The sequence below is a fragment of the Sphingobacteriales bacterium genome, from assembly GCA_016700115.1.
Classification (GTDB): Bacteria; Bacteroidota; Bacteroidia; order Chitinophagales; family UBA2359; genus UBA2359.
Genome location: CP064999.1, coordinates 3,056,583 through 3,287,268, shown reverse-complemented (window position 1 = coordinate 3,287,268; position 230,686 = coordinate 3,056,583). Strand labels below are relative to the sequence as shown.

At 40.2% G+C, this 230,686-nt stretch carries 163 protein-coding genes, 4 tRNA genes and 16 pseudogenes (2 of these 183 only partly in view); 86 read left to right on the top strand and 97 right to left on the bottom strand.

Annotated features, from left to right (window positions below):
• The 14 genes and pseudogenes from IPM47_11910 to IPM47_11845 all read right to left on the bottom strand — a co-directional run.
• On the bottom strand, positions 1-4,657 hold the 5' portion of the coding sequence (locus IPM47_11910; GenBank protein ID QQS27589.1) for an HYR domain-containing protein. It extends 3,221 nt beyond the left edge of the window; 4,657 of the gene's 7,878 nt are visible here — the first part of the coding sequence; it begins with the start codon at positions 4,655-4,657; its stop codon lies off the left edge, out of view.
• Positions 4,591-5,142 (bottom strand): HYR domain-containing protein, encoded by a 552-nt coding sequence (locus IPM47_11905; protein QQS31457.1) that lies wholly within the window; start codon positions 5,140-5,142, stop codon positions 4,591-4,593. The genes IPM47_11910 and IPM47_11905 overlap by 67 nt, the downstream gene beginning before the upstream one ends.
• A gap of 117 nt (positions 5,143-5,259) precedes the next feature.
• Positions 5,260-5,619, bottom strand: a pseudogene (locus tag IPM47_11900) (HYR domain-containing protein).
• A gap of 135 nt (positions 5,620-5,754) precedes the next feature.
• A pseudogene (locus tag IPM47_11895) lies at positions 5,755-6,081 on the bottom strand (HYR domain-containing protein).
• A gap of 168 nt (positions 6,082-6,249) precedes the next feature.
• Positions 6,250-6,606, bottom strand: a pseudogene (locus tag IPM47_11890) (HYR domain-containing protein).
• Between the two features lie 117 nt (positions 6,607-6,723).
• Positions 6,724-7,083: pseudogene (locus tag IPM47_11885) on the bottom strand (HYR domain-containing protein).
• Positions 7,084-7,218: 135 nt separating this feature from the next.
• A pseudogene (locus IPM47_11880) lies at positions 7,219-7,437 on the bottom strand (HYR domain-containing protein).
• 21 nt (positions 7,438-7,458) lie between these two features.
• A pseudogene (locus IPM47_11875) lies at positions 7,459-7,755 on the bottom strand (HYR domain-containing protein).
• A gap of 195 nt (positions 7,756-7,950) precedes the next feature.
• Positions 7,951-8,274, bottom strand: a pseudogene (locus IPM47_11870) (HYR domain-containing protein).
• A gap of 168 nt (positions 8,275-8,442) precedes the next feature.
• A pseudogene (locus tag IPM47_11865) lies at positions 8,443-8,643 on the bottom strand (HYR domain-containing protein).
• A 39-nt stretch (positions 8,644-8,682) separates the two neighbouring features.
• A pseudogene (locus IPM47_11860) lies at positions 8,683-9,054 on the bottom strand (HYR domain-containing protein).
• Positions 9,055-9,177: 123 nt separating this feature from the next.
• A pseudogene (locus IPM47_11855) lies at positions 9,178-9,546 on the bottom strand (HYR domain-containing protein).
• Positions 9,547-9,669: 123 nt separating this feature from the next.
• Positions 9,670-10,020 (bottom strand): annotated as a pseudogene (locus IPM47_11850) (HYR domain-containing protein).
• Between the two features lie 125 nt (positions 10,021-10,145).
• Positions 10,146-22,874: an HYR domain-containing protein gene (locus IPM47_11845; protein ID QQS27588.1), complete on the bottom strand. Its 12,729-nt coding sequence runs from the start codon at positions 22,872-22,874 to the stop codon at positions 10,146-10,148.
• A 1,719-nt stretch (positions 22,875-24,593) separates the two neighbouring features.
• Here IPM47_11845 and IPM47_11840 point away from each other — a divergent pair.
• The 5 genes from IPM47_11840 to IPM47_11820 all read left to right on the top strand — a co-directional run bounded on the left by IPM47_11840 (position 24,594) and on the right by IPM47_11820 (position 29,350).
• Positions 24,594-25,358, top strand: coding sequence for a metallophosphoesterase (locus IPM47_11840; protein QQS27587.1), 765 nt, complete (start codon positions 24,594-24,596; stop codon positions 25,356-25,358).
• The gene (locus tag IPM47_11835) at positions 25,283-25,837 is read left to right on the top strand and encodes a hypothetical protein (protein ID QQS27586.1); all 555 of its coding nucleotides are present in this window, start codon (positions 25,283-25,285) and stop codon (positions 25,835-25,837) included. Before IPM47_11840 ends, IPM47_11835 begins: the two co-directional genes overlap by 76 nt.
• Positions 25,838-25,933: 96 nt before the next feature.
• A complete protein-coding gene (locus IPM47_11830) occupies positions 25,934-27,472 on the top strand; it encodes an aldehyde dehydrogenase family protein (protein QQS31456.1) in 1,539 nt (512 codons plus the stop codon).
• A 168-nt stretch (positions 27,473-27,640) separates the two neighbouring features.
• Positions 27,641-28,288, top strand: coding sequence for a DedA family protein (locus IPM47_11825; protein QQS27585.1), 648 nt, complete (start codon positions 27,641-27,643; stop codon positions 28,286-28,288).
• The gene (locus IPM47_11820) at positions 28,289-29,350 is read left to right on the top strand and encodes an MBL fold metallo-hydrolase (GenBank protein ID QQS27584.1); all 1,062 of its coding nucleotides are present in this window, start codon (positions 28,289-28,291) and stop codon (positions 29,348-29,350) included.
• A gap of 134 nt (positions 29,351-29,484) precedes the next feature.
• On the opposite strand, the gene corA is transcribed toward IPM47_11820, so the two are convergent.
• From corA to IPM47_11800, 4 genes are all read right to left on the bottom strand, one after another.
• Entirely contained in the window at positions 29,485-30,504 is a 1,020-nt protein-coding gene (gene corA / locus IPM47_11815) for a magnesium/cobalt transporter CorA (protein QQS27583.1), read from the bottom strand.
• 81 nt (positions 30,505-30,585) lie between these two features.
• Positions 30,586-33,060, bottom strand: coding sequence for an FHA domain-containing protein (locus tag IPM47_11810; protein QQS27582.1), 2,475 nt, complete (start codon positions 33,058-33,060; stop codon positions 30,586-30,588).
• 267 nt (positions 33,061-33,327) lie between these two features.
• Positions 33,328-34,413, bottom strand: coding sequence for a hypothetical protein (locus tag IPM47_11805; GenBank protein ID QQS27581.1), 1,086 nt, complete (start codon positions 34,411-34,413; stop codon positions 33,328-33,330).
• Between the two features lie 91 nt (positions 34,414-34,504).
• Positions 34,505-35,212 carry an esterase family protein gene (locus IPM47_11800; protein QQS27580.1) on the bottom strand — a complete coding sequence of 236 codons (708 nt, stop codon included), beginning with the start codon at positions 35,210-35,212 and terminating at the stop codon, positions 34,505-34,507.
• Positions 35,213-35,331: 119 nt separating this feature from the next.
• Here IPM47_11800 and IPM47_11795 point away from each other — a divergent pair, with 119 nt between their 5' ends.
• Together IPM47_11795 and IPM47_11790 are read left to right on the top strand one after the other, a co-directional pair.
• A complete protein-coding gene (locus tag IPM47_11795) occupies positions 35,332-36,153 on the top strand; it encodes an esterase family protein (protein QQS27579.1) in 822 nt (273 codons plus the stop codon).
• Between the two features lie 83 nt (positions 36,154-36,236).
• On the top strand, positions 36,237-36,584 hold the full coding sequence (locus IPM47_11790; GenBank protein QQS27578.1) for a four helix bundle protein: 348 nt from the start codon (positions 36,237-36,239) through the stop codon (positions 36,582-36,584).
• 9 nt (positions 36,585-36,593) lie between these two features.
• Here the strand turns inward: IPM47_11790 and IPM47_11785 are convergent, their stop codons facing one another.
• From IPM47_11785 to IPM47_11750, 8 genes are all read right to left on the bottom strand, one after another.
• A complete protein-coding gene (locus IPM47_11785; GenBank protein ID QQS31455.1) occupies positions 36,594-37,247 on the bottom strand; it encodes a fatty acid desaturase in 654 nt (217 codons plus the stop codon).
• 135 nt (positions 37,248-37,382) lie between these two features.
• On the bottom strand, positions 37,383-38,417 hold the full coding sequence (locus IPM47_11780; protein ID QQS27577.1) for a macro domain-containing protein: 1,035 nt from the start codon (positions 38,415-38,417) through the stop codon (positions 37,383-37,385).
• Between the two features lie 3 nt (positions 38,418-38,420).
• Complete coding sequence (locus tag IPM47_11775; protein QQS27576.1) at positions 38,421-39,044, bottom strand: DUF4433 domain-containing protein; 624 nt, start codon at positions 39,042-39,044, stop codon at positions 38,421-38,423.
• A gap of 12 nt (positions 39,045-39,056) precedes the next feature.
• The gene (locus tag IPM47_11770; protein ID QQS27575.1) at positions 39,057-39,758 is read right to left on the bottom strand and encodes a lycopene cyclase domain-containing protein; all 702 of its coding nucleotides are present in this window, start codon (positions 39,756-39,758) and stop codon (positions 39,057-39,059) included.
• 309 nt (positions 39,759-40,067) lie between these two features.
• Positions 40,068-40,904, bottom strand: coding sequence for a phytoene/squalene synthase family protein (locus IPM47_11765; GenBank protein ID QQS27574.1), 837 nt, complete (start codon positions 40,902-40,904; stop codon positions 40,068-40,070).
• A gap of 97 nt (positions 40,905-41,001) precedes the next feature.
• Positions 41,002-42,501, bottom strand: coding sequence for a phytoene desaturase (gene crtI, locus IPM47_11760; GenBank protein ID QQS27573.1), 1,500 nt, complete (start codon positions 42,499-42,501; stop codon positions 41,002-41,004).
• A gap of 188 nt (positions 42,502-42,689) precedes the next feature.
• A complete protein-coding gene (locus IPM47_11755; protein ID QQS27572.1) occupies positions 42,690-43,790 on the bottom strand; it encodes a DUF1887 family protein in 1,101 nt (366 codons plus the stop codon).
• 291 nt (positions 43,791-44,081) lie between these two features.
• A complete protein-coding gene (locus IPM47_11750; GenBank protein QQS27571.1) occupies positions 44,082-44,243 on the bottom strand; it encodes a hypothetical protein in 162 nt (53 codons plus the stop codon).
• A 274-nt stretch (positions 44,244-44,517) separates the two neighbouring features.
• Here IPM47_11750 and IPM47_11745 point away from each other — a divergent pair, with 274 nt between their 5' ends.
• From IPM47_11745 to IPM47_11720, 6 genes are all read left to right on the top strand, one after another.
• Complete coding sequence (locus IPM47_11745) at positions 44,518-45,165, top strand: hypothetical protein (GenBank protein QQS27570.1); 648 nt, start codon at positions 44,518-44,520, stop codon at positions 45,163-45,165.
• Between the two features lie 485 nt (positions 45,166-45,650).
• Positions 45,651-57,044, top strand: coding sequence for a gliding motility-associated C-terminal domain-containing protein (locus IPM47_11740; GenBank protein ID QQS27569.1), 11,394 nt, complete (start codon positions 45,651-45,653; stop codon positions 57,042-57,044).
• A gap of 402 nt (positions 57,045-57,446) precedes the next feature.
• Positions 57,447-58,013 carry a T9SS type A sorting domain-containing protein gene (locus IPM47_11735; GenBank protein ID QQS27568.1) on the top strand — a complete coding sequence of 189 codons (567 nt, stop codon included), beginning with the start codon at positions 57,447-57,449 and terminating at the stop codon, positions 58,011-58,013.
• Positions 58,014-58,083: 70 nt separating this feature from the next.
• Positions 58,084-59,616, top strand: coding sequence for a T9SS type A sorting domain-containing protein (locus tag IPM47_11730; GenBank protein QQS27567.1), 1,533 nt, complete (start codon positions 58,084-58,086; stop codon positions 59,614-59,616).
• Positions 59,617-59,792: 176 nt separating this feature from the next.
• On the top strand, positions 59,793-60,389 hold the full coding sequence (locus tag IPM47_11725; protein QQS27566.1) for a T9SS type A sorting domain-containing protein: 597 nt from the start codon (positions 59,793-59,795) through the stop codon (positions 60,387-60,389).
• A gap of 65 nt (positions 60,390-60,454) precedes the next feature.
• On the top strand, positions 60,455-61,987 hold the full coding sequence (locus IPM47_11720; protein QQS27565.1) for a T9SS type A sorting domain-containing protein: 1,533 nt from the start codon (positions 60,455-60,457) through the stop codon (positions 61,985-61,987).
• A 45-nt stretch (positions 61,988-62,032) separates the two neighbouring features.
• On the opposite strand, the gene IPM47_11715 is transcribed toward IPM47_11720, so the two are convergent.
• From IPM47_11715 to IPM47_11695, 5 genes are all read right to left on the bottom strand, one after another.
• On the bottom strand, positions 62,033-63,904 hold the full coding sequence (locus IPM47_11715; GenBank protein ID QQS27564.1) for a hypothetical protein: 1,872 nt from the start codon (positions 63,902-63,904) through the stop codon (positions 62,033-62,035).
• A 53-nt stretch (positions 63,905-63,957) separates the two neighbouring features.
• Positions 63,958-66,228: a BamA/TamA family outer membrane protein gene (locus IPM47_11710; GenBank protein QQS27563.1), complete on the bottom strand. Its 2,271-nt coding sequence runs from the start codon at positions 66,226-66,228 to the stop codon at positions 63,958-63,960.
• A gap of 45 nt (positions 66,229-66,273) precedes the next feature.
• On the bottom strand, positions 66,274-69,846 hold the full coding sequence (locus IPM47_11705) for a PKD domain-containing protein (GenBank protein QQS27562.1): 3,573 nt from the start codon (positions 69,844-69,846) through the stop codon (positions 66,274-66,276).
• Between the two features lie 127 nt (positions 69,847-69,973).
• Positions 69,974-71,608 (bottom strand): chaperonin GroEL, encoded by a 1,635-nt coding sequence (groL, locus tag IPM47_11700; GenBank protein ID QQS27561.1) that lies wholly within the window; start codon positions 71,606-71,608, stop codon positions 69,974-69,976.
• Positions 71,609-71,685: 77 nt separating this feature from the next.
• Positions 71,686-71,961: a co-chaperone GroES gene (locus IPM47_11695; GenBank protein ID QQS27560.1), complete on the bottom strand. Its 276-nt coding sequence runs from the start codon at positions 71,959-71,961 to the stop codon at positions 71,686-71,688.
• A gap of 215 nt (positions 71,962-72,176) precedes the next feature.
• Here IPM47_11695 and IPM47_11690 point away from each other — a divergent pair, with 215 nt between their 5' ends.
• Complete coding sequence (locus tag IPM47_11690; GenBank protein QQS27559.1) at positions 72,177-72,899, top strand: hypothetical protein; 723 nt, start codon at positions 72,177-72,179, stop codon at positions 72,897-72,899.
• A 710-nt stretch (positions 72,900-73,609) separates the two neighbouring features.
• On the opposite strand, the gene IPM47_11685 is transcribed toward IPM47_11690, so the two are convergent.
• From IPM47_11685 to IPM47_11585, 21 genes and pseudogenes are all read right to left on the bottom strand, one after another.
• Positions 73,610-74,275, bottom strand: coding sequence for a hypothetical protein (locus IPM47_11685; protein QQS27558.1), 666 nt, complete (start codon positions 74,273-74,275; stop codon positions 73,610-73,612).
• 159 nt (positions 74,276-74,434) lie between these two features.
• A complete protein-coding gene (locus IPM47_11680) occupies positions 74,435-75,100 on the bottom strand; it encodes a hypothetical protein (GenBank protein ID QQS27557.1) in 666 nt (221 codons plus the stop codon).
• Positions 75,097-76,368 carry an RHS repeat-associated core domain-containing protein gene (locus IPM47_11675; GenBank protein QQS27556.1) on the bottom strand — a complete coding sequence of 424 codons (1,272 nt, stop codon included), beginning with the start codon at positions 76,366-76,368 and terminating at the stop codon, positions 75,097-75,099. Before IPM47_11675 ends, IPM47_11680 begins: the two co-directional genes overlap by 4 nt.
• 112 nt (positions 76,369-76,480) lie before the next feature.
• Positions 76,481-76,996, bottom strand: a complete 516-nt coding sequence (locus IPM47_11670) for a hypothetical protein (GenBank protein QQS27555.1) — start codon at positions 76,994-76,996, stop codon at positions 76,481-76,483.
• Positions 76,996-77,985 (bottom strand): RHS repeat-associated core domain-containing protein, encoded by a 990-nt coding sequence (locus IPM47_11665; protein QQS31454.1) that lies wholly within the window; start codon positions 77,983-77,985, stop codon positions 76,996-76,998. The genes IPM47_11670 and IPM47_11665 overlap by 1 nt, the downstream gene beginning before the upstream one ends.
• A 27-nt stretch (positions 77,986-78,012) precedes the next feature.
• A complete protein-coding gene (locus IPM47_11660; GenBank protein ID QQS27554.1) occupies positions 78,013-78,681 on the bottom strand; it encodes a hypothetical protein in 669 nt (222 codons plus the stop codon).
• A gap of 23 nt (positions 78,682-78,704) precedes the next feature.
• The gene (locus IPM47_11655) at positions 78,705-80,216 is read right to left on the bottom strand and encodes an RHS repeat-associated core domain-containing protein (protein QQS27553.1); all 1,512 of its coding nucleotides are present in this window, start codon (positions 80,214-80,216) and stop codon (positions 78,705-78,707) included.
• A complete protein-coding gene (locus IPM47_11650; GenBank protein QQS27552.1) occupies positions 80,153-80,629 on the bottom strand; it encodes a hypothetical protein in 477 nt (158 codons plus the stop codon). Before IPM47_11650 ends, IPM47_11655 begins: the two co-directional genes overlap by 64 nt.
• Positions 80,630-80,983: 354 nt before the next feature.
• Complete coding sequence (locus IPM47_11645; GenBank protein ID QQS27551.1) at positions 80,984-81,649, bottom strand: hypothetical protein; 666 nt, start codon at positions 81,647-81,649, stop codon at positions 80,984-80,986.
• On the bottom strand, positions 81,646-82,590 hold the full coding sequence (locus tag IPM47_11640; GenBank protein ID QQS27550.1) for an RHS repeat-associated core domain-containing protein: 945 nt from the start codon (positions 82,588-82,590) through the stop codon (positions 81,646-81,648). Before IPM47_11640 ends, IPM47_11645 begins: the two co-directional genes overlap by 4 nt.
• Positions 82,591-82,602: 12 nt before the next feature.
• The gene (locus IPM47_11635; GenBank protein QQS27549.1) at positions 82,603-83,454 is read right to left on the bottom strand and encodes a hypothetical protein; all 852 of its coding nucleotides are present in this window, start codon (positions 83,452-83,454) and stop codon (positions 82,603-82,605) included.
• Positions 83,455-84,915, bottom strand: a complete 1,461-nt coding sequence (locus IPM47_11630; protein ID QQS27548.1) for an RHS repeat-associated core domain-containing protein — start codon at positions 84,913-84,915, stop codon at positions 83,455-83,457.
• 387 nt (positions 84,916-85,302) lie between these two features.
• Positions 85,303-85,554 carry a hypothetical protein gene (locus IPM47_11625; protein ID QQS27547.1) on the bottom strand — a complete coding sequence of 84 codons (252 nt, stop codon included), beginning with the start codon at positions 85,552-85,554 and terminating at the stop codon, positions 85,303-85,305.
• Between the two features lie 225 nt (positions 85,555-85,779).
• On the bottom strand, positions 85,780-86,199 hold the full coding sequence (locus IPM47_11620; protein QQS27546.1) for a hypothetical protein: 420 nt from the start codon (positions 86,197-86,199) through the stop codon (positions 85,780-85,782).
• Between the two features lie 85 nt (positions 86,200-86,284).
• Positions 86,285-86,646 (bottom strand): annotated as a pseudogene (locus IPM47_11615) (transposase).
• 399 nt (positions 86,647-87,045) lie between these two features.
• Positions 87,046-87,306 (bottom strand): helix-turn-helix domain-containing protein, encoded by a 261-nt coding sequence (locus tag IPM47_11610; protein ID QQS27545.1) that lies wholly within the window; start codon positions 87,304-87,306, stop codon positions 87,046-87,048.
• A gap of 31 nt (positions 87,307-87,337) precedes the next feature.
• Positions 87,338-87,775 carry a hypothetical protein gene (locus IPM47_11605; protein QQS27544.1) on the bottom strand — a complete coding sequence of 146 codons (438 nt, stop codon included), beginning with the start codon at positions 87,773-87,775 and terminating at the stop codon, positions 87,338-87,340.
• A gap of 5 nt (positions 87,776-87,780) precedes the next feature.
• Positions 87,781-88,479 (bottom strand): RHS repeat-associated core domain-containing protein, encoded by a 699-nt coding sequence (locus tag IPM47_11600; GenBank protein ID QQS31453.1) that lies wholly within the window; start codon positions 88,477-88,479, stop codon positions 87,781-87,783.
• Between the two features lie 511 nt (positions 88,480-88,990).
• Positions 88,991-89,335 carry a transposase gene (locus IPM47_11595; protein ID QQS27543.1) on the bottom strand — a complete coding sequence of 115 codons (345 nt, stop codon included), beginning with the start codon at positions 89,333-89,335 and terminating at the stop codon, positions 88,991-88,993.
• Positions 89,332-89,652 carry a hypothetical protein gene (locus IPM47_11590; protein QQS27542.1) on the bottom strand — a complete coding sequence of 107 codons (321 nt, stop codon included), beginning with the start codon at positions 89,650-89,652 and terminating at the stop codon, positions 89,332-89,334. Before IPM47_11590 ends, IPM47_11595 begins: the two co-directional genes overlap by 4 nt.
• A complete protein-coding gene (locus IPM47_11585; GenBank protein ID QQS27541.1) occupies positions 89,646-90,365 on the bottom strand; it encodes a transposase in 720 nt (239 codons plus the stop codon). Before IPM47_11585 ends, IPM47_11590 begins: the two co-directional genes overlap by 7 nt.
• Here IPM47_11585 and IPM47_11580 point away from each other — a divergent pair.
• Complete coding sequence (locus IPM47_11580) at positions 90,364-90,558, top strand: hypothetical protein (protein QQS27540.1); 195 nt, start codon at positions 90,364-90,366, stop codon at positions 90,556-90,558. The two genes, IPM47_11585 and IPM47_11580, sit on opposite strands and share 2 nt — an antisense overlap.
• A 209-nt stretch (positions 90,559-90,767) precedes the next feature.
• Here IPM47_11580 and IPM47_11575 read toward each other — a convergent pair whose 3' ends face one another.
• The 12 genes from IPM47_11575 to IPM47_11520 form a co-directional block, all read right to left on the bottom strand.
• Complete coding sequence (locus tag IPM47_11575) at positions 90,768-91,226, bottom strand: hypothetical protein (protein ID QQS27539.1); 459 nt, start codon at positions 91,224-91,226, stop codon at positions 90,768-90,770.
• A gap of 96 nt (positions 91,227-91,322) precedes the next feature.
• On the bottom strand, positions 91,323-91,658 hold the full coding sequence (locus IPM47_11570; protein QQS27538.1) for a hypothetical protein: 336 nt from the start codon (positions 91,656-91,658) through the stop codon (positions 91,323-91,325).
• A gap of 263 nt (positions 91,659-91,921) precedes the next feature.
• Positions 91,922-92,203: a transposase gene (locus IPM47_11565; GenBank protein ID QQS31452.1), complete on the bottom strand. Its 282-nt coding sequence runs from the start codon at positions 92,201-92,203 to the stop codon at positions 91,922-91,924.
• Between the two features lie 325 nt (positions 92,204-92,528).
• The gene (locus IPM47_11560) at positions 92,529-92,987 is read right to left on the bottom strand and encodes a helix-turn-helix domain-containing protein (protein QQS27537.1); all 459 of its coding nucleotides are present in this window, start codon (positions 92,985-92,987) and stop codon (positions 92,529-92,531) included.
• 204 nt (positions 92,988-93,191) lie between these two features.
• Complete coding sequence (locus IPM47_11555; protein ID QQS27536.1) at positions 93,192-93,653, bottom strand: hypothetical protein; 462 nt, start codon at positions 93,651-93,653, stop codon at positions 93,192-93,194.
• A 696-nt stretch (positions 93,654-94,349) separates the two neighbouring features.
• The gene (locus IPM47_11550; protein QQS27535.1) at positions 94,350-94,538 is read right to left on the bottom strand and encodes a hypothetical protein; all 189 of its coding nucleotides are present in this window, start codon (positions 94,536-94,538) and stop codon (positions 94,350-94,352) included.
• A 105-nt stretch (positions 94,539-94,643) separates the two neighbouring features.
• Positions 94,644-94,886, bottom strand: coding sequence for a hypothetical protein (locus tag IPM47_11545; protein ID QQS31451.1), 243 nt, complete (start codon positions 94,884-94,886; stop codon positions 94,644-94,646).
• Between the two features lie 495 nt (positions 94,887-95,381).
• The gene (locus IPM47_11540) at positions 95,382-95,801 is read right to left on the bottom strand and encodes a hypothetical protein (GenBank protein QQS27534.1); all 420 of its coding nucleotides are present in this window, start codon (positions 95,799-95,801) and stop codon (positions 95,382-95,384) included.
• A gap of 37 nt (positions 95,802-95,838) precedes the next feature.
• Positions 95,839-96,135: a hypothetical protein gene (locus tag IPM47_11535; protein ID QQS27533.1), complete on the bottom strand. Its 297-nt coding sequence runs from the start codon at positions 96,133-96,135 to the stop codon at positions 95,839-95,841.
• Between the two features lie 67 nt (positions 96,136-96,202).
• Positions 96,203-98,101, bottom strand: a complete 1,899-nt coding sequence (gene dnaK / locus IPM47_11530) for a molecular chaperone DnaK (protein ID QQS27532.1) — start codon at positions 98,099-98,101, stop codon at positions 96,203-96,205.
• A 324-nt stretch (positions 98,102-98,425) separates the two neighbouring features.
• Positions 98,426-99,649 carry a lamin tail domain-containing protein gene (locus tag IPM47_11525; protein ID QQS27531.1) on the bottom strand — a complete coding sequence of 408 codons (1,224 nt, stop codon included), beginning with the start codon at positions 99,647-99,649 and terminating at the stop codon, positions 98,426-98,428.
• A 52-nt stretch (positions 99,650-99,701) separates the two neighbouring features.
• Complete coding sequence (locus IPM47_11520; protein ID QQS27530.1) at positions 99,702-100,823, bottom strand: CotH kinase family protein; 1,122 nt, start codon at positions 100,821-100,823, stop codon at positions 99,702-99,704.
• Between the two features lie 1,016 nt (positions 100,824-101,839).
• Here IPM47_11520 and IPM47_11515 point away from each other — a divergent pair.
• The 7 genes from IPM47_11515 (at position 101,840) to IPM47_11485 (ending at position 110,549) form a co-directional block, all read left to right on the top strand.
• Positions 101,840-102,526, top strand: coding sequence for a hypothetical protein (locus IPM47_11515; GenBank protein QQS27529.1), 687 nt, complete (start codon positions 101,840-101,842; stop codon positions 102,524-102,526).
• Positions 102,527-102,561: 35 nt separating this feature from the next.
• A complete protein-coding gene (locus IPM47_11510; protein QQS27528.1) occupies positions 102,562-103,419 on the top strand; it encodes a histidinol-phosphatase in 858 nt (285 codons plus the stop codon).
• A gap of 158 nt (positions 103,420-103,577) precedes the next feature.
• Entirely contained in the window at positions 103,578-108,383 is a 4,806-nt protein-coding gene (locus tag IPM47_11505; protein QQS27527.1) for a translocation/assembly module TamB, read from the top strand.
• A gap of 99 nt (positions 108,384-108,482) precedes the next feature.
• Entirely contained in the window at positions 108,483-109,073 is a 591-nt protein-coding gene (locus IPM47_11500) for an RNA polymerase sigma factor (protein ID QQS27526.1), read from the top strand.
• A 33-nt stretch (positions 109,074-109,106) separates the two neighbouring features.
• Positions 109,107-109,436, top strand: a complete 330-nt coding sequence (locus IPM47_11495; GenBank protein ID QQS27525.1) for a hypothetical protein — start codon at positions 109,107-109,109, stop codon at positions 109,434-109,436.
• Positions 109,437-109,730: 294 nt separating this feature from the next.
• Complete coding sequence (locus IPM47_11490; GenBank protein QQS27524.1) at positions 109,731-110,051, top strand: hypothetical protein; 321 nt, start codon at positions 109,731-109,733, stop codon at positions 110,049-110,051.
• 60 nt (positions 110,052-110,111) lie between these two features.
• A complete protein-coding gene (locus tag IPM47_11485; protein QQS27523.1) occupies positions 110,112-110,549 on the top strand; it encodes an Hsp20/alpha crystallin family protein in 438 nt (145 codons plus the stop codon).
• 63 nt (positions 110,550-110,612) lie between these two features.
• Here the strand turns inward: IPM47_11485 and IPM47_11480 are convergent, their stop codons facing one another.
• The 9 genes and pseudogenes from IPM47_11480 to lipB all read right to left on the bottom strand — a co-directional run bounded on the left by IPM47_11480 (position 110,613) and on the right by lipB (position 119,589).
• Entirely contained in the window at positions 110,613-112,403 is a 1,791-nt protein-coding gene (locus IPM47_11480) for a long-chain fatty acid--CoA ligase (GenBank protein QQS27522.1), read from the bottom strand.
• Between the two features lie 6 nt (positions 112,404-112,409).
• Positions 112,410-112,961: a hydrolase gene (locus IPM47_11475; protein QQS27521.1), complete on the bottom strand. Its 552-nt coding sequence runs from the start codon at positions 112,959-112,961 to the stop codon at positions 112,410-112,412.
• Between the two features lie 91 nt (positions 112,962-113,052).
• Positions 113,053-113,561 (bottom strand): annotated as a pseudogene (locus IPM47_11470) (transposase).
• A 132-nt stretch (positions 113,562-113,693) separates the two neighbouring features.
• Positions 113,694-114,074 carry a helix-turn-helix domain-containing protein gene (locus IPM47_11465; protein ID QQS27520.1) on the bottom strand — a complete coding sequence of 127 codons (381 nt, stop codon included), beginning with the start codon at positions 114,072-114,074 and terminating at the stop codon, positions 113,694-113,696.
• 262 nt (positions 114,075-114,336) lie between these two features.
• The gene (locus tag IPM47_11460; GenBank protein QQS27519.1) at positions 114,337-114,924 is read right to left on the bottom strand and encodes a hypothetical protein; all 588 of its coding nucleotides are present in this window, start codon (positions 114,922-114,924) and stop codon (positions 114,337-114,339) included.
• Between the two features lie 26 nt (positions 114,925-114,950).
• Positions 114,951-115,538: a 30S ribosomal protein S16 gene (gene rpsP, locus IPM47_11455; protein QQS31450.1), complete on the bottom strand. Its 588-nt coding sequence runs from the start codon at positions 115,536-115,538 to the stop codon at positions 114,951-114,953.
• A gap of 169 nt (positions 115,539-115,707) precedes the next feature.
• On the bottom strand, positions 115,708-115,956 hold the full coding sequence (locus IPM47_11450) for a GlsB/YeaQ/YmgE family stress response membrane protein (protein ID QQS27518.1): 249 nt from the start codon (positions 115,954-115,956) through the stop codon (positions 115,708-115,710).
• 51 nt (positions 115,957-116,007) lie between these two features.
• Positions 116,008-118,737: a formate dehydrogenase subunit alpha gene (fdhF, locus tag IPM47_11445; protein ID QQS27517.1), complete on the bottom strand. Its 2,730-nt coding sequence runs from the start codon at positions 118,735-118,737 to the stop codon at positions 116,008-116,010.
• Between the two features lie 147 nt (positions 118,738-118,884).
• Complete coding sequence (gene lipB, locus IPM47_11440; GenBank protein QQS27516.1) at positions 118,885-119,589, bottom strand: lipoyl(octanoyl) transferase LipB; 705 nt, start codon at positions 119,587-119,589, stop codon at positions 118,885-118,887.
• A 219-nt stretch (positions 119,590-119,808) separates the two neighbouring features.
• On the opposite strand from lipB, the gene IPM47_11435 reads away from it, so the two are divergent.
• Entirely contained in the window at positions 119,809-121,815 is a 2,007-nt protein-coding gene (locus IPM47_11435) for an alkaline phosphatase D family protein (protein QQS27515.1), read from the top strand.
• A gap of 602 nt (positions 121,816-122,417) precedes the next feature.
• Here IPM47_11435 and IPM47_11430 read toward each other — a convergent pair.
• Both IPM47_11430 and IPM47_11425 read right to left on the bottom strand, forming a co-directional pair.
• Positions 122,418-122,924, bottom strand: a complete 507-nt coding sequence (locus IPM47_11430) for a fibronectin type III domain-containing protein (protein ID QQS27514.1) — start codon at positions 122,922-122,924, stop codon at positions 122,418-122,420.
• Between the two features lie 277 nt (positions 122,925-123,201).
• On the bottom strand, positions 123,202-124,380 hold the full coding sequence (locus tag IPM47_11425; protein ID QQS31449.1) for an acyl-CoA dehydrogenase family protein: 1,179 nt from the start codon (positions 124,378-124,380) through the stop codon (positions 123,202-123,204).
• A gap of 155 nt (positions 124,381-124,535) precedes the next feature.
• On the opposite strand from IPM47_11425, the gene folB reads away from it, so the two are divergent.
• Entirely contained in the window at positions 124,536-124,910 is a 375-nt protein-coding gene (folB, locus tag IPM47_11420; protein ID QQS27513.1) for a dihydroneopterin aldolase, read from the top strand.
• Positions 124,911-124,971: 61 nt separating this feature from the next.
• Positions 124,972-125,042: transfer RNA gene (locus IPM47_11415), tRNA-Cys, on the top strand.
• 245 nt (positions 125,043-125,287) lie between these two features.
• Here IPM47_11415 and IPM47_11410 read toward each other — a convergent pair.
• Positions 125,288-126,643, bottom strand: coding sequence for a carboxypeptidase-like regulatory domain-containing protein (locus IPM47_11410; protein QQS27512.1), 1,356 nt, complete (start codon positions 126,641-126,643; stop codon positions 125,288-125,290).
• Between the two features lie 229 nt (positions 126,644-126,872).
• Between IPM47_11410 and IPM47_11405 the strand changes: the two genes are divergently transcribed.
• The 8 genes and pseudogenes from IPM47_11405 (at position 126,873) to IPM47_11370 (ending at position 137,967) form a co-directional block, all read left to right on the top strand.
• Positions 126,873-130,310 carry an AAA family ATPase gene (locus IPM47_11405; protein QQS27511.1) on the top strand — a complete coding sequence of 1,146 codons (3,438 nt, stop codon included), beginning with the start codon at positions 126,873-126,875 and terminating at the stop codon, positions 130,308-130,310.
• Positions 130,307-130,986 (top strand): annotated as a pseudogene (locus IPM47_11400) (two pore domain potassium channel family protein). Before IPM47_11405 ends, IPM47_11400 begins: the two are co-directional and overlap by 4 nt.
• A gap of 57 nt (positions 130,987-131,043) precedes the next feature.
• Positions 131,044-131,424 (top strand): hypothetical protein, encoded by a 381-nt coding sequence (locus IPM47_11395; GenBank protein ID QQS27510.1) that lies wholly within the window; start codon positions 131,044-131,046, stop codon positions 131,422-131,424.
• Between the two features lie 398 nt (positions 131,425-131,822).
• Positions 131,823-133,151 carry a DNA phosphorothioation system sulfurtransferase DndC gene (dndC, locus tag IPM47_11390; GenBank protein QQS27509.1) on the top strand — a complete coding sequence of 443 codons (1,329 nt, stop codon included), beginning with the start codon at positions 131,823-131,825 and terminating at the stop codon, positions 133,149-133,151.
• 105 nt (positions 133,152-133,256) lie between these two features.
• Complete coding sequence (locus tag IPM47_11385; protein ID QQS27508.1) at positions 133,257-134,222, top strand: HNH endonuclease; 966 nt, start codon at positions 133,257-133,259, stop codon at positions 134,220-134,222.
• Between the two features lie 2 nt (positions 134,223-134,224).
• On the top strand, positions 134,225-135,133 hold the full coding sequence (locus IPM47_11380) for a DUF1837 domain-containing protein (GenBank protein ID QQS27507.1): 909 nt from the start codon (positions 134,225-134,227) through the stop codon (positions 135,131-135,133).
• Entirely contained in the window at positions 135,133-137,709 is a 2,577-nt protein-coding gene (locus IPM47_11375) for a DEAD/DEAH box helicase (protein QQS27506.1), read from the top strand. The genes IPM47_11380 and IPM47_11375 overlap by 1 nt, the downstream gene beginning before the upstream one ends.
• 15 nt (positions 137,710-137,724) lie before the next feature.
• The gene (locus IPM47_11370) at positions 137,725-137,967 is read left to right on the top strand and encodes a hypothetical protein (GenBank protein ID QQS27505.1); all 243 of its coding nucleotides are present in this window, start codon (positions 137,725-137,727) and stop codon (positions 137,965-137,967) included.
• Here IPM47_11370 and IPM47_11365 read toward each other — a convergent pair.
• A complete protein-coding gene (locus IPM47_11365) occupies positions 137,964-139,145 on the bottom strand; it encodes a cysteine desulfurase (protein QQS27504.1) in 1,182 nt (393 codons plus the stop codon). The two genes, IPM47_11370 and IPM47_11365, sit on opposite strands and share 4 nt — an antisense overlap.
• A gap of 170 nt (positions 139,146-139,315) precedes the next feature.
• Complete coding sequence (locus IPM47_11360; GenBank protein ID QQS27503.1) at positions 139,316-140,389, bottom strand: DUF4249 family protein; 1,074 nt, start codon at positions 140,387-140,389, stop codon at positions 139,316-139,318.
• 129 nt (positions 140,390-140,518) lie between these two features.
• Here IPM47_11360 and panB point away from each other — a divergent pair, with 129 nt between their 5' ends.
• From panB to IPM47_11330, 6 genes are all read left to right on the top strand, one after another.
• Positions 140,519-141,340 (top strand): 3-methyl-2-oxobutanoate hydroxymethyltransferase, encoded by an 822-nt coding sequence (panB, locus tag IPM47_11355; protein ID QQS27502.1) that lies wholly within the window; start codon positions 140,519-140,521, stop codon positions 141,338-141,340.
• Positions 141,341-141,381: 41 nt separating this feature from the next.
• Positions 141,382-142,377 carry a glycosyltransferase family 9 protein gene (locus IPM47_11350; protein ID QQS27501.1) on the top strand — a complete coding sequence of 332 codons (996 nt, stop codon included), beginning with the start codon at positions 141,382-141,384 and terminating at the stop codon, positions 142,375-142,377.
• Positions 142,378-142,543: 166 nt separating this feature from the next.
• On the top strand, positions 142,544-142,774 hold the full coding sequence (locus IPM47_11345; GenBank protein QQS27500.1) for a PspC family transcriptional regulator: 231 nt from the start codon (positions 142,544-142,546) through the stop codon (positions 142,772-142,774).
• A 41-nt stretch (positions 142,775-142,815) separates the two neighbouring features.
• Positions 142,816-144,747, top strand: a complete 1,932-nt coding sequence (locus tag IPM47_11340; GenBank protein ID QQS27499.1) for a tetratricopeptide repeat protein — start codon at positions 142,816-142,818, stop codon at positions 144,745-144,747.
• Between the two features lie 30 nt (positions 144,748-144,777).
• On the top strand, positions 144,778-145,269 hold the full coding sequence (locus IPM47_11335; protein QQS27498.1) for a DUF4199 domain-containing protein: 492 nt from the start codon (positions 144,778-144,780) through the stop codon (positions 145,267-145,269).
• A gap of 479 nt (positions 145,270-145,748) precedes the next feature.
• The gene (locus tag IPM47_11330; protein ID QQS27497.1) at positions 145,749-146,150 is read left to right on the top strand and encodes a hypothetical protein; all 402 of its coding nucleotides are present in this window, start codon (positions 145,749-145,751) and stop codon (positions 146,148-146,150) included.
• Positions 146,151-146,443: 293 nt separating this feature from the next.
• Here IPM47_11330 and IPM47_11325 read toward each other — a convergent pair whose 3' ends face one another.
• The gene (locus tag IPM47_11325) at positions 146,444-148,882 is read right to left on the bottom strand and encodes a choice-of-anchor J domain-containing protein (protein QQS27496.1); all 2,439 of its coding nucleotides are present in this window, start codon (positions 148,880-148,882) and stop codon (positions 146,444-146,446) included.
• Positions 148,883-149,082: 200 nt separating this feature from the next.
• On the opposite strand from IPM47_11325, the gene IPM47_11320 reads away from it, so the two are divergent.
• From IPM47_11320 to IPM47_11310, 3 genes are all read left to right on the top strand, one after another.
• A complete protein-coding gene (locus IPM47_11320) occupies positions 149,083-150,549 on the top strand; it encodes a DUF1800 domain-containing protein (protein ID QQS27495.1) in 1,467 nt (488 codons plus the stop codon).
• 14 nt (positions 150,550-150,563) lie between these two features.
• Complete coding sequence (locus IPM47_11315) at positions 150,564-152,237, top strand: DUF1501 domain-containing protein (protein ID QQS27494.1); 1,674 nt, start codon at positions 150,564-150,566, stop codon at positions 152,235-152,237.
• 230 nt (positions 152,238-152,467) lie between these two features.
• The gene (locus IPM47_11310) at positions 152,468-153,745 is read left to right on the top strand and encodes a DEAD/DEAH box helicase (protein QQS27493.1); all 1,278 of its coding nucleotides are present in this window, start codon (positions 152,468-152,470) and stop codon (positions 153,743-153,745) included.
• Positions 153,746-153,772: 27 nt separating this feature from the next.
• On the opposite strand, the gene IPM47_11305 is transcribed toward IPM47_11310, so the two are convergent.
• Positions 153,773-154,459, bottom strand: a complete 687-nt coding sequence (locus IPM47_11305) for a serine/threonine protein phosphatase (GenBank protein ID QQS27492.1) — start codon at positions 154,457-154,459, stop codon at positions 153,773-153,775.
• A 165-nt stretch (positions 154,460-154,624) separates the two neighbouring features.
• Entirely contained in the window at positions 154,625-155,455 is an 831-nt protein-coding gene (locus tag IPM47_11300; GenBank protein QQS27491.1) for a hypothetical protein, read from the bottom strand.
• Between the two features lie 271 nt (positions 155,456-155,726).
• Between IPM47_11300 and IPM47_11295 the strand changes: the two genes are divergently transcribed.
• The 10 genes from IPM47_11295 (at position 155,727) to IPM47_11250 (ending at position 163,421) form a co-directional block, all read left to right on the top strand.
• Complete coding sequence (locus IPM47_11295) at positions 155,727-156,572, top strand: universal stress protein (GenBank protein ID QQS27490.1); 846 nt, start codon at positions 155,727-155,729, stop codon at positions 156,570-156,572.
• 97 nt (positions 156,573-156,669) lie between these two features.
• Positions 156,670-157,554, top strand: coding sequence for a bifunctional 5,10-methylene-tetrahydrofolate dehydrogenase/5,10-methylene-tetrahydrofolate cyclohydrolase (locus IPM47_11290; GenBank protein QQS27489.1), 885 nt, complete (start codon positions 156,670-156,672; stop codon positions 157,552-157,554).
• 47 nt (positions 157,555-157,601) lie between these two features.
• On the top strand, positions 157,602-158,213 hold the full coding sequence (locus IPM47_11285) for a molybdenum cofactor guanylyltransferase (protein ID QQS27488.1): 612 nt from the start codon (positions 157,602-157,604) through the stop codon (positions 158,211-158,213).
• Positions 158,203-158,436: a MoaD/ThiS family protein gene (locus IPM47_11280; GenBank protein ID QQS27487.1), complete on the top strand. Its 234-nt coding sequence runs from the start codon at positions 158,203-158,205 to the stop codon at positions 158,434-158,436. Before IPM47_11285 ends, IPM47_11280 begins: the two co-directional genes overlap by 11 nt.
• Positions 158,437-158,479: 43 nt before the next feature.
• Positions 158,480-159,640, top strand: coding sequence for a putative sulfate/molybdate transporter (locus tag IPM47_11275; GenBank protein ID QQS27486.1), 1,161 nt, complete (start codon positions 158,480-158,482; stop codon positions 159,638-159,640).
• A gap of 160 nt (positions 159,641-159,800) precedes the next feature.
• Positions 159,801-160,910: a HesA/MoeB/ThiF family protein gene (locus IPM47_11270; protein ID QQS31448.1), complete on the top strand. Its 1,110-nt coding sequence runs from the start codon at positions 159,801-159,803 to the stop codon at positions 160,908-160,910.
• A 148-nt stretch (positions 160,911-161,058) separates the two neighbouring features.
• Entirely contained in the window at positions 161,059-161,499 is a 441-nt protein-coding gene (locus IPM47_11265; GenBank protein QQS31447.1) for an Rrf2 family transcriptional regulator, read from the top strand.
• Between the two features lie 14 nt (positions 161,500-161,513).
• Positions 161,514-161,906 carry a group III truncated hemoglobin gene (locus tag IPM47_11260; GenBank protein QQS27485.1) on the top strand — a complete coding sequence of 131 codons (393 nt, stop codon included), beginning with the start codon at positions 161,514-161,516 and terminating at the stop codon, positions 161,904-161,906.
• Positions 161,907-161,992: 86 nt separating this feature from the next.
• Positions 161,993-162,898 (top strand): tryptophan 2,3-dioxygenase, encoded by a 906-nt coding sequence (locus tag IPM47_11255; GenBank protein ID QQS27484.1) that lies wholly within the window; start codon positions 161,993-161,995, stop codon positions 162,896-162,898.
• 64 nt (positions 162,899-162,962) lie between these two features.
• Positions 162,963-163,421 (top strand): hemerythrin domain-containing protein, encoded by a 459-nt coding sequence (locus tag IPM47_11250; GenBank protein ID QQS27483.1) that lies wholly within the window; start codon positions 162,963-162,965, stop codon positions 163,419-163,421.
• 105 nt (positions 163,422-163,526) lie between these two features.
• Here IPM47_11250 and IPM47_11245 read toward each other — a convergent pair whose 3' ends face one another.
• Positions 163,527-166,061, bottom strand: a complete 2,535-nt coding sequence (locus tag IPM47_11245; protein ID QQS27482.1) for a T9SS type A sorting domain-containing protein — start codon at positions 166,059-166,061, stop codon at positions 163,527-163,529.
• Between the two features lie 639 nt (positions 166,062-166,700).
• Here IPM47_11245 and IPM47_11240 point away from each other — a divergent pair.
• The 14 genes and pseudogenes from IPM47_11240 (at position 166,701) to IPM47_11175 (ending at position 190,117) form a co-directional block, all read left to right on the top strand.
• Positions 166,701-166,856, top strand: a pseudogene (locus IPM47_11240) (Kazal-type serine protease inhibitor family protein).
• 108 nt (positions 166,857-166,964) lie between these two features.
• Positions 166,965-167,171: pseudogene (locus IPM47_11235) on the top strand (Kazal-type serine protease inhibitor family protein).
• Between the two features lie 393 nt (positions 167,172-167,564).
• Positions 167,565-168,146 carry a T9SS type A sorting domain-containing protein gene (locus IPM47_11230; protein QQS31446.1) on the top strand — a complete coding sequence of 194 codons (582 nt, stop codon included), beginning with the start codon at positions 167,565-167,567 and terminating at the stop codon, positions 168,144-168,146.
• A gap of 151 nt (positions 168,147-168,297) precedes the next feature.
• Entirely contained in the window at positions 168,298-169,584 is a 1,287-nt protein-coding gene (locus tag IPM47_11225) for a hypothetical protein (GenBank protein ID QQS27481.1), read from the top strand.
• Between the two features lie 848 nt (positions 169,585-170,432).
• Complete coding sequence (locus tag IPM47_11220; GenBank protein QQS27480.1) at positions 170,433-170,840, top strand: hypothetical protein; 408 nt, start codon at positions 170,433-170,435, stop codon at positions 170,838-170,840.
• A gap of 138 nt (positions 170,841-170,978) precedes the next feature.
• Complete coding sequence (locus IPM47_11215; GenBank protein ID QQS27479.1) at positions 170,979-171,929, top strand: hydroxyacid dehydrogenase; 951 nt, start codon at positions 170,979-170,981, stop codon at positions 171,927-171,929.
• 198 nt (positions 171,930-172,127) lie between these two features.
• A complete protein-coding gene (locus tag IPM47_11210; GenBank protein ID QQS27478.1) occupies positions 172,128-175,895 on the top strand; it encodes a carboxypeptidase regulatory-like domain-containing protein in 3,768 nt (1,255 codons plus the stop codon).
• Positions 175,896-176,018: 123 nt separating this feature from the next.
• On the top strand, positions 176,019-180,644 hold the full coding sequence (locus IPM47_11205) for a hypothetical protein (protein ID QQS27477.1): 4,626 nt from the start codon (positions 176,019-176,021) through the stop codon (positions 180,642-180,644).
• A gap of 81 nt (positions 180,645-180,725) precedes the next feature.
• Positions 180,726-181,784 carry a PorV/PorQ family protein gene (locus IPM47_11200; GenBank protein ID QQS27476.1) on the top strand — a complete coding sequence of 353 codons (1,059 nt, stop codon included), beginning with the start codon at positions 180,726-180,728 and terminating at the stop codon, positions 181,782-181,784.
• A gap of 274 nt (positions 181,785-182,058) precedes the next feature.
• The gene (gene greA, locus IPM47_11195) at positions 182,059-182,532 is read left to right on the top strand and encodes a transcription elongation factor GreA (protein ID QQS31445.1); all 474 of its coding nucleotides are present in this window, start codon (positions 182,059-182,061) and stop codon (positions 182,530-182,532) included.
• A gap of 252 nt (positions 182,533-182,784) precedes the next feature.
• Positions 182,785-184,620, top strand: coding sequence for a protein kinase (locus tag IPM47_11190; protein QQS27475.1), 1,836 nt, complete (start codon positions 182,785-182,787; stop codon positions 184,618-184,620).
• A 261-nt stretch (positions 184,621-184,881) separates the two neighbouring features.
• Positions 184,882-186,438, top strand: a complete 1,557-nt coding sequence (locus IPM47_11185) for a bifunctional metallophosphatase/5'-nucleotidase (protein QQS27474.1) — start codon at positions 184,882-184,884, stop codon at positions 186,436-186,438.
• A 53-nt stretch (positions 186,439-186,491) separates the two neighbouring features.
• On the top strand, positions 186,492-187,469 hold the full coding sequence (locus tag IPM47_11180) for a fatty acid desaturase family protein (protein ID QQS27473.1): 978 nt from the start codon (positions 186,492-186,494) through the stop codon (positions 187,467-187,469).
• Complete coding sequence (locus tag IPM47_11175) at positions 187,466-190,117, top strand: cation-translocating P-type ATPase (GenBank protein QQS27472.1); 2,652 nt, start codon at positions 187,466-187,468, stop codon at positions 190,115-190,117. The genes IPM47_11180 and IPM47_11175 overlap by 4 nt, the downstream gene beginning before the upstream one ends.
• Before the next feature lie 140 nt (positions 190,118-190,257).
• Here IPM47_11175 and IPM47_11170 read toward each other — a convergent pair whose 3' ends face one another.
• From IPM47_11170 to IPM47_11160, 3 genes are all read right to left on the bottom strand, one after another.
• On the bottom strand, positions 190,258-190,674 hold the full coding sequence (locus IPM47_11170) for a response regulator (GenBank protein QQS27471.1): 417 nt from the start codon (positions 190,672-190,674) through the stop codon (positions 190,258-190,260).
• Positions 190,675-190,718: 44 nt separating this feature from the next.
• Entirely contained in the window at positions 190,719-193,166 is a 2,448-nt protein-coding gene (locus tag IPM47_11165; protein ID QQS27470.1) for a PAS domain S-box protein, read from the bottom strand.
• A 122-nt stretch (positions 193,167-193,288) separates the two neighbouring features.
• Positions 193,289-193,909, bottom strand: coding sequence for a hypothetical protein (locus IPM47_11160; protein ID QQS27469.1), 621 nt, complete (start codon positions 193,907-193,909; stop codon positions 193,289-193,291).
• A gap of 165 nt (positions 193,910-194,074) precedes the next feature.
• On the opposite strand from IPM47_11160, the gene IPM47_11155 reads away from it, so the two are divergent.
• Positions 194,075-195,757, top strand: coding sequence for an LptF/LptG family permease (locus IPM47_11155; protein ID QQS27468.1), 1,683 nt, complete (start codon positions 194,075-194,077; stop codon positions 195,755-195,757).
• A 1,009-nt stretch (positions 195,758-196,766) separates the two neighbouring features.
• On the top strand, positions 196,767-197,693 hold the full coding sequence (locus IPM47_11150; protein QQS27467.1) for a carboxypeptidase regulatory-like domain-containing protein: 927 nt from the start codon (positions 196,767-196,769) through the stop codon (positions 197,691-197,693).
• Between the two features lie 166 nt (positions 197,694-197,859).
• On the opposite strand, the gene IPM47_11145 is transcribed toward IPM47_11150, so the two are convergent.
• Positions 197,860-198,846, bottom strand: coding sequence for a MoxR family ATPase (locus IPM47_11145; GenBank protein QQS27466.1), 987 nt, complete (start codon positions 198,844-198,846; stop codon positions 197,860-197,862).
• Positions 198,847-199,006: 160 nt separating this feature from the next.
• Entirely contained in the window at positions 199,007-199,987 is a 981-nt protein-coding gene (locus IPM47_11140) for a pyridoxal-phosphate dependent enzyme (GenBank protein ID QQS27465.1), read from the bottom strand.
• A 238-nt stretch (positions 199,988-200,225) separates the two neighbouring features.
• Here IPM47_11140 and IPM47_11135 point away from each other — a divergent pair, with 238 nt between their 5' ends.
• Positions 200,226-203,267: a PKD domain-containing protein gene (locus tag IPM47_11135; GenBank protein ID QQS27464.1), complete on the top strand. Its 3,042-nt coding sequence runs from the start codon at positions 200,226-200,228 to the stop codon at positions 203,265-203,267.
• A 37-nt stretch (positions 203,268-203,304) separates the two neighbouring features.
• On the opposite strand, the gene IPM47_11130 is transcribed toward IPM47_11135, so the two are convergent.
• Together IPM47_11130 and IPM47_11125 are read right to left on the bottom strand one after the other, a co-directional pair.
• Positions 203,305-204,162, bottom strand: coding sequence for a sigma-70 family RNA polymerase sigma factor (locus tag IPM47_11130; protein ID QQS27463.1), 858 nt, complete (start codon positions 204,160-204,162; stop codon positions 203,305-203,307).
• Positions 204,150-205,313 carry a glycosyltransferase gene (locus IPM47_11125; GenBank protein QQS27462.1) on the bottom strand — a complete coding sequence of 388 codons (1,164 nt, stop codon included), beginning with the start codon at positions 205,311-205,313 and terminating at the stop codon, positions 204,150-204,152. Before IPM47_11125 ends, IPM47_11130 begins: the two co-directional genes overlap by 13 nt.
• A gap of 130 nt (positions 205,314-205,443) precedes the next feature.
• Between IPM47_11125 and IPM47_11120 the strand changes: the two genes are divergently transcribed.
• From IPM47_11120 to IPM47_11080, 9 genes are all read left to right on the top strand, one after another.
• Positions 205,444-207,903, top strand: a complete 2,460-nt coding sequence (locus IPM47_11120) for a phenylalanine--tRNA ligase subunit beta (protein ID QQS27461.1) — start codon at positions 205,444-205,446, stop codon at positions 207,901-207,903.
• Positions 207,904-208,085: 182 nt separating this feature from the next.
• Positions 208,086-208,454 carry a hypothetical protein gene (locus IPM47_11115; protein QQS27460.1) on the top strand — a complete coding sequence of 123 codons (369 nt, stop codon included), beginning with the start codon at positions 208,086-208,088 and terminating at the stop codon, positions 208,452-208,454.
• Positions 208,455-208,586: 132 nt separating this feature from the next.
• The gene (locus IPM47_11110) at positions 208,587-208,883 is read left to right on the top strand and encodes a transposase (protein ID QQS27459.1); all 297 of its coding nucleotides are present in this window, start codon (positions 208,587-208,589) and stop codon (positions 208,881-208,883) included.
• Between the two features lie 2 nt (positions 208,884-208,885).
• Positions 208,886-209,425 carry a hypothetical protein gene (locus IPM47_11105; protein ID QQS27458.1) on the top strand — a complete coding sequence of 180 codons (540 nt, stop codon included), beginning with the start codon at positions 208,886-208,888 and terminating at the stop codon, positions 209,423-209,425.
• Positions 209,426-209,593: 168 nt separating this feature from the next.
• Positions 209,594-209,893, top strand: coding sequence for a hypothetical protein (locus IPM47_11100; protein QQS27457.1), 300 nt, complete (start codon positions 209,594-209,596; stop codon positions 209,891-209,893).
• A gap of 58 nt (positions 209,894-209,951) precedes the next feature.
• Positions 209,952-210,254, top strand: coding sequence for a cell division protein ZapA (locus IPM47_11095; GenBank protein QQS27456.1), 303 nt, complete (start codon positions 209,952-209,954; stop codon positions 210,252-210,254).
• A gap of 223 nt (positions 210,255-210,477) precedes the next feature.
• Entirely contained in the window at positions 210,478-212,166 is a 1,689-nt protein-coding gene (gene rny / locus IPM47_11090; protein ID QQS27455.1) for a ribonuclease Y, read from the top strand.
• 235 nt (positions 212,167-212,401) lie between these two features.
• The gene (locus tag IPM47_11085; GenBank protein ID QQS27454.1) at positions 212,402-213,367 is read left to right on the top strand and encodes a calcium/sodium antiporter; all 966 of its coding nucleotides are present in this window, start codon (positions 212,402-212,404) and stop codon (positions 213,365-213,367) included.
• An 82-nt stretch (positions 213,368-213,449) separates the two neighbouring features.
• Positions 213,450-214,406 (top strand): calcium/sodium antiporter, encoded by a 957-nt coding sequence (locus IPM47_11080; protein QQS27453.1) that lies wholly within the window; start codon positions 213,450-213,452, stop codon positions 214,404-214,406.
• A 79-nt stretch (positions 214,407-214,485) separates the two neighbouring features.
• On the opposite strand, the gene IPM47_11075 is transcribed toward IPM47_11080, so the two are convergent.
• Positions 214,486-214,559: transfer RNA gene (locus IPM47_11075), tRNA-His, on the bottom strand.
• Positions 214,560-214,861: 302 nt separating this feature from the next.
• Here IPM47_11075 and IPM47_11070 point away from each other — a divergent pair.
• From IPM47_11070 to IPM47_11060, 3 genes are all read left to right on the top strand, one after another.
• The gene (locus tag IPM47_11070; GenBank protein QQS27452.1) at positions 214,862-215,416 is read left to right on the top strand and encodes a YdeI/OmpD-associated family protein; all 555 of its coding nucleotides are present in this window, start codon (positions 214,862-214,864) and stop codon (positions 215,414-215,416) included.
• Between the two features lie 124 nt (positions 215,417-215,540).
• The gene (locus IPM47_11065) at positions 215,541-215,954 is read left to right on the top strand and encodes an SRPBCC domain-containing protein (GenBank protein ID QQS27451.1); all 414 of its coding nucleotides are present in this window, start codon (positions 215,541-215,543) and stop codon (positions 215,952-215,954) included.
• A 170-nt stretch (positions 215,955-216,124) separates the two neighbouring features.
• A complete protein-coding gene (locus IPM47_11060; GenBank protein QQS27450.1) occupies positions 216,125-216,694 on the top strand; it encodes a DUF4256 domain-containing protein in 570 nt (189 codons plus the stop codon).
• 113 nt (positions 216,695-216,807) lie between these two features.
• Here IPM47_11060 and IPM47_11055 read toward each other — a convergent pair whose 3' ends face one another.
• Positions 216,808-217,908 (bottom strand): AAA family ATPase, encoded by a 1,101-nt coding sequence (locus IPM47_11055; GenBank protein QQS27449.1) that lies wholly within the window; start codon positions 217,906-217,908, stop codon positions 216,808-216,810.
• Positions 217,909-218,181: 273 nt separating this feature from the next.
• On the opposite strand from IPM47_11055, the gene IPM47_11050 reads away from it, so the two are divergent.
• Both IPM47_11050 and IPM47_11045 read left to right on the top strand, forming a co-directional pair.
• Complete coding sequence (locus tag IPM47_11050; protein QQS27448.1) at positions 218,182-220,827, top strand: TonB-dependent receptor; 2,646 nt, start codon at positions 218,182-218,184, stop codon at positions 220,825-220,827.
• 118 nt (positions 220,828-220,945) lie between these two features.
• Complete coding sequence (locus IPM47_11045; GenBank protein ID QQS27447.1) at positions 220,946-223,774, top strand: hypothetical protein; 2,829 nt, start codon at positions 220,946-220,948, stop codon at positions 223,772-223,774.
• A gap of 73 nt (positions 223,775-223,847) precedes the next feature.
• Here IPM47_11045 and IPM47_11040 read toward each other — a convergent pair.
• Both IPM47_11040 and IPM47_11035 read right to left on the bottom strand, forming a co-directional pair.
• A tRNA-Thr gene (locus tag IPM47_11040) sits at positions 223,848-223,919 on the bottom strand.
• A 24-nt stretch (positions 223,920-223,943) separates the two neighbouring features.
• Positions 223,944-224,016 (bottom strand) — tRNA-Pro (locus IPM47_11035).
• A gap of 333 nt (positions 224,017-224,349) precedes the next feature.
• Here IPM47_11035 and IPM47_11030 point away from each other — a divergent pair.
• Positions 224,350-224,625, top strand: coding sequence for a hypothetical protein (locus IPM47_11030; GenBank protein ID QQS27446.1), 276 nt, complete (start codon positions 224,350-224,352; stop codon positions 224,623-224,625).
• Positions 224,626-225,190: 565 nt separating this feature from the next.
• Positions 225,191-225,733, top strand: coding sequence for a hypothetical protein (locus IPM47_11025; GenBank protein ID QQS27445.1), 543 nt, complete (start codon positions 225,191-225,193; stop codon positions 225,731-225,733).
• Between the two features lie 40 nt (positions 225,734-225,773).
• On the opposite strand, the gene IPM47_11020 is transcribed toward IPM47_11025, so the two are convergent.
• Both IPM47_11020 and IPM47_11015 read right to left on the bottom strand, forming a co-directional pair.
• Complete coding sequence (locus IPM47_11020) at positions 225,774-226,208, bottom strand: hypothetical protein (protein ID QQS27444.1); 435 nt, start codon at positions 226,206-226,208, stop codon at positions 225,774-225,776.
• A 133-nt stretch (positions 226,209-226,341) separates the two neighbouring features.
• Positions 226,342-226,995 (bottom strand): class I SAM-dependent methyltransferase, encoded by a 654-nt coding sequence (locus IPM47_11015; GenBank protein ID QQS27443.1) that lies wholly within the window; start codon positions 226,993-226,995, stop codon positions 226,342-226,344.
• 541 nt (positions 226,996-227,536) lie between these two features.
• On the opposite strand from IPM47_11015, the gene IPM47_11010 reads away from it, so the two are divergent.
• Positions 227,537-229,342 carry an acyl-CoA dehydrogenase family protein gene (locus IPM47_11010; GenBank protein ID QQS27442.1) on the top strand — a complete coding sequence of 602 codons (1,806 nt, stop codon included), beginning with the start codon at positions 227,537-227,539 and terminating at the stop codon, positions 229,340-229,342.
• A 109-nt stretch (positions 229,343-229,451) separates the two neighbouring features.
• On the opposite strand, the gene IPM47_11005 is transcribed toward IPM47_11010, so the two are convergent.
• On the bottom strand, positions 229,452-229,952 hold the full coding sequence (locus tag IPM47_11005) for a cysteine hydrolase (GenBank protein QQS27441.1): 501 nt from the start codon (positions 229,950-229,952) through the stop codon (positions 229,452-229,454).
• 125 nt (positions 229,953-230,077) lie between these two features.
• Positions 230,078-230,686, bottom strand: the 3' portion of a protein-coding gene (locus IPM47_11000) for a hypothetical protein (GenBank protein QQS27440.1). The gene runs 120 nt beyond the window's last position; only the last 609 of its 729 coding nucleotides appear in the window; its start codon lies beyond the right edge, outside the window — the gene reads right to left on this strand; it ends in the stop codon at positions 230,078-230,080.

Genomic DNA, 230,686 nt, shown 5'->3' with positions numbered 1-230,686 from the left:
AAGTAATGGAACAATTATCGGTACTTCCACCATCAAGTTCTTCGGGCAATATAGTCGCCTGTCCAAGATTATCGAGTTCGATAGTGATGCTTTGGCAAACTGCCACAGGCATTTCGTCATCTTCAACCGTAACCGTAAAACTACAGGGAGTTGCTATATTACTGCTTCCATCAGATGCGTTGAGCATAACAGTAGTCGTGCCCAGTTTAAATTCTAAAAGCCCGCTGTCTGATCCATTCGCAATACCGGCAAGGTCAGTAGGATTACCCATTACATTACCTGTAAAGGTTGCTCCCCATGTTGCCCCTGTACAATTATCGTTTAATGGATCGGCAATGTTATAAGCACTGCTGCAATCTCCGGTCCCGTTTGAACTTGTCTGAATGATTTGATTTGCCGGACAAGCAAGTACAGGATTTTGAGTATCCGTAACCACTACCGTATATGCACAGGTCGAACTGTTTCCACTTCCGTCAACAACCGTCCACGTAACCAGACTATTGCCCAAGGGGAATACTGCTCCGTTTAGCGTAGCACTGCTGTTAAAGTCATTCACCACGGATGACACCGAGCAATTGTCGTCTGTCAATACAGGGTTAAGACTATTGTCAGGAACGGTATAAGTACATTCGTCAGCATCCGTCGGATAAGAAACCGCAGGGGTCGCGCAGGTAATTGCGGGATTTTGATTGTCAACAACCGTAACAGTATAACTGCAATTTGCACCATTAAGACTTCCGTCAGTAATTGACCAGGTAACAACTGTGTTTCCAAGCGGGAATACTGCGCCGTTCAGCGTAGCCGTATTGTTGAAGTCGTTGGTTACAAAAAGAATACTGCAATTGTCAGAAGTAGCAACAGGGTTGAGCATATTTCCAACGACGGTATAAGTACATAAATTCGGATCTGTATTGTAAGACAAGGCAGGTGTTGCACAGGTAATAACCGGGTTTTGATTGTCCACCACGGTAATCGTATAATTACAGGTAGCAGTTCTGCCGCTGCCATCCGTTACCGTCCAAAGAACAGTAGAATTGCCAAGCGGGAACACAGCGCCATTAAGAGAAGACAATCCGTTGTAATTATTTACAACCAAAGCCACACTGCAATTATCATCGGTTGACACCGGATCTAAAGCTGTTCCGATAACAGTATATGTACAAACTCCCGGATCAGTATTGTAGCTCGATGCCGGAATGGCGCAAACAATCATTGGATTCTGGTTATCCACCACCGTTACAATATAACTGCAGGTAGTAGTATTGCCGCTTCCATCGAGGATTGTCCATACAACAGTAGTAGCTCCCAATGGGAACACTGCACCATTAAGGGTAGATGTTCCGGTAAAATTATTCAGCACAGAGGCAATGCTGCAATTGTCATTGGTAAAAGTGGGGTTCAATCCGTTATTCGGTACTGTATAAGTACATACGCCCGGGTCAGTGTCGTAAGATGCCGCCGGAATTGCACATACAATTTGAGGATCTTCATTGTCGGCAACCGTAACAGTAAAGGTACAAACTATGCCAACATTAGGTGTGGGACTATTGGTATCTGCCGCTGTTACCGTTACCGTGCTGCTGCCCAATCCAAACAAAATGCTGCTCAGGTTCAAGGGGCTTCCGGTATGGTTGGTTGTTCCGATAACCGTCGCACCACTGACAGAGTAGGTAAAATTCAACAATCCGGTAGAGGTGCAATTATCAAGCGCAGTTACCTGTAATCCTGCTATGGAGGTCGTACAATTATATCCGCCGTCATCATCAGTTTCTGCAAACTGTGCAGCAGGACAGACCAACACCGGAGGTGTGTTGTCTAATACGGTAACGGTGAAACTGCAAACCGAAGTGTTGCTGTTGCCATCATTAAAGGTATAGGAAACCGTGGTATCCCCTACCGGGAAAAATGTGCCGGGAGCATGACTGACCAAAGGAACGATAGGCCCGACACAAGCATCGTTTGCGCTCGGAGCCGTCCAGGTTGCCGATTGCGTACAGGTTGTATTACCCGGTCCGGTAGATACGGTAATGTCTGTGGGGCATCCAAACACAAATGGAGGCGTAACATCATCAATAAACAAGTTGAAATTACAACTGTTTGTATTGCCATTGGCATCAGTAGCCGTGAGTACAACGGTATGATTGCCTTCTGCTGTGTAAATTGTACTTGGAACAGGGAATTGTGCCAATCCAATACTGCCCGAACAGTTATCGGTTAAAGTCGCGGCTGAAAAGGCAGGCAAAGCTGCCAGGCATGTCGCATTTAACGGAACTGTCTGTGGTGGAGGACACGTAATCACCGGTGGCGTATTGTCGAATACTGTTACCGTAAAGCTGCAAGTACTGTTGTTGCTGTTTGCATCTGTAAATACGTAAGTAACCGTTGTCGTTCCAAATCCAAACACACTTCCTGAACTGTGGCTCTGTGATGTTAAAGACACAACCCCCGGACAACTATCAGACGCAGTAGGCTCTGTCCAGCTTGCAGTTTGACTACAAACTGGATTACCAATACCGGTATTGACAGTAATAGCACCGGGACATCCCGAAATAACCGGAACGGTATTGTCAATCACCGTAACCGTAAAGCTGCAAACAGAACTATTGCCGTTGCCATCACTGAAGGTATAGCTGACCGTCGTTGTGCCTAAGGCAAATGTAGCTCCCGGAGAATGGGTACTGACCACACTCACTGCCGTACATCCATCAGTAGCGCTCGGTGGAATCCAGGTGGCAGTTTGCGTACAAGTACCATTGCCGGCACCGGTATAAACCGTTATATTTAAAGGACAACCCGCTATCACCGGCGCATTCACATCGTCGAAGTAAACATTAAAGGTGCAAGCGTTCGTATTGCCATTGGCATCGGTTGCAGTCAGGGTAACTACCTGATTGCCCTCGGCAGTATATACCGTACTTGCCGCAGGACTTTGTACTACGCTGATTACACCCGTACAATTATCGTTCGTAGATACTGCTGAATAGGCAGGCATCGTCGCAGAACAGGAAGCGTTCAGATTGACCGTTTGGTCGGCTGGGCAGGTAATTAAGGGTTGAGTATTATCAACCACTACCACGGTAAAACTACAGGTCGAACTGTTGGAATATGCATCCGTAAACACATAACTCACTGTGGTCGAGCCAAATCCAAACAACGCTCCGGGTGCATGACTTCGGGTTGCCCAAAGGACCGGCCCCATACAATTGTCAATTGCAGTCGGCTCTGTCCATGTAGCATTTTGAGAACAATCTGTATCTCCTGCTCCGGTATATACGGTAATCACGCCCGGACAACCCGATATAACAGGTGCCTGCGTATCTAAGACTGTAACGTCAAATGTACAGGAGCTATCGTTGCCATACAGGTCTGTAGCAGTAGCGGTAACCTCTATTGTTCCAACGCCAAAACTGCTGCCCGGTAAATAGTTGTAAGTAATTCCAAAAACACCGCAATTGTCTGTAGCAGTCGCTGCAAAACTCACCTCCTCACTGCAATATCCAAAAGCTGCAGGTACTGTTATATCTGCGGGGCAGGTAATCACCGGATCTTCGTCATCAACAACGGTTACATTAAATATACAATTACTGCTGTTGCCATTCACATCTGTTGCAGTTGCAGTAACTGGAGTCGTACCAACCGAAAAGATACTGCCCGATGCAGGACTGTAAGTAATACCCATCACACTGCAATTGTCAGAAGCTGTTGCGCTATAAGTCACTGCTGTTTCACAAACTCCTGCAGATGCCGGAATTGTTATAGGTGTAGGACAGGTAATCACCGGCAATTGTGTGTCTGTTACTGTTACGGTAAAACTGCAACTGCTGCTGTTGCCAACTAAGTCGGTGGCAGTCGCAGTTACAGTAGTAACGCCTACAAGGAAAGTGCTACCCGATGCAGGGGAATGTACAATGACCGGGGCATTGCAATTATCTGTTGCCGTAGCAGCATAGGTAACTCCTTGCGCACTGCACAAATCCAAATCGGCTGCAACAATCATACCCGATGGACAACTGATCACAGGAACAGTATTGTCTATCACGGTTACCGTAAAGCTGCAAACAGAACTATTGCCGTTGCCATCGCTGAAGGTATAGCTGACCGTCGTTGTGCCTAAGGCAAATGTAGCTCCCGGAGAATGGGTACTGACCACACTCACCGCCGTACATCCGTCTGTCGCACTCGGTGCAGTCCAGGTTGCCGTTTGTGTGCAGGTCAGATTGCCAACTCCCGTATTTACCGTTTGGTTGCTCGGACAACCCGCTATCACCGGTGCATTCACATCGTCAAAGTAAACATTAAAGGTGCAAGCGTTCGTATTGCCATTGGCATCAGTTGCAGTCAGGGTAACTACCTGATTGCCCTCGGCGGTATAAACCGTGCTTGCCGCAGGACTTTGCACTACGCTGATTACACCCGTACAATTATCGCTCGTAGATACCGCAGAATAAGCCGGCATTGTCGCTGAACACGAAGCGTTCAGATTGACCGTTTGGTCGGCTGGGCAGGTAATTAAGGGTTGAGTATTATCAACCACTACCACGGTAAAACTACAGGTCGAACTGTTGGAATATGCATCCGTAAACACATAACTCACTGTGGTCGAGCCAAATCCAAACAACGCTCCGGGTGCATGACTTCGGGTTGCCCAAAGGACCACCCCATACAATTGTCAATTGCAGTCGGCTCTGTCCATGTAGCATTTTGAGAACAATCTGTATCTCCTGCTCCGGTATATACGGTAATCACGCCCGGACAACCCGATATAACAGGTGCCTGCGTATCTAAGACTGTAACGTCAAATGTACAGGAGCTATCGTTGCCATACAGGTCTGTAGCAGTAGCGGTAACCTCTATTGTTCCAACGCCAAAACTGCTGCCCGGTAAATAGTTGTAAGTAATTCCAAAAACACCGCAATTGTCTGTAGCAGTCGCTGCAAAACTCACCTCCTCACTGCAATATCCAAAAGCCGCAGGTACTGTTATATCTGCGGGGCAGGTAATCACCGGATCTTCGTCATCAACAACGGTTACATTAAATATACAATTACTGCTGTTGCCATTCACATCTGTTGCAGTTGCAGTAACTGGAGTCGTACCAACCGAAAAGATACTGCCCGATGCAGGACTGTAAGTAATACCCATCACACTGCAATTGTCAGAAGCTGTTGCGCTATAAGTCACTGCTGTTTCACAAACTCCTGCAGATGCCGGAATTGTTATAGGTGTAGGACAGGTAATCACCGGCAATTGTGTGTCTGTTACTGTTACGGTAAAACTGCAACTGCTGCTGTTGCCAACTAAGTCGGTGGCAGTCGCAGTTACAGTAGTAACGCCTACAAGGAAAGTGCTACCCGATGCAGGGGAATGTACAATGACCGGGGTACTGCAATTATCTGTTGCCGTAGCAGCATAGGTAACTCCTGCCGCACTGCACAAATCTAAATCGGCTGCAACAATCACACCCGATGGACAACTGATCACCGGAACGGTATTGTCAATTACCGAAACCGTAAAGCTGCAAACAGAACTATTGCCGTTGCCATCGCTGAAGGTATAGCTGACCGTCGTTGTGCCCAAAGTAAAGGTCGCTCCGGGGGAATGAGTATTGACCACACTCACCGCCGTACATCCGTCTGTCGCACTCGGTGCAGTCCAGGTTGCCGTTTGTGTGCAGGTCAGATTACCAACTCCCGTATTTACCGTTTGGTTGCTCGGACAACCTGCTATCACCGGCGCATTCACATCATCAAAGTAAACATTAAAGGTGCAAGCGTTCGTATTGCCATTGGCATCGGCTGCAATCAGGGTAACTACCTGATTGCCTTCGGCGGTATATACCGTGCTTGCCGCAGGACTTTGTACTACGCTGATCACACCCGTACAATTATCGCTCGTAGATACCGCAGAATAAGCCGGCATCGTAGCTGAACACGAAGCGTTCAGATTGACCGTTTGGTCGGCTAGGCAGGTAATTAAGGGTTGAGTATTATCAACCACTACCACGGTAAAACTACAGGTCGAACTGTTGGAATATGCATCCGTAAACACATAACTCACCGTGGTCGAACCAAATCCAAACAATGAACCCGGTGCATGACTTCGGGTTGCCCAAAGGACCGGCCCCATACAATTGTCTATCGCAGTCGGCTCTGTCCATGTTGCATTTTGAGAACAATCTGTATCTCCTGCTCCGGTATATACGGTAATCACTCCCGGACAACCCGATATAACAGGTGCCTGCGTATCTAAGACTGTAACGTCAAATGTACAGGAGCTATCGTTGCCATAGATATCTGTAGCAGTAGCAGTAACGTTGGTCGTGCCAATCGCAAAGACACTGCCCGATACAGGGCTATATGTTATTCCCCCTACCCCACAATTGTCCGTAGCAGTAGCGGTAAAAGTAACCGTTGCGGTACAAGTGCCCGAAGCGGCAGGAACGGTAATGTCAGCAGGACAAGTAATCACCGGATCTTCGTCATCAACAACTGTTACGTTGAACGTACAATTACTGCTGTTGCCATTCACATCTGTTGCCGTTGCAGTAACAGGAGTCGTACCAACCGAAAAGATACTGCCCGATTCAGGACTGTAAGTAATACCCATCACACTGCAATTGTCAGAAGCTGTTGCGCTATAAGTCACTGCTGTTTCACAAACTCCTGCCGATGCCGGGATTGTTATATGTGTAGGACAGGTAATCACCGGCAATTGTGTGTCTGTTACTGTTACGGTAAAACTGCAACTGCTGCTGTTGCCAACTAAGTCGGTGGCGGTCGCAGTTACAGTGGTAACGCCTACCGCAAACGTACTTCCGGAGATAGGTGCATGTACAATGACCGGAGTGCTGCAATTATCTGTTGCCGTAGCAGCATAACTAACTCCTGCTGCACTGCACAAATCCAAATCGGCTGCAACAATCACACCCGATGGACAACTGATCACAGGAACGGTATTGTCAATCACCGTAACCGTAAAGCTGCAAACAGAACTATTGCCGTTGCCATCGCTGAAGGTATAGCTGACTGTTGTCGTGCCTAAGGAAAATGTAGCTCCCGGAGAATGGGTACTGACCACACTCACTGCCGTACATCCATCTGTCGCACTCGGTGCAGTCCAGGTTGCCGTTTGTGTGCAGGTCAGATTGCCTACTCCCGTATTTATCGTTTGGTTGCTCGGACAACCCGCTATCACCGGCGCATTCACATCATCAAAGTAAACATTAAAGGTGCAAGCGTTCGTATTGCCATTGGCATCGGTTGCAGTCAGGGTAACTACCTGATTGCCCTCGGCGGTATATACCGTACTTGCCGCAGGACTTTGTACTACGCTGATCACCCCCGTACAATTATCGCTCGTAGATACCGCTGAATAGGCAGGCATCGTCGCTGAACAGGAAACGTTCAGATTGACTGTCTGATCGGCAGGACATACTATTGAAGGTGGTGTATTATCCGTTACGGTTACCGTAAAACTGCAACTTGCCGTTTGTAGGTTGGCGGCTGTAACCGTAAACGTATTGGTCGTAACGCCAACAGGATAGGCAACGACTGAACCTAAACCAGCAGTCTGGGCTGTCGTCGCTCCCGGACAATTGTCTGTGCCAACCGGAGCAGTATAGGTTACTACTGCCGTACAGACCCCCGTTCCGGTATTGACCGAAATATTCGAAGGACAAGTAATAACCGGCAGCTCTGTATCCGTTACTGTTACCGTAAAGCTACAACTTGCCGTTTGTAGGTTGGCAGCTGTAATTGTAAACGTATTGGTTGTAACGCCAACAGGATAGGCAACGCCCGAACCTAACCCAGCAGTCTGGGCTGTCGTCGCTCCGGAACAATTGTCTGTACCAACCGGTACTATATAGGTTACAACAGCACTGCATTGCCCCGCATCGGTATTGACCGAAATATTCGAAGGACAAGTAATGGCAGGTGGTTCAGCATCTGTTACCGTTACCGTAAAGCTGCAATTTGCCGACTGACTGTTCGCAGCAGTTACTACAAAGGTGTTCGTCGTTATTCCTATCGGGAAAATTGAACCGGAACCAAAACCTGTAGTTTGAGTGGTTACTGCTCCGGCACAGTTATCTGTTCCAACAGGTGTTGTATAAATTACCGTTGCACTGCACAGCCCCGCATCGGTATTGACCGAAATATTCGAAGGACAGGTAATGACAGGTAGCTCTGCATCCGTTACTGTTACCGTAAAGCTGCAACTTGCCGACTGACTGTTCGCAGCAGTTACTACAAAGGTATTCGTCGTTGTTCCAATCGGGAAGGCAGAACCGGACGATAATCCGGTGGTTTGCGTCGTTACTGCTCCGGCGCAGTTATCTGTGCCAACAGGTGTTGAATATGTTACCGATGCACTGCATAGCCCCGCATCGGTATTGACCGAAATATTCGAAGGACAGGTTATCACCGGCAATTGTGTGTCTGTTACTGTTACCGTAAAACTGCAACTGCTGCTGTTGCCAACTAAGTCGGTGGCAGTCGCAGTTACAGTAGTAACGCCTACAAGGAAAGTGCTACCCGATGCAGGGGAATGTACAATGACCGGGGTACTGCAATTATCTGTTGCCGTAGCAGCATAGGTAACTCCTGCTGCACTGCACAAATCCAAATCGGCTGCAACAATCATACCCGATGGACAACTGATCACAGGAACAGTATTGTCTATCACGGTTACCGTAAAGCTGCAAACAGAACTATTGCCGTTGCCATCGCTGAAGGTATAGCTGACCGTCGTTGTGCCTAAGGCAAATGTAGCTCCCGGAGAATGGGTACTGACCACACTCACCGCCGTACATCCGTCTGTCGCACTCGGTGCAGTCCAGGTTGCCGTTTGTGTGCAGGTCAGATTGCCAACTCCCGTATTTACCGTTTGGTTGCTCGGACAACCCGCTATCACCGGTGCATTCACATCGTCAAAGTAAACATTAAAGGTGCAAGCGTTCGTATTGCCATTGGCATCAGTTGCAGTCAGGGTAACTACCTGATTGCCCTCGGCGGTATAAACCGTGCTTGCCGCAGGACTTTGCACTACGCTGATTACACCCGTACAATTATCGCTCGTAGATACCGCAGAATAAGCCGGCATTGTCGCTGAACACGAAGCGTTCAGATTGACCGTTTGGTCGGCTGGGCAGGTAATTAAGGGTTGAGTATTATCAACCACTACCACGGTAAAACTACAGGTCGAACTGTTGGAATATGCATCCGTAAACACATAACTCACTGTGGTCGAGCCAAATCCAAACAACGCTCCGGGTGCATGACTTCGGGTTGCCCAAAGGACCGGCCCCATACAATTGTCAATTGCAGTCGGCTCTGTCCATGTAGCATTTTGAGAACAATCTGTATCTCCTGCTCCGGTATATACGGTAATCACGCCCGGACAACCCGATATAACAGGTGCCTGCGTATCTAAGACTGTAACGTCAAATGTACAGGAGCTATCGTTGCCATACAGGTCTGTAGCAGTAGCGGTAACCTCTATTGTTCCAACGCCAAAACTGCTGCCCGGTAAATAGTTGTAAGTAATTCCAAAAACACCGCAATTGTCTGTAGCAGTCGCTGCAAAACTCACCTCCTCACTGCAATATCCAAAAGCCGCAGGTACTGTTATATCTGCGGGGCAGGTAATCACCGGATCTTCGTCATCAACAACGGTTACATTAAATATACAATTACTGCTGTTGCCATTCACATCTGTTGCAGTTGCAGTAACTGGAGTCGTACCAACCGAAAAGATACTGCCCGATGCAGGACTGTAAGTAATACCCATCACACTGCAATTGTCAGAAGCTGTTGCGCTATAAGTCACTGCTGTTTCACAAACTCCTGCAGATGCCGGAATTGTTATAGGTGTAGGACAGGTAATCACCGGCAATTGTGTGTCTGTTACTGTTACGGTAAAACTGCAACTGCTGCTGTTGCCAACTAAGTCGGTGGCAGTCGCAGTTACAGTAGTAACGCCTACAAGGAAAGTGCTACCCGATGCAGGGGAATGTACAATGACCGGGGTACTGCAATTATCTGTTGCCGTAGCAGCATAGGTAACTCCTGCCGCACTGCACAAATCTAAATCGGCTGCAACAATCACACCCGATGGACAACTGATCACCGGAACGGTATTGTCAATTACCGAAACCGTAAAGCTGCAAACAGAACTATTGCCGTTGCCATCGCTGAAGGTATAGCTGACCGTCGTTGTGCCCAAAGTAAAGGTCGCTCCGGGGAATGAGTATTGACCACACTCACCGCCGTACATCCGTCTGTCGCACTCGGTGCAGTCCAGGTTGCCGTTTGTGTGCAGGTCAGATTACCAACTCCCGTATTTACCGTTTGGTTGCTCGGACAACCTGCTATCACCGGCGCATTCACATCATCAAAGTAAACATTAAAGGTGCAAGCGTTCGTATTGCCATTGGCATCGGTTGCAATCAGGGTAACTACCTGATTGCCTTCGGCGGTATATACCGTGCTTGCCGCAGGACTTTGTACTACGCTGATCACACCCGTACAATTATCGCTCGTAGATACCGCAGAATAAGCCGGCATCGTAGCTGAACACGAAGCGTTCAGATTGACCGTTTGGTCGGCTAGGCAGGTAATTAAGGGTTGAGTATTATCAACCACTACCACGGTAAAACTACAGGTCGAACTGTTGGAATATGCATCTGTAAACACATAACTCACCGTGGTCGAGCCAAATCCAAACAACGCTCCGGGTGCATGGCTTCGGGTTGCCCAAAGGACCGGACCCATACAATTGTCAATTGCAGTCGGCTCTGTCCATGTTGCATTTTGAGAACAATCTGTATCTCCTGCTCCGGTATATACGGTAATCACGCCCGGACAACCTGCTATAACAGGTGCTTGGGTATCTAAGACTGTAACGTCAAATGTACAGGAGCTATCGTTGCCATACAAGTCAGTAGCAGTAGCTGTAACCTCAATCGTTCCAACGCCAAAACTGCTGCCCGGTAAATAGTTGTAAGTTATTCCAAAAACACCGCAATTGTCTGTAGCAGTCGCTGCAAAACTCACCTCCTCACTGCAATATCCAAAAGCTGCAGGTACTGTTATATCTGCGGGGCAGGTAATCACCGGATCTTCGTCATCAACAACGGTTACATTAAATATACAATTACTGCTGTTGCCATTCACATCTGTTGCAGTTGCAGTAACTGGAGTCGTACCAACCGAAAAGATACTGCCCGATGCAGGACTGTAAGTAATACCCATCACACTGCAATTGTCAGAAGCTGTTGCGCTATAAGTCACTGCTGCTTCACAAACTCCTGCCGATGCCGGGATTGTTATAGGTGTAGGACAGGTTATCACCGGCAATTGTGTGTCTGTTACTGTTACCGTAAAGCTGCAACTGCTGCTGTTTCCAACTAAGTCGGTGGCGGTCGCAGTAACAGTGGTAACGCCTACCGCAAACGTACTTCCGGAGATAGGTGCATGTACTATGACCGGGGTGCTGCAGTTATCTGTTGCAGAAGCTGCATAACTAACTCCTGCTGCGCTGCACAAATCCAAATCGGCTGCAACAATCACACCCGATGGACAACTGATCACAGGAACGGTATTGTCAATCACGGTTACCGTAAAGCTGCAAACAGAACTATTGCCGTTGCCATCGTTGAAGGTATAACTGACTGTTGTCGTGCCTAAGGAAAATGTAGCTCCCGGAGAATGGGTACTGACCACACTCACCGCCGTACATCCGTCTGTCGCACTCGGTGCAGTCCAGGTTGCCGTTTGTGTGCAGGTCAGATTGCCTACTCCTGTATTTACCGTTTGGTTGCTCGGACAACCCGCTATCACCGGCGCATTCACATCATCAAAGTAAACATTAAAGGTGCAAGCGTTCGTATTGCCATTGGCATCGGTTGCAGTCAGGGTAACTACCTGATTGCCCTCGGCGGTATATACCGTGCTTGCCGCAGGACTTTGTACTACACTGATCACCCCCGTGCAATTATCGCTCGTTGATACTGCTGAATAGGCAGGCATCGTCGCAGAACAGGAAGCGTTCAGATTGACTGTCTGATTAGCAGGACATACAATTGAAGGTGGTGTATTATCCGTTACGGTTACCGTAAAACTGCAACTTGCCGTTTGTAGGTTGGCGGCTGTAACCGTAAACGTATTGGTCGTAACGCCTAACGGATATGTTGCACCGGATGACAGCCCTCCGGTTTGAGCAGTCGTCGCTCCCGGACAATTGTCTGTACCAACCGGAGCTGTATAGGTTACTACTGCCGTACAGACCCCCGTTCCGGTATTGACCGAAATATTCGCAGGACAGGTAATGACCGGCAGCTCTGCATCCGTTACTGTTACCGTAAAACTACAACTTGCCGTTTGTAGGTTGGCAGCTGTAACCGTAAACGTATTGGTCGTAACACCAACAGGATAGGCAACGCCTGAACCTAACCCTGCGGTTTGGGCTGTCGTCGCTCCGGAACAATTGTCTGTACCAACCGGTGCTATATAGGTTACTACAGCACTGCATAGCCCCGCATCGGTATTGACCGAAATATTCGAAGGACAAGTAATGGCCGGTGGTTCAGCATCCGTTACTGTTACCGTAAAGCTGCAACTTGCCGACTGACTGTTCGCAGCAGTTACTACAAAGGTGTTCGTCGTCGTTCCAATCGGGAAGTTTGAACCGGAACCAAAACCTGTAGTTTGAGTGGTTACTGCTCCGGCACAGTTATCTGTGCCAACAGGTGTTGAATATGTTACCGTTGCACTGCACAGCCCCGCATCGGTATTGACCGAAATATTCGCAGGACAGGTAATGACCGGTAGCTCTGCATCCGTTACTGTTACCGTAAAGCTGCAACTTGCCGACTGACTATTGGCAGCAGTTACTACAAAGGTATTCGTCGTTGTTCCAATCGGGAAGGCAGAACCGGACGATAATCCGGTGCTTTGCGTCGTTACTGCTCCGGCGCAGTTATCTGTGCCAACAGGTGTTGAATAGGTTACCGATGCACTGCATAGCCCCGTATCGGTATTGACCGAAATATTCGAAGGACAGGTAATCACCGGCAATTGTGTGTCTGTTACTGTTACCGTAAAGCTGCAACTGCTGCTGTTGCCAACTAAGTCGGTGGCGGTCGCTGTTACAGTGGTAACTCCTACAAGGAAAGTGCTACCCGATGCAGGGGAATGAACAATGACCGGAGTGCTGCAATTATCTGTTGCCGTTGCAGCATAGGTAACCCCTGCCGCGCTGCACAATCCCGAATCCGCAGCAACAATCACACCTGATGGACAACTGATCACAGGAACGGTATTGTCTATCACAGTTACCGTAAAGCTGCAAACAGAACTATTGCCGTTGCCATCGCTGAAGGTATAGCTGACCGTCGTAGTGCCTAAACTAAAGGTAGCTCCCGGAGAATGGGTACTGACCACACTCACCGCAGTACATCCGTCTGTCGCACTCGGTGCAGTCCAGGTTGCCGTTTGTGTGCAGGTCAGATTGCCTACTCCCGTATTTACCGTTTGGTTGCTCGGACAACCTGCTATCACCGGCGCATTCACATCGTCAAAGTAAACATTAAAGATGCAAGCGTTCGTATTGCCATTGGCATCGGTTGCAGTCAGGGTAACTACCTGATTGCCCTCGGCGGTATATACCGTACTTGCCGCAGGACTTTGTACTACGCTGATCACCCCCGTACAATTATCGCTCGTAGATACCGCTGAATAGGCAGGCATCGTCGCTGAACAGGAAGCGTTCAGATTGACTGTCTGATCGGCAGGACATACTATTGAAGGTGGTGTATTATCCGTTACGGTTACCGTAAAACTGCAACTTGCCGTTTGTAGGTTGGCGGCTGTAACCGTAAACGTATTGGTCGTAACGCCTAACGGATACGTTGCACCGGATGACAATCCACCGGTTTGAGCAGTCGTCGCTCCCGGACAATTGTCTGTGCCAACAGGGGTAGTATAGTTTACTACTGTCGTACATACCCCCACTCCGGTATTGACCGAAATATTCGAAGGACAAGTAATGACCGGCAGCTCTGCATCCGTTACTGTTACCGTAAAACTACAACTTGCCGTTTGTAGGTTGGCAGCTGTAACCGTAAACGTATTGGTCGTAACGCCAACAGGATAGGCAACGACTGAACCTAACCCTGCGGTCTGGGCTGTCGTCGCTCCGGAACAATTGTCTGTACCAACCGGTGCTATATAGGTTACAATAGCACTGCATTGCCCCGCATCAGTATTGACCGAAATATTCGAAGGACAAGTAATGGCAGGTGGTTCTGCATCCGTTACTGTTACCGTAAAGCTGCAAACGGCCTCATTTCCTGCTGCATCTTCAACGGCATACGTTACTGATGTCATTCCTGCATTGTAAGAGTGAGTAGTTAGAAAACCGGAACCACTAAATACTGTTGCTCCTGTTGCACTATGAGTAATTGAGGTTACACCACAATTATCGGTAGTTATTGGTACAATAGTCGTTACTTCTGCATTGCATAAACCAGGTGATGTATTGACTGCTTGATTTACAGGACAATTGGTAAGCGTAGGATCTGTATCATCTGTTACTGTGATAATAACCTGGCATTGAGTGTTATTACCTGAGCAATCAGTTCCAGTAAATGTTACGGTTGTGGTTCCGGGAGGAAAATTGCCCTGAACATGACCCGGTGTTCCCGGGAAGTTTGTCAAAACAACGCTATTATTGGCAGAATGAGTCCTAGTGATGGTTCCACCACAAGCATCTACCCATGTAGGTTTAGTAATTGTTTTAGTTGCAAAACAAATGCCTGCACCGGTTGTATAGTTAAATGTACTACCACAAGAGTAATTGTCTATATCCGGATTATCACTTGGATCCGGAAATCCATAAGTGGTACTTGTTAAAACCGGTGGAGTATTGTCTAAAATAGTTATAATTTGCACTTGGTTAGCAGCGGCATTGCCAGCATCATCCACGAGTGACCAGGTGCGTGCAATGTATTTTGTTCCCGGGCAAAGGTCAACAGACAGTACATCAGCATAAGTCGCTTGTCCTACGATGCAATTGTCTGCTTCATTGGTTACATCACCGGTAATGGTCGGATTTGCATCATAAGCACAAGATGCGTCGGCGTAAATTGTGATATTTGGAGGACAAGTAAATGTTGGCGCATCATCATCATTCACCGTAAAGGTTACCACACAATTAGTCGTGTTGGCAGGACTTGCAGCATCTGTTACCGTAACAGTAACAGGTATTGTATTCCCATCCGAAACTCCGCTGTAAGCCCCTGCAGCTATGCTTTGGGTTACCGGATTGACTGATGCCAACCCACAATTGTCCGCTTCATCATTTACCAATGACACTAAGTCGGGTATCTCTACCTCACATCCGCTGTTTCCGGTGGTATTTAACACTAATGTGGGAGTTGGGCATGTAAATGTAGGTGCATCATCATCATTCACCGTGAAGGTTACCACACAATTGGTCGAGTTGGCAGGACTTGCTGCATCGGTTACCGTAACAGTTACAGGTATGGTATTCCCATCCGAAACTCCGCTGTACGCCCCTGTTGCTATGCTTTGGGTTACCGGAACTGTAGCCAACCCACAATTGTCGGCTTCATCAATTACCAATGACACCAAGTTGGGTATCTCTACCTCACATCCGCTGTTTCCGGTAGTATTTAATACTAATGTGGGAGTTGGGCAGGTAAATGTAGGCGCATCATCATCATTCACCGTGAAGGTTACCACACAATTGGTCGTGTTGGCAGGACTTGCTGCATCGGTTACCGTAACAGTTACAGGAATGGTATTCCCATCCGAAACTCCGCTATATACCCCTGCAGCTATGCTTTGGGTTACCGGATTGACTAATGCCAACCCACAATTGTCGGCTTCATCCATAACCATTGACACTAAGTCGGGTATAATTACTTCACATCCACTGTTTCCGGTAGTATTTAACACTAATGTGGGAGTTGGGCAGGTAAACGTGGGTGCATCATCATCATTCACTATGAAGGTTACCACACAATTGGTCGAGTTGGCAGGACTTGATTCATCGGTTACCGTAATGGTAACAGGTATGGTATTCCCATCCGAAATTCCGCTATATACCCCTGCAGCTATGCTTTGGGTTACCGGATTGACTGATGCCAACCCACAATTGTCGGCTTCATCATTTACCAATGACACTAAGTCGGGTATCTCTACCTCACATCCACTGTTTCCGGTAGTATTTAACACTAATGTGGGAGTTGGGCAGGTAAATGTAGGCGCATCATCATCATTCACTGTGAAGGTTACCACACAATTTGTCGTGTTGGCAGGACTTGCATCATCGGTTACAGTAACAGTTACAGGAATGGTATTCCCATCCGAAACTCCGCTGTACGCCCCTGCAGCTATGCTTTGGGTTACCGGAACTGAAGCCAACCCACAATTGTCGGCTTCATCTGTTACCATAGACACTAAGTCGGGTATATTTACCTCACATCCACTGTTTCCGGTAGTATTTAACACTAATGTGGGAGTTGGGCAGGTAAATGTGGGAGCATCATCATCATTCACCGTGAAGGTTACCACACAATTGGTCGAGTTGGCAGGACTTGCAGCATCGGTTACCGTAACAGTTACAGGAATGGTATTCCCATCCGAAACTCCGCTATATACCCCTGCAGCTATGCTTTGGGTTACCGGATTGACTAATGCCAACCCACAATTGTCGGCTTCATCTGTTACCATTGACACTAAGTCGGGTATAACTACCTCACATCCGCTGTTTCCGGTAGTATTTAACACTAATGTGGGAGTTGGGCAGGTAAACGTGGGAGCATCATCATCATTCACCGTGAAGGTTACCACACAATTGGTCGAGTTGGCAGGACTTGCTGCATCGGTTACCGTAACAGTTACAGGAATGATATTCCCATCCGAAACTCCGCTATATGCCCCTGTAGCTATGCTTTGGGTTACCGGATTGACTAATGCCAACCCACAATTGTCGGCTTCATCATTTACCAATGACACTAAGTCGGGTATAATTACTTCACATCCACTGTTTCCGTTAGTATTTAACACTAAAGTAGGGGTAGGACAAGTAAATGTAGGATTCTCATCATCTTCAACTGTTACCGTTAAACTGCATGAACCAACTGTATTAGAATTTACATCTAATAATTGGTAATTCACTGTAGTTGTCCCAAAGGGGAAATCTTTAGCTGCTGAAGAAGCAGGTGTTATTGTTTCCCATCCACCGCCCAAACCATAATCAACCTGTAGCGTAGTGGGAGTACAAGATGCTTGAGCCGTTACTGTAGGATGGGTTATACTTACTACACCATAACAATCTCCTGTTCCACCGGAGCTTGTCAAACCGTTTAAGTTAGCCGAACAACCGGATAAAACTGGTGAAGGGTCAACAGTTAAGGTGAAAGTAGCAGTATTTGAAACACAACCGGAATTACCTGTTGCAAAATATTCAATTTCTATAGTACCGGCTGAAGTGCCGGTGAAAGTAGCACTCCCATCACCATGATCTATAAATGTCGCAGCTCCTGACCCTCCTGTTATACTCCAGTTATGTGTATATGGTGGATCGGTTCCAACTAAATTTCCATTCAAAATTACTTCACCATTGAGGCATACGTTACCGGAACCGGTGATATTTACCGTTACCTGGCATGAGCTTGTAGCTATAGCTAATGTTTGACAATTGCCGGTATTACCACTTATTGTTTTAGTCCCGCTTACAACTAATTGGCAAGGTATCACACAACATTGAGCTAAACTTGAATTGCTTGTCACAGAAAAATTGCCTCCAACACTGGCAAAACTTGGAAAAGCTGTATCAAAATTTGTGAAAGCAGAATTCAAGGTGAAAGTGAAATCATCTGCTACTGAGATCAGATTACCAGCCAGAAGGGCTCCTACTGCTCGGGTAAAATTTACATCATCACCGATTGTTGTTAAAGAAGATAGGTCTATCGCGGCAGTTATAGCATGTGTCGCTATATTGTTCATACTCAAATCTGACCCTATTGTTACTAAATCTGACAAATCAATATTCGTTACTCCTGTTCCGTTTGTTTGGAAAGTTACGCTTCCTGTTACTGCTGTTACCCCTATCGAGGCAGTAACTAAACTTGTATTACCTGATATATTTAGCACATCTGTCGAACCTGTCAATGTTGGGATACTGATCGAAGTAATGTTGGGATTATTTGAAATTATTAAATCACTACTGATAACCTCCATGTTCGGAAAACTTAAAGCTCCTGTGAGTGAATTATAGCTTATATCAAAATCATTCACCGATTCAACCAATGGGGCTAATAATGAAGAGGCTGTTCTGGTTAAATTTAAATCATCAATACAAATTTCTAATTTGCTTAAATCAACTGTTGCATTTACTGCATGTGCTACAGTATTATTCATTGTTAAATCATTTCCTACAGATACGAGTTCTTTTAAAGTTATAGCGGTAACTCCAGTTCCGTTGGTTTGAATGGTAACAGAGCTGGAAGTGGAGATAATCCCAATGTCAACAGTTTGCAATGAAGTATTATTGTTTATATTTAAACTTCCGGTACCAGATGAAAATTTAGTGGGAAATTCAATGCTAGTTAAAGCAGCGTTGTTAGAAAATTCTATATCACCATCAACTACATGGAGCAAAGGTGCATCAAATGACGTGGAAGCGTTAGATCTAAAATACAAATCGTCTCCAATGCTGATTAAACTTGGTAATTCAAATGAAGTAGCATCAGCAGTACGGGTTAAATCAATATCTGTACCAACAGTAGTTAAAGAAGACAGATCAATCGAAGCATTTATTGCATTTGCTGCATTATTATTCAATAATATCCCCCCACCTACTGTTTCCAAATTTTCCAAATTAATGGAAGTAACAAACATTCCATTGGTATTGATTGTAATACTACTTGTTACACTTTCTAACAATGGCATATCAATAGCAGTTAGTCCCGGATTAAATGTAATAATGATAGAACCGCTAATCAAATTCTCGAGTTTCGGAAAATCAATATTGGTAAACATTGTGTTTTGATCTGCTAAGCTTCCGCCTATAGTCAATAAATCCGTTCCTGATCCATTTCCGATAGTTTCTAAATTGGCTAAAGACAAAACAGAAGGATTTAAAGGGTTGGTGAATTGTCTGAAGGTTAAATCACCGGTTATAGTTACAATATCCTGCAAATTACATAAATCAGTAATTGGGTCGGTAGCATGATTACCATTTAAAGTTACATCTCCTGTAATTTGAATGTAACGACAACCACCCGGACCTGTAAAAGCATTAAGGTCGGTTTGAGAGTTGAAGGTAACATTGCCTGTATATATGTAAGAACCACATGTACTGCTTGGCGCAAATAACGTCATGGTTTCAGATGCCGTCAAACTCTCACAACCATAATTGTCAGTAACCACATATTCAAAAGAAGCAGAACCTGCGCCTGTTACATTAAAAATAACAGGATTTGATATTGCATCAGGATCAAACGAACCCGTTCCGGGACCTGCAGTCTGTGTCCACTGATGAGCAGCCGAAGTAATTAATGAAGTACCTTGTACAGGATTTCCGTTTAATTCAACTACACCGTCACAAATATTAAGATAGTCAGACGTTATTGAAGCAGTCGGCAATTCATATACTGTAATAGCGATATTTGAAATCGGATATACTTCACAATCAATTGTAAATACTCTTACAGCAACATAAAATGTACCGGTTCCACCAAATGCCGTTTCATTAAACATGCAAGAAGAGGATGTTCCGCTACATAAAATTGTTTCACCACTATCCCATGAATTGTTGTTGTTTGTATCAATGAAAAACTCATAGTTTAAGGCTCCTATGGAAGTTGCCGTAACATCCAAAGTAATAGTAGAACCATCGTGACAAACAATATTATCATCCGTTGTTCCTGAAGTTTCAGATGCTGTAAATGAGCTGATATCAGGTGTACATGCTGTACGCGCCACTTCAATCGCCAACGTTGGCCCATTGGCAATGCAACGCCCTCCGTTAGCATAAGAAAGATTGCCTGTAATGGTTAAGTTTCCGGTAAAAGGATCAGAAGAGCCATTTATACTATTCAATTGACAAGGAATAATACAACAAGTTCCAAGCATTGGGTTGCTTGTAACACTCATTGTACCTGCTATTGTTGTCAGGCTTGATAACCCATCGAGCGAAGTCAGGTCAGATCCGTTACCCGGAAAAGAATTTCCATTTCCTGTGATGATTACGTTTCCTCCTATCTCTTCTAGCACACCAAATCCATTTAAATCGGGTAGCTCATCGTTGTTGTTAATTTCAAACACCCCTGTTACATCAGTTAACAACAGGAAATTGATAGCTGTAAGGGCCGGATTTGAAACAAAACGCAAATCTTCTCCAACAACAGATAATGAATTAACAGACACGGCATCCAAAATCAAGTTGTTGCCTATATAAATCTCTCCGGGAATAGTTGTCAGTAATGGAAAACTTAGTGTAACTGCAGAATCATTATCATCAAACCTGATGCTGCGATTATTTCCTCCGCCATTACCATTTACAGCTGTTAACATAGGGAATGACACAGATGGCATCGCATTGTTACTTAAAATTGTAAGATAGTCCGTTCCTGACCCGTCTCCTACTGTGATTAGGTTATTAAAATTAATAGTAGGGCTGGTACAAGAATCATAGTTGTCGTTAATATACAGATACCCATTCACTGTAATCAATGCTTGCATATCCAGCTCACAAAGAGCGTTGTTATCGTTTATGTAAAAATTTCTTCCAATACTATTTAGGTTGGAAGCAGATAATTCTTTGGCTATCTGATAAATCAAGAAATCCCTACCCACACTCGTCAGTGATGGAAATGTTACTTCAGTTCCCGAACTATTTGTGTTATCGTCATCTATAGAAATATCCCGCCCAACGCTAAACAAATCTTCGAAATCAATCGTAGCTAACGATAGTGAGATATTTGCTTCAATGTTTAAGTCCTGTCCAATGGTAAATGGAGGACCTCCGGCTGCATCCGTAACACTGACAAGGTCATTGTTACCGGTAATGTTCATATCGGTAAGAATTGTCTGTAGATTTTCAAATTGAATATGAGCCAACCCGTTATCGTTGTTGCCAATTGCCAAAGTTCCGTTAACTGTAACTAACGATTTTAGGTCTAACGTACCGGTGGCTATGTCATTGATGGTCAGAGTACCAGTTCCATCAACTCCTACTGTAACTAAAGATGGTAAACTGACGGTTGCTCCTGATAAATTTTCATTGTCATTATCCAGAGTAAGGTTATCATCAACAGTTGTCAAATCTTGCAAGTCAATCATTGCTAGATTTGGGGAATCATTGTTTGAAATATCAAGGTCTATTCCAATAGTAAAAGGAGGACCACCGGCAGCATCCGTAACACTAACAAGATCATTGTTACCGGTAATGTTCATATCTCCAAGAATAATCTGTAGATTTTCAAATTGAATATGAGCCAACCCGTTATCGTTGTTGCCAATTGCCAAAGTTCCGTTAACTGTAACTAACGATTTTAGGTCTAATGTACCGGTGGCTATGTCATTGATGGTCAGAGTACCAGTTCCGTCAACACCCACAGTAACTAAAGATGGTAAACTGACGGTTGCTCCTGATAAATTTTCATTGTCATTATCCAGAGTAAGGTTATCATCTACAGTTGTCAAATCTTGCAAGTCAATCACTGTTAGATTTGGTGAATCATTGTTTGAAATATCAAGGTCTATTCCAATAGTAAAAGGAGGACCACCGGCAGCATCTGTAACACTGACAAGGTCATTGTTTCCCGTAATATTCATATCTCCAAGAATAGTCTGTAGATTTTCAAATTGAATATGAGCCAACCCGTTATCGTTGTTGTCAATTGCCAAAGTTCCGTTAACTGTAACTAACGATTTTAGGTCTAATGTACCGGTGGCTATGTCATTGATGGTCAGAGTACCAGTTCCGTCAACACCCACAGTAACTAAAGATGGTAAACTGACGGTTGCTCCTGATAAATTTTCATTGTCATTATCCAGAGTAAGGTTATCATCTACAGTTGTCAAATCTTGTAAGTCAATAATAGTTAAGTTGGGAGAGTCATTGTTTTGAATATAAAGATCACTCCCCACAGAAGTAAGTGAAGAGAAATCAACAGAATTGAGTACTCCGTTATTAGAAACAGTAACATCAGTGTTCAGGCTTGTATTCCATCCGGTACCGGTGCTACCAATATCAATAGTAGAAACTGCGGCATTGTTGCTTATTGTAGTAGCCCCAACAGTTCCGGATAAATTTTTCAATTCAATGGCTGTTGCATTAGGATTGTACTGAATATTGATGACATTGACATTGCCAATATCCGTAATTCCGTTTAACTTGATTTCGGTGAATGAGCCGTTGTTATCATTTGAAGCAACACCTATTGTCAAGCCTAATCCTATAGTATTTAAGTTGGCTAAATCAACTAAAGTTACCGGATTGCCGGGAACATTGAAATCGCGAATGGTAACTGAACCAGTAACTGATACTAACTCCTGAAGGTTACATAAATCAGTGATTGGGTCAATACCGGCTCCATCTGTTCCTGTTCCGGCATTACCGTTACCATCTATGATGAGATTTCCAACTACATGTGTATATTTACAAGAACCGCTTATAAAATTGTTAAGATCAGCTTGTGTACTTAATGTGATGTTTCCAGTGTAGGTTATTGGAGCAGTGCAACTTGCACCACAAGTTGGGGTAGTTTGTGCACTCAAATCAAATGAACAGGCAGTTAAGAAACAGATAATTATGATTGTTCTATTTAAAGACAACATAACATCCTTAGTTGGCATTGTAGCACTTAAAGGTAGATTTCTTAAGATTTGGGAATGTAGTAAATAAACTTTCATAATTAGAACAATTTGAAATGAGTAAAAATTTTTTGTCTGATTGTAAGGTTTGGGCTGATGTAATTGATGCAATAGTTTTTAGCCGAAAACACCTTGCGGTATATGGCATTTCTTGTTACACTTTCTGATTGATGTTTCGTTAGGATGCCGAAAAAAAAATTTGTATTTTTTTTTGACAATCAACTCAAATTGGATCAAAGAGTAGGTTACCTGCAACCAACGTGTATTGGGTGGAAGGAGTTTTTTCTGATTTTTAAAATCATTAACGGTAATAGACAGAAACTGAATCCAAATCAGTACATAATATTTAAAGCCTTTAAAATAAAGGCTTGTAGTATAATTTGGCAAAAACAACAACCACCAAATCATTGATTTTATATTGATTTAGCGCAAATCTAAAAACACTAATCGTAATTATCAATTTATTATAGATAATATTTTTAGAATTTATGTTCATTTTTCAATAAATTTCAAATTAATTTCGAATATTTCTTAAATTTTTTTTAATTTCTGAAAATTGTTGAATTTTTCTTGTTTTTTCACTTTCAGTTGTCATTTATAATTTTTCTGTTTTTAACCCAATACTTTAGGGAACAGTATTTACTAAAGTATAATATAATATTAAGTGTATAAACAATAGGAACTCATGATGGCTCAGTAAGGGTGAGTTTTAAATTTTTTATCTTTGTTATATAACCTAATGTGTTTAAAGCCAAACATTCACAATTGAAAAAAATAAAATTTGGAAAGCATCAAAGACACTTGGTCCTATAATCTTAAAAACTGTCAGTCAAAACTATGTTTTCAATTACACAAGTGCGATTTATCTAATTTGTTTAGCATGTGCATAGCTTTTATGCACATCTGTAATGACTTAATGCATCCTTGCAACGACTTCATGTATCCCTGCAATGCCTTATTGCACCCCTGCCATGCATTAAATTGCCTCTGCAAAGACTTATTGCACCCTTGTATTACATCAAATCACCCCTGCAACGACTTCATGTATCCCTGCAATAAATCAATGTACCACCGCAAAGCCTCATTGCACTTCTGCAATGGCTTTTTGCGCCCCTGCTTTAAAGCAAAGTCCCCCTGCAAAAACTTAAAGTCAGTCTGTAACAGACTTATGACAACCGTATTATTTACCCTAAATCTTGTCTTGTTGAAATGAATTGCTTACAGATGCTTGACGCATTCGATAGCTGGTAAACTTTTAAATAATTACAACTTTACAGGCTCTGCAATCTATGAAGATTGAAAAAGTCAAGCGGCCTTAAACAATTGAAGTATATGATACAAAAGATGTAACCCTGCTATTCAAATAATACGGAATTCAATTTTAAAGTATTCTATTAATCGTCTAACAAACAGGTATCATTTCGTCACTGCAGAATATACTCCGGCTCTTTTCAACTACACTTTAGGAATGTAACCTATGACCAAAAAATAAAGCAATTCGTTTGGACTAATTTGAATATGTACCCCTCATACGTCCAATATCCATTATTGAAAATAAATCAGCTAAAACTTAAATCAAGACCAAACAATTATTCAGGTTCTTGAATTGATATGTACCGGTGGTGAAACTTCCTTATTTAAAGGTTGTTTTTTAGAAATCACAATAAAATATAACCACAATTTATGTCTGCAAATTTCAGGTGGTTGATTCCACTTCTGATGTTAGTGTTTTTTGATTGGTATGGGTATCAGGTCATCAGGACTGTCGGCAATAACACACTGGTTGATGGAATTTATTGGACTTTGGCTGTTGCTTCCTATTTTATAGCAATTGGCGTGTTGGTGTTTGGCATACGTCTGCAAAACAAAACCGCTCGTATGTATGTAACGGCGGTTTTCTTTATGTTGCTGGTATTTAAACTGCTTTTAAGTGTATCTGCATTTACTGATGATTTGATTCGTTTGATAAAAACGATGGCTTACTCAGTTCAATCCGGTGAATTCAAAAGTTCCTTGTTGCCTCGCTCGGCTTTGGTATGCAGTGTGGGTCTTGTTTTTTCTTCTGTTCCTTTGTTGGCGATGTTTTACGGTATGGTTAGAAACCCTTTTCGCTACAAAGTTGTTAAGGTGCCCTTAGAATTGCCAAATTTACCGGTTGCGCTTGCGGGATTTAAAATCGTTCAGATTTCTGATATTCATTCCGGAAGTTTTACCGGTACCACTCCTTTAAAAAGGGCCGTAAAAATCATCAATGATCAAAAGGCAGATGTGGTGTTCTTTACCGGTGATTTGGTCAATAGTTATTCAAAAGAGCCTTGCCTTATATTGATGTGTTTTCAAACATTCAGGCAAAGCATGGAGTGTTTTCAGTTTTGGGTAATCACGATTATGGCGACTACGTTCAATGGCCCAATCAGGAGGCTTATCGCAAAAACTTTGAACAGATGATTGACATCCACAAACAATTGGGATGGAATTTATTGTTAAACGAACATGCGGTGGTAACTAATAACAACGAAACGATTGCGGTCATTGGCGTGGAAAACTGGAGTGCAAGTCCCAGGTTTAAAAAATATGGCAATTTATCTGAGGCATACAAAGGCACTGAGAAATCTTCCGTAAAACTATTGTTGTCGCATGACCCGTCACATTGGAGGGCTGAGGTTTTGAAACATTATCCCGATATAGTCGCAACTTTTTCAGGTCATACCCATGCTTTTCAATTTGGCATCAACCTTCCCTTTTGGAAATGGAGTCCTGTCAAATGGATGTATAAAGAATGGTATGGCCTTTATAAAGACAGGCAACAGTTTCTTTATGTAAATCCCGGATTTGGATTTGTTGCCTATCCGGGTCGGGTGGGGTTTAGACCTGAAATAACTGTGTTTGAATTAATTCCAAACAATTCAACTTTAAGACCGGAATAAAAGAATTGCAGATAAATCTTTACCTTTGCGGCCGATTTTGCATGATGTTGTCATTAATTCTCTTTAAACTAATCAATTATGGTTTCAACTGCGCCTATGTTTACTTTCAATACAGATTTTATTAATGATTTAGGACTTAAAACTGTTAATCCGGGAGTGAGTACCGGTTCAAACTGGCAAGAAGGCGATGGAGATTTAATACATTCATATAGTCCTGCCGACGGCAAACTTATTGGTAGTGTTAAAAGTGCGACACGTCAAAATTACGATGCTGTGATGGCAACTGCGGAAGAGGCTTTTAAATTCTGGAGGACTTTGCCGGCACCTAAACGCGGTGAAATAGTTCGTCAATTTGGCGAGAAACTTCGAATTCATAAATCCAGCCTTGGCAAATTGGTTTCTTATGAGATGGGTAAAAGTCTTCAGGAGGGATTGGGTGAAGTACAGGAAATGATAGATATCTGCGATTTCGCTGTTGGGCTATCCCGTCAGTTGTATGGACTGACCATTCATTCAGAACGGGCAAACCACCGCATGTATGAACAATGGCATCCTTTAGGGATTGTAGGCATTATTACCTCTTTCAATTTTCCGGTTGCTGTCTGGTCATGGAACACAGCGATTGCCTGGGTTTGTGGCAATGTTTGTGTATGGAAGCCCTCAGAAAAGACTCCTCTTTCAGCTTTTGCCTGTCAAAAAATTATAGCCGAAGTTTTGCGGGAAAACAATTTACCTGAAGGAATTTCCTGTTTGGTTGTCGGAGATTACCGTGTTGGCGAATATCTTTCGACCGATGAAAGGATTCCGTTGGTATCTGCAACCGGCTCGACCCGCATGGGTAAAATAGTCGGACAAACAGTTGCCGGAAGATTGGGTAAGTCTTTGTTAGAACTTGGTGGCAACAATGCCATTATTGTTACCCCGAATGCAGACTTGAAACTTACCGTGATTGGTTCGGTGTTTGGTGCTGTCGGAACTTGTGGTCAACGCTGTACCACGACCCGGAGATTGATTATTCACGATAGCATTTATGACACAGTAAAACAACGATTAGCAGAAGCTTACGGGCAGTTAAACATAGGAAACCCGCTTAATCCTGAAAATCATGTGGGTCCGCTCATTGATACAGATGCTGTTCAATTGTATTTAAAGGCCATTGCTGAAGCAAATGCATCGGGCTGTTCAGAATTGGTTGAAGGTGGGGTTTTAACCGGTGAGGGATATGAATCGGGATGTTATGTGAAACCCTGTATCATAGAAGCCAAAGAACAATATGATGTAGTTAAACGCGAAACATTTGCCCCAATTTTATATCTGCTCAAATACAAGACGATTGATGAGGCAATTGCCTTGCAAAACGAAGTACCTCAAGGGCTATCATCGGCTATTATGACCACAAACCTGCGTGAAGCAGAATTGTTTTTATCACATGAAGGGTCGGATTGCGGGATTGCCAATGTAAATATCGGTACTTCGGGGGCAGAGATAGGCGGTGCATTTGGAGGCGAAAAAGAAACCGGTGGAGGTCGTGAATCGGGTTCTGATTCATGGAAGGCGTATATGCGCCGTCAAACCAATACAATTAATTATGGAACTGATTTGCCTCTTGCACAGGGAATTGCTTTTAACCTGTAAACAAGTTTTCCGGTTTATAGCAAGTAAGATAGTCCGGTTTAACATTTTGAATTTAGTCCTCAACGACAGTCAATTTGATTCAAATATTCAAATATAACCTCAACATACCCGTTGTTCAGGTTATCGTTCTCAACTCAGCTCATCAACAAATCTTCCGTAATTTATTTCATGGAATTTATCCAGTATCTTATTGATTTCGTATTGCATATTGACCAACATTTAGAGTCTATTATTGATCAATATGGCACGCTTACTTATATCATTCTATTTCTCATCATTTTTGCCGAAACCGGTTTTGTTATTACTCCATTCTTACCCGGCGATTCATTGCTTTTTGCCGTAGGCGCAATTGCAGCAATGGGGGCTATCAATGTATGGTTGGTGTTGATCTTGGTCCTGATAGCTGCTTTTTTGGGTAATATGGTCAATTACAGCATAGGGCGACAAATGAGTGAGCGCATATTTACCGCCGAAAAGATACGGTTCATCAAAAAAGAGTATCTGATTAAAACGCAGGAGTTCTACGTCAAACATGGGGCAAAGGCAGTGGTTATCGGGCGGTTTTTACCCATTTTCCGAACTTTTGTTCCCTTTGTTGCGGGCATTGGCTTGATGGATTTTCGCAAATTTACCTATTATAATTTGCTGGGGGCTGTGCTTTGGGTAGTGCCTTTTACTTTGGGGGGGTACTGGTTTGGAAGACTGCCCTTTGTTAAGGAGAATTTTACTTTGGTGGTTTTAGGCATAATTGGCATCACCATCGTTCCGGCTATCTATGCTGCCATTAAAATGCGTTTGCAAAAAAGGTTGCGGTAAATGTCTTTTTCTACCATTTTAGTGCCCACAAAAAGAACCTTTCGGGTGGGGTTTTGGACCGGCTTTTTTGCTGTTTTTCCGGTAGCGGCTACAATTGCGGGGATAATGTTTTTTGTCCGGTCTTCACCGGATATTGCGTTGTATCGTTCTTATTTTGCTCCACATATAGCTGATACGTTAATTTCTGAAGGCTCGGTTAAAGTAACCTTCTGGGGTGTTTCTTCAATGTTGTTAGACGATGGAGAAACCCAGGTGTTGATTGATGGTTTTGTAACCCGTCCGCCAATGCACAAAGTATTTTTTGGCAAGGTAGAGTCGGATACGGGATTGGTTAAAACAATCATTGCTCAGCACCGGTTATCCGGGCTTTCGGGGGTTGTTACCTGCCATTCACATTACGATCATGCGTTGGATGCGCCCTATTTTTCCAAGTTTTCAGATGCTTTGTTGATTGGGTCTGCCTCATCTTTACAAATCGGGCGAGGTGCTGGTTTGCAGGAAGATAAAATGTTGCTTTACCAAGCCAATCAACCTTTTTGGCTGGGAAAGTTCAGAATTACCCCACTCCTAAGCAAACATTCACCGGCACAAAAAACCGCACAGTTTTTGGGATTTCAGTCCGATGAACCCCGTTTTATTACTCAACCGCTTAAACAGCCTGCAAAAGCAAATGCTTTTGAAGAAGGAGGAAGTTACGATTTGTATATTGAGCACGGCAACAATCGTTTGCTGGTCAAAGCAAGTGCTAATTTTGTACCAAATGCGCTCGATACTTTACCTGTTGATGTCTTGTTTTTGGGTATTGGCCTGTTACATCCAAATGGTAAGGAATTTGAACAAGCCTATTACCAACAAACAGTGATGGCTGTTAAACCTCGTTTGGTCATTCCTGTACACTGGGATAATTTCTTTAAGCCGCTGCGAGTACCCCTTACTTTTAATCCATTTCCGGATAAAGTTGAAGGTGCTTTGGATTTTTTAATCCGTCAAACGGCAAAAGACAGCATCGCTTTGCAATTATTAGATGCTTTTCAGTCTGTTTACCTCTTTGAGGAGCATTAACACTTTTGAGCATTGCTGTCATTGTTATCCGGTTTTTATCTGTTACTGATTGCATCCGGTTTTCAGGAATGAGGTTCCGGTTTTTATGTTTCAGAAGCCGGAATTTAAGTGTAACCTTTCCAATCGGAGGTGGGTTAATACCAATGTTTTTTGTTCATATACCATAACATGGACACCCCGATAAAAATCATAATTCCCCATACCATAAAGTACCCGTATTTCCACCGAAGTTCGGGCATATTGTCGAAATTCATGCCGTAAACTCCCGCAAGAAAAGTCAGTGGAATAAACACCGTTGCGACAATGGTCAATGTTTTCATCACATTGTTCATATTATGGCTCAGATAAGACAAATAGAGTTCCATCAAATCTTTCAGCATTTCGCGAAAGGTTTCGAAATTGGTGTTGAGCATAAACAATTGATCGCTGACATCTTGAAGGTAAGTGACAGAAGCAGATTGGATAAAGCGTGGAGGAGATGCTTTGATTTTAGATATGATGTCTTTTAATGGCACCGTATATTTTCGGACAAACGATACTTGCTTTCGAAGGGTCAGTATCTTACCTACAAGTGCCTCATCGGTTTGACGTTGGGTTAAAATCTGGTCTTCGAGATCTTCGATTTGATCCCTAAGGTTTTCGAGAATTTTAACATACTCAACTACTACGGCATCAATGAGGTGATAAAAGAGGTAATCGGCTTTAAGGTTTTTGAAATTTGATTTACCGGTTTTTAATCGCTCTCTTACCGAATCGAAAACATCGCCCTCAACCCCCGACTGAAAGGAGAGTACATAGTTATCGCCCAAAACAATACTCAGTTGTTCTTCTTCAATTTTGGAATTGCCGTTTTTCTGAAAAAACATTCGTAGCGTTAAAAACAAATGGTTATCAAACAATTCGAGCTTTGGCAGATGTTCGTGAATGAGAATATCGTCCACCAACATTTGGTGAAGGTTGAAACAATTGGCTAATCCATCAATAATTTGTTCTGCCTCGACAGCTTCCACATCAATCCAATTGATTCGGGAATCATCAATTTTGCGAATAATATCCATCACTTCACTGCTTTCAAATGAAGTTACATGGTTTTGGTCGTATTGAATGAGGCGCAACAAAGCTTTAGGTGCTATTTGGTAATCAGAAAGGTTCAAAAATAAATTGTTTTCTTCAAACAACGACATAAATCTGATACATCTGCTATGGCATAGATTTATTTTGACTTATACCGTCATTTATACACTGTCTTTTCGCTTCATCGCAACAAACAGGGCAATAAAAACAAACAGGTTGATGACGGTTATTATCCACAAATTGGCATCCAAACCCCTTGGGAGCAACAGCGAATCGGGCAAACAACCGATTACCTCGTGGATATAGGCTTTGGGAAGGTTTAAAAAATCTACCGCATCCACCGTTTGGTAAACTAACTCCGATGGATTTTGAGGGTCGGCCATATAGCTGCGAATTGAGTCCTGCACATAGGCAAAACTTTCTGTGCCCCATCGCGACAACATTCCGTAACTGACGACTTCTGCCGGAGTTTCTTCGGGAATTGCGGTAATTACTCCCGACAAGATGATTTGTGGAATTAACACAATAGGGATAATGGTCATTACCTTTTCCTGATTGTTGACCAATGCCGAAACGAGCAATCCCAACAGCGTTGCCGAAAAAGTCAGATAAAACATCACGCCGACATATCCCCAATAATGGTTTAAATGCAGGGCATTGTTTCCTACCGCAACATACACAATTGCAACAAAAGCCAAGACCTGCAAAATTGAAAAGCAACTCAAGACAAATACTTTTGAGAAGATGTAAGGCATTATTTTGAGGTTAAACATGCGCTCGCGCCGGTAAACCGGCAATTCTCCCACTATTTCTTTTGCGGCATTGTTGGTGCCAAACCATATTGCAGAAATAGACATCAAAAACAGAACACTCAATTCCAGTTCCTTAAAAATCAATGCTACCAAGCCTGCTATCACCAGGGCTTGTGCCAATAAAATGGTGGTGTTGAGCCGGTCGTTTGTCCGTATGTTAAAATATCGAACCGTTAGCCAGAACAGTTGTTTGAAAAACGACTCATCCCTGACTTTATCCACGTCATTATTAGGACGATGAACCTCACCGGACAAGGGATACATGCCCCGGAGTTTTCCTGCCCAAATCATTCCTTGTTCTTGTGTGCCGTTTTTGGCGTACACCTCAATAACGTTTTTTGCCTCAAAATAATCGAGATAATTTTCTTTTGAACCATAATAGGTCAGGTAACCTCCTTTGGACAAAAATATCACCTTGTCCACATAATACAAATCGTCCGGTTTGTGTGTTACCATCAACACGGTGGTGCCTTTCTGTGTCAGGCTTTTTACACACAACAAGAAATCCTCAATAGTTTCCGGGTCGAGGGGTGAAGTCGGTTCGTCTAAGAATAAGATTGACGGATCGGTCAGCAGTTCAACTGCAATGGAGACTCTTTTCCTTTGTCCGCCGGATAGTTCTCCTACCCTTCTGTTTCTTATTTCCGGGTCGTTGATGTTCAGGTTTGTCAGAACCTCTGTTATTTTTTGGCGGATATCTTCGGCACTCACATCGCCGGAAAGCCGCAGTTTGGCAGCATAAAACAAAGATTGCTCTACGCTAAGTTCATGGTGAACTATGTCGTCCTGCGGCACATAGCCAATCATTCGCTTCAGGTAGTCGTAGTTGTTGTAGAGGTCGAGTCCGTGAATGGTTACCTTTCCGGTAGTGGCCGGTGCATCGCCGTTCAAAGCTCTGAGCAGTGTTGACTTTCCACATCCGGAAGGACCCATAACAGCGACAAATTCCTGTGAAGGAATTCGGAACTTGACATCGTGCAATATGACGGTGTTGCCTCTGTTTACTTTCCGGGTTAAGGCATCGGCCACAATGGCGTTTTGTTTGCGGATGTCTTCGGCAGGTTTGGTGAGTCGGAACTTATAGTTTCCGATAAATATATCGTCATTAGGGGTAAGGTCGGTTTCGTAGGTAATCCGTTTGCCGTTGACAAAGGTGCCGTTTTTCGATTCGAGGTCGGTAATGGTTATTTTTCCGTTTTGATATTTCTTTATCACCGCATGTTTGCGGGTAATGGTGAGCTGAGGCAGGCAAATATCGGCATCGGAGGCACGACCAATGGTTATTTCGGCTTTGTTTTCCAATAGTTTGGCAATATCTGAAGTATCGCGTCCGCTAACGGTCATGCCCTTGGGCAATGCCGGCTTTTTGGTTGTACCTGTTATATTTCCTGTGGCAGAAACGGGTTCGATTCCGGTTTCAGGGGTTAACAATTCGATGACTAACTTATATCCATCGTTGGCAGTCGAAAAAACAATTTCATCCCCATTTTTCAGGATGACCTCATCAATTCTTTCCCCGTTGACAAACGTTCCTCCGGTGCTGCCCAAATCTCTGATGAGCAACCGGTTGTCTTCTGACAGTATGATTTCGGCTTGTTTTCGGGAAATGTAAGAACCCGGAAGGTCTATTACCGCGCCAAATCCTTGTCTTCCAATGGTGATGCTGCCTTTAAATTCCGTTTTTACAGCAATACGTCTGATGACCTGTTGGTCTTTAAACAACAGTAGGCGGGCAATTTTTTGTTCCATGTATAGCTGCTGAGTAGTGGTGTGTTTCCGTAAATTGTCTGCAATATTAGGGCTTTTCAAGGAGTTTCGCCACATTTTTACCCCTTCAAGTTAACATAAGACATTTTAAGTCTTTCACACACTATCGGGCTTTGTCTAAACAACGAGTCGCTTTCTTGCGGCAGTTGCTTGTTTTAGGTATTGGGATTCAGTTTTTAACGGATTAAAGGTTAACAATCGGGCTGCTTTTACCAACGACTGTTTTTAAATACAAACAGCCTCTTAACGTTTGTTCCCTGTTTTATCGTAATCGGGGGAAACGGTGGTTAAGAGGCTGAGTATTGGAACGTATTGTTTTACATTCTATTTCTTGCGGGTCTTTTTGGCGGTTTTGGCCGGCTCTACCGTAGCAGGTGGAGCAATGTCCTTAGTTTCGGCAGCAGGGGTTGTACTTTCTACTGCGGGTTGGGCTTTTTGGGTTGTTTCGGCTGCTCCGGTAACGCTCAATCCCTGAGCGGCATGTTTGACAAACAAACCCCAGGTCAGGTTGTCAACGCCGGGTTTATGGGCTTGCGCGCGTTCGACTGCCATTTTTGCGGCATGTTTGATCACCCAATCGTAGTTTTCCTGACCAACTGAATTGACATCGGCATCAGGTGCAGGATTGCAGAAGTCAATCGCATAAGGAATGCCATTACGCACAGCCATTTCGACGGTGTTAAAATCGTAACCCAAATAATGGTTTAACCGCAGCACATAGTCGTGAATGGTTTTTAACAATTTGGCATCTTCTTTCCCTTTCTCCTTAACGTAGCGGTGTTCGTGGGGTTGGAGGGGGTCATACTGCATAATCCGCACATATTTACCTCCCAAACAATAGCAACGGTAGTATTCGGTAAACACGATTTCTTCCTGCAACATCATCACCAACTGACCGGTTTGGTTGTAAGTATGAAAAAAATCGTCGCTGTTGCGGACTTTATACACGCTTTTCCATCCGCCGCCGGAGAATGGTTTCATATAGGCGGGGAATCCGATATGGTTAAATATTTTTTCCCAGCTAAGCGGGAACGCCAGATTTCTGAATGATTTGTCCTGTGTGTCGGGCGGGCGGACATTGGAAGGAAGCAATACCGTTTTTGGAACGGGAACTCCAATTTTTTCGGCTAATGCGTTGTTGAAAAATTTTTCATCGGCACTCCACCAAAAAGGATTGTTAATGACGGCAGCACCTGATATGGCTGCATTTTTCAGATATCCTCTGTAAAAGGGAACATCCTGTGAGATGCGGTCAATGATGACGGCATATTCGGTGGGTTCTGCCTGGGAAACGATATCCACATCCACCGGTACGGCGGTAATGTCGTTTAACCTCATATTGTTTACCTCCTCCATAAAAGCCCAGGGGAAAGTATCTTCTATTCCGAATAAAATTCCTATCTTTTTCATATTTCAGATTTTAAATTGTGATAATAAAATTAGGATATACAGCACCGGCTTTTCAATTCATGCCGGACAATTTGCAGCTTTGAGGTTTGGATTATTTGATGAGAGAAAGGTAATGGGGGAACATCTCTCTCCAGATTGGCCAGTCGTGTTGTGCTTTGGGACGAATATCTAACCAGTTAGGGATACCCTTTTTGCCTAAGAGTTGTGCCATTTTCACATTTGCATCCAAACAAATGTCGTATTCACCGGTACCAAGGACAACAAACATATCCTTCATTTGAGGGTCGCTTGCATTGGGTAAAAAGTCAACGGGATTGTTGAAATAGACGTTTTCATCATAAAATCCGTCCAAATGCGATTTTATGTCAAAAGCAGCACTCATGTTAAATACATATTTTACGCGGTCGGGATGACGAAAGGCAAAGTTGGTGGCATGATAACCGCCGAAACTGCAACCTGCTGTGGCAATCCGGTGAATTCCGGTTTCGTAGGCGGCGCGTGGTGCTAATTCGTGGTAGAGCATCATGTCGTACCATACATGGTTTTTTACCCTTTCCGAAGGACTGATTTTCCGGTTGTACCAGCTCAGTTTGTCAATCCCGTCGGGGCAATATATTTTAACCAAACCATTTTCTAAAAACCATTTTGCCGATTCTATTAATTTAAAGTCCTTGTTTTCAAAATAGCTTCCCATTGAGGTTGGAAACAAAATAACAGGAAAGCCCTGTTCACCAAATGTGAGCATTTCAATATCCTTACTCAAATTGGACGAATACCATTTTACATGTTGTTCTTTCATTAAAAAAATGTTTTGTCAAGGTTAAATTATGAATCAGTCAATCTTGGCTCTATATTTGCCCAATTCGAAAAACCGAGGGCAAAATTATTGCCTTTTAACCAAAGTTTTATACTTTTTTGATGGATAACCGGAAATATAACCGCACTTATAGCCTGATTAAAATTATTGATTTTTGGTCTGACGCTTTATCCCGCTATGTTGTTCTCGATATATTAGTTCCCGGAAATGACTTGACAAGCCCTTTGCATTATCCGCTATTGCTTGTCAATGATGGTCAGGATATTGATTCGGTTAAATTGCCTGCTCATCTCAATCATTTGGTCAACAACGGCAGCATCACTCCCCCACTTGCTGTTTGTATCTATGCCGCCAACCGTAAACACGAGTATGGCGTGGCTTCCCGGTCTGATTACAAAAACCGCGGCAATCTCGCTTCGAACTATACTAAGTTTATCATTGACGAACTCCTGCCCTATTTGTCGGAACATTATCCGGTCCGGTTAAATCATCCGCTCAATACTTTTACCGGATTTTCTCTCGGGGGATTGTCTGCTTTTGATATTACATGGCATCATTCTGCCGTGTTTAAACAAGTCGGCGTGTTTTCCGGTGCTTTTTGGTGGAGGTACGAACCGGTTGATATTGCCGACCCAGACAATCACCGCATTATGCACGAGGTGGTGAGAACTACCAAAGTAAAACCTGAACTCAGATTCTGGTTTCAGTCCGGCTTGTCTGACGAATCGGAAGATCGCAACAACAACGGCGTGATTGATGTGATTGACGATATTTTAGATTTATGTGTCGAGTTGGTCTATCAGGGATTTCGTCCGTTTTATGATTTTGCTTACTACGAAATGCCGGACGGCAAACACGATATGGCTACCTGGTCAAAGGCAATGCCCGAGTTTTTGGTATGGGCGTTTGGGGGGAAGAAGTGAAAAGTGAAAAACTAAAAGTGAAAAACTAAAAGTGAAAAGAGGGAAGTGAAAAGTGAACAATGAAAAACTAAAAGTGAAAAACGGTGAATAAATCAATATTGAAAGATAAAAGTTATGTATTTGCTATTCGAATAGTGAAGTTGTCACAATTTTTACAAACAGAAAAAAAAGAGTTTGTTATAAGCAAACAGATATTAAAAAGCGGTACTTCTGTAGGGGCGTTAATTAGGGAAGCAGAGTTTGGACAAAGTAAACCTGATTTTATCAATAAGATGAGTGTTTCCCTTAAAGAAGCCAATGAAACAGAATACTGGCTCTCAATTTTAAAAGATACTAATTACATAGATGAAAAATCATTTGTTAGTTTACAATCCGATTGTAAGGAGATAATAGCTATGTTGGTTTCGACTTTAAAAACTTTAAAAAAATAAACCCAAGTATTAACTTTTAGTTTTTAGTTTTTCACTTTTCACTTTATACAACATCCACCATGGCGTTTGGGGTGAGTCGTGGTGTTCGTAGTGATAGCCGAAAAAATAGCAGGATATAAAAGCCAAAAAATGATTATTGGGCTGGCTTCGGGCGTTGTGGGGGTTTTGATGCTCACCTCGATGGGGCAGGTACGTGCCGAATACAAATAGCTGAATGGTACTAAGTACCGAAGGCAGTATCCAGAATACCAAAAGTGAACCGGTGGGAACAATTAGTTTTAACAGATTAAAGGTAATGGCTGCCAGGATAATTTGTCTGATACTCAGGTATTCTTTCATGAACTTCAGATACCACAATACGACATGGGGCGGGTGAAAATCCGGATCTTTTTCGGTGCCTGCAAACTTGTGGTGCTCGTGGTGTTTCCGGGCGAGAAGGGTAAAGGAATTGAACATAAATAAGGTAGTACACAATCGCCCGATCCATAGATTGACTTTTTTGTTTCGCGACACCGTGCCATGAATGGCATCATGTGCGGTGATGAACAGCCCTGTGTATAAATGAGTGAGCAACAAAATCAATAACCAAGTACCGACTGAGAAAACGTTTGCATTGACCGTAAAGGCAAATCCCATCGCTGCGAACCATGTCGCAATAAGCATCGCCGCTAAGTAGATGCCAGTTCGGGATTGTTTGGCTAAGGTGTTCCGGTTCACAAATAAAATATGTTGCTTTTACTGTTAGTTGTTTAAAAAAACTAAATGCTTAAAATCACGCCGAAAGGCATATTCCCTTGTTTAATCAAAATGAGATTGAATCTTTTTTATTGCAACTTGAATAAAATCAGGGTTTGTAAACAATGTTTTCTTTCTATTACTCCAATTTTCTAACTCTTTGATGATGGCTTCTTTTGTTCTGACATTTTTTTCTCTAATAATGAAATCAACTGTTGAAAGTAATTCCAAACCAAAAGGAGAATAAAATCCGGTTAGGAAGTTTTTGGTTTTCTCAGCTACAAACTTGTATCCTATGTTCTCAGATTGTTCTAAAAAATCCTGTACTTCTGTTTCTGCATCAGGAATGATACTTAGCTCTTCAAATGGCTTTTTGTCTTTTGCATTATAGCCCATAATGTAACTGCCATTCAGATAATACAAAACGTGCTTCACTTTTCCGGAATAAGGTCCATAAAAATTGGGTTGGAACACTAATTTGAAAGCCTCTTTTGCACCAAACCTTTGCAAAAAGTAAGCAATTTTTTCTGAAGCAAACTCAGAAACAAATTCCCCGTTACGTACCAATTCGTACAAAACAGATAAAAGCATTGCCCTCGCAGGAGTGAGTTTTACCCGTTCTTTTTTCAATACCTCTTGTATTGACACATTCGGTTCGTAAATAAAAATTTCACAATCCACATCTTCCAAATGATTTACCAACAACTTTTTCACTTTGTTCCAATCTAATCCTCCGTTGCCCGAACCTAAAGGCGGAATGGCAATAGATTTTATGTTTCTTTCTTTTATTACTTTCGCCAGTTCGACCAAGCCATCTTCAATGTATCTATATTCCGAAGGTAATCGCCAATCGGTTTTCGTCGGAAAATTTATGATAATTTTTTTGCCGGTCAATAAAGATTCAGTTTCTGTTACCAAAAGTTGTCCTGTTTTTAACTCTTTGCTTTTACACGCTAAAACATACAACTTGAAATTGTCGGGAAATAGGTTCTTAAACTGCAAAGCTATGCCTTTACCCATCACTCCAACCGTGTTTACAGTGTTTACCAGTGCTTCTGCTTCACTGTCTAACAAATTTCCAATTTTGTAGTGTATCATAACTTAAAAGTAAAATTCAGGCTTGATTAAAACATTGTCGGCATTAGCTCCATAAGTTATTGCTTTGTGCTTTGCACTTTCATTGAACACTAAAAATCCTAAAATAGCATCTATTGAAATATCGCCTAAAACTAAAAACTCTGCTTCTTTTCTTCGTTTCAAATCCAAATCAATATCACTTCTCCAGTATCTGGCCCTTACTGCTTTCCAATCAATTATTGTTTCTATGCTTTGAATTTCTGCCGTACTGTATTGAGTGGTAAAGCCATCTATGGCGTGCCCATCGGTAAATACATAATCCAATTGCAAATCAATGATTTTTTGAACCGAACTGACGCAATATACGATGTTTTCCGGAGGAGTTGGAACGACCATATTGAAACCATTCTGTACAACATACAACATTGGAGTTCTTGTCCCAAAATAAAACGGGATATAATCGCCCAAACGTCTGCCATTGTTCAATATAAAATTGTTGCGGGTTGCAATTATATTACTATCACCGATTGGTACAAACTCAGGGTTTGAATTGACAGATGCAGTATGAGTGATTCCAAATCGAAGAACATGCGGGAGATTCTCAATATGGGTCATTCTATACAAATACGTTTTGTTCAATTCAGGCATTTAAAATTAGTATTAAAACGATGAAAGCGATGAACGATAAATGGTTTTATTCAACAGATATTCATAAATACTAACCACCATCAACAATAACGACAGGTTGTAAACAGTATCTTCAATGGGAATGGTATAAATCCGGAACCCGATGATATGGTCGGGATGATAGGACACCACCGGCAAAGCGGTCAACACCCCATTGACCAATAAAAAGGGAATCAGGCTGACGAAATAGGTCAGATAAAAACGTCCCATATACTTTCCTTTTACCACCATCAATTGCATCAACAACAACAAAATAGCTACCGAAAAGCAAACTGTGGTATAAAGTTTTCCAAAATTCAAAATCACTGCAACCAACAAAATTACGATCAACATTATCGAAATGGTGCGAGCAGGTATGCGGTTGGTGAAATCAGGAAAAAAATAACGAATTACCTCATAAATAAACATACAGGCATAGGGTACGGTGAAAAAGAACAGCCACTCTTCGACAGGAAGCACAGAAATTTTCAAACCTGTTAAATAGTCAGGGTTGAAACTCCATACGCCCAAACGGGTAAAAACAATGTCCCAACCGATGAATATTAAGGCGGCAAACAAGGTGGCAGGAAACAGATATCTCCATTTTTCGACAAAACGAATCCGAGGCTCGAAACTCCGGGCTAATGGGAAGGAAATGGTAAACAGATGAAGCAGGAAATAGGTGTAGGGTTTCAATAATGGTTAATTGTTAATGATAATTGGTCAATGGTTAATTGTCAATGGTCAATGGTTAGTGGTGAATGGTCAATGATTAATTTTCAATAATAAATAGTTAATTGACTATGGTCAATGCTCACAAGTTTTAAAGAGCTACACCCATTTCTATTGTTAAAAGATTACACTTATTCTCAGTTTCGCCATATCAGGGTTATTAACGAATCATTTCTCAGTTATCACTTTTCACTTTTAGTTTTTCACTTTTCACTTTTAGTTTTTCACTTTTCACTTTTTTGTTTTTCACTTTTAACTTTTCACTTAATGGGTTTACAAAAAATTAAGCTGATAGCGCAAGATTGATTTGACCAAGATAATCATTTTTTGCGGATTAGCTACTCTTATGCGCTCTTCGAGTACTTTTTGGGGGCTTGCATGGGTAATTTTGTGAAACAAATTGAGGTAGTATTTATAGGCGGTGTAAACCCCGAACTGCGAACCTTTGGGCAACTTCAAAATACCTTTATAAGCGGCATCAAAATCGGCTTTAATGTCTTGTTCGATGATTTTTTTACTTTCGTTGTCAAAACAGGTAAAATCAATGTTGGGAAAATAAACCCTGCCCCGCTCTTCAAAATCGCTTTTCATGTCACGCAGAAAGTTTACTTTTTGAAAGGCTGCCCCCAACCGGCGAGCCGGTTCGCGGAGTTGCTCGTATCGCTGTGCATCTCCCTCACAAAAAACCCGCAAACACATTAACCCTACGGTTTCGGCAGAACCGTAAATATAGTTGTCAAACAGTCCGGTGTCGTAGGTAGTTGGCTGAAGGTCCATTTCCATACTTTTCAAAAAAGCATCAATCAACGACCATTCGATTCCATAAGTATGTACTACTTCCTGAAAGGCATGAATGATGGGATTGGTGCTGATTTTGCGTTCCAATGCTTTTAGGGTTTCATCCCGAAATTCGCTGAGCAAAACAGCAGTGTCCTTGTCGAGAAAAGTATCAACAATTTCATCTGCCAATCGGACATACCCATAAATGGCATAAATGGGATCTTGAAATTTTTTGTCAAAAACCTTAATGCCCATCGTAAAAGACGTACTGTAGTTATGAGTTACGATGCGGCTGCAATCGGTGGAGGTTCGGCTATATAATGACATCATATTTAATGGTATGTATTAGTTTGTGGGGACTAAAATGTTCTGATTTTAAAAAGTTGTATGGTTATGATATCGTTTGTTTTTTTACCCTTTTTTACGCTTACTTTATCGGGTTAACTTTTGGAGGGATGGAATTTCCGGTAATTCGTTCCGTTACTAATTTGGAACTGATGAGTACAATGGGCAGCCCGGTGCCCGGCACCGTGGACGCTCCTACATAAAACAGGTTACCGAATTTTTCATCCACATTGTTAGGTCTTAAGCCGGCTACCTGATTCAACCCGTGGGCAAGTCCTAACCCGCTTCCTTTGTAGAGGTTGAATTTGTCGCGCCAGTCTTCCGGGGTATAAACTGTCCGGGTGATGGTGTTGGCGGCTATATCAAAACCGGTGCGTGCAGACAGGTCGGCGATAATATTATCGGCCAACTGCCCGCTGTCGCTCCAGTCGGGTTTAAATCTCAAATCGGGCACGGGGCATAAAATAAAGATGTTTTCGCAACCTTTCGGTGCACATTCGGGCGTGGTTTTCGAGCTGACGTTTACATAATAATAAGGCTTGTCGGGACTGACCGAAGTTTTGAAAATGGTATCGGCATATTGTTTGAAGTTATCCCCTAAAAAATAGTTGTGATGCTGCAAACGGTCAATCGTTCCTTTTACCCCAAGATATATGGTCAGCGGGGCAAGTGTCCATTGCATTTTGTCGAGCTTTGTTTCGGAAAAAGTGGAACGGCCTAACACTTTACCTCTGAAAAAGGCGGCATCGGAATTGCTCACATACACATCGGCCTGCCATTGTTTGCCGTTTTGGTCGGTAAATCCGGTTAACTTGCCGTTTTGCACGTTGGGGGAGATAATTTCGGTATTAAAATGAAATTGAACGCCTTTTTTGCGCAGCGTTTCGACCAGTGTTTCGACGATTTTATACATTCCGCCTTGTACCGTCCAGTATCCGTCATGCTGCAGCTCCGTATAGTTGAGCAGACTATATACGGCGGGGGTGTCGAAAGGGGTTGACCCAAGGAAAAACGCCACCAATGAAAAAATAACCTTCACTTCTTCGGAGGTAAAGCTGCGCTCCAGTTCCCGCCACATCGTTCTGAACAACATCGGACTATGTTTGAGCGGAACGGTCATCAGCCCAAGGGCATAAGACACCAATCCGTTAAAGTTCTTTTTGATGATGCGGTATTCGGTATCGTGAAAGACCGATTTTGCCTTTGCTAAATAAGCCTTTGCTTTTGCTTCAAAATCGGGTTCAATGTCTTTAAATTCTTCGGCTAATTTGTGCAGGTCTTTGTGAATCAAAAAAGGTTGTTTGCGATTGGAAAACCAGACCGAGTAAACCGGATTGAGTTCGTTCAGTTCGAGGGGGTTGGGGAGCTTGCAATCCCTGAAAAGCTCCTCAAACTCGTAGCTCATGCTGAAAAACGAGGGGCCGATGTCAAAGGTAAACCCGTCTTTGGTCATTTGGTTGAGCCGTCCGCCTGCCTGATGATGCTTTTCGACCATCTCCACTTCGAAACCCTGCGAACTCAACCGGAGTGCAGTGGCCAATCCTCCAAGGCCTGTGCCTATTATCAATGCTTTTTTATTCACTGTTTTGCGTTTATTCCCATCCTAAACATCAGTGCCATCAATTTTGTTTAGTTTTTTTAAAAAAAAGATAAACAAAAAAGCAAAAAAAGTACAAGTTTTACCATCCAAAAATTCAATTCCACCAAACATACGGGAAAGGCAGGTTTCAGAATTTCTACTGCCATCGCCCAACATCTGAAAAGCAGGTGCTATAATTCGTCTAAATTTAACGGGTCTATGATGGTAACTTTATTCAGTTTAGCTCTGTCGTTGCTTTGTTTGTAAAACTCTCCAAATCGGTTGCGATAGCTTTTTGAACTGGCGATATATGCTTTAGAAGTCAGGCTATATGCTGTTCCTCTTTGAACAGTTACCAATTTATAGAGTGCCGATTCAAAGGTTAATTTGGTTAACTTTAACTTACATTCGATAATATGTAAATCGTTGTCTTTGACAAACACTACATCGAGTTCGTTTGGCACACCGTTTTTTTCGATCAATACATTGAGGCCAATGTGTTCATTGTCAAGATGATATAATTGTTTTACGAAGTGATAAATATATTCTTCAAACCAACCACCTATCAGGTAAAAAATTTCCCTTTCATTGAGCCTGTTTGGATTTTCTAAAGGAAACCCCAATGTGGTTTTGATAAAACCTACAATGCCGGGCACTTCTTTGGGCGGATCATTCAGGGACAAAGAAGTCAGTCTCTTGTTTGGAAAACGCTCATACTCTTGTTTATATTTGATAAGCTGATGGATATGGTTAATATCAAGGAGTTGATTGTCAAAAATGTTTTTGGTAAATTCGGCAGTCATCAAGGGGTGGTTTATTCTTGTAGGATTGGCGATTCTGATGCCATAGCCATTGAGGTATTCTTTAAGATTTAGGCAGGTGTTGAAAGGAACAATGCCCGAATTTACCAAAGGAAAGCACTGTAAGTAGCCGTTGTGCTCAATGGGCTTATAATACATCTTTACATTCATGTTCCGGAAAAACTCATAGACGGTAATGGACATAATTTTATTACCGCCGGTCAGATTGATAACATAATTCTGCTCAGGCGCTAATAACCGATACTCGTTCAACCTTTCAAAAATCTGCTCCATCGAATTAGCATCTACCGAAATTTTACTGACAATGTTATAATTTATATTGCAAACCCCGATAATCCAATCGGCAACACCCTTTTTCTCCATAATGTCGGTAGTGATAAAAATATACCTGTCGGCAGGCGGCATTTCCTTGATAAAAATGATATTGATAAATGTCTGTTCGGAAACAAGAGAGACTAAAGTAGTAGGCATATTGCTGTTGTTAAGTCTGAAACGGTTGAATTTGTTGTAAAAATAATAATAAATTTAATGTCGGTTTAAAATGCAAATCGAAATTTGGCAAATATCAGTTGGGAAGCAGGTGAGGGCATATTTTATGGGTTAGCTTTTAGGGTTTAAAGGCATTTGTTGAATAAAAGATTGCTTAAGTTAACCTTTCAAAATTGTGGAAAAATGTAAAAACCTGCCAAATTGACTTTGAAGATGCCATCATTTAAAAGGTAATTGCTAACATTTAACTGATGATTGCTACCGGAATTGAATTTAACTGCTACCAATTAAAAGATGAAGACTATCATTTAACTGCTGAATGACACCATTCAGGAACTGAGTTCTTCCATTCAAAAGCCGGTTGCTTCCATTTAAAAACCGGTTGCTGCCCTCCATAAAATTAACTGCTGTCAATTGAAAACCGGTTGCTGCCATTTAAATTTTAAATGCCACCAACCGGCAATTGAATGATACCAATCGCAAATCCGAAAATACCAAATTATGTAGCAAAGTGCAACCCGATATACACCGGTACTAATTCATTTTATATATACTGGTAAAGGGTTTAAGCATTGTTCAAAAAAATATTTGTCTTTTTTGCAAAAATATTTGGTTGGTAAAAATACTTGTTTTATATTTGTATCCACAATTCAGGAAGTAACCTTCAAAGGTTTTTTTAATTGTTTAACTTTTTAAAATTTTAATTGCCATGTCCCTAAATGTAATCATTGGATTAGTAAAGTTGACCGCAAATTTGGTCATTGACAAGTTGACGTTAATCATTACTCAAATGACGAGTAATCCTAACTTCACCACGCCCTCACCACCGTTGTCCGAATTAACAGACATCCGCGACGAAATTGTTGATCTTAAAAATGAAATCAATTCATTAGAAGAACAACTTCAGGAAAAGAAAGAACTTATGGAAATGAAGTTGCTGGAAGCCAAAGATTTGATTCAGGCCGAAGCCAATTATGTTCAGGCGTTGGTTCGTTCCAACAACAACCCGTCTTTGGCAAGCAGCGCAGGATTTGATTTGCAAGCTCCTCCGACAACAACTCCATTGGTTTTAGATCAACCGCAAAATGTTCGTTTAAACGAATACAAAAAACTGACCGGCAAACTTCAGCTATTGTTTGATGCTGTTTTCAGAGCCAAAACCTACAAAATTATCTATACTTACGACATCAGCGCTCCCGACGCATGGACAGCCAACGAGCCGATCATTGTTACCAGTACGGTTAATATTATTTTAACCCTACTTCCGGGCAGAACCGTTTGGGTAAAAGTAATGGCTATCGGCTCCGGCGGTGCTGAGTCTGCTTATAGTGATGTTGCAACCCGCATAGTGCCCTAACCGGCTTATTGTTTAACCCCTGTACTTCCTGAGTAGTAAGTGGTACTGTCTTTGTTAAGATAGTGCCACTTTTCTTTTTTAACGGCTGTTTGGTTTCAAACTTCTATTTTCCGGTTTGCCGGTTTTTTTCTTCCAGGGGTGTTTGATGCCCGGGATTTACCCCTAAATCAGGTTCAAATTCAGACAAGGATTGGCTTGACTGTTAAAATTAAACATGTAGAGACAAGGCATGCCTTGTCTCTACGGGGCATGCCTTGTCTCTACGGGGCATGCCTTGTCTCTACGGGGCATGCCTTGTCTCTACGGGGCATGCCTTGTCTCTACAAATAATCCAAAAAAACCGCACATACAAACACAATATCCCTGTTCCCAACCCATTTAAAAAACCGGCAGGCCAAAAAAATGCTTGCATTGACTTTCCGTTAGCATGGTTTTCCCTATATTTACGCATTGTCAATCAAAACATTTCAAAACGGTTTCTGAAGATGGAGAAATTCTTTACACGAACTCATGTTTTTTCAGGTATTTTATTGTTCATCATTCTGCTTCTGAGTTCTAACGACCTCCGCGCTTCCCATGCTATGGGAGCCGACTTAACCTACGGTTGTTTAGGCAGTAATCAATACCTCATTATCTTAAAGTTCTTCCGCGATTGCAACGGGATTACCCCTGCCGGGTCTTACAGTATCTCTTACAGCTCGGCTCAATGCGGGGTTTCGGGTAATATTACCCTTGGGTTGGTTCCTCCTATTCCCCCTTTGGCTTATAACCCGCAGGATATCACCCCTCTTTGCCCGGGACAAGAAAGCGCATGTGGCGGAAACGGACAATATGGCGTTCAGCAATGGTTCTATCAAGGAACATTAACCCTTCCACCGGGCTGCGGAACCGATTGGGTGCTCCGTTGGACAGAATGTTGTCGCAATAACGCAATCACCACCCTTGTTAATCCGGGTGGTCAAAACTTATTTGTAGATGCTTATATCAATAATACTCTTCCTACCTGCAACACCTCGCCACAGTTCCTCAACCCACCTGTGCCTTTCACCTGTGTAAACGAACCGGTGTTTTACAATCATGGCGTTGTTGACTCAGATGGCGACCAATTGGTGTTTTCGCTTATCAATTGTGACCAAGCTAATAATACAAATGTGAATTATGCCGGAGCATTCAACGGCGGAAACCCCCTCAGCTCTTCGACAGGGATCAACGTGGATCCTGTTACCGGCGATATCACTTTCACACCCAATCAGGTGCAGGTGGCGGTCATGTGTGTCTTAGTCGAAGAATACCGAAATGGAGTAAAAATAGGAGAAGTGGTGCGTGATATGCAGGTTACAGTCATCAATTGCAACAATTCCCCGCCGGTTGCTTCGGGTATGAATGGCTCAAACGGGGTTTATTCGACTACTATCTGTGCCAACCAACCACTATGCTTCGATATCGTAAACACCGACAGCAATGCCGGCAACACTATCACCACTACCTGGAACGCCGGTATCCCGGACGGAACGTTTACGGCGGGGCCGGTTAGTAACCCGACCACCTCCACTTTTTGCTGGACACCCACAGATGCCGATGTAGGGCTTCATTTTTTTACCGTTACCCTTCAGGATAACGCCTGCCCCATTGTCGCTACCGGTATTTATTCTTATACCGTTATCGTTGAGCCTAACCCCAATCCGCCGGTCAATGCAGGTGCCGATGTGGGCATCTGTGCCGGAGGTTCGGTGCCGCTCAATGCGAGCATTACCGGCCCTTTGCCACCCGGTATCAGTGTAACCGGTTATTTATGGTCGCCCGCTACGGGTTTGAACACCACCACCGGCACTTCGGTTGTTGCCTCTCCGGCAGTTACCACCACCTATCAGGTTACGGCTTTTTACTCCGATTTTTGTCAGTCGGTTGATCAGGTAACGGTTACGGTCAATCCCTCTCCTACCATTAGTTTATATCCCAACAGCAATATCGTGGTATGTTCGGGCGGCAGCATCACCATTAACTCGATCACCTCGCCCGATGTTATATCTTATCAATGGTCGCCGACCACCGGATTGAACAATCCCCTGATTGCCAATCCGACCATTACACCAACTTCTTCCGGAACTTACTCCGTTACGGTAACCAATATTTACGGCTGCACCGATGCAGCTTCGGTATCTGTCGGAGTAAGCCTTCCGCCTCCCGATGTTTGTACCAATTTTTATGTTACACCCACCGGTTCGGGCGACGGACTAAGTCCCAACACCCCGACCAACCTGCTCAGCGCTATTACACAGGCCGCCTGTAACAATGCGACCATCAAAATGGCGATTGGTACCTATACGTATGACAACCCCATCAATATCTATTCCAACATGACCATAGAGGGCGGATTTGACCCCGGTAACAATTGGGTAAAATCCAGTCAGGCCGGTGCTACCACCATTCACCGGACGGCATTAAACACCGAGGGTCCATCTAACGAAAGGCGGATTGTAGCGGTGTATGGCGTTCAAATCAGTTTTTTCAGATTGCAGGATTTAACCATCAGCACCGCCAACGGGCCGACCACTGCCGGCTCGGGTGCTTCTACCTATGCCCTGCATTGTGATGGTTGTTCCGACTTTCAGATTGTCCGCACCCAGTTATTGCCCGGCAACCCAAGCAACGGGCAAAACGGAGTTTCGACCCCCGGCGGCGGCGGTGCCGGTGGGGGGGGTGCAGGCGGTGCCGGTGGCGCTCAGGGTTCGGGCTGTGATGTTAATGGAAATAACGGAACAGCAGGAACCGCAGGATCAGGCGGTGGTGCAGGCGGCGGCGGCGGCACCGGCGGTTCTGGTACCGGCTGCAATTTGTTTGGTTGCGGCTCAAGCGGCAACAACGGCCTCAACGGAATCAATGGTGTAGCAGGTGCAACGGGTACAAACGCTCCGGGAGCCGCACCTCCGGCACCCGCTATGGGTTATCCGTTTTTTGTGCCCGGCGTTCAAAGTGCATCGGGCGGAAACGGCACGCCGGGCGGCGGCGGTGGCGGCGGCGGCGGCGCAGCAACAGGCACTTGTTGCTCAGGCACATTTTCAGGCAATGCAGCCGGGGGCAATGGCGGCACCGGTGGCAACGCCGGAATTGGCGGCACCGGCGGATTTGGCGGTGGCGGCGCATTCGGAGCCTATTTAGTCAACAATGGCGGAGGTGCTTTTATTGATTGCAACATCAATCAGGCAAATTTAGCTGCCGGCGGTAGCGGCAGTGCAGGACAACCCGGTACAGGCGGCACAGCAGGCTCGCCGGGCTCGTCTCGTACCTGTTCACCAGTTATTGGAAGCAGTACAACAAGAACCGGCGGAAACGGCGGGTCGGGTGGAAACGGCGGCGCAGGCGGAAACGGACAACCCGGCGCGCCCGGAGTCAGTTCTCGCATAGCGGTAAACGGTACGCCTCCTACGGTAACAGTCAATAATGCTCCGGCTACAATCAATACGGGATATAACAACCCCTCGGTGTTCAACCTTGCCGCGCAACCGGTCATCACCGTTACCAATGTATCCTGTACTTATACCAACGTTACCTATACCGGCGGCCCGTTCAACAACCTGGGTGCCGGCGCAACAAGCCCAACAGGCCCTGTTACCCAATATACCACCACCGGACGTAAAACCATCATCGCCGGTGCAAATCAATACGTCGGCTTCCACAATATAGCCATTGACGGCTCAGCTCCGCCCGGCATCCTGACCACTGCGACCCCCACCGGAAATCCCGATGAATACTTCGTTTGTCAGGGGGATGTCGCTTCCTTTACCAGTACCATTACCTACGGGTTGACCTACAACTGGAACTTTGGCGGAGCCGTTACCCCAAACACTTACAACGGACCCAATTTCCAATCGGTGCCCGGACTGACCTTTAACACCCCCGGCACTTTCAATATTACCCATAATATTGTTACCGATTGCTGCGGGCCATCGCCCGTGAAGCAAATTACCCTGATTGTTGACCCGCTTCCGGTCATCAACGCCGTCAATGCCTCACCTCAAAACAGTTGTCAGGGCGGACCTGTTACGTTAAGCGTAACGGGTACTGCCGCTTCCTTTGAATGGTCACCTGCCGGCAGTGTTACCCCTTCAACCGGAACGACTGTTACGGCCAATCCAACATCTACGACCACCTATCAGATAACGGCACTCAGTGCGAGCGGAAATTGTGTCGAAACTGCCACCGTTACCGTTACCGTATTTCAGCCTCCTACTGTTTCGCTCATGGCTGTCAACGCTATTTGCACCTCAAATGGCGGGGTAAATACCAGTGTGAGCGGAGGAAGCGGGAACTATAGCTATGCCTGGGATACCAACGGCGATGGAAACGCAGACGTATCTACCCAAAACCTGAGTGGTTTGGTTGTCGGACAATACACTGTTACTGTAACCGATCTCGTGAGCAACTGCCAGGTAGTGCAAAGCGTTAATGTTAACCCTGCTCCCGGCAGCTTGTCAGCATATCTGCAAACCAATACCACCGCTTCCTGCAGTGGGTTAAATGATGGAACAGCCACCATTGGCGCAATCGGCGGAACTCCGCCATATAGCTACGCGTGGAGTCCCAACGTCAGCAGCGGGCCTTCGGCTACCGGTTTAGCACCGGGCAATTACACCGTTTCGGTCAGCGCCGCCGGATGTACCTCCATCGTAACTTTCTCTATCTTCGGACCCACGCCTGTTCAGTTACAACTGTTGGACGTAACACCCAACACCTGTGCTGCCGACAATATCGGTGCATTTTTGATTGATGCTTCGGGGGGTAACAGTTCTTCTTATACCTTCGACATCACCGGCCCCAACGGATTTACCGGAACAGGAGGCAACCAAACGGGTTTGGTCAGTGGCAATTATTCCGTAACTGTAACCGATGCCAATAACTGTACCGCTACGTTAAACGTTAATGTTCCTGCTACGGACGTTGACGACATCGCCGGTTTGAGCTATCCCGATACCGATTTCTGTCAGGGCGAAGCGCTCACGCTATCCCCCACCGTAACGGGCGTTCAGGGAGGAAGTTTTACCGCATCCCCCGCCGGAATGACAATCAGCCCTACCGGTGCTATTAATATTGATGGAAGCAGTGCCGGAACTTATACCATTTCTTACAACACAGCCGGTGCGCCTACCTCTGTTTGCCCGATTGTGGTTACATTTACGCTCAATATTGAGCCAAGCCCCATCCTCGCACCCATTCAGACCGATGCCTGCGACGGAGAAGCCATTGACCTGCAAACCCTGACCCCTACGACTGCCGGCTTGACCTTTGACTGGTTTTCGGGTACGCCTGCAACAGGCACTAATCTGGGTGGCAACCTCGTTATTAATGCCTCGGCAACAGGTCCCGAATATTGGTTGCTCGCAACCGATGCCGCAACCGGCTGTACCGGCGAAGTGCAATTGATGATAAATATCCCTACTCCCACTTTTACAACACTCCCCCCACCAACGCCCTGTTTCGGGGAAACACTCGACCTCACCACGCTAAACGGTACAGGCAATGGCACGTTTGAATGGTACGACGGGCCGCCTTTGACGGGCAACCTGATAACCGCACCCCTCACCCTGACGGCAAGCCAGTCTGTCTGGGTGCTCTTTACCGAAAACGGCTCGGGTTGTCAGGAAGAAGCAGAAGTGGTGATTACCCTCGCTCCTCAACCGGTGTTTGATGTAAACACCCCACCTCTTCCCTGTCCCGGAGAACCCATTACCCTTTCCACACTAAACGGCAACGGTACCGGTAGTTTTGAATGGTTCGACGGTTTGCCCTCCGGCGGAAATCTTGCTCCACCCGACCTCATCCTGACTGCCAATACCAACCTTTGGGTGTTGTTTACCGATGCTGTAACGGGTTGTACCGACTCGACAGAGGTATTCTTTACTTATACCCCTCCCCCCGTGTTCAGCACCATCCCCCCCACACCTGTTTGTGAGGGCGATGCCATAGATGTTACTTTGTTAAACGGTGCGCAATCGGGCACCTATCAATGGTTCGACAATCTTCCTTCATTGGGAAATCCCATCACAGGCCCCATCACTATCAACGCCAACACCCCTGTTTGGGTATTGTTTACCGATGCGCTGACCGGTTGTGTCGATTCTGCCGAGGTCATCCTGCAACTCGCACCGCCCCCATTGTTCAGCCATCAGATACCGCCGAGTTTATGTATTGGTGAGAGTTTGGACGTAAACACGCTAAACGGTTTTGAACCCGGCAGTTACGAATGGTACGACAATATCCCCCCAACCGGCAACCTCATCACCACGCCCATTTCTTTTTCGACAAGCAACATTGTCTGGTTATTGTTTACCGATCTGAACACAGGTTGCCAGGACTTTACTTTGGTGTTCATTCCGGTCTTGCCCCCGCCGTTGTTTTCGGTCAATCCCCCAACGGCTGTTTGCGAGGGGCAGCCTTTCGACCTAAGTTCGTTGAACGGAACAGGAAACGGAACTTTCGCCTGGTTTGATGGACTCCCCTCATTGGGCGTACCCATACCGGGCAACACGATCTCCCCGTTACCGGGGAACAGTTATTGGGCAGTATTTACCGAAAATGGGACAGGTTGTACGGATTCTATCGAGGTAAACATACCCATTCAGCCCTTGCCAACGGCTGTTCTTAGCGGAAACACATCCATTTGCCCCAACGACAACGCCACCCTGAGCATCGCCCTGACGGGTGTGCCAAACTGGACGATTGTCTATACAGACGGAACTAATACATTTAACGAAACTGCCACAAGCAGCCCCCACTCCATCACCGTTACCGCATCTGCCAATACCACCTATACGCTCACCGGAGTTACAGACGGAAACGGTTGCGTGGCTGCCAACCTTACGGGTTCGGCAACCATCAGCATGATCGACTCACCTGCCTTCAACAACCTCGCTGCGGTTTGTAATGCCACCTTCGATGGATTCAATGTAAGCTTTACCATCACCGGCGGCGATGCACCGAGCTATTCCGTAACCGGATCTGCCGGCGGCAGCATCACCGAAAGCGGTGGTATTTATACTTTTACCAGCAATACCATCCCATCCGGAGACGGCTACAATTTTGTTCTCACCGATGCCAATAACTGTAACCCCGTCAACATCAACGGCAACCCAGTTTTGTGCGATTGCATCACCGATGCAGGTACAATGACTAATACGACACTGACCTCGCTTTGCGATGGAGATACCTTTACCGCTTTGCATAACGGAGACGAAACCCTCGAACCCGATGATGTAACCGCTTATATTCTGCACACCAACAGCAGCTCCGCTTTGGGAACCATTATTGCCACTAACCCAACTGACGGAACATTCAGCTTTACTCCGCCAATGGTCTATGGCACCACTTACTACGTGTCGTTGGTTGCAGCCAACGATGACGGCAGTGGCGGCATAGATTTTGCCGACTTCTGTTTGAGTGTTGCCCCCGGCTCGCCGGTGGTGTTCAACGCCCTGCCTACCGCCACCCTCACCGGTGATGCCGATATATGTGAGGGCGATGACGCTACCCTGACGTTTACCATGACGGGTACTCCTCCTTATGATTTGGAATACTCCGATTCGCAAGGTAATATCTATACTGCAACCGCTGCCGCCTCGCCGTTTACCATTCAGGCCAACCCATTGGCTACCACAACCTATACCCTTAACTTTGTATCCGATGCCAACTGCGACAATACCGGCAGCGGAACAGCCACCATCACCCTTCATGCACCACCCCAACCCGTCATCACCGGTTTGAACAATATCTGCATGGGCAGCACCTCTGTTTTGGATGCCGGTTCGGGTTATTCCACCTATCTATGGTCGGATGGCACAACCACACAAACCTTGCCGGTAACCGCCTCCGGCATTTTCTTTGTAACCGTTACCAATGTAGCAGGTTGTGAAGGCTATGCCAATTTTGCCGTTACGGTAAATGCTGCACCTGCGCCAACGATAACTGGCACGCTCAGCTTCTGTCCGGGCAACAGCACCGTTTTAGATGCTGGAGCCGGATTTGATGAATACCTTTGGACAGGAGGAAGCACCGCACAAACTCTAACGGTGAACGCACCGGGCGTTTACGATGTAACAGTAACCGATGGAAACGGCTGTACAGGAAGCCACTCCGTAACTGCTGCCAATCATATCGTAACTCCGCCTTCAATTTCAGGCAATACGGTGATTTGCAGCTACGAATCTACCACCCTCAACGCAACATCAGGATACGCTTCTTACCTTTGGGAAAGTGGTGAAAACACGCCGGATATCACCGTCAACTCAGGAGGAGCCTATGGCGTTACCGTTACAGACGGTAATGGCTGCACGTCTTCGGCATCGGTCAATGTTACAGTTAACAATCCAACGCCTGTGGTGATTGGCGGAAGTACTACTTTTTGTACCGGAGGCAGCAGCAACCTGACTGCCACTGCCGGATTTGCCGCTTATTTATGGTCTCCTAACGGTGAAACGTCTCAAGGCATCACTGCAACCATTGCCGGAAACTATGGAGTAACTGTTACAAATGCAGCAGGCTGTACCTCATCGGCTACCGTAGCCGTTACCGAAAGTACGAACCTAAATCCGGTAATCTTAGAAACCATCGCTTGCCAAAGCACCGAATTGGACGCGGGCAATGGATTCGGAACTTATTTGTGGGGTCCAAATGGTGAAACGACAAGCGTGATCACCGTTACTCAAAGCGGAACTTACAGCGTAACTGTTAGTGATGGAATAACCTGCACCGGTGAAACAACCATTGATATCACCATTCACGAACCCCCTGTTGCCGATGCCGGACCGGACAATGTGGTTTGCGGATATGAATACAATCTTTCGGCTAACGGTATAGCAGGAACTTGGTCTTACACCGGAACCGGAACTGTTGTGTTTGCCAATCCCAATTCACCCAATTCGCAGGTTACGGTAACCGGTTGTGATGTCTATGATTTTATCTGGACAGAAGATGATGGAATTTGCCAAACCTCCGACACCGTTCAAATAGGATTTGTGGATGCCCCCGAAGTAACCGGAACTTGCCCGTCTGAACAAGTGGATATTTGCGACAACAACACCACCATCAATCCTTCAACGGTGCTCGGTGCCCTTTGTTCAGACAGTGACTGTCCGGCAGGCAGTGCTGAATGGGACGCTGTATTGGCAGCTTTCGGTATAGATTGCACTCCCATTAGCAGCACCTGTCATTGGGAGTTCGATTATCTGGACGGCCCTCCCGGCACTGCTACCGTTACCTTCCTGCCCGATGCCTTTACTCCCGTTGTAACTGTAACTGTTTCTCCGTATGGCCACTACCGTTTCCGTTGGGTATGCGACCTGCCCGCCAATTGTCCTTTACAGGGTTGCGGTGCTGTCTTTGCCGACAAAATTTATAATTTCGTTGCCCCACTTCAAGCCTTTGCCATTCCAATATGCGACCCCGTTCCGGGCAGTTATGACATTACCTTAACCATATCCGGCGATAACCCGCCCTATCTGGTAAACGGAATACCGGTTGCAGGAAACACCTATTCAGAAACCCTGCTGAGCGGAACACCTTATGCGTATCTGATTACAGGGAGTGGTCTCTGTCCGCCGGTTAATGTTTCCGGTCCCGGACCAAACTGCGATTGTCCGCCCGTGCCTGCAAATATTACCGGCGACCTGAACTTATGTGCGGGGGAAACTACCCTGCTTTCTGCCACACCCGGATTTACCTCTTACTTATGGATGCCCGGTGCCAACAATACCCCCGACTTGCTCGTGTTTGGTGCAGGCACTTACTCAGTAACCGTAACCGATGCAGCAGGATGTACAGGGTCCGCACAGGCGATTGTTTCAGAATTTCCTCTGCCTGCAGTCAATGCAGGAATTGACGACAATACTTGTAGCCCGAGCCTGACTTATACCCTTTCCGGAACTCCCAATGCCGGAGGTACATGGAGCAGCACAGATGCCGGAGTTGTGTTTGCCGATCCTGCCAATCCTAACTCCGATGTTACCGTTCCCGGTTTCGGTGCTTATACTTTTACCTATACAGTTAACGACATTAACGGTTGTACCGGCTTTGATGCAGTAACCATTAACTTTAACGATATTCCCATTGTCAATGCCGGCTTAGACGACACTACCTGCGACCTGTTCTACAACCTCTCGGCCACTCCCGCCACCGGAGGAACCTGGAGCAGCCCCGATGCCGGTGTTACTTTTACAACTCCCATTAGCGGAAACACCACCGTTAACGTACCTGCTTTTGGAAACTATACATTTACCTACACAGTTACCGATGCCAATGGCTGTACCAATGCAGATGCTGTAACAATCACCTTTACCGATACCCCTGTGGTCAATGCAGGTACTGATGAAGATATTTGTGGGCTAACCTACACCCTGTCTGCCAACCCGCTCAACAACGGAACCTGGAGCAGCCCCGATGCAGGTGTGGTCTTTGCCAATGTAACCGGTGCCAATTCAACGGTAACTGTACCCGATTACTCATCCTACACCTTTACCTGGACAGTAACCAGCACTTCGGGCAACTGCGATGGTGCTGATGCTGTTACCATTACTTTCGCCGAACAACTGACCACCAATAACCTGACCGCTGTTTGCAATGGCTTGAACTATACCGTCAGTTTCACCATAAGCGGTGGCAATTCTACCGCCTACACCTTTACCGGAAGCAGCGGACAATACAATTCCACAACCGGAATATTCACCTCCGACCCCATCACTACCGGAACTGCTTATGATATAACAATTACTGATGGTAGTGTTTGTCTGCCCGTTGTAGTTCAGGGTGTCGAAGATTGCGCCTGTGTTACCTACGCCGGCACCATGCCCCTCGAACCCGTTACCCTTTGCGGAAGTAATGAAGTAACCATCACCAACAACGGCGATGAGTTTCTCGATGATTTTGATACATTCACTTATATTTTGCATGACAACAACGGCAATTCGGCCGGTAACATCTTTGCCCAAAACGACAATGGCATATTTACCATCGGGCCATCCCTGCAGGCAGGTGTTACCTATTATATCTCTGCCATTGCCGGTAATCCGGACGGTGCAGGAGGCATTGACCTGACCGATATTTGCCTCTCGGTCGCTGCCGGAACTCCGGTCAGTTTTACCGATGCTCCTGTGCTCAATCCGATACCGCTTCAAACGCTTTGTGTCGGTGAAACCTTAAATTTAACCACACTTCAGCAATCCGGTTTGAGTGGAACATTTATCTGGTACGACCAAAACCCCGAAACCGGCGGAACCCCGATCAATGCAACAGTAGCTCCCGGTTCAGATACCGTTTATTGGATATTATATGAAGACGGAGTTTGTTCAGATACCGAATCCGTATCGGTCGCGGTCAGTGATGTTGTAATAACCGATATTACTCAAAATCAGACCATTGTTGAAGGGCAGAGTATTACCCTGAGCGCAACGGCAGAGTCTTCCGGAGGAGGGATAGTCAATATTGAATGGGAGGGTTTAACAGGTGCAAATCCCATTGTCGAGCCCATCAATACCACAACTTATACGGTCATAGCAACAGATGAAGCCGGCTGTGTAACCACCGGCGAAGTTACGATAACGGTTATCCGGCAAAATGCCATCCTCATTCCAAACGCCTTCTCCCCGAATAGTGATGCGGTGAACGACATTTTCAGGGTTGCGGGCGTAAATATTGCCGAAATAGAAATGTTTGTCTATGACCGCTGGGGTACAGAAATGTTCCGGATTACCACCAACGACATTGCACAAGGATGGGACGGCACACACAAAGGCAAAGATGCCGAACTTGGAGTGTATGTTTACTATGTAAATGCCACTTTTACCGATGGCACCAAAGAGTTCCTCAAAGGGAATGTTACTTTGATACGGTAGGAAACTACTCCAATAACAACAGGGAAACAGCACGATGGTTTCCCTGTTGTTTTCTGATACTTGTTTGCTGACACGAACAAAACACTTGCTTAGGTTACTTCTGTTGCGTTTATACCATTAAACAACAAAGATTGCAACACGTAGCAACCGAATAACTACGACATATAACCTTTTCAATTGTCTGAGTTTTGGGTTATACCAACTATGATTTGATTTTACACCACACATGATTAGTTAAAGTCTTTAAATTGGGTGAGTTATATTTGACAACATAATGGTATTATTCAAATAAAATGTTGCTATAAAAGATACAAGGGTATTCATAAAAAGTTAGCTTTGTACACGCATATATGAAAAGCGACTATAAATAGGGGACAATGATAGGATAGCCTTCTAGCCTTATTGCACTGTTTAGATACTGAATGGGCAATACGCCTCTTAGTTGGTACTTATGTAGATGAACGGCTTTATGAAGAAGCCTTAGTAGAACTGCAAAGCCTGCCCAATACTCCCGAAAACGCCGAGTTTATAGCCTTGTACCAAGCTATTATAGAAGGGGGTTTGGAAGGGAGTGGAAAAGCAAATATAGCTGCGGTAATGGTAAATAACATTGCAGAAAATACGCTTTCTAAAAACAGTGCTTTAGCACAAAGTGTTTTGGCTGTTTATAAAAGTACTGATTACATAAGGCATGGGGCTACTATTAATTTGCTTGCAAATAATGTTGTAAAAATTCCGAATTATAAATTAGTGCCTAATCCGGCGCAAGACCAAGTTACTGTTATGTTTACAAGATATGTCATACCCAACCAAACACTGGAAATGTTTGATGTGCAAGGCAGATTAGTTCTGATACAAAAAAATATTGCACAAAACACCCTTGTAAATGTTTCCATGTTACAAACCGGCATGTATTTCTGCCGTTTATCTGATGAGGCGGACGTCGTAAAATTAGTCGTCGTGCGTTAGGTTTTTTCAATAAATGCGCAGGTGTTTGTTTACACACCTGCGCATTTTCACTTTTTAATTCGTGCCGGACATGAAAAAGGCAATTGCTTTAATCCCTTTTTTAATAATTTGCATTAGGTTTCAAGGACAAAATATACAATTCGCTTATTTTAACAAAGTTCTTGCCGATGACACCATGAACATATTGATGCAGGCATCAAAACCTTTTGCAAAAGATTATTATTCGTTTGGCAGTTACACTTCAAGCAGCCACAGGGCTTTGTATGTTTCCAAACTTGACGAAAACGGAAATTTGATGTGGATCAAAGACTTTGAAAAAGGTCCGCCGGGCGATCCTTACACGTTGGGCGTAATTGAATCCGGCACCCAAATTTTAGTGGAGGACGGCAATATCGCCGCAACTTACGAAAAAAGTCTGGACGTCTGTTTCACGAAATTCAATTTGGACGGAGATACCGTTTTGCACAAAAAATATGTCCGACCGGGCTGGCAGCTCGGGAAACAGATTATTTCCACGGCAGACGGCGGTTACGTAATAGCCGGAATGGAGCAAAACGCAACTGCCGACACCGTAAAAGCCTACGCCCTGAAAATAGATGCATGGGGCAACTTCGAATGGGACAAACGCTACCTCACGGGCAACGACGCCCGTTTTTTCACCGTGCAGCACACCCCCTGGGACGGCGGCTTCATCTTCGGCGGAATGGGCTATTCCGCCTCCACCGGCTACGATATGTTCGTGGTCAAAACCCTTGCCGACGGCGACACCCTCTGGACGAAAAGGTACGGAAACGAATTAAACGACTGTGGGGCAAAAGTAGTTAATTTAACAACTTATGAAGAATGGCTGTCAGGACAAGAGCCGAACTATCTAATGACCGGTTGTTTCAAAGAAGGGATAGTCAAAAAACTTTATCTTTCGGTTATTGATGAAAATGGAGTTGTCAAATGGGAAAAGAAGCATAACTTTTTACCTGAAATAAGCAGTTTTCAAGTATTTCCCGTAGTTAAAGCCGATAAAAGTTTTATCGGCAGCGGATATTACCAACCCGACGGCTTTACGCCCCAACCATATATAGCCGCTTTTCACGCCGACGGCAATTTAAATTGGGCAGTAACTCCCACCATCCATCCCGATAAACATGTTTATCTGAAAGACCTGCAACCCACCCCCGACGGCGGATATGTATTGGCGGGCTACCAGTACAGCAGCCCACAAACCGCCTGGGTTTTAAAAATAGACAGCCTCGGCAATACCTGTAGCTATATAGGTTGCGACAGCACGGTGGTGGTAGAAGTACTGCCCGGCGTCCCTTCCAATTCCAATCCGGAGGTTTCGGCAACGGTCTATCCCGTTCCCGCTTCTACCCGTCTCAACATCCGCTACCAAATTCCTGCCGGCATCCTTCCTTCGGGCAATGCCGGATGGTATTTGTACGACATAACCGGCAGGCAGGTAGCCGAAACCACCTTAACCGGCAACAACGGCATTGAGGAGATTTCGGTAGAACATTTGCCTGCTGGTATTTACTACTATCAGGTGTTGTTGCCCTTATCGGGGCAGGCAGTGGCAAGCGGGAAGATATTGGTAAGTGAAAAGTGAAAAACTAAAAGTGAAAAGTGGCTGGCTTTAACCGGTAGAAACTGCCTTGTTTTCAACCCTGTCGGCGTTGCCAACGCCAACAGGGTTTGCAAGGAAGATATTGAATTGAAAAATATTACCTATCTTTCGGTTGGAAAAACAGATAAACCGAGTTCATCTTCAAAATCCCGTAAATCATGTTTCGGACGTTTTGCCTGTCCCCACTGCTACACTGTTTAGACACCGAATGGGCAATTCGCCTCCTAGTAGGCACTTATGTAGATGAACACCTTTATGAACAAGCCTTAGTAGAACTGCAAAGCCTGCCCAATACTCCCGAAAACGCCGAGTTTATAGCTTTATATCAAGCCATTATTGAGGGTGGTTTAGAAGGAAGCGGGAAAGCAAATATAGCTGCGACAACGGTAAATAACATTGCAGAAAATACGCTTTCTAAAAACAGTGCTTTAGCTCAAAGTGTTTTAGCAGTTTGTAAAAGTATTGATTACATAAGGCATGGGGCTACTATTAATTTGCTTGCAAATAATGTTGTAAAAATTCCGAATTATAAATTAGTGCCCAATCCGGCGCAAGACCAACTCATCATTACATTTAGACAACCAATCAAGACCAATCAAACCTTAGAAATCTACAACCTGCAAGGTCAGTTGGTTGTAACCCAAAAAGGCATAGAACAAAATACGCTTGTTAATGTTGCCATGTTGCGATCTGGTATTTATTTTTGTCGTTTGTCTGATGAGGTAGATGTGGTAAAATTAGTCATTGTTCGTTAGTGTTTTTTAAAAGGCGTGGTGAGTGGTATTGCTGTCACGCCTTTTTATTTTTAAATGCACTTTGTATGAGAAATACTATATTTTTGATTTCATTTTTATTGTTTTCTATAAAGCTATATAGTCAAATAGAACAATTTACGTACTTTAACAAAACTTTCTCAAATGATAGTTTAAATATTCTGGCTCAAGTTGTACGTCCTAATTCTTTTGGCTACGTTATGATTGGGGGTTACTCTAGTACTAGTATAAGTAACGCAAGATATATAGCTCAATTGGATCAAAATGGTGAACTAATTTGGATAAAAAATTTTGTTGAAGGGTCTGAATGGAATGTTATAGAAGATGGAAAGTTTGTTACAGAAACAAACGATGGGAATTTAGTTGTTGCAATTGGTGGTATCGTTAATAGTGCTGCAAAAAAAATTCATCTTTTCAAATTAGATCAAAATGGAAACGAACTTTGGCATCGGGAATATGAAAATGACACTATAAAATTTATTCGTCACATTATTCAAACCGAAGATGGTGGTTTTGCCTTAGCTGGAGTAATTGCTACACAAGACACTGCAAAATTTCTGCTTATCAAGGCAGATGAATTGGGCTTATGGCAATGGCAACGTACTTATTCTATGGGTAACGATTCAAGAGCTTTCAGCATACAACAAACCCCCTGGGATGGAGGATACATTTTAGGAGGATGGGGCTACTCCACCACCACCGGCTACGATATGTTTGTGGTTAAAACCCTTGCTAATGGTGATACCATTTGGACGAAAAGATATGGAGGAAATGAAAATGATTGTGCAACATTTGCAATTCCTATAACAACATACCAAGAATGGTTGAATGGCGCAGTAATTGAGTACTTATTGTCTTCCTGTATATATGAGGGTGGAGTTAGAAAGTTATATTTAGCTAAAATTGATGAAGCAGGAAGCATCATTTGGCAAAAGAAGCATACTTTCCTGCCGGGTATAAGTGGTTTACAGGTTTTACCCATCATTCGCCAAGATAAAAGCTTTATCAGCAGCGGATACTATCGCCCTGACGATTTTACCCCCCAACCTTTCATAGCCTCCTTTCATACAAACGGGAATTTAGATTGGGTAGTAACCCCTACATTAAATCCGACTAAACATGTATATATCAAAGATCTCCAACCCACTCCTGATGGCGGCTACGTTTTAGCAGGTTATCAATACAACGACCCCCAAACCGCATGGGTCTTAAAAATAGACAGCCTTGGAAATACATGCAGTTATGTGGGTTGCGACAGCACCGTAGTGGCAGAAGTGCTGCCCGGCATCACCTCCAATTCAAGCCCTGAAATATCGGCAATGGTCTATCCCGTTCCTGCTTCTACCTATCTCAACATCCGCTACCAAATACCATCCGGCATCCTTCCTTCGGGCAATGCCGGATGGTATTTGTACGACATAACCGGCAGGCAGGTAGCCGAAACCACCTTAACCGGCAACAACGGCATTGAGGAGATTTCGGTAGCACATCTTCCGGCGGGCATTTACTACTATCGGGTGTTGTTGCCCTTATCGGGGCAGGCAGTGGCAAGCGGGAAGATTTTGGTAAGTGAAAAGTGAAAAACTAAAAGTGAAAAATAGCTGGCTTTAAACTGTAGAATCCAATTAACGAATTGTTTTTTCATAAAGCAACCATTGACGGCGGCTTTTCTGTTCCTCGTTCAGGTCGGGGTTTTGCCGGATGGCAAATTTTGAAGTTTTTGAGGTAACCCAGGGATTGGTCGAAAAAGTATGAATTTGCTCCGTTCTTTTTCGCTTTACCACCAAATTGAGCGGCACTCCTATCGGTGGGCGGTAGATAAGGTGTTTATGTGCAGAAAAGTTGCTGATGGAAATCGGAATATCGTTTAAGCTGATGAGATAGTCGCCTTCGTGTAACCCAAAACGGTCATTGGAAATGCGGATAAACTTCATCTTTTTAGCTTTATAGTCAGGCACCACCCAAAACTGACCAAACGTAGTAAAAGGCTCAGTTATAGAAGGGAAATATCGAACTCCTATTTTTTCAAATCCTTCAGTCAACGGCAAAATTTGTTTTCCTGTAATATAGCTGTTGACAAACTGTTTAATTTGCGGGTAACTCAAATCAACAAGAGTATCTAATAATGTCAAATCATTAAAAACTGATTCTTCCTGTTTACTCATCTTCAGAAGTAACTGACGAAGCGACTGTTTGTTGTTGCTTAATGCCGCAAGTTCAAGGTCGAGAAACAAGGCAACCAAAGCTCCCTGATGGTAAAAATTAGGATACCAGTAACGGAATTTGTTTTTCTTATGAAGGTTTTCACTCACCTCTGTCATACTCATAGCAGGAAACAGGTCGGCAGCCTCAATCTTTTTAGAAATTTCTTCCCAAAAATCTTCTTCAGTAATCAATTCGTTTTGCAATAAAAGCAACAAGGCAAAATATTCGGTAACTCCTTCGTACAACCAAAGATGCCGGGTTAGTTCTGCCCCGTTTACGGCTCTTGCACTGCGGTCGGTATGGAGGAGATGCGGTAAAAACAAGTGCATCAATTCGTGTGAAACCATGCGTTGCACTAACCGGTAAAGGTTAGGGGAATAGGTAATTTCGGGCAAAGCATAAAATGAAGAAGTGGCAGAACACATCAACCCTCCATATTCGGACAAGTTGAGTTCGGTAATGTTGCTTTTTTCTGTAAAATAAAACAGAAAAGTATATTCACTGCCCGGCAACCCGGTTTTAACAGTATCAAGCCGGTTGTCCATGGTCAAAAACCGGTTGACGGCAGCAACAACCGGCTTTAAGATATAGTATAGGTCGCGGGAAATAATCGCCTTCTTTTCAGAATAAACTGCAATCTTAAACCTTACACCCGCATAATGAAAGCTAAAAGTATCGGGGCGGGCATACAAAATAAGGTTTTCGTGAAGCAAATCTTTTTGCGGTTTGATAAAAACATCAAGTGTATCGGAGGGGTTATCAGGTATTCGTTTCAAATTAGTTGCCCCATACAGGTCTTTAGGTTTCAGGATATTCAATACCGCTTGTTCGTCTTCGTACCCCTCAAAATAACCGAAAAACCCGTTGCGGTTCAACAGGAAAAAATTGTTCTCCGGTTGAATATGCGATAAGACAGCTTTGTTGCTATTGTTAACATGATTGGCGACTACCTTATAGGTAAGCCTGATTGTCTGGCTGACCTCATAAATAAGGATAGCACTGTTATCAATAAGTTCATATTTCAAATATTTTCCGTTGCTGTCATAAACCGCAAGTTCTTCAATCCAATCGGTCAGATTTGACTGTCCTTCAGAGGTGCCTGCCGGAATGCGGTAAATAGCATAGTTTTGTTTAAGTTCCGGAGATTCTACAGTAACCGTTATTTTGTCAGCATCAGTATGAATTAAGTCAATGGTAATGGTATAATTGGCGTATAAAGCAACAGGAACTGTCGTAAAACAAAACAGTGGGACAAAGCAAACTTTAATAAAGAAAAAATAATAGTGAAGCATACCGGAAAAAAATTTGAACTAAAAATATCAGCACATAAAAGGGCGATAGCATATTAAAAAGGATATCCAATGGCCAAATTCCAAACGATATTGTCTTTGCGCCAGTCTTTTTTAAAAGGTTGCGCATCTTTAACCACCCAACCGTCAACAGGTGAATGAAGCGGAAAAGCCCAATCGAGCCGGAGAACAAAGAAAGATAGATCTATCCTCGCTCCTATTCCTGTTCCGATTGCGAATTGGCGATAAAACTGCGACCAACGAAATTTCGATTGCTCATCCCCTTTATATAACCAAACATTCCCGAAATCGGTAAACAAAGCCCCTTTTAAATAACTGTTCAAGCTAAAACGATATTCAACATTGGAAGCAAGTTTAACGTCACCGGTGCGGTCAAAATTGCCGGTATTTGAATCTGTGTCAAATGAGGTTGAATTTCCCGGACCAATACTTCGAAGCCTGAAAGCTCTCAGGTCGTTGCTTCCTCCTGTAAAAAATTGTTTGACGTAAGGCAATACAGAAGAATTACCATAAGGAATCCCAATTCCTGCTACAAAGCGGGTAATGATTGATTGCGATCCCTTTTGGTTCAAATAGACATATCTTCGAAGGTCAAAATCTAATCGCATGTATTGTGCAAAAGGAACATTGAGCAGTTGATACGGATGTTTCTCAGTATTTGCAAGTCGGCTGATAAGATAGGCCAGGTTTCCGGTCAATTCCAGACTGCTTTTAAAATAGGTGTAGTTTCTCACCTTACCCCCTATCGGAGCATTGGAAAAAAAATAGGTATAGTTAGAACCAAAGATAAGTTGATTGGTAAAACTCCTTTTTTGAATAGGGTTTTGGTCTAACTGGACTAAAAAAGCAGAATCGGCAGAAATTAACTGCACGAAATTAAGAAAAGCGGGAGTGAATAAATGGTGAGCAGTTCGAGAGGCTTTCCAATCATAAATAAAATTAAAATTTGCCAACCCGATATTATATTGCTGAAGTCTTCGCGCAAAACTATATCCTACTGAAAAATTGGTAAACGGAATGAAATAGCGTGAAATCTTTCCCATTTTAAAAGGAACGAGCAATTTAGGCACCTGAAGTTTGGCTTGACCATTGATTTCAAAGGTATGGATAAATGTTTGACCTAAAGGGGTTTCAATACCCGTTCCAAGGTTGAGACTAAAAGCTTCTGCTCCTCTGAAACGGTTTTTGTCGCGAAAGCTAAGATTCAATAATGTGCCCAAATAACCTTCCACTGTATTAGTTTCTGCTTCAACCTGCACCTCTCTTCTGGAATCAGGAGTAAGGTAAACATAGGTATCCAACAAAGCTGAAGTATCCGTTGGAACTTTTTGAAACCTGATGTCCACAAATTTGAATAAATCTAACTGTAGTAGGTGGTTGAGTGTATATTCATAATTCCGTTGAGAAAAAAGAGAACCCTTTTTAAACAACATTTTATCGGCCAATGCAGCAGGTCGAATTTCATGGAGTGAAGTGATGAAATAATAATTTTCATACACAAGAGTATCTGCACCCACTGCATCGGTATATAAAGCTGAATATTCGGGATATACAAAAACGCGGTTTAGCCGGTATGGGCGATAAGGTTCTCCATCTTTACTTGTCAAAGGCTTGACTGTTAACCGGATATTGTGGTTAGTTTTCGAAGAATCTGCTTTATAGGTTATTGCTTCCGGGATATAATCAAAATAACCTGCCTGACGAGCTTGCCGGTAAATTCTGTTTCTTTCCTGAGTGAGCATCTCAGAATCATAATATGCGCCCGGTTTTAGTAATGTTTCTTTCTCACGGCTTTTTACCAAACTACCCAAACTGCTGCTATCTGTCTTAAAAACAATTTGTTCGTATTTATATTGATGATGCGGGCTGACAACATAGTTCACCTTAATCAGTTTGTTGCGCTGTATGGTATCATAGCGGGCCTCTGCATCAAAAAAGCCACGGTTGAACAGATAGTTTTCAATTTGGCGGATATTTTTTTGAGCGGCTGCAGTTTGAAAGATAACGGGTTCTTCGGAATATCGTTTGACTAAAAACCTGTTTAAGCCTTTAGGTTTGATCAGTGAACGGTAATGAATCCAAAGTTTTGTTCTGAACAACCGGAACAGTTTCTGGTTGGGTTTTGGAGATATAAGCCCGTTAAGATCTGATGTGATAGATTTAGCATTTCCTGCAAAAGATTCTTTTTCGATGATGACCTTAGCACCATCGTACAAAAATTCTGATTCAGCTAAATATTGGGTGGTATTACAAGCACTAAATAACAAGCATAACACCACAAAGACAACACAACAATAATTGGACAAAACGAAATGATTTGTATGAAGGTAAAAGAATTCGGACAAAATCCTTTAGTACCTTACCGGCAAAGCTCCCAACTTACCTGCATTTGCACGGAACAAATCGAAATCTGTCAGGTTGACACTGCCATCCATATTACAATCTGCATCAAAATACCCTCCGCTAAAACCAACCTGATTAAAGAAAACGTTAAAGTCGCGATAGTTAATAACCCCGTTGGCATAACAATCTCCGGCAGCCATTGCATATTTAGCAGTTGATACTTCGACCAAAGTACTTGCACCATACATAGAATTTGAGGCAGTGAAAAAGTTGTAAGATGCAAACTCATTGGGCAAAGCAACCATAGTATTGCTTACAATAGGAAGGTGATTTCTTGAACGCACAACTACATAATAATTACCGGCCAACACACCGGGGAAAATCACGCCCTGACTTCCGTCCAAATCGGTCAACACACCATCCTGACGCAAAAACGCGGCTTTTCTGCCCTGAACATTAAAGTTAGCGTCAAGCAAGTCTATCAACAACCAGTCAACGATGTTGGAAGCTACGGATGCCACACTTTCTGTTCCGGGGTAATTCCAGGGGGGGCGGTTAAATGGTTGAGCAAGACCGATATGATTACCTGCTGCCAAAGCTGTGTTCATGTTGCCAAGGGCATCGTTGTAAGGGCCCTGCAACAGTGCTTTAAAGTACAGCTCAGCTCCCGGAGTAGTACACGCATAATTAGCACTCCAGCCGGAACCAACTACAAATTGGTCAGAGGTAAAAGACACAAACATACTTCCACCGGTAGAAGAAACAGGTGCAGGAATAGTAGTTCCGGAAAATGTTCCAAGACTTGGAGCCAAAGCGTTGCTGCCATTATAGATCCTGACAAAATCATAACCTGCTTCCGTATTAAAAGAGGTAAAGGTCAGTGTGATGCTGGTAGCTCCCGAAGGTGCAATTAACCAGGTACAGTTCATATTATTGCTGTAGTTGGTGCTGCCGCTTCCATCACTAAAAACACCATTGCAATTACTGAGCGTAGTTATAGAAGCACAGGCTTGTGGAACACAGGAATAGTTGGCTTTCCATCCGGCAGAGTTTACGGATGCATCGGAGGAAAAAACGACAAACATGGTACCGGACACAGCAACAACCGAAGAAGGAAGTGAGTTGCCGGAAAATGTGCCCAACAAAGGAGCAAGTGCTGTTGTGCCATTGTAAATACTAACCGCATCAACACCCGACTGAGTATCAAACTCTACAAAAGACAAGGAAACCGGTAATCCATCTAATGGTGAAATCAACCATGAACAATTCATATTGTTTGCATAATTAGAAGCGCCGCTCCCATCACTAATGGTACCGCTGCAACTGTTAAGTGTTGTAGTTCCAGAACATAAGACTGGGAGTGTGCAATTGTAAGTAGCATCAAAACCTGCGCCGGTAACAAATTGATCTGAGATGAACGTAATATAAAGACTGGATCCGGTTGAGTTGATCGGTGGTGGAATGGAAGAACCCGAAAAATTACCCACTAAGGGAGCGGATGCATTTGCACCGTCATAAACTTTCACAAAGTCATAATTCGCTTCCGTATTAAATGCAGTGAATGTGAGTAAGATATTTTCTGCGCCGGCAGGCGAAATCAGCCAGCTACAGGATTGAAGGTCGTTATAGTTTTGTCCGGCACTACCGTCTGTGATTGTTCCATTACATTCGGTAAGTGTTGTATTACCACTGCAAGGACTGAAAGCCTGAATGACTAAAGTCTGGGTAGTAGAATTCTGCAAATTAGGCATAACACAAGTATTGGTTGCCGTCAAAGTAACGGTATAGGTCCCTGCTGCCGTAAAAACATGGACCGGATTTTTCAAAGTAGAGGTATTATTTGCTCCGGATGCAGGATCGCCAAAATTCCAACTGTAGGTAATTGCGTTTGCCGAAGTATTATTAAAGGTAGCATTTACCCCTGATGCACCGGCAGTAAAAGCGGCAGTTGGAGTTCCGCTAACCACTTCTACCGCAACCTGATTTGAAAGAGAAGTGCAGCTTTGAGGGCTTAAAATGGAAACTGTGTAATTTCCGGCTAAACTTGCATTATAGGTGCTTGAGGTAGCACCCGTAATGTTGGTTCCGTTTCTCTTCCATTGATAGGTGTAACCGGTACCGGTTGGGGTTGCCAGCAACTGAACTGTGTTGCCTGAACAGATACTTGTATTGCCATTTGCCGATGCGCTTGCAAAATCGGAGGTTAAACAGGTGGCACTTTCTATCCGGCTTCTGATTAAATTACCGGGTAAAGTGCCGAAACCGTTGTTAAAATTGATTCCGTTTCCTGTTAAATGGCAATAACTCATACAAGTTCCGCCTCCTACAGGAGCCGGTCCGTCTGAACAGGAACCTTCTACATCATAACAGTTATCTATAGCTCCGCCGGCCCATCCGCACCAATGTGTATGCCGCGAGCCAAGATTATGCCCCATTTCGTGTGTAACACAATTGACCGACCATGAATAAGTAGGGAAATTCTGATACGTTGTGCTGATATTGCTGTAAGCATGACGACTCGAACTGCAAAGCACATTTAACCAGGCAATTCCCCCAAGGTTATTGTTATTGGTCGAAAACAAATGTGCCAAATCTCCATTAAAACTACTCCCCACCTGAGAAGAAAATGCATCTAAAGAAGCAGATGACGAAGAATCGGGATATGGGTCAGGAATAGTCCACACATAGATTTGAGAAATCTGGGTGGTTACCTGTTCGTTGGCATATATTGTTGCCACAACATTGTACAATCCGGTCGTGTGATTGGTAACATTCGTCGTGCTGCTGCTAAAATCCAGATACATGTCGTAATCGCAATGAATAAATACCTTGATCACTTTGTCGCATACTAACTGAGAGGCAGCATCTGTATTCAGATTTTCGGGATTCAGGTTTTTCATGTTGTAACCATCCGGCAGGAGCTTTTCCTGTTCATCAGTATCTTCGTCGTTTACCGCACAGGTAAATGGGTTTGAAACCGTCAGTTCATGGTCGTTATAAATGACATATTGATTCTCTTTGTTTTTTAGTTTTCCGAGAACATAGTTTCCTGAATTGTCTGAAATAACCCCCATTACCTCATTTTCAAACAGAGAAACAGCAGCAAGTGATTGTGTATCACCCTGAATGATGCCGCGGTAATATAATCCCTGACAATAAGGTTCGTGGTTTTCAATATTTCGACCTTTTGCATTGGTTACAAAAAAATCGTCTGTCAAAATCTGAGCTTGTGTAAGTTCCAACTGAATGGTTCGGGTAGGAGATACCGGAACAGATAAAACTATATGCGGATAATTGCCCTGTAAGGCAAGCAACAGTTTTTTGAAGTCTAAGTCCAACAACTGAGCTTTGGGTGCAAAGGTATAAACCGGATGGTTTTTATCTATTTCAATAGTTCTTTCAAAAATATGGACTTGTTTAAATGATTCATTTGCTTGTTTTAACGAAATAATTTCCTGAGCAACCGGTTTAAGATTTTGTTTAGCGAAAGTATTATTTACTGAAAAAGCAAAAAATGACAATAATAATACAGAATTAAGCAGATTAAAAACAAAGTTAGATTTGGTAGAAACTGATTTCATGAAATACAAATTTGTGTCCTTATGATAGAAAAAACCATACAAAATTACAAAACCCCTCAAAGCCTTGCAGCAATGAGGGGTTTTTTTTACAAAAAAAACAAATTATAGTTCGCAGGATGCTAAATTATTACATCATACCACCCATTCCACCACCCGGATGACTATGTCCACCTGCTTGTTCTTCCTGTGGTTTGTCCACAATCAAACATTCGGTAGTCAATAACATACTGGCGATAGAAGCTGCATTTTCGAGTGCAACCCGGGTAACTTTAGTGGGGTCAATTACACCTTGTTCCATCAAATCGCCGTACTCTTCGGTATGTGCATTGAAACCGTAAGCACCTTTGCTGCTTTTAATTCTTTGTACGATGATAGAACCTTCCAAGCCTGCATTGGCAGCAATTTGACGAAGGGGTTCTTCCAAAGCTCGTTTGACGATGTCAATACCTGTTTTTTCATCATCGTTAGCGCCTTTCAAATTGGTAAGAGAAGAGATTGTGCGAATATAAGCCACACCACCACCGGGAACAATGCCTTCTTCGACAGCTGCACGGGTAGCATGAAGTGCATCATCTACACGGTCTTTTTTCTCTTTCATTTCCATTTCGCTGGGAGCACCAACATATAAAACTGCCACACCACCGGCCAATTTAGCCAATCTTTCCTGCAATTTCTCGCGATCGTAATCAGAGGTGGTTGTTTCGATTTGAGCTTTGATTTGGTTCACGCGAGCTTTGATTTCATCGGTATTGCCAGCACCGTTAATGATGGTAGTGTTATCTTTATCAATAACGATTTTTTCGGCACGACCTAAATATTGAAGTGTGGCACTTTCCAATTTATAACCACGCTCTTCTGAAATAGCTGTTCCACCTGTAAGAATGGCAATATCTTCCAGCATTGCTTTGCGGCGATCGCCAAAGCCCGGAGCTTTAACCGCAGCAACACGGAGCGTGCCGCGAATTTTATTGACCACCAAAGTAGCCAAGGCTTCACCATCCACATCTTCGGCAATAATCAACAAGGGACGACCGGTTTGAACTGCTTGCTCCAATACAGGTAAAAGCTCTTTCATGTTAGAAATCTTTTTGTCGTAGATCAACACAAAAGGATTTTCTAATTCGGCTTCCATTTTATCGGCATTCGTAACAAAATAGGGAGACAAATATCCGCGGTCAAACTGCATACCTTCCACAACGTCCACATAAGTATCTGTTCCTTTGGCTTCTTCCACCGTAATCACTCCCTCTTTTTTCACTTTTTCCATGGCCTGAGCAATCAGTTTACCGATTTCCAGGTCATTATTGGCAGAGATAGTTGCTACCTGTTCGATTTTTTTATTTTCATCGCCAACCTGAACTGACATATTTTTCAGCACTTCGACAACTTTGCCAACAGCTTTGTCAATTCCTCTTTTTAAATCCATCGGATTTGCACCTGCTGCAAGACTTTTTAAGCCGGCTGTAATAATTGCCTGAGCTAAAACGGTTGCTGTGGTAGTTCCATCGCCGGCAATGTCAGAAGTTTTTGAGGCAACCTCTTTTAACATTTGAGCGCCAAGGTTTTCAGTCGGGTCTTCCAGTTCAATTTCTTTGGCAACTGTAACTCCGTCTTTAGTAATGGCAGGTGCTCCAAATTTTTTCTCGATAACCACGTTTCTGCCTTTAGGGCCTAACGTTACTTTAACGGCATTTGCCAAGGCATCAACGCCTTTTTTGAGTTTTTCTCTCGCATCAGTTTCATACTGAATGATCTTAGCCATAATGTTATACGTTTATTTAGTTTTGTTTTGTTAAAAATAATTAAGTACTAAAAAAAGCAAAAAAACTGCCGTTTTGATTATACAACGGCAAAAATGTCAGATTCTCGCATAATCAGGTAATCTTCCCCTTCGATTGTCAGTTCTGTGCCGGCATATTTACCATACAAAACGCTATCGCCTACTTTTACAGTCAATGGCTCGTCTTTTTTTCCGCCACCTACTGCAACAACAGTGCCGCGTTGTGGTTTTTCTTTAGCCGAATCAGGAATAATAATGCCCCCTTTTGTAGTTGCTTCGGCTTCTGCCGGCTTTACTACTACTCTGTCTGCTAACGGTTTAATGTTAACGCTCATAAAATAAGTGTGTTTTTAGTTTTATTGAACAAGAATTTTCAATACCCATACTGCACAAAATATGCCAACCGGTATTTTATGCCATATTTTCCGAATTATGTGAAATTATAACGGACAGAATTGGCAATTTTGTCACTATGTGCTTTTTTCCTGATTGAACCTTGTCAGTTTTAAATGTTCTAAATTATCTTTCCAAAAATTAAAATCCTGATCCTATGATCCGCTTATCTTCCAATTGGCTAACAGAAGGACTTATTGATGCCGAGTATAAAAAATACATTTTACTGGCATACTTACAGGAAGTCCATCGCAACTTCGATGAGCATAGATTGTATCCTTTCCTTTCAGATTTGATTTACCATTACCGGAGTTTGATTTCACTTCAGAAAAATAAAGAAGCCGTCAGCGGGCATTTTCCCAAAAAAATCGAAAAAATTGATCTCGAAAACTTTACCATCGAATACGAAAAGGTAATGAACGATGATGTATATCTTGACGAAATAGAAACTATTCTCAATTTTGCCATCCCAAAGCTGCAAAAACTCCTCAACAACGGAACCGAGATATATGAATTTGTGGAAACCAAAATCAATATATTACCCATCGGAATTGTTCCGTTAAATGCCGGGGAAGGTTATATGTTAATCAGCAATGGAAATACATCAGAAACACATGCTTATACTTACCGCGTCAGTATTTTTGACAATGCCGAAGAAAAGTACCGGGCTATTAAAACCAATTTCTTTTCTAATTATACCCGCAGTCTGAGCAATACTTACGAAAACATCAAAATTGATTTGATAAAAAGAAACAAAGACCTGCCAAACCCTGCAATTTTTGCCATTCAAAGCCCCTGTACTTTTCCTTTGCAAGAAACCCTGCTGCCGGTTGCCAAAAGGAACTTGGTGCGCCTTTTGAGTACTAAGTATATGGCATAGTGAAAGGGTAAAGTAGCGGCCAACCAAAGCTTATATATGTCCGGAAGATGAATTGAAAATGTATAGTTTATCGTCTGTTAACAAGCAGCTTGATTATCAAATTAATATTTTTTTGCGGTTATTTCGCATCCATGAAAAGTTACGTCATTGAACTATGCGAATTGAATCACAAGACATTAGATAAAATATTGAATCACCGTACAGGCAGAACTCATGCTATGAACAGTAACCGAATTTTTTTATACCTTCATCAATAAGTCTGTCGAGTTTTAGCTTGGCAAAAAAATCGAGCTTAGATTCTTTAACATTATACTGATACAGGTTCGCCTCTACTCCTACCGGTGCTTCAAAGTTATGAGAAAGTTTTTGAATGGGCAAGCCTTGGTTACCCCTAAATCCCCTGCAGGGGACTTTTTGCTTGCTTCGTGGCAACTTGATGGGGTTATATTGAGCGGTTCTCCGATTGGTTAAGTTTTATATTTTGGTGTTGGTTGCTGTGTAGTAGTCTATGATGTTTAAAATGGTTTCTGAGGGGGTGCGGTTGGTGCTGATGTGTTTGATGCGTTCGCTTTGGTGGCGGACGGAGTCTATAAATTCGGGGCGTTTTACATCGGATATGTTGATGGGGGTGGCACCGCCTACTCGCCGTTCACAGGTTCGTTTTTGCAGTTTGCGGCCGGTGGCATCGTAAATCCAAGTGATGGTTTATGCTATTGGGACTTTTCTTCCTGTAGCCAACCCCGTTTTTTTGCCTGTTTTAACAGCCATGGATGCGTTTTATCTGGATTTTTTATGATAAATGCTTTAAGGTCTTCTTCTTTCAACCTTTTCATTAAAGGATTGGCGGCTTTGTAAATCGAAAATATTGTTAACCCCCCAAGATACCATCTTGAACGAGGATGGTTTAAGTATTTCATTTCGTCTTTATGAATTCCACTGGCAAGATAAAGTACGGTATCTTGAGAAACAGAAACCGCAATTGCATTTTCCATCTCCGATGTATAGTTTTGAGCACCTTCGTACTTGCCTTCAACCTTGACCAAATGACAACTCACGTTATCTTTAACCTTAAATCTGTAAAAAAAAAGTACGGTATCGCCCCGAAAAGCAAAAGTGTCCAATGCTATTTCAAAAAAAGGAATTTCCCTGCGTGTCCATTTATAGGGCTTAACTTCTTCCAAAGTTTCCGGATTGTTGTATTTCTCGCAAAACGACAATCCGTATTCGCGGTACAGAAACCAACGGCCAGTGTCGAATTCTGCTTCCAGATTGTGTGCAATGATGCTGGGCGGATAATCGGGATAATCCGATGCCGGTTGGTTGGTAAGACAACCTGCAAAAAGAACACTCAAAAGAATAAGTACAGACGTTTTCATTTGCTGAATTTAATAATGTTTTGTTTTCTTATTTTAATGCCGGTATTTGGGCGTTTGCTTTGAACTATACAGTTGCCGGTAATTTTACCTGCGGTAAGTAAATTAACTCAAACAAGCCCTATCGCAGCGGGCGGTTTTGCGAAAAAAAGGGAAACATCGTTATTTTTCGGTTGGTTGGTCAGGCAGCCAACCCCGTTTTCTTGCCTGTTTTAACAGCCAAGGATGCGTTTTGCCGGGATTGTTTACGATAAATTTTTTGAGGTCTTCTTCCTGCATCTTTTTCAGACGGGGGCTAGAATACAAATCACCCCAGTACCGGCTACCACCCAAGTACCACCTTTCATTGGGATTGTTCAGGTCTTTTATGTTATCCCTGAAAATTCCCTCGGCGAGATACAGCACCGTGTCTTGGGATAATGACACTGCAATAGCGTTTTTCGTTGGAAACGGGGTACCGGGTATCGAATCGAACCTGTCGAAATAATCAATAGTAATACAATGCAGATTGTCTGCCGCTTTGAACTTGTAGAAAAAAAGTATGGTGTCGCCACGGTATGCAAATGTATCCAAAGCAATTTCAAAAGAGGGAAATTCCCTGTTTATTCCCTTTAATGACCGATACCCGTAAATAGATACGGTATCAATGTAAGTGTAGCAAAGGGACAGCCCGTACAGCCGGTAAAGAAACCAGCGGCAGGTATCGAATTCGGTTTGTAAATTGTGCGCCGTTATTCCCGGCGGATAATCGGGATAATCAATATCGGTCTGCTTTGTGAGACAACCTGCAACAAACATGCTCAAAACCAAGAATATTATTGCTTTCATCTGATGAGTTCTAAAGGTACGGTAATATTTGACGCGGGCATATGAGTTCTTTTTCCGTCAACGTAAATTGTTTTTTCAGAGCGGTACAAATACATATTTTTCGGGTCTATGGCTATGTTGTGATAACGGTTGCCTTTACTGCTTTCAATAAATCTGTCTTGATCTGACGGGCCCGCGTGACCTTCAACCGGATGATTCCTTCGGGGTTGTAGCTTATCGCCGGTGCCGACCAATATCTCGTAGTCGCCCGGCATGGGGTGGAGATGGGCATTGCCTGCTTCACCAAATTGGGGGCTGACGTAATTAAATGCACCGTCGGTATAGCCTATGCCTTTTGCAAAAACCTCTCCGTTCGGGGTTAATCCCAATCTGATTCCCCACTCGGCAAAAAAACCGCCCTCGACCGGCTTGCCGTTATGGGTCATGCTTATTATTTTGTCATTATCATAAGTAACATTGTCATTGCCGCCTTTACCGTATTTATCGGCAAATTCCAATAACCCGCCGGTAAGGTAAGTTATCCCCTGTGTCCGAAGGTTTTGATTCGACGCGTTGCTGTGATAATCACCAAAAACACCGCTTTCTCTCAAATCCCGAAAATCGGCAACTTGCGAATTGGGAATTACGACAACAGCATCGGGCAGGTTATCGTTGGAAGGGCTTCCTATCATTTGCCCGCTTTCGGAGAAATACCAGGTGCGGGACATACCGCGCGGGTCTATAAATACAACGGGATTATTCCCAACATAAACATAAGGGCTTTCGTGATAAAACTTCTCCGCCAAAGGATCTATCTGCCCCCACCTATTAATTTGCGGGTCATACCACCTTGCGCCGTAGTCCATCCAATGCAATCCGAAATCTTCGTTCAGTTCTTTGCCGTTGTATTGATAATTATTCCCTTCCCCATCGAAGGTAGTGGATAATTCTTGAATGGGCAGGCCGAAAGGATAATAATTGGTTTGTTGGAGGATTTCGGGGTCTCCGTCGTTGTCGGAGTCGGTGAAACAGATGCGGGTGTTGCCTAAGTGGTCGCGCAGGGAGTATTCGTGGCGGAGGTTCATGCCCGGTAGCAAGTTGATACGCCCTTCTTCGTGATAGTAGGCTTCAGCTATATTGTTGTCGTATTCTACTGCCCCTATATAGTCGCGTTTGTCGCAGTTGGTCGGAGGTTCTTCCGGTGGTGGCATACTTTCGGCGGGATTGGTGAAAGTGGGCGGTATCAGGCGTTTGATAAATTGTTTTGTCAGACAACTCTTGAATACCATGTGTTTAGAGTTCGTGAATCCCAATAAACTCTGAATATCTGAACGAGAAGATAGCAATGATGTACTCATAAAATCCAACTATACCACTACATTCATAATGTTCGAAGTTCCTCTATCGGCAGTTTATATTTTCTCCAAGCCACACATTTACAAACTGTCGATTATTGGCAACATAATCTTTTAGAATACTATAATCAAAATTGTCTTTGTTAAAATAAATTGATCCTTGAAACATTAGCGTTAATTTGTTTTTAACGAAAGCGGCCTGCGTATATATATCGGGGAATTCGGGGCTTACGCAATAACCTTCATGATAATATTCGAAATACAAGAACATAGTATCGTTTTGAATTATTTTGTGTTGAACGACAATATCCAAAAGTAATAATGAAGGAACTTCCATATTTTCTATATACCCGTATTCATCTAAAGATTGACAACCCCTATTATATACAGGTTGAACAACATACATTCCGTTTGTAGTACGTTTTTGTTTTCGTTCACAATAAATAAGCTTTCTATACGCTTCCAATTTAAACTGACATTCAATATCTTTAGACACCAAGTTTGTGCTTTTCCGACAACTTAAAAACAACATAATGCTTAACAACGCTAATATAATTTTCATTACCTATTAAATTTATTGAGTGGAACAGAGAATGATTTTGCCTCGCTATTTCCATAAAAATATATTTCCAAGCCTCCTTCTTTGTTACGTCCGGTTACTATTCTATAATAATTTCTAGGTTGAGATTTCAAGATATCTTGAGTAGATGGGCCAAATTCAGCAGGTCCCGTCCCATACGTCCCATCATCCTTATAATAAAATAGTTGATTTCTATTATTATATGGATGACTATGGATATCAGAAACAATAGTACCAAATAAAACCTCAGAATTTTTAGGGGATTCAGACGCACCATGCGAACCGATATTGTCGTTATAGCTACTCCCAACATAAACGTTCTTTCCATCAATTGAATATAAATTGTTTTTGCTTTCAACTTTGGCAGGTTGACCTATTTTACCGTTACTGTCAGCTTCAAAGAAGTTGCCTGTTTGGTCACGCCTGGCATCAGACCGCAAAGCGAAATTTTTTATGCCTTCCACCATATAGCTTACACCCATATTTCTCATATCGCTTGCGCCTTCATTACTGTAAGAGGCATCCCTTTGCCCGCCGGTCAGGGAATGAAACCTGTCAATATTTCCGCTGCTAACTGATGTTACAGCATCAGGCAAATCATCATAAGAATAATGAATAAGTTTGCCGTCTTGATCATAATAAGCGGTGTTACGCCCATCAGGATCAACAAAAATCACCGGATTTCCCAAAACATAGTTATACCCACTCCAAGCATAAAACTTCTCCGCCAAAGGATCAATCTGTCCCCACCTGTTGATTTGCGGGTCGTACCACCTTGCGCCGTAGTCCATCCAATGCAACCCGAAATCCTCGTTCAGTTCTTTGCCGTTGTACTGATAATTATTCCCTTCTCCATCGAAGGTAGTGGATAATTCTTGAATGGGCAAGCCTTGGTTACCCCTAAATCCCCTGCAGGGGACTTTTTCCCTACTTCGCAGGTTATGGTGCAGGTATGGATGTAACCTTGCTATAAATTGGTTTGTATTTGGATGTTGGTGTTAATCCTCAAATTCAATGGTATTCCAAATCCTGACAGCTTCTTTTCTGTACTCCTCTATAGGAAAAATGGTGTCTCGCGCTATATCATAAACAAAAAATACACGCCCCCGTATGGTCATTTCAAAATGATACATGCTGTCAATAGGTTCCGTAAACTGCATTTCATTAAACTCGTCTAATCGCTTATACCTCCATGCAACTCTGCTTCTGCCTACCACCTCCGATATCAACAGGCTGTCTTTATTCTTATCAATTTCTGCATCAAAGTACATTGTCAATAACAAATCCTCCCGCATGAGGCTGCCAATGTAGTTAATCCTATCAGCCAAATCTTCAGGTGTATAATTAGGCCGGCTTGGCTTTTGGTCAAGCCTGTCTTTATGGAAAGACAGATACAGCTTTTTAAAAGTATCTTCTTTATGACAATAAAAACCTTTCCAATCTGCATCCAGCCCACCAGAACAACTTCCGTCACCTGTCCATTTGCTCCAGAAATCATTGTAAGTAACTTTTTCATAATTAACTGGAGGATTAAAATGCACTTTACTGCAAGCTATTGGAAAACAACCGTTTTCGTCTTTTTTACATTCTGATAACCGGCAATGACTGCAAAAAAGCATTACCGCCAGCAATAAAGCCATCAGATAAATCGAGTATCCGTACTTCATGGGGACTGTTAAAATTGAAACGATTAAAATTTAGGACACCGCATTTTACCTCTGTCTTGATTCTTTTTGTAGTTGTCCGACGGGGCTTTTCCGCTGAACTTTTCTTTAAATTTACCCGATTCTTTAACGTTATTTTGAGGGCTGACAAATTCTGATGCTGCAACTTTTTCATCGTTTATCAACCTACTTCTCGCATTTCCGCTTGCCATAATCCCTTTTTCGTTTAGTCCCTGATAATTACCGACTGAGTATGGAGCCTTAGAGTCCCTATCCCCCATGCCTGCATTATGTCCTAAACCGTGTACCCCCAAATGAGCACCTATTTCTCCTCTTGCCACAGCAGTATTACCTTTAAGTAGCTCGGCAGCGTCAATGCCCACAAAACGACCTGTCGCAAAACCGGTGTTTTCACTCCATTCGGGATTATTGCCTTCCGAACCGGTGAATTCGTTTATAAACTGATCGGCTATCTTACAACTGTAAAAGCAGTCATGGGCAATGCTTTTCAACTCTTTGACACTTCCAAATGCCACAAAACTGTCGGAAGGGTCTAAATAGCAGCCGTTAATGATATTTGATCCTGTGCCGGTAAAATCCATTACTTTTACTATGCCCTCACCAAGAAAGTTATCAAGTATAGCCTGCATCTGCATCCGTATTTCATGCCTTAAATCCGTGTCTATACCGGCAGATGGCAGGAACAACAGGTATATCATGTTTTCCTTACCATTAGGATCCACAAAAAGCATAGGATTATTAGCAACATAAGCATAAGGAGATATATGCACATACTTCTCCACCAGAGGATCTATCTGTCCCCATCTATTAATTTGCGGGTCGTACCAACGTGCCCCGTAGTCCATCCAATGCAACCCGAAATCCTCGTTTAGTTCTTTACCGTTATACTGATAGTTGTTCCCAACCCCGTCAAAGGTAGTGGATAATTCTTCTATGGGCAAGCCGAAGGGGTAGTAATTGGTTTGTTGCAGGATTTCGGCTGTTCCGTCGTTGTTGTCATCGGTGAATGCAATGCGGGTGTTGCCTAAGTGGTCGCGCAAGGAGTATTCGTGGCGGAGGTTCATGCCCGGTAGCAAGTTGACGCGTCCTTCTTCGTGGTAGTAGGCTTCGGCTATATTGTTGTCGTATTCTACTGCCCCTATATAGTCGCGTTTGTCGCAGTTGGTCGGAGGCTCTTCCGGTGGTGGCATACTTTCGGCGGGATTGGTGAAAGCGGGCGGTGTCAGACGTTTGATAAATTGTATGCGCTCGGATATGTTGCGGTAGTATTCGCCTTCGGTTAGGGTGTCGGTTCCGGGCAAGCGGGCAGACCCCACGGAATCCATTCGGGCGGAGAAAAATCTGTGTTTGTCAATCGGAGGAGTGGCTGGTGGTGGTGGCATTTGAGCAGTTCCTGACTCGCAGGTTCGTTTTTGGAGTTTGCGGCCGGTGGCGGTGTATAGCCAGGTGATGGTCAATGCTGCCGTGCTTTTTCTTCCTGTAGCCATCCCCGTTTTTTTGCCTGTTTTAACAGCCATGGATGCGTTTTATCTGGATTTTTTATGATAAATGCTTTAAGGTCTTCTTCTTTCAACCTTTTCATTAAAGGATTGGCGGCTTTGTAAATCGAAAATATTGTTAACCCCCCAAGATACCATCTTGAACGAGGATGGTTTAAATATTTCATTTCGTCTTTATGAATTCCACTGGCAAGATAAAGTACGGTATCTTGAGAAACAGAAACCGCAATTGCATTTTCCATCTCCGATGTATAGTTTTGAGCACCTTCGTACTTGCCTTCAACCTTGACCAACTGACAACTCACGTTATCTTTAACCTTAAATCTGTAAAAAAAAAGTACGGTATCGCCCCGAAAAGCAAAAGTGTCCAAAGCTATTTCAAAAAAAGGAATTTCCCTGCGTGTCCATTTATAAGGCTTAACTTCTTCCAAAGTTTCCGGATTATTGTATTTCTCGCAAAGCGACAATCCGTATTTGCGATACAGAAACCAACGGCCTGTGTCGAATTCTGCTTCAAGATTGTGTGCAATGATGCTAGGCGGATAATCGGGATAATCCGATGCCGGTTGGTTGGTAAGGCAACCGGCAAAAAAAAATGCTCAAAAGAATAAGCGCAGACGGTTTCATTTGCTAAAATTGATAATGTTTTGTTCCTTGTTTTAATGCCGGTATTTGGGCGGTTGCTTTGAACTGCCGGTTGCAGGTAATTTTACCTGCGGCAAATGAATTTAATGCAAACAAGCCCTTCCGCAGCGGGCGGTTTTACGAAAAAAACGGAAACGGTGTTATTCTTCGGTTGGTCGGTCCGGCAGCCACCCCCTTTTTTTTGCTTGCTTTATCAACCAAGGATGCGTTTTATCGGGATTGTTTACGATAAATTTTTTGAGGTCTTCTTCCTGCATCTTTTTCAGACGTGGGCTTGAATATAAATCACCCCAATTCCGGCTTCCGCCTAAGTACCACCTTTCATTGGGATTGTTCAAGTCTTTTATGCTGCCTCTAGAAATTCCTTCGGCGAGATACAACACTGTATCTTTAGAAAGTGATACTGCAATAGAATTATGCGTTGGAAATGGATGACCAGGAACCGAATCAAACCTGTCGTAATAATCAATTAAAAAACAATCCAGAATATCTTTCGCTTTGAACCTATAGAAAAAAAGTATGGTGTCGCCACGGTATGCAAATGTATCCAAAGCAATTTCAAAAGAAGGAAATTCTCTGTTTATTCCCTTTAAAGACCGGTACTCATAAATAGACGTAGTATCAATATAAGTATCGCAAAGGGAAAGCCCATATACCCGATACAATAACCAACGGCAAGTGTCAAATTCGGTTTGTAAATTGTGTGCTATAATGCTGGGTGGATAATCAGGATAATCCAATCCTGATTTATTGTTTTTGCAATTTGTTATCAACAAGATTATTGAAATAAACACAAAATGTTTCATCTTATGAGATTTAAAGGCACAGTAATTTTTGATTCGGGTCTGTTAATTAGCTTCCCATCGTTAGATGTAGTGCTTTCGGCACGGTATAAGTGCATGTTTACAGGGTCTAAAGCTACATTGTAATAATTGTTGTTCCTGTTTCTCGTTGCTTTCATGTCGTCACCTGATGGCCCAGGGTCATTTATAACACTATACATCTTATACGGTTGGTTTTTGTTTCCTGTGTTTACCAGTATATCATATTCGCCCGGCATGGGATGCAGGTGTGCATTACCTGCTTCGCCAAACTCGGGGATAACAGCATTAAAAATACCACTCGTATAGGCTTCACCTTTTGTAGTAACCTCACCATTTGAGGTTAACCCTAATCTTATCCCATATTCAGCAAAAAAACCGCCTTTTACCGGCTTGCCGTTATGTGTCATACTTATTATTTTGTCCCCCAAATACGTAACATTTTCATTGCCTCTATTAATGTATTCGTCAACAAAAGCCACAAATCCGGCAGTTAGGTAGGTTAGCCCTTGTGTTCTGAGGTTTTGATTGGCTTCGTTGCTGTGATAATCACCAAAAACACCATTATCTCTTAAATCCTGAAAATCGGCAACTTGCGAATTTGGAATTACGACAACAGCATCGGGCAGGTTATCGTTGGAAGGACTTCCTATCATTTGCCCGCTTTCGGAGAAATACCAAGTGCGGGACATACCGCGCGGGTCTATAAATGTAACGGGGTTATTCCCAACATAAACATAAGGGCTTTCGTGATAAAACTTCTCCGCCAAAGGATCAATCTGTCCCCACCTGTTGATTTGCGGGTCGTACCACCTTGCCCCATAGTCCATCCAATGCAACCCGAAATCTTCGTTCAGTTCTTTGCCGTTGTACTGATAATTATTCCCTTCCCCATCGAAGGTAGTGGATAATTCTTGAATGGGCAAGCCGAAAGATCGTTAATTGCATGGCGAATCATCAATAACCGTTATATTTCCCACCAGATTGTCTACATATAAAATCAAAGCCCCTAAATAAAATGGTGCGGAATAGTAACCACCTTCTACTACATACGATTTAGATTGGTCTTGTGTTAGTATATGTATTTTGTAATCGGGCATATCACTTGCGTGTGCCGGATAAATGGTGTCCTTTGTTTCGGTGAGTACCATGCTTGCTAATCTATTTAGATAAGCCTGCTGGTGGTAATTTAAGATTTTATTATACCTCTGATGCCCGATTACCATGTCATTGGTAGTGCAAACACTCATGACGGTGTTATTGAAACCAATTGTGGTGTTCACTATACCCTCATAAGTGTCATGCTCAATCTCTACTCCGATACTGTCAATTTCCATTTCTTTTATATCATCAAGTCTTTCCACTTTGTTTGCTTTTAGGAGAACAGTTTTTGAATCGGAAGCGTAAAAGGAAAGTTGTTTCCCAATTATACTGAACTTATAGCTGCGCCAATCGTTTTTAATCACATCATAAAAACATATTGACTTATTGGAATGTGTGTAATATGGAAAGATATAGTATGCATCACTATATATCCCCCATCGCATTGTAATACCCTTGGGAAGTTCTAAATGCGCTTTATGTATCATGAATATGCCTTCGTTGTAATAATTAAACTTTCCAGTTGTAATATTAAACAGCCAATCTCTGTCACCTTCAGAGTAAATAGAATCTGAATAAGCAACCTGCCAACAACCTTGTAAATTTGAGAAAACCTCTTTTTTGTTGTTTGTACAGCAAACCAAAATCAAAATAAACACAAAAAGATAAGATACAACTGTGTACTTCATTTAATTGCCTTTTTTCTTTTTCAATTCACTCCTGTATTCAGGGCTAATAAAATCTTTTGTCATTTGCCACTGTATAGGATAAATCCGATAATGATTATGATTGCCATCCCAGCCCTTTCTGCCATGTAACATATATTCGTGAACTCCAAGAATAGATATTGCATTTCCGGCATGACTTAAATGAACAATATGTGGAGCAGTTGGTTCTCCGTCTTTATAGTATTGAATGCTAAAAGAAACATCGAATGAACCATCGAAATATCGGGTCATTTGTGCACGATTACCAGAATACGGTGATAAATTATTTTTATTTGAAGGATATTTCCACTCGTTTCCGTCTTCAGTTAGTCCTCCTACAACTGTGATTGAACCCGACTTCAGGTTATTCCGGTCAAACTCAATGAGACCCACTCTGTCCGCTTCTATCAATAAGTTGGTGAACAAATCGGAAAGAAATTCTAATTCTTGCATAGGCAAAGCAGTATTTTGTGAGAAACCGGCAATTCTGTCTTTTAAATATGTTCCGCCCATATCAGTAGCCACAGATGGAGATATTATCACATCACGTCCTCCGGTTACTTGTTGGTATTTGTTGGCTGGCATTACCATAATCTCTCCGTCAAAATCAGAATCGTTATAATGCCCAAGAAAGTTGCCTTGTTCGTCAAAAATTGGATCTTTTCCATCTGGGTCTATCAAATTAACCGGATTTCCCAAAACATAGTTATACCCGTTCCAGTCATAATACTTCTCCGCCAAAGGATCTGTCTGCCCCCACCTGTTGATTTGCGGGTCGTACCACCTTGCCCCGTAGTCCATCCAATGCAACCCGAAATCATCGTTCAGTTCTTTGCCGTTGTATTGATAATTATTCCCAACCCCATCGAAGGTAGAGGATAATTCTTGAATGGGCAAGCCGAAAGGATAATAATTGGTTTGTTGCAAGATTTCGGGGTCTCCGTCGTTGTCGGAGTCGGTGAAACAGATGCGGGTGTTGCCTAAGTGGTCGCGCAGGGAGTATTCGTGGCGGAGGTTCAAGCCGGGTAGCAGGTTGACGCGTCCTTCTTCGTGGTAGTAAGATTCGGCTATATTGTTGTCGTATTCTACTGCCCCTATATAGTCGCGTTTGTCGCAGTTGGTCGGAGGCTCTTCCGGCGGAGGCATACTTTCGGCGGGATTGGTGAAAGTGGGAGGTATCAGGCGTTTGATAAATTGTATGCGCTCGGATATGTTGCGGTAGTATTCGCCTTCGGTCAGGGTGTCGGTTCCGGGCAAGCGGGCAGACCCTACGGAATCCATTCGCGCGGAGAAAAATCTGTGTTTGTCAATCGGAGGAGTGGCTGGTGGTGGTGGCATTTGAGCAGTTCCTGACTCGCAGGTTCGTTTTTGGAGTTTGCGGCCGGTGGCGGTGTATAGCCAGGTGATGGTCAATGCTGCCGTGCTTTTTCTTCCTGTAGCCATCCCCGTTTTTTTTGCCTGTTTTAACAGCCATGGATAGTGTTTTATCTGGATTTTTTATGATAAATGCTTTAAGGTCTTCTTCTTTCAACCTTTTCATTAAAGGATTGGCGGCTTTGTAAATCGAAAATATTGTTAACCCCCCAAGATACCATCTTGAACGAGGATGGTTTAAATATTTCATTTCGTCTTTATGAATTCCACTGGCAAGATAAAGTACGGTATCTTGAGAAACAGAAACCGCAATTGCATTTTCCATCTCCGATGTATAGTTTTGAGCACCTTCGTACTTGCCTTCAACCTTGACCAACTGACAACTCACGTTATCTTTAACCTTAAATCTGTAAAAAAAAAGTACGGTATCGCCCCGAAAAGCAAAAGTGTCCAAAGCTATTTCAAAAAAGGAATTTCCCTGCGTGTCCATTTATAAGGCTTAACTTCTTCCAAAGTTTCCGGATTATTGTATTTCTCGCAAAGCGACAATCCGTATTTGCGATACAGAAACCAACGGCCTGTGTCGAATTCTGCTTCAAGATTGTGTGCAATGATGCTAGGCGGATAATCGGGATAATCCGATGCCGGTTGGTTGGTAAGGCAACCGGCAAAAAAAATGCTCAAAAGAATAAGCGCAGACGGTTTCATTTGCTAAAATTGATAATGTTTTGTTCCTTGTTTTAATGCCGGTATTTGGGCGGTTGCTTTGAACTGCCGGTTGCAGGTAATTTTACCTGCGGCAAATGAATTTAATGCAAACAAGCCCTTCCGCAGCGGGCGGTTTTACGAAAAAACGGAAACGGTGTTATTCTTCGGTTGGTCGGTCCGGCAGCCACCCCTTTTTTTGCTTGCTTTATCAACCAAGGATGCGTTTTATCGGGATTGTTTACGATAAATTTTTTGAGGTCTAGAAATTCCTTCGGCGAGATACAACACTGTATCTTTAGAAAGTGATACTGCAATAGAATTATGCGTTGGAAATGGATGACCAGGAACCGAATCAAACCTGTCGTAATAATCAATTAAAAAACAATCCAGAATATCTTTCGCTTTGAACCTATAGAAAAAAAGTATGGTGTCGCCACGGTATGCAAATGTATCCAAAGCAATTTCAAAAGAAGGAAATTCTCTGTTTATTCCCTTTAAAGACCGGTACTCATAAATAGACGTAGTATCAATATAAGTATCGCAAAGGGAAAGCCCATATACCCGATACAATAACCAACGGCAAGTGTCAAATTCGGTTTGTAAATTGTGTGCTATAATGCTGGGTGGATAATCAGGATAATCCAATCCTGATTTATTGTTTTTGCAATTTGTTATCAACAAGATTATTGAAATAAACACAAAATGTTTCATCTTAAGTACTTGACCATATTTAGTTTGCATTAAAAGGGCTAAAATTGATTTTGAGATGATTGCCTATATTAGCCATGCAACGATTGACAGCATAAAGGAGGCTATCTTTTTCGAGGTAATCTTCTGGAACAAGCCACTCACACTTTAACTTTCTCCACATCGTTTCGGCGATGTTCAAATGCGGCGAGTAAGTGGGCAGAAAAAGACAAACAAGCCTCTGTTTTGCCAAATAGGCAGTAAGAGGTTCAATAATTTAGATTGGTGGACACTGGAATTATCCAAGACAACAACGGTATGTTTTCTGATGTTAAGCGATAATTTATCCAAATGATTGACAATAAACTTGGCATCTATATTCTGTTGGGTGGTTTCCAATAGCATTGATTTGTTCTGCTAATCAAGCCAAATATATTGACTTTGTACCCTTTTTCTGTATATACAGCCACTTTCTCATCGGGGAATTGCCAGCCGTAGGGGACATATCCCTCGCTACTAACCCTGCTTTCATCGCCATAAAATAGGTCTATCTGCCCTTTTTAGGACAACTTCTCCAATTCTTGCAAGTCCGATTTCTTCGACTGATAAATTTGCTCATCAGGCTTTCCTTTGCAACGCTTTCTTATACGTCTATATCGTCCCCCAAGCTTTTTAAAAACGTTTAAAAGTGCTCTTGCTTACTTCTTTTCCACTTGAAGCCTCCCATTCTGCCTTGGGCGGTAGCTACTTTTTGGCGATGCTGACTGACGGCTTCCAAAATAAAGATGCTTATCCGATTTTTTATCAATAAGAGGCTTTTTTGCCACGCCCCGGTTTGATGTATAAGCCTGCTATCCCATCTGATTTATACCGTTTTAACCAACTGTTCACACTCACATGACACATGCCTACTATGCTTCCTACATCTTTTGAATGCCGACCCTCAGCTTTTAACAAAATTGTCTGGCAGCGTTTTCGCAAACTATGGTTATCTGATTTTTTAAACAGTGTCTCTAACTCTTTTCGACCTGTTTCACTTAGTATCGGTGTGTTTACTCGTCCCATGTGCGCAAAGGTACAAAATAATACAAACTATTTATACGCCAGTACTTATGAGATTTAAAGGCACAGTAATTTTTGATTCGGGTCTGTTAATTAGCTTCCCATCGTTAGATGTAGTGCTTTCGGCACGGTATAAGTGCATGTTTACAGGGTCTAAAGCTACATTGTAATAATTGTTGTTCCTGTTTCTCGTTGCTTTCATGTCGTCACCTGATGGCCCAGGGTCATTTATAACACTATACATCTTATACGGTTGGTTTTTGTTTCCTGTGTTTACCAGTATATCATATTCTGCCCGGCATGGATGCAGGTGTGCATTACCTGCTTCGCCAAACTCGGGGATAACAGCATTAAAAATACCACTCGTATAGGCTTCACCTTTTGTAGTAACCTCACCATTTGAGGTTAACCCTAATCTTATCCCATATTCAGCAAAAAAACCGCCTTTTACCGGCTTGCCGTTATGTGTCATACTTATTATTTTGTCCCCAAATACGTAACATTTTCATTGCCTCTATTAATGTATTCGTCAACAAAAGCCACAAATCCGGCAGTTAGGTAGGTTAGCCCTTGTGTTCTGAGGTTTTGATTGGCTTCGTTGCTGTGATAATCACCAAAAACACCATTATCTCTTAAATCCTGAAAATCGGCAACTTGCGAATTTGGAATTACGACAACAGCATCGGGCAGGTTATCGTTGGAAGGACTTCCTATCATTTGCCCGCTTTCGGAGAAATACCAAGTGCGGGACATACCGCGCGGGTCTATAAATGTAACGGGGTTATTCCCAACATAAACATAAGGGCTTTCGTGATAAAACTTCTCCGCCAAAGGATCAATCTGTCCCCACCTGTTGATTTGCGGGTCGTACCACCTTGCCCCATAGTCCATCCAATGCAACCCGAAATCTTCGTTCAGTTCTTTGCCGTTGTACTGATAATTATTCGCCTCTACCCCAACCGATGCTTCAAAGTTAGGGGAAAGTTTTTGGATGGGCAAGCCGAAAGGATAATAATGTGCTTCCTGTATGGTTTTGGCTTCGTTTTCAGCACTGTCGTGGTAGCAAAAGACGCGGCCGTTGCCTAAATGGTCTTTCAGGGTGTATTCTTTCCGCTCGCCTTCGAGGAGGTTGATGCGCCCTTCTTCGTGGTAGTAGCCTCGCTTTGCGTCGTCTATCTAATTATTTCTATGCCGAGTATGTAATCGCAGATGTTGCAGCTTTCTAGGTCAGCTCAACAGAGGGCAGTTTGGTTGGGAGACGGCTCGTCGTGTTGGTTGTATGTTTGGAAGATGGCGGTGATTACCACCCCCTATATATAAGAATGAAGGCAGCTATTAACATGACTATAGTGCTGACTATATGTAGCCTGTAAAGATAGTATATTATTCTTGCCACTTTTGCTTCATTGGCATTTTTGGCTTGCCAATTCTTATAGTTGTAAGTGGCAATTAGTATCCGGTAAATTGTAATTGAAAGCAAAGCGTTTTTAAATATATAAACTAGTAATGAGTACGCTAAAAAAAGCACTTTTAGATTTTGAGTTAAAGGTTATAATTTCACATATATGATACTTTGTGCTGGTAGTGTTTTTTATGCGTTATGAAAGGGGCTATACGTATTATGCTGCTGTATAGTGCATGAAGCATTGAAAAGAGGGTAATTGAGTTGGTTATCCGTTTTTATGTTTTACAATACGACTAAAATTGATAACAATAGCCATGAGATGCTATAGAGACTGGCGTTTATCAAGCCTCTTACTTTTAATTTTCCGTTTCGGTTTTCCCCCTTCTCATTTGCGCCATGGGTGGCTTCCACATTAGGGCGGAGTTTTCGATGCGCTTTGGGTATTGTTTGTATATTTTTATGTCGTTGCTGTCGCAGGTAATCTTCGGGTTTAAACTTGTAAATAGCCACTCCTTTTTCATATTTTCGATTTGTCTTGGTGGGGCAAGTGTCTCTGAAGGGGCAATCGTTACAGATATGGAGGTCAAATTCAGCTTTATAGTTTTTTGAAGGTTTAGTGGCGATCACTTGGGGGTGTTGTGAATTGGCACATTGTACCCTATACGTGTTGGTATCGGATTGGAGGGTAATAGTGATGGGGATGACGCACAACAGCCTTTAATGGCGGTTTGAATAGGCGTGATACCCAATTCATTGAGTTTAATATCGTTGTCTTCGCTGCCAAAGCCGCCATCGTGGTGCAATTGTTCCAGGTCGGGTGTTTTTTCCTTGATGCTGTCCAACCGTTCGTGAAGCAGTTGTGTATCATCGGTATTATTCGTAGCGGTGTGTACATCGGTAATCAACTGCAGGTCATTATCAGGATGGCAGGTTTCGGTCACCATCGCCACATAGCCTTGATATTGTTTGCCCTTTTTTTCCGATAGGTGGCTTCTGTATCATCGGGCGATTGAAGGCACTTGCTGTTCAGCGCTTCATTGGGCTTAGGCGCAGGTACGCTTGTTTTTTCATCCGTTTCAGGCAGGGTAAAGTGTTCGGCATACACGCGGGAAAATACCTGAAAGACTTCGTGTTCCCGATAAATATCCTGCAATTGTGTGTATAGCAAGTGATAAACTTGCCCTAACTTTTGGAGGTGAGTGTTTTGGTCTCCCGGTTTGATATGGCGGATATATTCGTTTGCTTTTTTCCCGATATAGTCCGACAAGTCAGCAGTATAACGCTCCTGTTCTTCGGCAGTGAGAATGCTGTAAAAGCGCAAAAGCAATTCCACAAGGAGTTCTATGCGACTATAACTGCGTATATTGCTGTTAAGTAGAAGGCTATCCGTACGCTGTATCGTTGTCTTTAGTTTCAGTTCTTTGAGTTGTTGGTTTGTTAAGCGGTCGAACAATTTGCCAATCAGATCTTCTCCTGTGTTAACAAAGTGAGTGTTGAGGCGACTTTTGAAGTTGAACAGCGTAGGTTCGGTGAAAGGAACCTTCTCTAAATCCTGAAGACCTAAAGCAAAACGGGTTTCCAAATTAAAGTCTATCTGTTCAAAGAGTTGGGCATACGTCCAGCTATGCTTTTGCATCAACAATAATGCCGCTATCATGCAATTGATAGGAGCATTGGGCGCACTATGTTTGGTCGAATACAGTACCGAAAAGTCTTCCTCTTGTATATTGCAAAAACAAGCCGATAAAAATGACCGCCACTACTATTTTCAAGCCGTTTTTGCTTATCTTTATTTAAGTAAAACGACAAACCAAAAAGTTGAGATTGATTATGGGTTAAATTCTTCTTGAACATAGATGAAATAACTATTTAAGCATAAAATTACAAAAATATTCTTTAAATAACAAACATACCCAAAACCTTATTTTAGTGAACTCAGTAATTTTCCGTCAGATGGAATATCACCCTCTAGAAGCCGTCTATCAAGAATTGCCCCTGTACTTTGAGTAACAAAAAACAAAAGTGCTGCTATAAGAAACAGTATTTCCAGCATAACGATTTATTTTGTAGGGATTATAGTTATTTTAAACCCGATAATTGCTTTGAGGCCAATCCTCCTTTCTTCCAATTTTGTACTAACGCCAAATAAACTGCTTTGAGGACTTAAAGTTCCATGAATTTGTCCAACTAATGATCCCATAGCTACACCAGCCTCATAACTTAGTGTTTCCCCCATTCGGTTTACACCCCCACTAAAATTGGCTTCAAAACCAGCACCTATCCCACTCCTTTTACCTTCTGCAAATATATTCATCTGAATATTTGAAGAATTTATCATCTCCAACCCACTAGACAAATTCCAATTAACCACTTCCGCATTTCCCCCACCTTGAATATCTAATTTCCCAAAATTAATACCTAATTGTGGACCAAAAGTCACTTCTATGTTAGCGTCATAGCCCGTAAAATCACTAAGCCATTCCCCAAACCTTACATCGCGGCTTCCTGTTATTTCCACAGCCGGCAGTTCATTGGAAGTAGTTCCATCCTTGTTGCCTCGAACATAACTACCAAGTGCATTAACACCTTCAATTGTGTTACCTTCGTTCCACCATCAGGTATTATTTTCATCTACATGGGCAGTTACATCTTCATCCCGCCATTGTGCTTCTCCCGTATTTTCATTTACATACCAAGGGTTTCTGCCATCCGGGTCTGTGTATTTTAATGGATTGTTGAACGTGTAATTATACCCATTCCATGCATAATACTTCTCCGCCAAAGGATCCACCTGCCCCCACCTATTAATCTGCGGGTCGTACCACCTTGCGCCGTAGTCCATCCAATGCAAGCCGAAATCCTCGTTCAGTTCTTTGCCGTTGTACTGGTAGTTGTTCACCTCTACCCCTACCGATGCTTCAAAGTTAGGAGATAGTTTTTGGATGGGCAAGCCTTGTTACCCCTAAATCCCCTGCAGGGGACTTTTTGCTTGCTTCGTGGGGGAAGGATAGTTGTGTTTGAGTAGATAAGCGGCATTGAGTTGGTAATGAACATTTCCTTGGTTTAAGTTATTTAAAACCAAACCGAAATCACTGCCCACACACTGATTGTATTATAAAAATCACTTGACAATAAAGACGTATTTAAGTCCACTTCAGGGGATTTAGGGGTAGAAACCTGCTGACGCTTCTTAATTTATACGGAAATGACATTTTAAACAGCCCAAAAGGTATTTAAGCAGATATATTGGTAACTACAGATAGATTTTACCATATCCGGTGTAATGTTATTTATTGTTTCAGTAAAGAAGTTGCTGATTAGTTCAAGGCTTGTGAAGTGTTTGTTGGTGAACTTTCTTTTGATGTGGTGCCATATTTTTTCAGCTGGATTGAGTTCGGGACTGTAAGGAGGCAGAAAGACAAGAAAAATATTTTCGGGTATTTTGAGCTTTTTGCCTTGTGGAAAGCCCCGTTGTCTAAAACAATGATTTTGTATTCAGCAGGAGTTTGAAGGGAAAATTCATGGAGAAACACCTGAAAGGTATTTGCACTGCAACAAGGCATTTCCAACTGAAACTGATCCCCGGTTACGGGAGAAAATGCTCCGAAAAGATAAGTGTATTGAAACACCTGCTGGAAATTGCAAACCGGCTGTATGCCTTTGGGCGGTCAATCCCCTCCCGTGCCTGGTATGCAGACCAAAGCGGCTCTCGTCCTGAAAGTATAAATTTATGCTGTCATAGCATGGCGGAACAGACAACGCTATTTCCGCTATTTTTGAACTAAAGTTTTTAAAAAAACTACAGCCTCCGCATCCTTTTTCACATGACTTTTGCGTCTGCCTTCACTTTGCTGCCAAATTTCCTGCCCGCATATTTTAGTAGCGTGTTATACTTAACTTCCTTTTTAAATTCCTGCTCTACCCATTGCTGCAACTCTATATACCCCGCCAAACCATTATTGGGATCCTTTAACTTCTCTTCTATTCTATCTTGTTCTTCTTGCGTAAACACCGAGTGTCTGCCTGTTTTTCCTTTTCTGCCATTGTGAAGCAAGGCTTCTATTCCCCCTGTTCTATAATTTTTACGCCATGTGTTAATACTTTGACCCCATACCCCTACTCGTTCCATTAACTGCTGCTTCGTAATACCTTTTTCTCCGACCTTCTTCATCTCTATCAACATCAACAGCCGTAAACGAATCATCGCAGGTGACTGACGAAGTAGTTTCCTTATTTCCTCAAAACTCTCTTTTACAGGTATATATAGTGCCTTTGACATAACTATGACTCGGTTTTAAAATGACAAAGATAAAATTAATAACACAATTACTAAATCAAGGCTAAATTGTTTTTCATTTCCGTATTACAGGTTCGTTTTTGGAGTTTGCGGCCGGTGGCGGTGTAAAGCCAGGTAATGGTGTTGCCGGTAGCGAGAAAGGTTAAACGATTGGTGTGGTTTAGGTAGATCCCAATTTAATCCCTCTTATTTTATATGAATTCGTTCTAAGGGAAAACGAGATTTTTCTTCCATTTTATACCTTTCTCTTATGTCTTTATCATCATGCCCCGGGTATAAAGTGCAGTCACTTACATAAATGATATCACTGCTTTCAATTTTATACCTATAATTATGCCCCAAAAAATCAATATCAAGGAATGAATTGCTAAATAAAACATGGCATCTATATTTATATGGTAGGGAGTCATTGAAAACTTCACCAACTCCACTCTCTAACCAAAAAACAAATTCTCTGTTTAGTAAATTTTGAAAGCGATTTTTATTAGGTGCCATTGCATAGCAAGATTTATTGCAAGGGAAGTCTAAAACTTGCGATTGTTGCAAAGGAACATCAAAATAATTAAGTTTAACCTTTAATTCACCTGCCAATATAATTGTATCTGGTGTTTTGTTATTTATAAACAGATTAATATATGGATATGGCACAAAATGAGATGTTTGACGAGTACTATCAATAAAATAATTGCAAAATACTAATCCAATCAGCTTAAACTCAATATAATTTTGCTTTTTAAGTTGGGATTGCTTGCAATTTGTCAATATTAACATTAAAAAACAAAGTATCAAAAGGCACCTCATAGAAACTATTTTTTCGGTTTGTAATCAGGTTTGTTGTAGTTCCTCCTCATTTGAGAACTTACAGTTTTCCATGTTGGATGGTTAGAAACTATTTGAAATACTAAATCATGATGACTATTTTTTAAACCGAGTATGCCATGTGAATAAAATTCGTGTATACCTAAAAGACTTTGGATGTCCGATCTGGTTGTAAGTAAGTTAGTGCTCATAAACTCCAATTGTACTACTATGGCTATTATATTGTTATTCAGATAAGTATGATATGCTTCTTCAGCACCTTCCACGAAAAACAAAGGTCTATCTTTACCAAGTTCGGTGTATATGTGGTTAAAGCCACTATATGTAAATCCTTATGCTGCATCATTATATTTGGCAGACTTATTCATAACTGTAACTTTTCCGTTAAGAAGGTTCTATATATCAACCTATTGCATAAGAGATATTTCGTTAGTAAGAAGATTGGTTAAACCCTCTAAGTTTAAATACCCTAATTTAACGTGAGGTTGGAAATTGGAGCCTTATTTTACAAGGGATTAAGTGATATTAAGCAACAAATTGGATGGTGTTTGTGTAATTATTTTCGTTGGGGATAAAAACAGATGGTTTTTTATCTAAGTGTTGATAGGCAATTAGCGCAGCCATAAAATGTGTAGCAGCGTTTTCCGGTTTGCGATGTCTTGTGTGTTCTAAATTGCAAACTGTTTTCAGAATATCATTTACCGATTCAATCAATGCTCTTTTTTACTGAGAGAGACATCTTTAGGCAAAGCGGGATATTGATTTTTACGGTTCTTCTTTGGTTTTAGGATAAGTTGTAAACCTTGTTTAACAAATTCGTCAAAGAGTTTGGTGTAATAGCCTTTGTCTGCTTGCACATTTGCCCTGCAAGTTGCCCAACAGATAGCGCAGCAAGTTGTGGTTATTGTCTGCCACATTTCCAGCAGTAAACGCAAACTTAACAATTTCTCCGAATTGGTTGATGACTAAATGCAACTTCAAGCCAAAGAACCAACCTGTGGAGGTCTTACCTTTTGGCAGCGATGTCTTTAAACACCCGATTTTGGCTTTGACGATGTATATGGCATACCGGTAATTTGGTTGCGTCTATGAAGTAACAGCCTGTTTTGAGGGCTTTTCATGAACGTAACATCCAAAGCACTAATACCGGCAAGCATTTGTGTATCAATGATAAAAAGTGCTTATAGCCAGGTGCTTTCGGAAAATAATGGTTAAATTCGCCCAAAATGAGTTGTTCATAGTAGTATTGAAAAGTTTTGTAACCGGATAATTGGTAAAATACAAGAATTGTGGCTATTTCCGATGGACTTAAACCAAGCTTTCGTCCCGAGGTTTATGACCCAAAATACAGTGTGATTGATTGCAGTTAGTATAGTCAAGCAATAAATCGTCAATCTCTATGTACAACGATACCAGTTTGTTTGTTATAACAAGAAGCATAAAGAATAGAGGGGTTGTTGGTTGGTGATTTTTTTTCCAAACTCAAAATTATATCAACCACAACCTCTTTTTTCTATTCCCCACTATTATTTATCTAAATTTAATTCCAACCTCACGTTAATTCAAAGCTCCATTTAGCGACATGCTGTATGCCATCCCTAAATCAGACCGAATAGAGTTGTCTTCATGCCCCGATAAAGTTTGCATATCTCTAAACAGATCAGTGTCGGTAATTCTAATATTGTCGTTTTCTTGGTCATCATCTTCACCCAAGTATCTGCCGGTTGAAGAATAATAAATATTGGGGGTAAGTCCAAACGGGTCTATAAACTTTACCGGATTTCCCAAAACAAAGTTATACCCGTTCCAGTCATAATACTTCTCCACCAACGGGTCTATCCGCCCCAACCTGTTGATTTGCAGACCATACCATTTTTTATAAATACTGCAAGTTAAGTTATGGCTTATTTCGTTAGTATTAAAATCAACATCTGAAACTTCATTCGGCAGACAGAAACATGTTACTCTGATGTCCATATTCATTGATTATGAAACCGTTTGTCTCGTCCTTTATTTAATGGTGAAGTATTGCCTTTTGCAAGATGTTCAGGAACAGGTTATCTTCAGAATCTTTAGCCGTACCTTTCGTCTTTTGGTTTGAATATGGAATTTGAGTAGCCTTTGCTTCCGGATTATCTTTTTGGGCATTTCGATCGCTGTGCTTTTTTCTCCGAAGTTGCCCTGCGGCATTAGTTCTGTCTGCGTTCAATAAATGACTTTCAACATCACTGATATGGCAATCAAATTCTTCTAATTTATTGAAAATTCTTGTCGTAAACAGGAAAAGGGCAATAAAAAAACTGCCGTACAAAAATGAATTTGCACGGCAGCTTGTTGTGAAAAAGTTTTACAGTATGCTCGTTGTTCGTTTCAACAGACTATTTGTTTTTATCGTCCACCTCTTCGTATTCTACATCCTGCACACCTTCAGACCCTGCGTCAGCATTGCCGTTTGACTGCGAATTGCCTTGTTGCTGCTGCGCCTGATAGATTTCCTGAGATGCGGCCTGCCAGGCTTGATTTAAGGCGGCAAGGGCAGCGTCTATAGAAGCAATGTCTTCTGATTTATGAGCAGCCTGCAATTGAGCTAATGCACTTTCAATGTTTTGTTTGTTGCCGGTCGAAAGTTTGTCGCCGTATTCTTTGAGTTGTTTTTCGGTTTGAAAAATCAATGCATCAGCCTGATTGAGTTTTTCAATTTTTTCTTTAGCAGCCTGATCGGCGGCTTCATTGGCTTTGGCATCGTTTTTCATGCGTTCAACTTCTTCTTTCGACAAACCTGTCGAGGCTTCGATTCGGATACTTTGCTCTTTGTTGGTGCCTTTATCTTTTGCCGATACTTTCATAATACCGTTTGCATCTACATCAAAAGTTACTTCAATTTGAGGAATGCCTCTCATTGCAGGCGGAATTCCGTCTAAGATAAAGCGTCCGATAGTACGGTTATCTTTTGCCAGAGTTCTTTCACCCTGCAATATATGGATTTCAACAGAAGACTGATTGTCGGCAGCAGTTGAAAAAACTTCTGATTTTCGGGTAGGAATTGTAGTATTGGCATCAATTAGTTTGGTAAACATGCCTCCTAATGTTTCAATACCGAGTGAAAGTGGGGTTACATCCAACAGCAACACATCTTTAACTTCTCCGCTTAACACACCACCCTGAATGGCTGCACCAACAGCTACCACTTCATCAGGATTCACCCCTTTGCCGGGTTTTTTACCGAAGAATTTTTCAACAGCCTCCTGAATTTTAGGGATACGTGTAGAACCGCCCACTAAAATAACCTCGTCAATATCAGCAGCCGTATATCCGGCATCTTTCAAAGCAGTGCGACAAGGTTCGATTGTTCGCTGAACGAGGTCATCCACCAATTGTTCAAATTTGGAGCGGGAGAGTTTTCGTACCAAATGTTTGGGAACGCCGTCTATTGCAGTTACATAAGGCAAGTTAATTTCAGTTTCGCTGCTACCCGACAATTCGATTTTAGCTTTTTCGGCAGCTTCTTTCAACCGTTGCAAAGCCATTGGGTCTTTTCGCAGGTCAATGTTTTCTTCTGCTTTAAATTCATCAGCCAACCAATCAATAATACGGTGGTCAAAATCATCACCCCCTAAATGGGTATCTCCATTGGTAGATTTTACTTCAAATACACCGTCTCCTAAATCAAGAATGGAAATATCAAAGGTTCCGCCTCCTAAGTCGAACACTGCAATGCGCTGATCTTTATTTCTTTTGTCCAATCCGTATGCCAGAGCTGCTGCGGTTGGTTCATTGATAATCCGCAACACCTTCAGACCGGCAATTTCACCGGCTTCTTTGGTTGCCTGACGCTGAGAGTCATTAAAATATGCAGGTACTGTAATCACAGCTTGTGTTACTTCTTGTCCAAGGTAATCTTCGGCTGTTTTTTTCATTTTTTGTAAAATCATGGCCGAGATTTCCTGTGGGGTATAATGCCGGCCTTCGATATCTACTTTTACAACATTGTTGTCTCCTTTTAAAACACTGTAGGTCATTCGCCCTATTTCATTGACGACTTCATTGTAACGGGCACCCATAAATCTTTTTATGGACATGATGGTTTTTTTAGGATTGGTTATGGCTTGACGCTTTGCAGAGTCTCCTACTTTTCGTTCGCCATTAGCTAAAAAAGCTACAATAGAAGGTGTGGTTCGCTTGCCTTCACTATTGGCAATTACCACCGGTTCGCTACCTTCCATCACAGCTACGCAAGAATTAGTTGTTCCTAAGTCAATGCCTATAATTTTACTCATACTGTTGTGAATTTGCTATTGTAAGTTAAATATTTTTTGTTGTATTAACTTGTTTTCAATCTTTATGCCAATTGAGAAAAACTATTTTTTTGGCATAAAATTGACAATGCACAACGAATTATGACAGCTAACAAATCAACATGACTGACAAATAGACAGAGCACAAAGCAATAAATATAAAAAACGACATTTTGGCAAAACGGGTGATTTATCAAACTCATAATCAATCCCTTTGCCCGAAACCGGTTCTGAAAAAGCAAATCAAAATTTACAAACCCGTTCAGTATTGTGATTTTAGCTTACAAGAAACCTATGCAAGTTTCATTAATACTTAACCAAAGTAAAGGTATTGCTTTGTTGCCTGGAATTAGGGTTTGATGAATTTACAACCCTTGAATTGACTTGCAAAAAATAAACTCCGGCAGGAAGAAAGGGTGGAACATCCATCTGAATGGAATAAGCCCCTTCAGGTATTATTTTGCTTCTCTGTTCACACACCATGCTGCCATCATACCTGAATAAGATTTGATCCAATTCGACGGTTTCGTTGGTTTTAAGTTCAAGAAAAACTAAATCGGAAAGGGGATTTGGATAGATATTGGTTACCTTTACAAAAGGCTCTTCAACAAACAAACCTGTATTTAAAGGAGTCATATTTGAATATCCGGGGGTAGGATAGTTCAGGTTTTGAACTTCTCCTAAACCATCCGGCAACAATCCCTGAGTTAAATTGGAGACCTGAGGTCCAAAAGTCAGGGTATAAACTGCCTGACCGGTTTCGGTAAAAATTCCGATTGCCTCTCCTCCAGCTCCTAATTTAAAATTGGCATGATGGGGGCCTTGAACTCCGTCTTCATCTGCCCAAATCAGCATAAAACCCTGCGGTCCTATAATGGTATCCGGCATTCTCCATTTTAAAGGATTATTGAGTTTGTCGGTCAAAAAATAATCGGACAGGTTGATAGATTCAAAACCTGTATTATAGATTTCTATCCAATCTTCAAACTCTCCAAATTCATCTGCTATGGTTGAATTGGAAGCCATAAATTCATTCACTACCAAAGGGACAGGACTTTCAGCCATAGTAACCTGCCGGTAAGCTGATTCCAAAAGAGGTTCCCGGTTCGATGCTCCCAAAACATCGGTTGCCGAAAAATAATAATCAATTGTTGCCGGAGCGGTTAATCCATTTAATACTGCTCCGTAATTTCCATCATTCGCCAAAACATCCCCTAAAGTTCCGTTATCTGACATGGGTACCGTTGTAAAACTGCTTCCGTTGATTCGGTAATGAAAATATACATCCGGTAAAACACCGATATTGTCATCAAAAACGCTTGCTGTAAAATAGATATTTTGACCCGAAACGGGCATCAGCGGGGTGTGCTTAGGTGAAATAATTACCGGGGAAATGTTTTGTGGAAGGAGTTGAACTAATGCACTTGCCCGTCTTGCAGTGATATATGGTTTAATACCATAGGTAACATGGTTGCCGATTGCTTGCTCATAACTGTTGTGAAACTGGGCGATGGTATAACCATAATCCATAGTTCTGAAGGCATCTTCTTCCGCTGCATCGGTAATTAAAGTGTGAAGGTCATCAATTCGGGGAAAAATTATACCCCGGATTAGCCGATGTTTGAAGCAGCATGTTAAAATAATAACTAAATCTTTTTCTGAACTCAGGGATATTAAGCACCCGGGTAGTCAGAGGAGGATAATCGGATTCGGGAGTCCAGTTATAAACCGGACGAATTGCCCAGTCAATACCAAACCAGTCAATACCAAAAGTATTGTCGGTATCGTAAGGCAGATATTCAAACTTTCCGGTTTCAGTGTTGCGGTACAAATAAAAGTTATTGATATTATAGCTATACCCGTCCCAATTTCCGGTAAAAATATCCAAAGCCAAAACACGCAAAAAATTGTCAACATTAAATTTCTCATCTAATCTGCCCGGAAAATCCTCATCGAATGTTGAACTGTGAAGGGCATTCATAAATTGGGCTAAATCTGAATAATCGTCTTCTTCATCGTTTATTTTCAATTCATAAATACGCCTTCCAAACACTTCGACCTTATAGGCATCGGCGTTGCTGCCCAAATATTCAAGCGATGCCGGGTAATTACATTTGTACAGATTGCCGTTATTATTGCCAAATCTGTTTTGAGCAAACTGTTCGTCAATGTGTTCCACGTTGATGTATAAACCTCTGTATTGGTTATTAACATACAACCGCACATGATTAGCTCTTGGAGCAGGTATTCCCATTTGTTGAGCTAAATCCCAATATAGTTTTGACCTAATGATGGATGGGTCGTTGTGTTCGCCATTCAAATTCATTTTTTCCAGATTTCTATATTTTGCGCCCGGTATATAGGAGTTGAACGAAATCTTGAAAGACTTTTTGTCCGCATTGATTGAGGTATTTCCGCGCAAACCAAAACCAATATTAGTTACGGTATCGGTAAATAAATCATTCGCATAGACAAATGTTGCCGGATACTCTGTTTCATTATTGGGGCTGTTGATGAGATTGTTAAACTGAACCGGATCGAGAAAGATGTCTATTCTCGGAATGCTGACATCACTGTACAAAACTGCAGAAGGATCATCAGAAGGAATACTGTATGGCGAAGGAATAATTTGTGATCTAACCTCAGAAAACGGGGTAATGACTATGCCTGATATTCCAAATAGGATTAGAAAAAAATGCTTCATGCGGACTGAACTTTTTTTAGAACTTAGATTTAACATAATTTCAGGCTAAGTTAGATAAATAAGCCGTCCTATCCAAATTTAACCTCAAGCCGGTATTCTTTTCAATACAGCCGTAGTACCTTAAAATAATCCATCATCTTATTAAAAAAACTTTTACCCTCTTTTGTCATGCAATCCTAAAACTATTTTCCTTCCCAATAATAAATATTCAACCCACTTTGAATCAAAATCTGTGCAGTTTTGCCTGACTAAATAGAAACCGGCCAAGTAAACTTACTCAAAAAATATTGAGGTAGATGAGCCCGATTAATGTTGAGATTTAGAAAGAAGCAAATCAGACCATACGCTTAAAACAACTCACCTACATTCAAAAACCACAGGGGTAAGTTGCAAAAAACAAATACCGTTGCGCGATTCTATACCTCCATTGTCAGAATTTTAAAAAGATAGTTTCAAAAAAGCCCAAAAAATATTTCAATTAAAATCAAAACTATTGCTTTTTTAGCCAATAAAATTGACATTTTTCCAAGAGAAATTACAATTTTGGTTTTTAAAAAAGCAATTAAAACTTTGGAAAAGATAATTTAAGACCATTAAATTGACTTTTATAGGAATAAAATGATGATTTTAGAACCTGAAATCGCAATTTTGGTCAATAAAATTGCAATTTAACCCAATAAAATTGCAATTTAAACTTTTAAAATTGCAATTTATAAGAGTAAAATGACAATAAAGTTACCATTTCTTGTTTCATTTTTTAGATTAATCTTACACTTGGGGGCGGATTTTAGATTTTAGTGTTGGTCAGTTTGGCACATTTGATTTAAAAATATTTCCGAAATCAAAACTCTTTCAGTAAGGTTTAAGATAATACATCATTCAGAATTTGCAGGAATAACGTTAGTTTGTGCTGCAAATATTTAGCGGTTTATAAATATAAGTTAAGGCAAAATACCTGAATTCAATCCCTATCTTTAAAAGGCATAATTGCCTACCTTTGTTGCAAAGAAATTCAGGTGTTAATTCGCAAACTGTTAAATATCATTTTAGTTGTATTGGGTATCATAGTTCTGTTATTTACTTGCAATACACAAAAAGTGCCCGGCGATATGTTTGGCAATGATGACCACCAAAGTTTACCGGGACATGGAGAGAAAAAATGGTTGGTACAAACAGATAGTTTTTCAGTGGTAGCCGAAAGATGGATTCAAAACGGGGATGTTTATTACAGAAACCTGAATGTGTTGAACCACACTGATACCATTTTTACAGATTCAATTACCATTTATTATACGAATTTCGGGTTGTTGCCGATAGTCAGAAACCTGAACAACGGTTTGACTGAAATGTTAATGGGTTTTGTGTCTGATAAGGATTATCAAACCGATATTTTACAGTTCAAATTTTCTGGCAATGACCTCATAAGCACGGACACCTTGCCAATGTTTGACGGGAATCATGTAGATTACGACAATGATGGTCAGGTTGAGTTTTCTGGTTTTAAAGGCTATTTTCCAACTTATTGTTTTGACTGCGATTCCGATTATTACCGCCCTAAACTTTTTTATGAAATGTCAGAAGACGGTATGACATTTGATAGTATTGCCAGCAAATTGTGGAGTGAACAAACTTTTGGCTCGTTTCATGGATTCCTTCCCGATAGCAATTTAGTTGTACCCTTAACTACTCTTAGAATTAAATAATCATTACGCTACTCATACAAATTAATTGTAAAAACATGTCCTGGAGCAATTATCATCAACATTGTTTTTTTTGTGATGGCACAGATGAGCCATCTTTATATGTTGAATCTGCCATTGAAAAAGGAGTTAAATCCTTCGGATTTTCAAGCCATGCCCCTATGTCCCTCAATGTTCCCTGGAGTATTAAACCCCACCGTTTTGAGGAATATTTGCAAACTATCGCAAAACTGCGAGATCAGTACAAAGACCGGTTACCCATTTTTATCGGACTTGAAATAGATTATATCCCACAGGTTACTTCTCCTGCAAGAGCAGATTTTGCCATGTTGGATTACAATATCGGTTCGGTACATTATGGGTATCAGCATCCGGAAGAAGGTTGGTACTGGGAAATTGACGGCACTCAACAAGCCTACGACAATGGCATTCAGCAAATCTATGGTGGTGATATTAAAAAAGCAGTTGGCAGTTATTTTGCACTTCAACAGGAAATGTTATCAACCGCACCTCCCCAAGTACTGGGGCACATGGACAAGGTAAAAATGAACAATCAAAACCGTTTTTTTACCGAAGACGAGCCCTGGTACCGGCAAATGGTTTATGATACTCTGGAAGCGGCAGCCCGGGCCGGAGTTTTAATCGAAGTAAACACTCGCGGAGTTTATAAGAAAAAAACAACCTACCCCTACCCTTCCCCTTTTGTATTAGAGCGAATCAAAGAACTGAATATCCCAATTGTACTCAATTCTGATGCGCATCACCCCCGCGAAATTACTTCTTATTTTTCGGAAGCTGCTACAATGCTGCACGACTTTGGATTTAAAGAGTTAAACATCCTCACAACCGATGGCTGGCAACCCCGTCCGTTTACAGAAAAAGGAATTATATTCTAACTCAGTCATTGCTATATCAACAATCTGTTGGATGAATTATTTTTTTAACTTTGCAGGTTTTGCAATAACTTAGTCAGTTGTTTTGTTGTTAGAGAATTAATTACATAAATGCCTTAAAAACTTTTTCAGCAACCTGATTTTCAATTAATCTATCCAATTTGACCCGAACCCGCCGGATTGTAACTTCTTTTGTCGTGATAACAGTATTTCTTTTACTGTTAGGAGGCGCTATTTTATATCTTCTCAAACAGCCATTGATACAAAGTGTATTGGTTAAACGAGTACTCACGGAAGTTATAGGGAAACGATATTTGAATACCGAAATTCAGGTTGGTTCGTTGTATGTTGATATTTACGATCAAATTGAAATCAGAGAACTATATATCGAAGATTGGAATTGCGATACTTTATTGTATTTGCAAAAGCTTTCTGTCAATATTGACAGCCTTTCATTGTGGAATAAAGCACTTTTGGTAAATGAAATATTGATAGATGCCCCCTTTGTTAATTTTGCTAAAAGCCAGACAGATGACCGTTTCAATTTTGAATATTTATTACAGCAGTTTGGAGGAACAGATAGCAAGACCAAAAAGGATACAATTGCAACTGCTCCAAAACCCTCTCCCATTTTTCTGGATTTAAAAAAGTTAAAACTCAACAGCCCCAGATTCAAGCTAAACGATGAAAAAGGGGGGTTAAATATAGAGGTGGTGTTGTCAAAATTGCAGGCTGACTTGAGCAGCTTTAAGATTTTCGAAAAACAAATTACCCTCGATTCTCTGCAACTTCATGCTCCTCGTTTTTTATTAGCAGATACCATCAGCAGCCCTGATAATAATGAAGAGGAAGATTGTGAAAAACCGGTGCCTATTTCCTTGAAAGGGTGGTTGTTTGCAGCTCGACACTTCAATTTGTCTGAAGGCGATTTTACTTTCAGAAAAGGGTTTGATACGCTTCCCCGCCCAAATGCAGTTAATTTTAAATCTTTGAAAATTAACGAAATTGACATACAAATCAGCAATTTTGTTTATGGAAGTAATGATACCATAAGCGGACACTTAGACCATCTGAGTGCAAAAGAAAGGTCGGGATTAGAGGTAAAAAAAGCAAGCGCATTTGTGTTGTTTTCACCTGCTAAAATTGAAATGTCAGACCTTAAACTTCAAACACCAAACAGTCTGGTTGAAGATTATGTGGCATTTAATTTTAAAAGTCTGCGTTGTTTCGACGAGTTTTTAACAGAGGTGAAATTAGATGTTCGATTAAAACCTGTTTCGTATTTTACATTCAGAGACATCGCCTTTTTTGCCGGAAGTTTGCATAAAGAAAAATTGATTTCCAAAAACCTCGATACAAAAATTCATGTTTCGGGAAAAGCCAAAAACGAAATAAGCCGTTTAAGCGCAGAGGGTTTAACCTTGAAGATAGGTAAAACTTATTTTAAAGGAGATGTGCGAATGAGGGGTTTACCCGATTTTCAATCTACCAATATAGATGCCAAAATCTCGGTACTGAAAACTACGATTAATGAAGTAAAAGGATTCTTGCCTTCCTCCCTGAAACTGCCTCCCGAAATTGACAAATTGGGTAATGTTCAGTTTTCGGGCAGATACTCCGGTTTTCCTAAACATTTTGTGGCAGAAGGTACACTACTGTCTGATATTGGTCAGGTACAATCGGATGTAAAAATTGATATCGAAAGGGTTTTGCGATATTCCGGAAAAATTGCGGTTAAGGATTTTGATTTGGGCAAAATGTTGGATAAACCCGAACAGTTCGGAAAAACAACCTTTAATGCTACTGTAAACGGAAAAGGAATTAAACCCGAAGAACTTGAAATTGATCTTGGCGGTAAAATAGAGAGTTTTACATTTAACAATTATACCTATACCAATGTAGGAATTGATGGACGCGTGGATAAAAAACTGTTTTCCGGAAACGTGCTCATTACTGACAACAACCTAAGTCTGAGTTTCAAAGGTTTGGTCAATTTCAATGAAGAAACTCCTAAATATCAATTTACCGCCGATTTGTTTAAGCTCAATTTGAAGAAATTGAACCTCATCAAATCAGATAAGATTAAAGAAGATTTTATCATATCCGGCAGAACAAACCTAAACTTGTTGGGTAAAGATATTGATGATATTGCGGGTAACGCTACTTTTTATGATGTAAAAATCCAGAACGGTGCCCGGCACTTTTATTTAGATACTGTTAAACTGTTTTCTGCCATTACCGATAATCATCGCACGCTGCAGTTAAATTCCAATATTCTGACTGCAGATGTGAATGGAAAATACACGTTTAAAGAACTGCCTAATTCTTTTATCAATCTTTTACATCAATATTTCCCTTATCGGTTTAAATATACCAAACCCACCCAGGAACAAGATGTTGACTTCGCAATAAATGTGAACAACCCCGCTTTACTTTCACAGTTTTTATTGCCTGAACTGGAAAGGCTCGACAACGCTATGGTAAAAGGCAGTTTTAATTCCAGCTCAAGAAGCCTGAATTTAAAAGCAAAAGCAGATGCTTTCGGCATCAGTGGAATTGGAATTTATGGAATAAATATCAGTGCAAAATCGGATGCTAAAGAGTTGAACTTTGACGCAAAAACCGACTCATCGTATATTGCTAAAAATAACCTGTTATTACCGCCCATCTATGCACAGGGAGCAGTTTTCAATGACAGTATCCGTTTTGCCGTAAAAGTTGCAAGAGATACGGCGGCAAACAGAGCTAATATTGCAGGGTTGATTTTTGCAAATTCAGATACCCTGAAAATGAAATTTGATACTACCGAAATCGTATTAAATTACAAAAAGTGGGAAACTAATTCGGGCACATTCGCCTACAAAAACAAAAACTATTTTGAAATTGAAGATTTGGCACTCCGTCAGGATGAGCGCACCATCATGCTGCGCAGCCATCCTTCGCGACTACACAACAATTATACTGAGGTTATACTGGAGAATATTTACATGAAAGACTTTAGTTACATTCCGATCATTGAAAAAATTGGAATAGAGACCAAAGTCAGTGGTGAAATTGCAATAAAGGACATATTCGAAACACAAATCATCAATGCAGAGCTTCTTGCTCAGGATTTTGTTTTTCGCAAACAACCGATTGGCGATGTAAAACTGCGGGTTGATAAAAGATTTAAAGCAGACGATCTGCATGTTGGCTTAGATGTCATGAATGAAAACTATGACATAAAAGTTAATCAAGGATTGGTGGTTTTACCTAAAAAGGAAGGAGACAAACCTTATATTGATGTAAATGCGAATATTCGCAAAGGCAATCTGCGTTTTTTAGAGGCCTTTTTAGGAGGATTAGTAACCAGAACCGAAGGGAATATCAAGGGGTTGTTGCATATTTACGGCAAATTGGAAGAGCCTAATTTTAACGGAAATATTTTTGTGGAAAAGGGAGGAACTACTGTCAGTTATCTGAATACAAGATACACACTCAAAAATCAGAGCATTATTTTCGATGATAAATATATTCGGTTTAACAACTTAGGACTAAACGACACTTTGGGCAATACTGCAAGGGCTAATGGCTATGTGTTTTTGAACGATTTAAAAAACATGAGTATTAACCTCGATATCACCACTGACAATTTATTATTGTTAAACACAAAATACGAACAAAACAACCTCTACTACGGAACAGCATTCGGAGGAGGGGTCATGCGCTTCAGAGGTCCTTTTAACCAGTTAGACCTATACATCAATGCCCGTTCCAATAAAGGCACTAAGTTTAATCTGCCAATCAGTTATGAGTCGGATGTAACCGAAAATGCAATTTATACTTTTATCAACACCGGAGTTGTCAAAAATGAAGATGCTGTAGTTACGCCACCTGCTACTTCCGGCATGAAAATTCAGTTTGATTTGGAGATGACACCCGATGCCGAAATTCAGATAATTTTCGATCTTCAGGCAGGTGATATTATAAAGGGCAGAGGAAGCGGCAATATTCAAATGGAAATCAGTACCATCGGGGATTTCGTATTTAATATGTATGGGAAATACACCATCGAACAGGGAAGCTACCTGTTTACCCTGCAAAACATCATTAACAAGTATTTTGAAGTCGAAAAAGGAGGAACAGTAACTTTTGCCGGACAGCCCTACGATGCACAATTGGATGTAAAGGCGATTTACAGGCTAAAAACAAACAGAGACAATTTGTTAAATGATGCAGAAATAGCCTCCTTAATAGATCAGGCGGATCTGAAAAGAAGAGTCCCCATTGATGTATTTCTAAAACTTGCCGGATCCTTGATGCAGCCAAATATCAAATTTGAAGTCAATCAGAGCGAAAACCCCGTAACACGGGTAGATGATGTTATAGCTGCAAAACTTAGCGAATTAAATCAAAACGACCCAAATGAATTGAACAAGCAAGTTTTTGGTTTACTGGTGTTGAACAGCTTTATGTCTCCGGATCGGGTAAATCTCGATTTAAGGTCGGGAGTTAATACGACCGTCAGTGAGTTGTTAAGCAATTATTTGTCCAGCTATTTAAATCAGGTTGTTTCCGGACTTATCCCCGATAGTGAATTTAATATTAACTGGAGAAACTATACTTCTGAAGTCGAATCTCAAAATCCCGAAGACGCGGCTGCTAATTTCAGAAACGAAATTGAGTTAGTCCTGACGAAACGCTTGTTCAACGATCGCCTTTCCATTCAATTGGGAGGGAACGTTGATGTGGGGAATACACAGGCACAAACGGGTAATCAGGTCTTTTTTGCAGGCGACTTTGTACTGGAATATCGAATTACCCCCGATGGAAGATATTTGTTAAAAGCATTTAACAAAACAGATTACGACATCCTTAGCGGTACTTTTAATAAAACAGGTGCCAGCATTACTGCCACCCAAGAGTTCGATACATTTAAAGATTTGTTCAAAAGAAAAAAGAAGAAAAAAAGTGTTCAAAGTGAGTGAAATTAATGTTTTGAAAAAAGCAAAAATTCAAAGTCGTTAAATTGAATTTAGAATGTCCCTTTTAAAATATTCTTCCCCGAAATACGTCATCCCGGGTATATGGATGAGGACAGGACAATAATTTCAATAAATATGAGCAATGCCGATCGGGAATCTTCCATCATTAAGACCGTACAGGCATATAGTAAGCGATTGATGGGTTTTATCAGAAAGCAGGTGCCAAACGAGGAAGATGCAGAGGACGTTTTGCAAGATGTTTTTTTCCAGCTCACCAACTATTCCCAACCTATCGAACAACTCACAGCTTGGTTATTTACCGTTGCCCGAAATAAGATTACAGACCGCCGCCGTAAAAAACAGCCTGAGTTGTTTGATTTAACAGCCGCAGAAGAGGAAGACCCGGACGATTTTGTTGGCGATTGGAAAGACCTGCTTTTTGACGCAACCGATAACCCGGAAATAGAGTATTTAAGAGGGCTGTTTTGGGAAACCCTATATGCTGCCTTAGACGAACTGCCTTCAGCACAAAGAGAAGTCTTTATTTTAAATGAATTGGAAGACATACCCTTTAAGGTTATTGCTGAACAAACCGGAGAAACGGTAAATACTTTATTGTCCCGCAAAAGGTATGCGGTTTTACACCTTCGCAAAAGGTTGCAACTATTAAAAAACGAGCTATTGAGTTACTGATTTTGTTCAATTAATTTTATTTAACCAACTACTATGAAAAAGTTTCTAATATTACGTGGTATCAAGTTTTTGCTAATCGGGGTAGTCTTTATCGTTTTAGCAGGTTTTCTGACATCATGGCTTTGGAATGCTATTTTGCCGGATGTTCTCGGGGTTTCAAAAATCAGCTTCTTTCAGGCGCTTGGAATTTTGTTATTGTCCCGCTTGTTGTTTGGCAGATTTGGACGGCATAGAGGATTCTATGAAAAAAGGAATCATATTCACCCAAAAGCAGCGATGATGCGGGAAAAATGGGCAAATATGAGCGAAGAGGAACGGGAAAACTTCAAACAACAATGGAAAGAAAGATGTAAAAAAAATTGATTTGTTAAATATGAACCTTATTGCATTGGCAAAAGAATTGCCAAAATAAAAAAAGAATTAAAGGGCAGTTTTGCCCTTTTTTTATTGTCCTTTTTTTGATATAAAATACTTTCGAGGTTAATTCCATTTTTTTTAGAGGATTTAAAATATAATAAAGTTTGACTCGTCATTCCTTCTATATGATATGACGAAACTGATGAAAAGTTTTAAAAAAGAAACCTGTTCTTTTAAAATATAACACCTCCCCATTCGTCATTCTGACTATAAAATCTTTTAATTAAAAACTATAAAAAAATGGAAAATCGAATTTTAAGAAGTATTGTTTTTGGAATTGCCGGTATTTTGGTTTTACTTTTTATCCTTCCAGCATTATTGCGATTACTGATTGTCGGAGCAGTTTTCGCGTTGGCTTATAAATTTATACAAAAAAGACGTTTCTACCGCAAGTTGAAATACCGGTATTATACGGAACAAACTGAAAACGAAGACGGTCAGTATCCTTACCAAAAAAGACAAATAATTGACTTGCTAAGAATGCCTGTAAATTTTCAAAAAGACCTCACCGAAACGTCAGAACTGAAAGACTCAAATCCTTTAGTCATTAAAATTGGATAATCTTGTCTAAAGGAATTTAATATAAAACTTTTAATCTTTTTAACTAAAATTTTAAACATTATGCATTACAGCAAAACTTACTGCCATGGGCAGGGACAACACGAACATGGCTGCCAAAGCCGGGCATTTTTTAAACATTATGGTAAACATTTCGGAAAATTCGGAAACCCCTGGATGTTGTTTAATACTCCGGTAAACATTAAAGAAAACGCTGAAGATTTTGAAGTGCATTTATATGCAGCAGGTTACAAAAAAAGCGATTTTGAAATTAGTTTATCAGGAAGTGTGATGACCATCAAGGTTAACAACTCAACCCGGGAAGGAAACGACAATTGGTTGCGAAAAGAACATCAAACACAGAGCATGGAGCGTCGTTTTGAACTGGGCGACAAGATTGATACCACCGATATCAGTGCAAAATATGAAGATGGCGTTTTAATAGTCCGATTGCCCAAAAAAGTAGCCGATGAACCGGCAAAAAATGTAACCATCGAATAATTACTTTCTGTTTATTGCTCTAAACAAAAGCCGCCTGCAAAAGGCGGCTTTTTTTATTTCCGTTTAGATTACTTCCTGATCGTTTTGGTAAAGTGCTTCTATATAAGATGCAAATTTTTGTGCAATAATTTTTCTTTTCAGTTTCATGGTTGGGGTTAATTCTCCGGTTTCTATGGACCATTCGTGAGGAAGGATCGTTACCTTTTTAATTTGTTCCCATTTTCCAAAGTGCCGATTGTAAGTTTCTATTTCAGCACTGATCAGGTTTTTAATTTTTTCATTGTCAACAATTTGCTGATTATCATCAAATTGTAATCCTTCGTTTTTTGCCCATTCGCGGAGGTTTAGAAAAGAAGGAACAATTAAAGCAGCGACATATTTTTGAGAGTCGCCAACTACCATAATTTGCTCGATATAAGGCGATTCTTTTAGCTTATTTTCAATCACTTGCGGAGCAATATATTTACCTCCGGAGGTTTTAAACAATTCTTTTTTCCGGTCGGTAATTTTTAAAAAGCGATTATCCAGCCATTCCCCAATATCGCCCGTATGAAACCATCCATCTTCGTCTATAACCTCAGCAGTAAGATCGGGTCTTTTATAATAGCCCTTCATGATGTTAGGACCTTTTGCTATAATTTCTCCATCAGGTGCTAACTGAATGGTGACTCCCGGAATAGGTAACCCTACCGTTCCAATAGCCCTGTCTTTTAGTTCAATTCGATTCACACTTAAAACAGGGGAGGTTTCGGTCAGTCCGTATCCTTCAATTATTGAAATGCCGGCAGCAGTAAATAAACGAGCTAATCTCGGTTGAAAAGCAGCAGCTCCGGTAACAATAAACTGTACTTTTCCGCCGAGTGCTTCCTGCCATTTTGAAAAAATCAGTTTACGGGCGATTGACAATTGCAAATCATAAAGTATGCCCATATTTTTATTCAATTCAAATTTCAAACCTAAACTGACTGCCCAAAAAAACAATTTCTTTTTTACCCCTGTCAGTTGAAGTCCTTTCTCCATGATTTTTTCATACACCTTTTCGAGCAGTCTTGGGACAGTGGTAAAACAATATGGCTGCACTTCTTTCAGGTTTTCACCAATGGTGTCTAAACTTTCTGCATAATGAATATGAACTGCATTAGATAAATATGCATAAAAAACTATCCGCTCAAAACTATGACATAGCGGGAGAAAACTCAATGATTTAGCGCCGGGCAGGAATGGAAGAAGCATTTGAATTGCTTTGAGATTGCTAACCAAATTATCATGGGATAACATGACTCCTTTGGGGTTACCGGTAGTACCTGAAGTATAGATAATTGTTGCCAAATCATCCGGGGAAACTTTCGTTTTATAGGATTCAATAGCAGTAAAATCTACTTTATCAATTTCCGGCAAAATTTCACTATAATGTTTTTGCCCTGAAATTCTTTGAAAAGTGTATATTCCCTTTAAGGAAGGTACCAGATTAATGAGGGGTAAAACTCGTTGTAAAATATTTTCATCCCCCACAAATGCATAAACAATTTCGGCATCATTGAAAATAAATTCATAGTCATTTTGGCTGATAGTTGGATACATCGGCACACAAACTGCGCCGATTTGCTGTACTCCAAGATCAATAAAATTCCATTCCGGCGAATTAGCTGCTATTAAGGCGATTTTATCATTTTTTTGAATACCCAACTGAATCAAAGCTGCACTGACTCGATTGACCATTTCATGAACCTGTTTAAAAGAATAGGTTATCCATTCCTTACCTTTATGGGTTTGTGTTTTAGCCGACAGAAAAGGTTGGTTTGCTCTTTCGGCAGCCTGATGATCCAAATAGTCAAAAAGACGGGTGATTTCCATGAACAATTATTTTATAAGTTTGCTGATTTGTTTAAATTGATCGGTTCCGGCATAGTCAAGCAACTGAAAAAGTATCATTTCTACCGATGAAATAAAAGCTCCTGATTGCTTCAATCTCTCTAACGCTATTTGTTTGTTTGCCAAAGTTCTGGACGAAACTGCATCAGCTACTATATGAACATCATAACGATGTTCCAATGCATCCAAAGCCGTTTTTAACACACAAATATGCGCTTCTGCACCTGTAATTATAACAGATTTAGTCTTTAATCTCGCCAAGGTTTCATTAACACCTTCTGACAGCATACAACTGAAGCATGTTTTTTGAATAACCGGTTGATTTTCAGGAAGTTTGATTTCTGAACAGGTATTTCCAAGGCCTTTCGGATATTGCTCTGTTACAATAATCGGAAGATTTAATATTTGGGCACCTTGAATCAATTTGTTAACATTGCTCAAAACCAATTCATTTTCAGCTATAACCGGCATCAGTTTTTCCTGAATATCAATTACCATCAAAACAGAGGTACTTGCTTGAAGAAGTCCTAATCCTGCCATAATAGTTTGCATTTTAATTCAACTGACATTTTATATCATGCTTACAATTAAAAGTAATTGAATGTATAAGCTGATAAGTACTTGACCATATTTAGTTTGCATTAAAAGGGCTAAAATTGATTTTGAGATGATTGCCTATATTAGCCATGCAACGATTGACAGCATAAAGGAGGCTATCTTTTTCGAGGTAATCTTCTGGAACAAGCCACTCACACTTTAACTTTCTCCACATCGTTTCGGCGATGTTCAAATGCGGCGAGTAAGTGGGCAGAAAAAGACAAACAAGCCTCTGTTTTGCCAAATAGGCAGTAAGAGGTTCAATAATTTAGATTGGTGGACACTGGAATTATCCAAGACAACAACGGTATGTTTTCTGATGTTAAGCGATAATTTATCCGAATGATTGACAATAAACTTGGCATCTATATTCTGTTGGGTGGTTTCCCAATAGCATTGATTTGTTCTGCTAATCAAGCCAAATATATTGACTTTGTACCCTTTTTCTGTATATACAGCCACTTTCTCATCGGGGAATTGCCAGCCGTAGGGGACATATCCCTCGCTACTAACCCTGCTTTCATCGCCATAAAATAGGTCTATCTGCCCTTTTTGTGACAACGTCTCCAATTCTTGCAAGTCCGATTTCTTCGACTGATAAATTTGCTCATCAGGCTTTCCTTTGCAACGCTTTCTTATACGTCTATATCGTCCCCCAAGCTTTTTAAAAAACGTTTAAAAGTGCTCTTGCTTACTTCTTTTCCACTTGAAGCCTCCCATTCTGCCTTGGCGGTAGCTACTTTTTGGCGATGCTGACTGACGGCTTCCAAAATAGCATGTTTCATCCGATTTTTTATCAATAAGAGGCTTTTTGCCACGCCCCGGTTTGATGTATAAGCCTGCTATCCCATCTGATTTATACCGTTTTAACCAACTGTTCACACTCACATGACACATGCCTACTATGCTTCCTACATCTTTTGAATGCCGACCCTCAGCTTTTAACAAAATTGTCTGGCAGCGTTTTCGCAAACTATGGTTATCTGATTTTTTAAACAGTGTCTCTAACTCTTTTCGACCTGTTTCACTTAGTATCGGTGTGTTTACTCGTCCCATGTGCGCAAAGGTACAAAATAATACAAACTATTTATACGCCAGTACTTACAATTGCCAGAAATGAGTATTGAATAGTATTGTTGCAACAAAAATAGAATAGACTTTTAGAAAATCACTCCTTTAAGATGGATTTTCAGGATTTCTATTTCTTTGACAAGTCTTTCAGGAGGGGAAATTTCAGATTTTTGGGTATCTATTGGCAATCTTATAAGTATTTGTCAGCATTTTAGAACAAAATCTCTTTAAACATACACTAATAAACTTAATCTGTGTCTTTATCTTCTTCTATCTCAGAACTCATTTGCGATTCTACCAAACCTTCCGGCAAGTTGATAGAGATGGATTTAGCCCTTTCATCAATTTCTGTTATCAAGTCCTCGTGCAAAGGAATGAGAATTTCTTTATTTTGGTAGGTGATTTGTGCCAATTCATGTGCCGGCAAGTAATATATATCCTCTATAATTGCTAAGGTTTGATTGGAAGACGCATCTATCAACGTGAAACCCAATAAAAAATCCCAGCCTTCTTCTTCATCCTCCAATTCATCAGAAACAAAACCTTCTAACTTAGCTTTTTCATAAAAAACCGGAGAATGTTGAAGGGGTAAAGCAGCTTCTAAATTGTTGATTTCTTCAAATTTCACCAATACATTACCGTCATTCTGCAATTGAATTTTTTCGATAAAATAAGGCAGATAACCTTGTTTGGTTTCAACAATCAAGTAATTAAGTTTTGATTTTGACTTTTGGAGAAAGTCTAAGAAGAAAGCCTCAAAGAAGGCTTTTAGTTCTCCTTTGAGGCTTTTGGCTTGTGTTAAATAACCTACCTGATACAGGTTTTCAGATTGCATAAAGTTACCTTTACTAAACAGGTCTGTTAAATTTCATCGTTGGGGTCGTAAGCATTTTCTTCTGATGAGTCATCTTCTTCCATTGAAGTTTCTTCAGATTCCACTACAGTTTCTTCTGTTACGGGTAGAGTATCCTCGACCGGTTCCTCAATAACTACAGGTTTTTCTGTAACTTCTTCAACTACTTCAGTTACTGCAACAGATGTTTGAATAATTGCAGATTGTTTTTGATGAGAAATGCCTGACCAGTCCGTCATTTTAAATCGGGTAGAAACTGCTTTTGATTTTGCATCTATCCATTTGCTAAAAAGGCGATCCGCTTCTTCTTGAGAAAATGCACCTTTAGAAACACCTCTTTGCAAGTGTTTTTTGTACATTACCCCTGTTTCTGATAGAATATTGCGTACAGTATCGGTAGGTTGTGCTCCGTTGGCAAGCCATTGTAATGCTTTTTCGCGGTCAATGTCAACTGTTGCAGGATTGGTAATAGGATTATACATACCAATTCTTTCGATAAATCTACCATCGCGTCTGTTGCGCGAATCGGTTGCCACAATGTGGTAAAACGGCCTTTTCTTACGACCGTGTCTTTGTAATCTCAACTTAACTGCCATCGTTTTTCGATAGTTTGATGTTAATAAGTCCACCGACCAGATAAACGGGTAGTGGTATTGCGGGCGCAAAAGTACGTTTTTTTTGTTTCATATTGTTTGTACTTCCAAAAAATCTTTGAAATTATACGAAGAAACATAAAAAAACACTCCCCCTTAAACCTAAATCAGACTACCTGCGGATTAATCCTATTAAAAATAGGAGGACAAAAGCTCCAATAACACCGGTTATCAAATCGCTAAAGAGTCCAGTTCCTAACGAAATACCGATTAACCCGAATAACCAGTAGCCAAAAAATGCTCCCAGCACTCCAACAATGATATTGCCGATAATTCCAAAACCATAGCCTTTTTTCAGAAAGCCGACTAACCAGCCGATTATCGCTCCAACAATTAGTGTGTAAATAATACCTCCGCTCATAATAAATGTTTGTTTTGGTGAATTAAAAAATATACGTGTGTTGAATTGAACTTAAACTTGCTCAGGCATCAATCTTTTCCCTCTGCTTTTTCTGATATTCACTGCCACTACTTTGTATTCGGGACAGAGTGCTTCGGTATCATGAATATCTGAAGTTATATTATTGATCATCAATTCCGGAAAATGGAAAGTAGTGCTCAGAATACCCGGTTTGACTTCTTCGGTTATTTTTGCTTTTATATCCACCTTCCCTCGCGCTGACTCAACACAGACCAAATCACCTTCATTTATCAGGTGTTTTTTAGCATCTTCCGGATGTATTAGTAACACATCTTCAGTGAGTAGTTCAACGTTGGCTGTTCTACGGGTCATGGTGCCGGAATTGTAATGTTCCAATTCACGGTTGGTGGTAATGATATACGGATAGGTTTTACCGTTGGCAACCAATTCCTGAGTTTCTTTAAAGTCGGCAAATTGAAACTTGCCTTTTCCCCTTTTAAATGTTTCTATATGCAATATAGGCGTATCGGTTCCGTTGGCATTTACCGGCCATTGTTTACCGTTCTCGCCTAATTCCGCCCATTTTACCCCTTTAAAGAAAGGAACAATTTGGGCAATTTCTTTCAATACAGTATCTGGGTTGTAGTCGGGTTGTTCATATCCCATCCGGTTCATAATGTCCACCATGATTTGACCGTCTGATTTTGTGCCTTCAATTGGGGGAACAATTTGATTGACTCTTTGGATGCGTCTTTCGCCGTTGGTAAAAGTTCCACTTTTTTCTAAAAATGAGGCTGCCGGTAAAACAACCGTTGCGCGTTTGGAAGTTTCGGTCATGAAAATTTCCTGAACGACAAAAAGTTCGAGTTCATCAATGGCTGCAAGTACTTTTTGAGTATTGGGGTCTGTTTGAACGATGTCTTCGCCCATTATCCATAAGGCTTTAAATTTCCCTGCCAAAGCAGCATCATACATCTGAGGTATTTTATACCCGACATGCAAAGGCAGTTTGGCATGGTAGAAGTTTTCATACATTTGGTGAATTTCAGGGTTAGTAACGTCTAAATAACCGGCTCCCTGATGAGGTTGACAGCCCATATCTGCGGCACCTTGTACATTATTCTGCCCTCTGAGTGGATTAACACCTACACCTGCACGTCCGATATTTCCCGTTATCATTGCCAGATCTGCAATCAACATCACCGCATAAGTGCCTTGTGTATGTTCTGTAACACCTAATCCATGAAAAGACATAGCAGAGTTGGAAGAGGCGTAAGCAATTGCTGCCTTTCTCACCAATTCACGGTTTACCCCGCTCACCTGCTCCAATTCTTCAATGTTGAGGCTGAGAATTTGAGCTTTAAAGTCGTCATAACCTTCGGTTCGAAGTTCTATAAAGTTTTTATCTTCCAACCCTTCTTTAATGATGTAATGAAGCATCATATTCAGAACTGCCACATTAGTACCGGGACGAAGCTGTAGATGATAATCAGCATATCGTGCAAGTTTGGTTTTTCGGGGATCTATAATGATAAGGGTTTTCCCCTGCATGGCTGCTTGTTTCAATTTAGCGCCGGTTACCGGATGGGCATCCGTTGGATTTGCACCGATGACCAACATACAGTCAGTATGTTTGAGATCTATGATCGAATTGGTAGCAGCCCCGGTGCCAAAGGTGCGCTGAAGTCCTAAAGCAGTCGGTGAATGACATACCCGGGCACAACTGTCAATATTATTTGTTCCTATGACTGCCCGAATAAATTTCTGCATCAAATAGTTTTCTTCATTCGTACATCTTGCAGAAGAAATTCCTCCGATAGAATCCGGTCCGTATTTGGCTTTAATTTCTATGAGTTTTTGGGCAATAAAATCATAAGCTTCATCCCAGGTTGCAGGCACAAACCTGCCATCAATTTTAATAAGTGGTGTGCGCAAACGGTCAGGATGCTTGTAAAACGAAAAGGCGAAACGCCCTTTCAGGCAAGTATGTCCTTGATTGACTTCTGCATCATAAGGTGCTTGAATGCTTTTAATGCTCCCGTTTACAGTTGCGACTTCCAGGTTGCAACCCACACCGCAATAGGTGCAAACAGTTCTTGTTTTTTCAGTTCCGACTATGGATTTAGATTCAAACACATCGCTGATGGCAGAGGTAGGGCATGCCTGAGCACAAGCACCACAACTGACACAATCTGAATTGAGGAAATTGTCGCCAAAACTTTTGATGATATGACTGTCGAACCCTCTTCCTGCCATACTCAGGACAAATTCACCTTGCACCTCATCACAAGCTCTCACACATCGGTAACAATTGATACACTTACTGAAGTCTGAAGTCATATAGGGATGACTTAGGTCTTTTTCAGTATTCAAATGAGTTTTGCCTTCGGGATATCGCACTTTGCGGATGCCTACTCTTGCAGCAACATCCTGCAGTTCGCAGTTGTTGTTGACCTCACAGGTAAGGCAATCTAAAGGGTGGTCGGTTAAAACAAGCTCAATGATGTTTTTTCTAAGTTTTTGTATGCGTTCAGAATTGGGATAAATATAAGTGCCTGCCATCACCGGAGTATGACAGGAAGCTTGTGTTTTAACTGCTCCTCCTTCTTTCAAAGCAACATCAACGCTGCAAACTCTACAGGAACCAAAGGGTTCGAGGTTTGGTGCATCACAAAGTGTAGGGACTAATTTATTGCCGAGATGTCTTTTGATGAAAGACAGGATGGTTTCACCCTGACGGATATTGTAAGGTTGGTTATCTATATAAGCTATTGGTTGCATGACAAGCAAGTTTTGGTAGGTGGGAGTTGGGCGAAATTTAGCTTAAATCCATGATGTAAGGTTTTACAAAGATAAGCGATTTCTGATAAAAACAAGCAAATTGTAAACAGAACATAATTTAGGGGTAAAGTGCAACGTGTTAGGCAATTACCTCCCTTCAAAGATACGATAGAAATGCCTTTTTAAATGTGTTTTTACCTCCTCTTCATCTACCCAATCCAATTCCAGTTCTTTGTTTAAAGAGGTTACCGCTTTATCTGTGATTCCACATGGAATAATATTGTTAAAATAACTCAAATCCGAATTGACATTTAAAGCCCATCCATGCATGGTTACCCAACGGCTTGTTCTGACTCCCATGGCACAAATTTTTCTGACACGGTGTGGTTTTTGAATATCTAACCAAACACCTGTGCTTCCTGAAAGTCGTTCACCTTTTAATCCATATTCGGCTAACGTGGCAATAATGACTTCTTCGAGGTTTCGCATATAACGATGGATGTCTGTAAAAAAGTTTTCAAGGTCTAAGATTGGATAACCGACAACCTGACCCGGACCATGATAGGTTATATCTCCCCCTCGGTTTGTATGGAAAAATTCAATACCCAATTCTTTTAACAGGTCTTCGGATAACAGCAAATTGGCAATTGAACCGGTTTTGCCTAACGTATAAACATGCGGGTGAGAACAAAAAATCAAATAATTGTCAGTTATTTCCTGTTCTTCCTGCGGTATGTTTCTGTTTTTTATTTTTTTGGCTATGATGTTTTGCAACAATGCATCCTGCTTATCCCAGGCTGCTTTATAGCCTATTTCGCCCCAATCTGCAAACAATATTTCACGATTCTTCACTAAATCTGAGTTTGATGATAGTCATAAAATACAGGAATTAACCTGCGACCACAACTTTAACTGTATTTGTTGTTAAACAGTTCGTCTATTCAGGTTTTACTTTTGAATTCAGTTTTGTTTAACCCTGAAGGTTACAAATAAAGAAGGGTTTGTGGTAATTTCCGTATCTTTGGGATTATATTGAATGAACTTTTCAAATCTTACTAAATACTCTCAAACATGAAGCGGATTTTTCACCTTTTTACCTTTTTGCATTTCCTTTTTCTATCTGTATCAATGCTTAATGCACAAACTCAACAGGAACTTGATGCTATCAAAAATATAAAGCCCTGGGAACAGGTATTGCAAGAACCCAATATTTTGAATGGTCATGTGTTAAACCATTCCCGTAAAAATGCTTCCGAGATGGGAACCCTTCCTTATGACACGCTTTACGCCCCTTTTTACCATGGTGTAGCTTCGGGAGACCCTTTGACCGATCGGGTAATTATATGGACCCGGATAACGCCACAGGACGATAACCCGATTGACGTTGAATGGAAAATGGCAACCGATCCTGAAATGACCAATATTATTCAAACAGGAGTATTTACAACCAACGCTGAACGGGATTTTACTGTAAAAATTGATGTTACTGACCTAAGCCCGGGATCAGCTTATTACTATAATTTTTCAGCACTTGGGGTAAATTCGATGACTGGCCGGACCAGAACTGTTCCGGTTGGAAATGTCAATAAATTGCGTTTTGCCGTTGCTTCCTGTAGTCATTATCAACATGGTTATTTTAATGCGTATGGAAGGATTGCCGACCGAACCGATCTGGATGCTGTTATTCACCTTGGTGACTATATCTACGAATACGGACCGAGCGGTGATTTTTCCAGCAGCATCCGGCAATATGAACCCGAACATGAAATATTATCACTCGAAGATTACCGCACGCGACATTCACTGTACAAATTAGATCCTGACTTAAGACGTGCACATCAACAACATCCGTTTTTTACTGTTTGGGACGACCACGAAGTTGCCAATAATGCCTGGCTTGACGGTGCAGAAAATCACGATGCCGGCGAAGGAGATTACCAAACCAGAAAGACCAATGCTATACAGGCCTATTTTGAATGGATGCCCATTCGGGAACCCGAACCCGGTCAGCCCCGAAAAATTTACCGCACCATACATTATGGCGATATGGCCGATTTGTTTATGCTCGATACCCGTTTAGAAGGCCGGGAGGAGCAAATACCTTTCTCAGATCCCGAAACAAACAACCCCGACCGTACTATTTTAGGACATGAACAGGCTGAATGGCTGCTCAACGAATTGGGCAGTTCTACAGCCAAATGGAAAGTGTTTGGCAATCAGGTAGTATTTACCACAATCAATACATTAGGATTGATTGACAACAACGATATGTGGGACGGTTATCCGGCTGAAAGACTGAGATTTAAAAATTTAATTGATAGTCTTGGAATTAAAAACTTTGTCGTCTTGACCGGCGATATTCACCTCGGTATTGCAGCCGACATTACCCTTGATCCCACAGGCTCTTATAATCCTGATACCGGCGAAGGGGCTTTTGGTGTCGAATTTGTTACCACAAGTATTACCAGTGCAAATGATGAAGCACTTCCTGCCGGAATTCCGGTGAGTTTAGCTGAAACGCTGGCACTCAACGCCAACCCTCATGCAAAATACATCAATATTCCCGATCATGGATATTTTGTACTTGATCTTGACAATACCCGTGCTCAGGCCGATTGGTATGTGATAGATACCAAACTTACTCCATCTATTACAGAGACTTTTGATGCAGCAAGATACACGTTAGATCAAACCTCTCATTTAATTAATTCAACAACCCCCGCTCCGGATAATCCAAATTCTCCGGATCCGGCACCGGTATTCACTTCTACAATTTCCCCGGATTCCAATCCGATTGTTAAACCTACCGGATCTGTCCTATTCCTTGCCGCATACCCAAACCCGTCAACAGGCACGGAAGTACACTTGCACTATGCCTTGTCCAAACTTCAGAATATTACCGCCTCAATTCACGACCTGAGCGGTAAGCATTTGGCAACTTTGCTTAACGAACAACAACAACCCGGAATTTATACCTTGAAATTTAACACTCAAGCTATCCCTGACGGAACATATATTTGCAGCTTTTTAACTCAGGATGGTTCTAAAGCAAGTCGTAAAATTGTGATTCAAAGATAGCAAAGGACAATCCTTGAATTTACAAACTTTTTTATACTATAACAACGTGAGGCAGGGATTAGAATCACCTGCAAGTCTCATTTTGTAAGGCTTTAACAACCGGAAGTATAAATTTCTAAGCTGCGCTCAGATAATTTATGACATTCGGTATGAGCACATGAGGTTTTTTGTCAAGGGTTTGACAGGCTATAAGAGCAGCAGCTATTTGTGACAATGCGTTTTCCGGTTTTCTGTGCCGGGCTGGTTCTATGTCGCAAACCGATTTCAGAATATCGTCAACCGATTTGATCGCACCCCGTTCATTTACCGGGATTAATATCGTAAGGAAGTTGTGCATCACGACAACCTATAACAAATCAACAGGTCGTTTGCTACGCTGTATAACACAATATGTTTGTCTGATTTCTGAAGCTTAATATCAGAAGCTGTCGGTTGGTGAATTGGATTTACAAACTCAAAACTATATCAAATGAAACCTCTTTAACATTTTCAATCCCGATATCTACCACAAACTAATCCCTTCTTCACGTTACATAAAACAAATCCAACTCTCAAAAATTGGGAGTGGGATTTGATTTATGAGACCTGCAAATACTTGTATTCTAATGTATGAAAATCAGTTGTGCGGGGTCACTCCAATTACCTTTACCTTTTCCGTTAATACATCTCACCTGTACCCAAATACTTCTTCCAAGAGTCAGACCGGAAATAATCATTTTGGTTTTTGTAGATTCGGGCAGATAAATCCAATCCGCATTTTCGCTAAATTCGCCTTCCGTGTAACGACATTCATACATCAGGGTAAAATTGGCTTTATTTACCCTTACCACAACTGTACTTCTGATTTTGTCATAACTCAGACGAAGGTTTTCGATATTGCCCGGTATCGGCCATAAACTTTTTGGACCTCCGTAAATATAAAAACCGGTATCGGCTAATTTTGCAGCATCATTACCACCTGTATCTTCAATATTGCTTGCCAACAATCGCAAAGCATCAATCAAAGCATCCTTTTTTTGGTCTCTGATGAGTTTTAAGGGGGTTCCGCCAAAAACAGCATTTGTTACGGCAATTACAAATTCATCTTTAAGTGCGGTGATTGCGGCCACGGTAGGCGTAGGAGTGGGAAAGTAAATACTGCCTGTTAATCCGGCAATAACCTGAAGGCAAAATGCTAGAAGACAACACCCCCTTTTGTATTACATACCGATTTTTATTGCCATCAGGCAGGTTTAGTTGTTGAAATTGCAAGGTCGAAAGTGTTGATGCACTTGGTAAATATATGAGCGGCAACAATGATGGCACTACTTCCAATGAACCGCCGCCTACAGAAATAACCGGCAGCAAAACGGTAGGTATTGGTAAGAAAATCAGTAACTACTTAATTTATTTAAAAGCATTGATTCCGGTTACGTCCATTCCGGTAATGAGCAAATGTATGTCATGAGTACCTTCATAAGTAATGACTGATTCTAAATTCATCATGTGGCGCATGATTGGGAATTCGCCGGTAATGCCCATTCCACCGTGAATTTGTCTTGCTTCACGAGCAATGTGCAATGCCATATCAACATTATTTCTTTTGGCCATAGAAATTTGAGCAGCAGTTGCCCGGTCTTCATTTTTCAATACCCCCAAACGCCAGGCGAGCAATTGAGCTTTGGTGATTTCGGTAATCATTTCGGCTAACTTCTTTTGGGTCAACTGAAACGCACCGATCGGTTTCTCAAATTGGATACGCTCTAAAGAATATCGCAAAGCAGAATCATAACAATCCAAAGCGGCACCGATTGCTCCCCATGCTATTCCAAAACGGGCAGAAGAAAGACATCCCAACGGAGCTTTCAATCCTTTTGCAAAAGGGAACAGGTTTTCCTTTGGAACTTTTACGTTATCAAATACCAGTTCACCGGTTGCAGATGCTCTCAACGACCATTTACCGTGCGTTTCGGGAGTACTGAATCCCTCCATTCCCCGCTCAACAATCAACCCTCTGATAACCCCGGCTTCATCTTTTGCCCAAACCACAGCGATATCGGCAAAAGGAGCGTTTGAAATCCACATTTTTGCACCATTGAGCAGATAATGACTGCCTTTGTCTTCAAATCTCGTTTCCATTCCGCCGGGATTTGAACCATGATTGGGTTCTGTTAAACCAAAACAGCCCATCATTTCTCCCGATCCTAATTTCGGAAGATATTTGCGCTTTTGTTCTTCAGAACCATAGGTAAAAATAGGATACATCACCAATGAACTCTGAACAGAAGCAGTAGAGCGAACTCCTGAGTCTCCACGTTCCAGTTCTTGCATAATGATACCATAAGAAATATAGTCCAGCCCCTGACCGCCGTATTCAACAGGAATTGTCGGTCCAAATGCCCCGACTTCTGCAAGCCCTTTAATGATTTGCTTGGGAAACTGGGCGCGCTGTGCATAATCTTCAATAATGGGAGAAATTTCCTTTTTAACCCATGCCTGTACTGTATCTCTGATTAAACGATGTTCGTCTGTCAGCAACTCATCTACCAGATAATAATCGTGTGAGCGATATTTGTCCTGACCCACGCTTTTCAAATGTCGAATTTCTGTTTCCATGCCGTTCGATGCCATAAAATTTAAATTTTATTGAAATTGCCGTATATTAATGGCACAAAATTAAGCAATATTTTTGTGTCGCTTAGTTTATTTAGCAAAACTGTTCACCACAATTCTTTTTCAATATGTATTCCATCTGTATCGGCATTGAAAACCTTCAGTTTTTTTCGGGCCACGGTTTTTATGATGAAGAACAAACAACCGGCACTCCGTTCCGGGTAGATGTCTATATCATCGCAAATGTTGTAGATGCTGCAGCAAAAGACGACCTGAACGGAACGATTGATTATGAAAAAGTGTTTGTGATTTGCGATTCGGTGATGGCAATACCCTCCCGTTTGCTTGAACATGTCGCCTTATCTATAGCTGACAAGGTGTATGATTTATCGGAAAAAATTGCAGAAGTAACTGTGAAAGTTACTAAACTGCAAGTACCGGCACTAAACATTCAGGTGGGACAAACTTTTGTTGAAGTAAAAAAAGTGCGCTCAGGTGTATAAAACCCAAAATATAGTTGTACTTTTACACCCGCTTTAAATGAGCTTAAAATAAACTTAATCAGGTCGGATGGCCGAGTGGCTAGGCAGAGGTCTGCAAAACCTCGTACACCGGTTCGAATCCGGTTCCGACCTCCCACTTAATTCCCCTTGTAAATTGAAAGATTTATGAGGGGATTTTTTTACCCCAAACTTTAACTTTCCCGTTTTTTTGACGTAAGAACCCAAATCGAGGCTAAATGAAAAAAAAGCTAGGTTAGCCATAAATTTTCACCTAATCCTTGCCTAATAATGAGTGCAAAGTACTTAACCCAGCTACAATGTGGTTTAAATTTTTGCCAATTTACCCGCTATCTACTAAGAACAGTTGGGGTAAAAAATTAAAATCCTGTCCTAAATTCAGGTTCAATTTTACCTGAGTTGCTGCTGACTGGTTCCGGATGTTTCAGTTTGAGTTTCCCGTTGGCAGTATATTGCTCTGACAGTGGTCTGATTTGTTCGAGGTCGGCAATAATTTGACGGTTATGGGGTGATTTTTCAAACATGTTATAGGATTTCCAAAAATCGGGGTCAAAAGTTCTGTATCTTGGTTGGTAAAAAATACTGGCAGGTTTAATTCGTCCGTTTTCAGGCAGCGGACTGATATTCATCGGTTGAAGATTGGTGATAAATAGTTCTGAATAAAAAGTTAGGTCATATTGCTCATGATCTGCCTGATAACTAACCTCATGGCTTGCCTTTGTGTATTGAAGATAGAGCTTGCCTTGGAATTCTTTAAAAGTCATAATAGTCGTAGAAGTATGAGGAGCGCCATTCTCTTCCCTTCCTTCAATTTCGTTTTGGACAGAAAGTTCAAGGCGCAGAACAGCATAATCAGTTTTTCTGATGAATAACCTTCCGTTATAAATTCCGGCTCGTTTAGTATCTATTCTGTAGCTGATACAATAGACTAAATCGTTATCATAATAAGCGATGCTGTCTAACTTTAAATGCGAAACCGAAGGTTTTAATTGCCCGGCATAATTTTGCCAGAAATTGGCATTTCTCAATAAATTGGATCTAAGCGCGAAATTCAGGTCTATATATAATACATAATTTCCTTTGTTGTAAATGTCACTAACCCTGAGCTGATTGATTTTAATGGTTTCGGATGGTTTGTTTATGTTTGTTGCATAGCCGATTGGATCAAAAATGCTTACACACGCTTCAGCAAATCCGACAAAGTTTCCATTTTCGCTGAAATATTCACGATAAAATCCGTCTGTCAGATATGAATGATTCAGATAATTTTCGGGAATAAGGAACATGGCTTTGTTGACGATATACTCGGCGCTGATTTCATCCGGAGTAACAGTTACCTCTTTTAAAGAATAGGATCGGGGTAAAATACTGAGTTGAACCGGCTGTTTTTGGTACAATGATTTGAGGGGCGTTTGGTAGGTGAAAAAGCCAATACACGATACCTGCAAAGTATCATGCAGATATTTTGCATCAAAATGAAGTTCGAATTCACCCGTTTCATTACTTACTGTTCCAACTGATGCGTTTTTGATACCAACATTAGCAAATGCTACAAAGCTATTGGATGAAGGGTTGATTAAAGTTCCGCTTAATACATATTCCTGGGCAAAAACAGGACAAGTCATACAAACCAACCCAATCAGCATCATCAAGAAAAGGGAAATATTTTTATTGGCTCTATCCAAAACTTTAAATTTTAAAAACTGAGTATTCATTTGTTTTTCAAACTTGGTAGTACGTTCAATGATTTATAGACACAAATTTCAAAAATTGAACCAATTTAACCAAATACTACAAATCTTACAATACGATGATAAAACCTTTATTTGCCCTCCTGAGTTCTGAAGGACTATGTGTTTTATTTTTTTACCATTTCTTTGCACTAAATATTTAATTTTGCCTTCACAAATAAGGACAGACTTAATCTTTTAAAATTTGAGTAATATGGACTCTTCTTCACCTCAGCTCTCTGCTGAAGTTTCCCAATATCTTTATGACTTGTTGCAAAATGTGGTCAACAGTGATTCTTTAGCTTCTGCCCGACTGATGGAGGCCGGCTTGGTCTATCATTTAATGCTGCGCGAATTGACAAAAACGCAACAACAATTTTTTTCTTCCGACTACGAAAGGCTGATTGTCATTCTCGATCTTTATGATCTGCCTGCCAAGATTTCGGGGTATCTCAAACGCTGTGGTTATCTCATTCAAAAAATCGCAAAAAACCCTCATTTAGATGTTGAACTAAAAGATTTACAACAAACCGTTTTAACAATATGCCTGACTTTGCAACATTTATCGGAAATGATGCCCCCTACCGATTTATATGACTTTTGTAAACCATTATTGCTGACTGACGAACCCGATGAGAAAACAAAACCTTCCAATTTAAATAGAGAACAAATTCCCCTGTTAAAGGGCGTGGTAAAGGATTATACACCTTTATTGAAAACAAAGGATGACAAACCCTATTTTATACTAACCTGCTATACTGACGATTACGAGCAGGTTTCTATTTACATTTGGTCAGACTTTGTTTATCTCCATCCTTTAATGTGGCAGTATGCCAGGATAAATATCACCCATATACAGCTTCAAAATCCTGCCAATTTTGAAGAAAACAATCACAACTTAGTGATGGCTGTTACAGCCGAAACACTCATAACTCTTGATCCGGATTTCCTGTTGGATGTTACTTCAATTTCGCAGACTTGCCTTAAAAATGGAGCGCATCATTCCATGTATCTGTTTAAAAAATTTTCAAACGATTTTTCCAATTACTATTTGCTCAGGGGTAATATTGTCAATGCCTATTTAGATGCCAATCTCAGAAATGAAGAACCTTCAGTGTTGGACTTGTTTAAACAATATATCATCATTAACCCGACCCATGCGCTCACTTTTAGCAACGACGATTTTAGAAAACTTAAAGATGAATTGATAAAACATCTGGCAACCATTAACAGCCCGGTTGTACAACAGTTTAAACAACATGAATTAAGCATTGAACCTACCTTTTTGTCTGAAAAATTCGGTCTTCGCGGCCGTTTGGATGTGTTGGTGAATTATGAGCAAGACCCGGACCATCAGGATGTTATCGAATTGAAAACTAGCAAAGATCCTTTGCCCTACAGACAAGTCAACATGGCAGATGCAATGCAGGCGGTTTCTTATCATTTATTGTTGGAAAGTAGAAATCCGGCACATAAAGGGAGCAGCGCAATTCTGTATTCTTCCGTTGCCCCTGAAAATTCCCCGCTTCGAAATGTAAGCAATGATATGAAAGCTAAGAGATTTGTTTTGTATATGAGAAATCAAATCGTAGCTTCTGAATACCGGTTGACATTTAATCCTGAAGAAGTACTGGCTCAGGTTAACTCAAATATAGTAGGATCACAAAATTTATTTCCCAATGATATTCAGGCTTTTGACTCTTTCAGGAAAATTTTATCAGACTGTAAGCCTTTAGAATTAAAATATTTTTACGAATGGATAGCCTTTACCGCACGCGAACAGCGAGCTTCTAAAATCGGAGGCGACAACAACCGGGGTGATTGGGGATTTTCGGGGTTATGGAATAACCAGTTGGGATTTAAAGAATTGGATTTTACTATCCTTGCATTTCTAAAGTTCAGACAAATTGACCAACTTGTTGGAGATTGTGAAATAATATTTGACAAAACGGAAGGTAAAACTTTACAAGTTGCTCGGTTTAGGGTTGGCGATATGGTGTTGCTGTATCCGCATGAACCGGAAGATGAAAGCCTGAAACCAACCAAGCATCAAATTTTAAAGGCAACCATCAAACAACTGACAAAAGACATGGTTGTGATCAGCCCCATGAATAAATTTATCCGTAAAGAACATTTTGAAAACTATCACTATTGGGCATTTGAAGCTGAAAGTACCGATATGAGTTACGATATTATGTATCAGTCGTTGTATGAATTTGTAAAGTTACCTTCCGAAAAAAAATCCCTGATTCTGGGGCTCACTCCACCGGTTTTTTCGGCTTTACCCGAACAATTGGAAACTGATATTCTCAAGCCTCAGCAACTTCTTACCTTGCAAAAAGCATTAAGTGCACAAAATTACTTTCTCCTGCAAGGTCCTCCAGGAACAGGAAAGACTAAAGTAATGATCAGGCGGTTAGTTAGTGAAATACTTAAAAATCCTGATGAAAAAATAATTTTGCTGGCATTTACCAATCGCGCAGTTGACGAAATTTGTGAAGCAGTTAAAGATTTACAGGATACATTCAGAATATTTAGACTCGGTTATGGATCAGCAACAGAGCATCCTGAATTGTTGTTGAGCAAGTTTGCTAAACATAACGAGTTAAAAACTACTAAAAAAGAAATTCAAGGTTGCCGAATTTTCATATCTACCGTTTTAACCTACCAAAGAAGCCCTGAACTTCGCAAATATCTGGAAGATAGAAACCAAAACCCGAAATTGACTGCCATTATTGATGAAGCTTCACAACTACTCGAACCGCAAATTATCGGGCTTTTAGGCAAGGTGTCGCGGTTTATCATGATTGGAGACGAAAAACAATTGCCGGCCGTTGTTGTTCAGGGTGATACTACTGTCCACACTAATGAAACCTTGTTAAATGAAGTTGGCATTAACAATTTATCTGTTTCTTTATTCGAACGACTGTTAAGACAGTGCCAACAAAAAGGCTGGCACGATGCTTATGATATGCTTCAGGACCAGGGTAGAATGCATATACACATAGCCCGTTATCCAAGCCGGTTTTATTATGAAAACAGACTTCAACACATAGAAGAACGGCAGACTGCCGAAAATGCCTCTTTTTTAAACCACAATCTTACATTTACTTTTCCCTTCTTAGAAACCCTTTGGAAACAGCGCACCATTTTTATTTCGACTGAAAAAGAAAACGAACGCAATCGAAACAAATCTGAAGCCAGGTTAGTCGAACTATTAGTCGCACAGTTAAAACTGCTCTTTAACACTCCCGAAGAACTTGAAAAAGGAATAGGAATCATTACACCTTACCGTACTCAGATTGCAGAAATTAAAAACAACCTGAATGACGAAATCAATAATTCGATAGTGGTTGATACTGTTGAGCGATATCAAGGCGGGCAAAAAAACATCATTATCGTTTCTTTGGCAGTTAATAACCCTGCTCAGTTAAACAATTTGCATGTACTAAATGCCGAAGGCAATGTTGACAAAAAACTTAACGTAACCCTGACACGGGCAAAAGAATATCTCATCATCATTGGATGTATGGATATTTTGAAAAACAGCCCTATTTATCAATCACTGCTACAATACTATAGTCAGAACAACGCTATTTTTAACATTTCATCGAAGAACCTGCAACTCATAAGAAAGGAGAACCCTCGATGAAAATAGTGTCTTTTTTTGAAAAACGGAAATACGAATTTCTGCTCTTCGGCCTAATTCAACATCTATACATCGGCATCTTTCTGACCGACTTACCCTTTTATATTAAGGTGATTTGGCCGGTTAATATGCTCGTCTTGGGTTTAACAAGTATTGTCATCTTTATTCAAAAGGGCAGATTGAAAAACATCATCAGAAACATCCTGTTTTTATCCGTTTTCCTATTGCCGGTAAGCATTCCCTTTGTAGGCAATTCAACACTTTTTATGCAAATCCTTAGTTTGATTTATGTAATATTCTTTGGATTTATTTTCTTAGAAATCATCCGCTTCCTCATAAAACCAAGCTACATCAATGCCGACATCTTTTCAGCCTCCGCTTGCGGATATTTCCTGATGATTGAAATGAGTGTTTTTTTGATGCAATTTTTGTACTATCTCGACACCACTTCCATTAACAACATCAACAACGCCAACGCAGCTTCGGTCTATATTGACCTTGTTTACTTCTGCTCAGTCATCCAAACCACTATCGGCTTTGGCGACATCACTCCTAATGCCACTTCACCAAGCTAACCGCCTCCTTTTTTGGGGTTCTCGGCCAGTTCTATACCGTTGTGTTGGTGGGAATTCTGATTAGTAAATTTACCTCTGCCGAAAACAAAAAAATGGAGGGTTGAAAGACTTCGAAACTCAAAAGTTTACAAGCAGTTTCGGCTTATTTTTTATTGACCCGAATGATTAACGGTTCATTTATCGGGATGAACGGTTCATTTATCGGGATAAACGTTTCATTTATCGGGTTAAACGTTTCATTTATCGGGTTAAACATTTCATTTATCGGGTTAAACGTTTCATTTATCGGGTTAAACGTTTCATTTATCGGGTTAAACGTTTCATTTATCGGGTTAAACGTTTCATTTATCGGGTTAAACGTTTCATTTATCGGATTAAACGTTTCATTTATCGGGTTAAACGTTTCATTTATCGGGTTAAACGTTTCATTTATCGGATTAAACGTTTCATTTATCGGGTTAAACGTTTCATTTATCGGGTTAAACGTTTCATTTATCGGGATGAACGGTTCATTTATCGGGATGAACGGTTCAAAACTATGAACAAAAAATCCCAAAACGAACTACTAAAAAGCCCTTGCCGGAAATGGTGAGGGCTTAGTTGTTGTATTATCGCACACAAAAGTTTAATAGGATTTGTCATTTGCATAAAAAAGGGTTATACTTGCACCATGATTTTAAGATTAGAATGTTGCAAAGTACGCTTATTCGAAATAGAATAATCAAATAGATAAGATATACAGTTTATGGGGTTGAGAAGATAATTTACGTAGCGTAATTACTACAATTTAAAAGCAACAAGATAAGAATACGGATTTTTTGAAGGGCAAAAGACCCGAAAGCGCTTTTCGAATAAGTAATGTATGTTGTTTAGAGAAATAATTATTGAATAAATTTTTACAAATAAATCTTAAAAAAAACAGCGAGACAACAAATTATACATGTCATTAAACATACATCATTTAGAAAACGAAATAATTGACCAATACCTCTATGACGAACATCCAACAAGACCTTGGATTATCGGGTTTAGTGGCGGGAAAGATTCCACAATGCTTTTACAGGTAGTTTGGAATGCTCTAAAAAAAATTGAACCCTCCTTACTGACAAGACAAATCTATGTTGTTTGCAATGATACTTTGGTAGAAAATCCAAGAATTGTTAAATTTATTAACAAAACGTTAAAGCAGATTCAAAAACAGGCAAATCTAAATCAGTTTCCGATTATCGTCGAGGAAACTAAGCCGAAATTGGAAGACAGCTTTTGGGTGAGGCTGATTGGACTTGGCTATCCTGCACCAAACAAGTTTTACCGCTGGTGCACGGAAAGGCTAAAAATAAATCCTACTACAAGGCTGATTACCGAAAAAATCGGTGAAAATGGGGCAGCCATCATTTTACTCGGTACAAGAAGCGATGAAAGTACAAACCGTGCAGCCTCAATTAAACGCCATGAAGTAAAAGGACGGCGGCTGCGTAAACATCAATTGCCGAACACTTATGTATATGCACCAATCAAAGATGTAACGACAAACGAATTGTGGCAATATCTCAATCAAGTTCCCCCGCCTTGGGGCGGCACGCACAAAGAATTGGTAACGCTTTATAGAAACGCCAATAGCGGTGATTGCCCTTTAGTCATTGACGATACAACACCAAGCTGCGGAAACAGCCGTTTTGGTTGTTGGGTTTGCACTGTAGTAAACAAGGACAAATCGATGGCAGGATTGATTGACAACGGAGAAGATTGGATGCAACCCTTGGCAGACATTAGAAACTTCCTGATTGAGACAAGAGACAATCCCGAAATTTGGAGAGAACAACGCAAAATGGATGGTTCAATTAAAGAAGGGGTTTGGGGTCCGTACAAATTTGAAACCCGAGTTGAAATTCTGAAACGAATTTTAAAGGCACAAAGAACAATACAAACCTACGAAAAAATTGAATTGATAACACACCAGGAAATGGTGCTAATTCAATACCATTGGTTCAGAGATTGTTTCTTCGGCACAAAAGTATCTGAAATTTATAACAGCATTTTTAAAACACAAATCAATATGGGCAAACAAGAAGAAAAAATTAAACAAGAAGTTGACCTTCTAAAAAAGTCATGTACACAGGAACCAATGGATGTGGAGTTGATACAAGACCTATTGGCATTGCAAAAAACCAAAACACTAATGATTCGCAAAAGAGGTTTGCAGTCAGATATAGACAATCGCTTGAATCTGTTTATTGAAGAATTAGAGAAAGCTGTTCGTTTGAATTAATTGAGCGTACTCGTTCGGGTCGGGCTTTCATCTGAATTCTTTGCCCTGCGGGACAAAAAGGGTTTTAGCAATAACACCTAACTCAAAACCAATAACATAACAAGTGTGCAAGAAACATTACAGAAATATCTCGAAGCAATTGAAAATCTAAGAATAGATAAAGCACACGGGTTTGCTCCGCACAAACCTATTCTTCTACTTTCTATATTACAAACATTTCAGAACGGAACAAACAACAACCAAAGAATTTACATCAGCCCTGAATTAGTTGCATTATTCAAATCGAATTGGAGTTTATTGGTTACATCAAATCACGATTGCCGTTTTGCCTTACCTTTTTATCATCTAACAAACGATAAGTTTTGGAAACTAATTCCAAAACCAGGATTTGAAAATATTCTTCAACTATCTGCATCTATGCGAAGTTTTGCAAATCTAAATGCGGCTGTTGATTTTGCTATAATAAATGAGGATTTACTCGCTTTAATGAATGACAAAAAAAGTAATGGAATTTTACAACAGTTTTTATTGGATAAACACTTTCCTGAAACAGAAAGCAATTTCAGTAATTCATCAGGTGAGCAACAAAAACTATTTGATGATATTGAGAAAAAAATATTAAACGAACCATCTGAGGAATACAGGCAAGAAATAAAGAACTTAATAAAGCAAAAAAATGAGGAGGAGATTTTTTTAAGAGGTTGTTTGTTTAAAAGAGAAATTCCTAAAATCTACAACAATACTTGCTGTATTTCAGGTATGAGAATAGATGCAACAATTTCTGTTTCTTTGGTGGATGCCTGCCATATTGTTCCATTTAGAGTGAGTTATGATGATACGGTTACAAATGGAATTGCCTTATGTCCAAACCTTCATAGAGCCTTTGATAGAGGACTTATAGCAATTGATGAAAACTACAAAGTAGTTGTTTCAAAAACTTTTAGAGAAAATGAAACGAATTACAGTATTAGAGCTTTTGAAAACAAGGAAATTAATTTGCCTAAATTGGAAACCTACTACCCGTTATTAGGAAACTTTGAATGGCATAGGAATAATATTTTCAAAATATAAAAATGGAGTTAAAAACAACCATACCCGAATCTTTTTTAGACCTCTTTTATAAGGAGATTGAATGTGATGTCCCGAACACTCATTCAAAACTCAATTTATATATTCTGAAAATTGAAAACAACGAGTTCTGCTATCCTGAATTGATAGACAATTTGCGTAATCACTTTATTTCATTTTCCCTTTCACGAAAAGTAATAAATGACTTTATAAAAGATAATCGTTGGGGAGAACTTTATACAAAAGCGGCTTCAAAGTTCCGTGATTATAATGTTAATGAAGGCGAAGCAGGAGAGCTTTTGCTTTTCTGTTTTCTTGAATCACACTTAAAAGCCCCTAAGATATTAACCAAGCTGGAAATAAAACTTTCTTCAAAAGATTATGCAAAAGGTTCTGACGGTATTCACTTACTGAAAGAGACTGATACAAATTATCAACTCATTTTCGGAGAATCAAAGATGGAGCAAAAACTAACTACATCAATTTCGAATGCATTTGCATCCATAAACGATTTCAGAACAAGAACTAAGAACAATATCAATGATGAAATTGGCTTATTGAACTCACAACTTTGTAAAGAAACATTTGATGGACACTCATATCAGTTTCTCAAATCGGTAATCATGCCTAAGGCAAATTCAAAGAATCCAATTACCAAGAACAATGCCTTTGCAATTTTTGCTGGCTTTGAACATAACCCCACACCCGAAGAAAGAAGTTTAAGCAATGTTGATTTTCTAAAGCTGATTAAAGATAAAATTAAAAAAGAAGTAGGGGGTAAAATGAACCACATAAAAAAAAAGATTGATGAATATGATTTACACGGCTATACTATCTATGTGTATGTATTTCCGTTTATGAAGTTGGATGAAACACGAAAAGAAATCATCAAAAAAATAACTTTAGCTGAATAATGATTGAACAATTAGCCTATGATGTTTTACATGACAACTATTTTGCAACACTTCAAAACAAAGCGGCAAAATTGTTCGCACAGGAATTGTTTTCAGAAACTGGTTGGCAAACTAATTTTACCGATAAAGAATTTCGTGACCTTCTGAGATTTGCGGACATACTTTCAAATTCCAAAAAGCCCGAAGCAAGAAATAAAGCATATCAGGTAATCACATTGCTCAATCACCAATTTCGAAATGAGCCTTACTATCGAACTTTTGCACATTCAGTTTTAGCAAAGCTGGGCAACTTTCCTGGGATTGAATATTTGAAGAATGAAGACAAAAACGATTCTGAGTTGCCATTTGAAAGAGAATTTGAAAAGAAAGTCAAAGCATTTACTCAGTCAGTTCCTGATACAGACAATTTAATTTTTACTGATTCGCAATTTGAACTTTATACCAAAATCAGTAACTCAAAGCATTTTAGTTTTTCGGGACCCACTTCTATGGGAAAATCGTTTGTCATCAAATCATTTATCAGAAAAGTAGTTGGCAATAAGCCGCCTGAGAACATTGTTATCATGGTTCCGACAAGAGCATTGATAAATCAGTTTTCGATTGACCTAAATAAAGAATTAAAAGATATTTTCGAGCATTACAATTACACAGTAGCGACTAACAGTAATGTTTCGGAATTACACTCGGAAAATCAACAACATTACATTTTTGTTCTAACACCGGAACGTTTACTAAGTTATTTATCACAGAAGAAAAATCCAACATTCTCTTACCTGTTTGTTGATGAAGCACACAAACTTGCTGCTGAAAAGGACACAAGAGCAATAACTGCTTACTCAGCTATTTCAAAATCATTGAAACAGAATAAAAACCTCAATCTTTATTTTTCTTCTCCCAATGTTTCCAACCCTGAAGTGTTCTTAAAACTATTCAGGAAAGATGAAAAATTGAACTATAAAACGAAAGAAGCCCCTGTTTCACAGAATTTGTTTTTTGTGGACATGCTTAAAGAAAAGGTTACTCATTACATAGATTCTGAACCTTACGATTTTGAGCCAAGCATAGTGAAGAAAGCGGGCAGCATTAATGATATTATTTCAAAAATAGGTGGAAGTGAAAGCAACATAGTTTACTGTAGTTCACGTTTTGATGCTGTTGACAAAGCTGAAAAGTTGTTCAGTTACTTTGAGAAATCTGAAATAGAGGTTTCAAGCAATGTAAAAAAGGTTGTAAGGCAAATTAAAGGTTACATTCACAAAGATTACTACTTGGCTGAATTTCTTAACAGAGGAATTGCTTATCACTTTGGAAACCTTCCTCAGATAATCAGGGCAAAAATTGAAGCATTGTTTAAAGACCGGGAAATCAATTATGTATTTTGCACTTCTACGCTTTTAGAAGGTGTAAACATGCCGGCAAAAAATGTTTTCATTCTGAACAACAAGAACGGTAGAAACGATTTTCAACCGATTGATTTTTGGAATTTGGCAGGCAGAGCAGGCAGGTTGAAAAATGAACTGTCGGGTAACATCATTTGCCTAAAAGAGAGTGATAAAACTTGGAAGACGCATGAAGCACTTTTAGAAAACAAAGATGATATTGCTTTAAACCCTTCGGTTGAAAATTACATCGATAAGAAGTTGAAAAAGATTGAACAAGTGCTAAATGAAAACCCCAACATAAAAGAATCTGACACAATGAAGGATATCCTACGGTATATCGCAAACATTATCAGTATTGATACACTTGAAATTAAAAGAGCTAACTATGAAAGTGAAATCATTAAGAAACTTATTATAGACAACAAAAAGGAAATAATTGAATTGGCAGAAAGTAAGAATGGGCAAATTGATGTTCCTTCTACGGTACTTAACACAAATAATTCAATCAATCTGAAAATTCAGAATGAAGTTTATCTCAGTTTGCAAAAGCAGAATAGCAGATATTCTGAAATTAAACTACCTGCAAGGGTTGACTATGAAACATGCAAAGCATGGTTGTATAAATTCTATACTATTTTTAAATGGCAGACAGAAGAAAAGCACTTAAAATCAAAAAAACAACTTGGCTACTTTGCAATGCTTATGAATCAGTGGATAAATGGTATTCCTTTGAATCGGATAATCAGCCAGTCAATCAAATTTTACAATGACACAGGTCGAACCATTATGACGGGTTATGGAGATACCGGACAGAAGTTTGAACCGTTTAATGGAAGCAAACAACACATAAACATTTTAATAGGAAACATTATTGAAGATATTGAATATGTATTGAGATTTTTGTTTGAAAAATATTTCAACAACTACTACGCAATGCTTGTGGTAATTTTAGGAGAGGAAAATGCAGGAGTCAATTGGGCTACCTTGCTTGAATACGGAACACAGAACTCAATTATAATTGCATTGCAGAATTACGGTTTGTCCCGGCATTCGGCAGATTTTCTTTTCAAGAATTACAAAGAATGTTTGACAATAGAAGGCGACAAGTTAATTGAAATCAATTCTAGAAAATTGAAGTTGAGATTAAGTAAGGATGCGATTGAGTATGATGAAATTAGTTCAATATTGTTTTAAGCAAAAAAAATCAAAATGGGAATCTACATTTTCCTTTCAGTCCTTACGATTCTCTTAATCGTAAACATCATTCACACACTCCGTATTGAAAAGACAAGAGATAAGCTGATTGCAGCAACCAAAGAACTTGACAATACAAGTGTGAGAACAAGAACAATTGGACGGAAACTCAAAGAGGTTCAAGCGCTCCCTGCTACCGATTCAAAATTGATTTTGGAATACAGGGAAGATGAAAGCGATGATAATATTGATTTTTAACTAACCATTGAACGAAGACTGTTTACAACATTCTTAACAGCGTCTATAACAATCTCAATTTCCTTTTTCGTGTTGTATTTGCCGAGAGAAAAACGGATGCTGCTAAAGGCTGCAATTTCATCTAAGCCCATTGCAGTCAAGACATGAGAAGGTTCAATAGATGTAGAAGTGCAAGCGCTTCCATTGCTTACAGCAATAAGCGGCAAATCATTTTCGGGATTGCTTAAACCCATAATAATCGCATCGGAATCAGTGCCACGAAACAAAATGTTTGAAGTATTAAAAAGACGGGCAGCAGTATTTCCGTTAACTGAAGTTCCTTCGATTTTGAGTAATTCAGTTTCCAAATAATCTCTCAAAGCGCCAATGCTTTCTTCATTTTTTGATAACTCCTTTTTTGCAATGGCACAGGCTTCACCCAAAGCAACAATGCCGGGAACATTAAGCGTTCCGCTTCTCATTCCCCTTTCGTGTCCTCCACCATGCACCAACGCAGGTATTTTCACACGGTTCATTCGTTGCCTCACATACAATGCTCCAACACCTTTGGGAGCATATAATTTGTGACCACTCATACAGAGCAAATCAATTTCAAGAGCATCAACATTTACAGGTATTTTACCAACCGCTTGAGTTGCATCGCACATAAACAAAGCTCCGGCACTATGTGATAGCTCGGCTATTTTGTTGATTGGTTGCAAAACACCGGTTTCATTATTGGCTAACATGACCGACACAAGAATTGTATCATTACGCAAAACCCTTTCAAGTTTTGCCATGTCAATTAAACCATCCGATTTGACAGGCAGGTATGTTACTTCAAAACCTTTTGTTTCTAAGTGTTGACAAGTATCCAGTACAGCCGGGTGTTCCGATGATACAGTTACAATGTGTTTTCCTTTCTGGATGTTATATTCAGCAACACCTTTTATGGCAAGGTTTATTGCTTCGGTTGAACCGCTTGTAAACACAATTTCGTGAGGCTCCGCACAAATTAACTCCGACACTTGAATTCTTGCAAACTTGACAGCTTCATAAGCATTGACTCCAAACCGATGAGTGCTATTTGCATTTGCAAACTCGTTGGTAAGAAATGGCATCATAGCATCCAAGACCCTTTTATCAATTTGAGTCGTGGCGTTATTGTCGAGGTAAATGACTTGTTTTTTAGCTTCCATTCCTTTAAGACAAATTTAAGACTCTGATAGAGCCTATTTCACTACTACCCACCCAGCAAACACATTAAACCACCGAGATCTAAGGGTCAGTCCCTTTAAATAATTCGTTCCTTCAACCCCCGCCAATCGATTCAACAAAAGTTTCCCCCCTCTAATAAAGTTCCCCCCCTCTAAAAACAATTAGGAAAAGTAATACTCCCGGGATGCGTAGCAAACTTCAATGCAGTTGTACGTGGGTCGCAGGCCAACAGGTCAATGGAGGCATCGGTTAGTTTTACATTTTCGATAAATTTGCTGTAGCGGGAGGCAAACAATCCCAAACCACCTTCTACATTGGAATATTCGAGAATGTTTTGACTGGAGGTTACGCCAAATTGAGCGAACGTTACATCGTTGTAGGTTTTTAAGTCGTTGCTTCCTGCGTGAATATAGAAATCGAATGATTTAAAGAAGCGACGTTGTACGGAGTCGACATTGGAAAGGTTTTGCAATAGTACATTAAAAAATGCTTCTACATTCAAATCATAAGTAACCCGGCCTTGCTCAATGGAGGTTTCTCTGTTGAGGTTAGAAAACACATTCCATTTAAGGGTTTTGGGGAGGGTAACAATTGAGCCATTGGCATCTATTCGTTGTTCGTCGTATTTGACGATTAAATCCATATCGTAAATCCCCACATTATTGGAAGGCGACCACCGCATTGTGTAGTTTTCACTCAACAAACTGACTTCGAAGTTTGGGTCAGGGCGGATGGCATCGAAATTGTCAATTACCGGTGTTTGGGCGGTGATAATTTTACCATCAGCGGTAGTAATTTCTACTTTATAGATATAGGTAGCATTTAAGGCTGCTGAAGTTTTGTACAAAAAATAAGGATTTGAAGCAAACAATCCTTCGTCTTTTACCAACCCTTCATCGGCAGCATTCACCTTTTCGAGGGTTAGGGTTTGTTTCAGGTTATTTTGATTGTCATAAGCTTTCAACAACACCTCTGCCGGCGGATTATGATAAAGCGAATCTGAAATGGGCGCTATTTCAAGCGCGCTGGTGTTTTGGCTTAAAAACGCTTTGTTGATACGAATATACTGGTTGGTTTTTCCCTTGTCGAGCAACCCGTAAATAATAGTAATCTCTTCCCAATCGGCAGCAACATCAAAATCAGTACTACAAGAATTTATGAATAACGATACAACTAAAAGAACGCTTAATAAGGCTTTGGTTCGGGTAAAAATAAATTTCTCCATTGGGCTAAATTGGTAATTTTGCTTCAAAAGTACCTGTTTCAGCGGTATTTTCACACAACTTTTGCAGATTTCAGTATTTTGCAACCCAATTGTCGGTTTTTTAACTCACTTTAACATTCATACTTACTCATGTCCATCCATAAACGAATAGATGTAAAAAGGGTAACCACCCATGTCTTGCAAGCCATGAAAGATCAGGAAGAAAAAATCTCCATGCTTACGGCTTACGACTTTTCGATGGCTCGAATTGTTGATGATGCTGGTATTGATATTATTCTTGTTGGAGACTCGGCTTCAAATGTAATGGCAGGACACGAAACTACCTTGCCCATCACCCTCGACCAAATGATTTACCATGCCTCCTCTGTGGTAAAAGCCGTCAAACGAGCTTTGGTAGTGGTTGACCTGCCTTTTGGTTCTTATCAGGGAAATTCTAAAAAAGCACTTGCCTCTACCATCCGTATCATGAAAGAATCCGGAGCACATGCTATAAAATTAGAAGGGGGAAGAGAGGTCAAAAATTCAATCAGCCGCATATTGAGCGCAGGTGTTCCTGTCATGGGGCATTTAGGGCTTACCCCACAATCAATTTATAAATTCGGGACTTATACAGTAAGAGCAAAAGAGGAAGAAGAAGCCGAAAGATTGATAGAAGATGCCATTTTATTGGAAAAAATTGGATGTTTTTCCATCGTGGTCGAAAAAATTCCCGCCATATTGGGACAAAGAGTGGCTCAGGCTGTCAGCATCCCCATCATAGGAATTGGCGCAGGTCATTTTGTGGACGGACAGGTTTTAGTACTTCATGATATGCTCGGTATTACACAGGATTTTAACCCCCGATTCCTGAGAAGATACCTCAACCTCTTTTCAGACATAAAAAGTGCTGTTCAAAATTATGTAGAAGATGTTAAAACCGGTGATTTCCCCAACGACAAGGAGCAATATTAAACGGTCAGGTTTGCCTTATTTCTTTTTAACCCTGTCAAAATATGCCTCCTTTAAAAATCCTGATAATCCGGCTCAGTTCAATAGGCGATATTGTTCTGACTACCCCCGTAATCAGATGTCTGAAACTTCAAATTCCTGATATTGAAATTCATTTTTTGACCAAACCGCAATTTTCCGGCATCCTGAGATCAAACCCTTATATCTCAAAAATCCACTTTTGGATGAATTCGGTCAGGCAAACCGCAGAGGTACTTAAAAAAGAAGATTTTACTCACCTGATAGACCTGCATAACAACCAACGTACTTTATTGCTCAAATGCAACCTTAATATACCGTCAAAATCTTATCAAAAACTGAACCTTCAAAAATGGCTGATGGTGCAGTTTAAATATAATTGCCTCCCTAATCTGCATATTGTGGACAGGTATTTGGAAACTGTTTCATTTCTGGGTGTACAAAACGATGGAGCGGGGCTGGACTTCTTTATTCCTTTTGAAGAAGAAGTAAACATTGCTCAAACTTTTCCACGCTTGGGGTCAAAACATTTTGTGGCTATGCCTGTTGGGGCAGCTCATGCAACCAAATGTCTTCCATTTCATAAACTGCTTAATATATGCGAGCTTTTGAAGATGCCGGTCATTGTACTTGGAAACGAAAAAGATGGTGAAACCGGGCAAAAACTTTCTCAAAAGCTACCCAATCAGGTTTTTAACGCATGTGGAAAGTTCAGCCTTACGCAGTCCGCTTCCATAATTCGTCAGGCAACCAAAGTTATTACACCGGATACAGGGTTAATGCACATTGCTGCGGCTTTTAACAAACCCATCATTAGCATTTGGGGAAACACCATTCCGGAGTTTGGAATGTATCCATATTTACCACTAAAAAACCCTTCTAACTCGACTATGTTCGAGGTTTCGGGACTAAGCTGCCGCCCTTGTTCAAAAATCGGTTTCGAAGCTTGTCCAAAAAAACATTTCAGGTGTATGGAATTCATTGATGAAAACCACATCGCTGATTTGGCTAATGAGTTATGAAAAGAATATTTAGTGTTGGATTTAATCTGTAAACAATTTGTAAATCTCTTTTCCAAATCCTTCTTACATTTGCCAGTATTAAGGACATAAAGCCAACAGGGAACCGTGTAGAATACAATTGTATTGAATTAAAACCACCAACCGACTAAACCATCCTATTTAAACCATGAAACATCTACTTATCAACTGGCGAAACCTTTTGGAAACTCAAGCATTTGGTGTATGTTCCTATATTGGCGATAAAATGGGCATTCCCATCAGGCATATTCGTTTGTTTTTTGTCTATACTTCCTTTCTAACCCTTGGTTCACCTTTGTTTGTCTATATGACTATGGCTTTTGTGCTCAATCTTCGAAATTATGTCCGTAGCAGCAAAAAAGTTCTGACCAACCTCTGATTATCCATCCTTCCCTATCTTATCAACCAAACCGCAGATACATGTCTAAGCGCAAAGAACTTAAAAAGCAGAAAACAAAATCTGAACATACTGGAAGTTTAATCTCTATAAATCGCAAATTGTGGATTCCCTTAAGCGGAATTTTGCTGTTAACCCTCTTAGTCTATCTCCCCTCTATTTCCAATGAGTTAATCAATACCTGGGACGATGGGCTTTACATCACTGAAAACCCGTTTGTAAAAAGCCTGAACGCTCAGAACTTAAAAACTATTTTTACGCAACAAATTGCTTCCAATTACCACCCTCTGACCATCTTGTCTTTGGCAATTGATTATCAGATTTCAGGGCTTTCGCCGGAGTGGTATCATATTGTCAATCTGATATTTCATTTATTGAACACAGTACTGGTTTTCTATTTTACTTTTGCTCTGTTTGGCTACAAAAACGAATATGCAGCATGGGTAACGGCTGCAATTTTTGCCCTCCACCCCATGCATGTTGAGTCTGTTGCCTGGATTTCAGAACGCAAAGATGTCTTGTTTACTGCATTTTTTCTGCTTTCACTCATTTCATACCTTAAATATATAGAGTTAAATTTTCCGGTAAAGTGGTATTTACTCACTGCTTTGTTTTTTGTTTTATCAGTACTTTCTAAACCTTCTGCTGTTGTATTGCCATTAGTGTTGCCATTGATTGACTACCTGAAAGGGCGCCGGTTTGGGGTAAAAATGATGCTGGAAAAAGTAGCATTATTACCCATTTCTATTGCGATCGGGTTAGCAACAGTCGGTATTCAATCTAAAGATGCAATGCCGGAGTTCGCCCGTTATTCGTTTTTACAACACATTCAGTTTGCGTCATATAGTTTTCTGAACTATATCGTCCGGTTTTTTGCTCCGTTTAAACTTTCAGCACTTCATCCCTATCCGGCGCTTACCAAAGGAAGTTTGCCTCTTGTTTTTCAGATTGCACCGTTTGCCGCCGCACTATTTGTAAGTGCTGTGGTTTGGAGTGCAAAAAAAACACGCTATCTGGTTTTTGGAGTGGGGTTCTATCTCGTCAATATTGTGTTGGTTTTGCAGTTTGTCGAAGTAGGGCGTGCCATTATAGCCGAGCGATACTCCTATCTTCCATATTTAGGGCTTGCCATTCCATTGACTGCCGGTATCAGTTTGTTTCTTCAAAACAGACCTCAGTACAAAAACCTGATTTGGGGCGCAACGGCCGTTGTACTGCTATTTTTCAGTCTGCTCACATTTCAAAGGGTAAAAGTCTGGAAAAACAGTGAAACACTTTGGACAGATGTAATTAATAAATATCCCCGTTCAGATGTGGCTTATGATAATCGGGGTGTATATTACCGAAGCATCAAACAAAACGACAAAGCAATGCAGGATTATAACAAGGTGATAGAAATCAACCCACAATATCCACTGACCTATAACAACAGAGGTAATATTTATTTCGATCAGATGAAAGACGACCTCGCTCTTGCCGATTATAACAAAGCCTTGCAGTTAGACCCCGAAAACGTTAAAGCTCTCACCAATCGAGCTATTATTCATGTAAGGGGAAAACGATACGAAGAAGCAATGCGGGATTTTGACAGTGCAATAAAACTCGACCCTAGTTTTTCAAGCATTTACTTTAATCGCGGAATACACTATGACCTTCTCGATCAAAATGAGCTTGCCCTGAAAGATTTTACAAAGTATTTAGAACTCGACCCAAAACATGATGGTATCTGGAATTCTAAAGGAGTATCAAAACAAAAACTCGGACGTTATGAAGAATCTCTTCAAGATTTTAACAAAGCCATCCAAATCAACAATACCATCCCACAATACTATCTGAACCGATCCTACTCTTACAATGCTATGGGAAACAAACAGGCTGCATTATCAGATGCTCAAAAGGCTCAAAAAATGGGATTGCAGGTTCCTGCCGATTACTTACAAGGGTTGCAAAATTAGTACTTCAACTTACCAACCAAATAACAAACAATGAAAAATTATCAAACTGAAATTAAATGGGCTTTGATTTTTGTAGGTATGATGCTGCTTTGGATGTTCCTTGAAAAACTGGCCGGTCTGCACAGCATTCATATTGACAAACATCCGATATATACTAATTTTGTGTTTATTCCTGCCATAGCAGTATATGTATTTGCCATGCGTGATAAAAAAAAGAATTTTTACAACGGAACCATGACATACAAACAAGGCTTTATTTTTGGAATAAGCGTAACATTAATTATCACCTTGTTAAACCCCCTTACCCAAAGCATTATATCCCTATTAATTTCACCGGAATATTTCCCAAATGTCATTGATTATGCAGTTCGTACCGGAAAAATGACCCAGGCTGATGCCGAAAATTATTTTAATCTGAAAAGCTATATTATACAAGGTACAGTAGGATCATTCATAATCGGAACAATTACTTCAGCCATTGTTGCATTTTTTGTTAAAAGTAAAACTCCCTCCAATTCCTAACTCAAACAAACGCCTCAACCATACAGGGTTAATTCCAAATTTTATTAAGCCAAAACACCTGTTGCATAAAAAAACAACAGGTGTTTTGATTTATACAAACCTCCCTGACTTGTTATAGGGATATGAGAAATATTATAGCCTTTGATTTGGTGATTGTTATATTTTCTTATGTTTATCATTTAAAACTATGACAGTATATAACTTTTAGGTCGAAAGCTGTATTATTGTTTTAGACAATAGGGCTTTCAACAAAGAAAGTAAGCCGATTATACCCGAAATTGTTTTTCTTGTCTTCCTGCCACCTTTCAGTTCGGCACTCAATCCCTTTTATACAATATCTCAGCACACCAAAAGAAAGTTCACCAACCGACACTTCATAAGTCCGGAGCAAATCAGCCTATACTTTACTGAAACAATAAAAAACATGATGCCGAAAATGGTAAATTCCATCTGCTTAGATGCCTTTTAAGCTGTTTAGCATGTCATTTTTGCATTTCTCCTTAGGTTTAACTGATTCCTCCTTAGGTTTAACCGATTCCTCCTTAGGTTTAACCGATTCCTCCTTAGGTTTAACCGATTCCTCCTTAGGTTTAACTGATTCCTCCTTAGGTTTAACTGATTCCTCCTTAGGTTTAACTGATTCCTCCTTAGGTTTAACTGATTCCTCCTTAGGTTTAACTGATTCCTCCTTAGGTTTAACTGATTCCTCCTTAGGTTTAACTGATTCCTCCTTAGGTTTAACCGATTCCTCCTTAGGTTTAACTGATTCCTCCTTAGGTTTAACTGATTCCTCCTTAGGTTTAACCGATTCCTCCTTAGGTTTAACCGATTCCTCCTTAGGTTTAACCGATTCCTCCTTAGGTTTGGTAATTACTCCTTAGTTTTGGTTATTACTCCTTAGTTTTTTACAGACATCGTAAGTTTTTTAAACCGATATTTCACAAATCTTGAACAAATCATTGGTTTCATTTCCGGAGCAATATAAAACATTACGCCGGAAATGGTAAAATCCACCTGTAATAACCAATAAATCTGCTTAGAATGTCATATTCGTATTTCAATTCAGAATAGTCTAACAATAATACAAAAATCATTCTTTGGCATGAAAAACCCACTTTACTGACTGCTAACAAGCCGAGAAGATTTAGTATAAAACGTTCTAAAATTCTGAGTATCAGTACCTGATTTGAGAAACCCCCAAAATACTTGCGTTAGGCTGATAGTAATTAAAATCGGCAACTGTTACACTTCTATCCAAGGAAGCGTCTGCAGGATAATAGCCGTTTACAAAAGATGACTGCTGAACAAAAAGGTTGTAATCGGACACGGTTATCACCCCATCTCCATTCAAATCGCCTGAATGAAGTGCGAAAATTCCGGTTCCTAAGTTTTTAAGCTGGTTAGTTCCCATAGCTTGTGTAGCTGCTGCCGTGAAACTGTAAGCACTCGAATTAGGAATGGCGACTGTTGCACTGCTAATTACATCGAGGTGATTTCTATGGCGAACAACAATAAAATAACTTGCAGGTGAAACATTCCAGAACGAAACCCCATCGCTTCCGGGGTCAACAATACTTCCATCGGTTAATAAAACAGCTGCTTTTTTATCGGAAACTGTGTTGCTATTCGCAGCACTTCTCAACTCGACCAATACCCAGTCCACCATATTTACAGGAGGAAAATTTAAGCATTCCTGACCTGCATAATTCCAGGGCGCGCCACTGTAAGGCTGTGCTAAAGGAAGTACTCCTAAGCTATTGAGGTTGTTGGTTAGTAACCCTGTGTTTGAGTCATAAGCCCCTTCAAGCATAGCTTTGACCTTTACTTTTACCGGTGAAATGTTTCCATTGGTTATTCGCACACAGACATTGCCATATAAATATCCAAAAGCATTTTTGACAGAAGCAATCTGAACATAATAGGTCGTGCCCGATGTCAGGTTGCTTACCAAAACAGGATCGCCACATTTATCAGGATTTTCGAGGCATACAACTTGTGTCAGACTTCCGCAACTGCCGGTATAAAGAGAAACAGTGTGATTAAAATCTGCCCCGGAACTAATCCTAACTTGCCCGGAAGCAGGAGCAACAAACCGATACCAAATAGAAGCATCGGGGAAAATATTACAGGAGGGAGTAGGACCATCCATTGTTGCCAAAAGGTTAGAGCCGGAAGTGCAGGCTGTTGCACCAACTGTTAAGAGGGTAGAATTAGAACAGACATCATTGGTAGGTGCACCTGACGGAATATTGCTTACCCGAACACATACATCTCCCCAAAGTGAATTGAAAAAACTGCTTACCTGAAGATAATAAACATTGCCTGAACTTAGGCCTGAAGCGTAAAGTTCTCTGCCCATATCGTTACAGGCAACCTCAGTTAAACCGGCACAGTTTCCACTGAACAATGTAAGGGTTTCGGCAAAATTTGCGCCAGATGAAATGACAACACTGCCACTGGCAGGGGCGATAAAATTATACCAGATAGAATGGTCGGCCTTATTGTTAAGTGAAGGGATTGGACCATCCATATCTGCAAACAAGTTCTGACCTACAGTACAAGTTTGATTCATAATCAGAGGAACTGAATTTATACAAAGGTCGTTACCGGGAGGTGTAGAATTGCTGCCGCCGTTAATCAGAGATAAACAAAAACCTCCCTGAGTAGCACCAAAGGTGTGAGTAGCTCCACTTATCCTAACATAATAGGTAGCCCCGTTTGATAGACCGGTTAAGTATTTGCTTTCACCCTCAAAGCCGAAAACATCATTGTTAAAACATGCAATTTCTGTCAGTCCGGCACAAGAACCGCTGAAAATAGTTACAACATCGTTGAAGGTTGCATTCGTTGTGAAAGTGATATTGGAAGAAGGAGCGGTAAATTTATACCAGACAGCACCATCAGTATCAGTTTCACAAGACGGGAGCGTACCATTAAAGGTATTAAGTGCATTAGCACCTGAGGTACAGTTTCCTGAAACAATCAGGGTTTCCGCATTGGCACAGGTTACGCTTGATGTGCCTTTGATTTCAAAATTATCTATTCCTGCCCACCAAGATTGTCCTCCACCATCTTTATATTTAAAAAACACATAGGTTGTTGAGCCTCTGAATGCAGAGATGTCAAGTGTTTGATGAGTATTTTGGCTATAAAGTGTGCCGGAAACATTTTCTCGATAAGTAGCTATCGGAGTTCCGGGTACAGTTGTAGAAGTTGACACATAAATTTCGAGAGAGGAGTTTAACACTTCATGTTTGCGAAAATGCAAATCAAATTCCAACGTAATTTTAGCATAAGCAGAAGTATTGACTGAGGGAGAACGCAACCAAACTCCATTTGCCTGTGTGGTATTACCCAAAAGATCGTCATCAAAAAAGACAAAGCAACTTCCGTTCATAGTTGAGCCCATTGCATCGGGGTTTGTCGGTGTTCCAAGAGTCCAGTTTGCACCTGCAGGCAAAGAATAAGTAGTCCAACCGGAAGCAGCAAGTCCGGTACATGAATTGAAATTCTGCGTATATAAAACGCTGTCAGCCAACGAGTTTAGACTGTTTAAACATAAAATCAAAAACGGAACTAAACGCAGGTTAATGGTGGATTTTTTATATCTCATTGTCTCAGAATTTAAGTGAAATTTGATAACCCTCGAAATCAATGTGTAAAATCGGAATTTTTTTTGCAAAAAATAATACTCCAAAAATTATTTGAAAAAAAATTGGCTAACTTGGCCTTGAAAAGGACGCAGAACAGAAATCAACCGAATAAGTTAAAGCAAAAAGGTCTTCCAAAACTTCCTTAAATTTATCGAAGCCTATGTCAACAACAGATTGCATTACAGGAAATATAAGTCCTTATGTTCCCTCTGTTTCCAAGCCATGGAATAAACTGCGAATTCAGCATCTTTACAGAAGAATGGGTGTAGGTGCAACACCTCAACAAGTAGAAGCTGCTTTGTTATTGACTCCTTCTGCCTTGATTGACCAGATTGTAGATCAGGCAGCAGCCTTACCCCTATCCCCTACTCCAATTTGGGCAGACTATACCTTAATTCCTTTATATGGTTATACAAGTGCTGCCGAATTTGGAAACGAAGCCAGAAATCACATGCGCGAATGGAGAAGAAGACTGCTCACAGATATCACCGTCAATGGGTTCAGAGATAAATTAGTTTTGTTTTGGCACAACCATTTCGTTACCGGTTGGAGTACTTATACCTGTTCCAAATATCTTTATCAGTATCACCGTTGTCTTCAACAATATGGATTGGCAAATTTTAAAGATTTTGTTTATGAAATAGGAAAAACACCGGCTATGCTGATGTATTTAGATGGAGCTTTAAGTACTAAAAACAATCCCAATGAAAACTATGCCCGAGAACTATTCGAGTTATTTACACTTGGAGAAGGAATAGGATATACTCAAGCTGATATTGTCGCCGCTTCCCGTGCTTTGACAGGTTGGCGGGCATCCGGCGGTTCTTGTATTGATGCATGGTTCGACCCGACACGATTTGATACCAATAGTAAAACCATTTTTGGCCAAACCGGCAACTGGAACTATGACGACCTTCACGACATTTTGTTCCAATACCGCGCCAGTGAAGTGGCCCATCACATTTGCCGTAAAATTTATCAGCACTTCGTTTATCCTCAGGCAGATGAAACCATCGTTTCCGCTTTAGCCACTACTTTCATCAATAGTAATTTTGAACTTGTTCCTGTTTTTAAGCAATTGTTCAAAAGCAATCACTTCTTTGACGATATTTTTATAGGAGCAACAATTAAAAGCCCTGCTGCCTTTTTTACAGGTCTCCTTCATCAACTAAATATAAGTTATGACGATACTCTGTTAAACTATATAGCAGACGGTTGTGGTTTGCTCGGTCAGGTTTTATATGAACCAATTGACGTAGCAGGTTGGCCGGGACATCACGCATGGATAACAGAGGATACTCTTACAAGACGATGGGATATCGTAAGCGATTATCTGGCATCCGGAGTAAATGCTGCTACTGAAGATAACTGGGTTCAACTTGCTAAAGATTTGACCAATGACTCAAATGACCCGGCTATAGTAGCTGCAGCCATAGCTGACTATCTTTTGCCTAACGGACTTTCAGATTCAGCTATGTATGACAGCGCAACACAAGTTTTTAAAGCTGACATTCCTGAAAACTATTTTCAGGATTATTCATGGAACCTGGATTGGCCGGAAGCGTCTGACCAAATTGCTGCATTACTTGGCTACCTGATTAGATTACCAGAATTTCAACTCACTTAACTACTATCATTATTATGTGCGATCATCACGAACACAATCATATATCTAAGTCCGGTCTTGACGAAAAAACACAGGACGGCAGTGCTTTGGAACATGGCAAACTTCATGATAAAGCCCATAAATCATGGAGCCGTCGAAATTTCCTGTTAACCGGAGGTTTGGCAGCAATTGGTTCTTCCTTAACTATCAACGGACTTAATATTCATGCCCTGGCCAGATCTCCTTTATTGGCGGCATTGAGCAATGCCAATACTGATAGGGTTTTGGTGCTAATCAGGCTTAAAGGTGGTAATGACGGACTAAACACTATAATACCGGTTTATGATTACGGTACTTATACCACTCATCGTCCGGATATTGCTCTGCCTATGGGAAACATTGTGATGCTTGACAATGATGCCGGAATTGGAATGCATAACGGGCTAACCAATCTGCACCCTTTATGGTTGGCCGGCAAAATGAAAGTAATTCATAACGTTGCATATCCCCAACAAAACCTTTCTCATTTCAGATCATCTGATATATGGTCAACTGCAAGTAATACTAATGAATATTGGTCTTCAGGTTGGTTGGGACGTTTTCTTGAACAAGAATATCCGGCATATCTCGAAGCCCCCCCAAGTGTTCCCCCTGCAATTCAGATAGGTTCAGAAAGCAATCTCATGTTTAGAGGTGAAAACACAAGCATGTCTTTAGTAATTAATAATCCAAACGAGTTTTACCAAATAGCACAAAGTGGACAGCTTTACGACACCGAAAATCTTCCTGATTGTTTCTATGGAAGCGAATTAGGATTTATGCGTCAAGTTACCAATAGCTCTTTTAGGTATTCTCAAGCTATTAAATCTGCTTATGATTCTTCAACTGCCGCAGTTACTTATCCCTCTAACAATTCCTTAGCCACAAATTTAGCAATCATTGCCCGTTTAATAAAAGGAAACCTGGGCACAAAAGTGTATATGGTATCTATAGACGGTTTTGATACACATGCTAACCAACTAACAGGTCAAAACACGCTCTTTAACCGGATAGGCAATGCAGTACAAGCCTTCTATAACGACCTTCAGGCTACAGGGCATAATCAGGATGTCTTAATTGCAACCCATTCTGAGTTCGGAAGAAGAGTTTTTCAAAATGGTTCTTTTGGTACTGATCATGGAGAGGCAGCACCTGTAATTTTATTAGGAGATGGTTTAGAAGGAAACGGCTTTGTTGGAACTGCTCCTAATATTGCACAAAGCAATTGGGTTGGACCGGGTAATATTCCTTATGAAATTGATTTTAGACGTATTTATTCTACTTTACTTCAGGATTGGTTTTGTATGCACCCTGCAATAGTTGATGCAGTCTTGGGACATGTTCATACAAGGATAGAAGGATTGGTAAACGCTTGCCAACCAAGTATTGGTTCAAACGACACTGCAGTGTTGCTCGGACATCAACCTGATTATTCAGAATACGGGGCAACAACTATTAAATACGCTATTTTGTCAGGAGGCACTGTACGTTTACGTATTATGAATAAAGCATCCCAACCTTTGGTTACCTTGTTCAACAGCTATCATGACAAGGGAAGTTATAAGTTTCATTTTAACTGGCTGGAATACAATTTGCCTGCGGGAGAATATATATATCAGCTTGATTCAGGTGGTAAAACTTATAATCGCCTTTTTGCTGTTGGTGAGTGATAACCTATCTATAAAATCAAAAAGTTATTTTTTTCATAAAAGCCGCCTCATAGTTCAATGGGGCGGCTTTTTTAGCGCTTAGATTTATTAAAAAGAAAATTTGAACCAAATTAACCCACAGATTTTACTTTTTTTTAAATTTTTTCCTATAATATCCATATCTTTGTGAAAATTTTTGCGGTCATTCTGTAAATTTTATCCGATGCCCGCACGTACCAATTTAAAAAAATATGCAATTTAGTTCACTTCAAATTATAGATCCTATTTTAAAATCTCTGAACGATGAAGGCTATACTAACCCCACTCCTATTCAAGCACAAGCTATTCCGATTGTTCTAAAAGGGATTGATTTACTTGGTTGTGCTCAAACAGGAACCGGAAAAACTGCTGCTTTTGCAATTCCTATTCTCCAGCTCTTAAACGAAAATAAGTCTTTAGATAGAAACAGGAAAATAAAAAGCCTGATTGTTACACCAACCAGAGAACTGGCCATTCAAATCAACGATAGCTTTAACGCTTATGGAAAATTCCTTAAAGTAAAATCAACAGTTATTTTTGGAGGAGTAAGCCAAAACCCCCAAGTACTCGAACTTCAAACCGGAACAGATATTCTGGTAGCAACCCCCGGAAGGCTGTTAGATTTGATGAACCAGAAAATAATCAGTCTCAATGACATAAAAATATTTGTGCTTGATGAAGCAGACAGGATGTTGGACATGGGATTCATTCATGATGTTAAAAAGATATTAGCTGCATTGCCTAAAAAGCGACAGTCTTTGTTTTTCTCAGCAACTATGCCCCCTGAAATTATCAAACTTGCCGGGACCATTTTGCATAATCCAATGTCTGTTTCTGTTACTCCCGTTTCTTCCACCGTTGACTTGATACAACAGTTTATTTATTTTGTTGAAAAAGACCAAAAACCTGAGCTTTTAGTGGATGTGCTGAATGACTCTTCAATTAAAACCGCATTAGTTTTTACGAGAACAAAACATGGTGCAGATAAGGTAGTCAAAATTTTGCAGAAGAATCAAATTAAGGCAGAAGCAATTCACGGTAACAAAGGTCAAAATGCAAGACAAAGAGCTTTATCTAATTTCAAAGCTCAAACCACCCGTATTTTAGTTGCTACAGATATTGCAGCACGAGGTATTGATGTAGATGACCTTGAATATGTCATCAATTATGACATGACCAATGTTCCTGAAACTTATGTACACAGAATAGGAAGAACCGGAAGGGCCGGTGCTAAAGGAACAGCACTTTCATTTTGCGCCGAAGAAGAAAAACCTTATCTTCAAAGTATAGAAAAACTAATCAGGAAAAAAATTGCCGTTAATGAATTGCCTATTTTAAGGAAAAAAGATACCCCGATAATTATTCTTCCTCAGCAAGAGCCTGTTCTATCTGGTAATGTTAAGTCAAAATCGAAGTCGGCTTCAGAGAAGGAGTACTTTACCAAAAAAATTGAGCTTCGAAGAAAACTGACTTTGGTAAAAAACAAATAAGGTCTGAATTAAAATCAATCCCTTTTTTTATGATTGATCTATATTGGGTTCAAACACTAAAGTTTGGTCATCCATATTGAAGGCACACAAGTACCCCATCCCATGAAAATTGTTGTAAACGCAACCTGCATCAATATCTAAAACCAAAAAAGGGGTTGCTTCCAACATTTTTTCTATTTCATTCTTAGGAGTAGGAGTGTGTCCGTGTATTATAACTTTTCCTCCTAATAATTCAGGACGAATAGTATAATGCCAATTCCGAATCCAAAGCATAGACATTTCATCATCTAAAAAACCACTTTTTTGAAATCTGAAACCTGCATGTACTAAAAAATAATCTTCCAACTCGAAGAATAATGGTAGATTTTTAATAAAACTTAGGTAATTGTCAGGAATATCCCCAATATAATTAGTATTGAAACTTTTAAGTGTTTCTTCTCCACCTTGAAATCTCCAGTTAAATTTATCATAGTTTCCTTCATCTAAAAGGCTAATCATCATCATTTCATGATTGCCCATCAAACATTGAACCTGATAATCGTCTTCTTTCAATTTTAAAATAAGATCAATTACCCCTTTACTATCCGGACCTCTGTCTATATAATCTCCGAGCAAATAAAGCTCATCCGTTTTCTGTAGTTTTAAAGTGTCGAAAAGCAGTTTTTTAAAAGTGTGGCAACAACCGTGAATATCCGAAATCGCATATCTTGCCATAATTCTTCAATATAGAAAATTTGATAAATTAAGCCCTAAAGTTACTGTTTTTTTTGATACTCCGGGCTTAACCCATTTCATTACAAATTGAAATTGCCCCTCCAATCAAAGATCGGAGAGGCAAAAACTTTTTTTAGAAATTCTTTTTGTAAAGACTATCTTGTGTTATCTTCTGGCAATTACCGTGCAACTTACTCCGTTAATTGTTACTGTTACCGTCTCACCTTGTGTAGCATTTAATCCGCCGCAACCAATATGGAACGAACCGTTTGCATTTGCTGTACCTGTTGTTGTGCCACCTTTTCCATCGGAAACTGTAATGCTTGCACCGGCAGGAGCTGAGCCCGGTAAACCCACACATATAGCTCCACCTGTTGCAACTGTTCCCAACCGATAGCTGATTTTACTGCAATCTACTGCACAATTGGCGTTAGGATTATTATTAACCGGATTATTGTTGGTGGTAGTCGGATTTGATATTACAACATTTTCACCGTTTGTGTATGGAATGTCTGTGTTTACTGTTACTACAGTAGTTCCATTGGGATTGATAATAACACCATCTGTATTCGGAGTAACGGAGGTTAATATTGTCTGACCGGCTTGAGGGGTTTTTACTGTTCCCAACATAATGGGTCTTTTCGGATCGTTATTTTGCATTCCTTTAGACCAGAACCATTTTCTAACATCAGGGTCTGTACCATCAAAGCTGAAACAAACTTCAACAGATCCTCCAACAGGTACTGTACCGTTATACAAATCTATTTTGTTTGAACCGCCTCCTGCTATACCTTTAAACACGCCGCCCACTCTGCCTTGAGCATCAATGTTTTTAATAGTACATGATCCTTTGCTTAACTCAATATGAAGGTCTGAGGCATTTTGGCTTTCTCCATTAGTAAAAGTGAAACACTTTTGAGATTGTCCAAATGCAGAAGAAGTTAGAAATAGCGCAAAAATCAGCGCAACGAAAGAGAAACGAACTAAGTTTTTCATGGTAAATTGTTTTGAAAAGTTTTTAGAAAAAAAGGTTAAAGATTTAATTGAAGAAGTGAAAGAGGTTTTCATGTCAGTTTTGTTTTTTTAAATTTTAAATGATTTTTGTTTACTTACAATCATCAAAGGCAGGGTCTGAGAAAAGGTGAATATCTGCAAATATAAAATCTTCACTTTTTTTCATTTTTTTTTGACAACGCTCAACTATTTTACTGATTATACCTATTATTGCCTTTAGAATGAAAGCCAAACTATTTTAATAGCACATTTTATGAGAAACCTTTTGGTTCCTACAGATTATTCTGTTAATGCCAACAATGCTTATGCCTTTGCCTTAGGACTAGCTTCCAAATTCAATGCAGACATCACTGCTGTTCATACTTTTCAATTGCCTCTCATAGACCCAAGAGCACCATCCAGAACTGCACAGGCTATCATTGATAATGAAAAAGAAGAACAACTTTATCAAAAGAATATTGAATTTAAAAAAATGCGTGAAACAGCAGCTGCCTTGGGTATTATAGGTCAACCTGTGGATTTGCTGCTGTTGGAAGGCGATTTAGTAACTAATGTTTGCCACGCAGCTTTGGAAACCCAAGCTGAATTAGTTGTAATGGGAACAAAAGGAGCCGGCGGCATTAAAGAAGTTTTTTTGGGTAGTAATGCCTCTCAAATGTTGGAGAACGCCACAATTCCAATACTTGCTATTCCTGAACATGCAAAATTTAAAAATATTCACAAAGTAGCTTATTTTTCAAATTTTGACGATTCTGATATTGAGGTTCTTGCTCGGTTGCTAGAAATAGTAACACCTTTTAATGTAGAAGTTCACCTCGTTCATATAGTTCTTAGTGAAAAAGCCCGAACTATTGCAACCAACAATCTGCGAATTTTGGCAGATGAATTAAGAAGTCTGACGGAACTGACTATTTGCGCCCAAATTCTTTTAAACACCGATCTCTATGATGGCATGATGAGTTATGTTGGGTTAGCAGAAATTGACATAATTTCCATGCTTTCTCATAAAAGAGGATTTTTTGAAAAACTTTTTAACCCCAGTAACACTCAGAAAACTATCCAACATACAGAAATACCACTATTATCTTTTAGAAAATAAGCCTGATTTATACAGCATAATCTACCCTCAAAGTTGTATTAGCTTTGAGGGTTTTGTATTTTTGCCTTTTTATATCCAACTTCAGAACACATTGAACATGAAATTATTAGATGGGAAATATTTAGCAGAAATTATTAAAAAAGAAATCAAATCCGAAGTTGATTCCCTTGTATCAGCAGGATTGAAAACTCCACATTTAGCAGCAGTGTTAGTAGGTGATGACGGAGCAAGTCAAACTTATGTACAAAGTAAAATCAGGGCTTGTAAAGAAGTTGGTTTTGATTCGACAATTCTCAACCTAAGTAAAGACATTTCTGAAAGTGAACTATTAGCAACCATTGAACGGCTCAATAAATCCACGGCAATTGACGGTTTTATTGTTCAATTGCCTTTACCAAAGCATATTAATGAAAATAACATCACCCAGGCCGTGAATTTTCGCAAAGATGTGGATGGATTTCATCCCATCAATATAGGAAGAATGGCTCAAGGTTTGCCATGTTATTTGCCTGCAACTCCTTTGGGAATCATGCTTCTGCTTGAAAGAAACGGCATTGAAACTTCCGGCAAAGAATGTGTGGTGGTAGGAAGAAGTAATATCGTAGGAACACCAATGAGTATTCTTTTATCGAGAAATTCCTATCCCGGAAACTGTACGGTAACCCTATGTCATAGCCGCACAAAAAATCTTCCAAAGTTCACAAAACGAGCTGATATACTAATTGCTGCACTTGGCAATCCAGAATTCATTAAAGGCAATATGGTTAAAAAAGATGCCGTAGTAATTGATGTGGGTATTACGAGAATAGAAGACTCGAGTAAAAAAACTGGATATAGGATTGTTGGCGATGTAAAATTTAAAGAGGTCGCCCCAAAATGCAGTTTTATTACCCCGGTTCCAGGAGGAGTAGGGCCGATGACTGTGGTTTCTTTGCTGCTCAATACCTTAAAATCGGCGAAAAACATGGTATATTTACAGTAACTATCACAAACTATTGCGCCGATCTCAGTGATTTTAATTCTTAAAACATGAATCACCTTGCTCAAATTTCTACTGTACCCGGTTATATTCTTGCGGGAGGAAAAAGTTCGCGAATGGGGCAGGACAAGGGGTTGATGTTATTTGGGCAACAAACACTTGCCGAATTTATAATTCAAAAAATCAAACAAGCTCTCAGTTCTATAATTATTGTTACCAATAACGATAGGTACTCGAAATTTGGTTTTGAGGTAATACCCGATTATTATCAGAATAAAGGGCCGGCGGGAGGCATCTATAGTGCATTAAAACATAGTTCTGTTAGAAATGACTATATCTTTATTTTCAGTTGTGATATGCCTTTTATTACATCTGATTCTATTCTATGGTTCTTAAATCAATCCAATTCTGCTCAAATTATTCTGACTCAATTTCAGGGAGTTCCTCAACCACTTTTTGGCATGTATCATACCTCTTGTTTAGATGCCTGGGAAATTCTATTGCAAAAAAATGTTCTTAAACTTCAAAATATAATCTCACATTTTGAAACTTCCATAATTGATATTGAAAACAATCCATTGTTTTTTCCTACTTTTTTCACAAATCTCAATACGCCTTCAGATGTAACAAACGCCTTAAATAATTTAACCCATGGAAATTAACATTCTGTCCTTCGGACAAATTGCCGATATTTTTGGAAACAATTCCTTTAAACTTTCTAATATTCATTCAACTACTGAACTTATTAATTATCTCTCCCAAAAGTTTCCTCAACTCACTACTTCAGATTATGTTCTTGCTGTCAACCAGAAAATCATATCCCAACCAACTGAGCTAAAAGAAAATGATACAATAGCCTTTCTCCCACCCTTTTCAGGTGGATAGTTCGGGCTAATAAAAGTTGAACCCCGAACAAAACTAATTTTCCATGAATTTCAGAAACATTGAATTTAACAGGAATGAATTAGCAGGTGCTTTTGGTGACATTGGAACCGACTTTCCACTACTGACCGCAATGATTCTGGCTGCAGGTCTACATACTCCGGGTGTTTTGATAGTGTTTGGGGTGATGCAAATATTGACGGGTCTGATTTACAAAATGCCAATGCCTGTACAGCCCCTGAAAGCAATGGCAACATTGGTCATTGCTCAAAAAATAGCCGGTAACGTTTTATTTGGAGCAGGCTTGGCTATTGGATTAACGATGCTTATCCTTACTTTGACAGGGGCTATTGAGAAACTCGCAAAAATAGTACCTAAAACAATAATAAGAGGACTTCAATTAGGGTTAGGCATTAGTCTTTGCTCTTTAGCTTTCAAACAATATATCCCTACAGGCAATCTAAATGGGTACATACTCGCAGGTATCTCTTTTTGTCTCACTATTTTTTTGATTGACAATAAGAAGTTTCCGGCTTCAATTTTAGTAATCAGCACCGGGGTGATTTACTCACTTTTGTTTAATTCAAACTTTTCCAATATTGACGTTTTTCCAAAAATATATCTCCCGATTTTACATGTGCCAAATATTGATGACTTAACGACCGGATTTTTATTACTGGCAATACCACAAATTCCGCTCTCGCTTGGCAATTCAATATTAGCAACAAAACAAGTTGCGCATGACCTGTTTCCTAAAACACAACTTTCAACAAAAAAAATAGGTTTTACTTATGCATTGATGAACTTAGTTACCCCTTTTTTAAGTGGAATTCCTGTTTGCCATGGAGCAGGCGGGATGGTTGGTCATTATACTTTTGGTGGAAGAACCGGTGGATCAGTTATTATTTATGGCTTTTTTTATTTAATTCTAGGATTTTTTTTCGGGAGCAATATCCATTCACTGATCAATATTTTTCCATTGCCGGTTTTAGGGGTTATCCTTTTATTTGAAGGTCTGGCAATGATGTTTCTCATCAAAGATCTTTTCACTGAAAAAAGAAACCTACTTATTTCCTTACTAACAGGCATCATTGCATTTGGCTTGCCCTATGGATTTTTAATAGCTATGATTATAGGAATGGCTATTTATTATTCTCCTTTTCAGTTAAAAACTCTGATAAGCATAGGTGATAACAAAAATACCTGACCAATATATTTAACTTTCCATATTGTATTCTTAATATTTTTAAACAAAAAAACCTATATCCAAACCAAGTTTTTCATGTACATAAAACTGACAACTTATAGACAGTAACTAAAATTTAACCATAGGCAAAAAATATTAATCAGTTTTAAATTTGAGCATTATAAACCAAAAATATCATCGCCAAATCTTACTCAAGGAACTTGGTACTGAAGGGCAAGAAAAATTGCTTAAAGCAAAAGTATTGGTTATTGGTGCAGGCGGCTTAGGTTGTCCTGCCTTGCAATATCTTGCAGCAGCAGGAATAGGGCATATCGGTATTGTTGACTATGACATCATTGAAATCACCAACTTACATCGTCAAATTTTATACAACACACTTGATATAGGATTACCCAAAGCAATTATCGCAGCTAAAAAGTTGCAACTCCTCAACCCCGATATTATTATTACTCCATATCATTTTAGATTAACTAATCGAAATGCCTTAGAGTTGCTTAAAGATTACGATGTCATTATTGACGGATCTGATAATTTCGCAACACGCTATCTAATCAATGATGCCTGCTTTCTTCTCAAAAAAACACTGATTTATGGTGCCATATTCCGATTTGAAGGTCAGATTGCAGTCTTTAATCAAAACCAACCTACTTCAGTTAATTTCCGTGATTTGTTTGCCAATCCCCCAAACCCTTCTAACAGTCCTGCTTGTAATATTGCCGGAGTTTTGGGAGTAATACCCGGTATTATTGGCAGTTTACAGGCAACTGAAGCAATTAAAATAATTGCAGAAATAGGAGTCCCTCTTTATAATTGTCTGCTTACTTACAATGCGTTATACAATCAATCCTATCAAATTCAAATTACACCAAACCCGGCATCCATTCAATTTATGCCTAAAAACCGAACAGAATTTGAGTTTTTCGACTACTTCGGCTTTTGTTCTACATACGATGATTTTCGCGAAATCTCACCTCAAACTTTTGAGACATTACTTCAAACGTCCGATAAACTTACCATCATAGATGTCAGAGAGCCCTTCGAAATGCCTCTAATTTCACACTTTCCACATCTAAAAATTCCCCTCCCCGAACTTGCAAAGCATATCAATTCATTACCTTCAAACAATACTATAGTTGTTTTTTGCCAATCGGGGCAACGCAGTCGTCAGGCTTACTCCATTATTAAGCAGCACCGAGACGACCTGAGTATTTTTAGTCTGGCTGGCGGAATCGAAGACTGGCTAATCACTTATAAGTCCAGGATAGTATAATTTTATTTAAACGAAGGGACTTATAACAGAATTGTTATACGGATTTTAGGTGTTGAAGGTATGATTTGTAACTTGAAAAGGAAAATAATAAAAGACAAAATTGTCCGAAATAAAACCAAATCTTATCTTTGCAGATAAATTAGCAGAAATGTTTTCTAAAGCCTGTGAATACGGAATCAGAGCAACGATTTATATCATGCAACAAACCTTGAATGAAAAGCGAATAGGATTAAAGGATATTGCCCGGGAAATAGATTCTCCTATGGCTTTCACAGCAAAAATTCTGCAACAATTAGTAAAACATCAGCTTATTGATTCGGTAAAAGGTCCAACCGGTGGGTTTGAAATTAATCATCAAAAAAAAATGGATCTCAACCTGCGGGATATAATTGGTGCAATTGAAGGCGAGCAATTGTTATTCAATTGCGTACTTGGGTTAAAACAATGCAATCCAGATCATCCGTGTCCCTTGCATGACCAATATATAAAAGTGCGCAACCCGCTTAACAAACTGTTCGAAACCACAACAATCATTAATCTAGCAACCGAATTAAACACAGGACAAAGTCATCTTAAATCGAACGTTTAAAATTCTGAAAAAACATGAATCAAACAGAAATACTTACTGTACAAGATATAATTAAATTGGTATCAACTTTTTATAGCAAAGTACAAGACGATGAATTACTTGCACCAATCTTTAACGCTGTGATTCAAGAAAATTGGGAGAAACATCTTGAAAAAATGATTCGGTTTTGGCAAACCGTATTGCTCGAAGAGCACACGTATTTTGGAAGTCCATTTCCACCACATTCCCGATTACCAATAACAAGTCTGCATTTTGAGCGATGGGTTTCAATTTTTAACCAAAATATAGATGAACATTTTACAGGAGCCAAGGCAGAAGAAAGCAAATGGCGGGCTAGTAAAATGGCACAACTATTTCAAACTAAAATTGCCTATCATCAAAAATTTGAAACTGATGCACTTTTTTAACCCCACACAATTAGTATAGAATACAATCATTAGGCAATACCCAAACCAGAACAATTTTTCAACAAGACTAAATCCAACAAGTGAATATGGAACAAAATCAAATTATACAGGACATTAACGAAAAATATATCAAACTTGGCGAAAACCCTGAGACTTATTTGAAAGGCCTCCTTCAAACAAAACCCATCAACTATTGGGATTATGTTTCTTTGGATACTCTCTTAACACTACAGCAACCAAAGACTGAATTTAAAGATGAAGAAATCTTTATCATGTACCATCAAATCACTGAGTTGGTGCTTAAACTTATTTTACATGAAATCAGACAGATTGTTGAAAACAACAACCCCACAGAGCAGTTCCTGTTAAACAAGCTCAACCGGCTAAACCGCTATACCGGTTTGCTGATAAACTCGTTTGACATAATGAAAGATGGCATGGACTACAATGACTACAATACGTTTCGAACTGCATTGGCTCCTGCGAGTGGTTTTCAGTCGGCTCAATTTCGTTTTATTGAAATTTACTGCACCCGTCTCGAAAATCTTATCAACTTAGAAGGTAAACAGAGACTTCCTGAAAACCCGACGGTTGAAGAAATGTTTGAAAATATTTATTGGCAGGATGCCGGACTTAACCGCAAAACAGGTAAAAAAACTCTTACACTCACGCAGTTTGAAGAAAAATATCTCGATAGTTTTATCACTCTTGCAAAAAAGACAAGAGGGAATACAATAGAAGATAAAATATTACAGATTGACACTCTTTCGGAAGAACTACTACATCAACTTAAAACTTTTGACCGCCTCTATAACATAGAATGGCCGCTTGTGCATCTCGGCACAGCCAAACATTATTTGGACAGCAAAGGAGAAAACCAAGCTGCCACAGGTGGATCTGAATGGAAAAAGTACCTGCATCCCAAATTTCAGCAACGCAAATTTTTCCCAACTCTTTGGACAGATATAGAAAAACAAAACTGGGGTATATAAATTTGATGCGTTTTTCAAATTTCCTTAATATACATTACCTTCAGTTTATCAAAAAAACTTTGCAATGGGAAAGCCTTTAAAAAGGGATAAAGCCCTTCAGCCTTTGAGCCGAGAACACCACCATGCTTTATTATTCTGTTGGAAAATCAGAACCGGACTAAACAGGAATATAGAACTATCCCGTATTAGAAATTATGTTTTTTGGTTTTACCAACATCATCTTCTCCCTCATTTTGCAGAAGAAGAAAACTTGCTATTTCCCCTATTGGGAAACAATCATGAGTTAGTAAAAATTGCTATTGGACAGCATCAAACTATTCATCACTTGTTTGCCCAAAATCTCGAAACTGTTGAAAACTTACATCTCATTGATAAAACTTTGGAACAGCATATACGTTTTGAAGAGCGTATTTTATTTAACGAAATTCAAAATAGTATATCTGCTGAAGCGATAAAACAATTTGAATTATCTGCCCGCAATCAATCATTCATAGAAGATTGGAAAGACCCTTTTTGGAAGTAATTATCATTGCTTTACTGAAAAGACATATAAAACAGGAATAAAAAAAACGCATCTGTGAAGGCACAGATGCGTTTTTTTAATTAGAACCAAATGAACGGCACTATTTTAGTTTGCGACCATTAAGCGTTTGGTTTCAGTATGTCCGTTGCTGCTGAGTGTGTATAGATAAACACCTGAAGGCAATTGACTTGTATTTAAACGGATTTGGTGGCTACCTGCTTGAACTAAATTCATGGAACGTTGCTCAATAACCCTTCCTGCAATATCAGTTAACGTAAAAGTTACCGGGGCATCAGAAATTAACGAATATTGAATTAAGGCTTGATTAGTAGAAGGATTGGGGAAAGCTTCTTCAAGGTTAAAAGCAGCGGTTTGATTTGGGTTGTTAATGCCAACCGGAAAATCTGTTTTCTTGACAATTACACGAATGTATAAATCAGAAATATCACCGGAACGGTAAGGTGCCCAGGCATCGCCCAAAATTTCATAAGAACGTCGTGAGAAAGGTGGATCTAATTCAGTAGCCAACTGAATATCTGTTGCCTCCATTAACCACGAAACATAAACACCACCATCTTCAATCATCGGCGGGCTGTCAAAGTCAACTCTGTTCCATGAAAGTGACAAAATTTGTCCGACAGGAACATCTTTACTTGCTATTGCCAAACCGGGACTATTGGCAGGTCCATTGTCATCCTGAACTCTGGCTCTAAAACCAGTACCTGCACCGGTAGTTGCTACATAATATTCAGCACCAACAACTTCGACCGGGTAAAAAGGAGGCTCGATATAAATACCGGCACCATCGTTAAACCCTGAACCACCTGTCCAGGAAACAGCTCCCTGGTTAGCTGTTCCAACTACATAAGAAAGCGTAATCTCTCCATTGGCAAGCGAATCAACAACAACTAATTCAGAAACATTAAAGTCGTTGTTTGGATTGATGTCATCTGTAGTAATGGTAGAAACTTCATAGGTAAAAGCACCTGTGAATAATGCAGGAAAAGGAGTACTAAAAGTTACCAGTTCGCTTTGTCCTTGATCTAAGCCCGGCAAAGTAACGTTATCAATCACAAATGGCATACCAGAAGGGTCAAACACCGTTGTATTGACTGTGATTGGAGTTGTAATGTCCACACTGCCTACATTTTTTACATTGGTCTGCAGGTCAAAAATTTCATTTTTAAAGACGAAAAATCCACCGTTTTCAGGATTTTGGTTAAACGTAGGAGCTACATCTTTTACGTCAATTAAAGGTACCGCAGGAGGGTCAAACCGAATACATGAATTAGATGGAGGCATTGCTGTATTGCTCACCTGAATACCTATATCGCCCGAAATATTTTCTATACCTACCATTACCGGGTTTTGAGCAGTTGCATACTCAGTGGTCAGGTTTGGTTCCATTGTCAGGTAATTAAAGGTGATTGATGAATCAATAGCAGAAAAAATCACCTGAAACGTATTACTGCCTACCCATTGAAATGCATTATTCGTCCACTGAGGCACTCCAAGATAAGTAACTATAAATCTGTCTGCATCGTTGTACACATAGCATTTACCCGGATTATTGACACCTCCAAAAGTTAAGTCAGCCAAACATGGGGCAACGAAATTATTCCGTTCATCGGGGGTAGGGATAAACGGAAAAGCAACCGTTCCTGTTGAAGATATTTGAATAGGGTCAAAAGACACATACCCATTAGAGCCAATATATACCTGGCTTTCTGTTGTCCAGTAATATTGGAAGTCTATACCCATCGGAATAGGACCAACATAGTTATCGTCAGCAAGCCCTGTAATTTCTGTGCCAATATCAACTATGTCAACCCACTCACAGTTCAGACCTTCGTCAGAGGTGATGTAACTATACCCATAGTCATCAGCCACACTCAACACAAAAGCATAATTGAGCACTGAAAAACTGGCAATAGTACCAGATTGATTAGTTGTACCGGTTTCATAAACCAATAAAGGATAACGTGAAGTTTGGTCATACCATTCATATCTGGTCGATTCTCTTTCAAAAAACTGAGCAGGATTTGGTGTGGTATCGCGATAGGTTTCTTCAATGCGAACACGCAAAACGTTTTCATATACCCCATTTGGCAAAGTCAAAGTGCCATAACCATCGGCAATCACATCGCGCGTCAAACGCGAGCCAACCACAACACCAACATTATATTGCCGGTCGCCAATATCAGAATAGGTAGATCCGTAAGTAAAGGGGTATTGCATTTGAATCAAAGGGTCTGAAAAGGTAATTGCTGTTCCGCCGTTATCGGCTCCAATCCAGCTTGAAGCACTGCTTGTTACATCGTAATAAGCGACAAAGGTGCCACTGATATTGGCCACATCTGCAGCAGGAAAACTACCGCCCATTGTAGTGGTATTAGGGGCTACATAGGTTCCGCTTGTTGCACCGGAAGCAGGCACTAAAGAAGCAAAGTTCCAAAACACGTTTGCGCCGGCAGCACCGGGCAAAACTGCGCTTGGAGCAGCGCTGATACGGTTAAATTCGTCTCCTACAACCGGAAAGTTTGCCGAAGTAAGCGTAGGTTGTGCTACTGCTAAAACAGATACCAAAACCAGAACCAAAGAGGCGAATGTTTTTGATAGTGTAAAGTTTTTAAATTGCATAGCTCATTTTGTTTTTGTTTATGGATATTATTTAGTTATTTTTGAGAAAAAACGGGTTTGTGTTTTCAACAATCCAAGATAAACACACCAGTTTTTAAAATGTTCCTGTTTCAACTTGTTACAACCAGTCTGTCCTATAAAAGACTTTTTCATTTAACTTAACTCTTTTGACTGCTTGAAAACCAACGCATTTGCTGCAAATATCGTTTATTCAGTTAAGTTTCGGTAAAAGTAAGTATAATTTTAACCCTCACAAACATAATTTGTATGAAATCATTTTATCTACATGTCTTATTTCTAACAATTTTCCTCACAGTATCGCATCAGCAATCTGTGGCACAATCCGGAATGCCCTGTGGTGTTCAAAACCCGGTAACTGAGTTGCCGTTCTTAACTCAATTAGCAAACAGCATCTGTGAACCATGGTCTTGTGTGAATAATATTTCACAGGGATGGTACAACGGGCAATATGTCTTTTTCACCTCTACTAATCCTTTTTGTGCAGATTTCCCGTCAGAAGTATTTTTATGTGATGGAACTTTGTTGTGCTCTATGGGGGGATTTGCTGGAACAATAGGCGAATGTCCTTTATTTTACGAAACAGTTACTGACGTTACGGTCATCGCAAATGCAGAGATTATGTGTGGTGCCGACAATTGCTTTGATCCTGATATGGTTAATATTTTTTTCTGTCCGGAAATTTACAGCCCCGTTTGTGGATGTGACGGAAATACTTATTCTAATGGTTGTTTTGCTGCAAACAGTGGAATAACGTCTTTTACTCCGGGAGTTTGTGGAGTGGTTCCCGGATGTTTTAATCCCGATCAAACCGGAATTGGTCCCTGCCCTACTATTTATGCTCCTGTTTGTGGGTGTGACGGAGTTACCTACGACAACGATTGTATTGCCATTTACTCTGGTATCACTTCTTTTATTCCGGGAGCTTGCGAAGATCCTCCTTTTTTCGGTCCATGTGTTATTCCTGAATTGATTCACTACAACCCATGCCCAAGCGAGTATGAGCCTGTATGTGGTTGTAATGGTATTACCTATGCCAATTCCTGTTTTGCTTCCCGCGAGGGCGTTGTGTCATTTACTTCGGGAGAATGTCAGTTAACATCCTATAATACTTGTATAGATGTGGGTGTGGAAATTGGTGTGCCCTATTCGCCCAATACCATATATGTATGGAGTCCCTCAGAAGGATTAAGCTGTGCTAATTGTCCAAACCCAATCGCTACGCCCGATGAAACTACCACCTATACCCTTACAACCCTGACTACTTTAGGCGGTGGTCCAATCGTGAGTCATTTTTTAGTAACCGTTGAAAATTGTGGAATCCCAACTTATTATCTTACAATTTGTGATGGTGATAGTATAGAACTTGGAGGCATTTTTATTCCTAATACTTTATATTCCTGGGAACCAGAATACAATATCAGTTGCATAAACTGTCCTAACCCTACCGTATGGCCGTCAGTAAATACCATATATACCCTGACTATGTTTACCACTTTCGGTGGTGGTCCATATTATGAAATTTATGAAGTAACCGTAGAGCCTTGTCTGATTCCCGATACTTTGTATTACGATTTATGTTTAGGAAACAGCATACAACTAATACCTCCTGACTATCCCGATATCCCGGAAACAACTTTTGAATGGACTCCTGCAGATGGGTTGAGTTGCACTGACTGTCCCGAACCAATGGCATCCCCTGCAGATACTATCCTTTATACATTTACAGCAACAGATTGGGCAACAGGTCAGATAGTCGCCACATCTTTACATTGGGTCTATGTAGATGTTTGCGAATCTCAGAATGATGTAAAGGCATCTCCTCAACTCATAGTTTATCCCAACCCTACTCAGTCCGATGATCTGTTTATCAGACTGCCTCAGGAAATTGTCGGCTCACTGACCTTAACCATATTTGATCTGTATGGAAGACAAATTTATTTAGAGGAACGGGTAAACCTTTCGGAAACAATTAACGTCAAAGTAAACAATATGCCTTCAGGGTTGTATTTCTTACAAATTCAAAATGAATTCAGCATTTTAAGCGCATCTTTTATTAAGCAATAATTAGTCTTGTAGTTACATTGTTGGTTGTAAATGGGTTACCCCCAGCCTTTTTTAATAGGTTGGGGGTTTTTTATGCACTTTTTTTTCCTTGAAAAATACAATTTTCAAAAGTATGTATCAGTTTAGTATCGGTTAAAACCAATTTATACTTATGAAGTCTTTTTTTACCACTCTTTACTTTATTTTTTATACTTGTTTTCCCACCCAATCTCAACCTGTTTTAGAAGATGTTTATGAGGCCGATGAAAACGGCGTTTCTATCCGGCAGGAGCTAATGAATGAAAATCAATTTGCAGAAACCGACGAGCCGGCAGATAGTGCAGGCATGAACGGTCTGATATTGCAATATCTCAATTCGGGTTTTGCCTCTTCAAAACGCTCTTCAAATTGTGCATTAAGTAAAGAAGTATATGGTTATCATCCTTTTTGGTATGGTTCTTCGTACTACAACTATTATGACTTTGAATTACTAAGTACATTTAGTTATTTTTCTTACGAACTGAACCCCAACACCGGTGGCTATAAAACGGTGCATAGCTGGTCAACTACCAATTCCATCACTTACGCTCAAATGGCAGGATGTAAAGTTGAACTTTGTGTTACCAATTTCGGATTTGACAACAATGCCCGGTTTTTGAGAAATCCAAAAGCCTGGAATAACCTTGCCGATCAGTTGATTAAATTACTCAATCAGCGTCGCGCCGACGGAGTTAATCTGGATTTCGAACAAATCTATACCGGGGACAAACAAAATCTGATCAAATTCGTCGCATATCTTCACAATAGGTTTAAAACTGACAGACCAAATACTACGATTACTATGGCTGTCCCTGCTATTGACCACCAAGGGGTTTTCGATGTTTTAGCATTAAAAAATTATGTCAAACAGTTTGTCATAATGGGCTATGACTACTTTTGTGCCAATAGTAAACATGCCGGACCTGTTGCTCCTTTAGAAGGAAAATATTCCCAAAAAGCTACCTTAAACACCTATCTCAATTCGGGTGTTCATCCTCAACACTTTATATTGGCTGTACCCTATTATGGCCGTGAGTGGACAACACAAAGCTATGCTGTTCCTTCTTCTGCAAAATCCTATGTGCAGTCTCCCACATATTCCCAGATTAAAAATGTTTATGGAGGCAAATACAAAGAACGCTGGGACACGAGAAGCGCCACACCCTATATTATAAAAGGGCCTAAAGATAAAGTTACCCAATGCTGGTTCGAAAATACGGAAAGCCTGAATCAAAAGTATGATCTGGTCTATGAATATCAACTGGGAGGAGTTGGAATCTGGGCTTTAGGGTATGATAATGGCCATACCGACCTGTGGGATTTATTGGAACTTAAATTTATGGATTGCACCGGAAACAGTAGTAACAATCAAAGAAAGCCCTACTACTTAAAACTCATCGAAGATTATTTTAAGAATTGAGTTGTTAACCAGAATATTCATTTGATGTCCGGTCATATTAGCTATGTTAGTACACCAATCATAAGGATTATGGACTAATAGCCCTTGGTTCAGATTTTATAGATGTACATCATTGAACTATAATATCTACATTCACCAAATACTGCACCGCGTTCAATCTCAAAAAAATGGATATGATATGTGTGAAGCAAACTTTGGGCGATAATATTGAATATTATCCACTGCATTAACCTATTGCGCTTCTGTTTTAACATCATGCACCCCTGCAATGACTTGTTGTACACCTGCAATGTCTCATCGCGCATCTGCAAAACTTTTATTCACCTCTGCAATGAATTATTGCATACCTGCATTGACTTATTGCATAGTTGCACAGGCTCATTGCGCATCTGCAAAACTTTAATTCGCCTCCGCAAAGACTTGTTGCACCCCTGCTTTAACATGATGTGCACCTGCAAAGACTTAAAGAACCTCTGCAAAGGCTCAATGCACCTCTGCAAAAGTTTATGGTAACCCTGCAATAAACTTCGATCAATTGATTTTGAAACTCCAAATTTTGTTTTTATTCAATGTTTGACATTCAGGAAAAGTCTGTTTTTTAAAAAATGGCAGGTGAATTTAGAACTATCAAAGTTGGCTTTATTTTTACGAGAAAGTATGATACTTAACTGAGGTTAAGCACTATGGAAATGACACACAACCAAACTATGAAATCTTTTCTTCATTTGGTTGAATGTGGTACACTTGCTTAAAGTCTTCTATTGAAAATTATGAGTTTTGGTTTTCAATGAAAAACATCTGGAAACAAGATTATCCCGTACATTTGAAAATTCAAAAACTCTCAAACGATGATCTTATCGTTCGATATATTAAAACAGGCGACTCCGATAAAACAGTTTGTCATCGTTTTATTGGTTACGGGTATTTTAATGCTGCTTTGTCAGTTATTTTGTGAAAATCCGGAAATGGTATGGTTTATTGCGGTTTCATCATTGGGGTTTTATGTTTGGGCAAATGCAGTCTTAGGCTTTTTTAGCAAGTCAAGCCGGTTGGTTTATGTCATCCAATCTTTCCTCCTTTTTTGTGTGATGGCTTTTCTTATTATTAAAGCTGCATCTTACTTATCTGGACAAACTTTAAACAGCCTCAGAGAATATCAAATTATGGTATTAGCCACATTTGTTTTCCATATTGGTGGCATTATAGTCTGTACAATTATTAAAAATGTTGCTGAACTCATGGAAATTAACTATTAAGGAGGCAACCCCCTTTAAATTATTTTCGTTTGAGGGGTTAGATTGCATTTATTTACAAGAAAAATAGAGTGAATTACCAAGTAGGGTTGTAAGTTTGCAAACTTTTTAAAGTGTGCACTATAAATCAACCAAATTTTAATGAAAGGCAAAGTGCTCATTACCGAAGTGGTTCACCCAGTTTTGAAGACAGAACTTACCGGATTTGGCTTTACTTGCAATCATTTTGAAAAGATAACTTATGAAGAAGTCCAGCAAATTATAGGCGATTATACAGGGCTTGTAGTCCGAAGCAAAATCAAAGCCGACAGACAGTTAATTGACAAAGGAAAAACGCTGAAATTTATTGCACGAACAGGTTCGGGCATGGAATTGATAGATGTCCCGTTTGCTTCACAAAAAGGTATCACCTGTTTTAACTCACCGGAGGGAAACCGGGACTCAGTTGCAGAACATGCAACCGGAATGGTGTTATCACTTTTGCACAATATTAACAAGTCGCATGCCGAATTGAAAAATGGAATTTGGAGCAGAATTGAAAACACAGGCAGCGAATTATCAGGTAAAACAGTGGGAATAATTGGGTTTGGCAATACCGGAAGCGCATTTGCAAAGCGAATGAAAGCATTTGAAGTAAACATTCTGGCTTATGATAAATATAAGTTCGGATTTTCAGAGCATGGTGTCAAGGAATGTAATTTGAACCAAATTTTTGAACTAGCAGAAATAGTCAGCTTGCACATACCCCTTACAAATGAAACCCATGCAATGATAAACAGTAATTTTATTTCGCAATTTAAACGTCCGATATACTTAGTTAATACTTCAAGAGGAGGGATTGCCAAAACCGATGATTTACTAACAGCCTTACAAAAAGGACAACTAAAAGGGTTAGCAATAGATGTATTTGAAAATGAAGACCTGAATACCTATCAACATGAAGATTACAGGTTGCTTGTAGAGTTAGGAAAGTGTAAGAATGTTATTATGACCCCTCATATAGCAGGAGTTACCCATGAATCGACCTATAAAATAGCATACGTTCTTGCTAAGAAAATAATTGAACATTATACTGTCTCCAATAACTGTTAAAATTATAAGTGCATCACTCAAACATAAAAAAGCAATACTATTATCAATAGTTCGTCAGATTTTGAACAAAGTGGGTAAAAATCGAAACAAACTTTCTATTTTTACCTATCCATTAAAAATAGGCTAAATCTTTAGTAAAAAACTGCCTCCGGCAACCAATTCACCATAAAATCAACTACAAATCATAAATTATTGCGTATGAGAAAATTTTTATTCTTGTTAGCTTTCTTTTTATTTGGCTCGGTGCTTGCCTTTGCACAACAGTCGGGTGAAATTCAAGGAAAAGTTACCGATAAGGATACAGGCGAACCCATTCCGTTTGCAAACGTATCATTAGTAGTAAACGGTACCATGCAGGGCGCACAATCAGATTTTGATGGATTTTATTCTATAAAACCACTACCGGCAGGTAGTTATACCGTCAAAATTTCGTATGTTGGCTATCAGGGAAAACAATATGATGGCGTGGTCGTCTATGCAGACCGGATTACCTTTCTCGATGTCCAGATTAGTCAGGAGTCAGAGCTGCTGAAAACGGTAGAAGTGGTTTCTTACAAAGTTCCATTGCTTGAAGCCGACAAAACCTCTACCGGACAAACCGTAACCAAGGAGCAAATTATGAAGATGCCTACACGTAATGTTGCATCCATAGCTTCTCAAACTGCGGGAGTTTTTCAATCTGATGAAGGAGGAGGATTAAATGTAAAAGGTCAACGATCTGAGTCAACAGACTACTATATAGATGGTATCAAAGTACGGGGTAGTGCTGCTGTTCCTGCTCAATCCATAGAACAATTGACCGTAATTACCGGCGGATTACCCGCTCGTTTTGGAGATGCCACCGGAGGTATTGTAAATATCACAACCCGAGGACCCTCTCAGTTTTGGTCTGGCGGCATCGAGTTAGTTTCCTCAAAATTTCTTGAACCTTATGGATATTACCTCGGCAATTTTAGTCTTTCGGGTCCTCTGCTCAAAAAAGGTAAAGGTACTCCTTCTGAAAGGCCAATTTTAGGGTTATTTCTTTCAGGTGAATATTTGCATGAAGATGATGACAGACCATCTGCTGTTGGAATTTGGCAAACCAAAGACGATGTGTTAGACAATATCAGAGAAAATCCGCTTGAACTTTCTTCAACAGCCGGTGGATTTTTAAAAAGCACTGATTTAACCAGAATCGACGGATTTGAACAAGTAGATGTTCGTCCGAATGTTAAAAAAGACGAAATTACAGGTGCTGCTAAATTAGACTTTCAACCGGTTCAAAACATTAACATTACATTCGGAGGTACTGCCAACTATTCTGTTGGAGGAACTGATGGCTTAAACATGGATGTTATTCGCCGGTATGAATTGTTTAATCCGCACCATATACCAACACAGAACCAGCAGACCTATCGCGGATATGCCCGTTTGACTCAGCGGTTCAACAATGCCCGAACTGCAGAAGATGCCAAACCATCTGCATTTTCAAATGCTTATTATTCTTTACAATTTGACTTTACCAAAAATTACAGCGTTTTTCAGGATCCGGTTTTTGAAGATCGTCTGTTCGACTATGGCTATGCCGGTAGTTTTTCAACTTATCGGGCACCTGTTTACGGTTATACAACGCTTGAAAGAGATGGCATATCAATTACAGGACTTGAATTTCAAGGTTTAGCAGATACTTTGGTTACCTATCAGCCGGGTGGTGTTAATACAGACAAAGACAACCACAATATGCAATATTTTGCTTTGGCTGGCTCTGATAAAACCAACTATTACACCAATCTTGTTCAATTATCTCTAAATGGGGGTATCCGCAATGGTAATGTACCTGCTTCTTTAAATTCTGCCTATAATTTATGGTACACTCCCGGAACACCTTATGGCGGATATCAAAAAGACGAAAACGATCAGGCGAGAATCGTGTTTAATGGCTCTATTGATATTAAACGGCCCGGTGCTTCAGACAGAAACAAACACGCTATTGAATTTGGTTTTGAATATGAGCAGAGGGTTGACCGTTCTCACGATGTTTTCCCGATGGGGTTGTGGAACCTCATGTTTGAAAGAAATGCAAGATTTGGACGCGATATTATCCGGGATTTAGACAACCCTATTTTAATTATCAACGGACAACAAATCCCATTTTCTGAATATGATGGCGTAAGCCACGTATTTAACCCCTATACCGATACCATTACCTATAATCTGATAAGAGCTGAACAATCCTATTTTGACCGCAAATTCAGAGAACGTTTCGGTTATGGATCAATGGGTATCATTAATATTGACGAAGTAAATCCTGACCAGTTGTCTCTCGATTTATTTTCTCCTGATGAGTTATTTAATAATGGTAACAACTATGTCGCCTATTATGGTTATGATTATTTAGGAAACAAGTTAACCAGCCAACCTGCATTTGAAGATTTCTGGAAAGCAAGAAATGAAGAGGAAGATATCTTTACCCGACCAATTGGCGCTTTCCGTCCTATATATATGGCCGGATTCATTCAAGATAAATTTGCATTCAGAGACCTGATTTTTAATGTCGGTGTTCGGGTTGACCGGTTTGATGCCAATCAAAAAGTGCCGAAAGACTTATATTCCCCGCTTTATGCAACCCGCAAAGCAGGTGAGGTGAGCAACTTAGGAACTCACCCTTCAACAATCGGAGACGACTTTGTTGTTTATGTGGACAACGAAGTAAATCCCAGCAAAATCTTAGGTTACAGGGATGGCTCTCAATGGTATGATTTAACCGGTGCTGCAGTTAATGACCCACGCGTTTTGGTTTCAGGTGGCGGAACTGTTAATCCTTACTTAGCTGCACCACTAACCGATAACCCAAAAGGCGATGTTAAAAACACAAACTACGACCCCAATTTAGCTTTTGAAGATTACAAACCTCAGATTACAGTAATGCCGAGGGTTGCTTTCTCATTTGAAATCTCAGATGAAGCTATTTTCTTTGCACATTACGACATCTTGTCTCAAAGACCACAAGCACGTTTGTTCACTACACCTTATGACTATTATTTCTTTGCAGAAAATGCAATCGGTGGTTTGTTTAACAACCCAAACCTTCGTCCCGAACGTACCGTTGACTATCAAATAGGATTTAAACAAAAAGTAAGCAGTACTTCTGCAATTACTATCTCTGCTTTTTACCGTGAACTAAAAGATATGATTCAGGTCATTAACGTGCCATTTGCATATCCTAGCCCTTACAATACTTTTGGAAACATAGACTTTGGTACTGTAAAAGGACTCGAATTTTCTTTTGACCTCAGACGTACTGGAAACATTCAACTTTCAGCAAACTATACCCTTCAGTTTGCAGATGCAACCGGTTCCGGAGTAACCTCACAAGCAGCACTTATAGATTTTGGTGTACCAAACTTGCGTACCATAAATCCTGTAAGTTATGATGCCCGTCACATGTTAAACATGAATGTGGATTATCGCTATGGAAACGGAAAAGACTATAATGGTCCTAAATTGTTTGGAAAGGATATCTTAGCCAATACCGGTTTGAACCTGATTTTCCGTGCCCGTTCAGGCACACCTTATTCACGACAAGCTAACCCAACCCCATCGGTTCAGTTTGGTGTTCGTTCACAAAGCCAGTTAGACGGCTCTATCAATGGCTCCCGGTTGCCCTTCAGTTTCCGTGTAGATGCCCGTTTAGAGCGCGATATTCCATTGAAATTTGGACGCAAACAAGGACGTTCAGACAAAAACATCAATATCTATATATTGGTACAAAACCTGCTTGATGCAGACAATGTCATCGGAGTTTATGGCTTTACAGGCACAGCAGATGATGATGGATATATCAATTCTGCTGCAGGGCAAGAAGTTGTTAAGGGACAAGTTGACCCAACTGCTTTTTCAGACCAATATACTATGAAGGTAAACGACCCGGGCAACTTCAGTTTGCCTCGCCGCGCACGTTTGGGTGTAATGTTTAATTTCTAATGAAGATAAAAAACAGGAGAGGCTATTTTATTGGTTAATCCTATTCTATAAACGGATTGACTTTAAAGCCTGACTTTACAAACACTTACAAGATTTGATGTAAAAGACAAAAAATTAAACAGCATGAACATACAAAAATTTTTATTTACACTCTTTGCTTGTTTTGCTTTATTAACTATTGCCCAGGCAAAAGAAAACATAGGAGTTAACCCATCATCTCCTCAACCAAGTAGCGGAAAAAACGAAGCCGCTGATTGCAACGCTTCAACAGCGCAAGTAGATTTGAACGTTAACAATGTCAGAGCAAGATTGCTGACAGGTGGTGATTTATGGTGGGATCCGGTTGGAGGTAACCCCCATTATGAAGTTCCTCGTGTACCGGCCGGTTCTGACCAACAATCCATTCATTCCATCTTTTCAGGTGCTCTTTGGATTGGTGGTATAGACCAATTAGGGCAGCTCAAAGTTTCGGCACAAACTTATCGTCAAAGTGGTAATGACTTTTGGCCGGGACCTTTGGATGCTAACGGACAAATTGAGCAAGAAGTATGTAATCAATTTGACCGTTTCTGGCAGGTTAGAGGCACAGATATTGATGACTTTTTAGCCCGACTTGAAGTCGCCGGAGGAACTTTACCTCCCGGTCAGGTTCCTGAAAATATCTTACAATGGCCGGGAAAAAACAATCCTTATTTTACCTCTTTTAATTTGCCTCCCAACAAAGACCTGGCTCCTTTCTTTGACAATGATGATGACGAAGTATATGATCCTACAAAAGGTGACTACCCAGTAATTGATCCGACTTGTGGAGGAGTTTATGGAGATCAGATGATTTGGTGGATTTTTAACGACCGGGGAAACATTCACACCGAAACCGGTGGGGAAGCTATCGGGTTGGAAGTAAACGCCATTGCCTTTGCTTTTGCAACAAACGACGAAGTCAACAACATGACTTTCTACAAGTACATTATTGAAAACAAATCCACTCAACCTGTTGATAGTGTGTTCTTTGGACAATGGGTTGATCCTGATTTAGGACAATATAATGATGACTTTGTGGGTTGTGTTCCTACAGAAGGATTAGGAATTTGTTACAATGGAGATGCAATTGACGAAGGATATTACGGTTCTTCGCCTCCAATGGTAGGAGTTGACTTTTTCAGAGGCCCTAAAAAACTGATAGGTGTTGACTCAGAAGGCAACCCCGAATATCAGGAATTGGGAATGACTTCTTTCCTTTACTATAATAACGACTTCTCAATCGGCGGAAACCCAGAAAATGCTTCCCATTTTTATGGATATTTAGCAGGTGTTTGGAAAGACGGCACCCCATTTACTTATGGTGGAAACGGATATGGTGGTACAACACCCTACCCATTCATGTTTCCTAGCGAACCTTCTGATAACAGTGAAAATGCATGGTCTGAGTGTTCTGCAAATAACACTCCATTCGACCGTCGTTTTCTCCAATCCTCAGGTCCGTTCCAGTTAACTCCGGGTGCAATAAACGATGTAATTATAGGTGCTGTTTGGGTTCGTGACGGATTACAATACCCCTGTCCTTCATTTGAACCCATTGTCAGAGCAGATAAAAAAGCGCAGGCATTGTTTGACAACTGTTTTAAACTACAAGATGGACCTGATGCTCCAAATATTTTGATCCGGGAATTAGATCAGGAACTGATTATTTCTCTTTGGAATGACACCCTGATTTCAAACAATGCATTTGAAAGTTATGCAGAGCCTGATATCGTTTTAGCCAATCAGGGATTCCCCGATTCAATGTATTTTTTCCAGGGATATAAATTATACCAGTTAAAATCTCCCACTATTTCTCCAGCAGAGTATAATGATCCGGATAAAGCCCGGCTTGTTGCTCAGGTTGATATTAAAGATGGGGTAACAAAACTGATTAACTGGTCAATTGATGGTACTGTAGGCGCATTAGTTCCAGAATTAAAAGTTGAAGGAGTTGATAATGGTATCATCAATTCATTTAGAATTATTGACGATCAGTTTGCAACAGGAAGTAAGAGAATGGTAAATAATTCCAAGTATTATTTCTCCGCTATTTCTTATGCGTATAACGCACACGAACCTTACGACCCCGCTTCCCCATCTCCGACTGCACAATTATTGCCTTACCTTGAAGGAAGGAACAATATTAAAGTTTATACTGCTATTCCTCACATTCCAACTCCCCAACAAAACGGGGTAGTTTTGAACAGTAGTTTTGGAGACGGCCCTCCGATTACCAGAATTCTCGGTTCAGGAAATGGTGGACAATTCCTTGACCTAAGTACAGAAAGCATTAATGGTATTCTAGCAAATGGTTCGTTAGATGAAGTAACATACCTCGGTGGTTATGGACCTTTAGATATTAAAGTTTTTGATCCATTCAATATACCCGAAGCCGATTTCCGTTTAACAATGGAAGATGTTACTTTCCCATCATATCAGATGCCCAATGCAGGTACTTTAACGTTAGACAACAATGATGAAGTGTTTCTTTACGGAGCAAGTGGAAACCCGGGAGTTACTTCGTTTTTGTATGATTTGACGGACAAAGATGGGAATACAGATAAGGGTGTAGTAGTTATTACTATCGGAGCTCCTGAGTTTACTGAAATTTATGCTTTTGACAATACTGCAATTTTAGCGAGATCTGTCAGTACTTCAGTCAACATTCCCGTATTTAACAATGATTTTGCACCATCCGGCGCATCTCTAATATTAGACGAAGTTTTTACCCCGGAACATGGAAGTGTAACATTCGATACCAATACCGGAGTAATTAATTATGTGCCGGATGCCGAATTTATTGGCTTAGAAAAATTCAGCTACGAAGTTTCTGCGGAGGGATACCCTGCTAAGCGTGCAGACGTTTATGTCAATGTTTATGACTCTGAAGTGTTACCGGCAAATGCCCTGAATGCACAAGACGATTTGGTCAGTGTTGAAGCAGGAACCAGTACCGTGATAGATGTATTGTCAAACGATACCGGAAATGATTTACGTGGCACCTTGATTTCACCAAAAACCCGATGGACATTACAAAATCTGACCTCAGGTCAGGTTTATCAATCTGAGCAGGATATATCCGGCGGATATACACAAGCTATTGGTGGATGGCAGGCGCAATCATTAGGTTTTTCAGTTTCAGTTCAACAACAACCAATACCTAATAACAAAACCAGTGCTGTTTTAGGTGCCAGCCTGACTTTTGCAGATGTTCAGCAAAGTTGGCTATCATTGGTAACCGACGATGAAGGCTCATCACCATTTAACTGGATTCGCTCAGGAACCGACGAAAGTTCTACCAATTCAGAAAACAATGATAACAAAAATTCAGCAGGCGAATTTCACGATCCTAACCAACTATATGAAGCAATTCTTGATGCAAGAGTAGCGCCCTATTGTTTAACAAACAATAATTTTACATCTGCTTCAACTTTTAAACCATTATCTCCTGCATGTTCTGATTGTTTTGGCGATTCTTCATCCGACCCGATGCTAACCTTAGATAATATGCACAGTATTGACTTAGTTTTTACCTCCAACAAAGCGCTATGGACACAATGCGTGGTAGTAGAAATGAGTAAAGATGCTGCTATTGCACAAGGTAAGTCTCCAAAAAACAGTTTGAGAGCTCATCCTTCCTGGAATTCCAATGATACTTATTCCAGCCCGCTTACAGCTACCAGTCTAACTCCGGGAAACGAATATTTTATAGCCGGAACTACCGCCGCAGGGATTTCCTATGTAAATTCTTCCGGAACAACCGTTATAAAAAACGCCAATACTTTTTTCCGTGCAAGTGATATCACCGCAGCCACTTCATTCACTGCAATTAATGGAGCACTTTTGTACGCCTCATCAGATGTTGGTCGTTCCTGGTTCCCGGGTTATGCCATCAATCTTGAAACGGGAGAAAGGTTAAACATCATTTTTAGTGAAAATTCATTTTTCAGCAGTGAAAATGGGTCCGATTTAAAATGGAATCCAACCAATACATTAATTTCACCGCAAATTTCTACCAGTCGTTTGCGTGTAGGTGGAGAACATTTTGTTTATGTGATGTCAACGCCCTATGATGGAGGTGCTGCATATCAGGAAATGTTGGTAGATGCGGTAATTGATAACGATATCACCAAAAAAAGAGCCGTATATCACGATGCCATGTGGGTTACTTTGCCTTATGTAACACCCGGTTTTACGCTTAAATCTGCATCTGATGGTTTTATCCCGACAGAAGTTACTATGAAAGTCAGAGTTGCCCGTCCTTTTGTTCAATCAGTGGAAGACAATCCCAAATTACAATACGAGTTTAGTTTCCGCGATTTGGCAGCTAAAAAGCAACAAACAGAAGTAGCAAAAAAAGCAGTTGATTTGATTAAAGTGGTGCCCAATCCATACTATGCTTTTTCACTTTATGAAACTACTCAATTAGATAACCGTGTTAGAATTACGAATCTTCCATCTAAGGCAAATATCACTGTGTTTTCATTAGATGGCACTTTAATCCGAACAATTAAAGTTGATAACAGTGGTCCTGGAATAGACACTGCTTTAGGCGGCGAATCCGGAAAAGAGCAAATTAACTCGGTAGATTGGGATATGAAAAACCAAAAAGGCATACCGATTGCCAGTGGAATTTACCTGATACATGTTGCTGCTCCGGACCTTGGTGAAGAAGTAACCTTAAAATTCTTCTGTATTGCAAGGCCTGTTGACCTGGATATATTCTAAAATGTTTCACAAAGGACAGCGGTTTTTCATGCCGCTGTCCTTTTAATAACTTTTATTTTTAGCTTTGAAAATTAAAATTGTATGAAAAAAGTCCTTACCTTATTTATAATATTTGCGCTCTGTTTTATTACTCAATCCCATATTTTTGCCGGAAACAAAGACCGGGCAGGTCAGGCAGGTGCGACTGAACTGTTGATTAATCCATGGGCACAAAGTACAGGTCTCCACGGCATGAACAGCTCTTTGGTAAAAGGAGCAGAAGCAATGCGCAATAATGTTGCCGGATTGTCATTTATCAATAAAACACAACTCGTATTTGCTAATACCATGTGGTTACAAGGTAGCGGTGTAAATATCAATGCGATTGGATTTGCACAACGCATCGGAGAAAGCAATGTATTGGGTGTCAATGTTTTTTCAATGGGTTTTGGAGAAATACCGGTTACTTTGGTTTCAGCTCCTGAAGGCAACTCAGGTGCAACTTTCCGTCCCCAGTTATTAAATCTCGGAATCGCGTATGCGCGTGCTTTTTCAAACAGTATTCACGTAGGGTTTCAATTAAATTTAATCAACCATTCTATTGCCGATGCTTCTTCGACCGGCGCAGCTTTTGATATGGGAATTCAATATGTAACCGGACCTGATGATAATATACATTTTGGAATCTCATTGAGAAATGTCGGTACTCCGATGCGCTTCGCAGGAGATGGCTTAGCAACTAAATTAGAATCGCCACAAGGATATACCTTTACAGTTAATCAACGAGCAGAAAGATACGAGTTGCCCTCTGCTTTAAACATAGGTGCGGGATATGATATTATTATGGGTGAATCACATCGTATCACCGTAATGGGCAATTTTACCTCTAATTCTTTTTCGCGCGATCATATAGGTGGTGGGCTTGAGTATGCGTTTAAAGAATTATTCATGATCAGAGGCGGCTATAGATATGAAGACGGGATCTCAAAAACATTGGATTTTGAACAGCGTGCTACAGCATTTACCGGATTAAGTGCCGGAGTTAGTGCAGAAGTTCCGTTTAAAAAAGGCGGTGAATCGGGTTTAGGAGTTGACTACTCATATCGTACAACCAATCCTTTCAATGGAACTCATACTATAGGCGTTCGTATTGAACTGTAATTTAAATAGGTTTTGAACAATTTCAGCAATTAGGCTGTTATTGACAGATATTACTTTATGAAGAAACGTTTCTTAAATGGAACGTTTCTTCTTTTTTTTAACCGCCGGTTATTGTTACGTTTGAAGTTAGACAGCCATAAATCATGCACTCTAACACATCGTTAAATAAAATCGGTTAAGTTTTTCTAACGCCATTTTCTGCTCTCCTCTTCTGAGTTCGGTTGAGAGAGAGTTTTTGTTTTTTTATATTGAATTGAACTATTTTAATCACCAAATCATGGAAATCAAATATTATACACCTGAAGGGTTGGAGAATTTGAAAAAGGAATTACAAACTCTAAAAACAACAGGCCGCTCTGAAATGTCTAAACAAATTGCTGAAGCCAGAGAGAAAGGCGACTTGTCGGAAAATGCAGAATACGATGCTGCTAAAGAAGCACAAGGAATGTTGGAACGAAAAATAGCTCAATTAGAAGCTGAATTAGCAGTTGCCAGAATTTTAGACGAAAGTAAATTAGATATCTCTAAAGTAGCAATTCTGTCTAAGGTTAAGCTAAAAAACCTTTCCCTTAATAAAATAATGGAGTATATGCTTGTAACGGAAGTTGAAGCAGATGTTAAATCAGGTAAAATCTCAGTAAATACACCAATTGCCAAAGGGCTGCTCGGCAAATCAGTAGGAGAAGTCGTTGAGGTTAATGTTCCTTCCGGTACACTGAAGTTCGAAATCCTGGAAATATCGAGATAGTAAGATTAAATTTCCCGGACAGTAAAGGGCTACTTGCTACAAATTGCATGTAGCCTTTTTTATTTAGTTTAATCAATAGTATTATACTATGCCTAAGTACAAAGCTGATTCAATATGTATTTGTACTTATTTGGTTAAATAAATGCTTCTAAAATCTAAAAATTCAAAAACAATGTATAATTTCAAACCCTGTTTTTCGCTTTAACAACAATTAATTGTACATTTTTTTTATCCAACATAAAACTTTGAAATATGCTGTTGCAAAATCGCTATGAATACAATCCTTTAACCGATGCTCTTGCAGATGGAAGTGCTGCGAAAGTATATGTGGCTTACGATAATGTTGCTGAAACACCGGTGATAATTAAATTTTATCATGCTGTTTCTGTTGAACATCATACTTTTCAAAACAACATGGAAAGGATAAAACAATTAAATCATCCTAATCTGGTTCAGCTATTCGATTATTTTGTGTTAGAAACCATTAATCATCTCGGACAAAGTACACAAGTTAAAGTTGGGGTTTGGGAATATGTTCCTGGAAATACAGTGGAGTTGCCGTTAAGCAATGAACAAACCGAATCAACCTTGCGCTCAACTATTAAAGGTTTAGAATATTTATACCAAAACGGCTGTGCACATTTAGATCTTGAATCTGATAATATTCTTATCACATCAGATGGTCAGGTCAAATTAAATAATTATGAAATCACCAATACTGATCCTGAAAATGAACCCAATATTAAAAAAGATCTGAAGGGTATTGGTGAAGTGCTTCATTTATATTGTACCGGCAAACCACCGAAAAATAATTTTCCAAAATCAATTGAAACCGGAATACGGGAAGTGTATGCTGTAATCATCCGAAAATGCTTGAAAAATGAAGCCAACTCCGTTTCAGAAATATTGGATTCTTTAGACAACTATGAAAGAAACAAACGCTTTGAGGAAGTATTGCCTCTTCAAACAAAACAAGCACAGAGCAGATATACTTTTGAAATGACTGAAGATATTCTTCAAGATACCAATCATTCATACTTAATCAGCGCCTATGATAATTTACTAGATAAACCGGTAACTCTTGAAATCTTTAAAGAGGATCCAAATCGAACTTTACTTCAACAAATTAACCAAAGCCAGTATTCTTATCTTTTCAAAATTGAATTGCCCGATGAAGCCGAAGGCTCTAAAACTGCTTTGGCAGGAATCGTTTCAAAATCTTCTGCAGAGTCTGATGACAACCATTTGATTGCCTTACTTTCACAGGAAGAGCCTGTTTCAAATGTTTCCGGAGATACAGCTACCTTAGAAGCAAATTCAGCACATGAGACTGAAGATAAACATCAAGCAACAGAAAATTTGGATGATAACTTAACGGATGTTGAAGCAGATTCTCAACTATCGGATAATAAAACAACTGATTCAAACAAAGAAAATAACAGCATTTTTGTCATAGAGGTCAAAGATTATATTCAAGCCCCCCATGCTTCAAATAACGAAACAGAAGAACTTGAACAAAACGAAATAAGTATAATTTTGCCACCTGACGATGTAAATGAGCTGAGCGAAGTTGCTATAAGCAATGATGAAAACGCAATTCAGAATGCCATTCATGTTGAAATTGGTCAGCATGAGTTAATGCCGGACGGGGAACTTGATGAAAGTCATTTCAATACTGAAGTTATTGTGAAAAAAGCCATAGAGCAAGTGAATGCTGATTTAGGAAAAGAGATTCATGAAATACAAGAATGGCAAAAAATGATTGATGAAAAAACAGGTGAAAACACAAATAACTCCAACGAACAAACAGAGATTACCGGAAACTTTGCCCCAACCGGACTTATAAAAATAGAAGCACTTTCACAATTGCGGGAAGATTTAGATAATGCGAACGAAAACGAGGACAGTGTTGAAAAGGACCGATATATAGACATTGCCATTAATACTCTTAAGAATAATAAGGAAACAGAAGAAACAGATACCACTGATACTCAACATTTTGAAAATGAAGCTATGGAGCAGGTTAGAAAAGATCTGGAAAAATTGCTTTCGGAAAACGATAAGGACGAAACCAATAAAGAAGTTTAACCAAACATTTTATAACATTGTCATCATATTAGCCGGTAGTCATTTATTGAATACCGGCTTTTTTTAAATTTCAAGCAAACCTGTAAATCAGTTTGATTTCAATTTAATCCTTAACCCGTTTGCACTTTTTTTGTATTTTTACCCATTCTCTTTAATCAAAAAAATAAAACTGATTAAACATTTTATATCAGCTAAAAAGTACAGGGTTGAATTTTCTTTAAAAGAATCTACCCTGTTTTCATTGAATAAAACTAATATTTTATGAAGCGTTTTATCCAAATCTTTACGTTTTTCATCCTTATTACAAGTTTAACCTCTTCTTGCAAACAAAGCAAAACGGTCCAAAAAACCAAAGACGACGGGATTATTGAAGTTGTTTTTTTGCACCTAAACGACTTATATGAAATAACACCTTTGGAGGGCGGGAAAACGGGAGGTTTGGCCAGAGTGGCTACTGTCAGAAAAAACCTGTTAAAAAACAACCCAAATACTTTTACAATTCTTGCCGGAGATTTTCTAAGCCCCTCTTTAATCGGAACAGTAAAATATGAAGGAGAACGGATTAAAGGACGTCACATGGTAGATATGCTCAACAACTTAGGATTAGATTGGGTTACTTTTGGCAATCATGAGTTTGACATTAATGAACATGAACTTCAAAGCCGGTTAAATGAATCCAAATTCGGGTGGGTTTCTTCTAATGTTTGGCATAAACGGGGAGATTACACTATGCCTTTTGCAAAAGTTAGTAATGGAACCGAAGAGCGGTTTCCTGAGACTGTAGTGTTAGAGGTGAAAGATGCTGATGGAACTTCTGCCAAAGTAGGCTTATTGGGAGTTACTTTACCATATACAAAGACCGATTATGTTGAGTATTCAGATGTGTTTGAATCGGCAGAAAAAGCAGTCAAAGAACTTAAAAGCAAATCGGATATTATAGTTGCGCTGACACATTTAGATGTGGATGATGATAAAAAACTGGCTGCCCATTTACCCGATATTAAATTGTTAATGGGAGGACATGACCACGACAATATGTATTATAAAGTCGGCGAGAGCATAGTGGCAAAAGCAGATGCAAATGTAAAAACAGTTTATGTACACCGGTTGATTATCAACAAAAACACTAATAAAACTAACATCATTTCCAACCTTGTACCAATAAACGATAAGATTACGGATGACCCTGATATGGTTGAAACTGCTCAGAAATGGAATGATATTGCCAATAGCAGTTTTTCACAAATGGGATTTAACATGAGTGAAGTGCTGATTCATATAGATCCTGCCAATCCCTGGGATGGAAGAGAGAGTACCGTCAGGCACAAACCCAGCAATCTTGGGCAATTGATAGCAAAATCTATGAAGGCCGCATATCCCTATGCTGAATGTGCTTTGCTTAACAGTGGGTCAATTCGGGTTGACGATCAATTGAGTGGGGACATTACTCAATTCGACATTTTGCGTACTCTGCCATTTGGAGGTTATACTGTTGGCGTAGAGATGAAAGGCAGTCTTTTGGATAAAGTTTTACAAGCAGGTTTAAAAAATAAAACAAAAGGTGGTTATCTGCAATGGGCAGATATTATACCCGATGCCAATAATCAGTTTTTTGTCAGCAACCAACCTATTAATCCCGACAAGGTTTATTTTGTTGTTTTGCCTGATTTTCTGCTTACCGGTGTTGAAACTAACCTACAATTTTTGAAACCCGATAATCCCGAAATTATTAAGATACATAAACCCGATCCGAATGACAAAACTGATTTCAGAAATGATATCAGACAGGTTGTTATGGAATATATCAAAAAATTGTAGAAACTAGATTTAAATTTTTTTGACTTATCTTTGGATAAATTCTTTGAAAAGAAATGACCACAGTCAGACAATTTTTAAGTGCTGAAGAAATCAGCAGGCTTCGCAAGAAATCAAATCTGAAAGCAATTTTTGAAATTCTCCATACGTGGGGTTGGATTGCTTTTGCTTTCACTTTGGCCGGTTTGTTTCCAAATATCTTTACAATTATCATTGCGTTATTTATTTTGGGCGGAAAGCAATTAGCCTGCGCTATCATTATGCACGATGCCTCGCATTATGCGTTGTTTAAATCAAAAAAGTTAAACGAATGGGTAGGAAACTGGTTGGGTGCTTATCCTATTTTTCATAATGTTTCCCAGTATCGCCCATATCATTTACAGCATCATATAAACACCGGATCAGAAAGAGACCCTGATCTGAACCTTACTAATGGTTACCCAACCACTAAAGCCAGCATGGTCAGAAAATTTTTGCGGGATTTATCAGGAATTACCGGTCTAAAAGGATATATCGGTGTGTTTGCTATGCACTTGGGTTTATTACAATACAACCTGGGTGGTGAAGTGATCAAAACACCCAAAGAGCAGAGAACGTTAAAGCATATAGCTGCAAATGCCTATAAAAATCTGACCTATCCTTTCCTATCTCAGGCGGTACTTTTTTTAGTTTTCTGGTTGGTGGGCTCGCCTTGGTTATATTTGCTTTGGATTGGGGCATTGCTTACGACCAATAATTTTTGTTTGCGGGTCAGGTCAATGGCAGAACATAGTATGGTGCCCGACCGAACGCAGGAACTTACTAACACCCGGACTACTTATGCCAACTGGTTAGAGCGTATGTTGTTTGCTCCACACTATGTCAACTTTCATGTTGAACATCATTTACTGATGAACGCTCCTCCTTACAATTACCCGCTCATGCACAAGTTGTTAAAAGAACGCGGATATTATAAACAAGGGGGACTTTTGGAAAATGGGTACTGGAAAATTATGAAAATGGCAGTCCTTACTAATTCCTCTGACATTTTATGAACAAGGGGAAATTACCCAACCTACCTGCTGAAAATTGGCATTTACTCGATATTGAAGAAGTTTTAACCCGTCTTAAAACAGAAAAAACAGGGTTGGACAGAGAAAAAGCTGCTCAACGGTTTATTCAATACGGGGCGAATGAGTTAAAGATAAAAGGGCAAAGCAATACCTTTTCTATCTTAATCAGGCAGTTTACCGATTTTATGATATTGGTACTGTTTGGTGCTGCTGTAATATCCGGAATAATCGGTGATATAACAGATACCTTGATCATTCTGGCTATTATTATACTGAATGCAGCGATTGGATTTTTTCAGGAATATAAAGCAGGGCAAGCCATGAACGCTTTAAAAAAAATGGCTGCTCCCAATGCTAATATTCTATGTAACGGGCAAATAAACACAATATCTGCTTCAGACTTAGTGCCCGGCGACCTGGTTTTGCTTGAAGCCGGAAATATAGTACCCGCAGATTTGCGGCTGATTGAAACTGTAATGCTTAAAGTTGATGAATCTACTTTAACCGGCGAATCTGTTTCCGTAGAAAAACATACACTCCCCATCGTTGAAGCAATCATAAATACCGCCGATTTTTTAAACATGGCATTTAAAGGAACCGTTGTAACAACCGGTACCGGTTTGGGGGTAGTAACCGCAACAGGAATGAATACGGAGTTTGGCAAAATTGCCCGGATGCTGCAAACCGATACTGTTAAAACTCCTTTACAAAAAAGATTAGCCCTTTTCAGCCGCCGCTTAGCCTTTGCGTTCTTCATAATATGCGGTATAGTTTTTTTTACCGGTATCTTTAAAGGTGAAAAGCCGGTGCTGATGTTACTGACTGCCATTTCATTAGCGGTAGCTGCTATTCCTGAAGCATTACCGGCTATGGTAACTATTTCGCTTTCGCTTGGCGCAAAACGAATGGCTAAAAACAATGCCCTGATTCGTAAATTGCCGGCAGTTGAAACGCTTGGCTCTGTTACCTATATCTGTACTGATAAAACCGGAACTTTGACCTTTAACAAAATGTCGGTTAAATCAGGTTTGATAGGTGCCAAGCAATATACAGATCAAGACTTAGAGTGTGTTAAAAATCTGCCTGATGCTAAAATGTTGTTGATTGCAGCGGCTCTCAATAATGATGTGTCCAAAAACGAAGCTAAAGAGATTATTGGAGACCCTACAGAAATTGCCCTATTTGACTTTGCTCAAACCAACGGTTATTTTAAAAATGAGTTGCTCAAGTCCTATCCTGAAATTCTGCATTTTCCATTTGAGGCCGTTCGTAAATGTATGACCACCATACACCGATTACCGGATAACGAAGGGTTCATTTCATTTACCAAAGGTGCAGTAGATGTTTTACTGGATTTTTCAACAAATCTGAATGCTGAAGAAAAAGCAGCAAAGGAAGAATCTGTAAACCAACTATCATCCAATGGATATCGGGTAATTGGTTTTTCAATGAAAACAATGAAGGAATTACCCCAAAATCCCGTTGTCGAAACCTTTGAACAAGACACTACTTTTTTAGGAGCATTGGGTATGATTGATCCAATTCGACCCGAAGCTGCCAAAGCCATTGAGATTTGTAATAAAGCAGGTATTAAAACTGTCATGATAACAGGAGATCATCCTGCAACAGCAAGGTATATCGCAAAAAAATTGGGCATTTTACAATCTAAAAATGATTTGATATTGACCGGTGCAGAATTGCTTTCTTTGCCCGACGAAGAATTATCTGCAAAAGCAGAACAGGTAAGGGTTTATGCCCGGGTAAATCCGGAACAGAAATACAATATTATCCAACTTTTGCAAAGCAAGGGACAAGTAGTTGCTATGACCGGAGATGGGGTCAATGATGCTCCGGCACTAAAAAATGCTGATATTGGTGTAGCAATGGCAATTACCGGTTCAGATGTATCAAAAGAAGCTGCAAATATGATTTTGCTGGATGATAATTTTGCGACCATTGTCAGGGCGGTAAAGGAAGGGCGAAGAATATACGACAATATCCGAAAGTTTGTCAAGTTTATTATGTCGGGCAATTCCGCCGAAATTTTCACCATTCTAATTGCCCCTTTGTTGGGACTTCCTATTCCATTGTTACCCATCCATATTCTTTGGATCAATCTGGTAACGGACGGTTTGCCAAGTTTAGCCTTAGCTGCGGAAACATCAGAAGACGACGTAATGAACCGAAAACCCAAAAAGGTTCAGGAAGGATTTTTTGCTGATGGGGTTGGATTGCAAATTGTTATCAACGGGTTGTTTATTGGCATCGTTACGTTGGGGATTCAATACTGGTCAGTTTACCTGCAAAATCCCAATTGGCAAACTTTGGTTTTCACCACATTATGTTTTTGTCAGTTAGCTTTAGCCTTAGCCATCCGGTCAAACCGAAAATCTTTATTCAGTAAATCTTTGTTTTCTAATAAATTCCTGCTTTTTACTATATTGGCAACCGTACTTATTCAATTATGCCTGATTTATATACCTTTCTTAAATTCAGTTTTTAAAACTGCCCCTCTTACTTTGATTGAATTGTCTGTTGCTTTTGGTGCCGGAATGTTGGTGATTTTCATGGTTGAAACCGGAAAACTTATAGATAGATTTCGCTATAAACATCCTGAATTTAAGCGATGAAGCAATATGCACATAAAACAAACACTACAAACTTTTAAGGTTTATGTAACCTTTCAGTTTGTAGTGTTTGTGGGGCAAAACTCAATGATTTATTATTGGTTTATTCCTAAGTAAACAGGGAAACCAACAACTTGAAAAACTTATTTTGAGTTTTCTTCTTTTTCTATTTCAAGAATAATCTTGTTTACCAGTAATTCAAGTCGCTGCATTGCTTTTTCATTCTTAATGATGTAATCATAAGCGCCATTGCGAATAGATTCCAATGCAGTTTCCATATCTTCCTGACCTGACATCATCACAACTCTGGCTTGCGGGCGTTGTTCGACAATTTGATTAAGAATGTCTGTGCCGCTTAATGCATCTTCTTTAATGGCATTTAGAAAATAGTCCAGGACAATAATATCGGGCTCTTCGTCTAGGCGGTCTAAGCAGTTTTCACCATAGGCGAATACATTGACCGTAATATTATGTCCAATTCGTTTTTCGAGGTGGTTTTTGAGCATGATGAGCGTTTTTATGTCATCGTCCACCAAAAAGATTTTAAAATTTCTTGCCATGATGTATAGTTTTTAAAAGTGATTTACAAGGGGAGTTAATCTTTTTATTCTGTTGAGTTTGTTTTAGTTTTTAGCGCTGTAAGTTCTTCTTTCAGTTCCTGACATGCAAGTAAGCAAATATTTTTCACCTCTGCAATCATATTTTTGGTCAATTCGGGGTTTTCTTTTTTTTCGGCGTTGACCTGGATTTTATTGACTACTTCTTTCAGTCCGTTTAGTCCCATATAAGCTACGGTTGATTTGAACTTATGTGCCACAGCTTTGAGTCGTTCCCAATTTTCTTCCTGAAAATATTTCTCCATTTGCTCTACTTCATCGGGTGTTTCACGAAGCATAATTTCCAGCATCTTAATCTTTAAATCTTCATCACCACCAATTGATTCGTCAAGATAATCGAGATTGGTTACATGTTTGTAAATCTCGACTTTTTCGCTCTTTTTGTCAGGTTCTGTATCTGCTTTTGAGTTATTAGTTTCCATTTTTAAAGCTCCGGAATCCTTGGAAGTCATACGGGCAATTTTTTGATATAGTTGTTTGGGGTCAAATGGCTTGCTGATATAGTCATTCATTCCTGAAGTAATGGTTTTCTCAGCTTCCCCGGTTGTGGCATAAGCCGTCATTGCCAAAATCGGCAGATTGGTTTTTCCTAAAGTTTTCCTGATATACTGAGTGGCTTCGTATCCGTTCATTTTTGGCATTTGCACATCCATCAACACCAGATCATAGCGGTGTTTCTTGACTTTTTTAACCCCTTCTTCACCGTTTTCGGCAATATCAATGGTGATATCTTTCCCCCATTTTTTAATGGTGTCAATGGTAACTACGCGATTTAGTTCGTTATCTTCCACAATTAAAAGCCTCAATTTGCCTAAAGGCTTCACCGCCATTTCACTGAGGGTATGTTTATGGTTGGGTAAAATGGTATTGTTAGCTTTTACAAATTTTAAGACGACCAGAAACGTAGTGCCTTCAAAAATTTTACTTTTAACTGAAATGGTGCCTCCCTGCATTTCGATTAGTTTTTTGGTAATGGCTAATCCAAGCCCGGTTCCTCCATAAAGACGGGTAGCACTTCTGTTTACCTGTGAAAAACTGTCAAAAATATTATCCAATTTGTCGGAGGCTATCCCAATTCCGGTGTCGGTAACGGCAAATGCAATGGTGGCTGCCTGTTTATCGTCTGTAAACATTCGAACATCTAACTGAACATGGCCTTTTTCGGTAAACTTCACCGAATTAGAAACCAAATTCATCAATATTTGCCTCAATCTGGTAGGATCACCTATCAAAATATCGGGTATATGTTCGTCAATATTGATGATCAGGTCGAGATTTTTTTCTTTTACCTTATATTTAAACGTGTCAGCAATATTGTTAATCACTTCACGAAGGCTGAACTCTATTTCTTCCAACTGCAGTTTGCCTGCTTCTATTTTAGAAAAATCCAGAATATCGTTAATCAATACCAACAGGTGTTCTGATGCGCTATGGATTCCATTGACATATCGTTTTTGCTCAGTAGAAAGCTGGGTATCCTGTAACAAATGGGTCATTCCCATCACGGCATTCATCGGTGTGCGGATTTCATGGCTCATATTGGCTAAGAACTGGGCTTTCATGGCCGTTGAGCGTTCTGCCAATGCCTTTGCCCGAACCAATTCGTCTGTTCTTTTTCGTTGGGTGATGTCGCGAATTATCCCCTGATAGCCGATTATTTCCATTTGCGCATTGCGCCTTGTGGTTGAACTCAACAGACAATCTATTTCTGTTCCGTCTTTTTTGACCAATATCACCTCATAATTGCTGACAGATCCATGTTCCTGCATTGCGTTTCTGAACTTTTCCCTTTCCTGCGGATTGGCGTAAAGTTTTAATGCGCTCATGCCTAACATTTCTTCCCGCGAATAGCCGAAAAGTTCCAAAGCTGCCGGATTAACTTCGAGCAACTCCCCTTTTAAGCCCGAAATATAGATGGCATCGCGCGATTCTTCAAAGAGTTTTTGGTAAAGAAGTTCACTTTGAATCAATTCCTGCTCCACGCGTTTGTCGTTGGTCAGGTCGCTGAACACAATTACCATGGCATCTATGCCTTGATGAGGGATAAATTTGCGGCGAACTCTTGCGGGAAATCTTGTTCCGTTTTGTTTGACGCATATTGTTTCAAACCAATCTTTATCGGTTTGTTCCGCCTGATGGAGTGCTTCTTTTTGGTGTTCGGGGGCAACAAGGTCTAAGATTCTGATTTTTTCCAACTGGCGATGCTCAATTCCGAATAAATGATAAAAGGCATCGTTGACCAAAACTATCTGATTTTCCTTATACAATACGATACCCTCGAAAGACGCTTTTGAAAGTTGCGAAAACATCAACTGCCGTTCTAAAGCCTGTTTTTCTACCTCTATCATTTGCAGATATAAGGCCTCGTTCTCCTGTTTTAACAGGCGATATTCCTCTTTTAAATATTCTAACTCGGCAGCAAGTGGGGTTAGCATAAAATTAGTCGGGTGGTAGTGTGGTGGTTTATTTTTAAGTTACAGGTAATTTTCCATAAATTTAGAAAATTACTGTTTAACAACTCTGCAAAGTACCCTGCAATATGCAAACTTTTACCGGATTACAGATACAATGTTTCTAAAAAAAAACGGTAGGTGCGCAAGCCTTTTTCTATCCAATCTTTTCGATCCAGGTTGGTTGTGCGAACGGATAATTTACAAAATCCATTTTTTTTAATCAGCCCGGCAAAATCATTTGCTGAAACCTTTTTGGCGGCAATGTAATTGTCCGGCTCAAATTCATGTCTCCAGGGGGTTTCGTCCACACAAACATAAACGGTTTCTAAGTTATTTTGTATTTGTTCGTAGCGAAGAATAAGGATGTTCATAAAATGTTGAAACGCTTTACCACAAATCAACAAAGTAAAACTCAACTCATTTCCCCACCAAAACATGACCCGATAGGCAAATATAGAATCGCGGGAAAAAAGGCGGGGGAAATCCAATACGATATAGGGCAAATGCAGGTAGTTTTCGCCTTTTGAAATTTTAGCGGACTGGCAATCGGTTCCGGGAGGGAATTTAAAGGATTGGTGTTCGGGTAAATGTCTGATGGATTCAGCCAACTCATTAAAAAGCTCCATAATTTTGCCTGTTGCGCTGCGTTTTAGGTAAAAAAATGCTTTGTTTTGCAGCACATCCAACTCGTCTTTTGAAAATAGTTCTTGAAATTCATGATCCATCTTTAGAAATCAAGTGTTGTTTGACAGGAAATTTTAAAATCAGGAAGCCATCAAAAAAGGAATATCCATTGATTTTCCGGCCAGATTTTCGTCTATCTTTAATTTAGCAATCAGATGAGAATAAATCCGGAACCGGTTTTTTTAATACAGAGACAACCAAAGGTAATGAAAAAAATTGACCTGCTTTTGATAAGATCCTTCATTGGTCCGTTTGTTGTTACCTTTTTTATTGCGCTGTTTGTGCTCATCATGCAGTTTTTGTGGAAGTATATTGACGATATGGTCGGCAAAGGGCTTGAGACCATGATCATAGCCGAGTTGATTTTTTATGCTTCTGCGACCGTTGTTCCCTTAGCGCTGCCAATTGCGGTGCTTTTGTCGTCTATCATGACGCTTGGCGGATTGGGAGAACATTACGAGTTGGTTGCCCTGAAATCTTCCGGAATTTCGTTGAGGCGTTTTATGACATCTCTGATTATTATTTCCTTTATTTTGGCAGGAAGCGGTTATTTGTTTTCAAATTATATTTTACCTCGTGCCAACCTGAAGTTTGCCGCTATGCTTTATTCGGTTACTCGTCAGCGGCCGGCTTTAAATATTAAAGAAGGGGTTTTTTATGACGGGATCCCGGGTTATGTGATCCGGATTGGGCGAAAAGACCCGGGCGCTAAAACTGTTTACGACATTAAAATTCACGACCATTCGGACGACCGGGGGAACATCAATGTTTTGCTTGCTGAAGAAGGGGAAATGTACACGGTAGAGGGCGGTAAATATTTGATATTTAATCTGAAAAATGGAGCAAGATATGAAGAACCCCGACCAACTGCCGGCCGGAAACCCGAACAACAAGAGTTTATCCGAATGCAGTTTGATAATTATGAAATGGTGATGGATCTCTCCAATTTTAATTTTGAGAAAACGGATGAAAACCTTTTTAAAAACAACCATCGAATGTTGAGCGCAAAACAACTGATGGCTATGGCGGATTCTATTGAGGCCGGAAATGATATCAGAAACAAGGCAATGATTAAAAACATGCGCATTTATTTTTCTTTTGTTTCTGACTCGGTTTTCAATTTTTCACCTCCTGCAAAAGGAAATATCCAGGTTCAAAAATTAAATAAAGACACTTCCGGTCAATCCTTAAAACAAGACCCAAAAAAGAATCTAAAAATTGACAGCCTCAGAAAAAAATATGAAGCCGAGTTAAAAGTTCTGAAAAAGAATGCCGCATCGCAGGAGGTTAAAAAAGAAAATCAAAAGGAATTGTTGCCCCCTGATACTGCTGCAATGGCCGAAGCCGGTTTGCTGACCCTGCAAGAACCTCCAGACACCACAGCACCTACGCGGTTTTTATCCTCACTCCGGCTGCCTGTGAGCAAACAGGTTGCGCTGATTCAGCAAACATTGGTGAATGTCCGAAATCTTAAAACATTTACCAACAGCGAAACCCGTTATTTTCAAAACGACCGAAAAAAAATCGTGCGCTTTAAAATTGAGTTCCATACCCGCATTGTATTGGCGCTTTCCTGTATCGCCTTGTTTTTGCTTGGCGCTTCGATTGGAGCAATTATCCGCAAAGGAGGATTCGGGATGCCGATGGTGATGGGAATTCTCTTTTTTATTCTTTTTTATATTCTTTTGACTACCGGAAAAAAACTGACCGAAGAAATGGTGCTTACCCCTTTTTGGGGAATGTGGCTTTGTATTTTTTTCTTTTTCCCGATGGGATTATTCCTTTTATATAAAGCCAACAACGACTCGCAGTTGTTTGAAACCGAAACTTATAAAATGAAAATTCAGCGGTGGGTTACTAAAATTTCCAAACGTTTTAACGGGGAATAGAAATCCTGAAGAAGTTTGCAACTACTCAGGTTGGGTAAAAAAAGACAGGGTATTTTTCGGATGATGCCTGTTTACCCTTGCGGCTTAACTCCGTCCGGTTATTCCGTTTTATAAAATGTCTAAGTTTTGAAAAACCTTGTTGGTTTTTTGAGGGGCGGTGTTTGTTAATCATCAATATGGCTGCTTTTTCTTTAAACTTGGTTGGTTTTCCTTCATATCTGCCCGCTTTTTCTTCAAACTTATAAGGTTTCGACATCTGTAAGCAGCACCCACCCACAACCCCGCCCGCACTCCACACAAACCTATAAGGTTTTATTCCAAACCTAATAGGTTTCGCAGCTTATAATTTTCACCAATCTCCCCACCTTTACCCTCGTGCAATCAACATTTGAACCGGTGCAATCAAATTTTACTCTCGTGCAATCAAGTTTCACCCTCGTGCAATCAACATTTGCTCTCGTGCAATTAATATTTGCTAACGTGCTGAGCGGGTTTGCTCTCGTGCAATATCAGTTTGCTAAAGTGCTGAGTAGGTTCGACCTCATGCGACAACAGTTTGCAAAAGTGCGTAGCAGGTTCGCAACATTACTTAGCACATTTGACCTCGTGCAACTAAATTTTACCCTCGTGCAACTATCATTTGCCGGCAAATCTATATCGCACGGCAATATTTTTACTAATCACGTTAGCAAATTGGTTTTGCACGGTTATAAATTGGGTTAGTTTGATTATCAATGCTTTTGCCTCGATAGTCAATTGCAATTGCACGCAATGCTATTTTATAGTTTTCATAGCAAATCAAACCCGCACGTTAACAAATCTGAACCGCGATTTGATAAATCATTATCGCACTACAATATTTTTGTATAAAATAGCGTCTAAAGTGAAGGAAGTTTGAAAGGATATACTATTTTTGTAAAACTATGGGGATATAAAGACATTCACCTGCCAAAAAACAACAACAGATTTAAACCAAACCGATTAGATTTCCCGCTAAAACACCCTTGATATGGATCAGATAGCCCGGAAATTCAACATTTCTTACGACAACTGCCTTCAGTATGCTGGGGATATGCGCAATTTGTTTGTCGCCGACGTTGCCGACTTTACCGCATTTGATGCCGGTTTAGACACCGCTTTTTCAGACGACTGGTTGGACGACATTGAAGCCGCAGAAGCCATTTTGAGCGACGAATCCCTTGTGGACGTGCAAACAGGGCTGACCCAGACGGTCGAAACAGCGATGAGAAAATGCCGCGAATGTTTTCAGGAGGTGAAATATTTTGCCCTCAAGGCGTTCCCCGCCAAAGCCGATGCCCCGAAGCTGCACGAATTGGGTTTCGACAACTACGACAATGTCCGCGCCAGCCAGACTTTGACGTTGCAGTTTATGCGCGATTTGTTCATCACTGCCACCAAATATGCCGCGCAGTTGGATGCGGTAAACTTTGATGCCGCCAAATTGGCCAATATCAACAGCCTTGCCAATGCCCTTGACAGCGCCAATCAGATACAAAACAATTTTATCAAAAGCCGCCCCGTCGCTACTTCCGAGCGCATCACCGCCTACAACAAAATCTGGGATTCCGTAACCCTTGTTGCCCGCGCCGCCAAAATTATTTACCGCAACAACCCAGTTAAATACAACCAATATCTGCTCCCCGCCACCCACGAATCCGATGCGGCCTTGTCGCTCAAAGGCAAGGTCATCAACACCGCAACCTCCGAGCCGGTCGAAAACGCCGCGATAAGTGTCCTGGGATTGGACATTACCGTCAGTACCGACAGCAACGGAAGGTACGGAATTGGACTGATTGAGGAAGGTAGCTACGACCTCACCAGCTACGCAGCCGGCTTCGAAACGGTCAATATTACCAACGTCCCCGTCAACGAAGGCATCTCCACCGTTCAAAACTTCAACCTTACCGAAACTTAGCGCGGATGTAGCATCTAAAAAGCCGGCACAATTCTGGTGAAGCAGCACATATTGCTACACAGAATTTTTTATACCTCCATCCCCATAAATCAGATGGACAGGAGTTGTAGTTTTGGTAAAAACGAGGGGGTATGATTAGAAACAAGCCCGGTTTGGGAACGAATATCTACCGGGGCGCTTCGATGCCTTTCAGAATTTGCTCAATCACCTTGTCGGTGCTGATGCCTTCCATTTCTTTTTCGGGGCTTAAAATGAGCCGGTGTCTCAACACAGGTTTACACAAAAACTGAATGTCTTCGGGGGTTACAAAATCGCGTCCCTGCATGGCGGCATAAGCCTTTGCCCCATTCATAATGGCGAGAGAGGCACGGGGAGAACCTCCGAGGTACAAATCCCTGCTGTTTCGGGTAGCGTGAATGATGCCCACAATATAGTGCAGCAATTTTTCGTCAATCAACACCTGTTTCACTAATTTCCGGTATTCCAGCAATTGTGGAACTGAAACAACGGCGTTGATATCTGCAAACCGAAGGTCGTTCTGACGTTGGTGATCATTAGACAAAATCAACACCTCTTCTTCAAAATTCGGGTAACCCACTTCGATTTTAAACAAAAACCTATCCAACTGGGCTTCGGGTAACCGGTAAGTACCTTCATGTTCAATCGGATTTTGCGTTGCCAGAACAATAAACGGCGGCATCATTTTATATTGTTGCCCGTCAATGGTAATTTGCCGCTCTCCCATCACCTCAAACAAAGATGATTGTGTTTTTGCCGGTGCGCGGTTGATTTCGTCAATCAGTATGATATTGGCAAATACCGGCCCTTTGTTAAAGTCAAATTCCGAAGTTTTGAAATTATACACCGAAGTCCCCAACACATCGGAAGGCATTAGGTCGGGGGTAAACTGTATTCTCGAAAACTGAGTGCTGACGGTTTTTGCGAGCAGTTTTGCCGTCAATGTTTTGGCGATGCCGGGCACCCCTTCAATCAGGACATGGCCGTCAGACAATAAGGCCACAATAAGCAATTCGACAAAATCGTGTTGTCCGACAATTATTTTACCTATCTGCTCTTTTACCTCATTTACCATTCGATTCACACCACTGAGGTCTATCCGGTTTTCGAAGGTATAATCATCGTAGAGGGGCATAAATAAAAATGTGTTTTTGAATATTGAAAAAAGATTTCAGAGTTTGAAGGGTTACTGTGGTTCAGGTTTTTTGTCGAGCGAAAGGCTTTAATTGTCAGAATTCAGCAGTTTATCCATTACGTTTAAAGACAAACGGGAGAAAAATATTCTGAAAAAAGGATTACAACCAACCCTGGGCGCGCATCCACTCGTCGTTATAAAGCTTCGCAACATATCGGCTGCCATGGTCGTGAAAAACAATGACCACCATATCGTCATCTTTGAGTAAATGTCGCATCTGAACCACACCCATCAGGGCAGAACCGGCCGAATAGCCCGCAAAAATTCCTTCCTCCTTTGCAATTCTTCTCGCCATGATTGCCCCGTCTTTGTCGGTAACTTTTTCAAAATGGTCAATCACTTTCATGTCGTAATTGGCAGGCACAAAATCTTCGCCAAACCCTTCCGAGATATAGGGATACACTTCGTTGTAATCAATTTCTCCGGTTTCGTAATACTTTTTTAGCAAAGAACCATAAGTATCAATAGCCCAAACCTTAATGTCCGGGTTTTGCTCTTTCAAAAACATGGCCGTCCCGGTAACAGTGCCCCCTGTTCCGGCGGCAACAGCAAAATGGGTGATTTTACCCTCGGTTTGTTTCCAGATTTCAGGACCGGTGCTTTCGTAATGTGCAAGCCGGTTTGCGAGATTGTCATATTGATTGGTATGAACAGAATTGGGGATTTCCTTACTCAGCCTGCTTGCAACGGAATAGTAAGACTTGGGGTCATCCGGCTCCACATTTGTCGGGCAAACAATCACCTCGGCACCAACCGCCCTTAAAATGTCCACCTTTTCTTTCGATTGTTTATCGGTGGTGGTAAATATACATTTATACCCTTTAACAATGGCCGCAATGGCTAAACCCATACCGGTATTTCCCGAAGTACATTCGATGATGGTGCCGCCCGGTTGAATCTTGCCTTCGCTTTCGGCAACCTCCAGCATTTTCAAAGCCATCCTGTCTTTCACCGAATTTCCGGGATTGACCGTCTCTATTTTAGCCAGTACCGTCGCCTTAATGCCAAAAGATTGCGGGATTCGGTTTAGTTTTACTAATGGCGTGTTCCCTATGGTTTCTAAAATGTTGTTGTAATACATAAAGCCTTCTTTTTGTGCAAAGATAATAAAAACCGTTAAAATGCTTTGATAGAAGCGATGCGCCCGAAGGTTTCCAGTCTGCCGGTTCAGTTCCATCGTCTCCTTGCTGCCGTCAGTTTAAACCAAAGATGCCTGCAAGTTTTATCCGAAAACTAAATCACAAGAGTTATGTTTTTGGTTAAAAAATCGCAACTTGCATAGTTTTACTGATGTTTTACACAAACCCAAAACTTGCCCCATGAAACAAATTTTTACCTTTTGTTTGTTTGTTTGGTTGTTTAATTGTTTATCCGCACAACCCTGCACCTATCTCGCTTATGATGGATTTGACTATCCGGCAAACGTTTCACTTCAGGGGCTGTCCGGCAGTACGGGTTGGAGCACTTTTTGGGATGTTCAAAACTCAAATACAACGGTGCCGGGCTACCAAATCAACAACGGCAGCGGCTCGCTGATGTATAACGACCTTCAGGTTTCAGGCCGGTATGCCACAGGAGGCTATCAGTATCTGACATCGGGCAGAGGGTTAAACACCACGGATACAGGACCCTTCACCGGATTTGTAGCGCAATACGAAAACGGCATCGGAACCCTTACCGGCGATACGCTATGGGTAAGTTTTCTGCTTAGAAAAACCGGCAACAACAATCAAACAATCGGAATTGATTTGCACAACAACAACATTAACTGGTGTTCCAATTGTGCTTCTCAGCATATTGCCGCAGGTTATTTTGGGGCAAACTCAGATGTTGCCGGGCAAAGGCGATGGACTTTGCGGTTAAACGGCAACTTTTATCCGACCTCGGTTCCCGTTGTCATCAGCGAGACTGTTTTTATAGTAATGAGGCTCATTTTTAATGCCGGCAACACTCAGGTAGATATGTATGTCAATCCGGCAACAATAGGCAGTACAATTCCTGCTGTTCCTGCCATGAGTCAAAACACTTCGACTAACAATATCTTAAGGAACCTGTCGGTCTATTTGGGGGATACTCCGGCAAACGGTGCAATAGATGAAATCCGGTTTGCGACTTCTTACCAATGCGTTGCACCCGATGCAGCCACTGCGGTAAATCTTCCCCCCGTTGCCAATATCATGGCCTCTCTTATTACGGGTCAGGTGCCTTTGATGGTAGATTTAGATGCCTCAGCATCTTACGACCCCGAAGGGCAACCCTTAAACTATAGCTGGAATTTTGGAGATGGAACCCCCGCTCAAACAGGCAGTTCTGTTTCTCATGTTTACAATACCACCGGTCAAATTAACCTGACTTTGACCGTTACCGATAATCTCGGTTTGCAACATACCACTTATCAAACCCTGACCCTGCTCGATGAATTTAATTCTTTTTCATGCCAAACCACAGTAACTGCATTACAAATGGCAAGCTGCGACCAAAACAACGGAAGGCTGCGCATCAATGCAGGGAGTAATTCTTTTTCATTGTTTGACATGGGAAACAACCCTTTGCCGGTTGTCAGCGGGAACGAATTTCACAATTTACCCGCCGGTGCTTTCAACCTTTATGTACATGGAATAAACGGATGTACCGATTCGATGCAATTATATATCAGAACCGACAGCACAACTTGTGCCGGATGGCAGGCCTCTGTTTGTGAAATGGATATCGGAACAAATATGAGCGGGTTTACAGATTGGGGATTTGAACGTCCGATGAAAAACCTGTTTAAACATATTCGCCGCGAAATTCTGACCTATTCAACCTCCTGCACCAACTGGAATTGCAATGTCGCTAATGAAATGAGTTTCGATACAGATGGCTATCCAACCTATTTGCCACAAACAACCTCTGTCGGGCCGACAATGGTGAGGTATGTCATATCGGCTGACGGAGGAAATCTGCAGCAAGGGCAACAATATGTTTTGTTATATGACGGAACGGGAACCATACAAATGCAGGGAGGAGTAACGGTAAATTCCAGTACTCCCGGGAGAATCGCTTTTACCATCCTCAACAATGGAAATCAATGGATACATATAACTGCCTCTACATTGGGAAATCATTTGCGAAATATTCGATTGCTTCGCCTTTCCGATGAGTTTGCCGATTTAAGTGCCAACCCCTTTTATGAAGGTTTTTTAGACAAAATTGCCCCGTTCAAACAATTGCGTTTTATGGATTGGGCACATACCAACAACAATATTATCGTGGAATGGTCTGGCAGAATTCCGCTTACTCATTTTAGTTATAGCGGAACAGAGGGAGTTCCCTATGAAATTATGATAGAACTGGCAAACCTGACCCGGAAAGATGTCTGGATTTGTGTGCCTCATCTGGCTGGTGATGATTACCTGAACCAAATGGCCATGCTGTTCAGAGATAATTTAGATCCAAACCTGACCATCTATTTGGAATATAGCAATGAAGTCTGGAACTGGATTTTTGATCAGGCACATTACAACGACCAAAACCGGCCATCCAATTTATCTTATCCAAGAGCTTCGGCCGAAAAATCCAAACGTGTATTCAGAATTTGGCATGACGTTTTCGGCACTCAAAACTCAAGGGTAAAACGGGTGCTGGGTTTACAGGGCGGCTACAACTCCCTGAACGAGCAAATAGTTGCTCAACTGCGTAACGAAGATTGGGATTATGGCTCTCCTACCCATTATTTTGGTTTAGACCATAGCGAAACTGCTAATCCTGTTTTACATGCCGGGTCAACGGTGGCCGACATTATGCTGAATGCCCAAAACACCTGGAATGTGTTTAAAAATTTAGTCAAACAAGACTACAACAATGTCCATGTTTTTGGGAAAGAGGTAATCACTTATGAAGGTGGGCAACACTTTGTGGGAAATGTCTTTGGAATTCCATACTCCTATCAGCAAGCAATGTGGGATGCTCAGTATTCTCCCCAAATGTATCAGATGTATGATCAAATGCTCGACACGATCCGAAACTGGGGCTGCAAGATGGCAACAAATTTCAGCCTGGCCGGACCGCAGGAAAGTATTTATGGTTCCTGGGGCGTTTTGAATGATATTGATATTGCCCCTCCGTTTTTAACCACAGCACCAAAGTATCAGGCCTTATTAGACAATATCCCAATCAGCCCAAATCCGTTTATTACAGGCTCAAACGAAGTTTGCAGCAATCAACCTTATATTTACTCTGTTCCTGAAGTAATCGGTAATACTTACCAGTGGACAATTACAGGAGGCATTATCCTATCAGGACAAGGCACCTCTTCTGTCGAGGTTCTTTGGTATCCGTCCGGAGCGGGCTCTTTGCAGGTAACACAATCATCCGAATAGCATGATGCTTTAAACGGAAGGTTTGCACCGGGCAGCATTAGTAGATATTTTTGCGAATGTTGATGATATTTGCCAGCAGGTCTTTTGCTCTGAACAATTGTGCTTTAACCGTTCCGAGCGGAAGATCCAATTCATCGGCTATTTCTTCATAACTGAGTTCCTGCATAAACCGCAGTTCAATCAACCGGCGATATTTGGGGTTAAGATGATCTAAAACTGTACGAAGATGTAAAATGCGTTGCTCTTTTATCAATGCCTCTTCAGGATCAGGCATATCAGATTCAAAATCATTGCTAAAAGCCTGATTTTCCTCTTCTAAAGGTTCTTCATCTAAAGAAAAAGTTTCAACCCGCTTTTTTCTCACAAAATCAATACAATTATTGATGGCAATCCGGTACAGCCAGGTGCTGAATGCAAACTGCGGACTATAAGAAGATAATTTGCTGAATGCCTTGCCAAAGGCTTCCATCGTCAGATCATCGCTGTCTTCGGGGTTTTTAACCATTTTCTGGATTACAAAATAGATTGAATCGCGGTATCTTTCCATCAATCCTGCATAAGCTTTTTGCTCCCCGTTCAATGCCTTGTTTACTAAAAACACATCGCTTTCGGTGCGGTCGTCTTTGACACCTGCACGCTTGAACAGTTCCAGTCTTAAATTGAGCGGCTGAACTGTTTTTATCGGCTCTTTATACCTTTCATAACCTGCAGCGGAAACAATCAGAATTTCATTGGGCAAATATTCCGTAATAGTTAGGGTAAAATTGCCCAACGTATTTGAATAAGAACTGTTCGTTCTGTCCGATTTCAAATAAGCGTTTGCCCCAACAATTGGTTCTCCGGTTCTTGCATCAAGAACAGTACCTCTTATAACAATCGGGTTTATCGTTTCCATGAAATCTTTTTTGCAGTTAGCATAAAAGGAGCAAACACTATATAGTAAACAGGAAAAAGAAGGTCAAACACCGGAATTAACGCGGTAATACCCTTTACCTTAAATAAACGGGTTGCCCAATAATAAAATACAAACTGCAAAATCATTGAAACTAATAAGAGGGCAGTTAAAAGTAAAGGTGTTTTTGAAATAAAAAACAACGCAATTATCATACCATAAAACAAAAAATCCGATAAGGTAAAACACCCCAAAACCAGGATATGACGAAACGAATAATATTTGCCAACTCCTAAATGTCGTGCTTTTTGCCTGTACCATTCCTTCCATCCGGAAAGCGCTTGCGAATAACAAAAAGCATCACCATGTATTTCAATAGCTGTATTGTCACGGGTGGCCGCCTTATTGACCAATAAATCATCATCTCCCGAAACCAAATGCATTTGTTCTTTAAAACCGCCTGCAGATTCGAACAATTGTCTTGTATAACCAAGATTGCGGCCAACTCCCATATAAGGTATTCCTGCATTAGCAAATGAAAAGTACCGCAATGCAGTATGTAGTGTTTCATAACTTACTAATTTATTGAGGAATCCCTTTCCTTCAATATAGGGCCCATAACCCAGAACTATCTGTTTACCAAGGTGAAAATGAGCAGACATCCGTTCTATCCACAATGGACTTGCCGGAAAACAATCTGCATCGGTCAAAAGAAAGTATGGATAACTGGCCGTTTCAATCGCTTTTTGCAAGGCTTGTCGTTTCCCTGCTCCTTTTTTTTCAGAAGGACTGATTGAAACCACCTTTAGTTGATGGTGCTTATTCTTCAGTTCATTCAAGACTTCGATGGTATCATCCTCAGATGCATCATTGACGACCACAACTTCAAAAAGGGGATACTGCTGCATCAAAACCTTCGGCAGATATTGTTTTAAATTCGAAGCTTCGTTTCTGGCACAAATTAAAACCGATATTGGAACAGGAGTAACCTCTTTATTATGCTGATTTATGACTGATTGTTTCCCGGCCTTTCGCAACAAAGGAAACAGAAAAAAAATACAATAGCAAAACCTGATTAAAGCCGGTAAGACTAACAAAAAACCAAAAATATAAAGCAAGCCCCGATATTCGACAAGATGAAAATAATGTAGCAAAGTTAGTCCATTTAAAAATGAAAACTGCGATTATCACATTCATCAGGCAAAGCATGACCATATTCAAAATCTATGGCTTTTAGCTATCTTTACGCCCGTTTAAAAAATATCCTCAAAAAAATAAACAATTATGAAGATATCCTACAACTGGTTAAAAGCATACCTCCCAATTGATTTGCCTGTACAAAAAGTAGGGGAAATATTAACCGGTACCGGATTAGAAGTAGAAGGCATCGAAAAAATAGAAACTGTTACAGGTGGGTTAGAAGGGTTAGTGGTTGGTTTAGTTCTCAGTGCAGAAAAGCACCCAAATGCTGATAAACTCACCCTTACAACCGTGGATATTGGATCAGGCGAACCCTTGCAAATAGTTTGCGGAGCACCAAATGTAGCCGCCGGTCAAAAGGTTGTGGTTGCAACAGTCGGCACCATGCTTTATCCTGTTGAAGGAGAACCATTTGTAATTAAAAAATCAAAGATACGGGGAGAAACATCAGAAGGGATGATTTGTGCGGAAGATGAAATCGGGTTAAGCCATAACCACGATGGCATTTTGATATTATCGCCGGAAACTGAAATAGGTTTGCCCGCCAAAACAGCCTTAAATCTTACCGAAGACTATGTTTTCGAAATTGGTTTAACTCCAAATCGTTCTGATGCAGGATGTCATATCGGTGTAGCAAAAGATCTTGCCGCAGCACTTGCTATCAATCATGGATATGAGATTAAAACCAAAATACCTTCTGTGGAATCGTTTCATGTTGACAACCATAACTTGACAATTCCTGTAGCGGTTGAAAATACAGAAGCCTGTCTTCGTTATGCCGGGTTAACTATTAGCAATGTAACCATAAAAGAATCTCCTGATTGGCTAAAAGACTGTTTGAAAGCCATTGGTATCCGTCCGATTAACAATGTAGTTGATGCTACCAATTTTGTGCTCCATGATTTGGGGCAACCTCTTCATGCTTTTGATGCCGATCAAATTGAAGGAGGTAAAATTGTTGTTAAAAATCTTTCCGCAGGTACCCGCTTTAAAACCTTAGACGAAGTAGAACGAACCCTTGACGCTGAAGATCTGATGATATGTAACGGCAATAATCAGGGATTGTGTATTGCAGGAGTATTTGGAGGCATTACTTCGGGAGTTACCGAAAAAACCAAACATATTTTTTTGGAAAGCGCTTGTTTTCATCCGCAATATATCCGGCGAAGTTCCAATCGCCATAATCTTCGCACGGATGCTGCTACTCGTTTCGAAAAAGGGGTAGATCCAAATCTTGCTGTATATGCTTTAAAAAGGGCTGCTTTGGTTATCAAAGAAGTTGCAGGAGGGCAGATTTCATCAGAAATCACCGATATTTATCCCAATCCTGTCGAAAAACTAACGATAACACTGACTTATGCCCATTTGAAAAAATTGTTGGGCATCAGTATTCCCCCCGTAAAGGTTAAAGCAATTTTGTCCGCTTTGGAAATGGAAATATTAGATGAAACACAGGAATCGCTAAAAGTTGCAGTACCAACGAATAAGGTAGATGTGCATCGAGAAGCAGATTTAATAGAAGAGGTGATCAGAATTTATGGCCTCAATAATATTCCATTTACCAATACAATAACCTCAGCGATTGCTTATACCCAAAAACCCGATGTGCAGGCTGTCAAAAATGTTACTGCAAATCTTTTAACAGGTTTAGGTCTTAACGAAATCATGACCGCATCAATCACCAATATCAACTATTATTCCGAAAACGAACAGGTTGGATTAGTCCGTCTTTTAAGCAGCGTAAATGCAAATTACAATATTATGCGCAAGAACATGCTTTATTCGGGCCTTGAAGTGATTGCACACAATCAAAATCATAAAAATACGGATTTGAGGTTCTTTGAATTTGGTCATACCTACCATTACGTACAATCAGAAACTCAGGGCAATCATCCAACCCAAAACTATATTGAGTCATCTCATTTATCAATATTTTTAACCGGCAATCAACAAAACGAAATCTGGCGCAGCAAACAACGCGAGGTTAACTTTTACGACCTTAAAGAAATAACCGATAAAATTTTAGAACGTTTCGGAATTACTCCGGTTCAATTGGTAATTCCTTCAAATGAAAACACCGCATTTGAATATACTTTACAATATTTTTATCGAAAACGATTGCTGGCAGAAACAGGCAAGGTAAAAAAATCCAAGTTGCAGTTGTTTGAGGTAAAGAACCCGGTATATTTTGCAAACCTGAATTGGGAAAACCTGATTTGGGCCTTAAAACAAATAAAAACCGGCTTCACTGTAATTCCAAAATATCCCAATGTTAGACGGGATTTGGCCTTGTTGTTGGACGAATCTGTCAGTTTTTCACAAATTGCCGATATTGCTGTAAAAAGTGCAGGCAATCTGCTTCAGTCGGTCAACCTGTTTGATGTGTATGAAGATGAATCCAAATTAGGAAAAAATAAAAAATCTTACGCGGTGAGTTTCATTTTGCAGGATAGCGAAAAAACGCTGACCGATAAAGAAATTGAACGTGTAATGATGCGGATTACGGATACCTGCAAACAACAACTTCAAGCAGAATTGCGATAGTTCCTGATTGTAAAAGCGATCATCTGTTTAAGTAATCAATTCAAAAATTTTTCATTGTTCAAACTACTTAAGGTTTGCAATGATAAATGTTAGGACGATCAACATGGCTGCCACACATTAAAAAAAAGAAGGGAGGCGATATCTTTGTAATTTTGCGAATTGCAAACCCAAAATCAAAGTATATGCCTCCCAACATTCTGCCTTTAGAGTTATATAAAGACATCCTGTCAGTAGCAAAGATATTACAATTAAGGGATTTTCTGTACTGTTTTATGTGTATTCGATATGGAGTAAGTGTACGGAGTTTATGCCGCTATAGTAACTACTCTGTTCGCACTTGGTTTCGTTTTATGTCAGAGGACTACCTGTGGGAGCGCATTCGTATGAAGTTGTTTTTGAAGTGGGTGTATCAACCGGAGGAGAATTATATTATAGCCATAGACGAAGTGGTAGAAGGGAAAAGTCGGGACAAGACCTATGGTTTGTCGAAGTTTTTGAGCAAGATTCAGAAATGCCCCATATTCGGGATTTGTTTTTTTGTGCTTCTCTGATAGCTGTGGGGAAACGGAAATCATATCCGATGGTGGTAGAGCAAGTCGTACAGACAGAGGGGACAGGAAGCGGATAGCGGAACAGAAAAAGAAGGCATTAGCTGGCAAGCGCGCAGTGCCGAAGGCAGATGTTTGGTTCGTGGCAGGAAGCAAGGCAGCAAAAACCGACCCAAGCAGCCCAATCCTACGGCATCCTTTCGGGCATTCACCGCCTTGTTAAACAAGTTGCTTTCGTGCTTACCGGGCATCAACCTGACCTATATGGTAGCAGACTGTGCTTATGCCTCGGCAGATTATTTCTCTGCGGTAACAAAGACCGGACTTCACCTGATTACCCGTTTGCCTGTAAATGCCGCCCTCGTCTATGCCTACTCAGACCCAGTAGCCCCAAAACATCGGGGAAGACCCAAAAATACGGAGAAAAAGTAGATTTGAACAACCTTGATAACCAAGAACTGAAAGACACCAAAACCGAAAATGGTCTCCTTACTCAGATATGGCAACTGCCCTGTTACAACAAATCCTTAAGCAAAAACCTGTTAAATGTGGGGATAGTAAAAATAACCAATTTGAAAACCCAAAAAGTAGCCTTCTCTAAATTTTGCACCACCGACCCTAACCTCGACTGGCAAACTATGATAGATTATTATAGTTTGCGTTTTCAGATTGAGTTTGACTTTCGGATGCAAACAATTTTTCGGACTATCCGATTTCAAAACTACACCTCGAAAAATCTGACCAATTTTGTTAATCTATGCTTTACCGCTACCTTGACGGCTAAAATTTTGCAGGCACAATATCAGGTTAAATACAATAACCCTAACTTTAGCATTTTAGACCTCAAAATACTCTGTAATACGCGTTTTACGGTCAAAACAGTTATTAAATTGGTACGAAAATCGCCCGATTCAATTTTTAATACTCAATTCGCAGACGGGTTTATGCCAACAGATTTGGTCAATGTCGCTTAAATATCTATAATATAGAAGAAAAAACACGACCGTCTTATCTTATATTTGTGGCAGCCTTGTTGACGATTAAAGAAATTTTTATTCAAAAGTTAAATGATGCCTAACTTTATTTAAACAAATTGAATTATCTTTACGAGCTAAGAAACATATTCTTAGATTAGAGGTAATATGCAAAGGCTGCACCAACAGATTGATAAAATCATTTCACAAATGACCGCCATGCTGGAAGATTACATTCAGTTGGAACAAGCCTTCTTACTTCTAAGCGACGAAAGGAATCATTTAACTAAACAATTAGAAGAGCAAAAAAAAACGATACAGCATTTACAACAGCAAATTGCGCAATTGGGGAATCCCGAAATAGAAGTAGAAACCATAAACTCCAAGCGCAAACGCGAACATTTGAAAGCAGCTATTAATGATGTAATTAAAGAAGTAGATAAGTGTTTAAATACTTTGGACACTTAATTTAGCGGGGTATTTGGATGTTTTTTTCCGAAATATCAGCTACAACTATACTTTAACAATGGAGCACACGAGCGAAAAGGACATAAAAGTGATTATTGCCGATCGAACCTATAAACTGAAAGTACTCCCTCAGGATGAGAACAGAGTAGTTCAGGCGGCCAAAGTAATTAAACATCGTATGCGGGAATTGCAGGAAGCATACGGCGCTAAAGATAAATTTGATTACTTGGCAATGGCCGCACTTCTAATATGCGTGGAATTGCTTGAAAAACAAGACCATGCAGAACAGGAAATTTTAGACGTAGGCAGTAAATTGACAGAGTTGGAAGAAATTCTTTCCGATTTCATGTCGAAAGGTTAAAAAATTATTCCGCCTCCCTCCTCTCCTTTCAGGTTTCTTTTTAGAAACCATCATTACAATCCGCAGTTTTCAATTTTCGCGCTTGCCTCAACTTATGAAGCGAGTTGAAAGGTTAATGCTTCGAATGAATAGTTAACCGTTACAATTTTGTTAAAAGGAATTTATTTTAAAAAAACCACATTCATATATATATTACATTACCATTCACAAAACAAACACCTTTATGGAAATATTAACCTTTGTAATTTTAGCAATACTCGGAGGAGGCATTGGATTTTATACAGGGAAAAAGTTAGCTTCTATTGCCGCCAAAGAACTCATGACAAATACAGAAGCCGAATCCCGCCGGATTCTTTTAAAAGCAGCCGATGAAGGAGAAGAACAAAAAAAGGCTTATCTGATAAGAGCTAAAGAAAAAGCTCAACTAATAAGAACTGAATCGGACAGACATGTTGCCAACAACAAGAAAAAAGTAGAAGAGGCCGAAAACAGGTTAAAGCAAAAAGAAAGCAGTTTCAAACAAAGATTAGATCAAATAAAAGCTACTGAAGACGAACTGAACAAAAATGCCGAAGACTTGAAAAAGAAATTGGATGAAATCAAACAAAACAACGATGAAGTTCAGAAAGTTAAAGAAAGCCTGCAAAAACAGTTAGAAACTGTCCATCTTAAAAAACAGGAGTTGGATCGGGAAAGCGAAATGATTCAAGCTAAAATTGGAGAATTAGCTGAACAAACCATAAAATTGGAAACCGATTATGCGCGCAAAATTGAAGCTATTGCCGGATTAAGCGCCGAAGAAGCTAAACAACAACTCGTAAATGCAATGAAACAAAAAGCCGAAACCGAAGCAATGGCATTCGTAAAAGACATTGTGGAAGAAGCGAAACTAAAGGCAAATAAAGAGGCAAAAAAAATCATCATTCAAACAATACAACGAACTGCTGCAGAGCATACTATTGAAAATACGGTTTCGGTTTTTAATCTCGAATCTGACGATATAAAAGGTCAGATTATCGGGCGGGAAGGCAGGAATATCAGAGCTTTAGAAGCAGCCACCGGCGTTGAAATCATTGTGGACGATACTCCCGAAGCTATTGTTATTTCCGGTTATGATCCTGTCAGACGCGAAATTGCGCGTTTGTCTTTACAAAGATTAGTTGCTGATGGTCGCATTCACCCTGCCCGTATTGAAGAAGTTGTTGCAAAAACAAGAAAACAATTAGAACAACAAATAATTGAAATCGGTGAAAGAACCGTAATTGACCTGAATATTCACGGTCTTCATCCGGAACTAATTCGGGCAGTTGGACGTATGCGTTATCGTTCTTCTTATGGGCAAAATTTATTGCAGCACTCCATCGAAACCGCCAAACTTTGTGGAATCATGGCAGCAGAACTCGGTTTAGGTGCTAACAATATTAAACTCGCCAAACGTGCCGGACTTTTGCATGATATCGGAAAAGTTCCCGAAGAAGAAACTGAACTTTCTCACGCTTTATTGGGCATGAAAATAGCCGAAAAACATAAAGAGCATCCCGCTATTGTCAATGCAATAGGTGCTCACCACGATGAAATTGAAATGTCTTATCTGATTTCTCCGATTATTCAGGCTTGCGACGCTATATCAGGTGCTCGTCCGGGTGCAAGAAGAGAAATTTTAGAAACCTATCTGAAACGCATCAACGAACTTGAACAATTAGCCATGTCTTATGAAGGGGTTGATAAAGCGTATGCTATTCAGGCTGGAAGAGAATTACGGGTAATTGTAGAAAGTGAAAAGGTAGCGGATGAACGTGCCGATGAACTTTCATTCATCATCTCACAAAAAATCCAAACCGAAATGCAGTATCCCGGACAAATCAAGGTTACTGTTATCCGTGAGAAACGGGCGATTTCTTTTGCCAGATAGCCCTAACCAATTTCCAATATATTTCATAAATGCCTTAAGGCATAGAGGATTTTATTTGTCCAAAAATTTCCAAATCATCATAAAAACTATAATGGCAAGGCACTTTTTAACTCCCTTCTTTTGAAAGTTTTACTTTCATTTATTTTGGTCAAACTAAAGATTGAACATTCTTGTTTTTTGTTAATACCGAATTCAAGTTGTTCATCGTCATCTATTACTACAAAATGCTCACTATATGCTATTTAGTATCCTTTTGTTGATTGCAGGATTTTTGTTGTTAATAAAAGGAGCAGATTGGTTAGTAACCGGTGCCTCTTCTTTGGCAAAAAGGTTTAACATTTCAGAATTAGTCATTGGACTTACTATTGTTGCATTTGGCACATCAGCCCCCGAACTTGTTGTTAATGTCTTGGCCTCATTCAAAGGTGCTAACGATATCGCTTTAGGAAACATAATAGGCAGTAACATTTTTAACCTATTTTTTATTCTCGGCATTGCCGGGCTGATTTACCCAATCACTGTCCATAGAAATACGGTTTGGCGCGAAATTCCTTATTCATTGTTTGCTGCTTTAGTAGTTTTGCTAATGGCCAATGATGTGTTTATAGATGGAGTATCGGATAACCGAATAGACCGAACAGATGGTATTATGTTGTTGCTCTTTTTCGTAGCTTTTTTGTATTATGCTTATCTTAGTATCCAAACAGAAGACCCAAACACAACAGAAGAAGAAGAGATAAAAGTGATGAGTGGAATAAAATCCGGAGGATTGACGGTAATTGGATTGGGGCTTTTAATTTTTGGAGGAAAATTGGTGGTGGATAATGCTATTGACATTGCAGTCAACTTGCAAATCAGCGAAAAACTAATCGGATTAACCATCGTTGCCGCAGGTACTTCATTGCCCGAATTGGCTACTTCTGCAGTTGCTGCCTATAGAAAAAGGAGCGAAATTGCGATTGGTAATGTTGTTGGTTCTAACATTTTTAATGTCTTTTTTGTTTTAGGCAGCAGTGCTGTGATTAGCCCAATTCAATATAATATTTCGTTTAACACCGACATTTTATTATTTATTGTTGGGACATTATTGCTGTTTAGCGCTATGTTTATCGGAAAAAAACATTTATTGGAAAGATGGGCAGCACTAACACTTATAATCGTTTTTGTGTTTTATACTGCCTTCCTGATTTATAAAAGTTGATCAGGTTTTTCATTACAATACAAATTAACTCCGTTAAAGAGAATTTGTTTAATTTGCATAAATTTTAGATAGATCTAATCTCATGATATTAAGCGTTTTTATATTGATTCTGGGATTTGTATTTTTAGTAAAAGGGGCAGACTGGCTGGTGAGTGGAGCTTCTTCTTTGGCGAAGCAATTTAATATTTCAGAATTAGTCATTGGACTTACTATTGTAGCTTTCGGTACTTCATCTCCCGAATTGGTAGTTAACGTTTTAGCTGCTTTCCGTGGCTCCAGCGATATTGCTTTGGGAAATATCATAGGCAGCAACAATTTCAACACTTATGTCATTCTAGGATTAGCAGGAATGATTTATCCGCTTTCTGTTAACAGGAGTACGATTTGGAGAGAATTGCCTTATTCTTTATTGACAGGATTAGTGCTTTTGTTGGTAGCTAATGATGTTTTTGTAAATCAACGCATACCAAATACAATAGACAGAACAGATGGCATTATGCTGTTATTGTTTTTTCTGGCTTTTTTATATTATGCTTACCTCAGTATGCAAACAGATGAACCATTAACTCAAAAAATAGACGTAATGAGTTCAAAAAGGTCTTTAATTTACACTATTGGAGGGTTAGCAGTTTTGATCTTAGGCGGAAAATTTGTGGTGGATAGTGCTGTTGATATCGCCCGTTTAATGGGAGTTAGTGAAAAATTAATAGGTCTTACCATTGTTGCTGCCGGTACTTCACTTCCTGAATTGGTAACTTCTGCAGTCGCCGCTTTTAAAAAACGCAGTGATATAGCAGTTGGTAATGTAGTTGGCTCTAATATCTTTAATGTATTTTTGGTGTTGGGCATAAGTTCTGTTATTCAACCTTTAGATTACAACATTGTACTAAATATTGATTGCCTTATTTTTATCGTTGGAAATATCCTTCTTTTTGGAACTATGTTTGTTGGCAAACGTCATATTTTAGATCGTTGGCAAGCTTCTATACTATTTGCCTTGTTTATAGGCTATACTATTTATTTAATTGCAAGACAGTAATTGAATCAAAATAACTGTTTGCTGAAAAACTAAAAACCCCTTTATTTTCAATTTGAAATAAAGGGGTTTTTGTTTTAGGGGTACCCAATGGGATTCGAACCCACGACCCTCAGAACCACAATCTGATGCTCTAACCGGCTGAGCTATGGGTACCGTTTTGTATGGGCTTGCAAAGTTAAGAAATAAATCAATCCGTCAAGAAAAAAGTTTAAATCCGCGAAAAAAATTCATTGGTTTCATTTATTGCTAAATAGAATATCCTGTATTTTGTATTCTATTTTTTAGCACAGGATTTCTATGAATTTCTATATTGTAATACTTAATACAATGCAAAATTGTCAAATTAAATTCCATTTAATCTGATAAAATTTGAACCCGCAACAATTAGCTCTATTTAAGAAAAAACATCATTTACTTCATTTGATGAAGCAACCTCATTTTTCTACGTTACTAATATGACCGTAAAATTCTTTTCCAACCGGTTTGAGTTTAGAGAATGGTTAAGAGAACATCACAAAATAGAAAGTGAACTGATAGTTGGTTATTACAAAATTAGCAGTGGAAAACCCAGTATGACCTGGTCTGAATCTGTGGATGAAGCTTTGTGTTTTGGTTGGATTGACAGTGTACGGAGGAACATAGACAAAGATAGCTATTGCATACGTTTTACCCCCAGAAAACATTCAAGCAATTGGAGCGAGGTCAATATAAAAAAGGTCGAAATGTTGATTAAAGCCGGTTTAATGCAACCGGAGGGACTTGCATTGTTTGAAAAAAGAACAGAAAAGAAATCAGGTAGTTATAGCTATGAAAACAAACCGGTACAACTACCTTCCGAATATGAAGTAAAATTCAGAGAAAATCCCGATGCCTGGGCTTTTTTTAAATCTCAGGCACCTTCCTATCAAAAAACTATTTTCTATTGGATTTTAAGTGCTAAACAAACCAATACACAAATTTCAAGACTTGAAAAAGTCATATTGGTTAGTGAACAGAAAAAACGGTTGTAGTCAATGACAAAGGTTTAATCTTCAAAAAATAGGAACAACTTTATTGCCTGTTTTTGAGCTAAATTTACCTTAACCCTATGATGCAATTTAGGGTAACCTGTGATAATTAATTCCTGAAACAAAAATGGAAAGACTTTTTGAAATTACTGACCATATTATCATTCGTTCCAAACCGGAAAACGTCTTTGAAGCTATAACCAAAGCTGATTTATTGAGTAAATGGTGTCCTCAATCTGCAATATCCAACCCTAAAAAAGGAGGCTCTCTGATTTTTTATTGGCCTAACGGCACAATAATTGAAACAGCATTTGACTTATTCATACATGGAAAATGTGTTTCCTTTCAATTTGGGCCGGAATACGTTTCTATTCATTTGACCGAAAGGGACAATTCTGTCTTGGTAAATGTTGCCCATTCAAAGATAAAAACGATCCAAAACTTAGATAGTATCGTTCATATAGCTCAATCCTGGACTTTTTTATTGTTTAATCTGAAAGTATTTATAGAACTTGGGTTGGATTTCAGAAAAGACCATTAAACAATAAATACTCACGCTGTTCAGTCTGTTTGGAAGATATTAATTACGAGCCAAACCGATTTCAGAAGTAATTTTCAACCTATAAATAAGAGTTGAAAAAGCCTGAATTTTACCTTAAAACCTGATTTAACAAACTCAATTTCTAATAGGCAAATCTTAAACCCCTTTTTATGAATACTAAATTCAGTAAGGACTTACCCCTTTCTCAACGAGAAACTTTATTCCAAAAATTAAAACTGCGTTTTGAACAAAACATGAGCCGGCATCCCGAAATCTTATGGTCTGAAGTGATGGAAAAATTAGCAACAAATCTTGAAAAACTTTGGTCGCTTGACCAAATGGAACAAACAGGTGGAGAACCCGATATTATTGGTTTTGACATGGCTACCCGTGAATTTATTTTTTGTGATTGCTCAAAAGAAACACCATCCGGCAGAAGAAGTGTTTGCTATGATCGTCAGGCTCAAGATGAAAGGAAAGAACATAAACCTGAAAATAACGCTGTAGAAATGGCTGCTTCTATGGGCATAGAATTATTATCGGAAGCGCAATACCGAAATTTACAACAGCTCGGAACATTTGATACAAAAACATCAAGCTGGATAAAAACCCCTGAAGATATTAGAAAACTTGGAGGGGCACTTTTTGCCGATTTTCGTTACGGTCATGTTTTTGTTTACCACAATGGTGCCCAATCTTATTATGCAGCTCGTGCCTTCAGGGGGTTGCTAAGAGTGTAGCCGTACTACAGTAAATAAAAATATTTTTCACTACCCTTATTCAGAAAGCAAGATCCCTGTTTTTAAATCAAAAAGGTGATGTCCTGTTTTTTCAAAAACACCTTTCTAATCTGTCAACAAACTCCCATTAATTCGCAAATACGATCCATATTTACATATTCCTCAACAATTTCTATAGCTTTTTGAATCTTATGCGGGGCTTTTGTGTTGAGCTTTACATCTAATTTGCTTAGTTTAATAATAGACTCGTAAGTATCATAATGAGTCCTTATTGTGGGTATCTGATAAGTACGCATAAAGTCAAGATATTCGTTTGCAACCAGGGCTTGTCCTGTAAGTATAACACCTGCCAAATTTGGAGCTATTCCATGTTCTGCCCAAATGCCTTGAAGTTTTGATAATGCGTCGTTAAATCTTCGAATGCTAACCACGAGCAGATATTGTTTTAGAGGGTTAAGCGATTCCAAATCAACCAAAGACCCCGCAATGGTACCTTCAACTAAATTTGTCAATTTGTCCGGATTACACAAAACCTCACCCTGAAGTTCACGGGTAATAGTAGATACCAAAGGATAAGCCAGTTCTTCTTCAAAAGGTATAAATCCAAATATCTCTAACCCTGTTTGTGAAATTTTCTTTTCAAGGGCTGAACGTATTTTGTCCATTTTGCTTCTCAATACTTTGTTGATAATTACCCCATGTACTTTTGCGCCAACAGAATCAAAAAAAGTTTTAGCAAGCATCATGTGATCATAAGTATCGCCTATTCCACCTTTTACAACTATAATTACGCCGGCATCTAACCTTTTAGCTACGTCCGCATTTGACAGATCAATTACACTCCCTACGCCCGGATGGCCGGTGCCTTCATATAAAACTACTTCATGTCGTTTTCTCAAAACCTCAGCTGCAAAGTCTAATTTTGCAGTATTAATTTCTTTTTCCGGTTGGTTGATGTATTGCTCAGTATAGCCTGGCAAAACAATGACAGGACTATGAATATGGGGTTCTAACTCAAAACGCATTGCTTCGGAAAAAAGCAGTGAATCTTTATCCACTTTGTAGGCTTCCTTCCAACTGGTAAACTCCTGCCCAACGGGTTTACAATAGCCAACATTTATTCCACGCAACTTTAAAGCATGTAGAATACCAAGAGTAGTTGTGGTTTTCCCGATATGTTGACCGGTGGCTGCCATAAAAATATCTTTCTTCATTGCTTTAAATTAAAATTGGGATAATATTCACAAAAGAAAGGAAAAAATAGATGAACTCAAATCTTAGGTTAAAATAGTTACTATATTTAGGCAATTAATTTATTCAATGTTCATTTTTCATTTTCTATGCCAACTCAATCATTGATTCTGTCATTGCTTCTGCCTTTATTTTGCAAAGTGAGAACAACTTCCCGACTGGTTTTTTTTATTTTTTTGTCTTTTGTTTGTATCACTGAGACGATTTATGCTCAATCTGTCACTTTAAATGGGAAAGTGGTTGACCAAACAAACAACAATCCCTTACCCGGTGCTACCATTATTTTGAAAAATGATCCTGCCACGGGAAGCATTACAGATGAAGAAGGCCGGTTTTCTTTGTCTGTTAACCAACCATTACCTGTTATCGTATTGGTCAGCTATGTGGGATACGATCAGCAGGAAGTGTCAATCGAACAAATGCAAACCTTAGAAATCAAGTTAACCCCATCCGTAATCATCGGGAAAGAAATTGTGGTAACCGGATCAAGAATAAGTGAAACGATTTTATCTTCTCCGGTTTCAATACAAAAAATGACTCTTAAAGAAATTAAAAACACACCTTCCGGCGATTTTTACCAAGGTATTGGAAATTTGTCCGGTGTAGATATCGTAACTGCGAGTTTAGGAATGAAGGTGATCAATATGAGAGGGTTTAATACAACTGCTCCGGTACGGATAGTACAGTTTATTGATGGAATTGACAACCAAGCTCCCGGATTAAATTTTCCGGTCGGCAATTTAGTAGGGGCACCGGATATTGATTTGCAAAATATCGAGTTAATTTCAGGAGCAGCTTCTGCCATGTATGGAGCCAATGCTTTCCAGGGAGTGGTTAGTATGACCTCCCGTGATCCCTATACCAATCCTGGGCTATCCATATCACTCAAAGGAGGCAATCGCCGGTATGCGGATGCACAGTTCAGATATGCTCAATCGCTTGGTAAAAACAAAAATTTTGCAATTAAAGTAACCGGTGCTTTCAGCAGAATTGATGATTGGGAGGCAAATGATACTATTGCAAATTTATATGGAGATATAAGTACAGAACAAAATCTGGCATATATAAGCCGGCAGCTTCAATATTCTGATGATCCGGAAGTAGCCGAAACATTTACCGCAATTAACGGATGGCTCGATTTTAATCCCAAAGCAAACCCTCCAAAATTATTGATAGAATCTCCGGGCTATCTTGAAACGGATTTATCAGACAACACCGCACAAAGTCTTAAATTAGGCTTGGGTTTATACTACAAATTTAACAACAATATCAGGGTTTCCTATCTTTATAAATTTGGAAACGGTACTGCAGTTTACCAAGGCAGCAACCGGTATAGCATCAATAATATCAAATTTCAACAACACAAATTAGAGTTTCAGGGCAACAGATGGTTGGTTAAAGCTTATACTACGCAAGAAAATGCCGGCGATTCTTATGATATGGTCTTTACTGCCATCAATATCTCAAGAGCAAGTATTTCGGACAATTTTATTCCAACATATCTTGAAGAATATTTTAACACCCTTCGGGAACTGACCAACGATTTTGACAACAGTGTCAATGATGGTCAGATTGCCACCGCAAGAGAAGAAGCATTTGCAGCCGCTCATGCAACCTGGTATCAACCCGGCTCATCCCAGTTTGATTCTTTATTTAATAAAATTACAGCCGACCCGGATTTAAACACAGGTTCCCGATTTCAGGATAAATCCTGGCTGGCACACGCTGAAGGCCAATATAATTTTAACTGGAAATTTGCCGATGTCATTGCAGGTGTTTCTACAAGAAGATATGACCCTCAATCTTTTGGGACCATATTCAGCGACACATTGATTGCTGAAACCGGAAAATATAAAGAAATAGCGGTGTGGGAATATGGCGGATTTATCCAAGCCTCCAAACATTACTTTGAAAACAAATTGCGGTTAACAGGATCTATCCGTGCAGACAAAAATCAAAACTACGATTTACAATGGTCGCCCCGAATATCGGCCGTTTATACTAAAAACAACCATAATTTCAGAGTTTCAGCACAATCAGCATTCAGAAGTCCGACCCTTCAAAATCAATACATTTATCTGAATCTGGGCGCAATAGTATTGGAAGGCAACTTAAGCGGACAGAACAATGCGTACTCTGCCCAATCAGTCAGTGATTTTTTAGACTACTATGAAGAAACCTTTGAAATTGACCCTTCCTTGTTGACTGCCGTAACTTTGGAAGCCGTCAGACCGGAACAGGTAAGAACATTGGAATTGGGTTACCGAGGAATTCTTAGCAATTCTTTTTACATTGATGCAACAGCTTATTATTCTGCCTATAAAGATTTTATAGGAGATTACCGTTTTTACAAACCCAACGGAGATGCCGTAGCAGGTCAGGATAGTGGAATTGATGCTGTACTGACCGGTGCTTATACCCTGATGCAAACACCGGTTAATTCTAAAGACAGAGTTAACAGCTATGGCGCTACTTTAGGGTTGGCTTATTATTTTGGAAATGGTTTTGCCGCTTTAGGTAATTATACGTATGCTGCCATTGATACCGCAGAAGTAAAAGACCCGTTAATTGCCGGTTTTAATACGCCAACTCATAAATTAAACCTGGGGATTCAGGGTAATGATGTCTGGAAAAACCTGGGGTTCGGAATAAACGGCAAATGGGTTGATAAGGTATATTGGGAAAGCCCTTTCGGCAACGGAGAACTTCCTTCATACTTTTTATTAGATGCTCAGGTAAGTTTTAATTTTAAAAAACAATATTCAACAGTCAGAATTGGAGGTTCAAATTTACTGAATCAAAACATACAGCAGGCGTTTGGTTCTCCTGTAATAGGAACCACTTTTTATGTGGGTTATTTGTTTGAAATCGGTAAACTATAATTTAGAAATTTAATATTGAACTTTTTTTCGGATTTATTATCCATGTAACAAAAAAAATTGTAGGAATTTTCTCAATTTTATGTGTTGATTTCAAACTTTACTTTTAAACACTTTAAACATGAAGCAATTCTCTACAGTTGCATCCCTTATTTTACTTTTTTGCTGTTTAATTTCTGTTCAAACAATCTATGCACAATGTCCGGCCGGACAATCAGAAGTAAGTATTGTAATTGATCCCGACTATTATGCTGCTTCTGAAACAGATTGGACTTTACACGATATGGACGATAACCTGCTTGCCTCCGGAAGCACAAGTGGAGTAACTTTATGTCTTCCAAATACAACTTGTCTGGTATTCGAAATTACTGATACTTATGGAGACGGGCTTTACAGTTCTCAAGGTGCCGGTAGTTATTCTGTTTATTACAACGGTGAATTGATAGATACCGGCGTAAATTTCGGATATGAAGCCCATGTACAGTTTGGGGGATGCCCTCCCGGTATTTCTTGTACTTTTCCTGAAGTGGCAGTTACTTCAGTAATCTATACTGCACTTGAACCTGATACCTGGTATGAATTTGAACCCGTAGAAAACGGGCAATATGCAATTACCACTTGTTTTGCAACCTGTAATACAGGTATCTGGGTATATGACCATTGTCATGGTTTACATTATAATGAAAGTCAGGAAGGTGCTATCAGCTATACCAGCACCGGTTGCCCAAACGGAACCGGCGATCAGGCTTTATTGTACGTCAACTTATTTGCAGGAGAACATTATTTTATTAGGATTGGCGATGATGATACCGATTGTGAGGGAACTCCGGTTCAATGGGGAGTCATGTATATGGGCCCAATTGTAGGATGTATGGATCCCACTGCTTGTAATTATGAACCCTTAGCCACCCAACACATCCCTTCATCTTGTTTGTATCAACCCGATGCTAACTGTCCGGATGGCCCTGACCTTATTGTTTTATCAAATGTTTTGGCCAATTCTATTTATGCACAAAACAAATCAAATAGCAGTACTTGTTTTGTTAATGAAGGATGTATGGCCGGATACGGTACCCGAAGAATTTTGCGCTTCACCACACATATCCGAAACATAGGGAATCAGGATTACTATATTGGAGTTCCCCCCTCTTCTCCTTCAACGCCCGACCCTCAATGGGAATGGGATGCTTGCCATCAACACTGGCATTATGAAGGTTATGCTGAATATATACTTTATAACAGTGCAGGTGTTGCCATGCCGGTTGGCTTTAAAAACGGTTTTTGTGTGATGGATTTGGAATGTAGCGGAGGTGGTGTAGCTAAATTCAATTGCAGCAACCAGGGAATTACCGCCGGATGTGGTGATTATTATACCCACACATTGAACTGTCAATGGATTGATATCACCAATGTTCCTTCCGGTACTTATACTTTAGTGGTAAGAACCAACTGGGATCAATCTCCCGACAAACTTGGCCGCCATGAATTAAACTACAATAACAACTGGGCACAGGTCTGCATACAAATCACACAAGGTGCTACCAGTGCTTCGGTTAGTGTAGTCAGCACTTGTACCCCTTATACTGATTGCCTTGGAGAAATCTATGGAGCAGCTCAACCGGATTGCACCGGCATTTGTAACGGACCATTTAAAGTCGGTGATTTAAATAATAATTTTCAGTTAGAAACAAATGATGTTAATAGTTATTTAACCGGGATGATAGACGGCACCATGAACTTTGGAACCTGTCGGGATGCTAATACTGACAATAACATTTCACTGACAGATGCAATTTTAGTAAATGCTTGTGTAAGAGAGCAAGCAGAACTGCCACATCCCGGTGGAGAATGGAGAGATTTTTGCAGTCTGGCTACATTTAATATCTATAATTTTCTGGAAGAGGCTCATTTCAGCATCGGTGCAATAAATCCTTCTTTAAGGTATTTGGATGTCTATTTATTAAACCCTTTAACCCATGTTTTGGGTTACCAGATCCAAATGGGCGGAATTGTTATTGACAATATCGAAAGTTTAGTGCCTGATGCCGGATACAATATCAGTTTCTTACATAATGATTCGGGATTATTAATTGGTTTTTCACAAGACGAAAACATCCTTCCCCGATATTTGGAACCCACCCCTATTTTCAGGGTATATTATTCCGAATTAACAGACGATGAAGTTTGTATTGAAAATATTGTTGTCGCTGTTAATAACAATTATGAAGAGATTTATGCGCAGGTGGTTGACAATTGCAGGTTCCCTTATTTGACTGCTTCCATCAGAATTATGCTACAGGGCGCTTATGAACCCCAATTAGGTTTTATGCGCACCGATTTAAGTGCAAATGGATGGTTGCCCGAAACTCAACCTTTTAGTGGTGCACCCTGGAATTATAATGGAACTGAATCCGCTGCAGATCCTCAAAGCATGTTTCCTGAAATAACTGATTGGGTGCTGGTGGAACTACGTAATTCAGAATATCCGGATGTTATTGCCGACAGAAGAGCAGCTTTACTGAGAAACGATGGAATGTTGATGGATGTAAGAGGAAATGTTGGTGTTAATTTTTACAATGCAGACCCCAACAGCAGTTATTTCATCGTTGTCCGTTCGAGAAACCATGTTGCGATTATGAGCAACGGAACACATTCAATCGGTAACAGCCCGTTAATTGACTTAACAAATCCGGGCAATGTAGCCCTTGGAGATTGGACATTGGTCAATGTGGGAACTCCTGAAATACCAATGTTTGCAATGTATGCTGGCGATCTTTATGCCAATGCAGTGATAACCGTTTCAGACTTCAATACCTACATGAGTCAACAAGCCGAATTGAACGGTTATTATTCGGCAGATGCTAACCTTGACGGACAAATCACTGTTCAAGACTTTAACCTTCATGCTGCGAATGCCGGGATTATTGGGGTTAACGGAGTCAGGTATTAGATTTATGTTAGACCAAAACACCTGACAAAAAAGCCGATTGAAAGTAGTTTTCAATCGGCTTTTTTTTCGCAAGAGCCTCCCATGGGATTTGAACCCACGACCTGCTCATTACGAGTGAGCTGCTCTACCGCTGAGCTAAGGAGGCAATCTCAACATTTTCAAAAAAAAGTCGGGGTGACTGGACTTGAACCAGCGACCTCTACGTCCCGAACGTAGCACGCTACCATCTGCGCTACACCCCGATTAATGATAAGAGGCAGCAAAAATAACCAAACCAATTTTATTTTTGTTTCAATTTGCATTTTTTTTGTGATAATTCTATACAATCACAAGTAAGCCTGTTAAGAAAGCAATCCTAAAAAAATCCATTCTTTTATTGATTAAACCATTTTCAAAGCCTGATATAGATGTATGGTCTATATAAATTACATCTCTATCTCAGTTGCTTTTTTTTAACCATACAGGGTTGATAAAACAACTAATCCTCAAAATTCCGGAGTTGATTGTATTTGACAAATAGTATAAACTTTATTGACGAATAACCTGTGTATTGTTCCGGATAGGTAGAACAATCAATGAATTTAGGTTACAGAATTTTAAATTCCTCTCTCAAAAATCAACCAACAAAATTGCAATTTAGAAGGAGCGCAAATCAGATTAAGGATGCTACTATTGGTAATTTGATTGCCCTTGTTCTGATTTTATTAAAAAAACTGTATAATTTAGGGCGAAATCTTGTTTCAAAAACAAATAAAATTGACATTTTAAAGGAAAAGGAAGTTGGATTTGAACCAAATCTTGTTTCAAAAATAAATTCTAAATACATTTTAAAGAACAAAATGATAATTTAACTGGCAAAAATTTCAATTGAAAAGGCAAAAATTTCAATTGAAAAGATAAAAATTATAATTCTACTCCTTCAAATGTTAATCTTAAGACAGAAAATTGACTTTTTAAAAGTAAATGAAACAAGAAATGGTTCATTTCTTATTTCATTTTTGTTTTTGTTTGACTTTTTTTTCTGGGTGAAAATGCCTTTAGTTGAAATTAAGTCTTCATTTTTTCTTGATAATAGTTCATTTTTTCAGAAAAATATGGATTGATATATTCCCGCAAATTTTCGAACAGATGGTTATTGAGATTTATTTTACAAACTATAATTTTACACTGAAAAAGGAAATTTTCTAAGTTTACACCGCTTGTACCCTTTCAAATATACTTAATAAATCACTCAAAACCAAGGTTAAAGATCTAAATCCTTTGTACTTGTTTAATCCGGTATTAAGTTTAATATCGGGTCATACTATGTTATATTGACAATTTTGCATCTTTAGTTTTTAAGAATTTTTAAGTGTTTAACCAACCGTTACCCCTGTTTTTCCGTTTCTTAAGTTGTAAATTGCAAAACAAACTGAAATGAAAAAATTTTCCCTTTTAATGATGGTCTTTTTTGTTGTTTTTTCACAATCTGCTTGTAAAGATGAGGATGATGATGACCAACCCATCATTAACGAAACCGCAGAAGAAGTGAGTTTTGTGGTTAACGGCGGCTCCGCTTATAATGGCAAATATATAACCTTTACCGATTTCAACAGCATAGTTACAAAAGCATATTATAATGACACCACAGGTTTATCGCATGTCAAAGCATTAGGACAATGGGATAATGCAAATGCTTTTCTGGAAGCCTATTTTCCGGACGATACTTTGGGGTATTATTTTATGGAAGAGCCGCAACCTCCTTTGTTTGAAATTCCTGATGATCGCTTTTTCAGCATTACTTTAGGCAATACGGTGCTTTATATTAAATACATGAATTTTCACATCACCGCTTATGGTAAAGTAGGTGAACATATAAAAGGCACTTTCAACGGACAGGTGTATGATTTTGTACATAACCCTGCCGGCGAACTAATCAACATCAATAACGGCAAATTCAGCCTGAAAAGAACTCAATAGTTTACAAAAATACTGACGCTATTCCGTTTCTTTCTTTGTTCTATTTTTTGGCACATTCCCCCCCAACGTAAGACGTTACCCCGTTTTTTTCGGCAACACAACTATTGCTGTAGGTTTTACCGTCACAACCACAAACCGGTGCATACATAGCAATACAAACTGCATCGGGGTCAATTTTTTTAGGATCAATACATGGTTTTTTTGAACCTTCCTTACATTCTCCCGGAACATAAGAAGTAACCCCGCTATTTTTTGCCATACATTTGTTGCCGTAAGTTTTTCCGTCACATCCGCAAACAGGCGCATATTCTTTTGTACAAGGTGCATTTGGATTTATTAGCGCAGGATCAATACAGGCTTTATCCTTGTCAGTACTCTGTACCTTATCTACGGTTTTTGTACCTTTTTGGCCTTTATTGCACGAAACCGAAAAAACAAGAACAGTTATAAAAAGCAGAAAAGCAAAATGTTTCATAATTTAAATTTTAGTTGAGCCAAAGATTTTGAAATATTTAACTAAGTAAGTATGAATTTGGAAAATTCTATTTGCACCCCATTGATTTTTAAAACAAAGACAAATAGTGATAAGGCGATGACTAAATATCGTTTCAATCCAAAGGTTTATTTTTACCGATAAAAATAAAATACTCCCAAACTCCCCAATAGGCTTTATGAATCTGACTAACCAAAGGAGAAAATTGTAAATTTAATCTATTCAGCAAATGCCCCCCGATTAAAACATTGTGCGCTTGCATCCATCTCCAAAACAAGGGGAAAGTACTAAGATGAAAATCAACAACTGCGATAACTCCATTTGGTTTTAAATCTTCTGAGGCCTGTTCTAAGACTTCTAACCATTGTGGGTTGATCATGCTTAAGGAATAGGAGAATAAAATTATATCAAATTTGCGATTCAAGGGCTTTAATTTCCCATAAGGTTGTTCGAGCAACATAGTTTTGTTGGAAACCCCTGCAAGTTTAATGGCAGATTTTGCCAGCATGTCCGAAGAAATATCAATACCGGTCAGGTTGGCTTTGTCATACATTCGGGCAAGCCTTTTAAGGTTATATCCTGTTCCACACCCAACTTCCAGTATATCAATTTCCTGTTTTGAGTTAAAAGGCAATAACTCGAGTATTTGAGTTCGGCCAAAAAGGAATACCCATCGGGTTAAATCATACAAATGTGCATGAAGCTTATAGTAGCTTTTAATATATTGATGTTGGGCTTTGCTCGTCGTTGTAATATTACCTCCTGACATGGATAAAATTTGGTGAATTCAAATAAATACAGCCTGTTAAAATTTAATTTTGGAAAAAACCAAAAATACAGCGTTAGTTCAAAGGTAGAAGTTTTGTGAGAATACAGCACAAATTGAAGCAGGTAAAATTTGTTACATTCAAAACTTCGTTTTTTCAATAAATTTCATTCAGCTAATCAATTTTTAAAAATTTGTGAACCACAAAGAAGAATGCCAATATTTATTTAAACCAAACGTTTGTTTGATAAGTGTCTTTGAAAAATTAGATGAAATTTCATTAAAAGCCGGTAAATGGTTGTTTTTTACAACAAAACTGTAAAAATTTTCGATTTTCTAAAAATAATTTGCCTCTTCTATTGTTAAACCTGAGATTTGCCATTAACTTTGGAGGCGAATTATCAAACGGCAATTCAATTAATCATGAAATTTACATTTTTATTGTCTGATTTAAGAACAACAAAACCAAACAATCGTTTTGTATAAGTGATTTTTCCTCTTGAATTCATCAACATAATTTTTCACATAATTTTCACAAAAAACAATGGAAGCAACCGAAAAATTGAATAAAGTTCTCAGCGGCGGTGAGTTTTTGATCAAAGAAAGCAATGCCCATGAGGTGTTTATTCCGGAAGACCTAAATGAAGAGCAAGTGATGTTTGGGAACATGGCTAAAGATTTTTTGGAAAAACATATTTGGCCGAATGTTCAAAGAATTGACAAACAAGAACCCGGGCTCACCGTTGAACTGATGGATATTGCCGGCGAATTGGGATTGTTAGGTGCTGCTATTCCACAGGAATACGGAGGGATGGGAATTGATTTAAACACAGAAACTTTACTGACCGAAATTTTGGGAGCCAGCCACAGTTTTGGTGTGTCTTTGGCTGCACATACCGGAATTGGGACATTGCCGCTTTTATATTTTGGCACAGAAGAACAAAAAATGAAGTATTTGCCTAAACTGGCAACCGGAGAAATTAAAGCTGCTTATTGTCTTACAGAACCGGGATCAGGTTCTGATGCATTGGCTGCAAGAACTAAAGCTACCCTGAAAACCGATGAAAACGGTGAAGAATATTATTTGTTAGAAGGACAAAAAATGTGGATAACCAATTCGGGGTTTGCCCACTTGTTTACCGTATTTGCTAAAATAGATGGCCAGTTTTTTACCGCATTTTTGGTAGATGCACAATCAGAAAACATACGCCTTGGCAATGAAGAAGATAAAATGGGTATTAAAGGCTCATCAACAAGGCAGGTATTTTTTGAAGGAGTGAAAATCCCTAAAGAGAATGTATTGGGAAAAATTGGCGAAGGGCATAAGATTGCTTTTAATGTGTTAAATATTGGACGTTATAAACTTGGAGTCATGGTATGTGGAGGCGCAAAAAGAGCCATGGAACTCAGCGTAAAATATGCCAATGAACGACATCAGTTTGGCAAATCTATTTCAGGTTTTGGAGCAATACAACATAAAATTGCAGAACAGGCTATTCGCATATTTGCCTTGGAATCAGCCAACTTCAGAGTTTCCGACTTGTTGCAACAAAAAATCCAATCATTGGTAGAACAGGATGTTGATGAAATTCAGGCAAAATTGATTGCTGCCGAAGAATATGCTATCGAATGTTCTATCCTTAAAGTATTTGGTTCTGAAGTGTTGGATTATGTTGTGGATGAAGCCGTTCAAATTTTTGGAGGAAACGGTTATTCAGAAGAATATCCGATTGCCCGCTCCTATCGCGACAGTAGAATCAACCGTATTTTTGAAGGAACGAATGAAATTAACCGCTTACTTACGGTTGATATGCTCCTGAAAAAAGCAATGAAAGGTGAAATAGACCTGATGTCTCCGTCCATGGCAGTACAAAAGGAACTTATGTCTATTCCGGATTTTGGCGGAAACGAAGAACAAAATTTGTTTGATGTTGAGAAAAAAGCGTTACTGAACGCCAAAAAAGCAATTTTGATGATTGCAGGATTTGCGGTTCAGAAGTTTATGAAAAAATTATCTGATGAACAGGAGATTATCATGAACATCACGGATATGCTCATTGAAGTATTTGCTTGTGAATCGGCGATGTTAAGAACTGAAAAGTTGGCTGAACAAAAAGGAGAAGCTGCTTGTGAAACTCAAATTGACATTGTAAAAACCTTGTTTTCTGATGGAATAGAGCGAATAAATCTATATGGAAAACATGCAATTACTGCTTTTGCCGAAGGTGACGAAAGACAAATGTTGCTGATGGGACTTAAAAGATTTACCAAATATGCTCCTTTTAATACCATTGCAGCAAGAAGGAGAATTGCATCAAAATTGATTGCTACCGAAAAATATGGATTCTGAGTTGTAGCCATAAACAATATATTTCAGAAAAAAAAAGCACATCCTCAAGTTAGAGCATGTGCTTTTTCAATTTTTGCGAAATTGATTTTTGATTTTAAGGTTCGCTCAGTTATTTTGCATCTTCAAACATTTTTTTCAACACTCCATAAGAAATTATATTGCTTATATCTTCAACCATTTTAAGATTTTCGGGACTTACGCTTGCAATACCGTTCTTTAACAAAACAGGGGTTAAATCTCTGTCCAATGCTCCGCGATAGGTTGACAAAACGCAGTATTCGGCACAAAAACCGGTCATTATGACCATATCTATCTTGTTTTCCAAAATAATTTCAGCACAGTTTGTTTTGTTAAAACTGTTTCCATAATGTTTATGGATAAAATATTCACCCTCCAAAGGACTTAAAGAATCAATCAGGTCAAAACTTTCTTCTCCCGGCACTACTCCATCTTCGGTGTCAACATCCTGAACCCAAATTACCGGATATTTTTTTTGTCTGAACCAGGGAAGTACCGCATTGATATACTCAACCGCAGAATCGATTGATTTTTGGCTTTCCTGTTGATAGTAAGCCTTTTGTAAGTCAATAATCATTAATGCAAGTTTCATATTCTGAATTTGATTTGTATCTGCGTTTTAAGGTCAGCCAATCTGAGAAATCTTAAACACTTTTTGAGAAATCACTTAAAAATTTATTGGCAAACAACACGCATGTGAACAGTTATTATAGCCGGTTATTTAAAATTGAAATTCAGCCCTATACTTATCATTCCATCGTCTTGTTGGAAATCTTTGTTAGATAGGTTCATACTTTTAAGCAATTGAATTTGAAGTTTTACCTTTTTAAGACCTCCCCTGATAGTTATTGCCGGCTCTACCAGAATATTCGATTTGTTGTCTTCCAAATAGACAGTTTGATCAATACCATCAAAAATTAAACTGCCATCAATATCGTAATAATTTAAGAACATGAGTTTAGTTGAGCCCGTTACTGAAAAATAGGGATGATGATAACTAAGACAGGGTTGAAAACCTAATCGGTAAACATTGGCAGAAATCAGCCCCGTTGTTGTCGGATTTGCATCAACACTTGTTGGAAAATGATTTTCCATTTTACCAAATCCGGCTAAACCATAAGTTTCCACCAACAGGTAAGGAAGAATATTATAGTAATATCCTAAACCGACATCTAAAAGTTTACCGGAACCACCATTGCCGTTATCTTCAGCTTCCGGTGCTATCATAGCAGTATTTGCCTGTATTGCAAGATTCTCCGTAACTCCATAAGCCCCCTGAAACTCCATTTGGTTGTCGTTAATAGCAAAAGTAAGATTAGTTTGCCC

Excerpts from the sequence above, each read along its gene's own strand:
- IPM47_11905 (QQS31457.1), bottom strand. The coding sequence starts at position 5,142 with ATGGGTATTACTTACAGTCCTGCATCGGGCAGTATCTTTTCGGTTGGT.
- IPM47_11845 (QQS27588.1), bottom strand. The coding sequence starts at position 22,874 with ATGTTGTCTTTAAATAGAACAATCATAATTATCTGTTTCTTAACTGCC.
- IPM47_11840 (QQS27587.1), top strand. The coding sequence starts at position 24,594 with ATGTCTGCAAATTTCAGGTGGTTGATTCCACTTCTGATGTTAGTGTTT.
- IPM47_11830 (QQS31456.1), top strand. The coding sequence starts at position 25,934 with ATGTTTACTTTCAATACAGATTTTATTAATGATTTAGGACTTAAAACT.
- IPM47_11825 (QQS27585.1), top strand. The coding sequence starts at position 27,641 with ATGGAATTTATCCAGTATCTTATTGATTTCGTATTGCATATTGACCAA.
- IPM47_11820 (QQS27584.1), top strand. The coding sequence starts at position 28,289 with ATGTCTTTTTCTACCATTTTAGTGCCCACAAAAAGAACCTTTCGGGTG.
- IPM47_11810 (QQS27582.1), bottom strand. The coding sequence starts at position 33,060 with ATGTGGCGAAACTCCTTGAAAAGCCCTAATATTGCAGACAATTTACGG.
- IPM47_11805 (QQS27581.1), bottom strand. The coding sequence starts at position 34,413 with ATGAAAAAGATAGGAATTTTATTCGGAATAGAAGATACTTTCCCCTGG.
- IPM47_11800 (QQS27580.1), bottom strand. The coding sequence starts at position 35,212 with ATGAAAGAACAACATGTAAAATGGTATTCGTCCAATTTGAGTAAGGAT.
- IPM47_11795 (QQS27579.1), top strand. The coding sequence starts at position 35,332 with ATGGATAACCGGAAATATAACCGCACTTATAGCCTGATTAAAATTATT.
- IPM47_11785 (QQS31455.1), bottom strand. The coding sequence starts at position 37,247 with ATGCTTATTGCGACATGGTTCGCAGCGATGGGATTTGCCTTTACGGTC.
- IPM47_11780 (QQS27577.1), bottom strand. The coding sequence starts at position 38,417 with ATGATACACTACAAAATTGGAAATTTGTTAGACAGTGAAGCAGAAGCA.
- IPM47_11775 (QQS27576.1), bottom strand. The coding sequence starts at position 39,044 with ATGCCTGAATTGAACAAAACGTATTTGTATAGAATGACCCATATTGAG.
- IPM47_11765 (QQS27574.1), bottom strand. The coding sequence starts at position 40,904 with ATGATGTCATTATATAGCCGAACCTCCACCGATTGCAGCCGCATCGTA.
- IPM47_11755 (QQS27572.1), bottom strand. The coding sequence starts at position 43,790 with ATGCCTACTACTTTAGTCTCTCTTGTTTCCGAACAGACATTTATCAAT.
- IPM47_11750 (QQS27571.1), bottom strand. The coding sequence starts at position 44,243 with ATGGCAGCAACCGGTTTTCAATTGACAGCAGTTAATTTTATGGAGGGC.
- IPM47_11745 (QQS27570.1), top strand. The coding sequence starts at position 44,518 with ATGTCCCTAAATGTAATCATTGGATTAGTAAAGTTGACCGCAAATTTG.
- IPM47_11740 (QQS27569.1), top strand. The coding sequence starts at position 45,651 with ATGGAGAAATTCTTTACACGAACTCATGTTTTTTCAGGTATTTTATTG.
- IPM47_11730 (QQS27567.1), top strand. The coding sequence starts at position 58,084 with ATGAAAAAGGCAATTGCTTTAATCCCTTTTTTAATAATTTGCATTAGG.
- IPM47_11725 (QQS27566.1), top strand. The coding sequence starts at position 59,793 with ATGTTTCGGACGTTTTGCCTGTCCCCACTGCTACACTGTTTAGACACC.
- IPM47_11720 (QQS27565.1), top strand. The coding sequence starts at position 60,455 with ATGAGAAATACTATATTTTTGATTTCATTTTTATTGTTTTCTATAAAG.
- IPM47_11715 (QQS27564.1), bottom strand. The coding sequence starts at position 63,904 with ATGCTTCACTATTATTTTTTCTTTATTAAAGTTTGCTTTGTCCCACTG.
- IPM47_11705 (QQS27562.1), bottom strand. The coding sequence starts at position 69,846 with ATGAAATCAGTTTCTACCAAATCTAACTTTGTTTTTAATCTGCTTAAT.
- groL (QQS27561.1), bottom strand. The coding sequence starts at position 71,608 with ATGGCTAAGATCATTCAGTATGAAACTGATGCGAGAGAAAAACTCAAA.
- IPM47_11695 (QQS27560.1), bottom strand. The coding sequence starts at position 71,961 with ATGAGCGTTAACATTAAACCGTTAGCAGACAGAGTAGTAGTAAAGCCG.
- IPM47_11690 (QQS27559.1), top strand. The coding sequence starts at position 72,177 with ATGATCCGCTTATCTTCCAATTGGCTAACAGAAGGACTTATTGATGCC.
- IPM47_11685 (QQS27558.1), bottom strand. The coding sequence starts at position 74,275 with ATGAAAACGTCTGTACTTATTCTTTTGAGTGTTCTTTTTGCAGGTTGT.
- IPM47_11680 (QQS27557.1), bottom strand. The coding sequence starts at position 75,100 with ATGAAAGCAATAATATTCTTGGTTTTGAGCATGTTTGTTGCAGGTTGT.
- IPM47_11675 (QQS27556.1), bottom strand. The coding sequence starts at position 76,368 with ATGGTATTCAAGAGTTGTCTGACAAAACAATTTATCAAACGCCTGATA.
- IPM47_11670 (QQS27555.1), bottom strand. The coding sequence starts at position 76,996 with ATGAAAATTATATTAGCGTTGTTAAGCATTATGTTGTTTTTAAGTTGT.
- IPM47_11660 (QQS27554.1), bottom strand. The coding sequence starts at position 78,681 with ATGAAGTACGGATACTCGATTTATCTGATGGCTTTATTGCTGGCGGTA.
- IPM47_11655 (QQS27553.1), bottom strand. The coding sequence starts at position 80,216 with ATGGCTGTTAAAACAGGCAAAAAAACGGGGATGGCTACAGGAAGAAAA.
- IPM47_11645 (QQS27551.1), bottom strand. The coding sequence starts at position 81,649 with ATGAAACATTTTGTGTTTATTTCAATAATCTTGTTGATAACAAATTGC.
- IPM47_11635 (QQS27549.1), bottom strand. The coding sequence starts at position 83,454 with ATGAAGTACACAGTTGTATCTTATCTTTTTGTGTTTATTTTGATTTTG.
- IPM47_11630 (QQS27548.1), bottom strand. The coding sequence starts at position 84,915 with ATGGCTACAGGAAGAAAAAGCACGGCAGCATTGACCATCACCTGGCTA.
- IPM47_11625 (QQS27547.1), bottom strand. The coding sequence starts at position 85,554 with ATGAAACCGTCTGCGCTTATTCTTTTGAGCATTTTTTTTGCCGGTTGC.
- IPM47_11610 (QQS27545.1), bottom strand. The coding sequence starts at position 87,306 with ATGGGACGAGTAAACACACCGATACTAAGTGAAACAGGTCGAAAAGAG.
- IPM47_11605 (QQS27544.1), bottom strand. The coding sequence starts at position 87,775 with ATGACACATAACGGCAAGCCGGTAAAAGGCGGTTTTTTTGCTGAATAT.
- IPM47_11590 (QQS27542.1), bottom strand. The coding sequence starts at position 89,652 with ATGGTGACCGAAACCTGCCATCCTGATAATGACCTGCAGTTGATTACC.
- IPM47_11580 (QQS27540.1), top strand. The coding sequence starts at position 90,364 with ATGCAATTGATAGGAGCATTGGGCGCACTATGTTTGGTCGAATACAGT.
- IPM47_11585 (QQS27541.1), bottom strand. The coding sequence starts at position 90,365 with ATGATAGCGGCATTATTGTTGATGCAAAAGCATAGCTGGACGTATGCC.
- IPM47_11560 (QQS27537.1), bottom strand. The coding sequence starts at position 92,987 with ATGTCAAAGGCACTATATATACCTGTAAAAGAGAGTTTTGAGGAAATA.
- IPM47_11540 (QQS27534.1), bottom strand. The coding sequence starts at position 95,801 with ATGGACATCAGAGTAACATGTTTCTGTCTGCCGAATGAAGTTTCAGAT.
- dnaK (QQS27532.1), bottom strand. The coding sequence starts at position 98,101 with ATGAGTAAAATTATAGGCATTGACTTAGGAACAACTAATTCTTGCGTA.
- IPM47_11525 (QQS27531.1), bottom strand. The coding sequence starts at position 99,649 with ATGGATTATGGTTATACCATCGCCCAGTTTCACAACAGTTATGAGCAA.
- IPM47_11520 (QQS27530.1), bottom strand. The coding sequence starts at position 100,823 with ATGAAGCATTTTTTTCTAATCCTATTTGGAATATCAGGCATAGTCATT.
- IPM47_11510 (QQS27528.1), top strand. The coding sequence starts at position 102,562 with ATGTCCTGGAGCAATTATCATCAACATTGTTTTTTTTGTGATGGCACA.
- IPM47_11500 (QQS27526.1), top strand. The coding sequence starts at position 108,483 with ATGGATGAGGACAGGACAATAATTTCAATAAATATGAGCAATGCCGAT.
- IPM47_11495 (QQS27525.1), top strand. The coding sequence starts at position 109,107 with ATGAAAAAGTTTCTAATATTACGTGGTATCAAGTTTTTGCTAATCGGG.
- IPM47_11490 (QQS27524.1), top strand. The coding sequence starts at position 109,731 with ATGGAAAATCGAATTTTAAGAAGTATTGTTTTTGGAATTGCCGGTATT.
- IPM47_11485 (QQS27523.1), top strand. The coding sequence starts at position 110,112 with ATGCATTACAGCAAAACTTACTGCCATGGGCAGGGACAACACGAACAT.
- IPM47_11480 (QQS27522.1), bottom strand. The coding sequence starts at position 112,403 with ATGGAAATCACCCGTCTTTTTGACTATTTGGATCATCAGGCTGCCGAA.
- IPM47_11475 (QQS27521.1), bottom strand. The coding sequence starts at position 112,961 with ATGGCAGGATTAGGACTTCTTCAAGCAAGTACCTCTGTTTTGATGGTA.
- IPM47_11465 (QQS27520.1), bottom strand. The coding sequence starts at position 114,074 with ATGGGACGAGTAAACACACCGATACTAAGTGAAACAGGTCGAAAAGAG.
- IPM47_11460 (QQS27519.1), bottom strand. The coding sequence starts at position 114,924 with ATGCAATCTGAAAACCTGTATCAGGTAGGTTATTTAACACAAGCCAAA.
- rpsP (QQS31450.1), bottom strand. The coding sequence starts at position 115,538 with ATGGCAGTTAAGTTGAGATTACAAAGACACGGTCGTAAGAAAAGGCCG.
- IPM47_11450 (QQS27518.1), bottom strand. The coding sequence starts at position 115,956 with ATGAGCGGAGGTATTATTTACACACTAATTGTTGGAGCGATAATCGGC.
- fdhF (QQS27517.1), bottom strand. The coding sequence starts at position 118,737 with ATGCAACCAATAGCTTATATAGATAACCAACCTTACAATATCCGTCAG.
- IPM47_11435 (QQS27515.1), top strand. The coding sequence starts at position 119,809 with ATGAAGCGGATTTTTCACCTTTTTACCTTTTTGCATTTCCTTTTTCTA.
- folB (QQS27513.1), top strand. The coding sequence starts at position 124,536 with ATGTATTCCATCTGTATCGGCATTGAAAACCTTCAGTTTTTTTCGGGC.
- IPM47_11410 (QQS27512.1), bottom strand. The coding sequence starts at position 126,643 with ATGAATACTCAGTTTTTAAAATTTAAAGTTTTGGATAGAGCCAATAAA.
- IPM47_11405 (QQS27511.1), top strand. The coding sequence starts at position 126,873 with ATGGACTCTTCTTCACCTCAGCTCTCTGCTGAAGTTTCCCAATATCTT.
- IPM47_11395 (QQS27510.1), top strand. The coding sequence starts at position 131,044 with ATGATTAACGGTTCATTTATCGGGATGAACGGTTCATTTATCGGGATA.
- dndC (QQS27509.1), top strand. The coding sequence starts at position 131,823 with ATGTCATTAAACATACATCATTTAGAAAACGAAATAATTGACCAATAC.
- IPM47_11380 (QQS27507.1), top strand. The coding sequence starts at position 134,225 with ATGGAGTTAAAAACAACCATACCCGAATCTTTTTTAGACCTCTTTTAT.
- IPM47_11375 (QQS27506.1), top strand. The coding sequence starts at position 135,133 with ATGATTGAACAATTAGCCTATGATGTTTTACATGACAACTATTTTGCA.
- IPM47_11370 (QQS27505.1), top strand. The coding sequence starts at position 137,725 with ATGGGAATCTACATTTTCCTTTCAGTCCTTACGATTCTCTTAATCGTA.
- IPM47_11365 (QQS27504.1), bottom strand. The coding sequence starts at position 139,145 with ATGGAAGCTAAAAAACAAGTCATTTACCTCGACAATAACGCCACGACT.
- IPM47_11360 (QQS27503.1), bottom strand. The coding sequence starts at position 140,389 with ATGGAGAAATTTATTTTTACCCGAACCAAAGCCTTATTAAGCGTTCTT.
- panB (QQS27502.1), top strand. The coding sequence starts at position 140,519 with ATGTCCATCCATAAACGAATAGATGTAAAAAGGGTAACCACCCATGTC.
- IPM47_11350 (QQS27501.1), top strand. The coding sequence starts at position 141,382 with ATGCCTCCTTTAAAAATCCTGATAATCCGGCTCAGTTCAATAGGCGAT.
- IPM47_11345 (QQS27500.1), top strand. The coding sequence starts at position 142,544 with ATGAAACATCTACTTATCAACTGGCGAAACCTTTTGGAAACTCAAGCA.
- IPM47_11340 (QQS27499.1), top strand. The coding sequence starts at position 142,816 with ATGTCTAAGCGCAAAGAACTTAAAAAGCAGAAAACAAAATCTGAACAT.
- IPM47_11335 (QQS27498.1), top strand. The coding sequence starts at position 144,778 with ATGAAAAATTATCAAACTGAAATTAAATGGGCTTTGATTTTTGTAGGT.
- IPM47_11330 (QQS27497.1), top strand. The coding sequence starts at position 145,749 with ATGTCATTTTTGCATTTCTCCTTAGGTTTAACTGATTCCTCCTTAGGT.
- IPM47_11325 (QQS27496.1), bottom strand. The coding sequence starts at position 148,882 with ATGAGATATAAAAAATCCACCATTAACCTGCGTTTAGTTCCGTTTTTG.
- IPM47_11320 (QQS27495.1), top strand. The coding sequence starts at position 149,083 with ATGTCAACAACAGATTGCATTACAGGAAATATAAGTCCTTATGTTCCC.
- IPM47_11315 (QQS27494.1), top strand. The coding sequence starts at position 150,564 with ATGTGCGATCATCACGAACACAATCATATATCTAAGTCCGGTCTTGAC.
- IPM47_11310 (QQS27493.1), top strand. The coding sequence starts at position 152,468 with ATGCAATTTAGTTCACTTCAAATTATAGATCCTATTTTAAAATCTCTG.
- IPM47_11305 (QQS27492.1), bottom strand. The coding sequence starts at position 154,459 with ATGGCAAGATATGCGATTTCGGATATTCACGGTTGTTGCCACACTTTT.
- IPM47_11300 (QQS27491.1), bottom strand. The coding sequence starts at position 155,455 with ATGAAAAACTTAGTTCGTTTCTCTTTCGTTGCGCTGATTTTTGCGCTA.
- IPM47_11295 (QQS27490.1), top strand. The coding sequence starts at position 155,727 with ATGAGAAACCTTTTGGTTCCTACAGATTATTCTGTTAATGCCAACAAT.
- IPM47_11290 (QQS27489.1), top strand. The coding sequence starts at position 156,670 with ATGAAATTATTAGATGGGAAATATTTAGCAGAAATTATTAAAAAAGAA.
- IPM47_11285 (QQS27488.1), top strand. The coding sequence starts at position 157,602 with ATGAATCACCTTGCTCAAATTTCTACTGTACCCGGTTATATTCTTGCG.
- IPM47_11280 (QQS27487.1), top strand. The coding sequence starts at position 158,203 with ATGGAAATTAACATTCTGTCCTTCGGACAAATTGCCGATATTTTTGGA.
- IPM47_11275 (QQS27486.1), top strand. The coding sequence starts at position 158,480 with ATGAATTTCAGAAACATTGAATTTAACAGGAATGAATTAGCAGGTGCT.
- IPM47_11265 (QQS31447.1), top strand. The coding sequence starts at position 161,059 with ATGTTTTCTAAAGCCTGTGAATACGGAATCAGAGCAACGATTTATATC.
- IPM47_11260 (QQS27485.1), top strand. The coding sequence starts at position 161,514 with ATGAATCAAACAGAAATACTTACTGTACAAGATATAATTAAATTGGTA.
- IPM47_11255 (QQS27484.1), top strand. The coding sequence starts at position 161,993 with ATGGAACAAAATCAAATTATACAGGACATTAACGAAAAATATATCAAA.
- IPM47_11250 (QQS27483.1), top strand. The coding sequence starts at position 162,963 with ATGGGAAAGCCTTTAAAAAGGGATAAAGCCCTTCAGCCTTTGAGCCGA.
- IPM47_11245 (QQS27482.1), bottom strand. The coding sequence starts at position 166,061 with ATGCAATTTAAAAACTTTACACTATCAAAAACATTCGCCTCTTTGGTT.
- IPM47_11230 (QQS31446.1), top strand. The coding sequence starts at position 167,565 with ATGTTTACCACTTTCGGTGGTGGTCCATATTATGAAATTTATGAAGTA.
- IPM47_11225 (QQS27481.1), top strand. The coding sequence starts at position 168,298 with ATGAAGTCTTTTTTTACCACTCTTTACTTTATTTTTTATACTTGTTTT.
- IPM47_11220 (QQS27480.1), top strand. The coding sequence starts at position 170,433 with ATGATCTTATCGTTCGATATATTAAAACAGGCGACTCCGATAAAACAG.
- IPM47_11215 (QQS27479.1), top strand. The coding sequence starts at position 170,979 with ATGAAAGGCAAAGTGCTCATTACCGAAGTGGTTCACCCAGTTTTGAAG.
- IPM47_11210 (QQS27478.1), top strand. The coding sequence starts at position 172,128 with ATGAGAAAATTTTTATTCTTGTTAGCTTTCTTTTTATTTGGCTCGGTG.
- IPM47_11205 (QQS27477.1), top strand. The coding sequence starts at position 176,019 with ATGAACATACAAAAATTTTTATTTACACTCTTTGCTTGTTTTGCTTTA.
- IPM47_11200 (QQS27476.1), top strand. The coding sequence starts at position 180,726 with ATGAAAAAAGTCCTTACCTTATTTATAATATTTGCGCTCTGTTTTATT.
- IPM47_11190 (QQS27475.1), top strand. The coding sequence starts at position 182,785 with ATGCTGTTGCAAAATCGCTATGAATACAATCCTTTAACCGATGCTCTT.
- IPM47_11185 (QQS27474.1), top strand. The coding sequence starts at position 184,882 with ATGAAGCGTTTTATCCAAATCTTTACGTTTTTCATCCTTATTACAAGT.
- IPM47_11180 (QQS27473.1), top strand. The coding sequence starts at position 186,492 with ATGACCACAGTCAGACAATTTTTAAGTGCTGAAGAAATCAGCAGGCTT.
- IPM47_11175 (QQS27472.1), top strand. The coding sequence starts at position 187,466 with ATGAACAAGGGGAAATTACCCAACCTACCTGCTGAAAATTGGCATTTA.
- IPM47_11170 (QQS27471.1), bottom strand. The coding sequence starts at position 190,674 with ATGGCAAGAAATTTTAAAATCTTTTTGGTGGACGATGACATAAAAACG.
- IPM47_11165 (QQS27470.1), bottom strand. The coding sequence starts at position 193,166 with ATGCTAACCCCACTTGCTGCCGAGTTAGAATATTTAAAAGAGGAATAT.
- IPM47_11160 (QQS27469.1), bottom strand. The coding sequence starts at position 193,909 with ATGGATCATGAATTTCAAGAACTATTTTCAAAAGACGAGTTGGATGTG.
- IPM47_11155 (QQS27468.1), top strand. The coding sequence starts at position 194,075 with ATGAAAAAAATTGACCTGCTTTTGATAAGATCCTTCATTGGTCCGTTT.
- IPM47_11150 (QQS27467.1), top strand. The coding sequence starts at position 196,767 with ATGGATCAGATAGCCCGGAAATTCAACATTTCTTACGACAACTGCCTT.
- IPM47_11145 (QQS27466.1), bottom strand. The coding sequence starts at position 198,846 with ATGCCCCTCTACGATGATTATACCTTCGAAAACCGGATAGACCTCAGT.
- IPM47_11140 (QQS27465.1), bottom strand. The coding sequence starts at position 199,987 with ATGTATTACAACAACATTTTAGAAACCATAGGGAACACGCCATTAGTA.
- IPM47_11135 (QQS27464.1), top strand. The coding sequence starts at position 200,226 with ATGAAACAAATTTTTACCTTTTGTTTGTTTGTTTGGTTGTTTAATTGT.
- IPM47_11130 (QQS27463.1), bottom strand. The coding sequence starts at position 204,162 with ATGGAAACGATAAACCCGATTGTTATAAGAGGTACTGTTCTTGATGCA.
- IPM47_11120 (QQS27461.1), top strand. The coding sequence starts at position 205,444 with ATGAAGATATCCTACAACTGGTTAAAAGCATACCTCCCAATTGATTTG.
- IPM47_11115 (QQS27460.1), top strand. The coding sequence starts at position 208,086 with ATGCCTCCCAACATTCTGCCTTTAGAGTTATATAAAGACATCCTGTCA.
- IPM47_11100 (QQS27457.1), top strand. The coding sequence starts at position 209,594 with ATGCAAAGGCTGCACCAACAGATTGATAAAATCATTTCACAAATGACC.
- IPM47_11095 (QQS27456.1), top strand. The coding sequence starts at position 209,952 with ATGGAGCACACGAGCGAAAAGGACATAAAAGTGATTATTGCCGATCGA.
- rny (QQS27455.1), top strand. The coding sequence starts at position 210,478 with ATGGAAATATTAACCTTTGTAATTTTAGCAATACTCGGAGGAGGCATT.
- IPM47_11085 (QQS27454.1), top strand. The coding sequence starts at position 212,402 with ATGCTATTTAGTATCCTTTTGTTGATTGCAGGATTTTTGTTGTTAATA.
- IPM47_11080 (QQS27453.1), top strand. The coding sequence starts at position 213,450 with ATGATATTAAGCGTTTTTATATTGATTCTGGGATTTGTATTTTTAGTA.
- IPM47_11070 (QQS27452.1), top strand. The coding sequence starts at position 214,862 with ATGACCGTAAAATTCTTTTCCAACCGGTTTGAGTTTAGAGAATGGTTA.
- IPM47_11065 (QQS27451.1), top strand. The coding sequence starts at position 215,541 with ATGGAAAGACTTTTTGAAATTACTGACCATATTATCATTCGTTCCAAA.
- IPM47_11060 (QQS27450.1), top strand. The coding sequence starts at position 216,125 with ATGAATACTAAATTCAGTAAGGACTTACCCCTTTCTCAACGAGAAACT.
- IPM47_11055 (QQS27449.1), bottom strand. The coding sequence starts at position 217,908 with ATGAAGAAAGATATTTTTATGGCAGCCACCGGTCAACATATCGGGAAA.
- IPM47_11045 (QQS27447.1), top strand. The coding sequence starts at position 220,946 with ATGAAGCAATTCTCTACAGTTGCATCCCTTATTTTACTTTTTTGCTGT.
- IPM47_11030 (QQS27446.1), top strand. The coding sequence starts at position 224,350 with ATGAATTTAGGTTACAGAATTTTAAATTCCTCTCTCAAAAATCAACCA.
- IPM47_11025 (QQS27445.1), top strand. The coding sequence starts at position 225,191 with ATGAAAAAATTTTCCCTTTTAATGATGGTCTTTTTTGTTGTTTTTTCA.
- IPM47_11020 (QQS27444.1), bottom strand. The coding sequence starts at position 226,208 with ATGAAACATTTTGCTTTTCTGCTTTTTATAACTGTTCTTGTTTTTTCG.
- IPM47_11015 (QQS27443.1), bottom strand. The coding sequence starts at position 226,995 with ATGTCAGGAGGTAATATTACAACGACGAGCAAAGCCCAACATCAATAT.
- IPM47_11010 (QQS27442.1), top strand. The coding sequence starts at position 227,537 with ATGGAAGCAACCGAAAAATTGAATAAAGTTCTCAGCGGCGGTGAGTTT.
- IPM47_11005 (QQS27441.1), bottom strand. The coding sequence starts at position 229,952 with ATGAAACTTGCATTAATGATTATTGACTTACAAAAGGCTTACTATCAA.